The sequence below is a fragment of the Tessaracoccus sp. OH4464_COT-324 genome, assembly GCF_003932855.1.
Lineage (GTDB): Bacteria > Actinomycetota > Actinomycetes > Propionibacteriales > Propionibacteriaceae > Arachnia.
Genome location: NZ_RQYZ01000003.1, coordinates 1 through 170243, shown reverse-complemented (window position 1 = coordinate 170243; position 170243 = coordinate 1). Strand labels below are relative to the sequence as shown.

116 protein-coding genes and 1 CRISPR repeat array are annotated in these 170243 nt (G+C 65.4%); of the genes, 82 read left to right on the top strand and 34 right to left on the bottom strand.

What is annotated here, in order from left to right; all coding sequences use genetic code 11:
- Positions 1-99 precede the first annotated feature (99 nt).
- Entirely contained in the window at positions 100-1833 is a 1734-nt protein-coding gene (gene bluB, locus EII42_RS03550; RefSeq protein WP_125170742.1) for a 5,6-dimethylbenzimidazole synthase, read from the bottom strand.
- Positions 1834-2010: 177 nt separating this feature from the next.
- Here bluB and dnaK point away from each other — a divergent pair, with 177 nt between their 5' ends.
- From dnaK to EII42_RS03520, 6 genes are all read left to right on the top strand, one after another.
- Complete coding sequence (gene dnaK, locus EII42_RS03545) at positions 2011-3876, top strand: molecular chaperone DnaK (protein ID WP_125170741.1); 1866 nt, start codon at positions 2011-2013, stop codon at positions 3874-3876.
- Entirely contained in the window at positions 3873-4403 is a 531-nt protein-coding gene (grpE, locus tag EII42_RS03540; protein WP_125170740.1) for a nucleotide exchange factor GrpE, read from the top strand. Before dnaK ends, grpE begins: the two co-directional genes overlap by 4 nt.
- 18 nt (positions 4404-4421) lie before the next feature.
- Positions 4422-5558 carry a molecular chaperone DnaJ gene (dnaJ, locus tag EII42_RS03535; RefSeq protein ID WP_125170739.1) on the top strand — a complete coding sequence of 379 codons (1137 nt, stop codon included), beginning with the start codon at positions 4422-4424 and terminating at the stop codon, positions 5556-5558.
- 5 nt (positions 5559-5563) lie between these two features.
- On the top strand, positions 5564-5971 hold the full coding sequence (locus EII42_RS03530) for a heat shock protein transcriptional repressor HspR (protein ID WP_125170738.1): 408 nt from the start codon (positions 5564-5566) through the stop codon (positions 5969-5971).
- Positions 5972-6026: 55 nt separating this feature from the next.
- Entirely contained in the window at positions 6027-6866 is an 840-nt protein-coding gene (locus tag EII42_RS03525) for a hypothetical protein (RefSeq protein WP_125170737.1), read from the top strand.
- 106 nt (positions 6867-6972) lie between these two features.
- Positions 6973-7860, top strand: a complete 888-nt coding sequence (locus EII42_RS03520) for a siderophore-interacting protein (RefSeq protein ID WP_125170736.1) — start codon at positions 6973-6975, stop codon at positions 7858-7860.
- A 19-nt stretch (positions 7861-7879) separates the two neighbouring features.
- On the opposite strand, the gene EII42_RS03515 is transcribed toward EII42_RS03520, so the two are convergent.
- Positions 7880-8782, bottom strand: coding sequence for a sensor histidine kinase (locus tag EII42_RS03515; RefSeq protein WP_158676386.1), 903 nt, complete (start codon positions 8780-8782; stop codon positions 7880-7882).
- Positions 8783-9416: 634 nt separating this feature from the next.
- On the opposite strand from EII42_RS03515, the gene EII42_RS03510 reads away from it, so the two are divergent.
- Positions 9417-9920: a PH domain-containing protein gene (locus tag EII42_RS03510; protein WP_125170734.1), complete on the top strand. Its 504-nt coding sequence runs from the start codon at positions 9417-9419 to the stop codon at positions 9918-9920.
- A gap of 68 nt (positions 9921-9988) precedes the next feature.
- Positions 9989-11383, top strand: coding sequence for a PH domain-containing protein (locus EII42_RS03505; protein WP_158676385.1), 1395 nt, complete (start codon positions 9989-9991; stop codon positions 11381-11383).
- On the opposite strand, the gene EII42_RS03500 is transcribed toward EII42_RS03505, so the two are convergent.
- The gene (locus EII42_RS03500) at positions 11286-11927 is read right to left on the bottom strand and encodes a response regulator transcription factor (protein ID WP_125170732.1); all 642 of its coding nucleotides are present in this window, start codon (positions 11925-11927) and stop codon (positions 11286-11288) included. The genes EII42_RS03505 and EII42_RS03500 overlap by 98 nt on opposite strands.
- A gap of 168 nt (positions 11928-12095) precedes the next feature.
- Here EII42_RS03500 and EII42_RS03495 point away from each other — a divergent pair, with 168 nt between their 5' ends.
- The 7 genes from EII42_RS03495 to EII42_RS03465 all read left to right on the top strand — a co-directional run bounded on the left by EII42_RS03495 (position 12096) and on the right by EII42_RS03465 (position 17402).
- A complete protein-coding gene (locus EII42_RS03495) occupies positions 12096-12260 on the top strand; it encodes an aureocin A53 family class IId bacteriocin (RefSeq protein WP_125170731.1) in 165 nt (54 codons plus the stop codon).
- A 138-nt stretch (positions 12261-12398) separates the two neighbouring features.
- On the top strand, positions 12399-13304 hold the full coding sequence (locus tag EII42_RS03490) for an ATP-binding cassette domain-containing protein (protein WP_125170730.1): 906 nt from the start codon (positions 12399-12401) through the stop codon (positions 13302-13304).
- Positions 13301-14086 (top strand): hypothetical protein, encoded by a 786-nt coding sequence (locus tag EII42_RS03485; RefSeq protein WP_125170729.1) that lies wholly within the window; start codon positions 13301-13303, stop codon positions 14084-14086. Before EII42_RS03490 ends, EII42_RS03485 begins: the two co-directional genes overlap by 4 nt.
- A 72-nt stretch (positions 14087-14158) precedes the next feature.
- On the top strand, positions 14159-14425 hold the full coding sequence (locus EII42_RS03480; RefSeq protein ID WP_125170728.1) for a hypothetical protein: 267 nt from the start codon (positions 14159-14161) through the stop codon (positions 14423-14425).
- Between the two features lie 163 nt (positions 14426-14588).
- Positions 14589-14906: a PH domain-containing protein gene (locus tag EII42_RS03475; protein ID WP_233558263.1), complete on the top strand. Its 318-nt coding sequence runs from the start codon at positions 14589-14591 to the stop codon at positions 14904-14906.
- Complete coding sequence (locus tag EII42_RS03470; RefSeq protein WP_158676383.1) at positions 14893-16257, top strand: PH domain-containing protein; 1365 nt, start codon at positions 14893-14895, stop codon at positions 16255-16257. The genes EII42_RS03475 and EII42_RS03470 overlap by 14 nt, the downstream gene beginning before the upstream one ends.
- 101 nt (positions 16258-16358) lie before the next feature.
- Positions 16359-17402: a sialidase family protein gene (locus EII42_RS03465; RefSeq protein ID WP_125170725.1), complete on the top strand. Its 1044-nt coding sequence runs from the start codon at positions 16359-16361 to the stop codon at positions 17400-17402.
- Here EII42_RS03465 and EII42_RS03460 read toward each other — a convergent pair.
- The 4 genes from EII42_RS03460 to EII42_RS03445 all read right to left on the bottom strand — a co-directional run bounded on the left by EII42_RS03460 (position 17399) and on the right by EII42_RS03445 (position 21232).
- A complete protein-coding gene (locus EII42_RS03460) occupies positions 17399-18307 on the bottom strand; it encodes an ADP-ribosylglycohydrolase family protein (RefSeq protein ID WP_125170724.1) in 909 nt (302 codons plus the stop codon). The two genes, EII42_RS03465 and EII42_RS03460, sit on opposite strands and share 4 nt — an antisense overlap.
- Positions 18308-18332: 25 nt before the next feature.
- The gene (locus EII42_RS03455; protein ID WP_125170723.1) at positions 18333-18653 is read right to left on the bottom strand and encodes a hypothetical protein; all 321 of its coding nucleotides are present in this window, start codon (positions 18651-18653) and stop codon (positions 18333-18335) included.
- Between the two features lie 80 nt (positions 18654-18733).
- Positions 18734-20188 carry an NADP-dependent phosphogluconate dehydrogenase gene (gndA, locus tag EII42_RS03450; RefSeq protein WP_125170722.1) on the bottom strand — a complete coding sequence of 485 codons (1455 nt, stop codon included), beginning with the start codon at positions 20186-20188 and terminating at the stop codon, positions 18734-18736.
- A gap of 81 nt (positions 20189-20269) precedes the next feature.
- Positions 20270-21232 carry an L-lactate dehydrogenase gene (locus EII42_RS03445; protein ID WP_370318090.1) on the bottom strand — a complete coding sequence of 321 codons (963 nt, stop codon included), beginning with the start codon at positions 21230-21232 and terminating at the stop codon, positions 20270-20272.
- A 182-nt stretch (positions 21233-21414) separates the two neighbouring features.
- Here EII42_RS03445 and EII42_RS03440 point away from each other — a divergent pair, with 182 nt between their 5' ends.
- Positions 21415-22509, top strand: a complete 1095-nt coding sequence (locus EII42_RS03440; protein ID WP_125170720.1) for a VWA domain-containing protein — start codon at positions 21415-21417, stop codon at positions 22507-22509.
- A 138-nt stretch (positions 22510-22647) separates the two neighbouring features.
- On the opposite strand, the gene EII42_RS03435 is transcribed toward EII42_RS03440, so the two are convergent.
- From EII42_RS03435 to tdh, 4 genes are all read right to left on the bottom strand, one after another.
- On the bottom strand, positions 22648-24522 hold the full coding sequence (locus tag EII42_RS03435) for a phosphoenolpyruvate carboxykinase (GTP) (RefSeq protein WP_125170719.1): 1875 nt from the start codon (positions 24520-24522) through the stop codon (positions 22648-22650).
- 148 nt (positions 24523-24670) lie between these two features.
- Entirely contained in the window at positions 24671-25879 is a 1209-nt protein-coding gene (locus EII42_RS03430) for a hypothetical protein (protein ID WP_125170718.1), read from the bottom strand.
- A gap of 36 nt (positions 25880-25915) precedes the next feature.
- Entirely contained in the window at positions 25916-27109 is a 1194-nt protein-coding gene (locus EII42_RS03425) for a glycine C-acetyltransferase (protein WP_370318089.1), read from the bottom strand.
- A 2-nt stretch (positions 27110-27111) separates the two neighbouring features.
- The gene (tdh, locus tag EII42_RS03420; RefSeq protein ID WP_125170717.1) at positions 27112-28140 is read right to left on the bottom strand and encodes an L-threonine 3-dehydrogenase; all 1029 of its coding nucleotides are present in this window, start codon (positions 28138-28140) and stop codon (positions 27112-27114) included.
- 173 nt (positions 28141-28313) lie between these two features.
- On the opposite strand from tdh, the gene EII42_RS03415 reads away from it, so the two are divergent.
- Both EII42_RS03415 and EII42_RS03410 read left to right on the top strand, forming a co-directional pair.
- On the top strand, positions 28314-29309 hold the full coding sequence (locus EII42_RS03415; protein WP_125170716.1) for a hypothetical protein: 996 nt from the start codon (positions 28314-28316) through the stop codon (positions 29307-29309).
- The gene (locus EII42_RS03410) at positions 29306-30253 is read left to right on the top strand and encodes a hypothetical protein (RefSeq protein WP_125170715.1); all 948 of its coding nucleotides are present in this window, start codon (positions 29306-29308) and stop codon (positions 30251-30253) included. The genes EII42_RS03415 and EII42_RS03410 overlap by 4 nt, the downstream gene beginning before the upstream one ends.
- A gap of 280 nt (positions 30254-30533) precedes the next feature.
- Here the strand turns inward: EII42_RS03410 and EII42_RS03405 are convergent, their stop codons facing one another.
- Positions 30534-32870, bottom strand: coding sequence for an ROK family protein (locus EII42_RS03405; protein ID WP_125170714.1), 2337 nt, complete (start codon positions 32868-32870; stop codon positions 30534-30536).
- Between the two features lie 195 nt (positions 32871-33065).
- On the opposite strand from EII42_RS03405, the gene EII42_RS03400 reads away from it, so the two are divergent.
- From EII42_RS03400 to EII42_RS03355, 10 genes are all read left to right on the top strand, one after another.
- Positions 33066-33824 (top strand): NUDIX domain-containing protein, encoded by a 759-nt coding sequence (locus EII42_RS03400; protein ID WP_199729787.1) that lies wholly within the window; start codon positions 33066-33068, stop codon positions 33822-33824.
- A gap of 246 nt (positions 33825-34070) precedes the next feature.
- Positions 34071-36650, top strand: a complete 2580-nt coding sequence (gene clpB / locus EII42_RS03395; RefSeq protein WP_125170713.1) for an ATP-dependent chaperone ClpB — start codon at positions 34071-34073, stop codon at positions 36648-36650.
- Between the two features lie 9 nt (positions 36651-36659).
- Positions 36660-37415 carry a hypothetical protein gene (locus EII42_RS03390; protein WP_125170712.1) on the top strand — a complete coding sequence of 252 codons (756 nt, stop codon included), beginning with the start codon at positions 36660-36662 and terminating at the stop codon, positions 37413-37415.
- Between the two features lie 65 nt (positions 37416-37480).
- On the top strand, positions 37481-38542 hold the full coding sequence (locus tag EII42_RS03385) for a hypothetical protein (protein WP_125170711.1): 1062 nt from the start codon (positions 37481-37483) through the stop codon (positions 38540-38542).
- A gap of 314 nt (positions 38543-38856) precedes the next feature.
- The gene (locus EII42_RS03380; protein WP_125170710.1) at positions 38857-39459 is read left to right on the top strand and encodes an ECF transporter S component; all 603 of its coding nucleotides are present in this window, start codon (positions 38857-38859) and stop codon (positions 39457-39459) included.
- Positions 39460-39462: 3 nt separating this feature from the next.
- Complete coding sequence (locus tag EII42_RS03375) at positions 39463-42015, top strand: ATP-binding cassette domain-containing protein (RefSeq protein ID WP_125170709.1); 2553 nt, start codon at positions 39463-39465, stop codon at positions 42013-42015.
- Complete coding sequence (locus tag EII42_RS03370) at positions 41993-43786, top strand: ABC transporter ATP-binding protein (RefSeq protein ID WP_125170708.1); 1794 nt, start codon at positions 41993-41995, stop codon at positions 43784-43786. The genes EII42_RS03375 and EII42_RS03370 overlap by 23 nt, the downstream gene beginning before the upstream one ends.
- Positions 43780-45519, top strand: a complete 1740-nt coding sequence (locus EII42_RS03365) for an ABC transporter ATP-binding protein (protein WP_125170707.1) — start codon at positions 43780-43782, stop codon at positions 45517-45519. The genes EII42_RS03370 and EII42_RS03365 overlap by 7 nt, the downstream gene beginning before the upstream one ends.
- Before the next feature lie 218 nt (positions 45520-45737).
- Complete coding sequence (locus tag EII42_RS03360; protein ID WP_125170706.1) at positions 45738-46658, top strand: DUF1707 domain-containing protein; 921 nt, start codon at positions 45738-45740, stop codon at positions 46656-46658.
- A 55-nt stretch (positions 46659-46713) separates the two neighbouring features.
- Entirely contained in the window at positions 46714-47160 is a 447-nt protein-coding gene (locus EII42_RS03355) for a YdeI/OmpD-associated family protein (RefSeq protein ID WP_125170705.1), read from the top strand.
- A gap of 56 nt (positions 47161-47216) precedes the next feature.
- On the opposite strand, the gene EII42_RS03350 is transcribed toward EII42_RS03355, so the two are convergent.
- Entirely contained in the window at positions 47217-47432 is a 216-nt protein-coding gene (locus EII42_RS03350) for a hypothetical protein (RefSeq protein WP_125170704.1), read from the bottom strand.
- Between the two features lie 31 nt (positions 47433-47463).
- Between EII42_RS03350 and EII42_RS03345 the strand changes: the two genes are divergently transcribed.
- From EII42_RS03345 to EII42_RS03335, 3 genes are all read left to right on the top strand, one after another.
- A complete protein-coding gene (locus EII42_RS03345; protein WP_199729786.1) occupies positions 47464-48183 on the top strand; it encodes an NUDIX domain-containing protein in 720 nt (239 codons plus the stop codon).
- Positions 48184-48227: 44 nt separating this feature from the next.
- The gene (gene pdxH, locus EII42_RS03340) at positions 48228-48866 is read left to right on the top strand and encodes a pyridoxamine 5'-phosphate oxidase (RefSeq protein ID WP_125170703.1); all 639 of its coding nucleotides are present in this window, start codon (positions 48228-48230) and stop codon (positions 48864-48866) included.
- Between the two features lie 248 nt (positions 48867-49114).
- Positions 49115-49792, top strand: coding sequence for a response regulator transcription factor (locus EII42_RS03335; RefSeq protein WP_125170702.1), 678 nt, complete (start codon positions 49115-49117; stop codon positions 49790-49792).
- A gap of 286 nt (positions 49793-50078) precedes the next feature.
- Here EII42_RS03335 and EII42_RS03330 read toward each other — a convergent pair whose 3' ends face one another.
- On the bottom strand, positions 50079-51695 hold the full coding sequence (locus EII42_RS03330) for an inorganic phosphate transporter (protein WP_125170748.1): 1617 nt from the start codon (positions 51693-51695) through the stop codon (positions 50079-50081).
- Between the two features lie 77 nt (positions 51696-51772).
- Here EII42_RS03330 and EII42_RS03325 point away from each other — a divergent pair, with 77 nt between their 5' ends.
- Positions 51773-52396, top strand: a complete 624-nt coding sequence (locus EII42_RS03325) for a pyroglutamyl-peptidase I (protein ID WP_125170701.1) — start codon at positions 51773-51775, stop codon at positions 52394-52396.
- A gap of 48 nt (positions 52397-52444) precedes the next feature.
- Here EII42_RS03325 and EII42_RS03320 read toward each other — a convergent pair whose 3' ends face one another.
- The gene (locus EII42_RS03320; protein WP_125170700.1) at positions 52445-53755 is read right to left on the bottom strand and encodes an MATE family efflux transporter; all 1311 of its coding nucleotides are present in this window, start codon (positions 53753-53755) and stop codon (positions 52445-52447) included.
- Positions 53756-53795: 40 nt separating this feature from the next.
- Here EII42_RS03320 and EII42_RS03315 point away from each other — a divergent pair, with 40 nt between their 5' ends.
- The 7 genes from EII42_RS03315 to fbaA all read left to right on the top strand — a co-directional run bounded on the left by EII42_RS03315 (position 53796) and on the right by fbaA (position 59094).
- Complete coding sequence (locus EII42_RS03315) at positions 53796-54602, top strand: spermidine synthase (RefSeq protein WP_125170699.1); 807 nt, start codon at positions 53796-53798, stop codon at positions 54600-54602.
- Positions 54603-54651: 49 nt separating this feature from the next.
- Complete coding sequence (locus EII42_RS03310; RefSeq protein ID WP_158676382.1) at positions 54652-55281, top strand: class E sortase; 630 nt, start codon at positions 54652-54654, stop codon at positions 55279-55281.
- A complete protein-coding gene (gene pyrE, locus EII42_RS03305) occupies positions 55278-55811 on the top strand; it encodes an orotate phosphoribosyltransferase (protein WP_125170697.1) in 534 nt (177 codons plus the stop codon). The genes EII42_RS03310 and pyrE overlap by 4 nt, the downstream gene beginning before the upstream one ends.
- Positions 55812-55874: 63 nt before the next feature.
- On the top strand, positions 55875-56822 hold the full coding sequence (locus EII42_RS03300; protein WP_125170696.1) for a DUF368 domain-containing protein: 948 nt from the start codon (positions 55875-55877) through the stop codon (positions 56820-56822).
- Entirely contained in the window at positions 56819-57451 is a 633-nt protein-coding gene (locus EII42_RS03295; RefSeq protein ID WP_125170695.1) for a TrmH family RNA methyltransferase, read from the top strand. The genes EII42_RS03300 and EII42_RS03295 overlap by 4 nt, the downstream gene beginning before the upstream one ends.
- Positions 57452-57461: 10 nt before the next feature.
- Positions 57462-57989, top strand: coding sequence for a hypothetical protein (locus tag EII42_RS03290; RefSeq protein WP_125170694.1), 528 nt, complete (start codon positions 57462-57464; stop codon positions 57987-57989).
- Positions 57990-58068: 79 nt separating this feature from the next.
- A complete protein-coding gene (gene fbaA, locus EII42_RS03285; RefSeq protein WP_125170693.1) occupies positions 58069-59094 on the top strand; it encodes a class II fructose-bisphosphate aldolase in 1026 nt (341 codons plus the stop codon).
- Positions 59095-59293: 199 nt separating this feature from the next.
- Here fbaA and EII42_RS03280 read toward each other — a convergent pair whose 3' ends face one another.
- The 4 genes from EII42_RS03280 to EII42_RS03265 all read right to left on the bottom strand — a co-directional run bounded on the left by EII42_RS03280 (position 59294) and on the right by EII42_RS03265 (position 70747).
- Entirely contained in the window at positions 59294-64240 is a 4947-nt protein-coding gene (locus EII42_RS03280) for a S8 family serine peptidase (protein ID WP_125170692.1), read from the bottom strand.
- A 231-nt stretch (positions 64241-64471) separates the two neighbouring features.
- On the bottom strand, positions 64472-69361 hold the full coding sequence (locus tag EII42_RS13750; RefSeq protein ID WP_125170691.1) for a S8 family serine peptidase: 4890 nt from the start codon (positions 69359-69361) through the stop codon (positions 64472-64474).
- A gap of 133 nt (positions 69362-69494) precedes the next feature.
- Positions 69495-70325: a MerR family transcriptional regulator gene (locus EII42_RS03270; protein WP_158676381.1), complete on the bottom strand. Its 831-nt coding sequence runs from the start codon at positions 70323-70325 to the stop codon at positions 69495-69497.
- A 56-nt stretch (positions 70326-70381) separates the two neighbouring features.
- Positions 70382-70747, bottom strand: a complete 366-nt coding sequence (locus EII42_RS03265) for a rhodanese-like domain-containing protein (RefSeq protein ID WP_125170689.1) — start codon at positions 70745-70747, stop codon at positions 70382-70384.
- Positions 70748-70908: 161 nt separating this feature from the next.
- Here EII42_RS03265 and EII42_RS03260 point away from each other — a divergent pair, with 161 nt between their 5' ends.
- The 8 genes from EII42_RS03260 to EII42_RS03225 all read left to right on the top strand — a co-directional run bounded on the left by EII42_RS03260 (position 70909) and on the right by EII42_RS03225 (position 80736).
- Positions 70909-72426, top strand: coding sequence for a sugar ABC transporter ATP-binding protein (locus EII42_RS03260; RefSeq protein ID WP_125170688.1), 1518 nt, complete (start codon positions 70909-70911; stop codon positions 72424-72426).
- Positions 72423-73430, top strand: coding sequence for an ABC transporter permease (locus EII42_RS03255; RefSeq protein ID WP_233558261.1), 1008 nt, complete (start codon positions 72423-72425; stop codon positions 73428-73430). The genes EII42_RS03260 and EII42_RS03255 overlap by 4 nt, the downstream gene beginning before the upstream one ends.
- Before the next feature lie 86 nt (positions 73431-73516).
- Positions 73517-74587 (top strand): ABC transporter substrate-binding protein, encoded by a 1071-nt coding sequence (locus EII42_RS03250; RefSeq protein WP_125170687.1) that lies wholly within the window; start codon positions 73517-73519, stop codon positions 74585-74587.
- 119 nt (positions 74588-74706) lie between these two features.
- On the top strand, positions 74707-76470 hold the full coding sequence (locus tag EII42_RS03245; protein WP_125170686.1) for an L-fucose isomerase: 1764 nt from the start codon (positions 74707-74709) through the stop codon (positions 76468-76470).
- Between the two features lie 69 nt (positions 76471-76539).
- Positions 76540-77937, top strand: a complete 1398-nt coding sequence (locus tag EII42_RS03240) for a rhamnulokinase family protein (protein WP_125170685.1) — start codon at positions 76540-76542, stop codon at positions 77935-77937.
- The gene (locus EII42_RS03235; RefSeq protein WP_125170684.1) at positions 77930-78925 is read left to right on the top strand and encodes a LacI family DNA-binding transcriptional regulator; all 996 of its coding nucleotides are present in this window, start codon (positions 77930-77932) and stop codon (positions 78923-78925) included. Before EII42_RS03240 ends, EII42_RS03235 begins: the two co-directional genes overlap by 8 nt.
- A gap of 15 nt (positions 78926-78940) precedes the next feature.
- Complete coding sequence (locus EII42_RS03230) at positions 78941-79465, top strand: RbsD/FucU family protein (RefSeq protein WP_125170683.1); 525 nt, start codon at positions 78941-78943, stop codon at positions 79463-79465.
- Positions 79466-79470: 5 nt separating this feature from the next.
- Entirely contained in the window at positions 79471-80736 is a 1266-nt protein-coding gene (locus EII42_RS03225) for a serine hydrolase (RefSeq protein ID WP_125170682.1), read from the top strand.
- Positions 80737-80831: 95 nt separating this feature from the next.
- Here the strand turns inward: EII42_RS03225 and EII42_RS03220 are convergent, their stop codons facing one another.
- Complete coding sequence (locus EII42_RS03220) at positions 80832-81527, bottom strand: fructose-6-phosphate aldolase (protein ID WP_233558260.1); 696 nt, start codon at positions 81525-81527, stop codon at positions 80832-80834.
- 267 nt (positions 81528-81794) lie between these two features.
- On the opposite strand from EII42_RS03220, the gene EII42_RS03215 reads away from it, so the two are divergent.
- From EII42_RS03215 to cas2, 19 genes are all read left to right on the top strand, one after another.
- A complete protein-coding gene (locus EII42_RS03215) occupies positions 81795-83246 on the top strand; it encodes an ATP-binding protein (protein ID WP_125170681.1) in 1452 nt (483 codons plus the stop codon).
- A gap of 234 nt (positions 83247-83480) precedes the next feature.
- A complete protein-coding gene (locus tag EII42_RS03210; protein ID WP_125170680.1) occupies positions 83481-85079 on the top strand; it encodes an alcohol dehydrogenase catalytic domain-containing protein in 1599 nt (532 codons plus the stop codon).
- A gap of 102 nt (positions 85080-85181) precedes the next feature.
- A complete protein-coding gene (locus EII42_RS03205) occupies positions 85182-85934 on the top strand; it encodes a DeoR/GlpR family DNA-binding transcription regulator (protein WP_125170679.1) in 753 nt (250 codons plus the stop codon).
- Positions 85935-85946: 12 nt separating this feature from the next.
- On the top strand, positions 85947-87314 hold the full coding sequence (locus EII42_RS03200) for a dihydrolipoamide acetyltransferase family protein (RefSeq protein ID WP_125170678.1): 1368 nt from the start codon (positions 85947-85949) through the stop codon (positions 87312-87314).
- 10 nt (positions 87315-87324) lie between these two features.
- The gene (lpdA, locus tag EII42_RS03195) at positions 87325-88689 is read left to right on the top strand and encodes a dihydrolipoyl dehydrogenase (RefSeq protein ID WP_125170677.1); all 1365 of its coding nucleotides are present in this window, start codon (positions 87325-87327) and stop codon (positions 88687-88689) included.
- Positions 88690-88707: 18 nt separating this feature from the next.
- Complete coding sequence (locus tag EII42_RS03190) at positions 88708-91167, top strand: thiamine pyrophosphate-dependent enzyme (RefSeq protein ID WP_125170676.1); 2460 nt, start codon at positions 88708-88710, stop codon at positions 91165-91167.
- A complete protein-coding gene (locus EII42_RS03185; protein ID WP_125170675.1) occupies positions 91167-92507 on the top strand; it encodes a PHP domain-containing protein in 1341 nt (446 codons plus the stop codon). Before EII42_RS03190 ends, EII42_RS03185 begins: the two co-directional genes overlap by 1 nt.
- Positions 92504-93574, top strand: coding sequence for an SDR family NAD(P)-dependent oxidoreductase (locus tag EII42_RS03180; protein ID WP_233558259.1), 1071 nt, complete (start codon positions 92504-92506; stop codon positions 93572-93574). The genes EII42_RS03185 and EII42_RS03180 overlap by 4 nt, the downstream gene beginning before the upstream one ends.
- A 279-nt stretch (positions 93575-93853) precedes the next feature.
- The gene (locus EII42_RS03175; protein ID WP_125170674.1) at positions 93854-94411 is read left to right on the top strand and encodes a type IV toxin-antitoxin system AbiEi family antitoxin domain-containing protein; all 558 of its coding nucleotides are present in this window, start codon (positions 93854-93856) and stop codon (positions 94409-94411) included.
- On the top strand, positions 94408-95304 hold the full coding sequence (locus EII42_RS03170; protein ID WP_125170673.1) for a nucleotidyl transferase AbiEii/AbiGii toxin family protein: 897 nt from the start codon (positions 94408-94410) through the stop codon (positions 95302-95304). The genes EII42_RS03175 and EII42_RS03170 overlap by 4 nt, the downstream gene beginning before the upstream one ends.
- Positions 95305-96748: 1444 nt before the next feature.
- Positions 96749-98518 (top strand): SAVED domain-containing protein, encoded by a 1770-nt coding sequence (locus EII42_RS03165; protein WP_125170672.1) that lies wholly within the window; start codon positions 96749-96751, stop codon positions 98516-98518.
- A gap of 36 nt (positions 98519-98554) precedes the next feature.
- Complete coding sequence (locus tag EII42_RS03160; protein ID WP_125170671.1) at positions 98555-100762, top strand: RAMP superfamily CRISPR-associated protein; 2208 nt, start codon at positions 98555-98557, stop codon at positions 100760-100762.
- Positions 100759-102195: a hypothetical protein gene (locus tag EII42_RS03155; RefSeq protein WP_125170670.1), complete on the top strand. Its 1437-nt coding sequence runs from the start codon at positions 100759-100761 to the stop codon at positions 102193-102195. The genes EII42_RS03160 and EII42_RS03155 overlap by 4 nt, the downstream gene beginning before the upstream one ends.
- The gene (locus EII42_RS03150; RefSeq protein WP_125170669.1) at positions 102196-102747 is read left to right on the top strand and encodes an RAMP superfamily CRISPR-associated protein; all 552 of its coding nucleotides are present in this window, start codon (positions 102196-102198) and stop codon (positions 102745-102747) included.
- Complete coding sequence (locus EII42_RS13745; protein WP_305000351.1) at positions 102747-104039, top strand: type III-B CRISPR module-associated Cmr3 family protein; 1293 nt, start codon at positions 102747-102749, stop codon at positions 104037-104039. Before EII42_RS03150 ends, EII42_RS13745 begins: the two co-directional genes overlap by 1 nt.
- The gene (locus tag EII42_RS03140) at positions 104036-105322 is read left to right on the top strand and encodes an RAMP superfamily CRISPR-associated protein (protein WP_125170667.1); all 1287 of its coding nucleotides are present in this window, start codon (positions 104036-104038) and stop codon (positions 105320-105322) included. The genes EII42_RS13745 and EII42_RS03140 overlap by 4 nt, the downstream gene beginning before the upstream one ends.
- Positions 105315-105758: a hypothetical protein gene (locus EII42_RS03135; RefSeq protein WP_125170666.1), complete on the top strand. Its 444-nt coding sequence runs from the start codon at positions 105315-105317 to the stop codon at positions 105756-105758. The genes EII42_RS03140 and EII42_RS03135 overlap by 8 nt, the downstream gene beginning before the upstream one ends.
- Positions 105759-105992: 234 nt before the next feature.
- Positions 105993-108113: direct repeats of the CRISPR family, unit length 37 nt; unit sequence GTCAACGATGACCCCGCACGACAAAGTGCATTGAAAC.
- Positions 108114-108427: 314 nt separating this feature from the next.
- Positions 108428-110275 (top strand): CRISPR-associated endonuclease Cas1, encoded by a 1848-nt coding sequence (gene cas1, locus EII42_RS03130; protein WP_125170665.1) that lies wholly within the window; start codon positions 108428-108430, stop codon positions 110273-110275.
- Positions 110266-110547 carry a CRISPR-associated endonuclease Cas2 gene (cas2, locus tag EII42_RS03125; RefSeq protein WP_125170744.1) on the top strand — a complete coding sequence of 94 codons (282 nt, stop codon included), beginning with the start codon at positions 110266-110268 and terminating at the stop codon, positions 110545-110547. The genes cas1 and cas2 overlap by 10 nt, the downstream gene beginning before the upstream one ends.
- 4 nt (positions 110548-110551) lie before the next feature.
- On the opposite strand, the gene EII42_RS03120 is transcribed toward cas2, so the two are convergent.
- A complete protein-coding gene (locus EII42_RS03120) occupies positions 110552-112630 on the bottom strand; it encodes a hypothetical protein (RefSeq protein WP_125170664.1) in 2079 nt (692 codons plus the stop codon).
- A gap of 287 nt (positions 112631-112917) precedes the next feature.
- On the opposite strand from EII42_RS03120, the gene EII42_RS03115 reads away from it, so the two are divergent.
- Entirely contained in the window at positions 112918-114624 is a 1707-nt protein-coding gene (locus EII42_RS03115) for a hypothetical protein (RefSeq protein WP_125170663.1), read from the top strand.
- Positions 114625-114767: 143 nt separating this feature from the next.
- On the opposite strand, the gene cas6 is transcribed toward EII42_RS03115, so the two are convergent.
- Positions 114768-115511, bottom strand: a complete 744-nt coding sequence (cas6, locus tag EII42_RS03110; RefSeq protein WP_158676380.1) for a CRISPR system precrRNA processing endoribonuclease RAMP protein Cas6 — start codon at positions 115509-115511, stop codon at positions 114768-114770.
- A gap of 78 nt (positions 115512-115589) precedes the next feature.
- On the opposite strand from cas6, the gene ligA reads away from it, so the two are divergent.
- Positions 115590-117848 (top strand): NAD-dependent DNA ligase LigA, encoded by a 2259-nt coding sequence (ligA, locus tag EII42_RS03105; RefSeq protein WP_233558258.1) that lies wholly within the window; start codon positions 115590-115592, stop codon positions 117846-117848.
- A gap of 3 nt (positions 117849-117851) precedes the next feature.
- Here ligA and EII42_RS03100 read toward each other — a convergent pair whose 3' ends face one another.
- The 4 genes from EII42_RS03100 to cydD all read right to left on the bottom strand — a co-directional run bounded on the left by EII42_RS03100 (position 117852) and on the right by cydD (position 123589).
- Positions 117852-119114, bottom strand: a complete 1263-nt coding sequence (locus EII42_RS03100) for a glycosyltransferase (protein WP_125170660.1) — start codon at positions 119112-119114, stop codon at positions 117852-117854.
- Positions 119115-119170: 56 nt separating this feature from the next.
- Positions 119171-119704, bottom strand: coding sequence for a hypothetical protein (locus tag EII42_RS03095; RefSeq protein ID WP_125170659.1), 534 nt, complete (start codon positions 119702-119704; stop codon positions 119171-119173).
- 727 nt (positions 119705-120431) lie between these two features.
- On the bottom strand, positions 120432-121985 hold the full coding sequence (gene cydC, locus EII42_RS03090; RefSeq protein ID WP_125170658.1) for a thiol reductant ABC exporter subunit CydC: 1554 nt from the start codon (positions 121983-121985) through the stop codon (positions 120432-120434).
- Entirely contained in the window at positions 121973-123589 is a 1617-nt protein-coding gene (gene cydD / locus EII42_RS03085; RefSeq protein ID WP_125170657.1) for a thiol reductant ABC exporter subunit CydD, read from the bottom strand. Before cydD ends, cydC begins: the two co-directional genes overlap by 13 nt.
- A gap of 127 nt (positions 123590-123716) precedes the next feature.
- Here cydD and EII42_RS03080 point away from each other — a divergent pair, with 127 nt between their 5' ends.
- Positions 123717-124577, top strand: a complete 861-nt coding sequence (locus EII42_RS03080; protein ID WP_125170656.1) for a hypothetical protein — start codon at positions 123717-123719, stop codon at positions 124575-124577.
- 91 nt (positions 124578-124668) lie between these two features.
- Here EII42_RS03080 and cydB read toward each other — a convergent pair whose 3' ends face one another.
- Both cydB and EII42_RS03070 read right to left on the bottom strand, forming a co-directional pair.
- Positions 124669-125739: a cytochrome d ubiquinol oxidase subunit II gene (gene cydB, locus EII42_RS03075; RefSeq protein ID WP_125170655.1), complete on the bottom strand. Its 1071-nt coding sequence runs from the start codon at positions 125737-125739 to the stop codon at positions 124669-124671.
- An 11-nt stretch (positions 125740-125750) separates the two neighbouring features.
- Entirely contained in the window at positions 125751-127277 is a 1527-nt protein-coding gene (locus EII42_RS03070) for a cytochrome ubiquinol oxidase subunit I (RefSeq protein ID WP_125170654.1), read from the bottom strand.
- Between the two features lie 184 nt (positions 127278-127461).
- On the opposite strand from EII42_RS03070, the gene EII42_RS03065 reads away from it, so the two are divergent.
- A complete protein-coding gene (locus EII42_RS03065) occupies positions 127462-127779 on the top strand; it encodes a BlaI/MecI/CopY family transcriptional regulator (protein WP_233558257.1) in 318 nt (105 codons plus the stop codon).
- Between the two features lie 4 nt (positions 127780-127783).
- On the opposite strand, the gene EII42_RS03060 is transcribed toward EII42_RS03065, so the two are convergent.
- From EII42_RS03060 to EII42_RS03050, 3 genes are all read right to left on the bottom strand, one after another.
- Complete coding sequence (locus tag EII42_RS03060) at positions 127784-128824, bottom strand: PPK2 family polyphosphate kinase (protein ID WP_233558256.1); 1041 nt, start codon at positions 128822-128824, stop codon at positions 127784-127786.
- A complete protein-coding gene (locus tag EII42_RS03055; RefSeq protein ID WP_125170652.1) occupies positions 128812-129321 on the bottom strand; it encodes a YbhB/YbcL family Raf kinase inhibitor-like protein in 510 nt (169 codons plus the stop codon). Before EII42_RS03055 ends, EII42_RS03060 begins: the two co-directional genes overlap by 13 nt.
- Before the next feature lie 153 nt (positions 129322-129474).
- Positions 129475-130488: an aldo/keto reductase family protein gene (locus EII42_RS03050; protein WP_125170651.1), complete on the bottom strand. Its 1014-nt coding sequence runs from the start codon at positions 130486-130488 to the stop codon at positions 129475-129477.
- A gap of 101 nt (positions 130489-130589) precedes the next feature.
- Here EII42_RS03050 and EII42_RS03045 point away from each other — a divergent pair, with 101 nt between their 5' ends.
- Together EII42_RS03045 and EII42_RS03040 are read left to right on the top strand one after the other, a co-directional pair.
- On the top strand, positions 130590-131543 hold the full coding sequence (locus EII42_RS03045; protein ID WP_125170650.1) for a hypothetical protein: 954 nt from the start codon (positions 130590-130592) through the stop codon (positions 131541-131543).
- Between the two features lie 708 nt (positions 131544-132251).
- A complete protein-coding gene (locus tag EII42_RS03040; protein ID WP_158676379.1) occupies positions 132252-132878 on the top strand; it encodes a DDE-type integrase/transposase/recombinase in 627 nt (208 codons plus the stop codon).
- Positions 132879-133265: 387 nt separating this feature from the next.
- Here EII42_RS03040 and EII42_RS03035 read toward each other — a convergent pair whose 3' ends face one another.
- Positions 133266-135893 carry a hypothetical protein gene (locus tag EII42_RS03035; protein WP_158676378.1) on the bottom strand — a complete coding sequence of 876 codons (2628 nt, stop codon included), beginning with the start codon at positions 135891-135893 and terminating at the stop codon, positions 133266-133268.
- A gap of 137 nt (positions 135894-136030) precedes the next feature.
- Positions 136031-138691 (bottom strand): MMPL family transporter, encoded by a 2661-nt coding sequence (locus tag EII42_RS03030; protein WP_125170647.1) that lies wholly within the window; start codon positions 138689-138691, stop codon positions 136031-136033.
- A gap of 94 nt (positions 138692-138785) precedes the next feature.
- Here EII42_RS03030 and EII42_RS03025 point away from each other — a divergent pair, with 94 nt between their 5' ends.
- The 10 genes from EII42_RS03025 to EII42_RS02980 all read left to right on the top strand — a co-directional run bounded on the left by EII42_RS03025 (position 138786) and on the right by EII42_RS02980 (position 169971).
- A complete protein-coding gene (locus EII42_RS03025; protein ID WP_125170646.1) occupies positions 138786-139382 on the top strand; it encodes a TetR/AcrR family transcriptional regulator in 597 nt (198 codons plus the stop codon).
- Positions 139383-139847: 465 nt separating this feature from the next.
- A complete protein-coding gene (locus EII42_RS13815; protein ID WP_125170645.1) occupies positions 139848-140528 on the top strand; it encodes a 4'-phosphopantetheinyl transferase superfamily protein in 681 nt (226 codons plus the stop codon).
- Positions 140529-142217: 1689 nt separating this feature from the next.
- Positions 142218-142691 carry a flavodoxin domain-containing protein gene (locus tag EII42_RS03015; RefSeq protein ID WP_125170644.1) on the top strand — a complete coding sequence of 158 codons (474 nt, stop codon included), beginning with the start codon at positions 142218-142220 and terminating at the stop codon, positions 142689-142691.
- Between the two features lie 27 nt (positions 142692-142718).
- Complete coding sequence (locus tag EII42_RS03010; RefSeq protein ID WP_125170643.1) at positions 142719-147479, top strand: type I polyketide synthase; 4761 nt, start codon at positions 142719-142721, stop codon at positions 147477-147479.
- Positions 147480-147499: 20 nt separating this feature from the next.
- The gene (locus tag EII42_RS03005) at positions 147500-150295 is read left to right on the top strand and encodes a type I polyketide synthase (protein ID WP_125170642.1); all 2796 of its coding nucleotides are present in this window, start codon (positions 147500-147502) and stop codon (positions 150293-150295) included.
- On the top strand, positions 150292-156789 hold the full coding sequence (locus EII42_RS03000; protein ID WP_125170641.1) for a non-ribosomal peptide synthetase: 6498 nt from the start codon (positions 150292-150294) through the stop codon (positions 156787-156789). Before EII42_RS03005 ends, EII42_RS03000 begins: the two co-directional genes overlap by 4 nt.
- Positions 156790-156810: 21 nt before the next feature.
- Positions 156811-162429: a type I polyketide synthase gene (locus tag EII42_RS02995; RefSeq protein ID WP_125170640.1), complete on the top strand. Its 5619-nt coding sequence runs from the start codon at positions 156811-156813 to the stop codon at positions 162427-162429.
- The gene (locus EII42_RS02990) at positions 162426-168182 is read left to right on the top strand and encodes a non-ribosomal peptide synthetase (protein WP_125170639.1); all 5757 of its coding nucleotides are present in this window, start codon (positions 162426-162428) and stop codon (positions 168180-168182) included. The genes EII42_RS02995 and EII42_RS02990 overlap by 4 nt, the downstream gene beginning before the upstream one ends.
- On the top strand, positions 168179-168913 hold the full coding sequence (locus tag EII42_RS02985; RefSeq protein WP_125170638.1) for a thioesterase II family protein: 735 nt from the start codon (positions 168179-168181) through the stop codon (positions 168911-168913). Before EII42_RS02990 ends, EII42_RS02985 begins: the two co-directional genes overlap by 4 nt.
- Positions 168910-169971 carry a SidA/IucD/PvdA family monooxygenase gene (locus EII42_RS02980; RefSeq protein ID WP_125170637.1) on the top strand — a complete coding sequence of 354 codons (1062 nt, stop codon included), beginning with the start codon at positions 168910-168912 and terminating at the stop codon, positions 169969-169971. The genes EII42_RS02985 and EII42_RS02980 overlap by 4 nt, the downstream gene beginning before the upstream one ends.
- Positions 169972-170057: 86 nt before the next feature.
- Here EII42_RS02980 and EII42_RS13415 read toward each other — a convergent pair.
- The coding region (locus EII42_RS13415) for a hypothetical protein (protein WP_233558254.1) at positions 170058-170243 on the bottom strand (186 nt) is incomplete at its 5' end.

The window sequence follows — 170243 nt, the reverse complement described above, 5'->3', positions numbered from 1 at the left end:
CAACCACACACCAACACGAAAAACGAGTACCCACACCTAGGTACCCCACACCCACAACCTAAGCACCCATACTCACCCAACCCACCAGCGCACGCCGGTTCAGCCCCAGCGGGCTGCGGTGCGTCGCACGCTCAGCCCGGTGAGGAGCGCCTGGGCGCCGTAGCAGGCGCCGACGCCTTCTCCCGCGCGCAGCCGGAGGTCGAGCAGGGGTTCCAGGCCCAGCTCCGCCAGCACCTGGGCGTGCGCGCGTTCCCGACTGACGTGGGAGGCGACGAGCCAGCCCTGCGCGCCCGGCGTGACCCGCACCGCAGCCAGCGCGGCCACCGACGTCGCGAGCCCGTCGAGCACCACCACCTTGCCGGAGTTGGCGGCACCCAGGGTGACGCCCAGCAGCACCGCGAACTCCGGGCCGCCGAGCGCAGCCACGATGCCGATGGGATCGAGGTTTCGATCGGCGACGCGCGCGAGCGCTCTGGCCACCACCGACTGCTTGCGCTCCACCATCGCGGCGTCCGAGCTGGCGCCCAACCCGACGGCGTCGGCGACGCTCATTCCCGTCAGCGCCGCGGCCAGGGTCGAGGCGAGCGTCGTGTTGCCGATGCCGATCTCGCCGAGGCAGACCAGCCCGTGGGCGGTGGCGCCCAGCTTCACGCCCGCCTCGACGAGCGCCTCGGCCGCCGAGCGTGGGAGCGCGTCGGTTTCGACGATGTCGCCCCGGGGGCCGTGCTGCCGCACGTGGATCGCCCCGGGGATCGGGCCGTCGGCGACACCCGCGTCTACGGTGATGGAGCTGAGCCCGCAGGCGGTGGCGGTGGCGGCGCCGAGAGCGGTGCCCTCGACGCTGGCGCGCATCACGTCGGCGGTGACGCTCACGTCGAAGGCGGAGATGCCGTGCTTGGTCACCGGGTGGTCCGCGCCGACGACGATGAGGGTTCCGGTGTCCACGTCGGGTCCGGCGGCGGCCACGACCCTGTCCAACGTCTGGTCGAGCAGCCCGAGGGAGCCGGGCGGGGTGAGCAGGCGGTCGGCGTCGTCGTGTGCCCCGACGACCCGGCGCTGCTCCGGTGCCGCCACGCGCAGCGCGTTCACGGGCGCGGCGGGCGAGTCCGAGTCGGGCCAGCGCTCGTCGAGGATCACGTCGTCGAGGGGTAGCCGCTTGGACCAGCCGCGACGCTCCAGGCCGGGCGCGGGCGGGCGCTCGTCGGGCCAGCCCAGGCACAGCCAGCCCAGGGTTTCCACGCCCTCGGGCAGCCTGAGCAGGCGGGCCAGCTCGTCGGGCTGGAACAGCGTCACCCAGCCCATGCCCAGGCCGTGTGCTCGGGCGGTGAGCCACATGTTTTGGATGGCGGCCGCGCAGCTCCACAGATCCGCGTCGGTGTAGGTGTTGCGGCCCAGCACCCCGGAGGCGGGTGTGCGGCGGTCGCAGGCCACGATCAGCCCGACGGGGGCCTCTCGGATGCCTTCGAGTTGCAGGTCGAGCAGACGCTTGCGGCGGTCGGGGGTGAGCAGCTGGGCCTGCCGGAGCCGCTCCCGGTCGGCCATCACGGCTGCCGCTTCCCGGGTGCTGGCCTCGTGCACGACGATGAACCGCCAGGGCTGTGAGTGGCCCACGCTGGGCCCGTGGTGTCCGGCCTCGATGATGTCGCGGATCAGTTCGGCGGGCACGGGGTCGGGGCGGTAGCGGCGGATGTCGCGGCGGGCGTCGATGATGTTGCGCAGGTGGGTCTTGGCGTCGTCGCCGAAGGCCCAGCCATCGGGGCGCAGGCCGCGGTCGACCGACGACGTTGCGTCGCCGATCAGCGGGGTGGGGCGGTTGAAGGGGGTAGCTGGCACGTCGGCAGGCTACTCGGTTGGTTTGGGGCGCCGACGGGCGGGGTGGCCGCGCTGCCCGAGTGGCATTGAGTCGGGTCGGCTCAACCTAGTTGCGCGTGAACCTTCGCTGTGGTTAACTTGAGTCAACCCCGCTCAAGGGGACTGACCCTTAAGTCTTCAACTCTGGAGGAAACCTCAATGGCTCGTGCAGTAGGCATCGACCTCGGAACCACCAACTCGTGCGTCGCCGTCCTCGAAGGCGGCGAGCCCGTCGTCATCCCCAACGCGGAGGGTGCGCGCACCACACCGAGTGTGGTCGCGTTCTCCAACTCTGGTGAGGTCCTCGTCGGCGAGGTCGCCAAGCGCCAGGCGGTCACCAACGTCGACCGCACCGTCCGCTCCGTCAAGCGCCACATGGGCACCGATTGGAAGGTCTCCATCGACGGCAAGGACTACCGCCCGCAGCAGATCTCGGCCTTCGTGCTGCAGAAGCTGAAGCGCGACGCCGAGGCCTACCTGGGCGAGACCGTCACCAACGCGGTCATCACCGTGCCCGCCTACTTCTCCGACGCTGAGCGCCAGGCCACCAAGGAGGCCGGTGAGATCGCGGGCCTCAAGGTGGACCGCATTATTAACGAGCCCACGGCCGCGGCCCTCGCCTACGGCCTCGACAAGGGCGACGTCGAGCAGACCGTTCTCGTGTTCGACCTGGGCGGCGGCACCTTCGACGTCTCGCTGCTCGACATCGCCGACGGCGTGTTCGAGGTGAAGGCCACCAACGGCGACAACCGCCTGGGCGGCGACGACTGGGATCACACCGTCATGGAGTGGCTGGCCACGCAATTCAAGAACAAGCACGGCGTCGACCTGCTGGCCGACAAGATGGCCCGCCAGCGCCTCCAGGAGGCCGCCGAGCGCGCGAAGATCGAACTCAGCTCCGCCTCCGAGACCTCCATCAACCTGCCCTACATCACCGCCTCGGCCTCCGGCCCGCTGCACCTCGACGAGAAGCTGACCCGCGCCGAGTTCCAGCGCCTCACCCAGGACCTCCTGGACCGCTGCCGCGCACCGTTCAACGCGGTCATCAAGGACGCCGGCATCTCGGTGGACAAGATCGACCAGGTGCTGCTCGTCGGCGGCTCCACCCGCATGCCCGCCGTCGCTGACCTGGTGAAGGAACTCACCGGCGGCAAGGAGCCCAATAAGGGCGTCAACCCCGACGAGGTCGTCGCCCTGGGCGCGTCCCTCCAGGCCGGCGTGCTGAAGGGTGAGGTCAAGGATGTGCTGCTGCTCGACGTCACCCCGCTCAGCCTCGGCATCGAGACCAAGGGCGGCGTGATGACCAAGATCATCGAGCGCAACACCACCATCCCGACCAAGCGTTCCGAGGTGTTCACCACCGCCGAGGACAACCAGCCCGCCGTGATGATCCAGGTGTACCAGGGTGAGCGCGAGTTCGCCCGCGACAACAAGTCGCTCGGCAACTTCGAACTGACCGGCATCCTGCCCGCGCCGCGCTCTGTGCCGCAGATCGAGGTCACCTTCGACATCGACGCCAACGGCATCGTGCACGTCTCCGCCAAGGACCTGGCCACCAACAAGGAACAGTCCATGACCGTCACCGGCGGCTCGGCCCTCAACAAGGACGAGATCAACCGCATGGTGAAGGACGCAGAGCAGTTCGCCGAAGAAGACAAGAAGCGCCGCGAGGCCGTCGAGATGCGCAACGAGGGCGACGCGCTCGTCTTCCGCACCGAGAAGCTCCTGAAGGAGAACGAGGACAAGATCGACGAGTCCACCAAGGCTCCCGTCGTCGAGGCCGTCGACAAGCTGAAGGAAGCCCTGAAGGGTGAGGACGACGACGCGGTGAAGTCTGCCATCGACGACCTCAACCAGAAGGCCGCCGCGATGGGCCAGGCGATGTACGCGGCCGCCCAGGCCGCCGCGCAGCAGGCCTCCTCCGCCGAGCCTAGCGGCGCGGACGACGCGGAAGCCTCCAGCGACGCCGATTCGGATATCGTCGACGCGGAGATCGTTGAAGAGGATCCGAAGGAAGACAAGTGAGCGAATTCGTTCCCGACGAAGCCGTGGGCGAGGTCCTGGACCCCGCCCCGGCTTCGGCCGATGTGAGCCAGGAAGAGGCACCCGCCCCCGCGGCGGAGGCCACCGTCGACTACGAGGCCCTTGCGGCAGAGCGCACGGCTGATCTGCAGCGGCTGCAGGCCGAGTACATGAACTACAAGAAGCGGGTGGACCGCGACCGCGGGTTGGCAAAGCAGGCCGGCGTCGAGTCGGTGCTGAGCGACCTGCTGCCGGTGCTGGACGCCATCACCCTCGCCAAGGAGCACGACGATCTTGCGCACGGCGCGCAGCTGATCGTCGCCGAGTTGGAGAAGGTGGCCACCAAGCATGGGCTCGTCGGGTTTGGTGAGGTCGGGGAGCCCTTCGACCCGGCCAAGCACGACGCGCTGATGCAGGCCCCGATGACGGAACCCGTTGAGGTGGTCACTGTCAGCCAGGTCATTCAGCTTGGCTACGAGCTGGCGGGGCGAGTGATCCGCCCGGCCCGCGTCGCCGTCGCAAATCCCTAAGCGCAGGAAAGGAAGTCAATGAGCACGAAGGACTGGCTCGACAAGGACTATTACAAGGTCCTGGGCGTGTCCAAGAACGCCTCGGCGGATGAGATCCGCAAGGCGTTTCGCAAGATCGCCGCAGCCAACCACCCGGATCGCAATCCTGGTGACAAGAAGGCCGAGGCGAAGTTCAAGGAGGCCTCCGAGGCCAACTCCGTGCTCAGCGACCCCAAGAAGCGCAAGGAATACGATCAGCAGCGCAGCCTGCTGGGCGGCGGCTTCCGGGTGCCGCGCTCCGGGCCTTCCGGCGGGCAGGGCTTCGATGACCTGTTCCGCAACGCGTCGGGCTCCGGCCTGGGTGACCTGTTTGGCAACCTGTTCGGGGGAGGCGGCACGAGTCGCAAGACATCGAGCCGCGGACCCCGGCGGGGCGCCGACGTGGAGGCCAAGGCGAAGCTGAGCTTCGAACAGGCGGTGGAGGGCACGACGGTGTCGCTGCGGTCGGTTTCCGACACGCCGTGCACCTCGTGCCGCGGAACCGGCGCCCAGTCGGGGACACTGCCGCGGGTCTGCCCGAAGTGTGAGGGGGCGGGCATGACGGCCAGCAGCTCGGGTGGCGTCTTCACGTTGAGTGAGCCCTGCACGGACTGCAGCGGGCGCGGGTTGATCGTTGACGACCCGTGCGCGAGCTGCAACGGCTCGGGCCGGGGACAGTCCGCCAGCACCATGCAGGTGCGGATTCCTGCCGGGGTGCAGGACGGGCAGCGGGTGCGTATCAAGGGCAAGGGCGCTGCCGGGGAGAACGGCGGGGCGTCCGGCGACCTGTACGTCGAGGTGTCCGTCGCCCCGCACCGCATCTTCGGCCGCGACGGCCACAACCTCACGCTGGACGTCCCCGTGACCATCGGGGAGGCCTCGCTGGGAGCAGAGATCACGGTGCCCACGCTGTCGGGCAGCCCGGTGAAGCTCAAGGTGCCGCCGGGCACACCGAATGGCCGGGTGCTGCGGGTGCGCGGCAAGGGCGTGCCCCGAGCGTCGGGCACCCCGGGTGATCTGTTGGTGACGGTCAAGGTTGCGGTACCGGAGGAACTGTCCGAGGAAGCCAAGGAGGCGTTGAAGGCATTCACGGCTGCTTCGCATCAGGCCAATCCGCGCGCGGATCTGTTTGGGTGAGCGGCATGGATAACCTGCCCCAGCCGTTCGATCCGCTGGCAGCGGTCTTCCCCGTGTCCGTGGCTGCGGAGTTGGCCGGGATGCACCCGCAGACGCTTCGGGGCTACGACCGGCTTGGCCTGGTGGTTCCGCAGCGGACGCGCGGCCGGGGGCGACGTTATTCGCTGCGCGACATCGCGAAGCTGCGGCACATCCAGCAGCTGTCGCAGGGTGAGGGCATCAACCTTGAAGGGGTGCGGCGCATCCTGGCGCTGGAGGATGAGGTGGAGCAGCTGAAGGATCAGCTCGGCCGCATCACGGAGACGCTGCGCCGCGTCCAAGCCCAGGGAATCACCAGGGTGTTCACCGCCGACGGGCGCGGCAGCGTGCACACCGGACGCTACCGAGAGGTCCGCGAAATCGGCTGGCGCTAGACGCGCCACCACGTCGAGCCCGACCCCGCCCTTAGCTTGAGGAGGCACCACTGAGATGAACTATCAGTCAATGCCCGCCGGGTATCCGACCCCGCAGGGGTATGGGCCGCCCAAGAAACCCTCGACGACGGTGAAAGCGTTGCTGTTGGTTTCCGTCGTCCTGGCGGTTGTCCTCGTCGGGATGCTTGTCCAGATTCTCAGGGGCGGTCAGCCTGCGAGCTCGGAGCAGCCCACGCCTCCCAGCGAGTCGAAGGCTTCGGGCGGGGGTGCGTCGCCGTCGGAGCGCGAATCGAAGGCTCCGAGCGGGGGTGCGTCGCCGTCGGAGCGCAAGTCGAAGGTTCCGGGCGGGGGCGCGTCGTCGTCGGGGAGCGAAAGCCCCCGGAGGCAGGTTTCGGCGGACCGGCTGATGAACGTCAACGGGCTCACCGAGTTCGAGCTGGCACCCGGTTGGGTATTGGACAAACGTGAGGACGGCGAGGTCTACCTCTCCCACCCAGTCACAAAGGCCACGGTGAAGATGTTCATGGCGGAGAGCAAGAATCCCGACGCGCACCCGGCATCGATCTGCGGGCAGTTCAACCGGGAGGAGATAGCCGCCCATGGCGATCTCATCACGAAGGAGATCGTGGCGATGCCGGGATTCAACTTTAAGGGTGACCTCGATGTGACATGCGGTTACACCCGTCAGGTTGGGCCCGACGATGCCGCGCAGGGTGCCAAGAGCATCGACGGGGTGGTCAGCGTATTCCGGCCGGAGAGCAAGCCGCTGTTCCTGGTGCAGGTGGCGGAGTTTCCGGTGGGCGGGCCGGACAGCGCGGCCGAGGAAAGCAAGGCAGGCAAGGAGGCCAAGGCGATGTTCCTTGAGGGAGCCACCTACCTGGACAAGAACAGCTAGACGATGCGCCGGGCCACAACCACCGGCACAAATCCCGGGCTCGGTCGCCATGCCGTGCACACGCTAAACCGCCGCACTGTTCTCCGCGACGAGCGATAGGAAACACATGACACAGCGGCTGGCCGTCGTCGGCGAGGTGGTGGGCGCACAGTGCATGTCGCCGCACTATGTGCGCATCACTTTTCGGCTACCGCCCACCGTGGGTGGGGCCGGGCCGACGTTCGACCAGCGCATTCGGGTCGGCATCCCCAGCCCCGGGCAACCCCCGTGGCTGCCCACCAGCGCTGACTGGTACGACGAATGGCTGGCCACCCGGCCCGAAATCCGCGGCCACATGCGCACCTACTCGGTACGGGCGCTCGACCGGAGACCCACAGAAACGCTGCTGACCATCGACGTCGTCCTACACGGCAAACCGGGTACGGCACCCGGTGCGGACTGGGCGCTTTCCGCCAGGCCGGGCAACCAGGCGTCGCTGATTCTGCCCGCTCGGGGCGTGGCTGGCGTCGACATCGAGTTCGACCCCGGCGACGCCGAGACCATCGTCCTAGCCGGAGACGAGACCGCCGCCCCCGCGATAGCTCGCATCCTGGAAGACCTGCCCGGCGGCGCGCGAGGCCACGCCTTCATCGAGGTGCCGGAGGTGGCGGACCAGCTGCCGATCTCCGCCCCACCCGGCTGCACGGTGCGGTGGCTGGCCAGGGAGGGTCGACCCCGGGGGGAGCGGCTCGTCGCAGCCGTGATCCGGAACGCCACCGGCGGGCGGATGCACGCCGAACTCGCTGACCTACCCGACTACGACGAGCAGGAACTCGTCTGGGAAACCCCAACCTTCTCCGCGCTCGGCGAATCCCTCGGCGAGCCCGCCAGAGGCGGCGAGTTCTATTGGATGGCCGGGGAATGCCGCATCGTCGCCGGCCTCAGGCGGCGTCTCGTCGGCGACTACGGAGTGCCTCGCAGCCGGATCGCTTTCATGGGGTACTGGAAGGCCTGACATTCGCCCACGCTGGTGCCTATATTCGAGGAAGCGTGATTGTGGTGGTCCAGCGACCTTCCTCGACGGTGGTTTCTAATGTGCCTTGAAGCAGGTGAAGCCGCTCCTCCATGCCCACCAGCCCAAGCCCTTTACCGGTGCGGCGTCCCGGGGCGACGGGGTTGGCGAAGGTGCCAACGACCAAGTTGCTGGTTTCAACCAGGCTGAGGAGGCAACGGCTACCCGGCGGCGCATGCTTGATCATGTTGTTAGCGGCTTCGACGACGGTTTTGGCCAAGGCCGTTGATCGCGCGGCCGACACGGTGGTGAGGTTCAGATTCACCTCTGGCACCAGCCCGGCAGTGCGAAGGCGCTCGGCCTGCTCCTCGACCTGCTCGCGGAGCGTATCCGCGTCGGCCAATGGCCCGACGGTTGACGGAGCAGGCAGATCTTCACGCAGGGTCGAGAGCAGCTGGCGCAGGTCGGTTGCTGAAGCTGAGGCGTCGCGCCCCATCCCCTCAATCGTCTGCCGAGCGCCGCGCGGAATGTCCGGCTCGTCGGCCAACATCCAGGCCTGCATGGCGATGTGGGCCAGGCTCTGAGCTACCGTGTCATGAAGGTCTCGGGCCAATTCCAGGCGCAGATCCAGCATCTCGCGCTTCGCCTGAATGCGCTGCAGGGCCAGCCGTTCCGCGGCGTTGCGCCACAGCACGCCGCCTATTGCTGCAAGACCAACGAATACAGCAAGGACTGCGGAGGTGCTTGCCGTGGGCGGGAATCCCTCTACATGAACGGCTAATAGCAGATACATCGCGCCGGACAGCGCGCTGCAGAAAAGAAACCCGTAGCGAACACGACGTCCGACGATCGAGAGGACCGCAACCAGCGTGATCAGCGGGATCAAAGACGCTTCATCCGGAGGCACAACTAGTTTGGCGATCAAAGCGCACAGTAGGACGGCTGTACTAGCGCGAGGAAATGCTCCGCATAGAGCCCCTCCCAGGAAAAGAGTTGCGTCGAGCACCCAGGCATACCAGGATGTCGGTACGTTGGCTTGGCCAACGAGCCCCAGAGCGAGCATCGCAGCCGCGAGCCCCGGCTCGATTCCGGGGGACTCCAATCTTGGTAGAGTAAATCGCACGGAACAAGTCCTAACGACACGCGATGCGCAAAATACGGCACATTATCCAGTTCTTTGGAGCGCGACGGTTATGCCGAATCGTCGATATAGCGGCCCAAGCGGAGGGGGCAACGGCCGCAAGGAGGGGGAAGTTGTCGATGGCGAAGCTGATCATGGAAAGTTCCTCCACTGTTGGTTGTTGGTTTTCTGCAGGCCCAATCGTGGAGGGCAGCCGGGTGGGAGTCAACACCCGGGGGCCAGGAAGAGCCATTGGATGACTTGGTGGGTCAACTTTTGGAGACCAGGATGTCTCCGATGGTTGACCAGGGCTGGAGCTGGGCAACGTGCGTGTGTTTTGATGGGCGGTGTTCCTGCGGGAAGCCGGACTGGGAGCGGGGTTGGCGCTGGTGGAAGCAGCGCCAACCCCGCAAGACATCCAGGATAACCGAAGTGGCCGATGGGTTGTGCCATCTCGTCGCAGGGAGGCTCGGGGCAGTCGTCGAACGGAGTAGCGGTGAGCGGGTGGCATTCCCTTCCACGTAGAGCGTTGGCTGCGTCGCGCATCGAGGTCGCAGTGGTGACGGTCGCGGTGCTCTGCGTTGGCTACACCGTGAACCGGCTGTGGGCTCCACCACTTCCCGGCGGATTGCTGTGGCTGCTTCTGACGCTAGTGGTGGGGTGGGCGATCGTCGACATCGTGTGGTTGATTCCCCGCAGCCATGCGGCCTATCGCTTTCGGGCCAATGATCGGGCGGTGGAGGTCAGGCGCGGTGTGGTCGTCGAGAGTGAGCTTCTGATCCCCTTGGCTCAAGTGCTGTTCGTCGATGTGCGGCGGCCTCCGATCGCGCGACTGCTCGGCCTGGCCTCCGTGCGAATTGGGACCGTGGGATCCGCCCACGACATAGGCCCGCTGGATCCCGAAGACGCAGAGCTGTTGGCCGAGTCGATCGGACGCAGATGATGCAACGTCCGGGACCACGCCTGATTGCTGTACGGGCAGTCGACGCGCTTAAGGTTTACGTTCCCTTCATGGTACTCCAGGGCGGGTTCGCGGAGCGGCTGCCGGACTATGCCCAGTTGCCATGGCTGGTGTTTGTGTGGATGTATTCCTTGAGCCGTATTCCCGTGATTTTCTTGGACTGGATGACGATTGGGTTCGCCTTGAACGAGCAGGGCATAACCCACCGGGCAGGCTGGCCTTCTCGCACCCTCACCAGAGTGCGGTGGAGCGAGGTCAGCGCGCTCAGCGTCGAGCAGGACACTATCCATCGGCTACTGCGCAGGTATCGTGTGACGATCTCGTTGGGCGCCCAGTCTCTCCCAGCGATCGTGCTGGAAGCCGTCGCTGATGCTGATGTCCGACAATGGCGTTCTTGGTTCGAGCATGGTCGTACGACAGTCAACCAAGAGCATGAAAGGTGCTCAGAGCCTGAACAGCCGACGCCGGAACGGGTCAGCCGGGTGGGTCTGCTCGACTTGGCCATGATCTCCGTCACGTATGGACAGCCTGTACTGGTGGTACCTTTCGCGGTCAGCAGCTACTACGAGCTGGCCGATTGGGTTCACCTGCCAGGGGAGGGGGCCACCCTGGCGTGGCTTGCCCAGTCCCCGGGATGGACGCTGCTGGGAGCGCTTCTTTTAGCAGCGATCTACGGGTGGGTGCGAGCGTGGCTGCGTTACGGTGGGCACCGAGTAGACCGGGTTGGCGATTCCTACGAGATCGGTCATCGCGCCGTCGACCGATCAACCCGTCATGTGCGCGCAGCCGAGGTCATCGGGCTGCGAGTCGACCAGAATCCTCTCATGCGCCTGCTCAGGATGGGCGCACTCCATCTGGTGTTACCCGGTGCCCAGGGCACTGAGCAGAGAGTGACGATTCTTCCGGTCGCGCCTATGTCCGTCGTGGAGCGGCACGTGCAGGTGTTCCTACCTGGGGAAATCCCCACTGTGCGACAAGTCCGCCATGGGCTCTCGGCTTCGATTGGGCTGCCGCTCGCTCTCGCAGTGGCCATGCTGCTTCTCGCTGGCCTACCCTGGCCTGCCGGACTCACGGGGATTGGTGCGCTGTGGCTGGTCAACCGCACAGCTGCCGGCATCAGCGCAGGGCAGGGCGGCCGGGTGACGTTCATGCGCGGGCTGTGGGCCCGTCGCAGCTACCTGCTCAATGCGGGGGCGCTGCGGTCGCTATCCGCCTGGCGTTTCAGGGGTAGATCATGGTTGGTTGCGGCCACTTTGCTTGATCGCTCCGCGGTGACGCTCCTGGCTCCAGGGGTCTCCACGGACGATCGCGCCGGGCTCCGGGAGCACGTTCAGCTCGGATGGCCCGTCATCTGTCGACGAGCGACCACTCGTAGGCCAAAGCCGCCAGCGCGGCCCTGTTCGGGCGGCGAAGCTTGGTCAGTAGGCGGGAAACGTAGGTCTTGACCGAGTTGTGGGACAGGAACATTTCCTCAGCGATTTCGGTGTTGGTCAACCCCGAACCGATCAACCCCAGCAACTGCTTTTCTTTGAGAGTCAAACCGGGAGGCGGCTCAGAGCGCTGCGTGGTGGAGACCCGCAGCAGGTTCGCTACCAGCTTGGGCGATACCAGGGCATCGCCGCTGTAGGCGCTTCTTATTCCATGCAGCACCAAGCCTGGGTTGTCGGTTTTCAGGAGGAAACCCGACGCGCCTACCTGGATGGCTCGCATGAGCGTGCGATCGTCGCCGAGCGCTGTGAAGCACACGACCTTGCAGTTCAGCGGAGGAACCGTGAGTTGGGCAGTCACGTCGATGCCGTCGAGCTTGGGCATGTGAATGTCAACGATTGCGACATCCGGTCGCAGCTCCCGGGCCAGTGAGATGGCCTCCTCGCCGTCGGAAGCGATGCCCACCAACTCAATGTCGGTGGCGCGAGAAAGGTAGCTCTCAACGGCACGCTGAGCAAAGGGATCGTCCTCAGCCAGCATGACGCGGATCGGGGATGCCATGTTTCGATTCTAGCGTTTGCTGGAACCTTCCTCCGGACGTCTCCAAAAGTAGACAGTCATGTCCCCCTCCGGAGACAGATCACGCGCAGCACTGGCAGCGAGAACCACACAGGAGGTGGAATGGAGACGTGCCCGGGAAAGCCCCGGACAGAAAGAAAGGAATGAGAAATGCTCTCCATCTTCGCCCAAGTCCTCCGAGTCATCGCGCGTTACGGTGCCAATGCTGTCAAGTGGGTCTACGCCAACCGCGTTCGGGTCATGGGTTGGATCCGTGATGGCCTTGCGGTTGACGCCATCGTGTCGCGGATCAAGCAGGCTCTTGGAATCAAGTGAGCTGAGGGTCGAGGGCTCGGCGTGGGAACAGTGGAAGTGCTCCCACACCGAGCCCTCTGGGCCAAACGATCACTTCACTGATTCCGCCCAAACTTGACGGCCCTGTACCTGAATTTCCAGCCGAAGGAAGAGACAACCATGATCGAGATAGAAGGCGTCACCAGACGATTCGGCGGGCACGTCGCGCTGGATGATGTGACGTTCACAGTACCCGACGGGGCTGTCACCGGATTCGTAGGACCGAACGGGGCCGGGAAGTCCACAGCGTTGCACGTAATCACCGGCCTGGATGGCGACGCCACCGGCACCGTCCGCATTGACGGCGTGGTTCAGCGACAGGGAGAGCCGCGCTCCGGAGTTGGCGCCCTGCTCGACGCGTCCTGGGCCCATCCCCGCCGTAGTGCAAGAGACCATCTGCGGGCCCTCAGCCTGGTGCAAGGAGTGCCCGAGGGTCGCGTAGCCGAGGTGCTTGAGCTCACCGGGTTGGGGGGCGTCGCTAGACGCCGAGTAGGTCAGTTCAGCCTCGGAATGCGGCAGCGGCTAGGCATCGCGGGCGCCCTGCTCGCTGAACCCAAAAACGTGATCCTGGACGAGCCGGTGAACGGCCTCGACCCTGACGGTATCGCGTGGGTGCGACAACTGGCGCGCTCCCTGGCAGCAGGAGGCGCAGCCGTGCTGATGTCGAGTCACCTGCTGGCGGAACTCGCCCAGACAGCTGACCGCATCGTCGTGATCGGCCAAGGCCGCATCCTCGGTTCCGGCCCGATCGGCGATTTTGTCCAGACCAACACAGACATGACTCGGGTGACCAGCCTGGACGACGAGTTGCTCGCCGAAGCTCTCCAGCGCGCGGGATGGCAGGTTGAACGTCAACCCGTCGGTCTCCGGGTGGCTGCGCCGGCTGCGGCAGTGGGCCGAGCTGCGTTGGGGGCAGGCGTCTGCCTCACCAACCTACAGCCCGAGGCCGTGAGCCTCGAAGACCGATTCCGGGAATTGACAGCAGATCAAATCGAGTATCGAGCCGAAGGACTGGTGACGGCATGAGTTTCGTGAATGATATTCGGGCCGAACTGGTCCGGGCACGGTCATACCGACTGACGTGGGCAATTTGGCCACTGATCGCATTCACCGCCGCCGGGTTCAATGCGTTCGCGGTATCCGCGGTGCATTCCGCGCTGGCTACGGGCGAATCGGCGGCAGACCAGATTTCCTCGGTTGCTTTCCTGCCAGGCATGTCGAGTGGCCTAACTGGGCTGTTCGTAGCGATTCTTGCTACCACGCTGGTCACGGCCGACGAAGGTAGCGGAACCACTCGCAGCCTCCGCATGGTTATGAGCGACCGGCGCATCGTGGCTGCCAGGGCCGCAGTTGTCGGGCTGGTTGCCCTGGCGGCGACGGCCATCACCACGCTCGTCGCTGTTCTTGGGGCAGCGACATTGCCCACCACTGTTGCGCTGGCTTCACTCGGCTCGGCACAATTCTGGGGCAACGTCGTCAGCACCGTTTTCGTGCACCTAACGTGGGGCCTCCTGGCGCTTGCTTTCGCCTCGTGGTGGCCCAGAGCTGCCGTGAGCATGGGCGGTGTTCTTGCCGTGATGCTGGGTGCTCCGAGCGTCGAGATGGCGCTGCACGCCGCGCAGTGGGAAACCGGGGCATTCGCCTGGCTCCCAGAGCCGCTGATCAGGGCGGCAACGGCCACGGGAGCGGGAGCCGCCACGGTAATGACGGCTCCAGCCGCGGTGGCGGTCCTGGCATTGTGGTGTGTTGCATTGGCCGCACTTGCGAGTGCAGGCACCAACCGGCTGCGCCGCGTGCCCGGTGCCTGATCCTCAGGGGCGGCCTCGGCAGTCACCGAGGCCGCCCCTCCACGACACCATCAAAAACAGGAAGGTACTCCCATGTCGTTGTTCGAACGCTTTGATACCGTCTACGTGCTGATCGCCGTCGCCCTCATCGCCGTCGGCGTCGCCCACTACTGGCTCGCGCGGCTGCATCCCTGGTTGGGTGCCCTCGTGCCCGCGATCTACCTGGGGTTCTGCGGCTGGGTGTTCGCCAGCGGCAACTTCCGGGGCATGACCGATCTCTTTCTGCTTCTTCTGGGCCTCTTCGCTCTGATCGCCTACTGGCTGAAGGCGCGCGAGGTTGCAGCGAGCGCTCGGGAGTGAAATGCACACCACGCCACCCGCAACGTCTCTGCCAGAGACAGTTCTGACGCTTTGGCGGATCAACGCGCTGGGCGTCGGCGCCGTCCTCTTAGCCCTCGTGGCGTGCACAGGTTGGCTCTGGTGGCCAGAGGCAATCCCGACATCGGTTACAGCAGTGATCGTGATGGCGATCGTCGCGAATCTCGCTCTGGAGGTCGGGGTTCTGCTGAGGCTGCGCCACCGAGCGTACCGCTACGAAGCCGCAGGCGACTTCCTTCAGCTTCGCACCGGCCACTTCTTGTCGAGGCGCCTACTCGTTCCCGCGGATCAAATCCTGTACGTGGATGTGCAGCAGGGCCCCTTGGCTAGGAGACTAGGTCTGTGTCGGGTCAACGTTGGCACGCTCGGATCGATCCATCCCCTCGGGCCGCTAGAAGAGCAACGCGCGCATGAAATCGCTGAGAAATACGGGGTTAGGCAGCAGCACTATGAAACGCAATGATCCCCGCATGCTTGCAGTGCGTTCAGCTCAAGTAATGCTCACTTACCTTCCATTTATGGTCGCTCAAGGGACTATCGCTAGTATGCTTCCTTCTTGGGCTACGCTGCCTTGGGCGATTTTGATCATCTATTACACAATCACCCGCTTTACATATATTAGCGTGGACTGGTTGACCACCAGATGGTTTGCCGATCACAATGGGCTGGCCGTGCAAACAGGCTGGCCAGCGCGCTCGCGAGTCACCGTCACCTGGAGTGAGATCGGAACGCTGGACGTCAGGCAGGGTTGGGCTGCCCGCCTCCTTGGAGTGCGAACGATTATCGCTTCGGTGGGCGCCGACGGCTGCTCGAAACTTACGCTAGAAGCTGTCTCAGCCGTCGATGCGGAACGCTTGGTGAAGTTCCATGGTCAATTCGACAATTGTGCAGCGGGGGCGGGTGAGCCACCCGAAGCAACGATTGTCCATCGTTCTCGGTCCATAGATTTCTTGGCAATCGGTTTCACGCATGGGCAATTCCTCCTCGTGGTGCCTTTTCTCATCGGGTCGGGAGCTGACCTGATGGAGCTCGCCGGCCTAGAGCTGGTAACTATCGCAGGCTGGCTTGCAGGGCTGGGGGTCGCGCCCGCAATCTTTCTTGTTACTGCCCTCGCACTAGGGTACGGAACGTTTCGCTCTGCCCTCGCCTATCACGGCCACACCGTGAGGCAGCATTCGTGGGGGTACTCGACATCAGGTGGGCTATTTCAGCGTGCCAGCTGTGAGGCCCGGCTTGAGCATGTTGTTGGTGTGCGCGTTGATCGCAATCCGTTGATGCTGCTCACTGGAACCTGCTCAGTTCACCTCGTCCTGGACACGGGGCGTGGGGACAGCAGATCGCTACCGTTGCTGCCCCTAATCTCATGGCGAGATCTCGACCACCACCTTGAACGACTCCTGCCCCAGTCAAAGCCAAGCCAGACAACCCGACGGACATTTGCGGAACCCGTGCTTGTCATCTTGAGTTCAATCGGACTTGCCCTCGCGATCCTGCCGGTTTTTGGGCTTTGGATTGCCGGCCTGCTCGTGACATTGGGTCTGTTGGTGGCCAACGCGCTGTGCGTGAAGCTGGCGCACGGTGCCTCGACGGTGTGGATTGAAACCGGTTTGCTCTCGCGTAGGCTTCGGATCGTCGAAGGTAAGGCGGTGCGAGAACTGTCTTATGTCCTCTGGCCCGGTTTCCGGCTCGGGTCTCGGGGATGGCTGGGGCTGAAGGTGCTCGACCGTCGCATCCGGGTGCATTGGATCCCGCGCGTTCCCTGTGATCTAGCTAGGTCCCTGTGGCTCCATCGAGCAGCCGGGGCCAAGGGATAACTGAAACTATTCAGGAGCGAAGGACGAGCGTAGGAAACGACGTCTGGCACCGTGCCAGTGGCAGTGTCCCCGCCCACTCTGGGGGCCGCTAGAGTCGGGTCATGCTCACCCTCGCCCGCTCAGGAGATCCGTTCGCGGGGGCCCCTGTGCCCGCGCCCTGCTACCGCATCCCGGCACTCGCCGTCGCGGAGGAGCGCATCGTCGCTGCCTACGATGTGCGCACCTCGCCGCTGGACCTGCCCGGCCCCAACGGCATCGCCCTCACCACCTCCGACGACGGCTCGGCCTGGCGGGAACCCCGCTGGCTGCGTGCGCCCAAGGGGGCTTGGGGTTGCGGTGACGCCAGCCTGATCAGCGTGGGCGAGGATCTGCTGTGCTGGTATGTGGGCTCCGCAGGCACCTCCTTCTGGGAGGATCAAGCGCCCGGCGGCGACTGGGGCCTGTGGCTCGCCAGCTCCACCGACGGTGGCGACTCCTGGACGCACCGCGAACTGTCGCATGAACTCTGGCCGGGTGACGCGGGCTGCCTGTTCGCGTCGTCGGGCAACGGGCTGCGCCTGAGCACGGGGCGTCTGCTGCAGCCGATGGTGCTCAGGCGCTCAGGCACCCAGGATCGCTCGGTGGCCATGGCCATCTCCGACGACGATGGCCAGGTGTGGCGGCTAGGGTGTCCTGTGCCCGGCTGCGACGAGACGAAGGTAGCGGAGTTGCCCGACGGCACTGTGGTGCTGCACGCCCGGGCCACCCCGGCGCGGCTCGTGGCGTTCTCCGCCGACGGGGGCGAGAGCTTCACCGTGCCCAACCCGGACCTGCCCGACCCCGGGTGCAACGGCGGACTCACCACCCTGTCCGATGGAAGGCTGGCGTGCACACTCGTACATCCCGACGGGGAGCCGGCCCCTGCAGGTGCGGCGGCTCTGCCCGATCCGACGGGCGGGCGTGGCGCGCGCTCGGGCCCCGACTGGGCCGCGCGGCGCAACCTCGTGCTGCGCGTCGGTAGCCCAGGCCGGTGGGGCGCAGCGCAGGTCCTCGACGCAGGCCTGGCGGCGTATTCCGTGTGCGTGGCGCTGCCCGATGGGCGGGTGGCTGTCGCGTGGGAATACGGGGCCTACGAGGGGATTCGCTTCGCCGTGGTGCAGTCCTAGGACTTACGCTGCGGGTCCTGCACGAAGGGCGCCACCAGCTCGGGCAACAGCATGCCCGGCCATCCCTTGACCTGCTGCTTCCAATCTTCGGGTAGGTCGGCGTCGCCGTAGCGCGCGCCGAGGAGGCTGGCCGCGATCGTGGCGACGGTGTCCGTGTCGAAACCCATCTGGATGATGGCGTTGACGGTGTCCAGCGGGGCGTCGCCGCGTCGGATGGCGGCCCAGGCCTGCGCGAACGCGTGCTCCACCCAGCCATTGCGGCGCGCGAACACACTGGCGTCAGTGGACTCCGCCTCACGGATCAGCGCCTCCACTCGCTCTCGCAGAGCATCCTCGACGAGGTGCAGGCCCGCGCGGATGTTCAGTTCACCCGCCAGCGCCCGGCGCACGGCCACCGCCCAAAGCGCGCTGAGCGCCGACGACATCGGGTCGCCGTGCGTGAGCGAAGCCAGCCGGTAAGCCACCCGGTACGTGTCCGCGTCGTCCAGGCCGGCCAGCCCCACGGGGTAGCTGCGCATCAGCGCACCGTTGCCCGCGGAGCCGTTCGGAAACTGCTGGAAGTGGTCGAGCGCGGCTGCCGCGAGCGCGTCGGGTGTGCGCGTCTCGACGCCGGCCAGCAGCTTGCGGGTCTGGATCCCAATGTCGGTAGGGTTGGAATCGAACCAAGCGGACCAGCCGTCAACGACGTACTGTTCGCCTTCGGAGGTGCGCAGATCCAGCCCGGCGGAAATCGCGACGATGATGGGCACCGACATCGCGGTGTCATCGGTCCAATAGTAGGCCTTGCGGTTGCCGAAACCCCCGTCAATCATTTGCGGGGTGGTCTGGAAGGGGCGCATACCCTCATACGCTCCGCCGAGGGCATCAGCAACGGCGGCGTAAGTGATTGCGGCGGCGATGCTCATGCGCACATGCTAGCGCGGCACCTACTCACCGGTCGGTTTGGCCGGGAGGGACCGGGTAGGGGATTTCGTCGCGCTTGAGGTCCTCCGTGGTGATCATCCTGGGCGGCTGTCGGTACGACGGGTTGCGGCTCGGCTCGGCCTGACCAGTGGGTTCGGGCGCCGACGTTGGCCCGGCCGTATCGGGCGCGACGGGCGTGGTGCTGGGCGGCGCCATTGTGTCGCTGGTCCCGGGGGACGGATCGGATCTGGCAGGGGTGATGGGAGCTGGGGCAGGCGGTGACGGCTGCTTGCCCTCACAGCCGGTGAGGAGGAGCAGAGCCGCTACCGCAATCCCTAGTCTGCGCATACCTCAATGCTATCCGGGCCAGGAAAGGCCGGGCCCGTTTCGTGACGGGCTGCTGACACGAAACGGGCCCTTGGCAGCAGCTAGGCATCCACCTCGTCGCGGGAATCGGTGCCCCACAGGGTGTGGAAACTTCCGTCGGCGTCGACGCGGCGGTAGGTGTGTGCGCCGAAGTAGTCACGCTGGCCCTGGACGAGCGCCGCCGGGAGCCGCTCGGAGCGTACCGCGTCGTAGTAGGCGAGCGACGACGAGAACACCGGGGCGGGCACGCCGTGCAGCGCGGCTGCTGCGACGACGCGCCGCCACGCGGGGAGCGCGCTCGCCACCCGCTCGCGGAAGAAACCGTCGGCGATCAGCAGCGGCAGGTTTGGGTCGGCACGGTAGGCGCGGGTGATCTCGCTGAGGAAGCGCGCGCGGATGATGCAGCCGTCGCGCCAGATGCTGGCGATGGCGGCCAGATCGAGCTGCCAACCGTACTCGGCGGCTGCGGCCTGCATCTCGTTCAGGCCCTGTGAATAGGCCACCAGCTTGGAAGCGTAGAGCGCTTGGCGGACATCCTCGGCGAAGGCCGCGCGGTCCTTGACCTCCCATGGAGCGGCTTCGGCGGCGAAGTCCCGAGCAGCCGTGCGCTGAGCGGGAGACGAGGACAGGGCACGTGCGAACGTTGCTTCCGCGATACCGGTGACCGGTACACCGAGGTCAAGCGCGGTTTGTGTGGTCCAGGAGCCGGTGCCCTTCTGCCCGGCCGCGTCTGCGATTACGTCGACGAAGGGTCGGCCCGTCTTCGCGTCGACGTGGCGCAGGACCTCCGCAGAGACCTCCATCAGATAGGAATCCAGCTCGCCTTTATCCCATTCAGCAAAGATCTCCGCGATCTCTGCAGGCGTCAGGCCGAGAGCACGTCTCAGCAGGTCGTAGGCTTCGCCGATGACCTGCATGTCGGCGTATTCGATGCCGTTGTGCACCATCTTCACGAAGTGGCCCGCGCCGTCGGCGCCGATGTAGGTGCAGCACGGTTCGTCGTCGACGTGCGCGGCAATCCGCTCGAACATCGGGCCGAGCCTCTCGTAGGAGCGCGGTGACCCGCCGGGCATGATGGATGGTCCGTTCAGGGCGCCCTCCTCTCCGCCCGAGACGCCGCAGCCGACGAAGTGCAGTCCCCGCTTCCGCAGTTCGGCCTCGCGTCGCCGGGTGTCGGAGAAGAACGAGTTTCCGCAGTCGACGATGATGTCACCCTCATCCATCCGGCTTGCCAGATCTTCGATGACGGCGTCGGTGGCTGCCCCAGCCTTCACCATGATGATGGCGACGCGTGGCCGGGCAAGCGACGAAATGAACTCGTCCATGTCGTTGGCCGGGAGGAACTCCCCTTCCTGGCCGTGCGCGCGGTACACCTGCTCAGTCTTCGCGACGGAGCGGTTATGGATAGCCACTTTGTAGCCGTTGCGAGCAAGGTTGCGGGCTAGATTCGAACCCATGACGCCCATGCCGGTGACACCGATATCGGCAACTTCTTGTGCTGGAGTTGGGAAAGCCATGCTCCGATCCTAGGCGGTGCGCCCAGGCCTTGGGTGCCGAATCTCACCCGGTGTGGGCGAGATTCGGCTGGTCACGCCCTGCTAGAGGACCGATTCGAGCTTGGACTGGGCTTCCTGGATGGCTTCGGCGCTGGCCTTCAGGTCGCGTAGTTCCTGGGCGGCCAGCGGGGGTTCGAGTTGGCGGCCGCCGCCGGCGCTGGAAACCAGCGTCGGAACCGACATGCACACCCCGGACATGCCGTACCAGTCGTCGAGTTCGCGCGAGATGGGCAGGATGGCGTGCTCGTCGCGGAGGATGGCCTGCAGGATTCGAGTGCCGGCCAGCCCGATCGCGTAGTTCGTTGCCCCTTTGCCTTCGATCACTTCGTAGGCTGCCCCGACGACTCGTTTGGCAATGGCGTTTCGTCGTTCCAGGCCGAGCTTGCCCGTGGACTGCTCCCAGTCCAGCAGCGGGACACCGCCGAGCGACGCGGAGCGCCACAGCGGGGTTTCGGAGTCGCCGTGTTCGCCGCAGACGTAGGCGTGCACGTTGCCGACGGCGACGTTGCATTCTTCGGAGATGAGCTGGCGCAGCCGTGCAGAGTCGAGGACCGTTCCGGAGCCGATCACGCGCTCAGGTGGGAGGCCGCTGATCTTGAGTGCTGCGTGGGTGGTCACATCAACTGGGTTAGTGACCATCAGGAACACCGCGTCCGGTGAGCGCTCCACGAGCGGTGGGATGACAATCTGCATCAGCTTCACCGTGGATTCCGCCAAGTCGAGGCGGGTCTGGCCGGGTTTCTGTTTGGCACCTGCGGTGATGACCACCACGTCGGAGTTCTCGGTGTGGGCGACGTCAGATGAGCCTTGGATCACGGCCTCCGGGAAGAACTGGGAGCCGTGCGCGAGGTCGAGAGCCTCCGCTTTCACTTTGGCTTCGTTGATGTCTTGCAGGACGATGTGCCGGGCTACCCCCTGCATCAGCGCCGCGTAGGCGAGGGAGGAGCCAACTGCTCCGGCACCTACGATGGAAACCTTGGCACCTTCACGTTTCACAACATTCACGTTGCCCATTGTTTCATCTGGCCAGCCGCTCGGTCAGCCAGGGGGCTTGTAGCCCCAATTTTTCTTGCTGGGACAGCAGTTTTGGTTCAGTTGGCATAAAGTGAGCCGCCGAAGGGCTAGCCTTGCGGGCGGGCACGTCGAACTGACGGGCCAGGTTTCTTCTAGCCAGGAGTGAGGGATTGATGAGGAAGCGGATTTTGGCGGGCCTAGCGGCCGCGGCTGTGGCGCTCACGGCTGGGCTCGGCGTGGCCCGAGCCGATGACGGATCGGTATCGGTTGAGGTCAAGAAGCCCGCAGAAGGGGCCGTTGCTGAGGCCGGCAAACCTGTCGAGCTGGGCGGCGTTGCCAGCGCAGGCGGCGGGGGCCAGGACTGGAACGTGGTCATGGTGCTCGACGCATCGGGTTCGACGCTGGACGTGGTGAACCAAAAATCCATCTTCGAGTGGGAGCAGGTTGGCGCGAAGGCGCTGATGAAGTCGTTGCAGGCTTCGACGAGTGAAATCAATCAGGGCGTGGTCTACTTCGGCAGCGGCAAGGCCGGCTTCGGTATGACCAAGGACTCCGCTCAGGTGGACCAGTGGCTGTCCCTCGGCTATCGCAGCCCTGAGCTGTCCGGTGTCACCGGCAGCACCGCGTGCGAGTACGGTGTGCAGGCTGCCCGGGAGCTGCTGAAGAACACGACGGGCAACAAGCGGGTCTACTTCCTCACCGACGGCAGGTGCAACGGCTCGACCTCGACGCTGGCGAAAGAGGTGCAGCAGGCGGCCGCGGAGAACATCGAGGTGTTTTCCATCCACACCACCGCTGCCTCGTCCCAGTGCAAGAACGACCAGCTGAAGGGCAAGAGCTGCATCTACGCTGAAGACCCCTCGACGCTGGCCGGTGTGCTGCCGGGCGGATCCGCGACGTTGGAGACGCTGCAGGTGCTGGTGGAGGACGACAAGGGCAAGGAAGTGACCAAGGTGTCTTTTGACGCCGAGGTGAGCGGCAAACTGGTCTACAACTGGACCACTCAGCTTCCGGCGCTCCCCGCAGGCAAGTACAAGGTGACCGCTAGCGCCACCGCGAAGGGCGTCAATCAGCCTGCGGTGCACTCGATCACGTTCACCGTTTCCCACACCCCTGTGCCGCAGCCGTCGGCGAGCCCGAAGCCGTCAATGAGCCCGAAGCCATCGCCGTCAATGAGCCCGAAGCCGTCGGTTACGCCCTCGGCCACCCCGTCGGTGACCGCGCAGCCGGGGCCGCAGCGGCCAAAGCTGCCGAAGACCGGTTGCTGAGCCGAGGATCTTGAGCGGCTAGGCGGCATACCGCCTAGCCGTCGGGAGTCCGGGCAAGCCCGGAGCGAATCAGCGAGAACAACACAACTAGTGGGGTGGGACGCTCTAGAGCGTCCCACCCCACTGTTTTGAGTCGGCTCAGCGCGGGTCAATGAGCTTCATGGCGACGTGCCACAGCTCGTCGTTGATCTCCTGCGGCACCTTCAGCCCGAGCGAACGCAGCCAGCGACGCATGCGGGGCAGCTCGTCCTTCCATTCCTGCTCGTGGTAGGAGATGACATTGTGCAGCACCTGGGGATCGATGTCGAGGCCCTCGGTATCGAGATCGCCGTCCTTCGGCAGCAAGCCGGCCGGGGTGTCCACAGCGTCCACACGGCCCTCGATGCGGTCGACCATCCACTTCAGCACGCGCGAGTTCTCGCCGAAACCGGGCCACAGGAAATTGCCCTCGGCATCGCGCAGGAACCAGTTGACGTAGAAGATCTGCGGCAGCTTATCCGGGGTGGTCTTCTCCCCCATGTCCAGCCAGTGCCGGAAGTAGTCGCCCACGTGGTAGCCGATGAAGGGCAGCATAGCCATCGGGTCTCGGCGCAGCACACCCACCGCGCCCTTGGCGGCAGCCGTCGTCTCGGATGAGCAGGTGGCGCCCATGAACACGCCGTGCTGCCAGCTGCGTGCCTGCGAGACTAGCGGGATGGTGTTCTCGCGGCGGCCGCCGAAGACGATGGCGTCCAGCGGGACGCCGCGCGGATCGTCGTACTCGGGGGCGATCGTCGGGATCTGGCGGATCGGGGTGCAGAACCGGCTGTTCGGGTGCGCGGCCTTCTCACCCACGCGACCGCCGACCGGGCCACCCTCGGGCGTCCAGGAGCGTCCCTTCCAGTCGGTCAGGTGCGCGGGCGCTTCCTTAGTCATGCCCTCCCACCAGACGTCCCCGTCGTCGGTCAGCGCGACGTTGGTGAAGATGGAATTACCGCCCTCAACAGCTGCCATCGCGTTCGGGTTGGTGCCTACGCCGGTGCCCGGCGCCACACCGAACATGCCGTCCTCCGGGTTGATGGCCCACAGGCGCCCGTCCTCGCCGACACGGATCCACACGATGTCGTCGCCGATCGTCTCGGCCTTCCAGCCTGGGATCGTCGGGTTGATCATCGCGAGGTTGGTCTTGCCGCAGGCCGACGGGAACGCAGCGGCGATGTGGTAGGCCTTGCCCTCGGGGGAGGTGAGTTTCAGCAGCAGCATGTGCTCGGCCATCCAGCCCTCCTGGCGGCCCATCGCGGAAGCGATCCGCAGCGCGTAGCACTTCTTGCCCAGCAGGGAGTTGCCGCCGTAGCCGGAGCCGTAGCTCCAGATCGTGCGCTCCTCGGGGAAGTGCACAATGTACTTCACGTCGGAGCACGGCCACGGCACGTCCTGCACACCATCTGGCAGCGGCATGCCGACGGAGTGCAGCGCCGGCACGAAGTCGGCCCCCTTGGCTTCCATCGCCTTCATCGGCTCCTCGCCCATGCGGGTCATGATCTTCATCGACAGCACCACGTAGGCGGAGTCGGTGATCTCGATGCCAAACTTCGGATCTGCTGCTTCCACATGCCCCATGCAGAACGGGATGACGTACATCGTTCGACCGACCATGCAGCCGTCGTACAGCTTGGTCATGATCTGTTTCATCTGCTTCGGGTCCATCCAGTTGTTGGTGGGCCCGGCGTCGTTCTCATCGAGGGAGCAGATAAAGGTTTGATCCTCGACGCGCGCCACGTCGTCGGGATCCGTTCTGGTGTAGATCGAGTTGGGTTTCTTCTCCTCATTCAGTCGAACCACGGTGCCCGATTCCACGAGGAGGTCCACGAGTCGCTGGTATTCCTCGTCCGAGCCATCACAGAAGTGGATGGCCTTGGGTTTGGTGAGCGTGGCCACTTCTTTGACCCAGGCCAGGACCCTGGGGTGGTTGGGGACTCGGCCGGTGGTTGGGACGTCGGGTAGCTCAAGTTCTGGGGATAGTTGCGCGTTCATTCCACTCCTTTGGGGCGCGAACCGGTTTTCGTACTCGCCACCTTAGCCATTCGGCAGGTTCAAAGTGAAATCTTTGACTGATCGAAACTTGACATCAGCACCTTGTGCAGTGAAACGCCAGAGAAGCTTCCTCGCTGCGCCACAGGCCCTAGCGGTCCTCGTCCGCGATGAGGGTGCGCCACCGCGCAGGCAGCTTGCCGCTGCGGCGCAGCTCCACACGGTAGCAGTGGCGGGCGGCGATGTTGCGTCGCACCTCCTGCGACACTCGCTCGACGAACAGCTCCCGGTACAGGGGGTCCGTCAGGGTCGACGCCGCGAACGACACACCGGAGAACAGCGAAAGTACCAGGCAAACCCGAAACATTGCCGCGTCCATCGGCAGTTCAACCCCCAGCCAGACCATGGGCTTGGCCGGTTGGCTGCTCCAGGAGGAGATCAGTGCCTCATCGAGGGTGATCCAGCCGAATGTGACGAAAACGGCAAACGTGACAGACACGAAAATCGCCACCTGCACTGTCTGCACCGCGAAGGCCCCAGCTCGGAGGTTCAATCTCTCGGGCCAGGTCAGCCTCGGCCGGGAGTGCGGCACTTCGTCGAACGGGGTGCCCGCCAGCAGTCCCTCGCAGCGGCCGGCCAGATCGGTGTCGTCGAGCATGTCGCTTGTCGCGGGCAACAGGATCAGCAGGATCAATAAGAGGAGAAACAGCCCCAGCAGCCACATCTGTGTTTTGCTCATAGCGGCTGCCACCTGCCACAGCTCGCCGGTGAAGAACACCAGCAGCACCGTCAGCATGAGCAGCGGGAGAATCCGGGCCACAGAAGGGGCGGTGGTGGCCAACTCCCGCAGGCTTCGACGCGCCGCCCAGGAGATGACGTAGTCAAACTCTAGCCACGCCAGGGCTGCGGCCATCAGCAGCAACTGCACCCGTTCGTCGAAGGGAATGTGCAACCCGAACCGGGCATCGGTGAGTGCTGCCGCGAGCGAGAGCCCGAACAGCCACGTGAACAGCACGCCGCCCGCCCAGCCCAAGCGGGCACCGAAGCTCAGTCGACGCTGCCACCGCCCGTAGAGCAGCCCCGCCGGAACGGCCGCGAGAGCAAGCAACCCCGCCACGACGAGCGCCGCCAGAACGTGCGGATACGAGACCAGTTCCCGCCATGGGATGACCTCGCTCGCCGACACCGCCGCGTCAGCCACCAGCAGAGCGAACGCCAGCAGCGTGAACGCGATGAGCACCGACGCAGTGCGCGGAAGCAGTCCCCGCAGCCGCCGCCTGGCGGGCACGACGAACGGTAGCCCCTGCGCTCGCAGCCAAGCCTCCTGCTGCGCGAGGCCGGCACTGTTCGACGAGCTCACGCGCACCAGGATACTGCCCTGTCCGGGCGGCGCAGCTCACAGCGCGTCGCGGGCCTCCACGAAAGCCTGGATCGCCCGATCCAGATCTGCTCGGGTGAGGCGGGCATTCAGCTGGGTTCGGATGCGGGCTCTGCCCTTCGGCACCACCGGGTAGGAGAACGCCCGAACGTAAACGCCCCGGGCGAGCACCTCGTCGGCCATCCGCGCCGCGCGCACCGCGTCGCCGATCATGACGGGCACGATCGGGTGGTCGGATTTGGGGATCTCGAAGCCGTTGGCCACCATCTGCTCGCGGAAGTAGCGGGTGTTTTCCCGTAGCTGCTTAAGCAGTTCGCCCGAGGAACGCACCAGCTCCAGCACTCGCATGGTGGCGCCGGTGATCGCCGGAGCCAGGGAGTTGGAGAACAGGTAGGGCCGCGACTTCTGGCGCAGCATCTCCACGATCTCCGCCCGTGCGCAGGTGTAGCCGCCCGACGCCCCGCCGAGGGCCTTGCCCAGGGTGCCGGTGATGATGTCCACCCGGTCTGCGACGCCGAAGTGTTCCGGCGTGCCCGCGCCCGTCGGGCCGATGAAGCCCACGGCGTGGGAATCGTCGACGAACACCAGGGCGTCGTAGCGTTCGGCGAGGTCGCAGATCTCCGGCAGGGGAGCGAGGTAGCCGTCCATGGAGAACACGCCGTCGGTGGCGATCACCCGGTAGCGCGCGCCCCGAGCGGCTTTCAGTTGCTCCTCCAGATCTGCCATGTCGCGGTTGCGGTAGCGGTAGCGTGCCGCCTTGCTCAGCCGCACCCCGTCGATGATCGACGCGTGGTTCAGCTCGTCGGAGATGATCGCGTCCTCAGCGCCAAACAGGGGCTCGAACAGGCCACCGTTGGCGTCGAAACATGATGAGTACAGGATCGTGTCCCAGCCTGCCTCGCCCGGGTGCAGGAAGTCGGTGAGCGCCGCCTCCAACTCCTTATGCTGCACCTGCGTGCCGCAGATGAACCGCACCGACGACATCCCGAACCCCCAGCGGTCCAGGGCCTCCTTCGCCGCCGCGATCAGTTCGGGGGAGTCCGCGAGCCCTAGGTAGTTGTTTGCGCACAGGTTGAGCACGCCGTCGCGGCCATCCTCGACCGAGATGCTGGCGGACTGCGGGCTGGTCAGCGCCGCCTCATCCTTGTAGAGCCCCTGCTCTCTGAGCGCGACGAGTTCGCTCGCCAGCGCTTCCTTCATGCCTGAATACATGTTCAGTCCTCCCAATTCATGATCACCTTGCCGGAGTGCCCGTCGGCGGCCACGGCGAACGCCTCGGCAAAACTGGTGTAGTGGTAGCGATGCGTGATCACGCCGGAGATGTCGAGCCCGGCCGCAATCAGGGCCGTGCCCTGATACCAGGTCTCGAAGATGCGCCGTCCGGTGACGCCCTGCAGCGTGAGCATGTTGAAGATGACCTTGCTGAGGTCCAGGGAAACATTGCCGACGGGGGTGCCGAGCAGCGCGATCCGCCCGCCGTGCACCATGTGGTCGATCATCGACGCGAGCGCGGCGGGCGAGCCGGACATCTCCAGGCCCACGTCGAAGCCCTCCTTGACGCCGAGCTGCTCGTACACGTCGGTAAGGCGCTCGCAGCCCACGTTCACCGTCTGGTGGATGCCCAGCGAGCGCGCGAGTCTGAGCCGCTCGTCGGACAGGTCGGTCAGCACCACGTTGCGTGCGCCCTGGAACTGAGCCACCAGCGCGGCCATGATCCCGATGGGGCCCGCGCCGGTGACGAGCACGTCCTCCGCGAGGCATGGGAACTGCAGCGCGGTGTGCACCGCGTTGCCGTAGGGGTCGAAGATGGCGGCCACGTCCGGGTTGGTGCCCTCCGGGTGCACCCAGACGTTACCCGCGGGCATCGCGAAGTACTCGCACATGGCGCCGTCAACGTGGTAGCCGATGCCGCGGGTGTTCGCGCACACCTCGCGGCGCCCGGCCAAGCAGGCCCGGCAGCGGCCGCAGACGTAGTGGCCCTCCCCGGAGACGAACTGGCCCACGCTGAGCCCCTGTACTGCGCTGCCCAACTCGACGATGGTGCCGGCAAACTCGTGGCCGATCACCCTGGGCGTGGCCACCGTGCGGGCCGCCCAGCCGTCCCACTTCTGGATGTGCACGTCCGTGCCGCAGATGCCGGTGTGGGTGACGCGCACGAGCACGTCATTGGGTCCGACGGCGGGCATGGGCAGGTCGATCAGCTCCAGCCCCGGCGCTGGGGCGGTCTTGACGATTGCTTTCATGTTTCCTCCGCTGGAAATCGTATTGGTCGATCCGGTCAGCGGTGGGCGGGCCCGGCATTATTCGTGCTGCTTCGGCTTCGGGCGGTGCGGACGCGAACTGGGGCAGGGCCCATTCCCGTGGAGGGCTGGGTCACGGTAACCGTCGCTGCACCCTTGTTCCCTATTCTGTGTCTATGCGTCCCGATGTCGTCGATATCCCCGCCAGTACGCCCATGAGCCGTCTGGGAAAACAGACGCTCGTGGTCTTCGAGGACCGGTGCGTGCTGCTGCAACGCGAGGGCCACGAGTTCCGTGTTTTCTCTACTGGGGAGACCAAATCGAAGTTGCTGCCCCCGGTTTCCGAGGAGCGTCGCGTCGGGGACGTGGTCGGGTTAGAGGAGCTACGGCAACCGCTGCGCGTCGTCTCCCTGCCCGAGGGGGAGGTCGTTGGTGTCGCCCTCGGTTTCTTCCAGAACCTGAAGCGTAACCGGGCCCTGACGATGTTCTTCGGCACCTTCTCCGTCTCGCTCATGATCGTCATGGCATCACTCGCCATCCAGGGCGGCGGCGAGTGGGTGATGCTGTTGGTCGGCGCCTCCCTCGTCTGGTTCCTCGGCACGATGGTCTACGACTTGAGTTACCTGAAGACCTTCATGTTCCGGGTCGATGGCCGGGATTGGGCGCTGAACGACCTCGCCCCCCTCAATGACTGCCGCGACATCGCGTCGCGGCAAGTGGAGGACGTGAAGGAAGAGTACGGTCGGCTGCTCACCGACCTGCCATACCGCGTCGCTAACCCCGCCCTGTTCGACGCGGCCTGCCCCACCACCGAGGTCCTCACCCTGGCCCTCTTCGAATGGGACTCGACGTGGGCGCGCCTCGACGACGAGGAGCGCGGCGCCCTCGCCTCCCGCGTCGTGGCCGCCTTCCACGCGGCCCGTCATCATGCGGAGCGGGTCGGGATGAATCATCTGCCGCCCGACACCCGCGACGACGCCCGCCGCGCCCTCGGCGCGCTCCGCATCGCGACCGCATCGACCGGCTCCCCGGCAGAACGGGCGGCCGCCCTGGAACAGGCCGTCGAGCTGCTCGACGACCTCGCCCTGTACTACCTGCCCAGCGGGACCGAGACCCGGGAGGCCCTGGGCGGCCGCCAGCTGAAGCAACTGCCCGGACGGAGGCCGATGTGAACCCTGCCCCCTGGTCACTCGTCGACCCCGACGCCCAGATTTGTGACATCGCCCCATGCGGTCTCGTCGTCTTCGACGAGAAACGTCACCACCTCGTCGCGGTGAAGCGGAAACGGAACTGCGGATTCATCGTGGAGGAGGTCAGCAGTGTCAAGCTGGGGGAGCTTGGGAAGCTTAACGGAAGCGAGAAGATCGGTGATCTTGTGAAGCGGTGGGGAGTTTTCCACGATCCCCGGTTCTTGCTCGTGCCGGGGTTCGTCACCCCGCAGTTGTCCTACGCGCTGTGGGGAGCGCTTGTCCTCGTGTGCGCGGTGCTCACCGTCGTCCTCACTCTCGCGTTGGAAAGCTGGTGGATCGCGCCCATCGGGGTTTTCGTCACCCTGTTTGTGCCGCTGTCTGTCAGCGTTATCCGGACATCGCCCCGGATCGTCGGTCAGCAGCGGCTCGGGGTGGACCCATCCAACGTCCACGCCTATGCCCTGGCGGTGGCGCGGGGTGAGCTGTGGCGTGGGGCGCTGCCCGCCGCGTCGGTGGTCGATCCGACAGTCCAGGTGCAGCGGATCCGTGAGGAGTATGGGCGGCTGTGCTCAGACCTGCTCTTCCGCTTGGAGAGCCCGGCTCTGTTCGACCCGGCGGTGCCGACGACGGCGGCCTTCGAGGCGGCCCTCGTCGATTTCGAGAACACCCCGACGGCGGAGGTCGCGGCCCGTGTCGAGGTCCGTTTCGAGGTGGCGCGCCAGCACGCTGTGCGAGCGGGGCTGCGTCATGTCGAGCCGCAGCTGCGCGACGAGGTAGCGCGAGCCGGGAAGATCGCTCGCCTCGCGCTCAACGCCGGGTCGCAGGGCGAGCGGGAGGCTGCCCTGGCGCAGCTGCAGCGGATGCTGGACTCCCTCGCGCTCTACTACCTCCCCAGCCGGACGGACGTCGCCGCCATCGAGCGCTGAGAGCCCCTACCCCAGCTGGCGTGAGGTCGGCGAGGAAGGCGGTCAGGGCCTCAGCGCGCGAGGCCCGGATCGTCGGGCAGCATCGAAAGGGCCCGCAGGCGGTGCGCCGCCGTCGTGGTGATCTTTCGCCCGCGATGCTGGGGAGTTTGGCGGCGGGCCCACCCGGATGCGTCGGAAATGGTGAACGGGACGCGAGGACTCCCGCCACTCTGACTACCGGACCTGGCTTAACGTGGGCATCGCCATGAACCCGAGGCGCGCTCGCAGCTCGTCGGCGCTGCTACGGCCTGGACTGGTTGCTGCTGAAGTATTCGATGAGCGCGGGGTCAAGCTCGGGAACGGTGCGTGGGGTGGAGCCGTCGCGTAGCGATTCGGTGGCTTTGATGCCTGCTGCGACGGCGTACCAGGCTCCGAGCGGGGAGGTGTCGGTGGGCGCGTCCTCAACGACGAAGCGGAGGAATTCGTCGACGATGAGTTTGTCGGCGTCCGTGTGGCCCGCGCCGTGGAGGATCGGAAACTGCTCGTCACCGTCGGGATTGTAGGTGGTGCGTCTGTTCCAGATTCGGATGACTCCGCCCTCGTCGTCGCCGAAGTTTTCCAGGCGGCCCTCGGAGCCGATGACGGTGTAGTTGCGCCAGTAGTCGGGTGTGAAATGGCACTGCTGGTAGGAAGCGAGCACCCCGGAACTCATGCGCATCAGCATCATCGAGAGGTCTTCGACGTCGATCACCGGGTTGAGGCCGCGCTGGCTGAGCGGCGGCCAGTTATCCAGCGAGAACCAGTCGCGCATCAACTGGTCCTGGCGGTCGACACGTTCCTGGATCTGGCCGTAGATCTGGTTCTCGCCCATGCCCACCACTTCGGTGGTGTGTGCGTCGGCCAGCCAATGCATGACATCAATGTCGTGGGCGGCTTTCTGGAGGAGCAGGCCGTTGCTGTGTTCGCGGGAGGCGTGCCAGTCTTTGAAATAGAAGTCTCCGCCGGAGCCGACGAAGTGGCGGCACCAGATCGCTTTGGGCTCGCCGATTCTCCCGGCAGCGATGAGGCTGCGCATGCTGCGCACGAAGTTCATGTGCCGCATGTTGTGGCCGACGTAGAGCTTGGTTCCCGTGCGGTGGGCGGTGTTCAGGATTCGGGTGGCGTCTGCAAGGTGGATTGCGATGGGTTTTTCGAGGTAAACGGCGACGCCGGCTTCCAGCAGTTCGCAGGCGATCTCGGCGTGTGTGTCGTCGGGGGAGGTGACGAAGGCGACATCGATGCCGGCGCGGATCAGGTCGGTGGTGGTGCTGGTGATGGTCAGCTGCTCCGGGTCCTTGCGCAGCTGGTCGCGTACGCGCTGCCTGGCGAGCCTGTGCGGTTCGCAGGCGGCGACGATCTCAGCTGGGATTGAACTGGACTCGGTTTCCAAGGCGAGGCGGGCCCGGGCGCCGACCCCGACCACGCCCACTCGTAGCGGTTTCCCCGAGCCGGTTGGGCGGGCGAGCGTGGTGTGGACCCCGGCCCGAATGGCTTGGCGTACCAGTTCCAGTCCGGTCAGCCTCGGTGGGCGGTGCGGGCTGGCCCCAGAGGGCAGGGAAGACTCGCCGAACAGGTGTACGTCGGCTTCGAGCAGCGCGAGGTGCACGGCCCCGATGGTGGCTGCGGTGGCACCCAGCAGGCTGGTCTCCAGGGTGAGTGGTGGGGCGGCTGGTGTGCGGGTCCTGGCGAGGGCTTCGTTGATTGCGTCGATGGCAGGGGAGGCGTTCTCGCTCGGCACGCTCGCGATCACCCTCCCGGGGTCGACGACGACGCAGAGCGGGCCGATCGTCGCGGCCGCCATGCGGCCCCATGCGGTGAGGTCTTGCTCGCTCGGGTCGTAGCGCAGGCTGCTGAACACGTCGGTGATCTCGCCAGCGCTCCAGGAATGCCCCCTATGGATGGCGCCGTTCAGGATCAGGCCGGTATGGAATCCGCGGAAGAAATTGATATAGAGAATGTCTTCCGTCGGGGAGGCATTCTGCAGGGCGACCCGGGTTGCGAACTCTCCATATGCGGCGCTGTTTATGTCGTTTTCAGTCCGAACTGGGCAGTCGAACGACTGGGCGAGGCGGGCGCTGAGAGGAAAGCCGTTCCACTGCGGCGCCAGGTCGCTGCGCAGAACGCGTCCATCGGAGTCGACGATGCCCGTGGTGGAGACGCCCATCGCCAGCAGTCGGCCGTGCTCGACGGTGCAGCGGCCCAGCAGCGCGCGCAACTCGTCGGTCAGCTGGGAGAAGCGGCCCTCGCTGCCGAGCCCGGTGAGCGGTACGACGCGACTGGCGACAATCCGCCCGTCGAACCGGCAGGCGGTGATCGATGCTGAGGCATGCAGCACATCCACCGCGACAACCAGCCCTGGGGAGGGGCAAAAGCCGTAGTGGGTAGCAGGTCGACCGCCGCTGACGATTGAGGTGGTGGGCTCGACGAGCCCCAGTTCGGCCAGTTCGGCCAGCGCGGCAGCCGCAGTAGGGCGGGAGACGTCGCACAACCGGGCGAGTTCGGCTCTGGAGGCCTCTCCCTGACAGCGGAGTACGGTGACGACCTCTTGGGCGTGCTGCCCGCGCACGGTCTGCTGCTTTGTCTTCTTGGAGCGTTTCATCCTGATTCCACGTTTCCCACCTTAAGCAGCGCGCTTATGCAAGCGCCTTTCAAAAGGGTGGCGTTACGTAGGCAAAATAACACTATGACCACCGATTTTGTCAAATGTGAATGATTCGTCGGCTAGCGGTATTCTTCTTGGTATCACGTAAACGGTTGGGGCCATGGCGGCGTCCTTTCCTTGGGGGTGAATGTGGTGCTGAGAACGGATCTTGTTGCGGGGGCCTCGGTGTCCGGCGCGTTGGCTCCGGAGGGCATGGGCGGCGAAAGGCCGAAACGCGGATGGGCGAGGTTCGGGCATATGGCCATCGCCGTGGTGCTGCGGGTGTGTGGCCAGAACGGGCTTTGCGTCTTTGCTTTCCGTGATTCCGCAGTGGAGGGAGAATGGAGACTGCCCAGCGGGCTGCTGGAACAGGGGGAGACGCTGGAGATGGCCGTGCGGCGCAACCTGTCGTACCGGATGGATGTCGATTCGTTGGCCCACCTGGAGCAGTTGCAGACCTCCGGGATGCTGGACGTGGGCGTCGGGGAACGGATCTTCGCCACCTCCTACCTGGGCGTGGCGCCCTGGGCGGCCAGGGAGGAGCAGCTGCGCTCTGGAGGGGCCTGGCTCTCCGTGAATCATCTTCCCAAGATGGCGGGTGACCACGCCGAACTGGTGCAGAGCGCTGCGGACACCCTGCGGGCGAAGATTTCCCGTACCGAGCTGGGTCACGCGCTCGCGCCGAGCGAGTTCACTATTGCGCAGTTGCGTGACGCCTATGCAGCCGTGCTGGGCTACGAGGTTTCATCGACAAATTTGCAGCGGGTGCTGCAGCGGCGAGGCCAGCTAGAGACGACGGGCGCCATCGCGCGGCCCGGAGCCGAGGGGGGCCGTCCCGCGCGGCTCTACCGCTTCGTCTCTCAAGCGGCGATGGCGGGCGAGCTTTCGGGCGCACTGCTCAGCGCCTCCTGAGCGAAGCCCCGAGCTAGGGCCCCTGGGTCGGGTGTCAACTGGTGCCGCGAGACCGGTTCTGATCGAGGAGCGCCCCGCAGCTGGGGTGCGCTCGTAACGGGTTTCGTGGCATCTTTCTGTTCGCGCTGGATCTGCAGCGGCGCCCGGGGGCGGCTGGAGCGTGGGTTGGCGACATCGGGAATAAAACGCGCCGCAACAGGGTTGAGTTAGGTAGACTCAACTTTGTAGAACGTCAGAAGGAGTGCGATGAACACCGACAAGCTCACCACCAAGAGCCGTGACGCGGTGACCGCTGCCGTGAGGCAGGCGCTCACCAACGGCAACCCCAACACCGAGCCCCTGCACCTGTTGCACGGCCTCCTGCTCACCCCGGACAACACCGTCGGGGCGCTCATGGCCGAGTGCGGAGCCGACCCACAGGGCGTGAACGACGACGTCGCCGCCGCCATCAAACGGCTGCCCAGCGCGAGCGGCAGCTCCGTCGCGCAGCCGACGATGTCCGTTTCTCTCGCGCGAGTGCTGGCCTCAGCCGAGACCCTCGCGCAGGAGTTGGGGGACCAGTTCGTCGCCACCGAACACCTCCTCATCGCACTGGCCCGTGTCGACTCCGATGCGAAGAAGATCCTGGCGGCACGTGGCCTCTCCTCCCAAGGGCTCACCACCAAGTTCGACGAGTTGCGCGGCGGCAAGCGCGTCACCAGCGCAGAGTCGGAGGGCAGCGGGGAGTCCGTGCTGGAGAAATACTCCGTGGACCTCACCGAGCAGGCCCGGGAGGGCAAACTCGACCCGGTGATCGGCCGCGACCAGGAGATCCGCCGCGTGGTGCAGGTGCTGGCCCGGCGCACCAAGAACAACCCCGTCCTGATCGGCGAGCCCGGCGTCGGCAAGACTGCCGTCGTCGAGGGACTCGCCCAGCGCCTGGTGGCCGGCGACGTCCCCGACTCCCTCAAGGGTCGCAGGCTCGTCTCACTGGATCTGTCGTCAATGCTGGCCGGGGCCAAATATCGTGGCGAGTTCGAGGAGCGGCTGAAGGCCGTGCTCAACGAGATCCGCGACTCCGAGGGGCAGGTGGTCACCTTCATCGACGAACTCCACACCGTGATCGGCGCGGGCGCGGGCGGCGACTCGTCGATGGACGCCGGTAACATGCTCAAGCCGATGCTCGCGCGCGGCGAACTGCGCATGATTGGCGCCACCACGCTGGACGAATACCGCGAGCACATCGAGAAGGACCCGGCGTTCGAGCGGCGCTTCCAGCAGGTATACGTGGGCGAGCCGAGTGTGGAGGACACCGTCGCGATCCTGCGCGGCCTGCGCGAACGCTACGAGGCGCACCACAAGGTGCGCATCACCGATGGGGCGCTCGTCGCGGCCGCCCAGCTTTCCAACCGCTACATCACCTCCCGGCAGCTGCCCGACAAGGCCATCGATCTGATCGATGAGGCCGCCTCCCGGCTGCGCATGGAGATCGACTCCTCGCCGGAGGAGATCGACATGCTCCGCCGTGACGTGGATCGTATGACCATGCAGCGTTTGGCTCTGGCCAAGGAGGACGACGACGCATCCCGCGAGCGGCTGGCCGCGCTCGACGAGGAACTCGCCAACGTGCAGGAAGAGCTGCGGGAGCTGGAGAGCCGCTGGGCGGCGGAGAAGTCGGGGCTGAACCGGGTAGGCGATATCAAGGAAACGATTGACCAGCTGAGAGTCGCCGCTGACAAGGCGCAGCGCGAAGGGGACCTCGCGCGGGCGTCGCAGATCCTCTACGGCGAGATTCCCGCCGCTGAAAAGGAGCTGGCCGAGGCGGAACTCGGGGAACGCACGTCCTCGATGGTCTCCGAGGAGGTGTCCGACGAGGACATCGCCGAGGTGGTGGCCGCCTGGACCGGTATCCCGGTGGGCAAGCTGCTGCAGGGCGAGAGCGAGAAACTGCTGCAGATGGAGGAGCGCATCGGTGCTCGCCTTATCGGGCAGCGCGACGCGGTGCAGGCCGTCGCCGATGCCGTGCGCCGCTCGCGCGCCGGCATCTCCGACCCCAACCGCCCCACGGGCTCCTTCCTCTTCCTCGGGCCCACGGGCGTGGGCAAGACGGAGCTAGCCAAGTCGCTGGCAGAGTTCCTCTTCGACGACGAGACGGCGCTGGTGCGCATCGACATGAGCGAATATTCCGAGAAGCACTCGGTGGCCCGGCTCGTCGGCGCCCCGCCCGGCTACGTGGGCTACGAGGAAGGCGGCCAGCTGACGGAGGCGGTGCGTCGTCGGCCCTACTCGGTGGTGCTGTTGGACGAGGTGGAGAAGGCCCACCCGGACCTGTTCAACATCCTGTTGCAGGTGCTCGACGACGGGCGCCTCACCGACGGCCAGGGCCGGACGGTGGACTTCCGCAACACCATCCTCATCCTCACCTCCAACCTGGGCTCGCACGTGCTCGTCGACCTAATGAAGAGCGAGGAAGCGAAACGCAACGAGGTGATGGCCATCGTCCGGCAGGCGTTTAGGCCGGAGTTCCTGAACCGCCTCGACGACATCGTGCTGTTCCAGGCGCTCACCGCAGACGAGTTGACGCGTATCGTCGACATCCAGTTGGCGCGACTCAACAAGCGGCTGGCGCCGCGGCGAATCGTCGTGGAACTGACCGAGGACGCCAAGCGTTGGCTGGGCGAGAACGGGTTCGACCCGGTGTACGGTGCCCGACCGCTGCGTCGCCTCTTCCAAACCACGTTGGAAGATCAGCTGGCCCGGGGCCTGCTCTCCGGGGAGATCCGCGACGGCGAACAGCTCAAGGTTGGTGTGAACGAGTCGGGGAAACTGACCGTGGGGCTTCGCTAGGCTGGGTCCATGGCGAAGAATCCTGACTCCTGGCGTGAGGCGGCCCTCTACGGGGCCGCCTCCGTGCTCACTCTGGTAGAGCCGCGGAAGCTGCGCGGCTGGCAGCGTTGGGCTTACTGGGGCGTGCTGTCGGCGTTGAGCGGTGCGGCGGTGTGGGAAGCCACCCGCGTCGAGCGTGAGCGCATCGTCGGATCCGGCTCGGAGCCGGGCGACGCCGTGCTCACAGCGGGCGCGGTTGGGGCCACGCTAGCTCTGCGCAAGCCGGCTCTGGCCGTCGACGCGTGGCTGGCCGACGGGCTGGCCGCAGCGGGCTGCCGGTGGCCGCGGGCGGCTCTGGCGGTTGGCGTGGGGGCGCTGGGTGCCGTGTCGATGGTGTTGAGCCACAAGCTGGCGGGGCTCGACGCGTCAACGGGAGACGAGGGTATCGTCGAGGCGCGAGACCTGGAGCCCCGGGTGCGGCAGGTGGTGACCGAAATGCTCGCGAAGATCGACGGCTGGGGCGCGGAGGAACTGCGCGCCCAGCTTTCCGGCGCGCAGCAGTTCGGGAAAATTAGCGACGGCTTTGTCACCTTTCAGGTGGCCGACGACGGGCCGCGCACCCTAGCGCCGGACTACACCTTCCCGGTGCATGGCCTGAGCCCCGACGAGTCGGTGCGGGTAGAGCTCTGGGTGGAGGACGGGCTGATCGGCGGCCTGCAGATTATCGTGGACGATCCGGACGAGAACCCGATCATGCCCGATGACCTGCGCTATGTGGTTGGCTGAGCGGCTCCGCGAACAAATAACTATTTCTTCGATAGGCGGCGGCAGCCGTCGGAAAGGTTCGGCTAGTGGGCGTGGAGACTGTGCACTACCGGGAGCGCGACACGGTACTGAGAGAGCTCGGGCGATTGCTGGGCGACGGGGTGATCTCGTTCAGGGAGTACAGCGACTTGTGCCGCCGGGCAAACGCGGCCCGTTTGCAGCCGGAGCTGGCTGCGGTGCGCACAGCGATAGCGGAGCGCTCCGCAACCGATTCAGGCGCGGAGCAGCCGTCGGCGAGCGTTGAACTCGACGGTCCCGCGCCGGGACAGCAGGCCGCTGACTCCGGCCAGGGTGTCAAAAACGTCGCGCCCGAGGTGATCCAGCCCGTGGAGCCCGCAGTGAAGCCGCAGGCTATTCAACCGGCACCGACGTCGCGAACTGCTGTGCCGGCCATGGCCGAGCGCGGGGGAGGAACGTCGAAGCCAGCTCCTGCGGAACACCAGTTGAACCAGCGACTGGCTGGCTTCCCGCCACCGCCAGTCCCCCCAACCCCGAACCCCAGGGGAGTGGCGCAGCAATTCGCCAACGATAGAAAGCGGCGGGATAACTTCAACATCATCGGGGCCCTGGCGATCGTCTGGTTGCTCCTGTTCGTCCCCGCACTGTTCGACAGCAGCAAGAGCGGCGCTTTCCTCAGCATCCTGCTGTTCATCGCCGCTGCTGGGATCGGCGGGTTGGCGCTTAGGTCCGCCAAGGCGAAAAAGAAGAGCTTCCTTGCGCGGGACGGCGACAAAGCTGAGCTGTACGAGAACATCGACAGGCTGATCGCCGAGGGCAAGGAAAGCATCGCTCACAGCCGCTACCGTGCCTCATTCGGGGTGTCTTCCGAAGAAGCCGACCGCTACATCGAGAACGTCAAGCGGGAGATGGCCACGAAGGCAGCTGCGGAGAACCAACCCGCCTATGCCTCGCGGCCGGCACCCGTCGTCAATCAGGCGGCAGGGTTTGAGGAGGGCCTGCCCCCCATCCTGAGCGAGGAGCTGCGGAGACTGGCCCGCGGCGGACGCAAACTGGAGGCCATCCGTCGATACCGTGATGTGACCGGCTGCTCCCTCGTCGAAGCCAAGCATTTCGTCGAAAGCCTGTAGGGCCTGGTTCGCAGGTCGTACCGGGTTGCGGCGCCCGGATCGGGTCGTTCTTTCTCTGACGGTGGTGCCCTTGCTCCGGCAACACGCACGCAATAAGGCCTGACTGGCGCCGAGCCTGGACGCCCACAGGAATCTGGTGACGGGGGCTCCCTACCTGAGGTGGGGTCCACGTCGGTCGCGCCCGGACACCATCCGTGTGGCCGGGTGCGCTGGGATACGTTCCCCCCTCACTAGATCCAATCTGCGACCCGGGTCTCAGAGGTTCGCGGCAATGCGTTAGGTTAGCCTTGCCTAAATCAGGGAAGGAGAGGCGCATGACAGCGGCGGAAGAAACCCCCACCCTCAAAATCCACACCAGCTCAGCCAGCCCGCTCAAGAACTCGGTACTGCACACCCGGACGCTGATGATCGTCGCTGCGTGTGCGGTTGCCGGGGCGCTGATCAACGTTCCGCTCAACTACGTCAGCGTCGCGGCGGCCGTATCCCCCGGCGGCATCCTGGCGATGTGCGGCTTCATGGGGCTGTGGATCATCCCCTACCTGCTGCCGGGTGCCCTCACCCGCAAACCCGGAGCAATTCTCATCGCAGCACTCATCCTCGGGATCATCGGCACCTTCTCCACGCCAGCGGGCGTAGCCAGCATCATCGGCAACCTCCTCGGCGGAGCCCTGCTGGAGATCCCGCTGGCGCTGCTGCTGTACAAACACTGGAACTGGCTCGGCTACGGGCTGGCCGCCACCGTATTCGGCCTCTTCAACAGCCTGATGTATCCGAAGATGCTCTCGATAGAGGTGAGCACCGGACAGCTCGTGCTCTTCGCGGCGACCGCACTCGTCTCCTGCTACGCCGCAGTTGCCGTCACACTGCTCATCGTCCGCGCGCTGCGAAAGGCGGGCGTCGGCGTCACCGCCAGCTGAGCCATGCTGCGCACCACAGAACCGAGCGCTAAAGCCGAAGCGCCAACCAGCAGCCGAGTCGCCGAATGTGTCCAGGTCGGGGTGCGGCACGAGGGCCGGGAAGCCTGGCAGCCCCAATCCACCACCCTGAGCCTCGCCCCCGGCCGGCTCGTCGCCCTCATCGGACCCTCCGGGTGCGGAAAATCGTCGCTGACCCTCACCCTCAACGGCCTCGTCCCGCACTCCGTGCCCTCCGCCTACCGGGGAAGCGTGCTGGTTAAAGGGAAGGAGGTGGCCGACCAGGCCATCCACCAGCTGGCGACCACTGTGGCGATGGTGCTCCAAGACCCCGACGCGCAGATCATCACCACCAGTGTGCTCGACGAGGTCGCCTGGGGGCTCAGCAACCTCTGCCTGCCACCCGAGGAGATCCGCTCGCGCGCCCAAAAAGCCCTCACCCAGGTTGGCCTCCTCGGCGAAGCCACCCGCAACCCGTGGGAACTATCCGGCGGGCAGCGGCAGCGCCTCGTGCTGGCGTCCGCGCTGGCAATGCGCCCCGAACTGCTCGTCCTCGACGAGCCCACCGCCAACATCGACCCCGCCACCGGGGAGCAGCTGTATCGCATCCTGGCCGACGAGGCGCGCCGCGGCACCGCCGTCGTCGTGGTGGAACACAACCTCGACCCGATAATCGGCCACGTTGACGAGGTGATCGCTCTCGACGCCACCGGAGCCACGCTGACGCAGGGTCCGCCCGGCGACGTGCTGCACCGCCACCGCGACGCCCTCCTCGCCGCAGGAATCCAGCTGCCCACCTGCGTCCGGCTCGCCGACCGGATTCCTGAATTGCGCGGCGCCCTGACCCTGCAGGAAGGGGCCGCAGCCCTGGCCGGGCACCCCGAGGCGCGAGCCGTCCTCGCCGCGCACATCGCCGAACTCAGGCGTCCCACAGCCCACGCTCCGGGGCTCAGCGTCGCAGGTCTCCGCCTCCAGCTGGGCAGCGGGCCGGAGGCGACGAACGTCCTGGACGGGGTGGACTTCCACGCCCCCGCAGGTGCCCTGACCGCCGTCGTCGGCGTCAACGGCACCGGCAAATCAACCCTGCTGCGCAGCCTCTCCGGGCTCCACCCCGGCTCCCGCGCCGACACCTGCACCACCGCCACCGGCTCAATCCGGCTCACCGCCCCCGATCCGCGCGTCGGGCACGTATTCCAAAACCCGCAGCACCAGTTCCTGCACTCCACCCTGCGTGAGGAGCTCGCGCACTCCGGCCGGGTCAACTGCGCCCCCGCGCAGCAAGTTCAGGCCGAGGTAGCCGCTCTACTGAAGGAGCTGGGCCTGACCGGGATGCAGGAGCTGAGCCCCTTCCTGCTCTCCGGCGGGCAGCAGCGTCGCCTATCCGTCGCGACGGCGCTCAGCGAGGGGCGCGAGGTGCTGTGCCTCGACGAGCCCACGTTTGGGCAGGACGCCGAATCGACGAGGGTGCTCATGGAGCTGCTGGCGCGCACGGCCGCGCGGGGCACCACCATCATCATGGCAACCCACGATCTCGGCCTCGTACTGGAGCACGCGGCCCACGTGGTGGTGCTGCACGAGGGGCGCGTTCGGGCGGAGGGCCCGCCCTGCGAGGTGCTGCTCGACCCCGTCATCGCCGAGTGTGGCCTGACGCCCCCGCCCGTGCTGCGCCTCGCCGCGGCCGCCGTCGAGGGGATGCCCGACGAACCGCCCGCCACCGGCGCAACGAGCGCGCCCGACGAGCCGCAGAGCCAACCTGACCTGCCCGAGGCGCAACCCTCGCCCGTCGGCCCCCTGACGCTGTTCCTCAGCCTGCTGCCCGCGATGGTTCTGGTCGCCCTCACCGGGCGCCACGAGTTCTCTCTCACCTGCCTCATCCTCGCTTCAGTGTTCCTGCTGGCTCGGGGACGGGGTGGTCTCGCGCACCGCGCCGTGCTCGTCGCGGGCCTGTGGGCGGTGGCGGCGCTGCTCACCTGGTCGGCCATGGTGGCCTACCGGTTCGACCTCCACGGAGCGTCGCCGCCCGTGCGGATCGGCCCGTTCAGCGTCGACGAGGGGCAGTGGCTGGCCGGGATCAAAACGGGGCTGCGGATCTCCGCCCTGCTCGCGCTCGTCGTCGCCTCCGGCGCGCTCACGTCGCCGCAGGAGCTGTTGCGTTCCCTGACCCGCACGTTCCGGCTACCCGTGCGGATCGCGCATGCGGGCATGGCGGCGGTGGCCTTCCTGGAGCGGTTCCGTACCGAGCATCGCATCATCCGCCAGGCGCGACGAATGCGGGGATCGCGCGCCCCCGGCGTGCTGCGGCCTGTCGTGATCTGGGCGGGCTCCGTGACCCCGCTGCTGGTCAGCGCCATCCGCCACGCGGAGCGCGTCTCGATGGCGATGGATGCCCGGGCTTTTGGTGCGCACCGTCGCCGCACCGAACTCACCGAGGTGCGCTGGCGTCTCGCCGACTCGGCTCTCCTGCTGCTCCTCTGGGCCCTGACCCTCGCGCTGGCCCTCGTTCTGCACCACTTCGACCTGTTGGGAAGGATCGCTCTTGACTACACACACCACGGCTGAGACCACAGCCATACCGGAGGGGGCGCCGCGAACCATCTGGGATCTGATGAGGAGCGCGCAGCGCTCAATGATCCTCGGATTCTGCCTGGCTGCCGTCGGCGCCCTCTGCAAGGTGGTCCCGTACATCGCGCTCATCGAGATCGCCCGACGCCTCGTCGCGCAGGAACTCGCCCCCGGCCCGCTGTGGACGTGGGTGCTGGTCGCGGTCGCCGCGATGGTGGCGCACGCCCTCCTCTACGGCACCGCCCTCGGCAAGAACCACTTCGCCGAGGCCAGGCTGCGCGCCGAACTGCGCGGGCGTCTCGTCGACAAGCTCGCCCGCGTGAACCTGGGCTGGTTCACCGCCCGCAGCTCCGGGCAGATCCGCAAGGCAGTGGCCAAGGACACCGCCGAGATCCATGTGCTGGTGGCGCACCTCGCCGGCGACGTCGCCAACTCCATCGTCAGCATCCTGGCCTCGCTGGCCTACCTGTTCTGGCTCGACTGGCGCTTCGCGGCCATCATGCTGGGCGGCCTGATCCTGGTGGTGCTGTTGGTCCTCCTGCTCAGCGTCACCGGACTCTCCGACAGTATCCAGGCCTACACCCAGTCCCAGCGGGAGCTGGCCAGCAGCGTCGTGGAACTGGTGGACGGCATCAAGGAGGTCAAGAACTTCGGGATGACCAACCAGGTCTTCGGGCGGTTCGATCGGGCGCAGAAGAAGCACGCGTCCGTGTCGGTCGCGTGGCTGGAGAAGCAGGGCCTGGGCATGGCGCTCCTGGCCGCGGCCATGCAGCCCGTCGTGATCTTCGCCACCACAGTCGGGGTGGGGCTGCTGTTCACCCTCCAGGGCTGGCTGTCCCCGGTGACCGTCGTAGCGTTCGCACTGGTGTGCGTCGGGCTGCCGGAGGGGCTGCTCGCCATCGTCGGGATCTCCCAGGTCCTGTACACGGCGCAGGAGGCGGCCGCCAGCACACTGGCCATCCTGCAGGCCGCGGAGCTTCCCGAACCGGACACGTCCGCGACACCCGACCCCCAGGCCCCAGCCGTGGAGTTCCGCAACGTGTCATTCGCTTATGACAAGGGGGTGGATGTCATCAAGGAGCTGTCGCTCAGCTGCCCCGCGGGCACCGTGACGGCCCTCGTCGGCCCATCCGGTGGAGGAAAATCGACGGTGGCGAAGCTCGCCGCCCGCTTCTGGGACGTCAACGAGGGCGCGGTGCTGGTGGGCGGCCGCGACGTGCGGCAGACCACCTCCGCCGACCTCATGTCATCGCTCTCCCTTGTGTTCCAGGACGTCCAGCTCAGCCGCGACACGGTGCGCGCCAACATCGCACTCGGCAGGGCGGGGGCCACGGACGACGAGATCGTGCAGGCCGCCCGCGCCGCGTGCATCCACGAGCGCATCATGCAGCTGCCCGACGGCTACGACACCATCGTCGGGGAAGGCGCGCACCTGTCCGGGGGCGAAGCGCAGCGGCTCACCATCGCCCGCGCCTTCCTCGCGGCCGCACCCATCCTCATCCTCGACGAGGCGACCGCCCAGGCCGATGCCCACTCCGAGCGGCTGATCCAGCAGGCGATCAGCAACCTGGCCGAGGGCCGCACCGTCATCGTCATAGCCCACCGGCTCGGCACCATCCAAGGCGCCGACCAGATCGCGGTCATCGAGGAAGGCCGCCTGGCCGAATGCGGTCCCCACGACGAACTGCTCGCCCTGGGCGGGCGCTACGCGCGCATGTGGCGCAACCAGAGCCGGCCGATCGTCGAACAGGAGAACCAGCCATGCTGACAAGGATGCTTCGCTACCTGGATAAGCCGCAGGCGTTCTTCTGGCTGGTGGGCGGCTACGGTGTGGCCGCCGTGCTGCAAGGCCTGGCATTCATCGTCATAGTTCCGTTCCTGCGGGCCTTCCTCGGCGACTCACCCGCCTCGGCGCTGCCGTGGCTGTGGACGCTGCTCGGGCTCGCCGCGGGCGCCTTCCTGGCGCAGTTCCTGACCCTCGCGAACTCCCACCGGATCTCGGTGATGGACGTGTGCGGGGACCTGATCCACAAGATCGGCAAACGGGTGTCCAACCTGCCGCTGGGCTGGTTCCGCGCCTCCACACCGGGGGAGGTGGCGGCCCTCACTTCTTCGCAGGCCGACGTGTTGTCGCACCTCGGCTCGATCGTGCTGCCGAACCTGATGTCCGCGGCGCTCGTGCCGCTCACCGTGCTAGTTGGCCTGATCTTCGTGGACTGGCGGCTGGCGCTCGTGCTGGGCAGCGCCGTGCCCGTCACCTGGTGGTTGTGGCGCTGGGGGCGTCGGGTGCTGAAGACGGAGCAGGAGCGAGAACCTGCCCTCGCCTCCGCCAGCGCGGGCAGGCTCATCGAGTACGCGCAGTTGCAGCCCGTGCTGCGCGCCCGCGGGCTGCGCGGCCTGGACTGGGAGCCGCTGAACCGGACCCTCGTCGAGGAGAACGACGGCGTGACGGGCCTGCTCAAAGCCCAGGGACCGCCGCTGGGGGCCGCGACGGCAGCGGCCGAGACGCTGTTCGCAGCCCTGCTGTCTCTCGGGCTGTGGTTCATCCTGGAAGGTTCCCTCGACGTCGCCGTCTTCCTGGCGATCATGCTGCTGAGCACCCGGTTCACCACGCCGCTGGCGCAGGCTCTGCTCTACCAGGGGGAACTCCAGAAGGCAGACATCGCGCTCCAGGCGATGGGGAAGGTGCTCGACGAGCCGGAGATGGCCGCGGGCAGCGTCGAGCGGGAGCTGGACGGGCTGGACATCGTGTTCGAGGACGTGAGCTTCGGCTACGAGGCCGGCCTGCCGGTCCTGGAAGGGTTCTCGCTCACCGCGCCGCAAGGGCAGATCACGGCGCTCGTCGGCCCGTCGGGGTGTGGAAAGTCCACCTGCACCAGGCTGATCGCCCGGTTCTGGGACGTGGACCGTGGCCGGGTGACCGTCGGCGGCGTCGATGTGCGGGAACTCCCCACCGAGCAGCTGATGTCGCTCGTGTCGATGGTGTTCCAGGACGTGTACCTGTTTGACACCACGATCCTGGAGAACGTGCGCCTCGCCCGCCCGGAGGCCACCGACGAGGAGGTCGCCGTCGCGGTCAGTCGCGCCCGGCTGGATTCGGTGATCGAACGCCTCCCGGATGGGCTGGAGACCCGCGTGGGCGAGGGCGGCCTGCGGCTGTCCGGTGGGGAGCGGCAGCGGGTGTCCATCGCGCGCGCCTTCCTCAAGGACTCTCCCATTCTGCTGCTCGACGAGATCACCTCCGCGCTGGACGCGGAGAACGAGGCGGTGCTGAGCGAAACCCTCGCGGAACTCGCCGAAGGCCGCACCGTCGTCGTGATCGCCCACCGGCTGACGACGATCATGGGCGCCGACACCGTGGCGGTCCTCTCGGGCCGGGAACGCGGCGAGGCGACGCGCATCGTCGAGCTGGGCGCCCCGGCCGAGCTGGCGCGGGCGGGTGGCATGTTCGCTGGCCTGGTGGCCGACTCGCAGGCGGTTGGCCGCTGGCGGCTCGGCTGACCCGGCCGGTCCGCGCATCCACACCGGCGGGCGGTCCGGAGACCGCTCGGCCGGTGCGGGCGGGGCACGCCGCGTCGAGTTCGGCGGGGGACGCTCGACAGCTTGGCTAAGCTGTTCCTTGGCCGGGCTGGTTTCCGTCCTGCGGTTGAGAACTGGTTCCCCCGGTTCTCGTTTGTTGTTCGTGCGGCGACGGCCGCGCCGTCGGAAAGGCTTGACCGGTGGGCGAAGAAACGGTGCACTATCGGGACCGCGACGCAGTGTTGAGCGAGCTGGGGCGGCTGCTGGGCGACGACAAGATATCGTTCAGCGAGTACAGCGAGTTGTCCCGTCGGGCCAACGCCGCTCGGTTGCGCCCCGAGCTGGACGCGGTGCGGGCGACGATCTCGGGCATCGAGCCGGTTTCCGGGCCGCCATCGGTCGAGCCGGAGCCGTCGGATGCGCCGGGGCCGTCGTTCAGGATGGAGCCATCGTTTGGGACGGGACTGTCGGTTGAACCGGGGCCGCGTCTCGGCGTGGAGCCGCCGGTTGCGCCTGAGCCACCGCCTGATGTGGAGCCGTCGGCCGAGCCGCAGGCCGAGCTGGGCCCGGAAGCAGCGCCTTTCGACGAGCCCCCTGAGGAAGGCTTCAGCGTTCTCCAGTGGGAGGAACCCGAGGCCCCCGCGACGTCGCTATTCGAGGCGCCCGAGGAGCCACCCCAGCCGCCGCGAATCCGGCGCCGCTTTCCGCTGCCGGGCGAAGAGTTGCCTCCTGCGGAGGCTGAGCGTTCCAGGAAATATCGGAAACGAACAGCAAAGGTTCTCATTCCGTTCTTCGTCTTTGTATGGTCCCTCTCTCTTCTTGCCTCCACGATGGCGCAGGGCAAGCTGGCGGATCGCGTTATTTCCATTCTTGCCTTGGTCCTCATCTCGATAGGTTTTGTGGCTTACCTGGCGAATCGGTTCCAGCGATGGATAGTAGGCCGTGCCGGTAACGAGGGCGGAAAGCCGCTTTTCGAAACGATGGTGAAAAGGGTTTCCCAAGGCAGGGACGATAAAGCGGTTTTCCTGTATCGGGCTTCCTACGGGGTTTCCCGGCGAGAGGCCAACCGCTACGTCGCGAACCTGAGGCGATACCTGGCCGACATGGAAGCCGACGGCTAGGGCGGAAGCAGCAGCGGGGCAGCCCCGACGGCGGCGAGCGGCTACTCTTCCCCACATGAAAGTGCAGCTATCGACCGTCGTCGCGCCCTACGGCCCGGCAGGCTGTATTGAGCTAACCGAGGAGCAGGCCGCAGCCCTCAGCCCCGCGAAGCAGCCCCCCGTCGTCGTCACGGTGGGGGAGAGGAGCGCGCGGCTGCGAGTCTCGCGAATGAGCGGCGCGCCGTGCGTTTTCCTCAGCAAAGCCAGCCGGGCCGCGCTGGGAGTCGAGATCGGCGACGAGGTGACGGCCACCGTCGCGCTCGACGAGGAGAAGCGGATCGTCGTGCCCCCGGAGCCGATTCAGCTGCGGCTCGATGCCGACCCGAAACTGCGAGCGGCCTGGGAGAAACTCTCCTACAGCCACCAGCGGGAGTGGGCGATGGCAGTCGAGGGAGCCAAACGGGAGGAGACGAAGCAGCGCCGGGTGGCGCAGATGGCCAAGAATCTGCTGGGCGAAGACTGAGCAAAACCGAACCAAACCGCCAACGGATCATCGTGGGTTTCCGCTGGGCGAGATCATCACCCGACTGGCTCCGCAATCGGAAACCGGGACCACCGCATCCCGTCGGTGGCGGTCTGCCTCGCGTTGTTCGTGCTGGCGGTCTCCATGTCGGCGCCCGGATGTCGGGCGTCGGCCTCCCGTTTCCCGGACTGATTGGCCCTCAGGCGACGTCGGGCGGTGAACGCCAGGCGGGGGCGGCCCCGGGCGGTGACCGCGAGCACGTCGGGCGGCATGTGGGTTGGGCTGGCGGGTAGCATTAGTCCCGTGTCCAGCACCAGAACCGGAGTAAGCGGGCCGCTGCGGGACGAATCGGGGGTAGCCAAGTATCGTCATGAGGCGATCGCTGCCGTGCTGCGTGCTACCCCCGGCGTCGGGCTGACGGTCCTCGCCACGCGCCGCAAACGCGAGCCGTTTGCGGGGCAGTGGGCGCTGCTCAGCTCAGCAACGGAAGTCGAGGAGTCGCTCGACCAAGCCGTGCTGCGCCACCTGGGAACGCAGTTCGACGTGAATACGATCGGCCACCTGGAGCAGCTGGAAACTCGCAGCGCACCCGGCCGCGACCCGTTTGACCGAACCATCGCCACCGGCTACCTGGCCCTGATGGCCTGGGACGTCGATCCGCAGCTGCCGCCCGACGTGCACTGGCTACTGGTGGCCGAAGCATCCGAGATGGCTTTCGATCACGCTGAGGTGACGGCGTCCGCCGTGGAGCGGCTCCGTACAAAGCTGTCCTACACCAACATCGGTTTCGCGCTCGCCGCAGAGCAGTTCACCATTGCGCAACTGCGGGAGGCCTACGTCGCGGTGCTTGGCTACGACGTCGCCCCCACCAACCTGCAGCGCATTCTGCAGCGGCGCGGCCAGCTGGTCGCCACCGGGGAGACCGTCCCGCCCGGGGCGGAGGGCGGCCGACCGGCGAAGCTCAGGCGATTCACCTCCCGCGAGCTGATGGTGACCGACCCCTTCGTCGTGCTGAAGCCGTAGCGAAGCGGGCCACAGCCGTCGGAGGTGACTGGCAGAATCAGTTCATGCCTGGTTTGCATCATGTTCGCACTGAGTTCGTGGGCTCGTCGCTGCCCGAAGACATCGCCGACCGTGACCCCTGGTGGCTCTTCGACGAGTGGCTGAGCTGGGCGGTGGCGGCCGAGTTGCCCGAGCCGACAGCGATGACCCTCGCCACGGTCGGTCCCGACGGTAGGCCGTCGGCCCGCGTGGTGCTGCTGAAGGAGTACTCCCCGGCGGGGTTGCGGTTCTTCACCGGGCGCGGCTCCCGCAAGGCTCGGGAAGCGCTCGGCCAGGGCTGGGGCAGCGCCAGCTTCTTCTGGCCGGAGCCGATGCGGCAGGTTCGCGCCGTCGGGACGGTCACCGAACTCAGCCGCGCGGATTCCGCGGAGTACTTCCGCACCCGCCCGCGCGCCAGTCAGCTGGCGGCCTGGGTGTCGCCCCAGTCGCAGCCGCTGGCCTCCAGGGCGCAGCTGGAGCGGGAGCTGGCTGAGGCGCAGGAACGGTTCGCCGGCGCTGAGGTGCCCCTGCCCGAGCACTGGGGCGGGTTCGTGCTGGACGTTGCGGAGTTCGAGTTCTGGCAGGGGATGCCCGGCCGCGCCCACGACCGCGTGCACTTCGTCCGCACACCCGAAGGCTGGACGGGTACGCGGCTGTATCCGTAGCGGGGGGGCGGATCATTGGGGTGGTGGCCGTGGGCCGCGTATCCTGCGCCATCGTCGACGGGGAGACAATCCGCCAAGAGGTTTTCACCTGGACCTGCGCATCGTCCCCCGAAACCCTGGAGAAGGGTTCGTGCTTGCCGGCAACTTCCACAAGCCCGATCGCACGGTTCCGCCCGAGCAAGCGGGCCAGGCTCGTCGGGCCCCGCTGATTCCCCCGTCGGCGGGGCCCCGGGCAACGAAGGACACGCATGGCACGAATACTTGTCGCTGAGGACGACCTCAGGCAGGCGCACCTGCTCCAGGCCTACCTGCAGGCCGAAGGGCATCGCGTCGTGGTTGCCGCCGACGGCGCTGCGGCGCGGGAATACGTCAGGGAGTGCCGCCCCGACCTGCTCCTGCTCGACGTCATGATGCCAACCCTGGACGGCTGGCAGGTGCTGCAGGAGCTGGAGACGCTGGGCAGGGTGCCGGTCATCGTGCTCAGCGCGCGAGGAGCCGAGGCCGACCAACTGCTCGGCTTCAGCCTGGGCGCGGACGACTACGTCACCAAGCCCTACAGCCCCCGCCAGGTGATAGCGAGAGTGCGGGCGGTGCTGCGCCGCACCGGGGCGCAGAGCGTCGACCAGGTGCTGCGGGTGGGGCCGATCCTCGTGGACCTGGACCGCTACGAAGTCAGCGTCGACGGCGTCCCCGTCACCCTGACGAGCCGGGAGATGTCGCTGCTGGTCACGCTGGCCAGGAACCCCGGCCGGGTGTTCACCCGCGCGTACCTGCTGGAGGAGGTCGCAGGATTCGACAGCATGGCGCTGGAACGCACCATCGACATGCACGTGCTGAACCTGCGTCGCAAGATTGAGCCTGACCCGTCGCACCCGACCTATTTGGTCACGGTCAAGGGGCGAGGCTACAAACTGGTTGAACCCTGAGGCTCTTGTGGCCTCCTTCATCCACAGCGGGTGCGCCCGGGCGGTCATCCTTAGCCTGCACTTGAGGCGGAGCAGCCGGACGACGGCCCCGCCCCCGTTCCCACCGCGCCGCCTGAATAGCGCAGTGGCGGCTCTGGGCCGGGCGCAATCCGTGTGAGATCGGCCACGCAAGACGAGCACCTCTGCGGGAGCCGCCCCGGGGTATCCCCAACAAACCGGCCGCGCCAAGCCGACGCCGAGCACACCCGCCGGGCCCAACCCCCGGGGCCGATTGGTGTGGGCCGCGTCAGATGACGGTGCGTAGCGCGATGAAGCCGAGTGCTCCCAAACCAGCAGCCACGGGCAGGGTGATCACCCACGCTAGGAAGATGGGGCGCATCAGTCGCCAGTTCGCGGCCTTGTTGACAAGGCCAACGCCCAGCACCGCCCCGATCAGGATGTGCGTCGAACTTACGGGCAGCCCGAGAACCGACGCCAGCATCACGACGGCGGCTGCCGAAAGTTCTGCGGCAAAACCGGAGGCCGGGTGAATCTTCGTCAGGCCCTCGCCCACCGTGCGGATCACCGCTCGCCCGATGAACCACAGACCACACACCAGTGCGACGCCGAACGCGAACAGTACAGGCGCCGGCACAGCCGTCTTGTCGTTGATCTGGCCGGTACGCAACACGTCGAGGATGGCGGCGAAGGGGCCGACGGCGTTCGCGATGTCATTAGAGCCGTGGCTGAACGCGAAAGCAGCGGCAGTGAACACCTGCATCCACGAGAAAAGCGTGAAGGTGGCTTTGGACAGCTGCTTGCCGCGCAGCGAGTTCGCGAACATCGATAGCGCGAGCCAAACCACCGAACCAATCATCGTGAGTACCAAGCCCATCGACACCGGGCTGAATGCGAGATCCAGGTTGCCCAAGCCCTTGACCAGCAGCATCGCGCCAATCACGACCGCGCCCACCGCGCCCACCAGCGGCACCCCGATGGTTAGCGCACGATGCGACTTCACCTCGTCAACCTGCTTGTCGATCTTCTTCAACGCGCGGTAGTAGTCGGACTCCAACTCCGAGGGGTCAATGTCGGAGATCTTCGCCAGCTCGGAGTCACGCACAAGCTTGTTGGTGTACGCCACCTGCTGCAGCTCGGTGAGGCGGCTGAACTCGGTGCGTTGCTTGTCGCGCTCGCGGATGCGCTCCGCGTTCAGCTCACGCAGCCGGGCCTCCGCCTTCTCGTTGTACATCAAGATGTGGCGCTGGATGGCGCCGAAGAGGAAGAAAGCCACCGTGCCGCCCAACACGGGAGAGAGCACCCACGAGATCGCGATGTCGCGGATCCCCGACCATTGGACCATCTCCAACGTGCCCTGGCTGGTGACGTAGCCCAGCGTCAGCGAGGCGCCAACGATAGCGCCGATGATCGAGTGCGTCGTGGATACCGGCAACCCGAACTTGGTGGCGATCAGCAGCCACACGGCCGCGCCGAACAGCGACGACATCATGATGATCACGAAATCGATGGGCAGCACGCTCACACCGTCGAGGTCGACGATGCCGCTGCGCACAGTGTCGGTCACGGCGCTGCCGGCCAGCACAGCGCCGCTGACCTCGAAGATGGCGGCCACCAGGAGGGCCTGCTTCATCGTCAAGGTCTTCGCACCCACCGATGTGCCGAACGAGTTCGCCACATCGTTGCCGCCGATGTTGAAGGCCATGAACAGGCCTAGCGCGATCGAGGTCATCAGGATCACGGTGAGGCTGAAATCATTGACGTAGCCGATGGACCACAAGGAGAAGGCGACGAAAGCAACAGCCATCATCCCCCCGAACGACAGGTGCCAGTTGCGATCCGCACCCAGGAAACGTTTCTTCTCGACGCCGTCAGCGTCGGCAACAGTGGAGTCGGTGTTTGGCATATCCACAATCGGAAGGGTAACCGAACATGAGCTAGGAATAACACTCGGATGGGGAAGAAGCGCTAACGTCGGTAAGCGTGCGCATCCTCGTCACCTCTTTCGAGCCCTTCGGCGGCGACCCCGAGAACGCGTCGTCGCTGGCCGCCGCTGAACTGCTGGGCAATTGGAATGGCCAGCACGAACTGGCGTGGGAGGTGTTGCCGGTGGTGTTTGACGACGCCCACCTCCGCGCCGCCGTCGCGCGGCACAGGCCGGACCTCGTGGTGGCGCTCGGCGAAGCGGGCGGGCGGCGCGCGCTCACCCCCGAACGGCGCGCCGCCAACGAGATGCACGCCCGAATCCCCGACAACGCGGGCGCCCAGCCCGTCGGGGAGATCCTGCCCGGCCAGGCAGACGCCGTGGCAGACGTAGACGTCGACGCTTTGGTGGCTCGGATGCGCGCGACGGGTTGGGCCGCCCAGGCCAGCGACGACGCGGGCCGCTTCGTGTGCAACTTCGTCGCCTACCACGCCTACCGGTTGCCCATACCCGCCGTCTTCGTGCACGTTCCCGCGGTGCGCAGCCGAGGGGAGGCCACAGTCGGGCAGGAAACCGACGACCCGGCCAAGCCCGCGGACTCGTCGCCACCCGCAGGGCGGGAGCCGCAGACCCCGGCGGAGATCGCCGAGGCGTTGGCGGCGGGGCTGCGCGGGCTGGGCTGAGAGCCCGCCCAGGGCGTGCCCACCCCAGCAGGGCTCCCGGCACCCGACCTACTCGGCGCCGACGCGCATCCAGCCGTCGCCGTGCGCCCGCCAGCCTAGGGTGAGCGCCCGCGCCCCCATGTAGCCCAGCGAGAACGCCAGCCACAGCGCCGTAAGCCCGGTGCGCCCGGCGGGGAGCCACAGTACCGCCAGCGCCAGAGGCGCGTACAGCGCGAGTGTCACCAGGCCAGCTTTCGCCAGATACACCCCGTCGCCCGCGCCGATCAGCACACCGTCGAGCAGGAACACGTATCCGGCCAGCGGCAGCGCCACTGCAACAACCAGGAACACCCAGGTGACCAGGTGGTACACCTCTGCATCCGGCGAGAACAGCTCGCCCAACCAGCCGCGCGCTGCCACCACCGCCAGCCCGAGCACCAGGCCCACCCCACACGCCCAGCGCGTCATGCTCGTGGTGAACTCCCGAGCCTCCCGCCGATTGCCGGCGCCCAACGCGATCCCGATGATGGTCTGGCCGGCGATCGCGATGGCGTCCAACGCGTTCGCCAGGAAGTTCCACGACTGCATCACGACGTGGTGTGCCGCCAGCGCCGCCGCGCCCTGCGCGGCGGCCACGTAGGTGGTCAGCAGCAGCGCCACTCTGAGCGACAGGGTGCGCAGCATCAGCGGTAGCCCCACGCGCAGGCTGAGCCACATGTCCGCGGCCGAGGGCGCCACCCGCGCCCCGACGCGCCGCGCCCGCACCCCCACCAGATAGGCGGCGGTCACCCCCATGCCGGTCTCCGCGATCGCCGTGCCCAGCCCGGCACCGGCGATGCCCAGCCCGAGGCCGAACACCAGCAGCAGGTTCAGCAGGAAGTTCGCTACCGCAGCCAACACGGTCAACACCAGCGGGGTGCGTGCATCCTCGAAGCCCCGGAACGTGCCGGTGGCGGCGAACACCGCCAGCGTCGCAGGCACCCCGGGCAGCACCCAGCGCACGTACTGTGCAGCCTGCTCCGCGACGTCCCCTTCTGCGCCCAGTGCGGCAACCAGCCAGTCGACGCTCGCGTAGCCCGCAGCAACTAGCGCCAGCCCCAGGCCGACGGCCAACCACATCGCTTGAAGACCCAGTTCGGTGGCGCGGCGCGTGTCGCCCGCGCCGAACTGGCGCGACACCGTCGCCGTGGACCCGTAGGCCAGGAAGATCATCAGCCCGACGGCTGTGCCCACCAGAACGCTCCCCACCCCGAGGCCGGCCAGCGGCTGAGTGCCCAGCCGCCCAACGATCCAGGTATCCGCCAGCGTCATCAGCGGGTGGGCCACGAGCGTGGCGAAAGCCGGCACCGCAAGGGCGAGCACACGTCGGGTTTGAGCCATGCGCGAGAGTCTACGTGGCCGCGGCTTGTAGGCTCGCGTCGTGACCTATCTCCGGCCCGATCCCAGCATCCCCGGCGCGTTCCGGGTGATGTTCGGTACCACACAGCAGTCGTGGGTGGACCCGTCGCGCCCAGACTTCTTGGTGTTCGAGTACGTGCAGGAGATCGCGAACATCCTGGACAACAGCGTGCTGCACGCGCCCTCCGAGCAACGGCTGCGCGTCGTGCACATCGGCGGAGGTGGGCTCAGCATCCCGCGCTGGATCGAGTGGCGGCGCCCGCAGACGGCGCAGGTGGTGTGCGAGCCCAACACCGAACTCACCGACGAGGTGCGCCGCAAGGCGCCGCTGCCCAACCGTAGCGGCATCAAGGTGCGCGACGTGGATGGCCGCGCCGGGCTCGCGGCCATGCGCGACGACTGGGCTGACGTCATCATCGTTGATGCCTTTGATGGTTCCCAGGTGCCCGCCGAACTCGTCAGCGTTGAGGCCTTCGACGAGTACCGGCGCGTGCTGCGCGGAGACGCGCTCGTGATCGTGAACATCACCGATCAGGTGCCGTTTAGTTGGGCCAAACGCGTCGCGGCCGCGATGGGCCGGTGGCCCGTCCGGCTCGTCGGGGCCGAACCGGCCGTACACAAGGGCAGACGCTTCGGCAACGTGCTGCTCGTCGGGGCCGACGTGCGCCCCGACGAGCACGGGATCGCGCGCGCTTCGGCGGGCCTCAACGGCGGCTACCGCTGGCTGGTCGGCAGGGAAGGGCTCGGCTGGTCGGGCGGGGCGGAGCCGTTCACTGACGCCACCGCCGTGGACTCTCCGAAGCCGGCCACCAGCAGGCTCTGGTTCTGAGCCCCGTCCGGGTATGCCGAATGGGGCGGCTATGCGCGACAATGGGCGCATGACCAAACGTGCCAAGCAGCCCATGTCGCCCATAACGATGGTGCTGCTGCTGGCGCTGTGCGCGCTCCTTTGCACAGCAGGCTGGTTGGGCTGGGTCTACGTGGGCAGTAACCTCCTCGGCCAATCCCGCCAGGCTAGCGCCTTGGACGAGGCCCGGCAGGCGGTCTCCACGGTCGCCGACGAGGAATCGCGCCCGGCGGCGGGTGAAGCCGCCTGGGTGCTGGAGATCAGCGGCACCTCCTTCGCTGTCCTGGGCGGCACCGACGCCCACGCCCTCAGCCGGGGTGTGGGCTGGTATCCGGCGACGGGGTTGCCAGGTGAGGCGGGCAACGTCGTGCTGGCGGGCCACCGCTACGCCGACGGGAAACCCTTCGCGGGCCTTCTGACGCTGAGGGTCGGCGACGAGGTGGTGTTGGAGACCAAGGTGGCGCGCTACACCTACGCCGTGCGGGTGCCCGCCAGTGAACTCACCGTGGCCGCCACCGACGGCTGGGTGCTCGACGCCGTGCCCGGCCACGATTTCGATCCCCACGAGCAGTTGCTCACCCTGACCACGCAACAGGATCTGGTGCCCACCGCTGACCGGGCGGTGGCCTTCGCCGCGCTCATCAAGGAGGAGAAGAAGTGAAGAAAGAGCTGATCGGGCACATCAACCGGCTCGCCGTGGTGCGTGGCCATGTCGTGCTCGCCTCCGGCAAGGAAGCCGACTACTACGTGGACATGCGCCGCGTCACCCTCGATGGCGTCGCCGCCCCCCTAGTGGGGCGCGTGATGCGCGAGTTGACCGCCGACCTCGACTTCGAAGCGGTGGGCGGCCTCACGCTCGGCGCGGACCCCGTCGCGACCGCGATGCTGCACGCCGCCGCGCACGCCGGGCAGCGGCTTGACGCCTTCGTGGTGCGCAAGGGAGTCAAAGCCCACGGCCTGCAGCGCCGCATTGAGGGCACCGATGTCGCGGGTCGGCGCGTGCTCGTAGTGGAGGACACCTCGACGACGGGCGGCTCGGCGCTCACCGCGGTTGAGGCGGTGCGGGAGGCCGGCGGCGAGGTGGTGGCCGTGGCGGTCGTCGTCGACCGTGACACCGGGGCCGCCGAGCGGGTGGCGGAAGCCGGCCTCGAATACCGGTACGCGATCGGGTTGACCGACCTCGACCTGTGAGCTGTCTTTGCTTCCCGCGCCACTCGACGGTTAACGTGGCCGTTCAGCTATCGAAAGGAAGCCATGAGCGACACCCCCCGCCGCTTCTGCATCATTGACGCCCTCGCGAACACGGCGCGCGGCGGCCTGATTGGCCTCGCCGAACTGGTGCCAGGCGTCTCCGGCGGCACCATCGCGCTCATCACGGGCGTTTACGAGCGGGTGCTGGCCGCCGGTGATCAGATCATCAGTGCGGCCAAGCGGCTCGTGGTCGGCCCCGAACGGTTCAAGGGCTGCCTGGCGCACCTGAAGCGCGTCGAGTGGTGGCTGGTCCTGCCGCTGCTGCTGGGCATGGCGGTGGCGGTGCTGTCGATGGCAGGTGCGATGGCGGGCTTCGTGGAGGGCAGCCCCACGCTGGCGCGGGGCCTGTTTCTGGGCATGGTGGCGGCCTCCGTGGCGGTTCCTCTCCTGCTGATCAATCGCAGCGAACTGCACCGCAAGCATTGGCCGATCTACGCGGGGTTGTTCGCGGGGGCGGCGCTGGCCGCCTGGCTGCTGACGTCGTCGGGCGCGGGCCAGGTGGTGGCGAACCCCAGCTATCTCGTGGTGTTCGCTGCCGCCGCCGTCGCGGTGTGCGCGCTGGTGCTGCCGGGGGTGTCCGGTTCGTTCTTCCTCCTCGTGGTGGGCCTGTACGCTCCGACGCTGCACGCGGTGCACGAGCGCAACCTCGGATACATCGCGGTGTTCGCGCTGGGCGCGCTGACCGGCATCGTGTTGTTCATCCGTGCCCTCAACTGGCTGCTGAAGAACCACCACACGGGCGTCATGTTCGCGATGTCGGGGCTGCTGCTGGGCTCGCTGCGCGCGCTGTGGCCCTGGCAGGTTGAGGGCGCGCTGGCCGCACCCGGCGCTGATGTGGCGCCCGTCGTTGGGCTGGCGGGGCTGGGCGCGCTGATCGTCGGCGGGCTCGTGCTGGCCGACCGGCTGCTCAGCCGGACCGCAGAGCGAGCAGCGGAGGAGGCCACCGCGTGACCGAGCCCTCTGGCCCGACGGCGGCCACCGTCGGGGTGGGCCCGCACCCGGAGCCGTGGCCCGACGATCCGCGCCTCGACCCCGAGCTGCTCGGCGGGGGCGATCGCCGCAACGTGCTCGACGAGTACCGCTATTGGCGGCTGTCGGCGATCGTCGCCGACCTCGACGAGCGCCGCGCGCCCCTGCACGTCGCCATCCAGAATTGGGAGCACGACTTCAACATCGGTTCGATTGTGCGTACGGCGAACGCCTTCAACGTCGCGGCTGTGCACATCGTCGGCAAGCGACGGTGGAATCGGCGCGGTGCGATGGTCACAGACCGCTACCTGCACGTGCTGCACCACGTCGACGAGTCCGCGCTGTTCACCTTCTTGGCCGATGAGGGAATCACCCCGGTCGGGGTGGACAACCTGCCCGGGGCCGTCGCGTTGGAACGCGCCGAGCTGCCGGAGCGGACCTGCCTGATCTTCGGCGCGGAGGGCCCGGGGCTGACACCGGAGATGGTGGCGGGGTGCGAACGGCTCGTCGCGATCACCCAGTACGGTTCGACGCGCAGTATGAACGCCGGGGCTGCCGCCGCCATCGCGATGTATCACTGGTCGCTGCAGCACCGCTGGGGCGCGGCCTAGAGTGGTGCCTATGGAACGCTTTGTGGTCAGCCTCACCCCGGTGCCGACGGCGGCTCGGGTCGCCCGGCAGCGGCGCGCCTTGAAGTGGCGGATCGTGTCCACGGCGATGTCGCTGGGCATCCTGGCGGCCATCTACTCTTTCCGGCCGCCTGAGATGAGGCTGGTCTGGCACATCCTGTTCATCGGTGCTTGGCTAGGGAGTTCGTTGTTTTGGCTGGCGGCCAACATCGTGCGCCTGCATCTGGCGAAGCGGGATCTGGCCCGCATCGAGCCGCGGCCGTGTCTCACGATCGAGCCGGAGGGCATGGCCTTCCACTGGCCTACTGTGGCGCGGCTGCGTTGGTCGGAGATCACGGCGGTTCGGGTGGCCAGCGGTGGGGCGGCAGGCCCGAAGCTGGCCGTCGATGCGCGCAATTCGACGGTGGATGTGCCGCTCAGCTTCCTTGACGCGAGCCCGGCCGTTTTGGACGGAATGATCCGCGCACTGTCGCTAGGTGAGCATTCGATTGAGGCCCGCAAACTTGAGTTGAGCGTTTGATGCCCCACGTGTCCGGCGGTGAGGCGCCGCGATAGGCTGGTGTTACCTAAAAAGGCACGTTCTAGGAAAAGAGACACCCATGCCCATTGCAACTCCTGAGGTTTACGCCGAGATGCTCGATCGGGCCAAGGCGAACAAGTTCGCCTACCCGGCCATCAACATCACCTCGTCGCAGACCGTGACCGCCGCCATCCAGGGCTTTGCTGAGGCAGGCTCCGACGGCATCATCCAGGTTTCCACCGGTGGCGCCGAGTACGCCTCCGGTTCGACCATCAAGAACATGGTCACCGGCGCTGTGGCTCTGGCTCGCTACGCCGAAGAGGTCGCCAAGAATTACCCCGTCAACATCGCGCTGCACACCGATCACTGCCAGAAGGAGAAGCTGGACACCTACGTCAAGCCCCTCATTGCGCTGTCGCAGGAGCAGGTCGACCGCGGCGGTCTGCCCATCTTCCAGTCGCACATGTGGGACGGTTCGGCCGTGCCGGTGGCGGAGAATCTCGCGATCGCTGAGGAGCTGCTGAAGCTCACCACCGCCGCCAAGATCATCCTGGAGATCGAGGTCGGCGTCGTCGGCGGCGAAGAGGACGGCGTCGCCAACGAGATCAACGAGAAGCTGTACACCACCGTCGAGGATGGCATGGCCACCGTCGAGAAGCTCGGCCTGGGTGAGAAAGGCCGCTACATCACCGCGCTCACCTTCGGCAACGTGCACGGCGTGTACAAGCCGGGCGCCGTGAAGCTGCGCCCCGAGGTGCTGAAGGAGATCCAGGAGGCTGTCGGCGCGAAGTACGGCAAGGAGAACCCGTTCGATCTCGTGTTCCATGGCGGTTCCGGCTCCACCGCACAGGAGATCTCTGACGCGGTCGACTACGGCGTCATCAAGATGAATGTCGACACCGACACCCAGTACGCCTTCACCCGCCCAGTGGTGGAGCACATGTTCCGCAACTACGACGGCGTTCTGAAGATCGACGGCGAGGTCGGTAACAAGAAGCTCTACGATCCGCGCTCGTGGGGCAAGGCCGCAGAGGCCGGCATGGCTGCCCGTGTCGTCGAAGCCTGCCAGGCGCTGCGTTCGGCTGGCACCACGCTCGGCAAGTGATGCCGATTCAGGTTCTGCCGCGAAGGCAGCGCCGGGCTGTGGCGCTTTCGTGACGGGATCTGGCGCTGCACGACAGAAAAGTGGGGTGGGTCTTGGAGACCCACCCCACTTCTTGTTCTCTGTGTACTTTTACTTGCTGTGATTCCTGGGGTGTTGGGTGGGGCGACGTGTCCCCGCCCAACACCCCGGGGGGCGAGCCTCAGCGGCCGGTCTTGGGCAGCCCCGGCCGCTTGCCCGGCGCGGGCGCCGTCGGCTTCGTGTCGGCGGGCGGCGTCGGGGTGACCACAGGGGGCGTGTCGGCGGGCGGCGTCGGGGTGACCACCGGGGGTGTGTCACCCGTCGGGGCGCCGACGAGCCGCACCTGTACGGTGCGTTTCGTCACGTTGCCTGCGGAGTCCGTGGCGGTGAGCACCACGGGCGTGGGGGTAACCGACAAGACGGAGGGCAACTCGAAGCGCACCTCGACCTGGCCGTCCTCCGGGTCCTTCGCGGAGTAGGCGGCGCCGATCAGGGCACGCGCGTCCGCATCCGGGAGCAGGTCAAGCGAGTCGGGGCCCTCGATCACCGGCGGCTCGTCCACCCGAAGCAGTAGGGACTCGACGGTGGTGCGGCCCCCCAAATCCTGGCTGATGGCGACCAGAGTGTGCATGCCAGAGGAGAGGCCAGGCACATCGGAGAGGCGCACGTCGAGCGTGAGCTGCTGTTGCGCATCGCCCGCCCCGGCGGCACCAGCGGGGGCCGGTTCGCCGTCGCGGAAGGTGGTCAGCCACGCCTTGGGATGGGTGCGCACCGCCACCATCTCCGACGCAACCGGCTTGCCGTCGACGAGGACCTGGAGACTCTGCAGGTAGTCGTCCGACGCGGTGACGGTCACCGAGTCCTTGGCGGACAGCACCGGCTTGGGAGCACCGAAGCGCACCTCGGGAGACTTGTCGTCCAGAATCAGTGGCACGCCTTGCTCGAAACCGTTGGCCATGCCGTCGAACAGGCTGATCCGCAGGGAGTGTCCGTCGCGTGCGCCGCGCACCTCGGCCTCGAAGGGCCGCTTGTTCAGGTCGGGGGCCTGATCCCACAGGTTCTCGAACTCCTGCACAACGCTACCGTTCACCGCCAGCTGGTAGCCGAACTCGTTGTCCCATACCGTGCCGTTGAGGGAGACTGTCTGCTCGGCCTGGCTGAGGAAGATCGCACCGTTGGCGGCGATCGGTGGGTTCACGGTGAGGTCGATGCCGGGCATCCTGCGGTCGTAAAGGAAACGCCACGCCGATTTCAGGAACGGCGTGTCGGACTCGTCGAGCACCTCGAAGGGCACCTTCGTGATTCCGTTGACCAGTTCGATATCAACGGAGAACCGCCCGGTTTCGTCGAGGGCAACGGGTTTCCCATCGATGACCAGTTTGGTGGGTAGCCGCCGCATGACACCTTTGAGAGTGAGGCGGGCAGCCGCATCGGAGCCGGTGGCCTCGTCATCAAGCGTCGTCAGGTTCTTGAAGGATGAATCGACGAGGTTCAGGTGGTTTCCGTAGAACGAGGTCGGAGCGTTCAACTTCGGGTCGTCGAAGATGATGCCGTAGCCAGGTTTGGGGGCTTCCCGGCCCGCAATCACCCAGGCCAGGGCCCGGCCGTTGGCCCGATCGTGTTCGCTCACCCAATGGTCGAAGCCGAAGACCTGGGCGATGTTGCTGATGAATGACGGGGCGTAGGACATCGTGAAGGTGCCGTCGGGGGCTACCGGGTGGGGCCTGCGGAACTGGTCGAGCACCACGAGCCGGTCTGCGGGGGAGTGCTCGTCGGAGATCTTCCCCTCGACGTTGAACTGGCCGTTCTCGTCGAGGATCACCTCGCCCTTGTCATTCAGGTTGATCTTGGTGATCTGGATAGTGGGCGGGGTGATGTCGTAGCCGAGCCAGTGGTTGGCGGTGGCGACGGTGGTGCCGCTAGCTTCCCGGGCGGTGATGCTGATCTCGTTTCGACCTTCGGAAAGAGGTAGCCTGGCGATGGCGAAACCGTCCTCGGGGGTCACACTGGTTTCGTTGACCTGGACAGCGGCGACGTTCGGGCGCACCTTCATGCGCAGCACCAGTTGGCCGTCCTCAATGGTGGGCCTATCGCGTTCCTCGGTGAGGGTGCCCACCCAGCGATCCAGGTTGGTTTCCAGGAGGTTCAGGTCTCGGGTTGCGTAAAACTCGTGCGCAACAATGTGGTTTCCGGCGCGGTCTCCCACCGTGAGAGCGAGGTAGGAGTTTTCCTTCGCCAAATCCGCCGGCACGTCCACCCGGTAGGTGGAATCGGCGCCGGGTACCACCTGTAGCCGCCGCCTTGTGCGCGCATCCGTGGCCTTCAGACCAGGGAGGTTGATGCCCGACAGCGCGTCGGAGGCGTGGAAGGTGTAGCTGATGCCACCGTCGGGTTTGGGAGTCACGCTCGCGGTGGCGACGGTGGGCGCGACGGTGTCTACGCCCAACTCCAGCTCGGTGACCTGCCAATCGAACTCGTCGGACAGGCGCGCCCGGATGCGGTAGCGGTACTCGCCTAGCGGGGCATCGTCGATGGTGTGGAACTGGTCGTCGGCCGGGTCATACAGACCCCCGTCCCACTTGCGGTCGGCTGCGACGTGGCTGGCGTCAGCGCCGAGGGACAGCAGCGAGTTGCGGCTGTGGCGCAGCAGATTGCGGTCAATGCCGAGAGCGCGCACGACGTCGTCCCCGTGGACGATCTCGTAGCGGACCTCCCCGGCGGAGCGCAGCAGTTGCAGCTGCGGCAGGATCGTATCGGAGCTGCCATCGCCGTTGGGGGAGAACCATTGGGTGGGCGTCACCCCGCCCTCGCCAGCGGCGCCGAGCAGCTGGGTGCGCGACCTGGGCCGCGGGCCGATCACCCGGTCCAGGTAGGATTCCTGGCCGCTTTCCGGGGCAGGATCGATGATGGGTTCGGCGTTCCAATCACCCGCGAAGCCGAGGTACGGCAGGGAGAGGCTAGGCTGCGCCGGGTCCGTCGATTCGAACACGACCCAACCCTGCACCCAATGGTTCTTCGAGGCGTCGGCGTCCAGGGTGAAGGTGGCGGTGGCTGTGCCACCGGCGGGCACGACGAGCGGCCCCTGCGGGGCACGCAACTCGTCGTCGGCGCTGCAACTGGTCTCGTTCGGTGAGCCCGCCTGCTGAGACTCGGCGAGGACGCACGTCGCCCCGGGGTTGAAGCGCAGTTCTTCGTCGCCGAGGTTACTCAGGGTGACGTCGAAGTTGGTGGTGCCGGTCACCTGTCGCAGCGCGACGTGTGGCGCGCCGTCGACTGTGGCAAATACCTTCGTCGTGAGCGCCTCTTCGGTGTGGATCAGACCGGCGCCGATCTGTCGGGGCGCGAAGGGCGCGTCGTCGTGGTGCAGAATCTGCGCGGTGTTGGCGAAGCCAACCCGCAGCAACTCCCGGCGCTCGCTGGCGGACATCTCCGGGAAACGCCTGCGGTATTCCTGCAGGCCTAGGGCGAAGGCGCCCGCGACGTGGGGAGCTGCCATCGAGGTGCCGGATTTGGTGCCGTAGCGGTTGCTGTTGAGCGTGGAATAGACATCGCCGCCGATGCCGGCGAGCTGTGGCTTGAAGTCCAGCGAGGGGGTGCTGCCCCACGAGGTAAACAGTGACGGCTCCAGCGCGCCCTCAGGGTTTGGCACGGAGATGAGGTGGTCGGTGAGTTGGATTCTGGCGGAGCCGCCGTGGGCTTCAATCTTCTGCTGCAGGCGCTGGCCGTCGCTGTGCAGCAGGAAGACGCCCACCAGGTTGGTGTCGGGGATTCCGCCCATAAGGTCGAATACGTCGCCACGTTCAGCGGTGTTGAATACGAACACGCCGCGCGCACCCTTCGCGGCAGCGTTTCGGAACATGGTGCCGAAGCTGGTTCGGCCGCGGGCGATCAGCACGTAGTTATCACGCGCGGTATCTGGGATGTCGTCGGCGAGCCCGTACCCGCCGGAGACGAGGGTGTGCTCCGCCTGATCCGGTTGGCCGGTCTGTACCTGGTAGCCGAAGCGCAGCTTCTCGCCGCCGGCTGTGGCGATCGCCATCGGGTTTGGCACGTGCGAGTTGTTGATGGAAGCGATGGCGAGCGCGTCGGAGGTGCTCGCGGGGGTGTGCAGGGTGCCGTCGTCGAGTAGCTCGCTTTGGTCTTTGGTCTCTGCGTCGGTTGCCAGGTTGATACCTTCGTTTCCGGCCGCGACGACCACCTCAACCCCGGCGGCCAGGGCGTTGGCTATGGCCCGGCCCTCCCCGATGGTGGCCTCGGCAGTGCCGTTGGGGATGCCGAGGGAGAGGTTGATAACGTCGGCACCCAGCTCGACTGAATCTTCGATCGCGGCGATGATGTCGTCTTCTTGCGCTCCGGAGCGGTGCGGGTCGTTGGAGAACACCTTCATGCTGAGTAGCTGGGCGTTGGGGGCGATGCCCAGGATCCGTCCGCTGCCCGGCTCGTTGGCGGCCTTCCCACCGTTAGCACCGACGATGCCCGCGACGTGCATGCCGTGCTGGTCGGTGGTGCGGTCGAAGAACTCGGCGTTGCCGTCGGCGTAATTCCAGCCGTAGGGAATCTTGTCGGTGTATTTGTCGCTTTGCGGCTCCATTTTCTTGTCCGCACCATCGTCGAGGCGCATGTCTTGGTGGGTGGGGTCGACGCCAGAGTCGATCACGGAGACCAGCGTCCCGGAACCGTCAACTCCTAGGTTCTGACGGGCTGTGACGCTGCCGCTTGCTTCGCCCGCGGTGGCCATCACGGGCTGGAAAACCTTCAGCGGCTTGACGCTGGCCACGTCCGGGTCCAGGGCCAGCGGCACCAGCAGGTTCTCGGGAATCTCGGCCGAGAATGCGTTGACCAGGGTGCCGAACTTGCGGCGCACATTGAAGCCGGGTTGCTCTGACCAGCGGTCGAGTACGCGATCCACGGCGGCGATCCCTTCGGCCTCCATGCCCTTGCCGCTGGGCTGCTTGCGCAACATGACCAGCACTCGGCGGGTGTTCGTGGCGGTTGGGATGTCGATGTCGGCGGGCGCTGCCCCGGGGGGTTCGGTGTGTGGATCAGCGTGTGCCGGTGTTGTTAGCCCGCTTGAGAGGACGATGGCCGCCCCCACCAGCGAAGCGAGGACCTGTCTCACTTGTTTCATGGTGTCCTTAATCCTTGGCCCGAATGGGGAGTTGTGGTGCGCTACCCGGGGCGCACACCAGGGGACAGCCTAATGACAAGGTGCTACGGCGTGAAAATAGTCGACGCATCAGCCGCGGGTGAACAAGCGAACGGTAGCGGGGTACACAGATGGAGAAAGCGCGTGGGAGGACACTTTGAAGTGTCCTCCCACGCGGTCGTTCGCGGTCGGTGCTTAGCGAGCCCGCACGCGTCAGCTGCCGGTCTTCGGCAAACCGGGTCGCGGCTTACCGGGCTTGCTCGGCTTACCGGGCTTTCCGGGGTGGCCGGGCTTTCCAGGGTGGCCGGGCTTGACGATCTTCAGCTTCGCCGTGATCGTCACCGTGCGCACCGCCTTGTTGCCTGCGGAGTCGGTGGCGGACAGCTCAACCTGAACCGCTTTCCCGGGCACCAGCTTGCTCAGGTCGAAGGTGAGCGGAAGCTTGCCGTCCTCCGGGTCGGTGGCCGAGTAGGCAGCCAGCATCTGCTCCTGCGTGTTGCCGTCCAGATCGACCGAAAGCGAGTCAGGGCCGGTGATGGTGGGCGCCTTGTCCAGCTTGAAGGTCTTCGAAGCGACGGCGTGCCGCTCGGCCTTGTCACGGGCCACGGCGCTGATGGAGTGGGCGCCGCTGGCGAGTTTCAGGTCGCTGATGCGCACCTTAACCGTGAGTTCCTTCTGTGCTTCGCCACCGGCTACCGGCATCGGCTGCGGCTCGCCGTTGAGGAACTTGGCGAGCGCCGCCTTCGGGTGGGTGCGCACCTCGACAACCTCCGTCTTGACCGGCTCGTCGTCGATGAGGATCTCCAGGCTTTGCAGGTTCTCATCGTTCGCGGTGACCGTCAGCTCGGCGTCCTCGCGCAGCAGCTGCTGCGCCCCATCGATTTTGAGTTGCGGCGCCTCTACGTCGTGCACTACCGGCACGGTCTGCTCGAAGCCGTTTTGCAGGGCGTCCATCAGCGACAGGCGCATGAACTGGCCATCCTTGAGGTCCTTCACCTTGGACTCGAAGGAGCGGCGGTTGATGTCGGCTCCCGGATCCCAGACGCTCAGGAACTCCTCAATGGTGTTGCCGTTCACTTGGAGCTTGTAGCCGAACTCGTTGTCCCACACTTCGCCGGTGAGAGAAACGTCGGTTCTAGCGTCGCGGGCATACAGGGCGCCGTCGCTGGCGATTGCTGGATCAGTCTTGAGGCTGTAGCCAGGCATATTCATGTCGAACAGGAATCGCCACGTGCTGGACGCCACGAGCTTGCCATCCACGTCGGTGACTTCGAAACCTACCTTGTTGATTCCGTTAGTGAGAGCGAGCGGAATCTCGAAGCGTCCCTCGGCGTTGATGCTCACAGGCTTGCCCTTGACGGTGAAGGAGCCAGGCTTTCGGGTGAACTTGCCTTTCAAGGTGAGTGTCGCGGCCTGCTCGCCTGCCGTAGCATCCGGCTTGACCACCTCCAGGTTCTGGAAGGATGGGCCCACCTGGTAGATGAATCCGCCGAAGCCGGTGCTTCCCTCATTCAGGTTCGGATCATCGAAGTGGATGACCAACCCGACGCCGCTCGGGTCGCGGTCAGCGATGAGCCAGATCTTCGTGGCGACGTTGACGGCCACGTTCTCTGGGTTGGAGTGGTCGTAGGCGTTGACCCTGACCAGTCGGGCGGTATCCCGAGGCTTGTAGTTGACTCGGAACGAGCCGTCTGGTCCCACCGGCACCCGATTGCCACCCGAATCCACCACGAGCAGCTTGTCTGCAGGGGACAAGTTGTCGGTGACGCGGCCCTCGACGGTGAGTGTTCCGTCGGAGCCGACCCGGATTTCGCCACGCTCGTTGAGGTCGACGTTGGTGATCTCGACAACCGGGGGCGTCACATCGTAGCCGAGCCAGTGGTCAACGTGGCCCAGGCTGGTGCCGTCTTCAGCGAAAGCTTCGTAGCGCAACTCGTTGCGGCCCTCGGTGAGCGGCACCCGCGCGGTGGCGACACCGTTTTCGATGGTGGCGTCCACGCTGCCGATACGCACGCGGGCCACCCGCGGCTTGACGCGGGCGGACAGGGTGGCCACACCGTCGGTGATCGCGGGCGAGTGCGCCGTCGGGGTTTCGGTGCCGACCCAGCGGTCGAGCTGGTTGGCGTCAACGACGTGCAGGTCCTTGTCCTGATAGAAGTCGGTGAAGACGCTGAAGTTACCAGCGTTGTCGCCGACGATGAGGCGCAGGAAGGAGTCCGTCTTAGCCAGGTCGGCATCGACGGTGACGCTGTAGGTGGGCGCGGCGTCCTTGTTCAACTTGAGTTGCTTGCCGCTCAGCGAGTCCCGGGGCAGGATCAACAGCGGGTTGACGCCGGCGCGATCGTCGTCCACGGTGAAGGTGTAGGTGCGGGTTCCGTCGTCGTTCTTCACGACAGGCTGCATGGTGATCGTCGGATCGACGGTGTCGACGCCCAGGCTGAGGTCAGTGATCTGCCAATCGTAGGAGTCGCCGAGGCGCGCCTTGATGCGGAACTTGTATTCGCCTAGGTCGGCGTCGGCGATAGGCTCGAAAGTGTCGTTGTCCGGGTTGTATACCCGGCCGTCCCAGCTGTGGCTTGCGGCGCGGTGCGGCGCGTTCTCCCGCAGCATGAGCAGACCTGCGAAGGTGAGACGACGTAGGTCGCGCTCCTTGCCGAGCTGTTGCACCACTTGGTCACCCTTGACGATCTCGTACTGCACCTCACGGGGGGAGCGCAGCAGCATCAGCTGCGGGAAGATGCGGTCCATGGTGTTATCCCCGTTGGGGGAGAACCAGGGAGATTCGGGGTAGACGCCGGAGTCGAAGACGGTATGCAGGCGGGTGATGTTCGCGGGCTCGTAGATGATGTCCTTCGCGATGCGCTCCTTACCGGTCTCCTCGGGGTAGTCGATGATGGGCTCGGCGTTCCAGTCGCCTGCGAAGCCGAGGTAGGGCAGGGAGAGCGACGGCTGCGCGGCCTGGTCTGTCGAGGTGAACTTCACCCAGCCCTGCACCCAGTGGTCTTTGCCGCTTTCCGGGGTGAGGGTGAAGGTGACGGTCGAGGTGCCGCCCGCCGGCACGGTAACGCTTTCCGCAGACGCCTTGATGGATTCCTTGCTGTTGCAGCTGGTGTCGTTACCCCATCGGGCCTGTGACTCTGACAGCACACAGGTGCTGCTGGTGGTGAAGGTGTGGGCTCGGGAATCCTTGTTGGTGAGGGTGACGGTGAAAGTGCGGGCCTCACGCACCTCGCGTAGCGCGACGTGCGGCTCGCCGTCGACGGTGGCGAAGACCTTGGATTTCAACGCGTCCTCGGTTTGGATGAGTCCGGCACCGATCTGGCGCGGCGCGTGGGGCACGCCCCGGCTTTCCAGGATGAGGGCGGTGTTGGCCAGCGCGACGCGTAGCTGGGCGTTGCGCTCACCGCTGCTGAGGCTGGGGAAGTCCTTCTTGTACTTTTGCAGGCCCAGGGCGAATGCGCCAGCGACGTGCGGCGAGGCCATGGAGGTTCCGCTCATCGAGGCGTACTGGTTGGCGTTGACCGTGGAGTAGACGCTGCCGCCGATTCCTGAAAGCTGCGGCTTGAAGTCGAGTTCGGGGGAGGAACCCCACGAGGTGAATGCTGAGGGCTCCAGCGGGTCCTCGCCCAGAGTGACGGTGGTGTTCTTGTTGGTGAACCGTACCTGAATGGAACCGCCGTTGGCGTTGATCTTTTCCTTCAGCTGGACGCCTGCCTTGTGGTAGATGAAGATGCCGACGATTTTGGACCATTCGATGCCCGCCATAGTGTCGAACATTTCTCCGCCGTGGGCGCTGTTGTAGACGATCACCCCCTTGGCGCCTTTGTCCTCGGCGGCGCGGAACATGTCGCGGAAGTCTGCTTCGCCACGGCCCACCAGAACGTAGGCGTCACGCGCATTGTCGCCGATTTCGCCTGGGCGGCCGAGTCCGCCGTCGACGAGCTTGTGTTCCTGGTCGTCGAGGGTGCCGCGCTGCCGCTGGTAGCCAAAGTGGATCACCTCGGTGCCCGCAGTGGCGATCGCCAGGGGGGCGAGGGTGTGCGAGTTGTTGATGGACGCCACAGCCAGGGCCTCGCCGATGCTGGCGGGGGTGTAGAGCGTGCCGTCGTCAATCATCGGGCTGAAGTCGCCGGTTTCGCCGAGCGGGGAGAAGTTGAGCCCGGAGTTGCCCGCGGCGACGACTACCTGCACGCCAGCGCGCTGCGCATTGGCGATGGCGCGGCCGACACCGACGGCGTTCTGGGTGGTGCCGTTGGCGGATCCGATGGAGATGTTGATGACGTCCGAGCCCAGCTCCACGGAGTCCTCAATGGCGGCGATCAGGTTGTCCTCTTGCGCGCCGGGTCGGTTGGGGTCGTTGGAGAATACCTTCATCGCGAGCAGCTGGGCGTTGGGCGCGATGCCATCGATTCGGCCGTCGGTGGCGAAGTCGGCATCGGGTGCTGCGTTGGCGCCGATAATGCCGGCCACATGCATTCCGTGCATGCTCTTCGTGGTGTCGATGATGGTGCCGTTGTCGTCGGCGTAGTTCCAGCCGTAGGGCACCTTGTCGGTGAACTGGTCGGAGCGCGGTGCCATCTTTTTCGGCACGCCTTGGTCGAGGCGCATGTCTTGGTGCGACGTGTCGAGGCCGGAGTCGATGACGGATACCAACATTCCTGCCCCGTCGACGCCGAGGTTCTGGCGTGCGGTCACGCTCTTTGTTGCTTCTCCGGCGGAGGCCATGGCGTGGTCGAAGACGGTGAGCGAGGTCACGCTCTCGACGTCTGGGTCGAGTGCGAGCTCGGTGGCGAGTCCGGAAGGCAGCGTGGCGGAGAAACCGTTGACGAGTGAGCCGAACTTGCGCTGCAGTTGGAAGCCCTCCTTGTCGGCCCAGCGTCCTAGGACACGCTCCACGGCGGCTAGGCCGGATGCTTCGTCGCCTTTGCCGGTTGGCTGCTGCTTTAGCATCACCAGGACGCTCTGTTCGGTGTTGAGGTCGGCTGCCGGAGCAGGCGGGGCGTCGGGTGTCGGCGTTTCGTCGGCGTGGGCGGGCAGTAGCAAACCGCCCGAGAACGCCAACGTCAGGCCCGCCAACGACGCGACGAGTCGAGTCGCACGCATCAGGTACCTTTCCCTAGGTTAAGTGAGACAATATGCGCAGTTTAAATTGCGTATATCGCCCTACCTTAACGCTTCGGGGGGCTTTTCGTCTTGTCAGGCCCGCCCCGGCCGCTCACAGGCAGCCGCCCGTCGGTTACCCAGTGATGGGGAAACACACGTCGGTCACCCAGTTGGCGGGGTTGGGATCCTGTGCCGGGCTGACCCGGTAGATGTTGAACATGGGCCCGGTCTCCAGCTGGTGAGCGCCCAGGTATGCGCCGATGGCCAGGGTCACCTCCGGCATTCCGTCGTAGCTGCCGTGCAGTGTGCCGACGACGGCGCGGCAGGCGGGCATCTCGCGACAGGTGAGCGGCCCCGCGGATGGGAAGGGCTCGGGAACCTGCACCCACACCTCGACGTCGACATCGGTTTCACGGTGCTCGGAGTCCCAAAAGGTGGCGCCGCCCAGCGAGGCGTGGCCGGGCATCTCCAGGTCGGCTGCGGAGAGGCACTCGGAAAGCTCTTGCCAGAGCTGGCCTTCGTCTTGGTAGCTGGGCAGGACGCGCCGCAAGGAGGCGACAGTCATCGTGGGGAATTCTTGGATGCGGATGTCAGTTGTCATGGTGGACCTTTCCAGGTGGGAGTCGATTCTGTCCAGGGCCTTGCTGATGCCCGCCAGGCGTTCGTGTTCGCGCTCGATCCGTTGGCGGTGCTGGGCCAGGATTCGGCGCAGCTCGGCCGGGTCGTCGGCGTGGCGCATCGCCTGGGCAATCTCAGCGACGGGCAGTCCCGCGTCGCGCAGCAGGACGACCCAGTGCGCGGTAACGAGTTGGCCCGCTTCGTAGTAGCGGTGGCCTGTGAAGGGGTCGACTGCGGCTGGGATGAGGATCCCGTTTGACTGGTAGTGGCGCAGCATCCGCACGCTGATCGAACTCAGTTTCGAGAACAGTCCGATGCGCAGTAGGTGGGCATTTGCTTGGTCCATGTCGCTAGTCCACATGCTGACACCGTGTCAGGTGCAAGCGTGGAGCGGGGCTGGCCTCACCGATTTCGGAGGGTTTCGTAGGCGCCGGCGTTGGCGACGTCGGTGAACCCCAGCCCTCGCATGATCTCGACGGCTTGTTCGGAGCGGTTGCCCGAGCGGCAGTAGACGAGGTACTTGCGGCCCTTATCGAGCTTGCCGAGTTCGTCTATGAACCCTTCCTGCTGAATGTCCAAGTTGAGGGCACCCTCTACGTGTCCCTGCCGGTACTCCTCGGGGGTGCGTACGTCGATGTAGGTGACGTTCTCGGCTGCTTGCTGGGGTGCCTGCTGGGTTGGGGAGGGCGCGCCGACTGTGGCGTCGGCTGTGCAGCCGGTGAGCGCGAGGAGCGCGGCCAAAGCGAGTGCTTGCCAGGGGTGTTGCATGAGTCAGATGTTACTTGGGTCCGTTGGCGGCCTAGCGCCCGGCGCGGCTCGCAGGTCACGGTAAAATCACAATCACGGTGAGGGTGTTGCGCCGGCGGCCGCTTATGCTAGCGTTAACAATGAGCGATCGAGGTTGATTGCCGTGTTACGAAGGAGTGCACGTGGCGAAGCTACTAGAACTCAAGAACGTCTCCAAGACGTTCCCAGGCGTGAAGGCGTTGCAAAACGTCAACATAGATCTTTTCGGAGGAGAAGTCCTCGGCCTATGCGGCGAGAACGGCGCGGGCAAATCCACTCTGATGAAGGTGCTCACCGGTATCTACACCCCGGACCCCGGGGCTGAGATCTGGCTGGAGGGCAAGCACGTCAAGGTGAACAACGTGAATCACGCCCGTGAGCTGGGCCTGTCGATCATTCACCAGGAGCTGAACCTGGTCAACGATCTGACTGTGGCGCAGAATCTCTACCTGGGGCGGCCGGGCAGCCACTCGGGCGGCGTGATCAACGACCGCAAGCTCAATCAGATGGCCGGTGAGTTGTTTGATCGGCTCGGCATGAACCTCAACCCCAAGGCGCTCGTCGGTAACCTCTCGGTGGCCCGCCAGCAGATGGTGGAGATCGCGCGTGCGCTGTCGTACAACTCCCGGATCCTCGTGATGGACGAGCCGACGGCCGCGCTCACCGTCGCGGAGACCGAGGCGCTGTTTGAGATGATCCGCGATTTCGTTAAGCCCGACACCGGCCTCATCTACATCTCCCACCGTATGCCGGAGATCGAGGAGATCACCGATCGGGTCTCCGTGCTGCGCGACGGCCAGTACATCGGCACCGTCAACACCAAGGAAGTCGAGATGCGCCAGATCGTCTCGATGATGGTGGGCCGCGAGGTGTCCGCCGACGCCCGCCCCCGCACCAAGCCCACGAGCGACGAGGTGGCCATCCGCGTCGAGGGGCTCAGCACCAAGAAGCTGCTGCACGATGTGAGCTTCGAAGTGCGAAAGGGTGAAATCCTGGGATTCGCTGGCCTCATGGGTGCGGGCCGTACGGAAGTAGCCCGCTGCATCTTCGGAGCCGACCCCCGCACCAAGGGTGACATCTGGATCCACGGCGAGAAGGTCAACATCCGCACCGCTGCCGACGCCGTGCGCAAGGGCATCGGCTACCTTTCCGAGGACCGCAAGCAGTTCGGCCTGCTGTTGCAGCAGGACATCAAGCAGAACGCGGTGATGGCCGCCATGCGTGACTTCAACATTGGCGGCTTCATCCTCGACGGAAAGATCCGCACCGTCGGGCAGGAGTACGCCAAGAAACTGCGAGTCAAAACCCCTTCGGTCAATCAGCTCCTCGGCAAGCTGTCCGGCGGCAACCAGCAGAAGGTGGTCATTGCTAAGTGGCTGATCCGCAACTGCGACATTCTGATCTTCGACGAGCCGACGCGCGGCATTGACGTCGGCGCCAAAGAAGAGATCTACGAGCTGCTGGAGCAGCTCTGCGGCGAGGGCAAGGCGATCATCATGATCTCCTCCGAGCTGCCGGAGGTGCTGCGGATGAGTCACCGCATCGCCGTCATGGCCCACGGCCACATCACCGGAGTCCTCGACAACGAGGAAGCCACCCAGGAGAACATCATGGAACTTGCCACCGTTGGCAAGGCGCAACTGATTGGAGAAGCAGCGTGAGCACCACTGCCGCCGCGCGCACGACCGAGTACAAAAAAGTGGACATGGTCCAGTTCCTGAAGTCATCGCTTCAGCAAGTGTTCGTTTTCGCTGCGCTGATCGTCATCTACATCTTCTTCATGCTCGCGGCTCCGGGATTCAGCGACCCGACCATCCTGCCCGACATCCTGTTGCGCTCGGCCCCGATCGGCATCATGGCGCTGGGCGCTACCTTTGTGATCGCCACGGGCGGCATTGACCTCTCCGTGGGCACCGGCCTCTCCCTGGCCGCGGTGATGACCGCGTTCCTCCTGGGCGGCGATTTCCTGAACCTACCGCTTGGCCTCGGCCTGCTGCTGGCCGTGCTGTTTGGCGGCCTGGTGGGCGCGCTCAACGGCTTCAACATCTCCGTGCTCGGGCTGCCGCCGTTCATCGCGACGCTGGGCATGATGATGGTCGCCCGCGGCCTGGCGCTGGTCATCTCCGACACCAAGCCGATGCAGATCCAGAACCCCGACTTCAAGGTCCTGTCGACGTCGAAACTCATCCCCGGCATCCCCAACGCGGCCCTCATCTTCCTGATTCTCACGGTCATCGCGGCGGTTCTGCTCAACAAAACCCTCCTCGGCCGCTATGCGCTCGCCATCGGCTCCAACGAGGAAGCCACCCGGCTGTCCGGCGTCAACGTCAAGGCCTGGAAGATCGGCATCTACGCCACCGCAGGCCTGTTCATGGCGATGGGCGCCATCGTCTACGCGGCCCGCACCGCCGTCGTGCAGCCCGCTGAGGGCCTGGGCCTGGAACTCGACGTGATCGCAGCCGTGGTTATCGGCGGCACCTCGCTCGCGGGTGGCCGTGCCAACATCGTCGGCACCTTCGTCGGTGCCCTCCTTATGAAGACCCTCCTCACGGGCCTGCAGATGATGCAGGTGAACCAGTCTTGGCAGTTCGTGGTCATCGGCGTCATCGTCCTGGCTGCGGTCTTCGCCGACAACGTACGCCGCAAGCGTGCAGCAGCCGTCTAGTCCGGCAACCACAACTGAATAACCCCCAAGGGCGCAACGCCCTCAAACCGGAGGGCACCGAAGCCCTCGATAACGAAAGGAAAGACATGCGTCTCGCCACCAAGTTGCTGGCCGTGCCGGCGATCCTGGCCCTCGGACTGACGGCCTGCTCCACCTCCACCCCGGCGGGCCCCAAGAGCGACACCAGCTCCGCAGCCTCCGCCGACAGCAGCGCCTCCAAGAGCTCCGAGAGCTCCGAAGCCGCCGGCGGCGTGTCCTGCGGCACGCCCAGCGACATCAAGAAGGGCGACGGATCAAAGACCGTCTACCTGGTGTCGAAGGGCTTCCAGCACCGCTTCTGGCAGGCCGTTAAGGAGGGCGCCGAGGCCGCGGGCAAGGACCTGGGCTACAAGGTCGAGTTCGTTGGCCCCCCGAGCGAGAAGGACGTCGCCATCCAGATCGATCAGCTGGAGACCGCCGTCAAGACCGGCCCCGCCGCCATCGGCTTCGCCGCGCTCGATACCAAGGCCGCCTCGGACACGCTGAAGCAGATCTCGGAGAAGAAGATCCCGCTCATCGCCTTCGACTCCGGCGTGGACTCCGACGACCCCCTCACCACCGTCTCGACCGACAACAAGGCCGCTGCCGCTGAAGCCGCGAAGCACATGGTTGAACTGGTTGGCGGCAAGGGCACCGTCGGTCTCGTCTGCCATGACGTCACCAGCCAGACCGGCAAGCAGCGCTGTGAGGGCTTCCAGGAGTACGTGAAGCAGAACGCCCCCGACATCAAGCTGCTCCCGCACCTGGTGGCGGGCAGCGTTGAGGAGGCCACTGGTGCGGCCAAGTCGTTGATCCAGTCCAACTCCGACATCGTCGGCATCTACGGCACCAACGAGGCTTCCGCCACCGGTGCCGTGCAGGCCGCCACCGAGGTCAACAAGGAAGGCCTGAAGGTCGTCGGCTTCGACTCCGGAGCCATCCAGATCAAGGCCATCAAGGAAGGCAAGCAGGCCGGCGCCGTCACCCAGTCGCCCATCAAGATCGGCTGCGAGACCGTGATCGCTGCGGTCAAGGCCATCAACGGCGACAGCCTGCCTAAGAACATCGACTCCGGGTTCGCTTGGTACGACAAGTCCAACATCGAATCCCCTGAGATCAAGGCCAACCTGTACGAGTGAGCCTGGGCCCACTCGCATATCTCAAGAGGGCGCCCGTCTCCACAAGGGGCGGGCGCCCTCGCCCATTCACCGCTGGCCGTGCGGCCGACGAAAACATCAACCCTAGAAGGAACAACGACGTGTCTAACTACCCGAAGATCGGCATTCGCCCCATCATCGACGGTCGTCGCCGTGGCGTGCGCGAAAGCCTCGAAGACCAGACGATGAACATGGCCAAGCGAGTGGCCGCGCTGTACGAGGCGGAGCTACGTTACCCCGACGGCAGCCCTGTCCAGTGCGTGATCGCTGACACCACAATCGGCGGTGTTGCCGAAGCACAGGCGACCGCGAAGAAGTTCCGTGCCAACAACGTCGGCCTCACGCTCTCGGTGACCCCCTGCTGGTGCTACGGCACCGAAACCGTCGACATGGACCGCACCATGCCGCACGCGATTTGGGGCTTCAACGGCTCCGAGCGTCCCGGCGCGGTCTACCTCGCTGCCGCGCTCGCCGGACATGCGCAGCTGGGCATCCCCGCGTTCGGCATCTACGGCCGCGATGTGCAGGACGCCGACGACGAGACCATCCCCGACGATGTACGCGGCCGCCTGCTCGACTACGCCGTCTGCGGCCTCGCGGTTGCGCAGATGCGCGGCCAGTCCTACCTGTCGATGGGTGCGGTCTCGATGGGCATTGCCGGCTCCGTCGTGAAGGACGAGTTCTGGGGCAAGTACCTCGGCATGCGCAACGAGTACATCGACATGACCGAGTTCACCCGCCGCATCGCGCACAAGATCTACGACGAGGAGGAGTACGAGGTCGCCTACAAGTGGATTCGGGAGAACTTCACCCAGGGTGACGACTTCAACCCCGAGCACAACCAGCATCCTGAGCTGCACGAGGAGTGGTGGCAGTTCGTCACGAAGATGACGCTGATCGGCCGTGACCTCATGGTCGGCAACCCGAAGCTCGCCGAGGCGGGCTGGGGTGAGGAGGCGCTGGGCCACGGCGCCCTCGCGGGCGGCTTCCAGGGCCAGCGGCAGTGGACCGACGGCCTGCCCAACGGTGACGTGATGGAGACTGTGCTCAACACGCAGTTCGACTGGAACGGCAAGCGCGCCCCCTACATTCTCGCCACCGAGAACGATGCCCTCAACGGCGCGTCGATGCTGTTCAACTACCTGCTCACCAACCGGGCGCAGATCTTCTCCGACGTGCGCACCTACTGGAGCCCGGAATCGGTGGAGCGCGTTACCGGCCATAAGCTGGAGGGCAAGCTCGCGGGCGGTTTCCTCGACCTGCGCAACTCCGGATCCACCACCCTCGACGGCACCTTCGCGGCCAAGCAGGACGGCGAGCACGTCATCAAGCCGTGGTGGGAACTCACCGACGAGGACTGCCAGGCCGCGCTGGACGCGACGACGTTCCACCCCGCCACCTACGAGTACTTCCCGGGCGGCGGTTTCTCGACGCACTTCCGCTCGCAGGGCGAGGTGCCTGTGACGATGTGCCGTATCAACCTGGTCGACGGCCTCGGTCCGGTCATCCAGATCGCGGAGGGCTGGAGCGTCGAGCTGCCCGACGAGGTGGCCACCATCATCGAGAACCGCACCGATCGCGCGTGGCCGACCACCTGGTTCGTGCCGAACCTGACCGGTGAGGGAGCGTTCACGAGCGTGTACGACGTGATGAACGCCTGGGGCGCCAACCACGGCGCGATCACCTATGGCCACATCGGTGCCCGCCTCATCACGCTGGCGTCGATGCTGCGCATCCCCGTCAACATGCACAATGTGCCCACAGAGCAGATCTTCCGCCCGAAGAACTGGCTCGGTTTCGGCACCGCCGACCTGGAGGGCGCAGACTACCGCGCCTGCGCCCAGTTCGGCCCGCTCTACCAGTAAATTGGCTGCTCGGGTGGGGTCCTTCGGGGCCCCACCCGCCCCAATACAAGCGAAGTCAGGAAGGTAAGCATGACTCGAACTGCCCTTGCCGTGGATCTCGGCTCATCGTCGGGGCGGATCATTGCCGGTACCCTCGTCGGCGACCACGTGGAGCAGGTGGAGGTGTATCGGTTCCAGCACGAGGCGCGCCCCAGCGGGCGCTACCTGATCTGGGACACCGACGTGATGTGGCGCGAGGTGAAAACCGGCCTGGCTAAGGCGGTGGCGCAGTTCCCGGACGCCGCCAGCGTGGCCGTCGACACCTGGGGCGTGGACTGGGCGGCGCTCGACGAGTCGGGGCAGCTGCTGGTCGAGCCGCGCGCGTACCGCGACGAGCGCACCACCCGCACCCTGGAAGCCTTCCGCGAGCGGTTGAGCGACGAGGCGGCGTGGGCCGCCACGGGGATCGCTCCCGCCACGATCAACACCGCGAACCAGATGTTCGCCTTCATGCAGGAGGAGCCGGAGGTGGCCGCACGGACGGCCCGCATCCTCTTCCTGCCCGACTACTTCACCTACCTGCTCACCGGCGTGTACGGCTGGTCGCGCTCGATCGCTTCCACCGGCGGGCTCACCCGCCCGGGCGGGGCCGAGTGGGCGGAGGAGGTGTTCGACGCGCTCGACATCCCACGCAGCTGGGTGGGCGAGCTGACGGTTGAGCACACCGTCGCGGGGCCGTGCACCGTGCCCGGCCTGGAGCAGCTGACGGTGGTGCGCGCAGGCGCCCACGACTCCGCGGCCGCCGTGCACGCGCTGCAGCGCGCGGCCGACGAGGACGCTTACTTCCTGAGCTCCGGGTCGTGGTCGGTGTTGGGCGTGCTGCGCGACGAGCCGCTGCTTAGCGACGAGGCCCGCAGGCTGGGCATCACCAACGAGGCCCGCGCCGACGTCGGGGTGCGCCCCCTGTTCAACATCACCGGCCTGTGGATTCTGCAGGAGTGCCAGCGGCAGTGGGCGGCCGAAGGCGCGGAGAGCGACATCGTCGAACTGGTGGCGGCCGCGGAGCGCGCGCCCAGCCTGGGCCGGGTCATCGACGTGGACGATCCCGAGTTCGCGGCGCCGGGGCACATGATGCAGCGCATCGAGGGCGCGCTGGGGGTGCAGGGGCTGACCCCAGGCGAGATCGTGCGGCTGATCTGCGAGTCCCTCGCGGCCCGCTACGCGCGCGGCCTGGCCGACCTCGCCCGCCTGACCGGCACGGAGCCCAAGCAGCTGAGTGTCGTGAGCGGCGGCTCGCGCAACGCGCTGCTGTGCCAGCTGACGGCGGACGCGACCGGGGTGCCGGTGCTCGCCGGGCCCGCGGAAGCGTCGGTGCTGGGCTCGCTGCTGGCGCAGTTTGAGACGATGGGGGTTCTGGAAGCGATCAGCCGAAACGCGGTGATCGCCCGGACAGCCAAGACACGGAGGTTTGAAGCTCGTCATGGGTAGGACGCGTAGCCAGGCTCCGGGAGCCAAGGACAGAGTGAAGCTGCATGATGTGGCGGAAATCGCGGGGGTGTCGGCTCAGACCGTGTCGCGTGTGGTGCGCAACACGGCCGGGGTGGCGGAGGACACGCGCAAGCGCGTGCTGGCCGCCGTCGAGGAGCTTGGCTATCGACCGAACCTGGCCGCCCGCTCGCTGTCGGCGGGCCGGATCGGCGCGGTGCACGTCGTCGTCGCCGCGACGCTCTTTCACGGCACGACCAGGACTTTCGTTGCCATTTGCGAGGCGCTGGCCAAGCGGGGCCTCGCCACGTCGACGTCGGTGGCGCGCGAGCACACCGACCCGGAGACCATCGTCCCGGTGACGGCCGACGGCGTGATCGTGCTGGGCGGCGCCAGCGAGGACGTCTCCTGGCTGACAGCCATCGCGGAGCGGGTACCGGTGGTGTATGTGGGACGTACGGACGGCCTGCCGGAGCGGGTGTCGAGCGTCGCCATTGATCAACTGGCCAGCGCGCAGCTGGCGGTGCGGCGGCTCGCCGAGCGGGGGGCGAAGCGGCTGGCACACATCGCGGGCCCGCAGGACTGGTCCGACGCGCGACTGCGCCTGGAGGGGTTCGTGGCCAGCGCGGCGGAGCTAGGCTTGGACTACGAGGTGTTCCACGCGGACTCGTGGGAGGCGGTGGCGGCGTCGCGGCTCGGCCCGCAGCTGCCGGATTACGTCGACGGCGTGTTCGCGGGCAACGACCACCTGGCCCTCGGCTACCTGAGCCACTGTCAGCGCGTCGGGCGTCGGGTGCCCGACGATGTGGCGGTCATCGGCGTCGACAACACGTCGGCCGCCGACGCCTACCAGCCGCCGCTCACCACGGTGCGGCAGCCGTTCCTACAGGTGGGGGAGCGGGCCGTCGAGTGCATCGACGCGCTGCTGGACGGCGGGGAACCCCAGCAGCTCCTGCTGGAGCCGGAGCTGATTATTCGAGAAAGCGCCTAAGGAAAGGAACAACCAATGATCTTCGGACCCATGATCCATCCGCCGCTGCTGCGCGCCATCGCCGGCGCCGGGCACGGGGCCAAGATTCTGATCGCGGATTCGAATTACCCGCATGAGACTCTCGCCAATCCCCGCTCGACGGTGATCTTCCTGAACCTCGCGCCCGGGCTCATCAACGCCACGGATGTGCTTGAGGTGGTGAAGCACACGGTGCCCATCGAGAAGGCCGCCATCATGGTGCCCGCCGACGACGCGCTGCCGCAGCACCGGCCGGACAAGATCGAGATTCACGACGAGTACCGGGCCGCGCTGCCGGACACCGAGTTCGAGGAGATCAAGCGCTGGGACTACTACAAGGCCGCCAGCGCCGACGACGTGGCCGTCGTGATCGCGACCGGCGAGGCCCGCATCTACGCGAACCTGCTGCTCACGATCGGCGTGCGCGCCCCCGGACAGCAGGCGGCCCCGGGCGGGAGCTCTGGGACGTGGAGCGCGTCGCCGCTGTTTCGCAGGGCGCCGCTCGGCCCCGGGCGAGAGTGACACGGATGGACGGGGAGAAGCTGGAGAGTTTCGTGCGGGCGGCGTTCGCGTCGGCCGGGGTGCCGGGCGCGGTGCTGCACGTGGTGGATTGTGCTGGGACGCGGGTCACCGTCGAGCACGGCGATCTGACGGCGCACGACCCGGTGACGCTGGGCTCGACGAGTAAGTCGCTGGCGGCCACGCTCCTCATGCTGCTGGTCGAGGAGGGCCGCGTGGCGCTCGACGATTCCGTGCGTCGCCACCTGCCGGATGTCAACCTGCCCCCGGAGACCACCTTGCTGGATCTGGCCCGGCACGTCAGCGGGCTCACCTCCGACGCCCGCCCGGCCCGGCTGTCGCGGACCCGCAGCGGCTCGTTCCGCTACGCCAATCAGAACTACAACCTGCTGGGCGCCGCGCTGGCCGAGGCCGCCGGCCGGGATTATGCGACGCTGTTCACCGAGCGGGTTTTGCGACCGCTTCGCATGACACGGAGCTGGTGCCCTCCGCGCCGGCCGGTGGCGCCCGGCTACTCGTCGCTGTTCGGCCTGCGGCTCAGGCGCAAACCCTTCGACGCGGGCCCGAGGTCCTGGGTTCAGGGCGCCTCGGGCGCGGTCGTCGCCACCGCGCAGGACGCGGGGCGCTACCTGACCATGCTGCTGCGCGGCGGGCTGGCGGGCGACCGGCGCCTGCTGGCCGCCGACTCGGTGGAGCGGATGCTGAACGATGTGGTGCCCGCCGACGGCAGCCCCGCCGTCGCTGGGCCGCTCGGCGACCGCGGGGAGTACGGCCTGGGCTGGGTTCGCAAGCGCTGCCGGGGGCAGCGGGTGCACCTGCACGTCGGGAAGGTGCCCGGCGGCACGAGCGTCTTCGTTTTGTTGCCCGAGGCCGGGCTGGGCTTCGTCTTGCTCGCCAACATCTGTGACTTCTTCGTCGCGACTCCGCTGATGGAGGAGTGCGCGGAGGGGGTGATCCGGCTGCTGCTGGGCGACGAGTCCGCGCCCCCGGCCAGCCGCTCTGGGGCTCGCCTGCGGCAGGCGGCCGTCAACGGCGGGTGCGCGGCTTTCCTGGCGCTGTCCGGGTTGGGCTGGGTCGGGCTCGTGCCGGGTGGTGTCGCGGTGGCGGTGGCCTATCACGCGTTGCTGCCGATTTGTCTGCTCGTCGGGCTGCGGCGCGCGGCGGGCGCCCCGTGGCCGTGGCTCCTGCGCTTCGCGCCCGACGTGGCGGGCGCGCTCGTCGTGGGCTGCGCCAGCATGCTGGCCGCGGGAGCGGTGCGGCTCGTCGCGGGCTAGGACCTATCTCCCAAACTCTGCCGGTGCGGTAGTTCCGCCGGTGCGGCGGGCCGAGGCCCAGCAAGGCTGCGGCTTGCCGCTGCCGGGCGCGACCGTCAGCGCTCGGGCAGGTGGTCGGTGCCGTAGATTTCGCGCCAGTCGTCGAGGAAGACATCGACAGCGCTCGTGATCGTCGGCGTCCCGAGGGCTTGGCGCAGCAGCTTCGGCGTGACGGTGATTGCGTGGGCGCCCGACTCCATCGCGTGGGTGACCTGGCGAACGTTCTTGAAGCTGGCGGCCAGCACCTTCGTCGTCGAATCGGTGCGGCGGATGAACTGCGCGAGCGAGTTGATCACGCTGACGGTGTCGATGTCGATCGACTGCATCCGGTTGTAGTAGGGGGCGATGTAGTCGACTCCGGAAGCGATGGCCAGGAAGCCCTGTGCTTTCGAGTAGAGGGCGGTGCCCGTGACCTTGACGCCTTCCTCTTTGAGGATGCGCATCGCGGCCAGGCCCGCTTCGGTGAGCGGAATCTTGGGGTAGACGTGCTCGTCGATGTTGTCGAGCAGGCGGTGGGCGTCGTCGAGGATGCCCTGCAGGTCTGGGCGGATCACCTGCACGTGCAGGGTGCGGTCTGTGCCGATGATTTCCCGGATGCGGCGGAAGTGCGCGTAGAAGTCGAGCTTGCCTTCCTTCTTGAGGATTGACGGGTTGGTGGTGACGCCCGCGAGCGGGTAGATCGGCATGAGCCGCTCAATGTCTTGCAGGTTCGCGGTGTCGAACATGATTTCCACGGTGGTGCTCCCTCGCATTGTGTTCGTGCCCATCCTAGAACCGCTCGCGCGCCGGCTGGGCGCAGGGCGGGCTGGTGGGACTGACGCGAGGATGAGAGTTGTCCTTGCTACGCGTCTGTCGGTGATAAGCGGGATGGGGCAACGGTGTTTACGTCCTTGGGCCCCACACTCTACTCATCACTCTACTTATCACATCACTATAGAGTGTAGAGTGAAGTGTGGCAGAAGAGCCGCGGGGAACAGCTGGAGAACGGAGGAGCTGTGCGAGAGAGTGAGCTTGACGAAATGCTGTCTGGCTTGCGGCAGGCGGGGGTGGACGGCCAGCGTATCGAGGTTAAAGCGAGCGTGGAACGGCTGCCGAAAAGCATCGCGGAGTCTCTATCGGCGTTCTCGAACACCAACGGCGGCACTGTGCTGCTGGGGCTGGAGGACGGGACCTTCACTCCGGCGGAAGGCTTCAAAGCTCGCGAGGTGGCAGATGCGCTGGCCCGCTGCTGTGCCGACGACCTGCACCCACCCGTCCGCGCCGATATCGAGGTGGCCACTTTGGCGGAGGGGGCCAAGATTGTCATTGCGGAAGTTCCCGTGCTGGAACCGAGGGACAAGCCGTGCTACCTGAAGGCTCGGGGTAAGTACGCAGGATCGTTCATCCGCACGCATGACGGGGACCGGAAACTGTCGGCGTATGAGATTGACCGGATGGTGGAGAACCAGGGCCAGCCAAAGTGGGATCTTGAGCCGGTACCCGAGGCAGGTTTGGGGGACCTGGACGCCACGCTCGTGGCAGAGGTTCTCGGACGGGAGCGCAGCCTGCATCCGCGGCTGTTCGCGAAGCTGACCGACGAGGAAGCCCTGCGTCGGCTCCGGGTCCTCGTCTTGGACGACAAGGGGGTGCTCCGCCCCACGATCGCCGGTTTGATGTGCCTGGGAGAGTACCCGCAGCAGTTCTTCCCAAGGCTGACGCTCACCTATGCCGTGTACCCTGGGTCCACCAAGGCCTCCGCCCAATCAGGGATGCGGTTCGTCGACTCGGGGACCCTGGCAGGCCCGATCCCGGTGCTGGTGGCCGACGGGTTGGCGGCGGTGGTCAGGAACATGCGTACGGCTGGGGTGATGAAGGGGGCCTACAGGGTTGACTTGCCGGACTACCCGCCGGTCGCGGTTCGGGAGGCGCTCACCAACGCGTTGATGCACAGGGACTATTCCCCGCTGGCGCGGGGTACCCAGGTGCAGTTGAACATGTACGCGGATCGGTTGGAGGTCTTGAACCCTGGCGGTCTGTTTGGCACGGTGACCATCGCTAGTTTGGGGAGGGAGGGGTTGTCTAGTGCGCGCAACGAGCATCTGTCCAGGCTGCTGGAGGTCACACCTTTCCCCGACGGTGGCTACGTCGCCGAGAACCGGGGTTCTGGTTATCAGGAGATCTTGAACCAGCTGGAGCGGGAGCTGTTGCCCGCGCCCGTGCCGGAGGATTCACCCACCCGGTTCGCGCTGACGTTCGAACGTCGACGGCTGCAACCGGCGGAGCTTGGGATGGCGGGCCAGTCGTCGGCCGAGCGAATGCTGGAGCACCTCAGGCGCCACCACAGCGCGACGAGCCGGGACCTCGCGGCGGTGACAGGACTGACCTTGAGCGGAGCAAGGAGGGCGATCTCGTCGTTGCTTGAGCAGGGCAGAATCGAGCGCACCGAGCCTGCTACCAGCCGTAGGCAGCGGTACCGGTTGGCCAAGGAATGAGCGCTTGCCTCCCGCGTCTTACTCCACACTCTACTCCACACTCTACTCATCACATCACTGTAGAGTGATGAGTAGAGTGTGGAGTAGAGTGATGGGCCCTGGGGCGGCGAGGTGCGCGCAGCCAAGCGCTCAACGCAACTGATTGATTTTCGCTTAGGTTTCGATTTGCTTTCGAAAACCTTCCGAATGGAGCTTCGTCGGCCTATGATGGGGGTACCAACGAAGGGAGCCAAAGTGAGTGAGATTCCTGCGACGCAGCACGCAATCCAGTTCGTCGGCGCTGACGAAATCATCGTGAACCCGGCCAAGCCCGTAGACCCGGTGGGCCCCACCCAGATGTTGCTCAAGGTGGAGGCCTGCGGCATCTGCTTCTCTGACACCAAGCTGCTGCACGCATTCGACAAGCACCCGCGCAAGACGGAGGTGACGCGAGGCCTCGACGCGGAGGCGCTCGCCGGCATCCCGTCGTACCACCCCGGCGCCCAGCCGGTCACGCCCGGCCACGAGCCGGTGGCGCGCGTCGTCGTCGCAGGGGACGAGGTGAAGCACTTCAAGGTGGGCGACCGCGTGCTGGTCCAGGCCGACTGGAAGCACATCCGCACCGCAAACTCCAACGCCGCCTTCGGCTACAACTTCGACGGCGCACTCCAGGAGTACGTCGTCGTTGACGAGCGCTGCGTGGTGGCGCCCGACGGCGAGCAGTTCCTGATCCACGTCGCCGAGGGCCCGTCCGCGGCGGCCATCGGCCTGATCGAGCCCTGGGCCACCGTCGAGGGCTCCTACGCCTGGAAGGAGCGCGCACACGTCGCCGACGGCGGCCGCCTGCTCGTCGTCGGCGAGGGTTCCGTGGACGCGCTCGTCGCCGAGCACGCGCCGACGGAGATCGTGCGCGCGGCCAGCGCCGCGGAGGCCGACGGGGTGTTCGACGACATCGTCTACTTCGGCTCCGACGCCGCCACCATCGAGGCCCTCCTCGACAAGCTCACGCTGCGCGGCGTGCTCTGCCTCGTGCTGGCAGGCGGCCGCATCGAGCGCAAGGTGAGCGTCGACGTCGGCCGCATCCACTACGACTTCATCCGCATCTGCGGCACCACCGGCTCCGACGCGCAAGACGGCTACTCGTGGATTCCCGCCACGGGCGAGGTGCGCGACGGCAACGACATCGCCATCATCGGCGCGGCCGGCCCGATGGGCACGATGCACACCATCCGAAACGCCGTCCTGGAGCGCGAGGGCCTGAAGATCACGGCCACCGACCTCAGCACCGACCGCCTCAACCACCTGCGCACCCTGGTCGACCCCCGCGCGGCGGAGCGCGGCGTCGAGGTGCGCTACGTCAACACCGCCGACGAGCAGCTCACCCCCGGCTTCACGTACATCGCGTGCATGGTGCCGGTGCCGGCGATCGTCGCCGGGCTCGTCGAGCTGGCGGGCGAGGGGGCGATCGTGAACGCGTTCGCGGGCATCCCCGTCGGCAACCCGCACGAGCTGGATCTGAACCACGTCATCGCGAATCGGGTGTTCATGTTCGGCACCTCCGGCTCCGATGTCTCGGACATGCGCACGGTGCTGAAGAAGATCGAAGACGGCATCATCGACACCCACATCTCCCTCGACGCTATCACCGGCATGGCAGGCTTCCCCGACGCCATCCAGGCGGTCATGGACCGCACGTCGGGCGGCAAGATCATGGTGTTCCCGTCGCTGACCGACCTGCCGTACCTGCGGCTTGGCGAGCTGGCCGAGCGGCTGCCGCACGTCGCCGCCGAGCTGGCCGACGGCGTGTGGACCAACCGGGCCGAGGCGGCGCTGCTCGGGGGCACCGCGCAGTAAGGCGGGGTGCGCACCGAAAGCGGAATCCGGCGTGACACAATGCCATCGAAAGTGAATCGAAAGCGTACCGAAAGGTCTGTTGGCCGCAGGAAGGAGGGCACGATGAGCGCAGAGCACCAGGAACGGGCCTCCGCGATCCTCACCGTGCTCTCCGACGAGGGCTCGGCCTCGGTGGCCAACCTCGCCCAGGACCTCGGCGTGAGCGAGGTCACCATCCGCGGCGACCTGCGCAAGCTGGAGCAGCAGGGCATGCTGGTTCGCACCCGCGGCGGCGCGCTGCCGCTCACCCACAAGACGATCATGCAGCGCGAGCGCGTGAACGTCGAGGAAAAGCAGCGCATCGCCGCCGCGGCCGCCGCGATGATCGCCGACGACGACACCGTCATGATCGAGGCGGGCACGACGGCAGCCCTCATTGTGCGCTACCTCACCGAACGCTCCGGCGTCCAGGTGGTCACCAACTCGGCGCTGGTGTTCGCCAACGCCCGGATGAACCCGGGCCTCAACATCATCCTCGCGGGCGGGCTCTTCCGCCGCGAATCGGAGTCGTTCGTCGGCCCGATCGCGGAGCGCACCGTGCGCGAGTTCAACACGCGAATCGCGTTCCTCGGCACCGACGGTTTCTCGCCGGAGCGGGGGCTCACCACCCGCTTCGTCGAAGGGGCGTCGGTGGCGACGAGCATGCGCGAACGCGCCGACGAAACCTGGCTCGTGGCGGACTCATCGAAGTTCGGCTCGGCCGGTTTCGTCAGTTTCCTGTCGCTGAGGGACATCAGCGGCATCATCACCGACTCTGGGTTGAACGCGGAGGCCGCGGAAGCCCTCAAGGAACACACTCAGGTTCGCATCGTCTAGGAAGGACTGCCAATGGCAACCGTCGTCGTCATGCCGGCGCTGGGCAACAGCGTCGAAAGCTGCCTCATCACGACCTGGCTCGTGAAAGAGGGAGACGAGATCAAGGAAAACGACACCCTGTGTGACGTCGAGACCGACAAGGCGGCGATGGAGGTGCCGTCCACCGTCGCCGGCACCGTGCTGAAGCTGCTCTGGGCGGAGGGCGACGACGTGCCGGTCAAGGACCCCTTGCTCGTCGTCGGCGCGCCCGGCGAGGACCCGATGCCCGCGCTCAAGGAAGCGGGCTGGGGCGGCGACGCGGCCGAGGCCCCGGCGGCTGAGGAGGCCGTCGTCGAGGAGAAGGCCCCGGCGGCACCCGTCGCCCGGGCCGCCGCGAACGGGGCGTCCAGCCCCCGCGCCCGCGCTCTCGCCGGCGCCGAGCACGTGGACATCGACACCATCACCGAGGGCTCGGGCCCGCACGGGCGCGTGATCGAGCGCGACGTGGTGGCGGCCGTGCGTTCGGGCGCGGCCACCGCAGCGGCCGCGCGTGCCGGCGGGGTCGGCTCCGACGTGGCGGGCACCGGGTTGGGCGGGCGGATCTCCACCGCCGACCTGGCGGGGGCCGCTCCCGTCGCGGGTGCCGCCGAGGCCGCCGCGCCCGCGGTAGCGCAGGCCGCACAGGCCGCACAGCCCGCGGCAGAGGAGGCCACCAAGACCCCGCTCAAGGGCATCCGCAAGGTGATCGCCGATCGCATGATGGCGTCGCTCGCCGGTTCCGCGCAGCTCACCTACACCACCACCGCGAACGCCGCGGGCCTGCTGAAGATGCGCAAGAAGCTGAAGGAATCCGATCCGGCGCTGGGGCTCAACAAGATCACCATCGGCGACCTCGTCGGCTTCGCCGCGGTGAAGGCGGCCCTCAAACACCCGGTGCACAACTCCTACCTCGAAGACGGCGTGCTCACCACGTTCTCCACGGTGCACATGGGCTTCGCGTGCGACACCCCGCGCGGCCTGCTGGTGCCGGTGGTGCGGGACGCGTCGAAGCTGTCGCTGCGGGAGTTCTCCGAGCGCAGCAAGGAACTCGCCGGCCAGGCCATCGAAGGAAACATCAGCCCCGACGACCTCAACGGCGCCACGTTCACCGTGTCAAACCTGGGCGGCTTCGGCATCGAGAGCTTCACCCCAATCCTAAACGCCCCGCAGACCGCGATCCTGGGCGTGGACGCGATCTTCCCGCGCGCCACGATCAAGGCCGACGGCTCGGTGGGCGTGGAGCAGCGCATCGGCTTCTCCCTGACCGCCGACCACCGCGTGATCGACGGCGCCGACGCGGCCCGCTACCTGCAGGATCTGGTCCGCTTCGTCGAGAACATCAAGTTCACGGTCCTGGGCTGAGAGGAAAACCATGACTGACTTTGACGTGATCGTGCTGGGCGGTGGCCCCGGCGGCTACATCGCCGCCGAGCGGCTGGGCCACGCGGGCAAGAAGACGCTGCTCGTCGAGGCGGAGTCGCTGGGCGGCACCTGCCTGAACGTCGGCTGCATCCCGACGAAGACGCTCCTCGCCGCGGCGAAGAACTACATCCACGCCCGCCACGGCGAGCAGTTCGGCATCTCAGGCGACGTCAGCCTCGACTGGTCGAAGCTGCAGAAGTGGAAGTCGAAGGTGGTCTCCACCCTCGTCGGCGGCGTCGGGCAGGCAGAGAAGAAGGCGGGCGTCACCGTCGTCAAGGGCTACGGCCACTTCGACGGCCCCGGCCGGGTCACCGTCGACGGCAAGCGCTACACCGCCGACCACGTGATTCTCGCCACCGGCTCCGTGCCGGTCATGCCGCCCATCCCCGGCACCGAGAACAACCCGAAGCTCGTCGACTCCACCGGGCTGCTCGCGATCCCCGAGCAGCCGAAGCGGCTCGTCGTGATCGGCGGCGGCGTGATCGGCATCGAGTTCGCGAGCCTGTTCTCGACGCTCGGCTCCCAGGTGACCGTGATCGAGATGCTGCCCGAAATCATCCCCAACATGGATCCCGAGCTGGCCCCGATGCTGCGCAAGGCGCTGGGCGGCGTCGATTTCAAGATGCGCTGCAAGGTGACCAGCCTCGACGGCGGCACCGTACACTACGAAACCCCCGACGGCAAGGCCGAATCCGTGGAGGCGGACTGCGTGCTCATGGCGGTGGGCCGCAAGGCCGCGCTCACCGGCTGGGGCGCGGAGGCCTCCGGCTTGGAGATGACGCGCTCCGGCATCGTCGTCGATGACCGGATGCGCACCAACCTGCCCAACGTGTGGGCCGTCGGCGACGTGACCGGCCGCTCCCTGCTCGCGCACTCCGCCTACCGCATGGGCGAGGTGGCGGTGGCCAACATCCTTGACCCGCAGGCGCACCGCAGGGGCGAGATCATGCGCTGGCACGCGGTGCCGTGGGCCGTGTACTCCATCCCGGAGGCGGCCGGCGTCGGCCTCACCGAGGCGGCGGCCAAGCAGGCCGGGCGCGACGTGGTGACGGCCACGGTGCCGGGCTACATGTCCGGGCGGCTGGTGGCGGAGGAAGGCCTCGGCCTGCCGTCGGCGGCGAAGATCGTCGTAGACAAGCACACGAAGCAGGTGCTCGGCGTGCACGTGCTGGCGCCCTACGCGTCGGAAATGATCTGGGGCGCCACCTCCGTCATCGAAACCGAGCTGGACGTGACCGACCTGCGTCAGGTCGTCATCCCGCACCCCACCGTCAGTGAACTCATCCGAGAGGCAGCTTGGGCAGTGCAGGCCTGAGCAGGAAAGTAAGGAACAATGACCAAGAAGCTCATCGTCGACCCGGCTAACGTTCGCAAGCCTTCGACCATCCAGTCGCCGGAAATCCCGGTGAACCAGTACCAGCCCAACTTCAAGAAGGAACTCGAAAAGTACGGCCGCCAGGGGCTGATCGACATCCTGCACGACATGGTTGCCGTCCGGCAGTTCGAGTCCATGCTGGACTCGATCAAGAAGACCGGCGCGTGGCAGGGCGTCGAATACAATCACCGCGGCCCCGCGCACCTCTCCATCGGGCAGGAGTCTGCGGTGGTGGGTCAGGCGTCGCAGCTCGGCCCTGACGACTTCATCTTCGGCTCGCACCGCAGCCACGGCGAGATCCTCGCGAAGTGCTTCTCCGCCGCCCGCAAGTATGAGGAGGCGGAGCTGCAGGCCGTCATGAAGGGCTTCCTCGACGGCGAGACCCTCTCCTTCGCGGAGAAGGTGGGCTACGACAACCTCACCGAGCTGGCCGAGAACTTCATCTTCTACGGCACCGTCGCGGAGACCTTCGCCCGCAAGGCCGGCTTCAACCGCGGCCTCGGCGGCTCCATGCACGCCTTCTTCACCCCGTTCGGCTCCATGCCCAACAACGCCATCGTCGGCGGCTCCGCCACCGTCGCCACCGGCTCGGCGCTGTTCAAGCTCATCAACCGCAAGCCCGGCATCGTCATCGCCAACATCGGCGACGCCTCGATGGGCTGCGGCCCGGTGTGGGAGGCCATGATGATGGCCGCCATGGACCAGTACCGCACCCTGTGGGACAACGGTGTGAACGGCAATCCGCCGGTGTGGTTCAACTTCTTCAACAACTTCTACGGCATGGGCGGCCAGACCTCCGGCGAGACGATGGGCTACGACATCCTCGCGCGCGTCGGCATGGGCGTGAACCCGGAGGCGATGCACGCCGAGCGCGTCGACGGACTCAACCCGCTGGCCGTCGCCGACGCCGTCGAGCGCAAGCGTAAGCTCCTCGAATCCGGCCGCGGCCCGGTGCTCACCGACACCATCACCTACCGCTTCTCCGGGCATTCGCCCTCCGACGCCTCCAGCTACCGCACCAAGGAGGAGACGGAGCTGTGGGAGCGCCACGACGGCCTCACCAACTACGCCAAGTATCTGGTGGAGAACAAGGTGCTCACCCAGGGCGAGGTCGACGAGATCGAGGCCCGCATCGTCGAGCGGCTCGCGAAGGTGGTGGCCATCGCCACCAAGGATGAGGACGAGTCGCCGCGCGTCCACATGGACTTCATCGAGACCGTGATGTTCTCGAACGGAAACGTAGCTAGCTTCGACCCGGAGCGTGAGGCCGAGCTGCTGGAGCCGCTGGCGGACAACGCCCGCGTGAAGGCACTCGCGAAGAAGGAACGCTTCCACCTCGACGCGAACGGCAAGCCGGTGTCCAAGGTGAAGGCCTACGCCTACCGCGACGGCCTGTTCGAGGCCGTGGCGCACCGCTTCGCCCAGGATCCGACGATGGCCGCCTGGGGCGAGGAGAACCGCGACTGGGGCGGAGCGTTCGCCGTCTACCGTGGCCTCACCGAGCTGCTGCCGTGGCACCGCCTGTTCAACTCGCCCATCTCCGAGGCCGCCATCATCGGCGCGGGCGTGGGCTACGCGCTCTCGGGCGGGCGCGCCGTCGTCGAGCTGATGTACACCGACTTCCTGGGCCGCTCCGGCGACGAGGTGTTCAACCAGGCCTCCAAGTGGCAGGCGATGAGCGCCGGGCTGTTGAAGATGCCGCTGGTGATGCGCATGTCCGTGGGCTCCAAGTACGGCGCGCAGCACTCGCAGGACTGGGCGGCCATCGTCGCGCACATCCCCGGCCTCAAGGTGTACTACCCGGCGAGCCCCTACGACGCCAAGGGCATGATGAACCTGGCGCTGCGCGGCACCGACCCGGTGGTGTTCTTCGAGTCGCAGAAGCTCTACGACATGCCGGAGCGGTTCGTCGCCGACGGCGTGCCCACCGACTACTACGAGATCGAGGAGGGCCAGCCGGTGGTGCGCCGCGAGGGCAGCGACCTCACCATCGCCGCCATCGGCCCGACGGTGTACACCGCCCTCGAAACCGCCGACAAGCTCGCCGAGTACGGGCTGAGCGTCGAGGTGATCGACCTGCGCTTCATCAACCCGCTCGACCTGGCCCTCGTCATCGAGTCGGTGAAGAAGACCGGGCGCCTGGTGCTCACCTCCGACGCCGTGGACCGCGGCTCCTTCCTGCACGACATCGCCTCGCGCATCCAGGCGGTCGCGTTCGATTCCCTCGACGCGCCGGTGGTGGTCGTCGGCTCCCGCAACGCCATCACCCCGGCGGCGGAGCTGGAGAAGGAATACTTCCCGCAGCCGGAGTGGATCATCGACGCCATCCACGAGCGCATCCTGCCGCTGGAGGGGCACGTGCCCACCACCAACCAGACCGACGGCGAACTGCTGCGGCGCAACCGGTTGGGCATCTGATGACCGGGCTCAACGACGCGACGCGCTCGACGGAGGAGCGCGTCGCGGCCCTGGCGGAACTGGTGGCAGGCGGCATCGACCTGCCCCCGTTCACGACGGAGTCGAACAACCACATCCACACCATCTACAGCTTCAGCCCCTACACCCCGACGATGGCCTGCCTCCGCGGGCGGCAGGCGGGGCTCACGGTGGTGGGCAGCGTGGATCACGACTCCATCGGGGCCGCAGCCGAGATGCGGGCCGCGGGTGAGCTGCTCGGGCTGGGCGTGGTGACGGGCTTCGAATGCCGCGCGAAGCTGCACTCCAAGGCCGAGGTCGCGGCCGGCACCGCCCGCTTCGACGGCGTGAAGCTCAACAACCCAGACTCGGAGGGGGTGGCGTACCTGACCGTGCAGGGCATTCCCGCGCGCAGCCGCGCCGCCGTCGAGGAGTTCCTGGCGCCCATCCGGGCGGCGCGCGTGGAGCGCACCCGCAAGATGGCGGCCGCAGCGAACGAGATCCTCGCCTCCGTGGGCGCGCCCACCGTCGATTGCGATCGCGACGTGCTGGGCATCTCCCAGCTGGCGCACGGCGGGACGGTCACGGAGCGGCACCTGTTGTTCGCGATGGCGGGCGCGCTGATCGAGGGCTTCGGCCGGGGCGAGAGCCTCGTTATGGGGCTGGAGCGGATGGGGCTGCGCCTCGCCGACAAGGTGCGCGCCACGCTCGCCGATGCGGATAACCGGTATCTCGCCTACGACCTGCTGGGCGTGCTGAAGGCGGAGTACCTGGACCGGTTCTACATCCAGCCGGAGCGGATGTGCGACGGCGGCGAGCTGCCCGACGCGGCGGACGTCGTCGCGTTCGCGAAGAGCGTGGGCGCGATCCCGTGCTACGCCTACCTGGGCGACGTGACCGCGTCGCCCACTGGCGACAAGAAGGCGGAGAAGTTCGAGGATGAGTACCTCGACGAGCTGGTCGTCTTCCTGGCTGAGCTCGGCTTCCCGGCGATCACCTACATGCCGCCGCGTAACACCGCCGAGCAGCTGAAGCGGCTGGCCGGGCTGTGCGCGCAGCACGGACTGGTGGAGGTGTCGGGCGTGGACATCAACCAGCCCCGGCAGCAGTTCAACTGCCCGGAGCTGGGCGAGGAACGCTTCGCGCACCTCAACACGTCGACGTGGGCGTTGGTGGCGCACGAGGTGCTGGCGCAGGAGCCCCGCCTGGGCCTGTTGAGCGCGGACAATCCGCTGGCGGATCGGCCGCTGCTGGAGCGCGTGACGCGCTACGGCGCGCTCGGGCGACGCATCGTCGCGGGCGAGCCGGTGGGTGAACTCGTTGAGGAATTGGAGACGAAATGAACATGTTGTTGCCGCAGCTGCGCGGCGCGTTGATCGAACGATTCGGGCTGCCCGTGATCGTGGAGCCCAGCGAGGACGAGCCGACGGCGACGTTCACCGTCGAGGATGGGCTGCCGGAAGGCCTGACGCTGCCCGCGATCATCAAGGTGGCGGGCGACGGCGAGGAGCAGGTTGTGCGGGCGGATGTGCTCGCGGGCGCACTGCACGCCATCGATCCGCGGCTGAAGGAGGCCGGCTGGGCGGTTCGGCGCTCGGGCGTCGTGGCCGGGCGGGTGGCGCTGGTCACCGGCGGTGCGCAGGGCTTCGGCGAGGAGATCGTCCGGGCGCTGCACGCGTCGGGGGCGTGGGTGTTCATCGCCGACCTGAACCTGGACGGGGCCGAGAAGTTGGCCGCCGAGCTGGGTCAGCGCGCCACCCCGGTGAAGGTGAACGTGGCCGACGAGGAGTCGGTGGAGCAGATGGCCCGCACCGTCGTCGAGACGACGGGTGGCCTCGACCTGGTGGTCTCCAACGCGGGCATCGCTAGGGCCGGGTCGGTGCTGGAGCAGTCGCTCGCCGAGTTCGAGCTGTCCACGGACGTGAACTATGTGGCGTTCTTCCTGGTCACGAAGCATTTGGGCCGGATTCTGCGCGAGCAGCACCGCTTCGCGCCGGAGTGGTCGACGGACATCATCCAGATCAACTCGAAGTCGGGCCTGGAGGGATCGAACCGCAACGGCGCCTACGCCGGATCCAAGTTCGGCGGCATCGGGCTGGTGCAGAGCTTCGCGCTGGAGCTGGTGGACTACCGGATCAAGGTCAACGCGATCTGCCCGGGCAACTTCCTCGACGGGCCGCTGTGGTCGGACCCGGTGAAGGGCCTGTTCGTGCAGTACTGGCGCTCCGGGAAGGTGCCGGGCGCGCAGAGCGTCGAGGATGTGCGCCGACACTACGAGTCGAAGGTGCCGATGCGCCGCGGCACGTTCGGCGCCGACGTGATGAAGGCGGTGTACTACCTGGTGGAGCAGGAGTACGAGACCGGTCAGGCCGTGCCCGTGACGGGCGGTCAGGTGATGCTCAGCAGCTGAGCGTGCTTGCACTTGCTGGGGGCGGCCCGATTGTGGGTCGCCCCCAGTTTTGTTTCCCGCTCAGCCGCGCCACGTCGGGTGGTCGGGGCGTTGGTGACGCGTCCGTGGACGCGCGACATCTCGTTCCGATTCTGCTTGGGCGGTTGAGGCCGGTCACGGGCGTTTGACGCGAGTTTTACGTGATCTCCACGGGGAGCACGCTAGGCCATGGTAGAACGAAGTGCAGTCAGCTAACCTTATCTATGGACGTTTCGTCTCACGCTTTCTGGAGGTGGCACCATGGCCCCCATCACGCCTTCGACCGCAACCCGGTCGGGGTTGTCGCGCGCCGGTCTTTACCGGGCCGCCAACGCTGGCGACCTCACCCGAATAGCGCGCGGAATCTACCTGCCCACGGATGCACCGGCCTCTGACTGGAACCTGATCGAGGCCGCCACGCGTCGACCCGACGCGACGATCTGCCTCACTTCGGCGCTCGCCCACCATGACTTGATTGACGTGATCCCCGACACGCTTGACGTCGCGATCCCCCGGGGCTCGCGTTCCCCCGCCACTGAGCAAGCGATCACCTGGCACCAGTTCGATGCGGCCACGTTCGGCGTCGGACGCGACGAGATCTCGATCGAGGGCAGCGACCTGTCGATCGGGATCTACTCTCCCGAACGCTGCATCGCCGACGCCTTCCGCCTGCGCGGCCACCTTGGCTACGAGATCGCACGCGATGCGCTCAAGGAGTGGCTGCGTCGTGGCGGGAAGCCCAACCACCTGATGCAGATGGCTCTACAACTCCCCCGCGCGAAAGCGCCGGTCCTCCGAGCCCTGGAGGCATTGTCATGACGCGGGGGGAGGAGGTGTTCAAGTCCTTGCAAGTTAAGGCGCGGTCGACGGCAAGCCGGACTGGCGGCCCGGCCCCCACCCAGGAGTATCTGGTTCGGCATCTGCTCGAATCGTTTCTGGGCCGTCTCAGCGGTACCGAGCACGGCCAAGACTTTGTGCTCAAGGGTGGCATTCTGCTCGCGGCCTACGGTGTTCGGCGGCCAACCAAGGACGTTGACGCGAATGCGATCAGCACCGATGTCACACCAGAGCATCTCCGAAAGATTGTGGCGCAACTCGCTGCAGTGCCAACCGATGATGGGGTTACGTTCGACGTCGGGAGCGTCGGCGTCCAGGAGATTCGAGAGTCCGTTGATTATCCCGGCTTCCGGGTGCGCGTGAAGGCAGCGATCGGTCCTTGGAGGGGCACCGCTGCTTGGGATGTCTCCACCGGCGACCCGATCGTTCCGGCCCCGCGACGGGTCACTATCGAACGGGTACTGGGTGAGCCCTTGCAATTCTTGGGGTACGCGGCAGAGACCACGATCGCCGAGAAGGCCGTCGCCATCCTGGAACGCGGCATCACCAGCACCCGGTGGCGCGACTACGTCGACATCGTGCAGCTCTGCCGCCAAGGCTTTGACCCAAGCGAGCTGCGACGATCTGCCGAAGCCGTCGCCCGGTACCGCGGTGTGACTCTGGAACCAGTCGGGCCCCACCTGGAAGGCTATGGCTCCATTGGCCAGGCGAAGTGGGCTGCGTGGCGCCGCAAGGAACATCTCGAAGACCTCTGCGAAGTCCAACTCGACGACCAGGTCGCGCTGGTTGCGGAGTTCGTCGACCCAATCTTCCGCTCCGAGCCCCAGCATGATCTTGCCCGCCCGCGGGGTCTCTTCCGTAAGACAGGCGAGTAGCGCGCACTCAACGCCTACTTCACGAAGGCGTGAGGAAAACTCCGAACCCAAAATCCACCTCCGAGTCGAACGCCCGTCCATAGGCACTCTGGTTACCTTGTGATACCGAGAGCTTGAGTAAACGCAGCGAACGATACTGCCCGGAGGGTTCCGAGACGCTAGCTTGTGAGTGATTCGGCCAGACGGGTTCAGACAGCCGATCTTCGCTGTTGTCGAAGAAGAATAAGTGCGACACGGGGGCACACCTTATCTATAGTGTGTCGACGCTCGGGATGACACACAACTTGTGAGGCGACCGCTGCCTCCGTCTTCGACGCAAGTGTCTGGATGCCGCTGACTCGACGCAGAAATCGTACCCACGCCTAGTTTCTGCTGATGCGCGATAACGCGATAAGCGGTATCTCAGCCTCTTTCAATGTCAGACTAGGCAACCACGATTTCTTACATATGAAGGGCAGGAGGGAAAACATCAGCCAGTTTGGCGATAAAGGCCTTCGACTCGACCGAGGCCAGTGACCGTACATTCTCGCGGAACGCAACCCGGGAACGGCCCGATCTGCGGTCTCGGTGCTCTGTTGAGAGATCGCTTCCTGGGGACCTGAGCCCCCGGCTGGTGCGTAGGCAGGCCACCGGCTCACGCTTGAGCGCATCGCGTCCCCCGACGGCAGCGCCGTCGGACCGGGCGACCTTTCTGGAAAGCCTGCCTCGGGCTTAGCCACGCAGTCGGGAATTGGCGACCATCTTCGAGTTCTCCCCATCGCTCACACCCTCCAGATCAAGGTGGTGCAACGGCTGCTTGAACCCACGCTATTACCGCCCAAGAGAAAGAATTCGCACCGGAACGGCACGAAACCTCAGATGCGTCACCTCCGGCAGGCGTGCGGATCGGGCGGGCAGATCGTTGGATTGATCGAGCGGCCAGAGCACGGGCGAACAGATGGGCGCGTGGTGGGTGCTGAAGTTCGCCCTCGGGTTGTGTCTCCGGGCCGTCGGGTCGCGGGTGTTCTGTCCGTCAGTAGAGGGTGACCGAGTTGATGGGAGACGACGATGTCCTGTGCTTGTCAGGAAAAGGTGATCGAGACGGAGGTCCGCTGCTGCTCGTGCAATGAGACGATCAAGCGGGGCACTCCTGTTGATCAGCACGGCTGTCACTGGGGCAGCTGCTCCTGACGGCGGCTGCCCCGCTTGGGCTGGCGGTCGTCGGTTCGGCCGGCGGAGCTGACGGCGGGCAGGGGCGGGCGGAGAGTCGTCCCTCATCAATCGTTTTCAAGACAAGGAGTTGGATCATGGTGTTCGCAGCCCCGCCTGCGGCTTTTGGGGCCGGAGCTGGGGTTTGGCGAGCAGTGGTCAATCCGATTGTTCATTCTCGGTTGGGCGGTCCCGGGCGCCGGCTGGTTTCGCTAGCGTCAGTTGTGCCGCGACGGCGCGGCGGGAGGCGGGTTCGTTGAACACCAAGGCGGAGAAGGCGTATTACGACCCCGAGGGGCCGGTTTTCATTTCCTATCGGCGCAGCGACGGTCACCGCTACGCGATGCTGCTGGACACGTATCTGCGTTCGGCGGGGCTCGCGCCGTGGCGGGACATCGTCGATCTGCCGCCGGGGGAGACGGCGGTGCGGGTGCGCGACGCGTTCGCCGCGGGCATCTCGGCGGCGATCCTCATCGTCACGCCGGAACTGGGCAACAGCGAATTTGTGCCCCGCCACGAGCTGCCCGCGCTTCGGGAACTGGAGCGCCAGGACAACGGTTTCAAACTGCTTATCCTGAACACCATTGCTGGCGAGGACGGCTTGGGCATCGACGTGCACGCGCCCGGCAGGTTGTTGGCGCCCAACGGCGAGGACCACGGCGAGCCCAAGCTGAGCGACCTCAAACAGTACGCGCTGATCCCGGGCAACCACGAGTTGCGTCAACTGATTGCGGACCTGCTGCGCGAGCGCGTGAAGAACAGTGAGGCGGTTCGGCAGCAGAAGAAGATGGTGATTCAGACGCAGACTCGTCCCGCGCCGGACGCGAGCAGCCGGTGGTCGGGCCCCACAGCCCAGGAGGGGGCCTACGACCTCATGGTGCGGCTGCGGCAGAGCAAGGCCACCGGGGTGCCGGAGGAGGTGGGCTACCGCTCGCTGCAGCAAACCTTGCCGCTGCTGGTGGACGCGCTGTACGCGCAGGGGGTGCAGCAGGTTGAGCTGGTCGGCGGTGGGCATTTCAGCCTGCTGTGGGCGTTGGGGGCCGCGTTGCCCATCACCCGGTTTAAAAAGTTGACGGTTCGGGATTTGAACGGCGAGGTTTGGGGCGAGCAGGCCGGGGCGTCGGCGGCGGACGGTTGGCACGTCGAGCAGGCCTCCGCCTGCGTCGCTGAGGCGCCGGCGGAGGTGCGGAAGCCCGTGGTGGTGTGGCTGCGCCACGGCGATGAGGGCAGCGGAGCCCCGGTCGAGCGGTTGCGTGCTGAGTTGGGGGCGGAGCTGGTGAAGCTGTCGACGAAGCGCGGAGAGGAGCAGGGCACCATCCCGGCGTCGGCGGGCGCGGCCTTGGCTAAGGAGTTCGGCGAGAAGCTGCGTACGCTCGGCGCGTTTGGTGAGCGGGAGCTGCACATCGTCTACAGTGGCCCGGTGGCGTTGACGGCGCTGGTGGGCAGCCGCACCAACACCCTGAACTGCGTGCTCTACGAGCTGGGCCGGGAGGTGGGGGCCTCGGGGAAGCGGTACCACCCGGTGATCCGCTGCCAGCCGGGCGAGCCGGGCGGCCCCATCACGGAGGTGTTCTGCCAGCCGGAGAACGCCGACGATCGCGCGGCCCCGCCCGCGAAACTCACCAACCTCACCCTGCACGCCCTGCGGATCTACCGCGACGACCAGGTGGTGCTGGAGTGGCCTCGGCCGGGGGAGGGTGCGGCGCTGCGCGTCGCGGAGGAGCGGCGCAGCGACGAGCCGCTCACCTTCGGCGGCGTGGCCGTCCCGGTGACGGAGATCGTCGAGGGCGGCGTCTGCGGGGAGCCGCCCTACGTCGCCGGCGAGGGGTACATCGTGCCGCGGATCACGGCGGCCCACTCGTCGCGGCGGGACTTCTACTTCCCGTATGGGGAGGTGCGCGACGACGCCGGGCAGATCCTGGGGGCGCGCGGCCTGGCGCGTTTCGCAGCCGACCCCGACAACCTGCTGCGTTTTTTCGCTACGACCTGCGGCAAAGAAGCAAGGAAGGACGGTTCAGAGCAATGAGGATACGCAACCTGGCCAGCCTGGAGGGAGGCAGACATGCTTAGCCTGGATCACGGCGATTTCGTCAACCCCTACAACTTCGTGCCGCTGCCCGCTGAGGTTAACCGGCTCAAACCCTGGGGGCATGTTGGGGAGCCGACGACCGAGGACGGCGAGCCGCTCTACTGCGGCAAGCTGGAGGTGGAGTGGGAGCTGCAAACCCCGTTGAAGCTGCCGTCGGGGGACACGAAGGCCGAGTGGTGGGACGAGGGCTCGCGCACGGTACGCGTGCCGGGCTCCAGCATCAAGGGCGCGGTGCGTAGCCTGCACGAGACGATGTTCAACGGCTGCCTGCGCATCTTCGACGGGGACCACGTCCCCGGCTACCGGTTGCCCGCCCAGTCGTGGACCGAGGCGGAGGACGAGTTTTGGCGGCTGTCGCTCGTGCTCGAAGCGAGGGACGGCTTGCCCACGCGGATGCTGCTGGGCGAGGACTCCACGTTCGTCGAGGCGCGGGCGCTACTGCGGCTGCCGGGCTACAGCCAGCGCGAGCTGCCCACCACGGGTGACGTGGTGGAGCTGAACCTGAACGACGCCGAGGAGAAGAGTTTCGGCAACGACAGCAAAGGAAACCCGATCCGTCGTTTCGAACTGGCCCAGGCCTTCGGGAGACGCGTTTTCAGCCGGCGCCAGGTGGAGGAGAAGCTGCGCGGCGAGTCGCCGTCGGCCGAAGACTTCATCGACCGCTGCATCTTCCTGATCACCGACGTCGGGGCCCGGTTCAAGAAGGGCACCTTCTGGGCGGCGGCCCGGCTGAGCGACGAGGAGTGGCGCTTCGACCCGGACAGCGACGGTGACAGGCGCGCGCTCGACAACTTCCGGCACGCCTGCGCGGGCAGCGACGACCGGCGCAAGCTCAGCAACCCGTCCTCGCCGTCGGCGGTGCGCGCGGGCGTCGACAACTCCCAGTGGCAGGGCAAGGCGAAGCCGAAGGTGATGGAGCGCCGGGGCATGAAGCTGGGGTATCGGGTGCAGCAAAGCGGCTTCCTGTTCCCGGGCGACGTGGTGTGGGCGAAGGTGCGGGAGGGCCGGCTTGAGGAGCTGCGCCTGGCGCAGATTTGGCGGCGGGCGAGCAAGGGGCCGGCGCGCGAGCGGGTGCCGCAGGCGGTGTGGCCGTGCGAGTGCGACGACGGCGCGGGCCTGTGCCTCAGCTGCGCCACGTTCGGCAGCATCGACGCCTCGGGCGAGGACGCCGGTCGCGGCGAGAACCGGGGCTACCGGGGCCACGTCGCGTTCTCCGCCGCGGTGGCGGTGGGCCCGCCGACGCGGCAGGTGGAGGAGTTCGCCCCGCTCGGCAACCCGAAGCCGGGCGCGGGGGGCTTCTACCTGCGGGGCAGGCCGATGGGCGGGCTGACCCGGGACCCTGGGGATGTGGCCGCGCACTGGGACAGCGCGGCGCACTGGGGGCTGGGTAAGCCTGCCGCGCAGCTCAGGGGACGCAAGTTTTATTGGCACGCCGACCCCGTTAAGCAGGCGAAGGAGTGGAAGAAGCTGGGCGCGAAGGCGGCCAAGCCGCGCTACGAGAAGGCGCCCGGCCAGCCGCTCGCGACGGAGGAAACGCTGCTCGTCTGGCCGGAAGGCAACGGCCAGCGCACGCGGCTTCTGGGCACCATCACCTTCGACCGGCTCCCACGCTACGCCGTGCAGGCGCTGATGGCGGCGGTGGATCCCAACCTGCTGAAGTGGGTGCAGGGCAGGATTTACGAGCAGGGTTCCGCGCTGGTGGGGGCCCGGCTCGCCACCCACCTGGGCGGCGGCAAGCCGCTCGGGCTGGGCACCGTCGTGCCCCGGATCACGTCCGCCACCGTCACTGAGGTGGCCGACCGCTACGGCTCGGCCCCGCGGCCGGCGACGGAGCCCGGCGAGCTCACCCAGAAGGACATCGTCGCGCTGCGGGAACGGATCGGCAGCATCGGGCATTGGCGGTCGTTGTTCAAGCTGCTCGCCATTGGCGCGCTGGGCGACGACGAGCCGCTGGTCAGCTACCCACCGGGCGCGGACTGGCGGCAGTTCGGCACGAAGGAGTTCGCGGAGAGCTTCTCTTTCTTCAAGGAAAACGACGGCGAGAGGCTCACCAAGACGGAACGCAGGTGGACCCCGCTGCCCGAAGCGGACAAGCCCCAGCGAATCCGGTGGAAGAAGCAGCGGAAGGGGCAGGAGCAGCAGAAGCGGCAGGAGCAGTCGAGGAAGGGGAGGAACCGATGACGTACTACGCGGGGATCGGCGCCGTGCACATTCAGTCGTGGCTGGCGCGGACGGCGAACAAGCTTTTCCTGGTGCGCGGCGGCTCGGCGCTGCTTAGCGAGCAGACCAGCGCCGAACGGATAACGGAGGTGCTCAGCGCCCACCCGGCCGTGCGGCTGGCGGGGGCGGCCGGGGACATCGACGGTGTGGTCGCCCTGGAGTGCGCCCAGCGTGCCCCGCTGGAGGCCGCCTGCCGGGCGGTGCTGGCGCACCTGGAGCGCGCCGTCGTCGGCCTGGAATGGGAGGCGTGGCTCGCGGAGGGCGACGACTATTCGCACGCCTACATCCGAAACGGGGGCGGGCGGTGGCTGGCGTCGCGGCCCGCGCTGCCGGAGCTGGGCCTGGTGCAGACGTGCGCCTTCTGCGGCCTGGAGCCTGCGGTGGAGAGCATCACCCACGGCGACGAGCCCCCGGCCCGGGCGGGCCTGTCGTGCGCGCAGCGGCATAGGGCCTACCAGGAGCAGCAGCGGAGGAACGTGCAGCAGCGGGACGGGCGGCGGCGCAGGGACTGGGCCGAGATCCCGGGCGAGTGGCCGAAGGAGTTCGACCAGCTGGCCCGCACCACCACGGAGGGCGTGTACGCCGTCGGGCGCAGGGACTCGCGCGGCCACCTGGCCACCGTCGCGGCCGACGGCAACGGCATCGGCGAGCTGTTCCGCGTCATCTCCGAAAGCGGCGACGCCCGGCTGCGCGAGGTCGCGGTGCGGCTGCTGGATGAGCAGACCAAGGAAGCCGTCGTCGCGGCGGCCCGGGCGTGCGAGCCCCCGGGCGGGCAGCCGGAGACGAAGATCGTCGCCCCGCACTACGTGGGCGGCGACGACGTGCTGCTGTCGGTGCCCGCGCCGCTGGCCTGGCGGTTTGCGGCGGAGCTGGGCAAACATTTCGAGGGGCTGCGGGAGAGGCTGAGCGACGACAGCTCGGGCGCGGACGAGAAGGTGCGGGCCGCCGTGAGCCGGCTGGGGCTGGGCATTGGGATCGCGTTTGCGCGCGAGTCGCACCCGATCGGCCGCACCACCCAGGCCGCGCACCGGGCGCTGGCGGCGGCGAAACGCTGCACGCGCGGCGGGGAGTCGGCCATCGGCTGGGTGGATCTCACCGCGGCCGAGGACGAGTGCTACACCATCACCGTGGCCGACGCCCAGGCTGAGCTGGACGGCGAACCCTGCGCCGTGTTCCGGCTGGGCGCGTCCGCGCGGGGCACGCTGGGCACCATTCTGCGCAGCGGACTGACGGAGGCCGACGAGAAGGTGCGGCAGTGGACGAAACGCACCGGCAACACGCTCGGCGAGCAGCCGCCGAAGCCGCGGGAGCTGGCGGCGCTGCTGTCGCGGGCTAGGTGGTGGCCGGATGTGCCGGTGGACGGGGACGACGATCGACGTCGGGGCGAGGAGTGAATGATGGAGTTGAGATTTGAGATCGAGTTCCACGGCCCCTTCCGGGTGGGCGGGGGCGCACCGACGTCGGGCATGGACGCGCCGGTGAACCTGGACAACCCGCTGCCCGCCACGGGCTTGAAGGGCCTGATGCGCGCCCAGGCGGCCGAGGTGCTGGGGCTGCCGCCGGCGGTGGTCGAGGAAGTGTTTGGCTCGCGGGCGGTGCGCTGCCCGTGGGCGTGGTCCGACGGTGTGCTCACCGACGCCGGCGACGGCCAGTCCCGCTGGGAGCTGGGGCCTTCGGTGAAGGTGAGCGTCGACGAGCGGGGTCGCGCCCGGCGGGGCTTCCTGCGGTTCGCGGAGGTGCTGTGGTCGCGTAGGGCGGGGTTCATCGTCGAGCGGATGGGCCGGATCGCCGAGGACCGGCTGCGGGTGCATCGCGCGGTGCTGTACGCGTCGGCGGCGAGCATCACGGCGCTGGGCGAGTCGCGGCTGCGCGGCTTCGGCTGGGTGCGGGTTTCGGGTGAGCGGCCCGAGGGGTTTGCGGAAGCGATGGAGGAGGCGCGGAAGTGATGTGGCTGCGATACGAGTTGAGGCCGCGCAGCATGGTGTCGGCGGGTCGGGGCGGCGAGGTGTCGTTCGACAAGGCCGTGCACGACGTGCTGCCGGGCAGTGTGCCGCGCGGGGCGTTGGCCAGCGCGTGGTGGGTGGAGGGCCAGGGCGATCAGGCGGCCTTCGATCGGCTGTTCGTGCGGCGGCTGCGCGTGCATGCCGCGCTGCCGTTCCGCGGGGGCGAATGCGCGCAGCTGAGGCCCATGACCTGGAGCGCCGAGAAGTACCCGCCCGTGGGCGAGGAGGCGCGTTTTGAGCCGGAGCCGGCGGGAGTTGGCCGGGTGGGTGGGCGCGGCTGGCACGTGCCCGAGGGCTGGCTGGCCGCCACCACCCGCACCGCGCTGGAGCGGGGCGTCGCGAAGGAGGGGCAGCTGTTCACGCGTCGCGCCGCCCGCAAGGACGTGGTGTTCCGGGGCCTGCTTCAGGTGTCCGACGATGTGAGCACGCAGGAGCTGGACTGGCTGCTGCGGCGGCGCAGGGTGTCGGTGGGCGGTCAGCTGTCGGTGCTGGGTCGGTGCGAGTGGTGGGCTGAGCGGGTGGAGGACCCGTTCCCGCTGCCCAGCAGCGGCGAGCGCATCGAGTTGGTGGCGTTGCAGCCCATCATCCTGCTCGACGAGGTGGGCGCCAACAGCCTCGACCTGGAGTCGGCGATCAAGGCGGTGGCCGGGCGCGTCGGCGGTGAGGTGCACGTGGAGCGGGTGGCGACGCGCCCCGTCGTGGTGGGCGGCTGGCACGGGCGCGCGGGCATACCGAAGCCGAAGGAGTGGGCGCTGGACGCGGGCAGCGCGGCGGTGTTCACCGCGGACGAGCAGACGCTGGCGGCGCTGGCCGACGGGTTGGGTGTGCGCCGGGCGGAGGGTTTCGGCGCGGTGCTGCTGCACGTCGCCGACGAGCCCATCACCTGGCCGGCCCCGCTGGCCCCGGAGCGCGCCGCCGACGCGCCTCCGGCCCCCGCGGCCGCGTCGCGCCCGGTGGTTGAGCAGCGGACGGTGCGGGACGAGGTGACGGACATCCTGGGGCGGGTGCCGGCGGAGAAGAGGGAGGCGGTGCGCAGCAATCTGCGGGACCTGGCGCGCCACCTGCAGGGCGCGCTGCGCGGGCCCGCCGCGGCGCGGAAGAGCAGCAGGCTCCGGCAGGAGCGGGAGAAGCCGTGGGCCAAACAACTGCCGGAGGACGTGTGGCAAGACATCCTCGGGCTGTTCAAGCGTAAGGATTTCAAGGACGTGATCGTGGCGTTGGAGGGCAGCAAATGACCGAGAATAAGTACACGTTGATCGCGGTCGAGCTGGAGTTCTTGTCCCGCTGGGCGATGGGGGGCATGTCCACAGACGTTTTCGACATCGATTTGCCCGTGGTGCGCAACCCGCTGACGGGCGAGCCCTGGCTGCCGGGCGCGTCGGTGGCGGGATCGCTGCGCGCCCATTTGGGCGGGCGGGCCGAGACGTGGCTGGGCCGCAGCCCGGAGGGTTTCGAGGAAACCGGTCGGGGTAACGAGCTGGAGCGCAGCCGCCTGGCGGTGCTGGGCTGCGTGCTGGGCGAGTGCCCGGGGGAGCCGATCTCGAACGCGGGCGCCACCGCCGTGGACAGCCGACGGGGCGCCGCGAAGGGCGGCTCGCTGCGCACCTACGAGTGGGCCGCGCCGAGGCGGGTGATCGTCGCGTTCGAGCAGGAGGGCGAGCAGGATGAGGCGCTGCTCGACGCCCTGGCCTGCTGGCATCCGAGCCTGGGGCGAGGCCGGGGTACCGGGCTGGGGCAGACGCGGGTGCTGCGGGTGGCCGCGCTGAGCGTGGATTTGGGCGACGTGGCCGGGCTCGATTTCTGGTTGGGCGACCGGCGCGCCTGGTACGCGAACCCGACGGCGGTCGCGGGCTGCGCGTGGAGCGAGCGGCGGGGCGTCGAGGCTGGCGGCGGCTGGCGGCGGGTACCGCTAGTGGTGCGCGAACCGCTGCGGGTGGGCACGGGTAAGCGCGTCGAATCGGGGAAGCCGCTGCCCGCGCTGCGCCGCCGCGCGGACGAGTTTCTGGTCCCGGGAAGCTCCTGGAAGGGTGTTTTCCGGCATCGCGTGGAATACATCCTGGGTGCGCTCGGCTGCACCGGGGAGCGGGCGCAGGGCATCATCGATGTGCTCTTTGGTAGTCAGCAGCTCGGCCGCGGAATGCTGTGGTTTGGGGAGTCTGCGCTTCGGGTGCGGGCGCCGAAGAAACGCACCCACATCGCGATCGACCGGTTTACTGGCGGCGTGCGCCACGGGGCCACGTATTCGACGGAGTCGGCGCCGCCAGGCACCGAGCTGGATTTCTGCTGGCGCTGGGAGGATGGCGAGGCCCCGGCGGCGGTGGCGAACCTCGTCGGGCACGTGCTGCGCGACCTGCACGACGGCCTCGCCTCCGTCGGCGGCATGGGCTCGCGCGGCTACGGCTGGGTGGAGGTGCGCGAGCCGGGTCTGTTTGACGGGCTGCGCGCCGTGGACGTGGCCGAGCTGGCGGCGGCGCTGGACAACTATCACCCGACGATGGAAGGGGACGACAATGAGTGAGGTGAAGGCGCTGACGGAGCTCACCTGGGACGGTATTCGCGCGCTGGAGATGACGCAGTGGCTGTGGCTCAGCATGGCGGAGGGCGGCCTGCGGCGGGGCGACGAGCTGCCCGCCGAGGAGCCCACCCAGCTGTCGCACATCTGGGCGTGGAGCGACACTGCACTGCTGCGGATCCGTGCCGACGACGCCCTCCCCGGGCGCTACGTGGGCGCGATGGTGGCGCGGCCCGCGGAGAACGACCTGGCGGAGGTGCAGCTTTGGGCCACAGACAGCGGAAAGATTTCCGCAGAGGCCGGGCGATCCTTCCGCGCAGGCGGGCCGGAGCCCCGGCTGTGGGAGTACCGCGTGTGGGTGGGTGAAACCGAGCGGATGCCGCTCACCTTCTACTGCGGAGAGCCCGGAAAAGCAGAGACGGGCGCCACCCCCGGCCGGTAGAGTGGTGCGCGGTGGGGCCCAGCATCCTCGACGGCTGCTCGCCCCACCAACTATCCGGTACTTGGGGAAACCTGAGTCGGGGTTCGGCCAGAATGCCATCGAGTGTGTATGCAGTCTGACAAGGGGATACGCACGTTTCAGGAGGTGCACCACCATGCCGACGAGGCAACACGCAGGCCGTGTGTGCAACCGGCCTGCAAAGAACCTTGTCAGGCGACCAATTTTTAGGGTACTGTCAACGATGACCCCGCACGACAAAGTGCATTGAAACAGAAGCTCCGCCAGTTGGGGCGCGGAGACGCCCAGAAGTCAACGATGACCCCGCACGACAAAGTGCATTGAAACTGAATGGGACCTCATCCTTACCAAGGATGCGCTCTAGTCAACGATGACCCCGCACGACAAAGTGCATTGAAACCGGTTGCCCGCAAGCCATGCGCGGTAATTACTCCCGTCAACGATGACCCCGCACGACAAAGTGCATTGAAACGTTTCCGGAGCGGTACCAATCGACCTCGATCCCAGGTCAACGATGACCCCGCACGACAAAGTGCATTGAAACCCGTTCAGGCGATTGATCCGGATCTTCTCGCATTCGAGTCAACGATGACCCCGCACGACAAAGTGCATTGAAACCAGCGCCCTGCTCGCCGACCGCTCGCCTGGGCGAGTCAACGATGACCCCGCACGACAAAGTGCATTGAAACCTCAAACCAGGCGATGAAGCTCACTGGAACCCTAAGGTCAACGATGACCCCGCACGACAAAGTGCATTGAAACCAAAAAAATTGGCATTGACTTAAAGCACGCTGTTGAGGTCAACGATGACCCCGCACGACAAAGTGCATTGAAACGGCGCAGCCCTCAGGGAGGAGTGCCTGGACCGCCTGTCAACGATGACCCCGCACGACAAAGTGCATTGAAACGCGATGATGGTCAGCGACATGGTGGACATCAGTCGTCAACGATGACCCCGCACGACAAAGTGCATTGAAACGCACAGTCCGACCACCACTCCAGCGAGGACCGCGGTCAACGATGACCCCGCACGACAAAGTGCATTGAAACCACCCCCAACCGTCAGGGGTGCTCGGGCGGCTGGTGTCAACGATGACCCCGCACGACAAAGTGCATTGAAACAGGTAGGGCAGGGCCTTTTGAATGCGTTCGCATCCGTCAACGATGACCCCGCACGACAAAGTGCATTGAAACTAATCGCAGATCAGCAAAGAAAATAGTATTTAAGTCAGCGATGACCCCGCACGACAAAGTGCATTGAAACCTTCCAGGGCCACTTGGTGACCGTGGACCCGCGTCAACGATGACCCCGCACGACAAAGTGCATTGAAACGTCGGACGAGGATCTGGATGAAGCTCTCGCTGGTGTCAACGATGACCCCGCACGACAAAGTGCATTGAAACATCGCGGCGGTTCCGAGCGGCTGCCCCTTTGGGTCAACGATGACCCCGCACGACAAAGTGCATTGAAACCTAGCACCTCTGCTCGCGTCATCGGCTCGCTCATGTCAACGATGACCCCGCACGACAAAGTGCATTGAAACACGGTTGATCCCGCGGTAGAGGAAAGTAACCTCCCGTCAACGATGACCCCGCACGACAAAGTGCATTGAAACCAGCCCGGGAACCCAGGTAACCTTGTCCAGGTTCCAAGTCAACGATGACCCCGCACGACAAAGTGCATTGAAACGGTGAACTCCCCGCGAGTCGCTTTTCTGTTTGAAAGTCAACGATGACCCTGCACGACAAAGTGCATTGAAACGCCTTCCAAGTCAACGGAGATGTGCTTGTGCTCTCGTCAACGATGACCCCGCACGACAAAGTGCATTGAAACAAAACTATCGACGAGCTTGGTAATTCGTCCCAGTCAACGATGACCCCGCACGACAAAGTGCATTGAAACACGCCGTCATTGTCGCGGAGCCGAAGACGTTGCCGGTCAACGATGACCCCGCACGACAAAGTGCATTGAAACGGTAGTCGTTCACGACTTCGCCGTCAACGCGCATGTGTCAACGATGACCCCGCACGACAAAGTGCATTGAAACCCCGCTGCCCGGGCGGCCTCGATTATGGCGAGCAGTCAACGATGACCCCGCACGACAAAGTGCATTGAAACTCAGGAGTGCCGTCGAAACCCTCGATCCCCTCATGTCAACGATGACCCCGCACGACAAAGTGCATTGAAACCACCTCTGTGCCCGAGTAGCCCATGCGTGAGCATGCGTGTCAACGATGACCCCGCACGACAAAGTGCATTGAAACAGCTGGACGGTGCGCGATCCGTCCTTGTTCTCGAAGTCAACGACGACCCCGCACGACAAAGTGCGTTGAGCGACTGGCCCGGGGCTGTGTTTGCCCGCCTAGTGGATTCCGCTGAGTGGCGGTCTGCTCGTGGTGTCGTCCAAGGGCGACTGGTTGGGTTGGTGATGTTGTGAGTTTGGCGCTCGCGACGGTGTGGGTCTCTTTCCGGGACGCCAAGTGTGGTGGGTGGTGGCTACGGACGTCGGATGTGGGCGTGTCCCGAGGCCCCGTCTTGGCAGCAGGTTATGTGGCCGGTTTGCACGATTTCGCGAATCGCGCGCGTAAAGCTGTTTTCGGCATTAGTCTGATGATTGATCGTCGTGCTGCTTTGGAGGGAGGCGGCAGTCTTGTTCAAGATAGACGAATTGTGCGCGATTTGGCGTCGCTTGGAGGCTGAGGACGCCGCTGATGGCATGTTGTCCTACGGCACCCGCAGGTTTGCGCAGAACGCGTCGGAAGAGCTGGAAACGCTCGCGCAGCAGCTGGCGGATCATTCGTGGCGGCCCGCGATGCTCACGCCTTTTGTGCTGCCGGATAAGAAGCGGCGCCAGCTGCATATTCCCGGGGTTGCGGATCGGATTGTTGCCCGCGCAATCCTGCAGCGAGTCACCCCGGTGATCGATCCGGTATTGGGTGCGGCCAGCTACGCCTACCGCCCGGGGCTCGGGGTGCCCGACGCGGTGCAGGCCGTCGTGCTCATGCGCGATTCCGGCTACGGTTGGGCGCTGCGCGCAGACGTGTCCGACTGCTTTCCCAACATCGACAAGGAAATAGCGCTGGCGGAGTTCAAGCTGTTTGTGCGCGACGAGTATGTGATCGAGTTGGTGGACGCGCTGCTGCACCGCCGCACCGCCGTCTCGGGCGGGGCGCACGAGATTCCCGGCCTGCCGCAAGGCTGCCCCCTGTCCCCGCTGCTGTGCAACCTGGTGCTGCGCCACCTGGACGAGGAATTGCAGCGTAGGGGTTTCCCCGTGGTGCGCTACGCCGACGATTTCGTCGTCGGTGCCACGAGCGAGCGGGAGGCGGGGAGAGCGAGACGGTTGGCCGAGGCCAAGCTGAAGGAGATTGGGATGCAATTGGGGGAGAAGAAAACGCTGGTCCGCTCCTACGAGGAGGGTTTCACTTTCCTGGGCGAGGATTTCGGCACCCGCTACCCGCCGGTGATTCCCGAGCATCGGGTGCGGGAGCCGAAAGACAAGGTTGTTTACGCCGCCGTGCAGGGCGGCCGGGTGCGCGTCAAATCCGGCAGGCTGACCGTGCAGGACAAGAAGGACGAGGTGAAGATCGATGTGCCCACCGGGCAGGTGGGCAGAATCGTCCTATTCGGCTCCGTGGGGCTGAGCGTGGGCGCGCGCTCCTGGGCGATGGGCACCGACGTCGATGTGGTTTTCGCCTCGCGCTCCGGGAACTACCTCGGCAGCCTGCACAGCGCCTCGCAGCCCTTTCGGCCCGCCCGGCTCGACGCGCAACTCGCCCTGCGCGACACCCCCAAAGGCCTCGAACTGGCCCGCGCATTCATCCGCGCAAAGATCAACAACCAGCGCACCGTCCTGCTGCGCTTCAACCGCTCGGAGGCGAGCGACGATGTGGCCGCCGCCATCGACACCATCCAGGCGCTGCGCCCGATGCTCGCCGACGCCACCAGCCCCAGCGAAATCATGGGCATAGAAGGCGCGGCCGCCGCGCAATACTTCAAGGCGCTGGGCCTGCTGGCACCCGACGAGCTGCGGTTCACGGGCCGCTCCCGCCGGCCACCGCGCGACGTGTTCAACGCGGCCCTTTCCTACCTGTACACCATCCTGCTCGGCGAATGCGTCACCGCCCTGCACGCCTCAGGGCTCGACCCCGGCATCGGCCTCCTGCACTCCCGCCAGGGCAGCCGCCCCAGCCTCGCGCTCGACCTGCTGGAGGAGTTCCGGCCGCTCATCGTCGACCAGGCGGTGATGCAGGCGGCCCGCCAAGGCCGGTTCGGCCCGCAGCATGCGCGCAAGGAAAACACCGACGGCGTGCTGCTCACCAAAGCGGGCAAGGAGGCGCTTCTCACCGCCTACGAGCAGCGGTTGAACCGATTCGTGAAAGGCGCGCTGCCGGATTATGCGGGCAGCTATCGTCGGCACATCTACCGGCAGGCAATGCGGCTGATGGTGAGCATCATGAATCCCGACGTCGAATGGACGGGCCTGTCATGGCGTTGATTCTGGCGGCCTACGACGTGCGGGAAGACGATCGCCGCACCCGCCTTGCGGCGATGATGCAGGTGCACGGCGACAGAATCCAGAAGTCCGTTTTCCTGCTCAGCGTGGACGACGACGAATTGGCGGAGCTGCAACGCCGGGCCCTGCAAGTCATCGACACCGACACCGATTCGCTGTGGTTAGCCCGCCAATGCGCCAACTGCTGGGAGGCCGCCATCCGCCTTGGCCAAAGCGACCTGCGGCCGGCGGCGCTGTTCTGGGCCGCGCTGTGAGCCTTCAACTTTCGGCGGCTTCGGACCGCGTCGTGTTTTCCGCTTCTGCGGCCGGGCTAGCCTCTGCCGCGCCCTGGCCATTTTTAGCGGCTGTTGGCTGCGGCTTGCTTTGCACCAGCTGCGGTCGGTAACCGAGCGCCCCGAGCACCTCAATGTTGCGCCTCAGCGCCTCACGGGTCCTGCGTTTCACCTCTTCGTGCTTGAGCTGATTGTCGGGATTTCCACTTAGATCTTTCCAGAGAATCAGCAGCGGGTTGGTCAGGGTGCGCACATCCTTCTCGCTGCCCAGCGCCCAGTTTTTGGCTCTCCTGAATTTGCACCAGCTGTCGTGCTCCTTGGGGGCGAGGAAATCTAGTTTGCCATCCGTTATCTCCGTGCCGGGTCCCTCGGATACCCAGCGACAATCGGGGCCGGAGAACAGGCTGAGCGTGTTCCAGAGGGAACGGAGGGTGTTCTCCCGGTCCTCCTCGTTGGTCTCGGCCCAGGTTTTCACGAAATCTGTGCTCAGATAGGAATCATTGATGATGCGTGCGGCGCGCAGCCACGAGTCCTGGACGATTCCCACCAGCGGGCTGGGGGTGTAGGCGGAGGAGTCGATGTCGGCGGCGTTGCGCACCTCCTGAGGGTTACCACCGCCGAGAGTCGGGCCGTAAAAGTACAGCCTGCCCATCACCGGTATTTCGGCGATTCCGCGCATCCCCGCCCTCGGGACGAACATCTGGACCTCAGAATCCGCCAAGCACTGTGTGCGGCGCTCCAGATCCGAAAGGTCGTATTCGTCCGGATCCCCGGTGAGGAGAATAGCCGTTCGCCCCGGAGAGTTGCGCCAGAGCGTCAACTGGTCGCGGCTGGGAACGTCGTCGACGAACACGGGCGGCTTGATCTTTGAAACCTTTTCTAGCAGCGAGCGCCGCTTGCGCACTTCCTCTTTTTCTTGCCCTGTGTTGAGTTCTTGGTCTTTGTCGGGTCCTTGCCCCGTGTTGGGCTCGTCCTCCTTGCCGCCCGTGAGGTAGCCCGTCATCTTCCTGGCGATCTCGTGCTGGAAGTGCCACTCGTGGCGGAAGGCGTCGGCGAGATCGGAATTTCCTACGACGATGGTGCGCTCCGGACGGCCGACCTCCAGGATCCGCTGGGCGAGGGCCTGGGCGGTGAGCTGTGTGAGGCCGACAGTGGCCTTGAACGCGCGAGGCCGCAGCGAATCACCTCCCTCGGTCGAGATCTGGGGTTGCGAGTCGCCGTCCTGGGCCGACTCCATTTCCTCCTTGGCTTGGTCCCAGTCCTTCACCTGCTCGGCCGTGTAGAAACGCGCGTGCCGGTAGCGGTCTATGCGCACGATGATGCGCGGCGGCGGGCCGACGTGCCCTGAGTCGTGGGGAAACTTTCCCAGCTGCTGCTCCAGTATCTCGGCGCGCAGCATGTTGGTGTAGTCGTTGTCGTCGAGCAGATAGGCCGCTCTCAGAGCTACTTTCTTTGAGAACGGCCAGCGGCGGATGGTGCGCCTCAGCCGTTTCAGATCGCGGGGGTTGTTGGTGATGTCCCCGGGCAGAACCCGAATCCCGCAGCGGCTCACCTGACCGAGCAGTGGATGCTCCAGATCTCGCTCCAGCAGCACGATGAGAGTCCTCGGATAGTTTGCCGCCATCTGCTGAATGCACGGTAGCGAGTTCTCATTCAGTCCGGCGAGGAGCACCACCTTGTTCGCGAACACCGCCCGCGTGTTGGTCCACTGCCGTTGAGTCACCTCAAGCAGCACTCGCACCGCCAAGAAAGTCAACACGGCCAGTGCCATCAGCCGGGCAAACTGGATGGTGGGCACCGTGGTGGCGCAGCCCTCGTAATGCTCCCCAAAGAGCAATCGGACCGCGTAGTAGGCGTGGGAGAAGTACGGAATCTCTGCCGAGTAGCAATCCGGACGGTTGAATGTCTCTCGATAGCCGAGAACCGCCAACATTGTGGTGAGCAGGGCCGCGATGCCCAAGGTGGCGTAGTCAGCCCAGTTTACTAGAGCCCTGAGGCCGAAATACGTCCAGAGAAGCGAACCCAGCAGCACGAGAGACAGGCTCGCGAAGAAGGCAACTCTCATCCAGGCAGCTAGCTCCTCAAAGTTTAACACTACGAGGAGAAAACCCCCGAACAAAGTGAGGGCCCAGAGCAGAAAAAACCCGCTTCCCAGTACACGAAGTCGGAAAGAGCGCTGATTCCGCCACTTAGCCAGCCATCTTCTGATGGGTCGAGGTCTCCAGTGAGGGTGCATGATGTCCTCGCTTCGGATAGTGGTGATACGACGAGCCAACGAAAGTTTATCGCATGTTCCCTGCTTCAGGGTCTGAATTAGAATATCATTGTGCCAATCGGTAGAAAGCGACGAAGATGTCTCAGGATAGCGCCCCACAGCGGATCATCAGCAAGCGTACTGACTTGGAAACGGCCCGCGCCGTCGCGGAGGCGCGCTTAGCGGAGCCAGATACCCGCATCCTCGCGGTTTTCGAGGACGAGACCCTCGTCCCTGTCTACCATGACAACGACAACATCGAGGCGGTTTCCTGGACGTCCGAGTTGGCTCGCCGGCTCATCGTTGATTTCCCTGTCCACCAGCGCGGGAAGATGGCCCCGCCGCCCACCATCGTCGGCTGCGGGAAGCTGGCTTCGGCCATCGCAACCGCCTTCGACCGGCACTGCGCCGGACCCTGTGGCCCGTTCGATGTGTGGTGGGTCAGTGATACCGAGGAGTGGGCTCAGGAAGCGCGGCACGCCACCGGCAGCTGCACGGAGATCGTCTGGCGGCAAGCCACCATGCATCCCGCCGACGTCGCGCGCGCCGTGCGGAGCCTGCACGACGAATGGGAGGAACCGAGCAGTGAGCGCGGGGAAGTGGGTAGCGGCCTGATCGTGGTGACGCACGACGACGAGGAGGTGGGCGCCACTATCGGTGCCCGCTTGAGGCAACAGATGCCCCAAGCCCGAATCGTCGTCGTCGTTGATCAGCTGGATGACTGGGCCCGGACCGTCGATCCTCCCAAGCCGTCCTTTGGGAAGAAGACAAAGCCTTGGTTGCGCCGCGACGGCGGAGTAGAAGCGGAGGAGCCAGAGATCTACTTCTGGTCGAGTTCGCTCTCTCGGTGGGAGACTATTTCCAGGCAGGAATGGGAGGAGGACACGCTTACCAAGCTGTGGCTCGCGGAACTGAAGTGGGCTTACTCGGCCCGCTTTGAGCGAACAAGGCCAGGTTGGGCGAGGTATTCCAGCCTAGGAGACGACGGCGCGCCGAGGGCGCTGGACAGCGTTCTACCCGAGATGCGGGAGAAGGAAGGACGAGAAAGAGCAGACGGCCTATTGGGGGCGGTAAAAAACTTCGCCGATGCAGCGCAAGGCATCCTTGCCGCGGGGCGGTTTACGCTGAATCCGGACAACGACTGCGACAGCTGGATAGCCACGCCCGACGAGCTGCGGGCGATGGCGGAGAGAATCCTCAAAACAACCATCCCCGACCCTGCAGAAAGGAGCAAAGCGGACTGGCTCACCGCCATCGAAGTCGCCAGCCGCCTGCCCGCGATTATGCGGCTCGCGGGCAAAAACGTCGGCCGGGAAAAAGACTACCAGCCCATCCTGACCAGCCAACAAGTGGCCGAGCTCGCGCCACAGGTGCACGAGGCATATCGGAAGATCAACCGAAGAATGAGAAACCCCACGCGCTCGCCAAACCCCGCCAAGAGGTGGGAAGAACTGCCGCGCTTCCTACAGCGGGTGAATCGCGAGGCGCTGGCGGGCAGCGCGATTAATCATGCGATGCTGGGCCTCAGCTGGTCCAAAGACGGGGAGCAAGCGCGAGTACGGAACGAGCGCCTCGACCGCCTCGCCCAGCTGGAGCACCGCAGGTGGGCGATGGCGCAAGCAGCCAACGGTCGAGATAAACACGTGTACTTGAAGCCGTGGAGGCAGCTGGGGGCCGCGAAGAACAACGACCGGGCAATTTCGCTGGCAGTGATCGCCGCGTTGGGGAAAGTCGGTATAGTGCTGCGCGACAACAGCACCGAACCTCGTGGCTGTTCCTTCCTACTACGAAAGAAATACAGGTAGTTCCCGCTTGTGGCGAGCTGGATCGGCGGCAAGAACCCTCGCCATTCGGCAGTTCCCGTGCGGTGCAGGATGCGGCTGCCGGGCCGCCAACCCAGCGGAGCCGGAGCGTCCCAGCCCCAGCAGCGCCTCAGTGAAAGCGGGCTCTAATGCCCGCGCCCTGAGCGGGTACGGCGCGCGCTGAATTGGATTCGTACCGCCCCCATCCCGGCGGACTTGTTCGAACCCACCCCCGAGAACGGGGCGAGCGCAAGCAGCGGCGCCACTTGCCGCGCCACGTCGGGGCAGTCACACGCGTAGCCGACGGTGCCCACTAGCGCCGGAACCCGCGAGTGGGTGCCCGGTAGGCTGACCGTGCGCAGGTTCAGCTCCGTCACCCGCACCGCGGCCGCCACCTTGGCCGGGGCGTAGTCGAGGGGCACGTCGCTGTACTCCTCCCACGCCACCCGGGGCGCGCGCAGCAGCGTCGTGGCCTGCGGTAGCAGGTTTGGTGCGCCCTGGGTGCGGAACGTCGTCGGCGACTGAAACTCCACCCGCCACTCGCGCACCGGCGGTTGGCGGGCCAGCTCCGCCCAGCTGGCCGCCGTCTCCAGGCTGGGGGTGCCGACGGCGGCCTCCTCCCCGCCCAGCCGCACCACCGGCTCTTGCCAGCAGCGCTCCACCAGCAGATCGGCGGCGTCCCGGGTCAGCGCCGAAATCCACACCCCGAACTCGCCGAGATGCTCGCCCAGCGGCGACACCGTGTACGGTTTGGTGCCCGCCCAATGCCCCACCCGGCGGCCGTCGTCGGTGTCCTCGGACGCATCGAACCAGCGCGTGATCGCGGCCTGCAAATGCCGCTCCTTGACCGGCGGCAGAATATCCAGCGGCACCCAAAACAAACCAGGCATGACGCACATTCTGCCCGGGATGCCACCGGCCGGGAGACACATCTTGCGCTGGGCGGGTGAGGTGGAAGGATGGGCGGCATGACTGAGCCCGACATCCGCGAGCGCGTGCTGGCGCTGCGCGACGAGATCAACCGGCACCGCGTCGCCTACCACGACGCCGACCAGCCCACCGTCTCAGACGCCGAATACGACCAGCTGCTGCGCGAGCTCGCAGCCCTGGAGCAGGCCCACCCGGAGCTGATCACGCACGATTCGCCCACGCAGACGGTGGGCGGGGGCGTGAGCCGCGGGTTCGCGTCGCTGCGCCACGCGGAGCGGATGATGAGCCTCGACAACGTCTTCAGCGACGACGAGCTGGCCGAATGGCTCGGGAAAACTCGCGCCGCCGTCGGGCACGCCCGGTGGCTGTGCGAGCTGAAGATCGACGGCCTGGCGATCAGCCTGCGCTACGAGCACGGAATGCTCGCCTCGGCGGCCACGCGCGGCGACGGCGTCACGGGGGAGGACGTCACCGAGAATGTGCGCCGCATCCCCGGCATCCCGGAGCTGCTCGACGGCGGCCCCCACCCCGAAGTGGTGGAGGTGCGCGGCGAAATATATTTGCCCAAAACCGCATTCGAGGAGCTGAATAGCTTCCTCGAAGGGCTGCGCGAGGAAATCGAGGCCGGGATGGTCGCCCGCGGGCAGAGCCGGGAGAAGGCGGCCGCGTCGGCGCAGCGCCGCTTCCCGCCGCTCGCCAACCCCCGGAATGCGGCCGCGGGTTCACTGCGCCAGCTGATCTCCGACAAAACCGATCTCGAACTCCGCGCCAGCCTGGAGCGGCTGCGCAGGCTGGAACTGATCGTGCATGGCATCGGCGCGTGGCAGCCGGACGTGGCGAGCCAATCCGAGGTCTATGAGCTGCTGCGCAGCTGGGGCCTGCCCGTGAGCGGCCACATCGCCACCTTCACCAGCACCGACGATGTGCTCGCCTACGTGCACCGCCACGGCGAGGCGCGCCACGAACTGGAGCACGAGATCGACGGCGTGGTGGTGAAGGTGGATGAGCTCGCGGCCCGCGCGAGCCTCGGCGCCACGTCGCGCGCCCCGCGCTGGGCGATCGCCTACAAATACCCGCCGGAGCAGGTGCACACCAAGCTGCTCGACATCAAGGTGGGGGTGGGCCGCACCGGCCGCGCCACCCCCTACGCGGTGATGGCGCCGGTGCCCGTCGCGGGCTCCGTGGTGCGGCAGGCCACCCTGCACAACCAGGACGTGGTGCGCGCGAAAGGTGTGCTCATCGGCGACACGGTGGTGCTGCGCAAGGCCGGCGACGTGATCCCCGAGATCCTCGGGCCGATCGTGCAGCTGCGCGACGGCAGCGAGCGCGAGTTCGTGATGCCCGCGCACTGCCCCGAATGCGGCACTGCGCTGCGGCCGATGAAGGAGGGCGACGTCGACCTGCGCTGCCCCAACGCCCGCTCCTGCCCCGCGCAGGTGCGCGGCCGCGTCGAACACATCGGTTCTCGGGGCGCGCTGGATGTGGAGGCGCTGGGCGAGATCACCGCAGCCGCGCTCACCACCCCGACGGTGCCCGACGTGGCGCCGCTCACCACGGAGGCGCGGCTGTTCGAACTGACCCTCGACGAGCTGCTGCCCGTCGAGGTGTTCGTCACCGACACCGAGACCGGCGAACCCCGCCTCGACAAGGACGGCAACCCGGTGCGGCGCGCCCCGTTCCGGCGGGTGGAGAAGAAGGAGATCGTGCCCAGCGCGCAGGCCGTCAAACTGCTCGACGAGCTGGAGAGGGCGAAGACGAAGGAGCTGTGGCGGCAGCTGGTGGCGCTCAACGTGCGCCACGTCGGGCCGGTGGCGGCGCGGGCGCTCGCCGACTGGTTTGGTTCGCTGGCCGCGATCGAGGAGGCCACCGTCGAACAGCTGAGCGAGGTGGAGGGCGTGGGCGAGGTGATCGCGCGCTCGGTGAAGGATTGGCTGGCCGTCGACTGGCATCAGGAAATCATCCGACGATGGCGCGCCTCCGGCGTGCGCTTCGCCACCCCCGGCCATCCGGGCCCGGGGGCGACCCTCGCGGAGGGCGGCGGGGTGCTGGCGGGCTACACCGTCGTCGCGACGGGCAGCCTCACCGGATACACCCGCGACGGCGCCAACGAGGCCATCATCGCTGCGGGCGGGAAGGCGGCGTCGTCGGTGTCGAAAAAGACCGACTTCGTGGCGGCCGGGCCGGGTGCGGGCTCGAAGCTGGCGAAGGCGGAGCAGCTGGGCATCCCGGTGCTGGACGCCGAACAGTTCCGCATCCTGGTGACCGACGGGCCGGGCGCGCTGGGCCTGGGCGGCTAGGGCTTAGGCGCGCGGCACCTCGCCCGCGGCGACCCGCTCGTAGATGCTGAGCATCTCCTTCGCCTGCGACGCGATCGACCACTGGCTGGCCAGCTCGATGGAGCGGCTGCGCGCGGCGGCGCGCCACTCGGGGTTGTCCAGCTTCCTCATCACGCGCAGCAGCGCGGCCGCGTAGGAGGCGGGGGTGGGGCGGGCGAGTTCGCCGTTGACGCCGGGGTCGAGTACCAGTTGTAGCTCGTGGTCTGCGGCGACGATGGGGCAGCCAGCGAGCGCGGCCTCGTGCAGCACCAGGGCCTGGGTGTCGGTGAGGCTGGGGAACGCGAACACGTCGGCCATCGCGTAGTAGGCGCCCAGCTTGTCGCGCGGCTGCTCGCCCTCCAGGCGGCACCAGCCGGCGGCGCGGGCGGCGGCGAGGCGGCGCGCGATCTTCGGGTAGCGCTGCCAGTCGCCGACGATGACGAGCCGCGCGTCGGGGCGCTGAGCCACCACCAGTTCGAACGCGTCGATGAGCAGCGGCAGCCCCTTCTCCGGCGCGACCCGCCCCACCTGTAGCACCAGCGGGCCGGGCTCACGCTGGAACGGCGGCGGGCCGGGCGGCAGGGGGTCGACCCCATTAGGTATGCAGAGCACGTTGGCGTCGCGGGTGAGTTGGAGGCAGCGGTTCACGGTTTTGGGGCTGGGCGTGGTGACCACTACCGCTGACTCCAGCATGAGCGCGCACAGCCCCAGCAGGGAGGCGACGTTGTTGCCGCGGTCCTCGTAGCGGATCTCGGCGGCGCGCAACTCGTCGGAGTCGATGATTTTGCCCCGGCTGACGGCCGCGAACGACTTCAGCACCGCGGTGAGCAGCGGCAGCACGCTGGCGTAGTGGTCGGCGTAGGCGTCGAAGTCGGTGTGCCAGGTGAGCACCATCGGGATCTTCAGCCGACGGGCCGCCCACAGCCCCAGCGCGCCCACCGTGCCGAAGCCGTGCACGTGTAGCACGTCGGGTTTCAGCTCGGCGAGCTTCTTCAGGGTGCGCTCGAAGTGGCGCCCGCTGGCGACGCGGGTGGGCATGCGCGGCACCCGCACGCTGGGCAGGCGCAACTCGACGCGGCCTGGGCGCCCCAGGTGCGGGTTCACGCCCTTGGCGCGCGGCGCGACGACTACCACCTCGTGACCGGCATCGAGCAGGTTGCCCTCCAGCTGCTGGACGGCCACCATGAGGCCGTTGCTGCCGGGGCCGTAGTTGTCAACGAACTGGGCAACCTTGATTCTGCGCGTCACGAGGTCACTCTACCCAAGCTGGGGGTTAAGGCGGCGCCGCGTCGCGGTTGGTGGGCTCAGTAGGGCACGCCAAGCAGGGTGAGCGCACGCTTCAGCGACGGGCGGGCCCGGGGGAAGTGCGGGACGATCGCGAACAGGACCGACGGGTCGCTGTATGGCCGCTTCAGCCAGCGGTGCAGTGACTCGATCGCCAGGTCAATGCCCCACTCGTTCTTCATGGCGAAGATGTCGAGGATGGTGCGCTCGGCGGAGTAGATGCCGATGTTGACGTCGCCTGGCAAGCGTATCGTCGAGCGGCCCACCTCGTAGGAGCCTGGGCGGAACCGGTGCCACTGGATGTCGCCGCTGTACATCATGGGCGGCATGGTGCCTAGCGGCACGGCGATGTGGCTGTGCGACGGCGCTTCGTCGAGTAGCCCGTGAAAAGCCAACGCGGAACTCAAGCACAGCGTGGCGGCGGGCTTCTTGGTAGCCGCGCTGATCCAGCCGGCCATGCGGTCGTCCGTCAGGCCGGCACGCAGGAAGACGCCCGGCGCGACGCGCACGTACTCGCCACGCTCCAGAAGATTGTTCAGAGCGCGCTTCGTCATTTTCAGACCTGGTAAGGCACTGTAGGTCAGCCTGTCAGGCAGGGCAGGTTTTTTCATCGTTGATCACCTCGGGAGAACGGTATCAGTCTGCGGAGCCAAGCGTAGCGTTGTGGCAATTTCGAGTCGGATCTTGTTCCAGAAAGGTCGGATTTCATCCTCAACGGCGCTCTGGCCGTGCTAGGGAGGGGAGCCGAGGAGTGCGGTGTGGGATTGGCTCACCCGACAGGCGTCCGCCCCGCGCGCGGGACCCACCCGTTTGCGCAGCGTGGGCCCAATCCCGGCAGCTTGGGCGGGGAGGTCAGGAACCGTCCGACGAATCCCTGCACGCCGGTGGCGACGCACCATCCGGGCGCGTGCCGTGCGCGGTGTGCCACGCCGGCCCCGGCTGCCCCGAAGGGAAAGCCAGTGTTTGATACCGGTTTGAACACACTTTGATGTGTGGGGCCGAGTCTGACCTGCTTATCCTGCTGTTCGGGCGTCGCATTGAAGGCTCGGCGCCCCCGTCGAGTGTGGCGTTGCTTGTTTCTGGAAGAACCCGGGGCTGCCGTGACCGAGAAGCCTTTTCAACGCGCTTTGGGTTGCGACGTCGATTCTGATCCCTTTTCGAAACGAGTTGCAGAAGGGGAAGGCCTTGTGCGCTGTGGCTGTGCACAAGGCTTGCGCAGCGAATGCGCAGCTCACGGGGGCTACCCGTCACACACCAAACAAGTCTCGCCCCAGGCTCCGCTCACAGGTGGATCACCCGGCTGCACTGGGCGGTCACGGCATCGTCGTGGGTAATGACGAGCAGGGGCTTGCCTGCCGACGCCGCCCACACGTCGCGCATCAGGGCGTCGGCGGTGTCGTGGTCGAGGTGTTCGGTGGGCTCGTCGAGGATGATGAGGTCGCGTTCGCCCACCAGCACGCGCGCCAGGGCGAGCCTGCGCCGCTCCCCGCCGGAGAGCGTCGAACCCGCCTCCCCGATCGAGCGATCCAACGGCAGCTCCAGGCCAGCACGGGTGAGCGCGGCGCGGATCTCCTCGTCGGTCGCGTCCTTGTTCCCGAGGCGCACGTTCTCCCGCACCGTCGTCGCGAAGATGTGGGCATCCTGGGCCAGGTAGCCGACGCGGCCCGCGCGGCGCACCGTCCCGGCCAGTGGCGGGATCAGCCCCATCAAGGTGGCGGCGACCGTCGTCTTGCCCACCCCGGAGCGCCCCACCAGCGCCACCCGCTCCCCGGGAGCGATGGTGAAGCTGAGCCCGGTCAGCACCGGCAGGCACCCCGGCCAGCCGACGCTCACGTCCTCGAAAGCCACCTCGACACCCTCCCCGGGCTCGACATCGCCCGTGCCCACCGGGTCGGCGTCCAGCACCTCGACTACCCGCTCGACGGCGGCGCGGGCCCGCGTGAACGTCTGCGCCGCCTTCGTGAAGTCCTGGAACACCTCGTGCAGAGCAAGCGGGGTGAGCACCAGCACCGCCACCAGCCGTGGCTCCAGGCTGCCCGCGCCCACTGCGTCCGCGCCGATCAGCAGTGCTGCCAGCACCGCCACCCCGGCTGCGAGAATCTGCGCGGCGCTCGCCAGACCCCGCACCCACGCGCCCCGCTCCTCCTGCGCGCGCAGGCGGGCGTCGATGGCTAGCAGCCGCTCCACGCTCGCGGCCTCCGCGTTGTTGGCGAGCAGGTCCGCGCCGACGTGGGCCAGCTCGCGTGCACCGGAGGCGAGTTCGCCGCGCGTCGCGACGGCGGCCCGGTCCACGGCGGCGCTCATGCGCCCCGCCGCCAGGGGAACCACCACGCCCGCGAACACGGCGGTGCCGAGCAGCGCCAGCGCGTTGACCAGGTTGAACGCCCCAAGAATGACCGTGGTGGCGACGATCACCAGCGACGCCGACAGCGCGGGCAACGCCACCCGCACCACCACGTCCTGCACCGCCGCCACGTCGTTCACGATCCGGTTGAGCAGGTCGCCGTGCCGGGAGCCGATCAGCGTGGTGCGCGCCAGCCGGGAGTACACGCGGCTGCGCAGCACCCCGACGATCTCCAACGCCACCTTGTGCCCGACGAGCCGTTCAGCGTAGCGGAACACGCCCCGCCCGATGCCGAAGGCCCGCACCCCGACGGCCGCCGCCTGAAGATACAGCACAGGCGGGTATTCGGCGGCGCGCGAGATCAGCCAGGCCGCCACCGCCATCAGTGCCACCGACGATGCGCTCGCCAACGCGGCCAGCACCACCGACAGCGCAAACCGTGCCCGCCCACCGGGCACCGCCCTGAGCAGATCCAGCATCAGCCTTCGCATGATCCTCCCCACTGCACCACCCGGTCGGCGGCCTCCAGCACGGCCCGACGATGGGTCACGATGAGCGCGCCCGCCCCGCTTTGTCTGACGGCGGAGATGACGGTGGCCTCGCGGTCGGAGTCGAGGCCTGCGGTGGGCTCGTCGAGGATGAGCAGCCGCGCCCCATGCCGGATTCGCACGAGCGCCCGGGCGAGCGCCACCCGGCGGGCCTCGCCGGCGGAGAGACCCTCGCCGCCATCGGCCACCGGCTTTTCGAGCGCGAAGTCCGCCCCGGCGAGGTCGAGCGCCCAGGCGATCTCCTCGTCGGCGGCCTCCGGCGCGCCGAGACGCACATTGTCGGCCACCGTGCCGTGCACCAGGCCCGGATTCTGGGCGACGTAGGCCACCTGCGAGCGCCACGACCTGAGGTCGGTGTTGACCAGATCCTGACCGCCGACGGTGACCCGGCCCTCGTCGGGGGTGAGGAAGCCGAGCGCGAGCGCCAGGGCGGTGGACTTGCCCCCGCCGGAGGCCCCGGCGAGCGCGACGATCTCGCCGGGCACGACGTCGAGCGAGAAGCCGGCCAGGACGGGGGAGCCGGAACCCGGGTAGGTGTAGGCGACGCGCTCCAGGGCGAGCGCACCGTCGGGGGCCGGGCGGGCGCCGTGATGGCTCGGGGCGGCGTCGATCAGGTCGAAGGCGGCGTCGGCGGCGGCCACGCCGTCGGCGGAGTCGTGGAAGTGGGTGCCCACCATCCGCACCGGCAGGTACGCCTCGGGGGCCAGGACCAGCACGAACAGCGCGGTGAAGAAGTCCACCTCGCCGAACAGCAACCTGAAGCCGATGGTGACCGCGATCACCGCCACCGACAGCGACGCCAGCAGCTCCAGCGCGAAGGCCGAGAGGAACGCGACGGTGAGCACCTTCATCGTCGCGCCCCGGTAGCGCCGCTCGTTGAGGTCCACGCTGCGCTGCTGCGCCTTGGCGCGGGCGAAGGCCTGCAGCGTGGGCAGCCCGCCGATGAGGTCGGCGAAGTGGTTGGCAAGCCGGTCGGCCTGCGCGAAGGCGTGTTTAGTGCGTCTCTCGGTGGTCCAGCCGATCAGCGCCATGAACAGCGGGATCAGCGGCAGGGTGATGCCCAGGATGAGAGCCGACGTGGTGTCGGCGGCCAGCACCACAGCACCCACGATGAATGGCACGGTCGCGGCCAGCCCCAGCTGGGGCAGGTACTTTGCGAAGTAGCCGTCCAGGTCGTCGAGGCCGCGGGTGACGAGTCTGATGAGCGACGCGGAGCTGGTCGCTCCGACGGGGGTGCGGGCGTGCGCGGTGAGGATGTCGCGGCGCAGCTGCGACTTCACGGCCGCCGCTGAACGGTGCGACAGCCACGAGTTCAGCCAGCTGAGCCCGGCGCGTGCGGCGAAGACCAGGGCGATGAGGCTCGCCAGGCGCGGCCAGCCGTCGGGGAGGCCGCGCTGCGCGAATGCCGACGTGACGCCGTCGGCGAGCAGCCAAGCTTGCGCCACCAGAAGCAGCGCAGTAATGATCCCGACAAGCACTGACGCTATGAGGTAGCGCTTGGTTGCTCGTGCTCGTCGAAACAATCTGGGGTGGATCGGTCCTGCCATCGTCCCCAAGTTTGGCACGAGCCTCGGAATGATGTTCTCAACTTTGTGTCGAAATCCGGATGGAACTGAACCCTTCTCTTGCGAGACTTGAGTGTCTGTTGAGCGAAGACGGTGCTTAAGGAGAGCGATGCGTTACAGGATTCTGGCTTCTGTGGCGGTGGTTGCGCTGCTGGGCAGCGGCTGCGCGGCCGCGTCTCTTCCGGCGCAGGACGAAGCCGAGGGCCTGTTGCGTAGGGAGTTCGCGAAGTCGTTGGGGTTCAGCCGGTTCACCGTCTCCGACCAGGGGATCGAGGTGGCGTTACAGGGGCCCGATTCGATCAACACGATCTATCCTGCGCGCTCTGAAGCTGCGCCGAGCGCAGAGGACGAGTTTTGGACGACTCCGCAGTCCTTTCGGCTGAAGGAATCTGTGGCTGCGGCCTACGAGCAGCTCGACGAGTGCGGGGGATACGGGAAGGTGAATGTCTTCCCCCTGGGCGGCGGTTCTTTCGGCACAGAGACGCGGTGCGGCTCGGGCGAACAGGGGGAGAGTTCCTATTCCCTCAATGGCAAAGCGCTCACCGATATCGAGAACCCGATGAGCGCTGAGGGAGTCAGCACCCTGTGGCAGGACATTCTGGAGGCCGGGGCGGCCGACAGCTTCCGGGGGGCGGAGATCGTGGCCCACTCGTTCGCCACGGTGTCCTTTGAAGGCGAGGCGGGGCAGAGCGTCGTGTGGTACCGGGACCCGAATGGCGGCAGGTCGTTCACCCAGATAGGCCGGCTGGGGTATTCCGCTAAGTCGTCCTCGATTGATGTGAGTGACTATTCCCCTTCGGTGGTGTCCCGGGCCTATCAGGAGGCTGCCGGCAGGACCGACGTCGAGCCGCGGATGATCACCATCGGCGAACCATCCGGCGGCGACGGTGGGCTGAGCGTGACGTTGCGCGACGAGTCCGGCAAGGTGCTGGCCAGCGTCCCGGTGGCCGACGACGCCGTGAATCGGTGATGGGTAGCCGCCGCCGCAGGGGCATTGCCGACCGGGATACGCGGAGGGCCGCCCCGGACGGGACGGCCCTCTCCTCGACGGGGCGGGTGGGTCAGCTGGGCAGCGGAACGTCGTCGGGAATCGACTTCGTGCTGAGCCGCTTGTGAAACACCCAGTAGCTCCACGCCTGGTAGGCGAGGATGGCCGGGATGAAGATGGCCGCGGCGACGGTCATCAGGGTGAGTGTCGTGTTGGAGGATGCCGCAGTCCACATGTTCAGCCGGTCGGCGACGGGCACGCCGGGGTCCTGGGCGAAGCCGATGTTGCCGTACATTTTCAGGAACACACCGGTGAACAGGGTGATGATTGCCACCCCTCCCAAGGCGAAGGCCCAGCCATCTCGCCCGCGCCCGACGAGCAGCGCGGAGGCGGCCAGGGCGAGGATGGCGAGCACCGCTAGCATCCAGGTGAGGACGCCGAAGCTGGCGAACTCGCTATCGGCCGGCCAGAACACATTCTGGCAGATGACGAACAAGGCGACGACGGCGACGGCGGCCCAGCCGGTCTTCTGCCCGAAGGCTTTGGCCCGATCGTGGATCACGCCCCTGGTCTTCAACGTCAGGAAGGTGGAGCCATGGTAGAAGCAAAGGATCACCAGCATCACGCCTCCGAGCAGCGCAAAGGGGCTGAACAGACCGGAGAAGGCGCCGCTCCAGTGCAGGCCGTCGTTGGGTAGCCCGATGACGAAGTTGGCGAAACCGATGCCGAAGATGAGCGCGGGCAGGAACGAGCCGATAGCTGCACACCAGTCGAGCGCGTTGCGGTAACTCGACGAGGGGTGCTTCGAGCGGTACTCGAACGCGATGCCGCGCAGGATCAGGCCCACCAGCACCAGCAGCATCGGTAGGTAGAGCCCGGCGAACATTGACGCATACCAGCCGGGGAATGCGGCAAACATGGCGCCGCCCGCAGTGATCAGCCAGACCTCGTTGCCGTCCCAGAGTGGGCCGATGGTGTTGACCACCACCCGCTTCTCCTTGTCGGTCTTACCCAGCAGTTTGATGAGCATGGCGACGCCGTAGTCGAAGCCTTCGAGGAAGAAGTAGCCGATCCACAGCACGGCGACGAGGGTGAACCAGATGTTGGGGTACACGGAGTTAAGTGAAGATTCAAGCAGGAACATCTTGGTGCCTCTCAGTATGCGAAGGTCATCGGCTGGTCGGGATCATCCTGAACTTCGACCGGGTGAGCCTCGGGTAGGCCGGCTTTGGTGTACTTCAGGAACAGCCAGAGTTCCAGGACCGCGAGGCAGCCGTAAAGCACCGTGTAGACGATCATCGAGAAGAGCACGCTGCCGGCGCTGACGTTGGGGGAGACCGCTGCGGCCGTCGGAAGCACGCCCGCCACCAGCCATGGCTGGCGACCCATCTCGGTGAAGATCCAGCCCAGGGAGTTACCCGCGAGCGGCAGCAGCGGCAGCGCCCAGGCGACGAACAGCGGCCACCAGCCGGCCTTGGGGTTTCGCCCGCGACGCAGCTGGAGGAGCATCAGCAGCGAGATACCGATGCCTGCGAGGCCGACGCCGATCATGAGGCGGAACGTCCAGTAGGAAAGCGCCACCATGGGCACGGGGTCAACGTCGAGGAAGGAGAGCTGGATCTCTGGGCTGATGGTGCCGTCCTTGACCGCCTGCGCCACCTGCTCTTGTAGCTTCAACCGGGTGCCGTCGTTGCGCTTGAAACCTTCTTCGTGGAACTGCTTCTCCAGGTTGGTGATTCCCTGCACCTCCTCGTGTCCAGCCAGGAGGCTGAGTAGCCCGGGAACGCGCAGGATGTGGGTGCCGCTTCGGCCATCAATGTCGCCGATGGTCAGTACCGAGAAGGAGGCGTTGCGTTCAGTCTCGAATAGTCCCTCTGCGGTGGCCATCTTCATTGGCTGCGCCTCGGTCATGGCCTTCGACTGGAGGTCTCCGGAGAGCATGACACCGGCGGAAGCAACGAGCAGCACCCAGGCGCCGAATTTGGCTGCCCAGCGCCACGTCGCGATGTGGGAATCGTCGGCGGTGCCCGCAGCCACCTTGGAGTTGAGTTTGGCGAGATGCCAGAAGGAGATGCCCGCGACGAGGCCGCCAGCCACCATGTAGGCGGCGGTGATGGTGTGGGGGAATGTCGCGAGGAACACGGGGTTGGTGAACAACTCGAAGAAGCCGCTGATTCCGTCGAGTTCGGCCCGGCCGGTCTGCGTGTTGAACACCGAGCCCACCGGGTGCTGCATCCACGAGTTGGCGGCGAGGATGAACACGGCGGAGAGGTTGGTGCCGATGGCAGCCAGATAGATGGCAGCGAGGTGCACCTTCTTCGGCAGCTTGTCCCAGCCGAAGATCCAAAGACCGATGAAAGTGGACTCCAGGAAGAACGCCAACAGCGCCTCCAACGCGAGTGGCGCGCCGAAGATGTCACCGACGAAGCGCGAGTACTCCGACCAGTTCATGCCGAACTGAAACTCCTGCACCAGCCCAGTCACCACACCCAGAGCAAAATTGATCAGAAAAAGCTTTCCAAAAAACTTGGTTAGTTGCAGGAAGCGGTCTTGGCCGGTCTTGTACCAAATGGTCTGCAAGACCGCCACCAGCATTGACAGTGCGATGGTGATCGGGACGAAGAGGAAGTGGTATACGGTGGTGATCCCGAACTGCCACCGCGACAAGGTCACTGAATCCATGCCGTGGATGGTACTACTCGTAGTCGTAACAAGCTAATGTTTTGATGAATCTGTCGAAAACGCCTGAAAGGCCTTGTCCGATAGGGAATAGCCTAAAAACGCCCGGCTGTGAGTAGGCCTTTTGTCTCCTCGGCCTCGACTTAGTTATCAAATTGTGACCGTTTTGGCCTCTATCATGGTACGCATGGCACCGCGGGGAGAACTGGAACAGCGCGTGATGGAACTGCTCTGGGCGGCCCAGCAACCACGCACCGTAGCGGAACTGCACGCCGAGTTGCTCGCCCAGCGTAGCCTCGCCTACACAACGGTGATGACCGTGCTGGATAGGCTGGCCAAGAAAGGCATGGCCAGCCGCCGACTCGTTAACCGTGCCTGGCGCTACGAGCCCGCAGAGCCGCAGCACATCGTCGTGGCGCGCGAAATGCACCAGCACCTGGTGGGGCTCGCGCCCGAGATGCGCGACAAGGTCCTGGCGCGGTTCCAGCAACTCCTGGACGGGTAAGGGCCTATCTCCGTCCCAGCAGCCGCTCCTTCTGGGCCGCTGCCTGCTGAAGAGACCGCCGCCAACGCTCGCGCAGCTGTGAAACGTCCGGGTTGTTACCCGTCAGTACCGCCACCTGTCGCTGAACCTCCAGCGACTCCTCCAGCGCGGACGGGTCCGGGTTGGCCAGCGAATCCAGCAGCGCGGTGCGCGACATCGTCGCCGCCAAGGCCGCCCGCTGCTGACTCACCTGATAGGACGGCTCTGGCCACTGGGGATCCAGCTCAGCAACCGTCCGCGTCAGGATCTCCGTGATCGCCGCCCGCGCGTACCACTTCTTATCCGCAGGCACCACGTACCACGGGGCGTGCGGGGTGTGCGTGAGCCGCACCACATCTGCGTAGGCCGCCTGAAAATCCGGCCACTTCCTCCGGGTAAGGACGTCGCTGGGGGAGTACTTCCACCGCTTGTCCGGCCGATCCAGCCGCGCCATCAACCGGAGGCCCTGCTCCTCGTAACCCACCATGAGCGCAAACTTCACGACGGTGGTGCCGGCCGCCACCAACTCCTCCTCGAAGGCGTTGATCTCGGCGTAGCGCGCACACCACACCTCCTCCGGCACGAGCCCCTCCACCCGCACCACAAGCACATCCTCGTAGTGCGACCGGTCGAAAACACCAATCTTTCCGGGGGAAGGCAGCGCCCGGCGGATCCGCCACAGGTAGTGCTGCGCGCGCTCCTCCTCGGTAGGCACCCCGAAGCTGTGCAACTGCACCCCCTGCGGGTCGACCATGCCCAGGACGTGCTTGGCGACGCCGCCCTTGCCCGACGTATCCAGCCCCTGCAGCACGCACAGCACCGCGCGCCGCCCACCGGCGCGGCCTTCCGCATACAGCCGCTCCTGCAACTCCGCGAGCAACCGCCCGCGCTCACGCATCAGTGACTCGCCCTCGGTCCTGGAGCCGGTGAAGCCGGGCGTGGCCGACGTGTCGAAGGCAGCCAGGTCGATCCCGCCTGCGCCGAGCAGGTCACGCGGATCCTGGCTCCACATCGCTAATTCGCCCACAGGCCGACGATCGAGCCTCGCGCCAGGACGTGCTCCCGGGCGGCGAAGGCTGCCATCGTCGCGGTGGCCGACGAGTCCAGATCGAGGACCGTGTCGAGCGCGTGCACGGTGAAGAAATAGCGGTGTGGGCCGTGCCCAGCAGGCGGGGCGCACCCCAGGTAGCCGAGGCCGCCGCCATCGTGGCGCAGCGTCACGGCCCCCGACGGCAGGTTGCGCGCGGCGTCGCGGGACAGGCTGCGGGTGTCCGGCGGCAGGTTCAGCACCGACCAGTGCCACCAGCCGGCCGGGGTGGGCGCGTCCGGATCGAACATGTGCACATATATCGACTTAGTGCCATGCGGCACCTCGCTCCAGGCCAGCTGGGGGGAGATGTCACGCCCACCGGCACCCACAAACTCGGCCGTGCAGTCCAGCGGCAGGCGGCCACCGTCGACGAAATCTTGGCTTGTGATCGACAGCGGCAGCCCACCATCAATGCCGTGATAAGGATCTCTCATGCACATACTTCACCAAATCGAGGCGCCGCTCGCTGGGATTGTGCAAGATTCGCCGACGATGGCCCACCCCGCCGAGACGTGCGGGAAGGGACGCTGAGGGCGCGCCCCGCCAGATCCGACTCGCCCCGCCCCGGCGATTTCCCTCAACGGAGCCTAGGTGAGGCGCTCCTTCGGCGAGGAGTCGTGCGTGCGCGCCGGATCCGTCTCCGCGACCGCGCCCAGCACGTCGTTCACCGCCGCCCACACGTCGTCGCCAATCGGCTTCTCACTCGCGACGACGTTCTCCCGCACCTGCTCGGGGCGCGAGGCCCCGATGATGGCCGCCGCCACGTTGGGGTTGTGCAGCACCCACGCCACCGCGAGCTGCGCCATCGTCAGCCCCGCCTCGGCTGCGATCGGACGCAGCGCCTGCACCCGCTCCAGCGCAGGCGCGTTGTCCAGGAAACGCGAGATCATCGTCGCGCCACCCTTGTCGTCCGTGGCGCGCGAACCAGCGGGCACAGGTTGCCCCGGCAGGTACTTGCCCGTGAGCACGCCTTGAGCCACCGGCGACCAGACGATCTGCGAGAGACCAAGCTCCTCGCAGGCGGGCACCACCTCGGCCTCGATCACCCGCCAGAGAGCGGAATACTGGGGCTGGTTCGTCACCAGCTGGAAACCCAGCTCGCGGGCCAGCCGGTGCCCGGCGCGAATCTGCTCAGCAGTCCACTCGGACACGCCGATATAGAGCGCCTTGCCCTGCCGGACGACGTCGGCAAACGCCTGCATCGTCTCCTCCAGCGGAGTGGCGTAGTCGTAGCGGTGCGCCTGGTAGATGTCGACGTAGTCAGTTTGCAGGCGCCGCAGGGAGCCGTGGATCGACTCCATGATGTGCTTGCGCGACAGTCCGGTGTCGTTGGCGCCCTTCGGGCCGGTGGGCCAGTACACCTTGGTGAAGATCTCCAGCGACTCGCGTCGCTCTCCCTTCAGGGCCTCTCCCAGCACGGACTCGGCGATGGTGTTGGCATAGACGTCGGCCGTGTCGAAGCTGGTGATCCCCACTTCCAGGGCGGCCCGCACGCACGCCGTCGCCACCTCGCCTTCCACCTGCGATCCATGGGTGAGCCAGTTGCCATACGTGATTTCGGAGATTTTGAGGCCGGAGTTTCCGGCGAAACGATACTTCATGCCGCCACTCTATGCGCCGACCTGGGGCGGGAGCCGACCCTAGCGGCCAGCGCGACGCAGCCGGTGCGGGAAATGAGCGCCAAATATGGGAAGATCGTCAGATGCAATTCACCGACCGTGACTGGCTTCTGAGCATCTACAGCGTGCTCGACACCCGCGTTGCGAAGCACTTCGCCCTCGACCCGGACGAACTCCTGCGGGTCTCCGGCGCCGACCGGATCGGTGACCTCAACCCGCGCAACGTCGGGCACTCCGACATCCTGGGGGAGCTCACAGCGGATAACTTGGACATCCACTGCCCGATGGGGCTGGCGCTCGGCCAGCAGCTCGTCTCGGCACTGGAGCGGCGGCAGTGGCTGTGGCTGGCGGTGGTCGACGAACGGCGCGTGTCCGCGTTGCAGGAACTACTCGGCCCCGAGCTGCTGCACATCGTCGGGCCGGCCACCGATCAGATACCCGAGGCGATGCATCCCAAGTTGGAGAACGCGCAGCGGGTGGTCCCCGTGGCCATCAACCCCTGCCAATGGGTGCAGAAATGGGCGACGGAGGGCGACGAGCACCAGCGCTCCTATCTGCACGACGCGCTGGAAGGGACCGACACCCTGACAGTTTCGCGGCATGTTTACGCGGCGTTGCAGGAACTGCGCGTGGATGTCATCGACCGGGCGCCGGTCCTGCGTTTCATCCGCAGCCCGAAGGTGATCGCCTACATTGTCGTTCTGCTCTATTCGGCGTTGCGCGCACTTCCGGTTTCTTTCGTGCCTGAATTCCACGGCCGGCTGTGGATTCTCTGGGCGATCGATCTGGGGACGGCGATCCCGTATACCTGGGGCATCGTGGCCGCAGTGGCAGCTCGTAGCTGGAAGACCCGGGCGCTGGGCGCGGTGGTCGCGGTGATCACGTTCGTGCTGCCCTATGTCTACTTCTGGGCGAATGGGAAACACTACCCGCCCTACGTCGTGGCAATCGTCGTGGGCATGATCGTCGGTGCTATCGCACTTGAGATAGGCCGCATTCTGCGGGACAAGCTGGTCGCCCGACGGGTTGCAGGCTGAGTCCGGGGAGTATTTCTTTCAACTAGCTGGCGCCGAATTGTTTGCGTAGTTCTTTGGCTAGTTCGAGCATGGGTTACTTCGTCCGGACGTTCAGGTTCTCGTCTAAAATTTGATTGGATAGACGCGGATGATTTAGGCCGAAGCAGCCAGCGTATGGGCGGCTGTCTCCGTGGCTTTGAGCTAAGCCGCCCTGGGTTTCGGGATCGGCATTCCTTTCTGGAATGGGAAGGCTGGCGTTATGTTGGAAGGGGGCGCCTAAATAGGGGTTAGCGCGTGTGCGTCGGGGCCGGACCTGTCGTTGGCGGCTGCGTGCCAGGCGATGGTCCGGCAGAGATACCTGAGTGGATGGGTGTGCGGGACGAGACCGATGACGCGTGTGAGTTTCCTCTGGATGGTGGAGGCATCGGCAATGAGGGTCGAGATGCCACGGAGGCGGAAGGAGTATGGTTGGGAGTTCCGTGATAGAGCTGTCCGGACCATCGAAGAGGTTGGGACGCCGAACGCGCGGGTCGCGCGTGGTCTTGGTGTGGTTGAGGACATTCTGGGTACTTTGGGTGCACCGGGCAAGGTGCCGAGGGGGAGGGTCGTCGGGTTTGTCCAAGGACGACTACGACGAGTTCAAGCGGCTGCGTGCTGGGGTTGCTGAACTGCGGATGGAGCGTGATGTCCTCAAGCGATCCGTGGCCCTGTTGGTCAGGAGACGACGAAGTGGACGTACATGTTTCATCGTTGATCAGAGGGCCGGCTGTCGGTTCACACACCGTGGCTTGTGTGCTGCTCGGGGTGTTCCTGGCGGGTTCTGCACGCGCTACCGGCTCGTCGGCGACTTGCGGTCTGCACGGCTCGCTGCGTCTGCTCGCTGATCTGCGTGATGACGGCTGGGAGGTGAGCGAGGAGGCGGCTGCGGACTCGATGCGCCGGGCAGCGGCTGGTTGCTCGCTGGGGCAAGTGTGGTACCGGACTCGCCAGGCAGGACAGGGCCAGGCCTGTGTTACTCGACCTGCTCCGCCGCAACTTCACTGCGGGTGGAACGCGAGGTGGGTGGGCGGCATGGCTGAGTTTTCGGCTGCGGTAGGCAGGCTCTACCTGGTAGTCGCGATCGATCTCCACAGTCGCTGTCTCCTTGGCGTAGTAAACGGCTTCCGCTCTGACTTCTGGGACGCGATCTGGCGCGAGCCCGAGATCGAGCGGGTTTTCTTCCGCACCGGCTTGACTTACAGAGCGAACTCGCACACCAAGCTGTGTCGTCATATGGGCATCGGGCAACTGATGGGACGGGTTGGACCGTGCTTCGACAACGCCGTTGCAGAAGAGTTCTTCGGCACTTTGGGGTGAGGGTCCTCTCACGCCATGACTTCGACAATATCTGCCAGGTCCGGGCCGTCGTTCTGAGCTGGTGTTACTAGTTCTACAAGCGTAACCGTCTGTGTAGCACAAACAAGATGACGAGCCTTGTCAGTTACGAGAACACCAGGGCACTCGATCGGGAAGCCGCACAGGAAACTCCTCCACGACTCGGGGCCACAGCGACCATTATCCGGGGGGGGGGGCCGTCGACGCGGAGTTGGCGCGAGGCATCGTTGAGGATCGTTTCTTGCACTCACCGAAGGCTTCTCGAAGAACCAGTATCCTGACTCTAAGAGGCATACTGTTTGGTCGAAACTGCTCAGCTGATTCGAGACATCGGGTGCTTCGCGTCCGCTGCCCCGAAATCAATGCGTGTTACCGGGTTTCGGCGACGCGGGTGCGGAACTGCTTAACGGTTATACGACGGCGGGTCGCGATCGCGGCATAGGAGCAGCCGAGCGCGATGCTCCCTGCCAACAGTGAACTACTGGCAGGGAAGACCAGACCAGAACCGTGAGACAGCCAGGTCCGCACCAGCAGCAACCCGTTGTGCAGCGGCGAGAATCCGGCGGCTTCGGACACCCAGCCAGGCACCGTCGAAGTTAGCCCCAGCCCGACAGTGGCCACCAGCAGCAACACAGAGATTCCCCGGCCGATGTTGCCCAGCCAGGCTGTCAAGGCGTGGTTGATCAAGGCGAACGACACCCCGATCGTAGCCAGCAGCCCTGATGTAACCAGCATTCTGGTCCAAGGCAGACCCAGCGCAAACCCGGAGGCGGTCCCGATGAGGATCCCCTGACCGGCTCCCAGGGCGGCCAATAGTCCTACGGTGCGCAGCCACAGCTTTGCCGACGAGCGGGAGTTAGTGACTAGGTCGGAAGGTACGGGGGCCGCGAGGGAATAGGCCAGCAGAGCCCCCAGCCATAGTGCCGCGACGGCGAGCAGAGCGGCAATGGGGGCCACAGCGGGGTCACTCAGGTCGGTGCTGCGCTCCACCGGAGATGCTACCGTCTGGGATAGGGCGTCGATATCTTCTGAGGAGTAATGGGGCAGTTTTTCCTTGGCAGCAGCCAACTCGTCATGCAGCGTGCCGACGCCGTTGCTCAAGGTGGTTGCCCCGTCGCTCAACCGGATGAGGCCCTGGCGGAGGGTAGTCATGCCCTGCGCTGTTTGGCCTACACCGGCCACATAATGGTCGGTTCCGGAAGCTAGCTCCTCGGTGCCATCCGCCAACTGCTCAGCTCCGCCGGCCAACTTTCCGGCTCCCTGCGACAGCTGACCGGCCCCTGTAGCGAATTGCTCCACCCCGTCCGCCAAGGCCTCAGCGCCTGTGGCCAGGGCATCTGCGCCTTTCTCCAACCGGCTGGAGGCGTCGGCCAACTTCTGGGTATCTTCTGGCATCCCGGCAACCTGCTCGCCGAGAGTACGGGTGCCTTCGAGGAGCGTGGTGGCCCCCTCCCCGAGCGCGGGGCCGCTCTCCTTGAGCGGGGCGGCCCTCGTTACTAGCTCATCAGCCCCGTCACGGAGTTTCCCAACCCCGTTGACGAGTTTGCTCACTTTCGTATCAATGATGGTAGGCAGCTGTTGCAGCACATCGAGTGGTTCCATCCCGTCAGGCAGTTTCCTGGCGAATAGGTCCCGGATCTGGATGGCTGGTTTGGCGATCCTCAGTACCAACTGGGAGAAGGCCCGCGCCGACTCCAGCGGAGTCTTCCCGGTGCGCTCGTCCGTGGTGTTGAGATTCTTCCGCACCACCTTGGCCCCATGCTGAATGCCTTTGCTCATGCCATCAATGACGCCCCGGGTGTAGACCTTGCTCAGTTGCTCGCACTGTTCAGGGCTGGTGACGGGACACCGCCACTCGGAGACGATGCGTTTCGCCAGTTCTTCGATCTCTGGGGACGTGGGAACTGTGCCCTCGGCCAGAGCGTCAATGGTGCTCACTGTTTTGGTAAAATAAGCGTCCAATTTCTGGGTTGCGGCCTCAACCTCTTCGTATGTGATGCTGCCGGGGTCACGATCCGGGAAGTAGACCTGCAACGCGGCACGAGCCTCCTTAAGCACGGGAACCAGCTCGCTCAAGGAGTGCTGGAGCCTGGCCAGGGTTGCGGGGTCCAGACCGCCCTGTAGCCCGTCGTCAAGGGATGCTAGACCGTCACGGATCTTCCCCACTCCGTTGACGACCGCGCCCGCACCTGCCGTGTACTCGGGGATCGCGCCCAGCACCTGTTGGGAGCCATTCACCAGGCCGTTCACCCCCTCGACTAGTTTTGGGGCCTCGGCGTTGAGCTTTTGGACGCCCTGATCGAACTGCTTCATCCCGGTGGCCAGATCAGAGGTTCCACCGGCAAGTTTTTGGGATCCCCCTGCCAGGGTGTCTGCCCCCTTGGAGAGATCGGAGGCCCCGCCTGCCAAGGTGGTCGAACCATTTGCCAGTTTCCCGGCCCCGTCTGCCAGGGTGGCGGCCCCCTCCGCGAGCTCACCGCCCTTGTCAGCCAGCGTGGTTAGGCCGGCATCCAACTTCCCGGCTCCATCGGTGGCTTGGCTAGCCCCGTCAGCAAGGTCCTTGCCGCCTTCATCGAGCTGAGAAACTCCGTCCACCACTTGGGCGAACTGCTCCCCGATTGTGTTGAATCCGACGTAAACGTTTTCCAAATAGGTTTCTGTGAGGGTGGCGTTTATGGTGCTCGTCGCCATAGCCGCGATGTCCCGGGCCAGGTCCGCGTCAGCGACGGCTGAATTCTCGGATACGTCCACTTGAATCGTCGCCTGTCGCGCGGCGTCGGCGTCGCTGTCCTTGTAAGAGGTGGCGGCGGCAGAGAACTCCGCGGGGATTGTTACGACGGCGGCATAGCGTCCCTCGGCGAGTCCCGCTCGGCTGTCGGCCACATCAGCTAGGGTCCAGGTGATATTTCCCCCTTCGCGGACCACCATCTCGGCGGCCAGCTGCCGTCCGAGCGGCACAATCTGGCCATCGATGGTGACGGCCTCATCCAAATTCACTACTGCCGCCTGGACGCTGGTTCTGTTCTTGCTTTGGCTGACGCCAAGCAACATAGCTACGGCGACCAAAGGAATCAACGTCAGAACGACTATGGCCTGCCAACTGAGGCGGCATCCGGGGTTCATACTCTCGGGTCTCATCGAAAGCTCCTATCCAGCTGTTGGGCGGTGGTGAGTACGCCGTCGAGGTTAAAGGGGGTGAGTACTGCTTCATTGCTGGCGCACAGCACCAAGGCAGTCGTCCCCTCACTTCGGGCGCGGACGACCAAGTCGGTCAGCAGATGGTGTTCTTCAAGGGTGCTGACGCACTCCATCGAGTCGATGAACACCACCGAATTGGGAATTAGTTCGATGCGGGACAGCCTCCCCACGATGTCACGCTCGTGGGCGAGATCCACGTAATCGGCGCGACGGTGGACGGCGGCTTCGGCTCCTGGTAGCAAGTGGCCAGCGACACGCGCTCGCCCACCGGTCAATCCGAGACGACCAGTCAATGCCAAAGCGGTACCGGTGCGGGTGGCCACGGGCCCGGCGATGCCGATTACATTGCCGGGCTTGAGCGCCAGGCTGGTGGGGGGCACCACGTCCTCAACCTCAATGGCTTCGGCGTAAAGGACATGATCGGTGCCTGGCCATTGGGCCAGCTCAAGTTCACGAGAGAGCACCTCTCCCTCGACGTCGAAGGTAGGAAGTAACCGGTCCAACCAGCGGGGCAACCACCAAGCGCGTTCCCCCAATAGGGCCAGCGCCGCGGGTACGAAGGTCATTCGCACCAGGAAAGCGTCGATGGCAACGCCAACGGCTAGAGCGAAGGCGATCTGCTTGATCGAGGCCATGCCACCGGGCACGAAGAAGGCGAAAACGGAGAACATGATGAGCGCAGCGGCCACGACGACGGGTCCGGAAGCTACATAGCCGTCACAGATGGCCTGGAGCGGGGGTTTACCGTGGACGTACTCCTCACGGATCCGGCTAACAAGGAAGACTTCGTAATCCATGGCCAACCCGAACAGGACTCCCATCAGCAGAATCGGCAGGAAGGAGATTACGGGCATCCCACGTTCGACGTTGACGATCTCCTTCAACCAGCCGTCGTTGAACACTAGGGTGGTGGCGCCGAAGGCTCCTCCCATGGATAGTAAGAACCCAGCGGTAGCTTTGATGGGGACCCACACTGAGCGGAACACTGCCGCGAGCAGTATCAGGGAGAGGCCCACTACGAGGAGCCCAAAGGGCAGTAGAGCTCCGGTCAGACGGTCTGAAACGTCGATCTGTAGGGCCGTGATACCAGTTACAGCGGTCTCCACCCCGTAGACTTGCTGCCATTCGTCATGTCGATCGCGCAGACGCTGTACCAGTTCGGCGGTGGCGGGGTCATCAGGGGCAGTCGTGGGAACCACCTGGATGAGGCCGACCTCGGCATTTAGGTTGGGCGTGGCCAGTGGTACCGCGGCAACCCCTTCAACGGTGAGTATTTCCTGTTTGACATCCTCGATCAAGCCAAGCGGGTCGTCGCTCCCGATAATGTCGGCGGTGACGACGAGTGGGCCGTTGTTCCCCACGCCGAAGTGTTTGCTGACCAAGTCGTAGGTAATGCGATCGGGAGCCTCAATGGAGTGCTGACCAGAGTTCGGCAGCGAGGAGTGAAGTCTTAGCCCCGGGATGGTGAGGGTACCGAGCCCTATGGTCACGACCATGAGCACCGCGATGGGATGGCCAGTCACCTTCGTGATCCACCAGCGGTACGGTTGGCGTATGGAAGCCGCGTTTTTTGGGCTGTGGCGCTTAGGGCGCATCCTCTCTCCCATGAGTCTCATGAGAGCGGGCAGCAAAGTGAGGGCAATGATGACGCCGAATACCACGGCTACGGCAGCGAAGACGCCCATGATGGTTAGGAACGGGATGCCGGAGACGCTGAGACCGAGCAAAGCGATGAAGACAGTCAGTCCGGCAAAAACCACGGCGGAGCCGGCGGTGCCGACGGCGCGCGCCGTCGACTCCTCGGGTTCCATGCCTTGGCTCAGCTGGTCGCGGTGGCGGGAGAGGATAAACAGGGCATAATCGATACCGACTGCGAGCCCCAGCATCAGGGCAAGCATCGGGGTGGTCGAGTTGACGGTGGTAAGGCGCGCGACGAGGAGCAATAGAGACATGGTGATGGCCACACCAATGACTGCGGTGGCAACCGGAAGGCCAGCCGCTACCAGGGAGCCCAGCACCACGGCTAGTACGACCAGCGCGACGAGCAGGCCGACACCTTCTAGGGGGCTGATCTCCGGAAGATCGACGTTAAAGGCATGGCCGCCCATGTCAACGGTAGCGCCTTCGGGGAGCTTGGGTCGGATTGCGTCGGCAATGGCGGTCAACTTCTGAAGTTGCTCCGGGGTCGGCATTCCTTCCACGTCAACCAAGAAGTTGACGATGGCGGCGCGGTCGTCGTCGGAGACCATGCCGGAAACGAGTTCGTTCCAGGGCGAAGTGGCAGAGCTCACGAAATCCAACTGCTCAAGTTTGGTGACGGTTTCCTCAATGAGCGGACGGAATCGCTCGATGCGTTGCCCCTCAGCAGCCACGAAGACGGCCATCCCCTGAGTCATCGCTCCTTGTGGAAACGTCATTCTAAGTTTGTCGATGGCCTTCTGGGAGGAGGAGCCGGGGATCTTGAAGACGTCCTCGAACTGGCCGCGGAAGGTGGCGGCTAGACCGCCGATGCTTAAGGCTACAGCCAGCCAGACGAGCAGTGTTGCCTTCGCGTGGCGGTGACACCAGCGGCCTAGTGCGTAGAGCTGGGCGGACATCGGACCCTCGCTTCAATACAACATTGGATTCAATACACAACTGTATGCGGATTCGTCGGTGCATGCAACTGGTTCTGCTGAGTATCATGTCGCCATGACTGAGTTGACCCCTCGCCGCGAAGCCACCGTTGCACGTCTCATCGACGCGGCCATCGAGCAGTTCGCAGCACGCGGGATTGACGCGACGAGCGTGGAGCAGCTCTGTGAGGCTGCAGGCTTCTCCAGGGGCGCGTTCTACTCGAACTTCGCCTCCAAGGACGACCTGTGCGCAGCAATGATCCAGCAGTTCCAAGACCGGCTCCTAGCCGAACTCGGCACGATGGTTGCGGAGATCCCTGCGGAGGTGGAGGCGTCCGATCAGCTTGTGCAGATACTGGACAAGATCACCCGCATAATCAGCCCCACCCCGCAAATGACCCTGACTCTGTTGGAGATCAAGCTCCGCGCACAGCGCAACCCGGAGCTGTACCAACGCCTAGTCGATGCAGACGAGCGCACCCGTCCCGAACAGATCGCCTTCATCGACGCCCTGGTGAACTCCTTGGATATCGAGTTGATCCTCCCGACGGACCAAGTGCTGCGCATCTTTGAGGCCTTATTCTTCTACGGCGCCCACGGCGACCCGACGGCTAACTTCCGTCAGGTCATGGCTCCGTTGGCTCTGACGTTGGTGAAACAACATCAGGCCTAACCTGCCTCTCTAATGGCCGCGAGGAAGCGTCCCTTCAGGCGAATCGCGACTATCCAAATTGGCTCGTTTCCTCCCGCCTCTGCGGGCTCTGAGGCTCGCCGACTTGCGCTACAGGCTGGAGAGCTGGTTCGTGGGGGCGCCTGCGTGCGGAGCACGGGGCAGGGCCCGGCTTCTCGTGACTTGTGGGCACGCCAAGTGCACCGCCCGCGGTTGGGCGGCCCTGAATCGGCGGCGGCTGGTCCCAACGTGGCTGATCAGGGCTTGAATCTCTTCGCCGCGCTTTCTCGGGGCAGGCAAAATCCTTCTCGACTACACCGTTTCAGTCCAAGAAATCTGTGAAACCAACTACCCTGTTCACATGTGCACTTGTACTTACTGGGTTGAAGAACTCTGGATCAATTGCTCTGCATTGCTCCAGCAGATAGCTGGCAGGTTCCTAAGTAGTCGGCATGAGATTCGAGGGTAATGACTACAGCACCTATGGTCAGCAACGTTGCGCTCGTAGCTGAAACTGCTGACGTACTGCTTTTGGGCCGCCCGTCCCTTGCCCCTGAGATAGAGCGTCGTCGCAGCAAGCTCATTCGTGAGAGTGATCGTGATGACTTCGACGCTGCACGGCTGCTTGCTACGCTGGCGATAAAGGTAGCAGGGGGTGGCGAGGTCGAACCGTCCTGCCTCCGGCAGCGCTGCGAGCGTTGCAGCGGCCCACACGGTCGCCCCAATGCGATTGGAACGACAGCGTCCGTCAGCTGGGCCCACTCGCGAGGCTTCGTGGCGGTCATTGCAGGGCCCAGCCCTCGCATTGGAATCGATATTGAGCGTAGCCGAGCCGTCAGCAGAGCTGTTGAACTGGTGCTTCATGCCGACGAAGTCCAGCTATGCGCTGAATTTGACGAGCCTGAGCGTATGTGGCTTCTCGCTTGGACTGCGAAAGAGGCGCTCGTGAAGGCCGGTGTGACTTCTCTTGACGACGCATCCAGTTGCCGAGTGCTCGCGGACCAAGACGGGCTGCTTGAGAGCGTCAGGGGGCTGAAGCTCTCGGCGCAGGAACGGCGAGATTGGACAGCAGTCGCAGCATCTCCATACGGAGTTACCTGGATAGACGCAACGCCGCAATGGCTTGAAGATGAAGGATTGCTCCCTTAGTTCGTTATTTGAGTTTCTCCAAAGATTCTTAAGTCTAAGCTGTTTCCCGTTTTGTGCCAGTTCTTTCCGGAGGGAGATGGCGCCAAGAGCTGCCGGAAGAATAGTGTGTGAGAGCCTGGTCTGAATTGCAGATGTGCAGAGTGAAGAGATCGAGCTGTTCGGATGTTGCGTCAGTTTGCTCTGTAGAGAGCCTGCCGAGTTGAATAGGGTACCTTGTGGGGTGCTTGCAGGGGGCGACGGGACGGGAAGCTTTCCTGATCGGCTGAGGGGTTGTGCTGGCTCCCGGAGAAACGTTCTTGAATCCGTGCTGAATGCTGAGTTTGGTGGGCGCCCTGGTCGTAAACGCTAAAGGTCTTTATTGTGGCTGGGTAGGCGTAATGCGAAATATGAGGCGAAGGGCGCGTTCGACTGGCTCGGGCTCGTAGAGACTGAGGCTACGGTCAAAGGCGGTTTCGTTGACTTCTTTGCTGGACGAGCGAGCAGCATCCGACGGTCATGCAGCTTCAGCACAACTCCTGGTTGGATTCGTTGTCGTGGCTGGGTGCGACGTTGAGAGCCACAGGATAACCCGTGCGGCCACTCTAGTCGACTCGATCAACGCGCGCTACTGGTGGGGCCCGGGCACATGCTTTCCGAATGGGACTGGGTACGAAAAGAGTTAGTACTTGGGGTGTGGCTGCTTGGGTCTGCCGACACTGGGCCGGAACGTCGGGTGGTGAGGTGTAAGGTCTGCGTCGAATGTGTTCGCGGTCATTTTCATTGGGCGACTCAGAACAGCCACTTACCGAAACCGTCAGGTCTGTATACGCCGTTTGGGTGGGCGGGCCTGTCTCAGGTGAGAGAGTTCGTCAAGCTGGCGAACCCTCCTGCTGCGGGGTGGGTCGTGGTGGGCAATTGGCAGCCGTACGTCGGGCGCAACCAGCGACGATAACCCTATCTGCGGGTTCCGGATAAAAGCATGGGCAGCGCCACCTCGTGCTGCATAGGGGCTCCACTTGGGTTTCGTCAACCGGTTGCACTCCCGTGGGTCCCGCAGTAGGATGCATTCAGTGTTGTATCTTGGATGTCAAACAGCAGTCTGAGGGGGGAGTTCGATGGAGAACGTGGCAAACGTAGCTCGGTACGTGCACATGGCGAACGCTTGGTTCGTTCTGGTCGCTGGATGCGTGGCGGTTGCTGTCGTGCTGGTCGAAACTCTTCACCGTGGTAGGGTGGCGCGAGGTAGCCTCGTAGCGGGGCTGTTCGCTGTCCTCCTCTATGTGCAATTGGTGCTCGGCGGATTGGTTCTCCTGGTTACGCTCCTGGGGCGCAGTGAACTGTTCGGCGGGAACAGTTCGAAGGCTCTCTGGCACGCGGTATTGGGGGTGGTCGCAGCGATTCTTGGGACTTTGGGGCTGTGGGCGCGCCGCCGAAGCTGGGCTATTGCGTCGATTGTCTTTTTTGTAAGCGCGCTCGTTAGTCCCAACCTTGCCCGCCTAATCCCTATCGTTCTCATCACCGCAGCCTGCTGGGCATGCGCCGAGTTCTTGTGGCGTCGTTCACGGAGCAATGCCATATCCCAGAAACAGCCAGGGGCTGAAGAGTGATGGACTATTGCAGGACAACCTCGACTCACATAGAGCCTTTGAATAAGCGGCTATGCGAGTGTTTCAGGCAAGCTGTGCTAATAAAGTCTTAAGGAGAAAGCTAATGAAGGCATTGATCGTTGTCGAGTCCTGCTTCGGCAACACCGAACAGGTTGCTCGTGCCATCGAAGCTGGTCTACGGCTCCGCGGAGCTGATGTCAGTCTTGTGCAAGCAGCGGAAGCTGGAAACGTGACTGAGGTTGACCTTCTATTGATCGGCTCCCCCACGCATAGTATGGGGCTGCCGAAGCAGGCTACTCGTGCACAAGCCAGTCGTCAGGGAGGAAATCCGCAAAACATGGGTGTTGCTGAGTGGCTCGGCACTTTCGAGCCTGAGCAGGGGCAGCGAGTCGCTCTGTTCGCCACCGTCGTCGGTGGCATCTTCTCGGGCTCGGCTTCGAAAACTATTGAGAAACGACTTCGTCGATCACCAGCCGTCGTGATCGCCCGGGAAGATTTCCGCGTTCTCGGCATGCCCGGGCCGCTCGCAGATGGTGAGCTCGAACGAGCCCAGCGCTGGGGCGAATCACTCTTGTAATCCACTTTGCCTTAGGGGGGGTAATCCGTGGGCCACGGAGACAGGGTCCGGCCTCTCGATCATTGTAGATCGAAGGAATCTTCCGGGGCCGATGACGCTGGAATAGCGTTGGTGGGAATTGGTTGTCGCTTCCCTGGAGGATCCGATAACCCCAAAGTGTTGTGGCGCCATCTGTGCGAGCGGCAGGATGCAATCGTCAGAACGCCTGTGGACCGTTGGGATGTCGAGGCCCTTGAGATTGATGAAAGGACCCGGCGTCCGGTTCGGCAGGGAGGCTTTATTCAAGGTGTCGATCTTTTTGACGCCCCGGCCTTCGGGATCTCCCGGCGCGAAGCCCGAGAGATGGATCCCCAACAGCGCCTCCTCGCGGAGGTGACATGGGAGGCGCTTGCCGACGCGGGCATAGCTCCCGCACAGGTAGCCGGGAGCCGGATGGGTGTCTTCCTTGGCATCTCCAACAGCGACTACGGCCGTCTGCGGGGTGAACGCCTCCCGGGCATCGACGCCTTCAGCGGTACCGGAAACGCCCTGAGCGTCGCAGCAAACAGGCTGTCATACCTGCTTGATGCTCGGGGTCTCAGCATGGCCATCGACACGGCGTGTTCTTCCTCTCTTGTCGCGATGCATCAGGCGAGGTTGAGTCTGCTTCGCGGTGAGATCGATTCCGCTATCGTGGGAGGCGTCAACCTCATCCTCTCCCCGACGCTGGCCCTCATCTTCGCGCGAGCGGGCGTGATGGCAGCGGATGGTCGCTGCAAGACATTCGACGCCTGTGCGGACGGCTACGTTCGTGGCGAAGGTGTGGGCGTTGTCGTGCTCAAACCTTGGCGCGATGCCGTTCGCGACCGGGATAGGGTTTATGCCTTGGTTTGCGGCTCAGCAGTTAACCAGGATGGACGGACCAACGGTCTTCTATCCCCGAACCGCGCAGCGCAAGTGGACGTGGTTCGAGCTGCTCAGGCTTCTGGTGGTATCCATCCCGCCGATGTCGGCTACATCGAACTCCATGGAACGGGGACACTGGTAGGCGACGCCGTCGAGGCGGGAGCATTGGGCGAGGTGTTCGCAGGGGAGCGCTCAGCAGAGAACCCCTGTGCTGTGGGTTCGGTGAAGACCAACATCGGTCACCTTGAATCGGCTGCCGGGATCGCTGGCGTCATCAAGACTGCTTTGATGATTCACCACGGTCAGATGCCGGCCAGCCTTCACCACCATGAGACAAGTCCGCAGATTGACTTGCTCGGGCAGCGGCTCACCGTGGTGGACGAGCTGACCCCGTGGCCAGAATCTGCGGCAGGGCGGGTAGCCGGAGTCAGTAGTTTCGGTTTCGGTGGCACGAACGCTCATGTTGTGCTTCGCTCGGCGCCGCCCATCACGGTGACTCACCAACCATCTATGTCAGGAGCGTCCCTGCTGGTCGCCTCAGCTCGGACGCGGGCCGGGCTCCAGGCTGTCCTGCGGGGGCACATTGACCGGCTCCGGAGCATTAGCGAGGACGAGCTTGCCGCTTATTGCGCAGCCGCTGCTCTCAGGCGGGAGCATCTCGCCTACAGGGTGGCAGCGGTTGGCGGGAGCATCGGCGACCTGGTGGCTGCGCTGCGCGCGCACCTCGCGGAGGGAAACGAGGCAGCAGGGGAGCTGGTGGGCCATGGCGACGACGGAGTCGTGTTTGTCTTCCCGGGGCAGGGCAAACAGTGGTGGCCGCTGGGCACTGAACTCTTCGAACGCTGGCCCGTCTTCGCAGGTGCCATCACAGAGTGTGAGGAGGCACTGCGTGGCCTGGCCACTTGGTCTTTAAGGGACCTTCTCGAAACTGGTGGTGAGGATCCCGATCTCTTCCGCGACCCCTCGGTCCTGCAGCCAGCCACTACCGCAGTTCAGATCGCTCTGGCAAAACTGTGGCGTTCATGGGGGATCAAGGCGGACTTCGTCGTCGGGCACAGCCATGGCGAGATCGCTGCGGCTCATGTGGCGGGGTCTTTGCATATCCGCGACGCCATGAGGGTGTCCTTTCATCGGGGTGTTGCCATTAAAAAAGTCGTCGGACGTGGCCTGATGGCGGTGGTTGGTCTAGGCCCTGAGCAAGCCAACCAAGTTGTGTCCCGAGTAGGTGGGCAATTCGTGGCTGTCGCGTCCTACAACGGTCCCAAGATGACTGTTCTGTCTGGGGCTCCGGGGGCCATCAGGGGCATCGTGGGGGTCTTGGATAAAGCGGGTGTGTTTGCCAGCGTTATCGAGACAGTTGACTTCGCCTCGCACAGCCCCCAGATGGATGGTCCCAGCGCAGAGTTGAAGGACGCTGTTGCCGATCTCGAACCGACCACGCCCTCGGTCGAAATGGTCTCTACAGTCACTGGACAAGAAGTGGTGGACCCTCTTGATGCCGACTATTGGGCGCGGAACCTGCGTGACACAGTACGGTTCACGGCAGCGCTCAACGTGACCTTGGACAAGGGCGCAGGACGTTTCATCGAGGTGTCGGGCCACCCGGCGGTGAGGAGTTCGATTCATGAGGTGCTGGATGCTCGGGAAACCAGCTCTTTGGTTGTTCAGTCCCTGCACAACGCACGCGGCGGTGCCGAGTCGATGCTCACAAACCTTGGAGCTCTCTACACCGCAGGCAGTCAGATCGACTGGTCCGGAGTATTCCCAGACGGAGCTCCGACTATGGATCTACCCTCCGAACCCTGGGAAAGACAGAGCTATTGGTTGGCTGACGTCGAGGAGAGGCGCAACGGTGGGCGGCCAGAGAGGAACGATAAGTTCGACACGGAGGTTTGGCAAGCCGTAGACTCCGGCGACGTCGTTGCTTTGGCGGGACTACTGGGCATCGACGATCAGATGGGTCACGGCCACGTGGAGGACGCGCTGCCCGTGCTGGAGGCGTGGCTCCGCCGCAGGCGGGTTCATGAGGCGGCGGGCGGCAAACGCTACGAGGTCTTCTGGAAGCCTTTCGCGTTGCGAGAAACCACCGAGACGTTCCCGGTCACCGTACTGGTGTCGGAAAACAGCAGCGACGATCACGTCACTCGCGCCGTCGTCGAGGCGCTTGGTGGAAACGAGGTAGAGACGATCGAGGTACCTGCCACGCAGAGCCGCGAAGATATGGTCGGACTCATCCGCCCGGCGGTTGATGCGGCGAAAGGAGGCCCGCTTGTCTCCCTGCTGGGGCTCGATCAGTCCCCCGTGCCTGGGCGGCCTGGGATGACCCGCGGAGTTTCACAAACCCACCTGCTCGCCCAGGCACTGCATGACCTCGATGCGAGGTGTCAGCTCTGGCTCCTCACACACGGGTCGGTCGCAACCCAACGATCCGAACGGCTAGCCAGCCCGGAACAAGCAATGGTCTGGGGCCTCGGCCGAGCGATCGGGCTTGAGTTTCCCGGACGCTGGGGCGGCCTGGTTGATCTGGACGAAGACTTCGTGCGGCGCGGACGGGGAGCGGGTCTGCTACGCACCCTGCTTGCAGAGCCCTGCGCAGAGGATCAGCTGGCCATCCGCGCTGGCCGTACGGAGGTGCGTCGTCTGCGATCCTGTTTGCCGAGCGCCTCGCGTACGCCGTGGGTACCCGAGGGCAGCGTCCTACTCACAGGCGCTACCGGACAACTTGGACGGGCGCTCGCCCGTCACCTGGCACTCCGGGGCGCGCCGCATCTAGTTCTGCTGAGTCGGCGTGGCATGGATGCTCCTCGAACGAGAGAGCTGGCGGAAGAGTTGCGCACTACAGGTACCCGGGTGGATGTCATCGCCTGTGACGTTGCGGATCGTGAGGCGCTGCGCCAGGTCCTCGAAGCGCTGGAAGCCGCTGGCGATCAAGTACGGTCGGTCTTCCATCTCGCAGGCGACGTCTCTTTGGTGGCTCCAGTCTCCGACACCTCGGTTGACGACATCGCTAGGATCATGGCGGCGAAGGTAGCGGGCGCCGTGAATTTGGATGCCTTACTACCTGCTAACTTGGAGCGCTTCGTCCTGTTCTCATCTATCACCGGCGTTTGGGGCAGCGCGTCCCAGAGCGGCTACTCGGCAGCCAACGCCTTTCTCAGCGCACTGGCACAGCATCGACGTGCGCAGGGCCGAGCGGCGACCTCCGTCGAGTGGGGACCTTGGGAAGGAGCTGCGCACGACGAGCATCAAGAACTTCTTGCCAGTCGTGGCTTGCTTTTGCTCGATGAATCGACGGCGTTGGCAGGCCTGGACACTGCGCTCGACAATCATGACTGTTGCGTCGTCGTAGCAGATATGGATTGGGAGCTGTTTGCGAGGGCCTACACAGCCGCCCGGCCCCGTCCTTTCCTCGACGAAATCGTCGTTCCCGGATCGGAGGCCGTTGAACCCGCGAACGGAGAGCTTGAGGACCAGGAGCTGATACGCCGGGTTGGGGAAGCTGAACCCGCTAGCCGTCTCGCCATTCTTGAGGAAGCCTGCCACGAGGTGGTGGCACGAAGTTTGCGGGTCGAGGTCGGCGAAGTCAAGCGCGATGCGCCCCTCACCGATGCTGGGGTCGACTCGCTCATCGGGCTGGAGATCCGCGGAGCGCTTCAGAAACTAACCGGCCGCCAACTTCCAGCCACTCTGGTCTGGCGGCGTCCCACGGTAGTCGGAATCGCGGAGTTCATCGCGGAGCAGATGGGTCTCTCCTCGGACAAGGAGACGACATGGCAGGCCCCCGACGAGAGAAACGGGCAGGGGCAAGAACCCCGTCAGATTGTTACGGGGAACAGCTTAGACGATCTCGATGATGCGGAGATCGAGCAGATGCTACGAGCACGTCTCGCAGAATTTGAATAAGCCAACGAAAGCAGGGGGCGATGAATACGAAGTTGGCTAAAAGCCAGACCTATCGGAGGGCGCTGGCGGTCATAGAAAAGCTGCGCGAAGAACTGGCTGAGGCGCGAGCCGAGGCATTCTCGCCGATCGCCGTTATCGGCATGGGATGTCGGTACCCAGGAGGGGCCGACGATCCGAAACGTTACTGGGACATCCTCATGAGGTGTATCGACGGAGTGGGCGAGGTGCCCCTGGACCGGTGGGACGCCGAAGGCTACTTCGATCCCGACGGCGGCCCCGGCCGGTCGACGAGCCGCTGGGGCGGTTTCCTGGAGGGGATTGACCAGTTCGACCCAGGCTTCTTCCAGCTGTCCATGCGAGAAGCCGTGGAGACGGACCCTAACCAGCGGTTGGCGTTGGAAGTCGCGTGGCACGCCTTCGAGGACGCTGGGATCGTGGGGCGGTTAGCTGGCAGCCGCACCGGGATCTTCGTTGGTGTCGTCGGAAACGACTACGCGACCACCTACTTCACCGACCCCAAACATCTCTCGGCCTATGCCGCGACCGGTACCGCCCATAGCATCCTCTCTGGACGACTCGCCTATCTGTTTGACACCAGGGGCCCTGCACTCTCGATCGATACTGCATGTTCCTCATCATTGGTCGCGATATTCGAAGCCTGTCGAGCCCTTCAGACCCGCGACTGCGATGTAGCGCTGGCTGGCGGCGTGAATGTGATGCTCTCTCCGCTGCCCAACGTTGCTTTCTCTCAGTTCAACATGCTCTCCCCCACAGGCCGCTGCCGCTCCTTCGACGCTTCAGCGGATGGCTTCGTGCGCAGCGAGGGATGTGGGATGGTTGTCCTCAAAAGGCTCTCGGACGCCCAGGCTGACGGGGATCGGGTGCTGGCAGTGATCCGTGGCGGTGCGATGAACCAGGACGGCCGCAGTACGGGACTGACCGCTCCCAACGTCGATTCCCAGCGTGCCCTTCTGCACGAAGCCCTTCGATCTGCCCGGATACAGCCAGAACAAATCTCCTTCGTCGAGGCTCACGGTACTGGCACTTCCATCGGGGACCCGATAGAGGCAGCCGCTTTGGCTGATGTCTATCATGCAGACGAAGGCAACGAATGGTTCCTTGGCACGGTCAAGAGCAACCTTGGGCACATGGAAGCCGCCGCGGGCGTAGCCGGCTTCACCAAGGTTGTGCTGGCATTGCAGCACCAGACGATTCCGCCGAATCTGCACTACGAGGCACTCAACCCGTTCATTGATTCGGAGCGAGTGCCGTTCAAGGTGCCGACGGAGCCGGTCCCGTGGTTGCCGCGCAGTGGGAGCCGGGTAGCTGGGGTGAGCAGCTTCGGGCTCAGCGGTACCAACGTGCACCTGCTCGTGGAGGAAGCCCCGGATCCTGGAAGCTTCCCCGAGTCTCCCACCTCAGACAGCTTCCCGCAGATCCTACCTTTTTCGGCCGCCAGCCCCAATGCAGTTCGTGAGCTGGCTCGGCTCCACAGAGCGGCGCTGGAGGACGAGTCCGTGGGAGTGGCCGATTACTGCTGGTCCACGGCGATGGGACGTTTCCCGCTGCCCTACCGTGCCGCCGTTGTCGGGAACACACGGGCCGAGCTTCGCCAAGCCTTGGCGGAGGTGGCCAAACGTCCCAATGAGGGAATCAGCTACTCAGGGCGGCCCGCTCCGAAGGTGGGCTTCGTCTTAGGAGAAACGGCCCAGCAACCCGAACAGATACCCGTCCGGCTCAGCGACGAGATACCCTCGCCGACGAGCGGTCGTGGCTGGGAAGAGCAGATGGCGGCGGTGGAGTTGTGGCGTCGACTTGGTTTCGAACCGGATGTCGTCCACGGTTCGGCGGGCGGCGAACTACTCGCGGCAGTGGTGGCCGGGGTGATCGATTTCACGACGGCCCGACGTCTAGCCGAGGCAGCACATCGGGGGGAGCCAGCCGCCCTCCAGCAGATTGCCCGATCCGTGGAAACGGCAGGGCCTCGGACCCGATGGTACTCCGAAGTACTCGGTGGACGTGTCACACCGAGAGAGCTGGCCAATCCGCGAATCTGGAGCAAGCTGGCCAATGCGGATGCCCCCGGAAGCAGACAGGCGCGGCCGATCCAGCAGGCCGATTGCGACCTGCTGCTCGCGCTTGGAGGCCCCCAGCGTTTCATCGCACCTGTCCCGGTACTTGCTGCGGGCCGTACAAACCATCGTCAAACGATGCTCGAATCGCTGCGGGAACTCTTCCTTGCGGGTGCCCGGCCCAACTGGTCAGAGCTGGAACCTGAAGGTTCCCGACGGCGAGTTCCCGTTGCCCTGACTCCCTACGACCGGGTTCGGATCTGGACCTCGGCTCCCTCGGCGTTATGTGCCTCCGCCGGAAACCCGAGTCCGTTGAGCACCGCCCCCAACCACCAGGAAACTGGTCGCTCGTTGACTCGTGAAGAACTCCTGGCAGTTTCGCCGGGCCAACGCTTTGAGGTTCTCGCCTCCCATCTTGAGGCGGAGCTTGACGCCGCCCTGGGACAGGAAACCATCAAGAGGGACTGGGATAGGCCGCTACTTGAGCTAGGGGTCGACTCCTTGATGGCCCTCGGAATTCGGAAGCGTCTGAAGACAGACTTGGGCGTGGATCTGTCGGTGTCTGCGTTGTTGCGGGAATCATCCGTCGCCAGCATCACCGCGGCCGTCCTCCAGCGGTTGGATCGGCCGGCTGGCGAGGCAACCGAGGCAGGCGGTAGCGGGTTCAGCGACGACCTCCTCGCAGAGTTGGAGAAGATCCCTCTTGAAGAAGCACTCATACTGCTCGGGGAGGACAGCGAATGACCCCGAAACTGGCTGATCGCCTAGCCAACCTCACTCCGGGGGAGCGGGCGCTGTTGGCGGCACGCCTGACGGGTGGCGCTTCGCAGACGGCAGACGAGCCGACGGACCACCCGATGTCGCAGACGCAACGGCGGCTCTGGTTCCTCGACAGGCTCTACCCTGATAATTCCGCCTATCTCGTCCCGGCGGTAGTTCGGCTTAGGGGCCAGCTTGATGTCGGCGCGCTTGAGAGGGCCGCTCGAGAACTCATCGTCCGCCATGCAGCCCTGCGAACCTGTTTCGACATCGTTGAGGGCGAACCGATCCAGCGGGTGGTGCCCCGCGTCGAGTTCACTCTTGAGACGGAAGATCTGCGCGGAATACCGGAGTCGACGCGTGAGGAGGAGCTTCGCCGCTCTATCACCGCGACGATCCAGGAGACGATGCCCCTCACGACCGCGCCACTGTTGCGGTTGCGACTGTTCAGAACCGCTGAGCTGGAGCACATCTTGGTGATTGTCGTCCACCACATCGTCTCCGACGGTTGGTCGGTGGGTATCCTCTTTGCAGAATTCACTCGTCTCTACGATGCGTTCTCCCAGGGCTCCTCGTCTCCGCTCGAACCGCTGCCCCTGACCTACACCCAAATCGTTGAGCGGATGCTGGACGAGCGTCACCGAAGCGTCGCCTCCCACGATGTGGACTATTGGGAATGCTTGCTGGCTGGTGCACCGACAGTCATCGAACTTCCGGCCGACCACGAACGACCCAAGACGCAGCGCTTTGCGGGGCATTCCAAGAACCTGCTGTTGCCTGAAGGCCTTGCTCGTGAAGTTGTGGAACTCGGTCGCCGACTCGGTGCCACCTCCTTCATGATCCTGTTGGCTGTCTATCAGGTCCTGTTGCACAGGATGACCGGGCAGGAAGACTTCGTGGTGGGCATCCCTATCGCGAACCGGGATGACCCTGAGGTGGCCGGGATCGTCGGCCTTTTCGCAAACACTCTTCCCCTGCGTGCTGATTTGTCTGGCTCTCCGACCTTCGTCGAAGTTGTGGGGCGGGTCCGGGACACTTGTCTGGACGCCTACGCGCATGCTCACGCACCGTTCGACGAGATCGTCGAACGGCTCGCGCCGGAGCGTGACTTGAGTCGTTCCCCTTTGCTCCAAGTGAGCTTTGCCCACCAGAGCGAACCTCTACCTACGGTGTGGGCGGGAGGTGTGGAATTCAGCCGGGTGGCTGTCGAAAGCCACGCTGCCCGATACGACATGGAGTTGCAGCTCGTTTCCGAGGACGATCGGATCACCGGCCTGGTGGAGTACAACACCGATCTGTTCGATGACACAACGATCGCGCGCGTCGCGTCACGCTATGTTCGGTTGCTTCGTTCGGCATGCGCGGAACCGGAGCAGACCGTCGATCGCCTGCAACTATGTGACGAAGGGGAAGTGCAGGAACTCCTGGAGGCGGGCTCGGGTCCGCGCCGGGACTGGGGCGAGACTTTTCTCGTGCACGAACAGGTGGCGCACATCGCCGAGACCTATCCAGATCGCGTCGCCGTGGTTTGTGGCACCGAGCAAGTGAGCTATCGCGAGTTCATGACCAAGGTGCGAAACTTGGCAGGCAAGCTCAGCCGACTCGGCGTGACCCTGCACAGCCATGTTGGCGTGTGCCTTTCCCGCGGGATCGACATGGTCGCCTCTCTGCTTGCGGTTCACCTAGCCGGAGGCGCCTACGTTCCGCTAGACCCTGACCTCCCCGAGGACCGGCTGACTTACATGCTGGGGGACGCGGGCGCGTCCGTGGTGGTCACCTCACGGGCCGACAGTGTCTCGTTGCCGAACTCCGGTGCAAAGGTGCTAGTCGTTGACGACCAAGCTGAGGGGGAGACTGCGACGGACGCCCCGGCGAACTGGCCCATCGTCGAACGAAACGACGCCGCATACCTGATCTATACCTCCGGGTCGACCGGGCGCCCCAAGGGAGTTAGGGTGCCGCACGGCGCACTCAACAACCTGCTGATGTCTCTTGCCGAGCAACCTGGCTTCGGACCCGAGGACATCTTCCTTGCTCTGACCAGCTTGTCGTTCGATATTTCAGGGCTGGAGTTGTTCGGACCACTGGTGGCCGGTGCCCGATTGGTCGTTGCTGAGGACGGAGTCGCTCGGAACCCTGCTCTTTTGGCGAATGCCATCGCAAACAGCGAGGCCACCATCGTCCAGGCCACCCCATCAACGTGGCGGATGCTGTTGTCCTCTGGATGGAAAGGCGGTGGCCAACACCTGACGTTGCTTTGCGGCGGAGAGCCGCTGCAGCCAACGCTGGCCGCGGAGCTATTGCCCCGCTGCGGACACCTGTGGAACATGTATGGGCCTACCGAGACCACCATTTGGTCCTCTATTCAAGAGATTGACGAGGCGCCGATCCGTCTAGGCCGACCCATCGCGAATACGGATCTCTACGTCGTCGAGCCTTCCGGTGCGCTCGCGCCCTTCGGAGTGGCCGGTGAACTCTGCATCGGCGGTGATGGCCTTGCCCTCGGTTATTGGGGGCGTCCGGATTTGAGCGCTGAACGTTTCGTGCCTGCCACAGCGTCGATGAAAACTTCCGATCTTGTCTACCGCACGGGAGACATCGTGCGGCGCCACCCCGATGGCTCCCTCGAGTTCCTGGGGCGCACCGACCATCAGGTAAAGATCCGCGGCTACCGGATTGAGCTTGGGGAGATTGAAGCGGTCATTCTGCGTATACCAGGGGTCAGAGCGGCCGTCGTCGGCTGTTACGAACACGACGGAGAGACCAGCCTGGTTGCATGGGTAGAGTCCGGCGGATCGCAGGTAACAGCCGCCGAGGTCGGAAGCCAGACCCGACGGGAATTGCCCGCCTACATGACACCAGCAGCGGTCATGGTGGTGAAGGAATTTCCCTTGACTCCGAACGGCAAAGTGGATCGTTCCCGGCTGCCTGAGCCTCACCGTGAGCGAGCTTTGTCCACGCCCTACCAGGAACCGAGGGATGCGATAGAAGAACTCGTCGCGGGAACATTCGCTGGCCTGCTGCAGCTCGATAAAGTTGGTACCTTCGACGACTTCTTCCAGCTGGGTGGGCATTCGCTGCTTGCGACGAGGCTCGCGACTCAGCTGAACCAGGTCGTGTCGTCGGAGATCCCGTTGCGTGAGATTTTCAACCATCCCACTGTCGCTGGGATAGCCCGATGGATTCGGGACCACGGCGGGGTGTCGGGCAACGCGACGCGAGCGCCCCGGATCGCTCCTCGTCCGGCAGGAGCGACTGTTCCCCTGACCAAAGCTCAGGGTCGCATTTGGTTTTTGGACGGAATCTCTTCCGGCAAAGAGTACGTGTTGAGCGCTGTGCTTGACGTCCGTGGTCCCCTGAATCACGAGCGCTTCGTCCGCGCGGTGTCCTGTCTCGCTGACCGTCATGACCTGCTGCGTGCTGCGGTGAGTTCTGTTGATGGAAAACCGTGCCTTATCTTCAGCGAGGCGAACCGTCCGCACGTCGAGTTGCTTAACCTTTCGAACGAGTCTCCCTCGAATCTTGAGGAGTTGATTGAGCAAGCTGGTCTGCAGTTCTTTGCGCAACCTTTCGACCTTGCCAACGGAAAGTTGCTGCGTCTGGCGCAGGTGGTCACCGGAGCTGAAGACAGCGTGGTTTTCCTCGGGATGCACCACATTATCGCGGACCAATGGTCGTTGACGGTGATCTTGCGCGACCTGCTGGAGTTCATCCGTGCCGAACTCGACGGTGACGAGGCCATGCTGCCGGCGCTGGAAATCGGTTTCTGTGATTACGCGTTCTGGGAGAATCTTGATAACCAGCGCGACGCTAGCGAGGCGGACGTAGGGCGCCTGGCGAGGATGCTCGAAGGCGCACCGACAGAACTCTCGCTGCCGATGGCTGGACCACGACCCGCCAAATGGGATAGCAGAGGCGCGACGGTGGAGATGGAACTGCCTACGGATCTGGTTGTCCGATTGACCGAGTTGGGACAGAACCGTGGGGCGACCCCCTTCATGGTGCTCTCTGCCGCTGTGGCCAGCGTGCTCTACCGTTTCGGAGGAGGAGACGATATCGTCCTCGGCGTCCCCATGGCTCACCGGCATTATGCAGAGCTTGAGCAGCTGGTCGGACTGTTCGTGAACACCCTCCCGCTGCGCCTGGACGTCTCAGGCGATCCGACCTTTGTAGAGATGATTGATCGGGCCAGGGCGGCAGCTTTGGAGGTCTTCGAGTGCCAGGGGGCGCCCTTCGAACAACTGGTAGAGAGGATCAACCCGCCTCGTGATCTTGCTCGACACCCCGTCTTCCAGGTGGGCCTATCGATGCAAGATGTCCCCTTCGAGACGTGGGAGGGGGCTGGGCTGCGCGTCGAGGCCAGGCCCCCCTGGGTAACCAGCGTGAAGTTTGATCTCGAGTGGATCTTCCGCGAACAAGACGGCGTGATCCGAGGACGGCTTGACTTCAGCACGGCGCTATTTGATGAAGCCGACGCACGCTCCCTCGTGCATGCCTTGGAAATGGTGTTGCTTCAGGGATGTTCCACGCCGGAGGCTCCGGTTGACGACTTGCTGCTCATTAATGAACAGCAACGCCGTGAAGTGGAGGAAGCCACCGCAGGGGCACCGACAGTTTGGAACGCTCCCGCGACCGTCCCGGAGTGTATTTCCAGGGCTGTCGCCTCCCATCCAGATCGAACCGCCGTTCGTTTCCGAGATTTGGAGCTCAGCTACCGGGAGCTTGAGTCAATGTCGAATCACCTGGCCTGGAGATTGCGTCGGCTTGGCGTCGATCGCGATACCCCGGTGGCCGTGCTCATGGAGCGTTCGCTGGAATTGCCGATTGCGTTGTTGGCAGTGATGAAGGCCGGAGGAGCCTATGTTCCCCTCGACCTGGTCAGCCCCCGTCAGCGGTTGGAGGACATGGTTTCCGATAGTGGAGCGCGCGTCCTGCTGACCCATGAACTCGTAGGGGCGAAAGCGACGGGTCTCGCTGAGACCATTGTCCAGGTCGACCGGGTGCTTGAGGACACTGTCTTGCTAACCAACTCGGCACCGCCGGATCATGTGATTGCCCCGGAGGATTTGTCCTACATCATCTACACTTCCGGCTCGACAGGACGGCCGAAGGGAGTTATGTCCACCCATGAGGGGATCCGGAACCGTCTGCTGTGGATGCAAGACACTTTTCAGCTGGACGGAACGGATTTGGTGCTGCAGAAGACTCCCTACACCTTCGACGTGTCGGTGTGGGAATTCTTCTGGCCGCTGATGGCCGGTGCATGCTTGGTTATGGCTCTGCCAGAAGGCCATCGCGACCCGCGTTACCTCGTCCAGACAATTGCGGAGGAGGGCATAACGACCGTCCACTTCGTTCCGTCCATGTTGCAGACTTTCCTGCGGGAGGAAGATCTTGACAGATGTGGCAGTCTGCGTCGAGTGGTGTGCAGCGGGGAAGCGCTGCCGAAGGAACTCGAAGTACGATTCTTCGAGAAGTTGGATGCCGAGCTTCACAATCTTTACGGCCCCACCGAGGCATCCATTGACGTCACGTGGTGGGAGTGCGTGCGGGGAGACCGGGGACATGCCGTGCCGATCGGTCGGCCCATAGCAAACACTGTGGCCCGAGTCCTCGACCGGCGTAGGCGGCCTCTTCCTTTTGGGGTGCCTGGAGAGCTCCACCTCGGTGGCCCCAACCTGGCCCGCGGCTATCTGGGCCGACCGGATCTCACCGCTGAGCGATTCGTGCCTGACCCGACTGACCCTTCAGGGCGGGCCCGGCTGTATCGGACGGGTGACCTCGCCAGCGTGAGTGCTGACGGCGTCTTGATCTTCCATGGACGGATCGACCACCAGGTGAAGATACGTGGCAACCGTGTCGAACTGGGGGAGATCGAGTTTGTTCTGTCGCAGCATCCGGCGGTCGAGGAAGCGGCTGTTGTGGTTCGTGGTAGTGAAGCAGCCCAGCGACTGGTTGCCTACTTCAGGGGAGGCGGAAAAGCGAACTCGGGTGAGTTGAAGTTCTTCCTGCGCGAGCGCCTTCCCGAGTACATGGTGCCGTCCTCGATCGTCGAGCTCGACGCTTTCCCGGTAACCAGTAACGGCAAACTCGATCGCTCCGCGCTTCCCGACGTTGACCCGTCAAGAACGATGCTCGCTCGGGCCTTCGCACCTGCGGAGACCGAGACGGAGCGCCGGGTTGCCGCTATCTGGTCCAAACTGTTGGACCTTGAAGAGGTTGGAGTCGAGCACAACTTCTTCGACCTGGGCGGGCACTCCCTTCTCCTGGTGGCCCTGCGGGCTGAACTGGAAGCGGATTTCCAAACTCAGGTCCCGATGGTCGACCTTTTCAGCCATTCCACGATTCGGTCCATGGCGCAGTTGCTTGACGGGGGGCCGTCTCGGAGCCGCATCCGACTGGATGTCAAATCACGAGCGGCAGTTCGGAGGAAAGCGATGGCTCGTCGCCGGAATGCAGGCGAGCGAGGAGTTTCTTGATGGTTGGGGATCAATCAACAAATGAACGGATACGAGGAGTCTGCGGTGGATGAGGCCACGGAACTTGAGATGAGCGTTGCCATCATCGGAATGGCAGGCCGATTCCCCGGCGCCCCCGATGTGGAGCGTTTGTGGGATGAACTGGTTGCTGGGCGTGAGGGGGTCCGGCAGTTCAGTTTGGAGGAACTCCTTCAAGCAGGCGTAGATCAGCATCTGCTGGGTGCTGATTCCTACGTCCGCGCCAAGGGGTCGCTAGAGGAAGCGGACTGTTTCGACGCGGATTTCTTCGGAATAGGACCGCGCGAGGCTGATGTCATGGATCCCCAACACCGCGTCTTTCTTGAGTGCTCGTGGGCGGCGCTAGAGTCGGCAGGCATTGATCCTGCTGACTTCGACGGGCGCATCGGTGTCTTCGGCGGTTCTAGTCTCAACACCTATCTCCTCGAAAACTTGGTCCCGGAACAACGGAGCCTGGAAGCGGTGGGTCGCTACCAAACCCAGCTGGCAAGCGATAAGGACTACCTGGCGACCAGGGTAGCCTACAAACTCGGTTTGACGGGGCCAGCCATGACGGTTCAAACCGCGTGTTCTACTTCGCTGCTGGCGGTCCATTTGGCTTGTCAGAGCTTGCTTTCGGGGGAGTGTGACGTTGCCTTGGCCGGCGGCGTTTCAATCAATGTTCCCTTGCAGAACGGCTATCTGCATGATCCAGGCGGCATCCTCTCTTCCGACGGGCATTGCCGTCCTTTCGATGCCGACGCGGGGGGAACCGTCATCGGTAACGGCGTAGGTATGGTGGTGCTGCGTCGGGCTAAGGAAGCTGTAAAGGCGCGGGACCACGTAAGAGCTCTGATCCTTGGAACTGCCGTGAACAACGACGGCGCGCACAAGGTGGGTTACACAGCACCCAGCGTTGAGGGACAGGCAGAAGTCGTGGCTGAAGCGTTGGCGGTTTCCGGGGTCTCGCCTGCGAGTGTCGGCTACATTGAGGCCCACGGTACTGCCACTCCAATGGGGGATCCTATTGAGATCGCGGCTCTAAGTCGTGCCTACGCTCCGGACGGAGCGGAACCAGGAAGCATCCGAATCGGCTCGGTCAAAAGTAACCTCGGTCATCTGGATGCCGCAGCGGGTGTCACTGGGCTCATCAAGGCAGTGCTCGTCCTGGAGCACAAGCAGGTCCCGCCAACGCTGCACTTCAAGAGGGCGAATCCGCAGCTCGGGTTGGACCAAACACCTTTTCGGGTTGTTGCAGAGAATGAGAAGTGGCCTCGCGGTAATGAGCCGCGGCGCGCTGGCGTCAGCTCGTTCGGCATCGGTGGCACCAATGTGCATGTCGTGTTGCAGGAAGCTCCGAGCGCGCGCAACGACGATCCGAAGCGGTCTCGTTCCCTACTGACCATCTCTTCGCGCTCCGCACGGGGCGTCGCGGAGGCTTCCCAGCGACTGGCTGGGTACCTTGAGACACATCCGGACCGGCCGCTGGAAGACGTGGCCTACACCCTTGCCATGCGGCGTCGAGCATTCGAGTATCGGCGCGCGGTCGTGGCAGCTGGCCCTGCTGAAGCCGCTAAGGTGTTGCGTCGTGCGGCAACGGCCCGCGAAGCAGGCCGTCCCAAGATCGTCTTCCTCTTTCCCGGGCAGGGAGCTCAGTATCTCGGTATGGCACAAGCTCTTGCTGATAGTGAGCCTGTCTTTCGTGGGCAGCTGCGCTCATGCCTGGATTTTTTCCAACCGCACCTCGAGCAGGACCTTGAGTCGGTGCTTTTCCCGCCACCCGGCGCGGAGCCAGGAAAAGCAGCTGCCGCACTCCGGCAGACCGCAGTGACCCAACCGGCGCTCTTCGCTGTGGAATACGCCCTGGCCAAGACGCTGATGGCTTGGGGCATTCAGCCGGCAGCGATGGTCGGGCACAGCATTGGCGAGTACGTAGCTGCTTGTCTGTCGGGAATGATGGAGCTCTCCGACGCCACAGCCATCGTTGCCGCACGGGGCCGTTTCATGCAGCAGTGCCCACCCGGCTCCATGCTGTCGGTGCTGGCTTCGGCGGAGTCAATCCAGCCCCTACTCGGAGAAGGTCTTTGGCTGGCCGCTGTGAACTCTCCAACCACCTGCGTCATATCGGGCGACGACGAGGCGATTCGAGTCTTCGCCGAGACTCTCGACGGATGCGGCATCGGGCATCGTCGGCTGCACACGTCGCATGCCTTCCACTCGGCCCACATGGATGAGGCGGCTGCCCGCCTGGTTGAGTTCATGGATCGAGTAGATATCGTGCCAGGCCGAATCCCAATCTGCTCCAACCTAACGGGGACATGGATGGATGATTCGGCTATCTCAACCAAGTACTGGGGGGATCAACTGCGTTTCCCCGTGCGCTTCGCTGAGAATGTTGCCACGGTGCTGAAGGAGCCGGATACCGTCTTGGTTGAAGTTGGACCTGGTCATGCGTTGAGCAGCGCTGTCCAAACGCAGTTGGAGCCAGGCCAGGAATGGCGTTCTGTGGCGAGTTTTCCTCGCAAGGCTGGGCAGGGTGACGAACAAGTTTCTCTGCTGACCGCTTTGGGTAGCCTTTGGGAAGTCGGCGCCGAGATCGACTGGAAGGCATTCAACAGCGGTGAACGCAGAGCAGTTGGCGACCTGCCGACTTACCCCTTCCAGCGGATTCGCCACTGGGTCGATCCGATCCCCGCCACCCCTGTAACCGAGGCGGAGACCCGCGACGGCGGAATGCTCTACGAACCGATCTGGCGCCAGGTGACTACGCCCCTGAACGCTGAGGCCTGGCCGGTGGACCAACCTTGGTTGGTTCTGGGAGCCGATACCGCTTTGGGCGCCGCCTTGGTGCGCGAGCATCGCCGCCGCGGAGGGCGGGTAGTCGAGGTCTATCGCGGCGAGGGATTCTCACGACTGACCGACGCCCGCTTCCTCATCAGCCCACGTAGCCGCTCAGACCACGAGGCGTTGCTTGAAGCAGCGTTCCGGGGAGAAGATGCGCTACGGGTCTTCCACCTCTGGAGTGTAGCCAGCGGCGGTCCAGGTAACGCGGCACGCAGCGCTGCCAGCACATCCCGACAAGCAGAGGAAGCGCTCGGGAGCATGGTCGCCCTGTGCCAATCGATCCAGACTGCGGTCTTGGGTTCTGTGCGGCTCGATGCAATTACCACAGGCGTTTTCCCGGTGACGGGAATTGAGGAACTGGTCCCCTCGCACGCCGCCTTGATTGGGCCTTGCCTGAGCGCTCCGTCGGAGATTCCGGAGCTCAAAGCATTCGTGGTGGACCTGGACCCCGCTGTCCTCGTCGCGCCCGACTCCGTTCTGCTGAACGAGATCGCCGCAGGCCTCCAAGTAACTGGCCCGGAACTCGACCCGCGTCTGTGCGCCCGCCGTGCTGGCCGCTGGTGGGGGCGAGGCCATGATGCCATCCCACGAATAGGTGCCCCGGAGCGCGTTATGCGCCTGCGGGATAGGGGAGTCTACGTGATCTCAGGCGGGTTCGGGGGAGTGGGTCTAGCCATCGCAGATTCCCTTGTCGACAGGGTCAACAGACCAGTGTTGGGGCTGCTTGGCAGAAACGAGCTGCCTCCGGAGGAGGAATGGGATCGATGGATCTCGTCCCATTCCCCGCTGGACTCCACCACTCGACGATTGCGCGCCGTTCGCGATCTGCGGGAGAAAGGAGCAGAAGTGGTCCCCCTCAGCGCTGACGTCACTGATGAAGCCGCGCTCGAACGCGAGTTGTCCCGACTGCGCGCTCGCTCCGGACCGATTAACGGTTTCATCCATGCGGCAGGTCTCCCGTCTTCTGGAGCCATTACCAGCCTTGACGCGGCTGCCTCGGACCCCGTAATTGCGGTGAAGGTGGCGGGAGCGGAAGCACTTCTGACAGCCTGCGCCGAGGACCCCCTCGATTTCGCGGTCCTTTGTTCCTCTCGTACCGCTGTGGTTGGCGGGCCCGGACAGTGCAATTACATTGCGGCCAACTGCTGCCTTGATGCCCTGGCGGAACGTGCCGGCAGGCGGGGGAACCCCGTGGTTTCCGTTGCTTGGGACACGTGGAAGGACACGGGTATGGCATTGGAAGGAGGAGGTGTAGTCCCCGGTGAGCATCCGCTCATCAAGGAACGCAGGCTCGACAGAGACGGTCAGGAGATCATTCTTACGTCGCTCAATACTGCGACGAGTTGGATCGTGGCCGAGCACCGTATGCTCGGGCACGGTTTGGTCCCTGGCACGACCTATCTGGAGATCGTCCGTGCCGCTATCGAGCCCTACGCGGCGGGGCGGCCCATCGAACTCAGAGACGTTATGTACATGGCCCCCGTCGTCGTCCCCGACGGCATAGATACAGAGATCTGCACCACTATCAGGGAAAGCAAGGACGGTTACCACTTCCGGGTCTCCAGTCGTCAGGGCAGTACCTGGACTACACATGCGCAGGGTAGGGCCGTAGTCCTCACGGAGGGCTCCTCGGCGGAACGGTTGGATCGGGAGGCTCTTCTCGGAACCTGCTCAGTGCGGGAGATCATCGAAGGAGAAGAGCAGCTGCGCCGACGTCTTCGACTTGAGGAGGCGGCAAGCGATGGTCTGCTGCAGTTTTCGGTGTCCGGTAGATGGCGTTCTCTCAAGCGCATCCATGTCGGTGATGACGGACTCGTCGCTGAGCTCGCGCTGCCTGAGGCTGCGGCCGATGAGTTGAGGGACTACCAGCTGCACCCAGCGCTAGTGGACATCGTCGGCGGCGTGTCAAGGTTGGGGGCGGGAGCAGGATACTACCTGCCCTTCGGCTACAGGAGCGTGACTGTTCATGCTCCCCTAACGGCCAGTATAAACGCCGTCATCAGAGTTGACGCGCGTGACGCCCAACGAGAAACAATCGGTTGTGACGCAGACATCCGCGACAGCGATGGACGTCTCCTGGCTGAAATCCGTGGGTTTCTGATGAAGAGAATCCACCAACCTGCCGAGTTGCGGCGCGAGATCGATAGGGCCGTATCAGCCCTGAGGTCGGAGACGACTGAGATTGCGGAATCAGGCAGGGTTGCTCCAGCCGGGATTCATCCCGCAGAATCGACGGCGCTGCTGCTGCGCATCCTTGGTGCGGCGCGTATGCCAGCTTCCGTGGTGGCCTCGGCAGCTGACCTGACCATGGTGCGGGAACGGATGCGAACCACTGATGTCTTCGACCTTGCTGCGGATCTGGACCTGAAACGTCCCTCGGGCTCTTCGCATCCGCGTCCAGAACTTGACACAGAGTACGTGGCGCCCAGAACCGAAACCGAGAAGTCGGTCGCCCGGATTTGGGGCGAGTCCTTGGGCGTTGCTCCGATTGGCGTTGAGGATGACTTCTTCGCCCTTGGAGGCCATTCACTGGCGGCCGTGCAAATTGGCGCCACTATTCGTGCTGAGTTGGGAGTCACGCTCGACCTGGGTTCCTTCTTCGAGGCTCCAACCGTGGCCCGAACAGCATGGCTGATCGAAGGCGGCGCAGGGGAAGAGGAAAGCATCAACAAGATCGAGCGACGCGGCATGGAGGAAATTGATGTTGCCGCCCTATCAGATGCCGAGGTGGAAGCGATGCTCACTGAATTGATGGACCAAGAAGATTTTTCCCGAAGCAACTTGTCGGAGGAACGATGACGATCGACCTGGAACAACTCAGTCCCGAAGAGAAACGTGTCCTGCTGATCCGGAAGTTGGCGACCTTGCGTGCCCGTCCCTCGGATCACCCCGCGTCGTTCCCACAGCGACGTCTGTGGTTTCTCGAGCAGCTTACTCCTGGGACGGCTGCCTACAACGTTCCGGTGGCCGTCCGGTTGACGGGCCCGATCGATCTTGTGCTGTGGCGGCGCTGCTACGAGGAGATCGTTCGCAGGCACGCATCGTTGCGGACGACGTTCATCGAGGCCGACGGGGAGCCTCTGCAACGGATTCACCCGACTGGAACGATCGAGATGGAGGTTGATGACTGGTCGGAACAGCTCAGCGGGGACCTTGAAGAATGGCTTACGTCTGAGGTCGCTCGTCCTTTCGACCTGGAGAACGGGCCGTTGTGGCGAACTCGCTTCCTTCGGCTTGCCCCCACTCAGCATGTCATGGTCCTAACAATGCACCACATCATCGCTGACCTTTGGTCCATGAGGGTGGCTATTGGGGAACTCGTCGAGCTATATCGGGCCTATGCCCGAGGAGAAAACTCTCCCCTGCCTCCGCTTGACCTGCAGTACACCGATTACTCCCGTTGGCAGCGTGACCAACTGGAGGGGGAGAGCACGGGTGAAGACCAAGCCTACTGGCTGCGGGAACTGAGCGGGATACCCATGGCGTTGGATCTCCCTATGGATCGCCCACGTCCCGCCGTCCAGACACATCGTGGGATGAGTGTTCCTTTCTGTATTTCGGCAGAGCAGACGAGTGCTCTCCGTCGGCTCGCTCGTGAGCACGGTTCGACCACTTTCATGGCGCTGTTGGCGGCTTTCTCCACAGTCTTGCAATACTACAGCGGGCAGGATGATATCGTCTTTGGGACCCCTGTCGCGAATCGTGACCGTCCCGAAATTGCCCCGCTTATCGGTTTTTTCGTGAACACGCTCGCCCTGCGCGTGCGTCTCGGAGGAGATCCTACTTTTTCAGAACTGCTGGACCGGGTCCGAAGAACCTCGCTTGACGCATTCGCCCACGCCGCCCTGCCGTTCGAGAAGCTTGTCGAAGATATCCAGCCGGAGCGGGATTTATCTCGCTCTCCCATATTCCAGGTTTCCTTCGCTTACCAGAACGTAGAGTTGCCCGAGCTCGAACTCGAGGGTGTAGTGGTGGAGCCGATGACGATCAGGAGTGTGACGTCTCGCTTCGACCTTGAACTGCAGGTTTTCGATCGTAAGGACGGGCTCCACGGGTGGTTCGAGTTCAACTCAGATATCTTCGACACCTCGACGGTCGAAGGTTTTGCTGCCGCTCTGGTGCGGGCTGTGCGCTCCGTAACGGCGGCTCCGGACACCCGGTTGACACAGATCAGCTGGGTGGAAACAGCCGACCGTGACGCTCTGGCGAGGAAACACAACGACACTCGGCGTGACGTTGAGGGCCTCATGCTGGTCCCCGACGAGGTAGCTGCGGTCGTGGCGCGTCAGCCGTCCGCGGAGGCCGTTCGCTGCGGTCAGAAAGCGCTCAGCTACAAGGAGTTGGAAAGCAGGGCGAGCGCGCTCGCTTCCGAGCTCACCGGCCTAGGCGTCGGCAGTGGAAGCTATGTTGGTATTCACGCCGACCGCGGAGTGGAGATGGTCATCTCCGTGCTAGCGGTGCTCCAGTCGGGAGCTGCCTTTGTGCCTCTCGACCCCACCTTCCCGAAGGAGCGCCTAGCCTACATGATCGAGGACTCCGGCTTGCGGGTTGTGATATCTCCCTCGCATGAGCCGCTTCCCTTCGACGGTGAGTTGACGATAGTCGTCCCGAACCCGGCGATGCGTTCGAACACAGCTCCTGCGCTGAGATGCGGCATTGGAGGGGCGGATCCTGCCTATGTTCTTTACACCTCGGGATCGACTGGTAGGCCAAAGGGTGTCGTAGTCCCTCATCGAGCTTTGGCCAACTTCTTGCGGGCGATGCGTGACAGGCCAGGGATATCGGCCCAGGACAGTCTTCTTGCAGTGACGACCTTGTGCTTCGACATCTCACTACTAGAACTTCTGCTGCCCCTGACAGTAGGAGCCAGAGTCGTCGTGGCCGACCAGGAAACGGCCAGGGACGGAGCACTGATTGCGCGTCAGCTCACCGAGGAATCGATCACCATCATGCAGGCAACACCGTCTACGTGGCGCATGATGCTGGACAGCGGTTGGCAGCCTGCCCGGGGGCTGAAGATCCTCTGCGGTGGCGAGGCGATGACGCCTGACCTGGCGTCCCGACTGTTGGCCGGTGGAGCCGAGTTGTGGAACATGTACGGGCCGACGGAAACGACCATTTGGTCCGCGGTCGGACAGGTTGCGGGAGAGGCAGTGACGCTGGGTGACCCGATCGACAACACCGAACTCCACGTCATTGATGCTGCTGGGCGGCTCGCACCGGACGGTGTTCCGGGGGAACTGTATATCGGCGGACTGGGGCTGGCGCTCGGCTACCTTGGTAAGCCGGACCTGACGGCGGAGCGTTTCGTCGCTCACCCGTTCCCCATCGGCTTGGGAGAGGTTTTGTACCGTACCGGCGATCTAGTCCGGCGCCGCGCAAACGGCCAACTTGAGTTCTTGGGACGCATTGACCACCAGGTGAAGGTGCGCGGCTTCCGGATAGAGCTGGGCGAGATCGAAACGCTGCTGGAGGCTCAACCCCAAGTAGCCCAGGCCGTTGTCATGGTCAGGGAAGATCACCCGGGTGACAAGAGGATCGTCGCCTACGCCCGTTGTACCCACTCGAGGGTTATGGGCGCGTCCGACGCCGTGGATGACTGGGCTACCATATGGGATTCTGCCTATCAGTCGAACCGGGAACACGACGGAGAGGCTTTCGACACGAGCGGCTGGAACAGCAGTTACACGGGTGATCCGCTCCCGGCCGAGGACATGCGGGACTGGCTTGACGGGGTGGTCCGGACGGTCCTAGCCGGTAACCCGTCCTCGATCCTCGACGTAGGATGCGGTACCGGCATGCTCATGCATGAGGTCGCGGGGGCGTGCGATCTCTACTGGGGCACCGATATCTCCCTAGCGGGGCTCGCGAAAGTGGCTCAGGGGGCGGATGGTCTACGTGAAGACATGGAAGTGCAGTTGCATGAGTGCGCTGCGCACGAATTGTCTGAGCTGCCGGAAAGCACCTTTGACACGGTCGTAATCAACTCGGTGGTGCAGTATTTCCCAGGCATTTCTTACCTGGCGGAGGTGCTGACGGGAGCCCTAGCCAGGGTCAACCCGGGGGGCCGTCTGATTGTCGGCGATGTACGCAGCCTGCCGCTGCTGGAGGACTTCCATGCTTCCATCGTCTGGTCGCAAAGAAGCGAGGAAGACAGCTTGCAGGAGCTGTCTGAGCTGGCCAAACAGGCTATGTCCTTAGATTCCGAACTCGTGCTCGATCCGCAGTTCTTCCTCGACTTTGCGAACCGACATGGGGTTGGTCGCGTAGACGTGATCCCGAAACTCACCAAGGTCAAAAATGAGATGTCGTGTTTCCGTTACGACGTGGTATTCACGGTGTCCAAAGTTGGTGCACCCATCTCCGTTGAAACAATAGGGTGGAAACGATTGGGTTCCGCTCAGGCTCTGACGGAGCTACTTATCGAAGCAGAGAAAGATGTGTTCCTGCTCACCGATGTGCCGAACCCTAGAACCCGGTGCTTCGCGCGCCTCGTGGAGAAGATGCGGACGCCCTCAGCTTCCCTAGATACTTTCCAGGTGGAGATGCACGATCTCCAGGTATCGGGCGATGCGATCGACCCTACCGAGATGCTTGCTTTGGCTCGGGAAGCCGGTTATCAAGCCGAGCCGGACTGGCGGCGACACTCGGTTCAGGGTGAATACGATGTGGTGCTGCGCAGGCTTGACCCTCTGGGCCGCCCGTTGGAGAATTCCCCGATCGTGTTCCCGGAGTCGGCACGGCCGCAGATTTTGGCAAATCGGATCACCCGGGTGGATGAGGCTCCGTTGCGTCGCGAACTGGACCAAGCCTTGCGCGACAAACTGCCCGAGTACATGGTGCCCTCAGCCATCGTCTTCCTTGACGAGTTCCCGATGACCTCGAACGGCAAAGTTGACCGCAAGGCCCTGCCTGCGCCAGCCCGTTCCCGAGCCATGCTCACCAGTGAGGATGTGCCCGTCGGAGAGCTGGAAACCCAGTTGGCTGCCGCCTGGCGTGATGTGCTCGGTGTCAATGAGGTGGGTAGAAACAGCAATTTCTTTGCATTGGGTGGACACTCGCTGCTTGCGGCACAGATAGTTGGGCGGACCCGCAAGGCTTTCAGCACTGATGTGAGCCTTCGAGACCTGTTCGAGAACCCGACCGTTGCGCGGTTCGCAGAGGTGGTAAAGCGCGGGATTGCGGGCAGCACACTTGCGCGACCAGTCCGGCAGAGCGTACGAGACGGAGATCTTCCTCTGTCGCCGGCTCAGGAGTGGCTGTGCGCGTCTGGCCCAGAGCTGACGGCCGCCGAGCACGTCGTGGTCACCGCTGCTCGTCTTCACGGACCGCTCGACCTCCAGCGACTCGAAGATGCGCTCGACGCCCTGACGGCTCGACACGAAGCTCTGCGGTTGCGTCTGTTTCATGTGGATGGTCAGTATTCGCAACGGCTCAGCAACGTTTCCCGCTGGCCCTTGGAGGTTCACAAGACGTCCAGCCCCGGAGGCGCTGAGGAACTCGGGCGGATCCTTTCCGAGGAGTCGAGTAGAGGGTTCGATGTCGACACTGATCTCCCGCTAGTCAGAGGACAACTTCTGGTGGTGGGGGAATCGGAGCATCTGTTGGTCTTGTCCGCGCATCACGCCGTTATCGACAACTGGTCATATCAGGTGCTCTTGCGTGACCTAGTCCTCTTCTATCACGCCATGCCCGACAACGAACAGGATTCTCTCCGGGTTGACTTCACCGATATCGTCCGCTGGCAGCACGACTCCTTGACGGGTGGGGTCTGGGATCAGAAGCTGGCCCGGGTACGAAGCGTCGTCGCTAAACTTCCGAAGCCCCCTCAGTTGCTTCACTTGATTGAAGAGGAAACGGAGAGCGACGTTTCGTCCGAACTCTCTTTTGCCCTAGAACGCCCGCTCGTGGCAGACCTGCGCCGCACAGCTCAGGAGCAAGGGGTCTCGCTGTTTATACTCTTGCTGGCGGCGTTTGATTTGGCGGTGGCCAGCGCCACAGGAGCGCTAGAGTTCGCGGTCTCTTTTCCCACAGCGGGCCGCGAGGTGGAGGAGAGCCAGGAGGTAGTCGGGTTCTTGGTAAACAGCCATGTCCACAGGGTCTCCGTCCGCGTAACAGATACTTTCTCCCAGTGGTTGACCACTGTACGCGATGATGTTCTGGATTGCCTGGACAGCGCCGGAGCACCCACAAGCGTTCTGCATCGAGAGATGGCCACCGTTCGGGAGCGGGTGCCTCTCGGATTTAATCTGTTGAGTGCCCCGCTCCCCGAGGTAACGGTTCGTGATCTGCGTATCGAACCAGCGTTCCCGGGCCGCCCTTACATTCACGTTCGCGACGACAGGAAGCCGAATGATACGGCACTGAGTCTGGTACTTACTGAGCAGGGTGCTGACGTGTTCGGCAGTTGGCTTTACGACCAGGAACGTGTGGATTCCGCTCTTGTCGGGAGACTGGCGCGTTCCTGGCCGCGCGTGCTTCGTCAGCTGGCCAGCAACGTCGACCAACCGCTGAGTTCTCTCGTTTCTATCCGCCCAGAGGTTGAAGCATGAGCACCATATTCTGGTTGCGCAAGCCAATGCCTGACCCCAAGCTGCGCTTGGTTTGTCTGCCCTACGCAGGCGGCACTGCGTCGGTTTTCCGCGAGTGGGTGCGACTGGCGTCGGAAGGGCTGGAGGTGTGCCCTGTGGAGTTGCCGGGTCGTGGTGCCCGTTTGGGCCAGCCGCTGTTGCTCAGCGTGCAAGAAATCGTAGACCACATTATCCCCTCTCTATCTGCTCTGATGGATCGTCCTCTGGCGTTGTTCGGTCACAGCATGGGAGGATTGGTGGCCTACGAACTCTGTCGCGAGATCGTTCGGTGCGGGTTGCCCCAACCAATTCACCTCTTCGTGTCCGCTTCCCCCGACCCTCGAATTCCCCGTAGTGGGCCAGCTGCTAGTAAGGCTCCGAAGAATGAACTCATCCGACGGTTGGCGGAGATGGGGGGGACGCCTCCGGCGGTGCTGGCCTCCAAGGAATTGATGGACTTGGTGCTGCCGATCATCCGGGCCGATTTTTGCGCGATGGAAAACTTCCAGCATCAAGATGGGCCAGCGCTGCCTGTTCCAGTGACGGTCATCGGGGGCACCGGAGACAGACTCGTCTCATCGGACCACTTGGATGGTTGGCGGAGCCTGGCGAGTAGCGTGTCGACCGTCTTCGTGCCAGGAAATCACTTCTTCATCCACCACTCAAAGGAGCATGTTATGAGCATAATCTTAGACAAGGTCTTCGCCGCGTGAACCGGGGAGTTGTGAGGGAGGCGTGGCAGGAGCATGAGACTATCCCGTGCGCGGTCGTCGGGAGTGGGCTGTTCGGCATTATGGCGGTCCGTGAGCTTACTAGGCGCGGACTCGACGTTGACTGGTATTCCGCAGATTCAGAGCCGGGCGGGATCTGGCAGGGTTTCCCCCATGGCAAGGCACGCGGCAGCACAGAACTGGTGAATCCTGGTTGGTGCATTTCTCGTAGATTCTGGCGGATCAGACCGGTGGGCGCTGCAGAGTTTCTGGACGAGTTGGTTCGGTGGGCGGATGAGCGACGCGATAAACAGTTTAGGTACTTCGGCAGCTCTGTAAACATGGTCGAGGAGAGCAGCGAGGGGGTATTGGTGACCAGCGATAGAGGCGCTAAGCGGTATCTCTTTCTCGTGGTTGCTACCGGGCACTACGGGAAACCGATGATTCCCTTCCCGTATTCGGGTAAGAGAGTCGTACACGCTTCGATCTTGTCGGACTTGTCCTCGGTTGGTGTAGGTGACAGGGTCCTCGTCGTCGGCGGTGGGCAGAGCGGCGTCGAGATCTGTGAAGAACTGCTGGCGACCTTGCCGATGATCCGCCCAACATGGGTCACCAGCCGGAAAGTTCTCCTCATCTCTCGACTCTCGTTCCTGGGCATTGTGGGGACCTGTCTGTCGTACAGAACGGCTGAAGAGGCGCCGCGCGGCTTTGTCATCACCAAGGACTCTGGTCGGGTTCGGTCTCGCTGCGACATCCGACCAGTACGCGTCGAGCGCGTGGAGGAAGAGACGGTGTACTTCTCCGACGGGACAACAGGATGCTTCGAGCACGTGATTGCCGCAACCGGCTACCTACCTCCTGAGAAGTTGGCCTTCCCCGCTTCCGTCAGGGGAAAGTCGAAGGGGATGCGTGTGTCGATTGGGGGGCATATAGTCAGTCTCAATCATTTCGGTGATGGCTGCGCTGGGGCCTCGGTGCGATGCGCGAGAAGGCAGGCTAGAGAGGTAGGCAGACTGGTGACAGAGGTGCTCGCTCAACATCGACTTGCGGGATCTCCCTGAATTAATTACGGACTAAGGTTTATCCTGGCCCGAAGAGTGCTGGTTGCGGCTGATCTCCTCGAGCCGCTGGATGCCCTTATCGGTTACTAGCAGTTGAGTGTGGTGAGTCGTTTCTCCCGCTGTCTCGTGTCAACTTTTGGCAGGGTTTCTCTTTCAAGGTTGGGGATGTTCGGGTCAGCTAGGCCCATGTGCACCTCCAGCGGCCGGTGTTCTGGCGATCGTTTCGCGGGGGGACGCTGGGTGTTGTATTCGTTTCGGTAGGCCTCGGCTCG

What these genes read in the sequence shown, in the direction of transcription:
- EII42_RS03230 (WP_125170683.1), top strand. Translation starts at nt 78,941, where the DNA reads ATGATCTTCGGACCCATGATCCATCCGCCGCTGCTGCGCGCCATCGCC.
- EII42_RS03390 (WP_125170712.1), top strand. Translation starts at nt 36,660, where the DNA reads ATGGCGAAGAATCCTGACTCCTGGCGTGAGGCGGCCCTCTACGGGGCC.
- EII42_RS03005 (WP_125170642.1), top strand. Translation starts at nt 147,500, where the DNA reads ATGAATACGAAGTTGGCTAAAAGCCAGACCTATCGGAGGGCGCTGGCG.
- EII42_RS02985 (WP_125170638.1), top strand. Translation starts at nt 168,179, where the DNA reads ATGAGCACCATATTCTGGTTGCGCAAGCCAATGCCTGACCCCAAGCTG.
- EII42_RS03500 (WP_125170732.1), bottom strand. Translation starts at nt 11,927, where the DNA reads ATGGCATCCCCGATCCGCGTCATGCTGGCTGAGGACGATCCCTTTGCT.
- EII42_RS03470 (WP_158676383.1), top strand. Translation starts at nt 14,893, where the DNA reads ATGAAACGCAATGATCCCCGCATGCTTGCAGTGCGTTCAGCTCAAGTA.
- EII42_RS13750 (WP_125170691.1), bottom strand. Translation starts at nt 69,361, where the DNA reads ATGCGTGCGACTCGACTCGTCGCGTCGTTGGCGGGCCTGACGTTGGCG.
- tdh (WP_125170717.1), bottom strand. Translation starts at nt 28,140, where the DNA reads ATGAAAGCAATCGTCAAGACCGCCCCAGCGCCGGGGCTGGAGCTGATC.
- EII42_RS03240 (WP_125170685.1), top strand. Translation starts at nt 76,540, where the DNA reads ATGACTCGAACTGCCCTTGCCGTGGATCTCGGCTCATCGTCGGGGCGG.
- EII42_RS03155 (WP_125170670.1), top strand. Translation starts at nt 100,759, where the DNA reads ATGACGTACTACGCGGGGATCGGCGCCGTGCACATTCAGTCGTGGCTG.
- EII42_RS03015 (WP_125170644.1), top strand. Translation starts at nt 142,218, where the DNA reads ATGAAGGCATTGATCGTTGTCGAGTCCTGCTTCGGCAACACCGAACAG.
- EII42_RS03000 (WP_125170641.1), top strand. Translation starts at nt 150,292, where the DNA reads ATGACCCCGAAACTGGCTGATCGCCTAGCCAACCTCACTCCGGGGGAG.
- EII42_RS03440 (WP_125170720.1), top strand. Translation starts at nt 21,415, where the DNA reads ATGAGGAAGCGGATTTTGGCGGGCCTAGCGGCCGCGGCTGTGGCGCTC.
- EII42_RS03280 (WP_125170692.1), bottom strand. Translation starts at nt 64,240, where the DNA reads ATGAAACAAGTGAGACAGGTCCTCGCTTCGCTGGTGGGGGCGGCCATC.
- EII42_RS03380 (WP_125170710.1), top strand. Translation starts at nt 38,857, where the DNA reads ATGACAGCGGCGGAAGAAACCCCCACCCTCAAAATCCACACCAGCTCA.
- EII42_RS03335 (WP_125170702.1), top strand. Translation starts at nt 49,115, where the DNA reads ATGGCACGAATACTTGTCGCTGAGGACGACCTCAGGCAGGCGCACCTG.
- EII42_RS03185 (WP_125170675.1), top strand. Translation starts at nt 91,167, where the DNA reads ATGACCGGGCTCAACGACGCGACGCGCTCGACGGAGGAGCGCGTCGCG.
- EII42_RS03330 (WP_125170748.1), bottom strand. Translation starts at nt 51,695, where the DNA reads ATGCCAAACACCGACTCCACTGTTGCCGACGCTGACGGCGTCGAGAAG.
- EII42_RS03150 (WP_125170669.1), top strand. Translation starts at nt 102,196, where the DNA reads ATGATGGAGTTGAGATTTGAGATCGAGTTCCACGGCCCCTTCCGGGTG.
- EII42_RS03120 (WP_125170664.1), bottom strand. Translation starts at nt 112,630, where the DNA reads ATGAGAGTTGCCTTCTTCGCGAGCCTGTCTCTCGTGCTGCTGGGTTCG.
- EII42_RS02990 (WP_125170639.1), top strand. Translation starts at nt 162,426, where the DNA reads ATGACGATCGACCTGGAACAACTCAGTCCCGAAGAGAAACGTGTCCTG.
- EII42_RS03025 (WP_125170646.1), top strand. Translation starts at nt 138,786, where the DNA reads ATGACTGAGTTGACCCCTCGCCGCGAAGCCACCGTTGCACGTCTCATC.
- EII42_RS03505 (WP_158676385.1), top strand. Translation starts at nt 9,989, where the DNA reads ATGGTACTCCAGGGCGGGTTCGCGGAGCGGCTGCCGGACTATGCCCAG.
- EII42_RS03160 (WP_125170671.1), top strand. Translation starts at nt 98,555, where the DNA reads ATGCTTAGCCTGGATCACGGCGATTTCGTCAACCCCTACAACTTCGTG.
- fbaA (WP_125170693.1), top strand. Translation starts at nt 58,069, where the DNA reads ATGCCCATTGCAACTCCTGAGGTTTACGCCGAGATGCTCGATCGGGCC.
- EII42_RS03095 (WP_125170659.1), bottom strand. Translation starts at nt 119,704, where the DNA reads ATGACGAAGCGCGCTCTGAACAATCTTCTGGAGCGTGGCGAGTACGTG.
- EII42_RS03290 (WP_125170694.1), top strand. Translation starts at nt 57,462, where the DNA reads ATGGAACGCTTTGTGGTCAGCCTCACCCCGGTGCCGACGGCGGCTCGG.
- EII42_RS03480 (WP_125170728.1), top strand. Translation starts at nt 14,159, where the DNA reads ATGTCGTTGTTCGAACGCTTTGATACCGTCTACGTGCTGATCGCCGTC.
- EII42_RS03365 (WP_125170707.1), top strand. Translation starts at nt 43,780, where the DNA reads ATGCTGACAAGGATGCTTCGCTACCTGGATAAGCCGCAGGCGTTCTTC.
- EII42_RS03300 (WP_125170696.1), top strand. Translation starts at nt 55,875, where the DNA reads ATGAGCGACACCCCCCGCCGCTTCTGCATCATTGACGCCCTCGCGAAC.
- EII42_RS03520 (WP_125170736.1), top strand. Translation starts at nt 6,973, where the DNA reads ATGACACAGCGGCTGGCCGTCGTCGGCGAGGTGGTGGGCGCACAGTGC.
- EII42_RS03190 (WP_125170676.1), top strand. Translation starts at nt 88,708, where the DNA reads ATGACCAAGAAGCTCATCGTCGACCCGGCTAACGTTCGCAAGCCTTCG.
- EII42_RS03425 (WP_370318089.1), bottom strand. Translation starts at nt 27,109, where the DNA reads ATGTATTCAGGCATGAAGGAAGCGCTGGCGAGCGAACTCGTCGCGCTC.
- EII42_RS03350 (WP_125170704.1), bottom strand. Translation starts at nt 47,432, where the DNA reads ATGCCGCCCGACGTGCTCGCGGTCACCGCCCGGGGCCGCCCCCGCCTG.
- EII42_RS03250 (WP_125170687.1), top strand. Translation starts at nt 73,517, where the DNA reads ATGCGTCTCGCCACCAAGTTGCTGGCCGTGCCGGCGATCCTGGCCCTC.
- EII42_RS03220 (WP_233558260.1), bottom strand. Translation starts at nt 81,527, where the DNA reads ATGCGAGGGAGCACCACCGTGGAAATCATGTTCGACACCGCGAACCTG.
- EII42_RS03490 (WP_125170730.1), top strand. Translation starts at nt 12,399, where the DNA reads ATGATCGAGATAGAAGGCGTCACCAGACGATTCGGCGGGCACGTCGCG.
- EII42_RS03530 (WP_125170738.1), top strand. Translation starts at nt 5,564, where the DNA reads ATGGATAACCTGCCCCAGCCGTTCGATCCGCTGGCAGCGGTCTTCCCC.
- clpB (WP_125170713.1), top strand. Translation starts at nt 34,071, where the DNA reads ATGAACACCGACAAGCTCACCACCAAGAGCCGTGACGCGGTGACCGCT.
- EII42_RS03050 (WP_125170651.1), bottom strand. Translation starts at nt 130,488, where the DNA reads ATGAAGTATCGTTTCGCCGGAAACTCCGGCCTCAAAATCTCCGAAATC.
- EII42_RS13815 (WP_125170645.1), top strand. Translation starts at nt 139,848, where the DNA reads ATGACTACAGCACCTATGGTCAGCAACGTTGCGCTCGTAGCTGAAACT.
- cas2 (WP_125170744.1), top strand. Translation starts at nt 110,266, where the DNA reads ATGGCGTTGATTCTGGCGGCCTACGACGTGCGGGAAGACGATCGCCGC.
- EII42_RS03415 (WP_125170716.1), top strand. Translation starts at nt 28,314, where the DNA reads ATGCGTCCCGATGTCGTCGATATCCCCGCCAGTACGCCCATGAGCCGT.
- EII42_RS03175 (WP_125170674.1), top strand. Translation starts at nt 93,854, where the DNA reads ATGGCCCCCATCACGCCTTCGACCGCAACCCGGTCGGGGTTGTCGCGC.
- cas6 (WP_158676380.1), bottom strand. Translation starts at nt 115,511, where the DNA reads ATGCCTGGTTTGTTTTGGGTGCCGCTGGATATTCTGCCGCCGGTCAAG.
- EII42_RS03310 (WP_158676382.1), top strand. Translation starts at nt 54,652, where the DNA reads ATGACCAAACGTGCCAAGCAGCCCATGTCGCCCATAACGATGGTGCTG.
- lpdA (WP_125170677.1), top strand. Translation starts at nt 87,325, where the DNA reads ATGACTGACTTTGACGTGATCGTGCTGGGCGGTGGCCCCGGCGGCTAC.
- dnaK (WP_125170741.1), top strand. Translation starts at nt 2,011, where the DNA reads ATGGCTCGTGCAGTAGGCATCGACCTCGGAACCACCAACTCGTGCGTC.
- EII42_RS03135 (WP_125170666.1), top strand. Translation starts at nt 105,315, where the DNA reads ATGAGTGAGGTGAAGGCGCTGACGGAGCTCACCTGGGACGGTATTCGC.
- EII42_RS03455 (WP_125170723.1), bottom strand. Translation starts at nt 18,653, where the DNA reads ATGCGCAGACTAGGGATTGCGGTAGCGGCTCTGCTCCTCCTCACCGGC.
- EII42_RS13745 (WP_305000351.1), top strand. Translation starts at nt 102,747, where the DNA reads ATGTGGCTGCGATACGAGTTGAGGCCGCGCAGCATGGTGTCGGCGGGT.
- EII42_RS03475 (WP_233558263.1), top strand. Translation starts at nt 14,589, where the DNA reads ATGGCGATCGTCGCGAATCTCGCTCTGGAGGTCGGGGTTCTGCTGAGG.
- EII42_RS03080 (WP_125170656.1), top strand. Translation starts at nt 123,717, where the DNA reads ATGCGTTACAGGATTCTGGCTTCTGTGGCGGTGGTTGCGCTGCTGGGC.
- EII42_RS03355 (WP_125170705.1), top strand. Translation starts at nt 46,714, where the DNA reads ATGAAAGTGCAGCTATCGACCGTCGTCGCGCCCTACGGCCCGGCAGGC.
- EII42_RS03030 (WP_125170647.1), bottom strand. Translation starts at nt 138,691, where the DNA reads ATGTCCGCCCAGCTCTACGCACTAGGCCGCTGGTGTCACCGCCACGCG.
- EII42_RS03435 (WP_125170719.1), bottom strand. Translation starts at nt 24,522, where the DNA reads ATGAACGCGCAACTATCCCCAGAACTTGAGCTACCCGACGTCCCAACC.
- pdxH (WP_125170703.1), top strand. Translation starts at nt 48,228, where the DNA reads ATGCCTGGTTTGCATCATGTTCGCACTGAGTTCGTGGGCTCGTCGCTG.
- EII42_RS03270 (WP_158676381.1), bottom strand. Translation starts at nt 70,325, where the DNA reads ATGGACCAAGCAAATGCCCACCTACTGCGCATCGGACTGTTCTCGAAA.
- EII42_RS03070 (WP_125170654.1), bottom strand. Translation starts at nt 127,277, where the DNA reads ATGGATTCAGTGACCTTGTCGCGGTGGCAGTTCGGGATCACCACCGTA.
- EII42_RS03265 (WP_125170689.1), bottom strand. Translation starts at nt 70,747, where the DNA reads ATGCAACACCCCTGGCAAGCACTCGCTTTGGCCGCGCTCCTCGCGCTC.
- cydD (WP_125170657.1), bottom strand. Translation starts at nt 123,589, where the DNA reads ATGGCAGGACCGATCCACCCCAGATTGTTTCGACGAGCACGAGCAACC.
- EII42_RS03320 (WP_125170700.1), bottom strand. Translation starts at nt 53,755, where the DNA reads ATGGCTCAAACCCGACGTGTGCTCGCCCTTGCGGTGCCGGCTTTCGCC.
- dnaJ (WP_125170739.1), top strand. Translation starts at nt 4,422, where the DNA reads ATGAGCACGAAGGACTGGCTCGACAAGGACTATTACAAGGTCCTGGGC.
- EII42_RS03115 (WP_125170663.1), top strand. Translation starts at nt 112,918, where the DNA reads ATGTCTCAGGATAGCGCCCCACAGCGGATCATCAGCAAGCGTACTGAC.
- EII42_RS03055 (WP_125170652.1), bottom strand. Translation starts at nt 129,321, where the DNA reads ATGAGAGATCCTTATCACGGCATTGATGGTGGGCTGCCGCTGTCGATC.
- cydC (WP_125170658.1), bottom strand. Translation starts at nt 121,985, where the DNA reads ATGCGAAGGCTGATGCTGGATCTGCTCAGGGCGGTGCCCGGTGGGCGG.
- EII42_RS03485 (WP_125170729.1), top strand. Translation starts at nt 13,301, where the DNA reads ATGAGTTTCGTGAATGATATTCGGGCCGAACTGGTCCGGGCACGGTCA.
- EII42_RS03045 (WP_125170650.1), top strand. Translation starts at nt 130,590, where the DNA reads ATGCAATTCACCGACCGTGACTGGCTTCTGAGCATCTACAGCGTGCTC.
- EII42_RS03140 (WP_125170667.1), top strand. Translation starts at nt 104,036, where the DNA reads ATGACCGAGAATAAGTACACGTTGATCGCGGTCGAGCTGGAGTTCTTG.
- cydB (WP_125170655.1), bottom strand. Translation starts at nt 125,739, where the DNA reads ATGTTCCTGCTTGAATCTTCACTTAACTCCGTGTACCCCAACATCTGG.
- EII42_RS03465 (WP_125170725.1), top strand. Translation starts at nt 16,359, where the DNA reads ATGCTCACCCTCGCCCGCTCAGGAGATCCGTTCGCGGGGGCCCCTGTG.
- EII42_RS03235 (WP_125170684.1), top strand. Translation starts at nt 77,930, where the DNA reads ATGGGTAGGACGCGTAGCCAGGCTCCGGGAGCCAAGGACAGAGTGAAG.
- EII42_RS03065 (WP_233558257.1), top strand. Translation starts at nt 127,462, where the DNA reads ATGGCACCGCGGGGAGAACTGGAACAGCGCGTGATGGAACTGCTCTGG.
- EII42_RS02995 (WP_125170640.1), top strand. Translation starts at nt 156,811, where the DNA reads ATGAACGGATACGAGGAGTCTGCGGTGGATGAGGCCACGGAACTTGAG.
- EII42_RS03495 (WP_125170731.1), top strand. Translation starts at nt 12,096, where the DNA reads ATGCTCTCCATCTTCGCCCAAGTCCTCCGAGTCATCGCGCGTTACGGT.
- EII42_RS03525 (WP_125170737.1), top strand. Translation starts at nt 6,027, where the DNA reads ATGAACTATCAGTCAATGCCCGCCGGGTATCCGACCCCGCAGGGGTAT.
- gndA (WP_125170722.1), bottom strand. Translation starts at nt 20,188, where the DNA reads ATGGCTTTCCCAACTCCAGCACAAGAAGTTGCCGATATCGGTGTCACC.
- EII42_RS03205 (WP_125170679.1), top strand. Translation starts at nt 85,182, where the DNA reads ATGAGCGCAGAGCACCAGGAACGGGCCTCCGCGATCCTCACCGTGCTC.
- EII42_RS03170 (WP_125170673.1), top strand. Translation starts at nt 94,408, where the DNA reads ATGACGCGGGGGGAGGAGGTGTTCAAGTCCTTGCAAGTTAAGGCGCGG.
- EII42_RS03375 (WP_125170709.1), top strand. Translation starts at nt 39,463, where the DNA reads ATGCTGCGCACCACAGAACCGAGCGCTAAAGCCGAAGCGCCAACCAGC.
- EII42_RS03180 (WP_233558259.1), top strand. Translation starts at nt 92,504, where the DNA reads ATGAACATGTTGTTGCCGCAGCTGCGCGGCGCGTTGATCGAACGATTC.
- EII42_RS03200 (WP_125170678.1), top strand. Translation starts at nt 85,947, where the DNA reads ATGGCAACCGTCGTCGTCATGCCGGCGCTGGGCAACAGCGTCGAAAGC.
- EII42_RS03510 (WP_125170734.1), top strand. Translation starts at nt 9,417, where the DNA reads ATGGGTTGTGCCATCTCGTCGCAGGGAGGCTCGGGGCAGTCGTCGAAC.
- EII42_RS03405 (WP_125170714.1), bottom strand. Translation starts at nt 32,870, where the DNA reads ATGAAACGCTCCAAGAAGACAAAGCAGCAGACCGTGCGCGGGCAGCAC.
- EII42_RS03460 (WP_125170724.1), bottom strand. Translation starts at nt 18,307, where the DNA reads ATGAGCATCGCCGCCGCAATCACTTACGCCGCCGTTGCTGATGCCCTC.
- EII42_RS03215 (WP_125170681.1), top strand. Translation starts at nt 81,795, where the DNA reads ATGCTGTCTGGCTTGCGGCAGGCGGGGGTGGACGGCCAGCGTATCGAG.
- EII42_RS03225 (WP_125170682.1), top strand. Translation starts at nt 79,471, where the DNA reads ATGGACGGGGAGAAGCTGGAGAGTTTCGTGCGGGCGGCGTTCGCGTCG.
- ligA (WP_233558258.1), top strand. Translation starts at nt 115,590, where the DNA reads ATGACTGAGCCCGACATCCGCGAGCGCGTGCTGGCGCTGCGCGACGAG.